Below are 199,273 nucleotides of genomic sequence, written 5' to 3' on the forward strand. Positions count from 1 at the left end.
CGTGTGTGTCGGCGAGTCGGAGCCGGCGCTGCTGGCGGCGACCATGGACCGCTCGCGCATCCTGCATGCTTCGCGCATCGGCTGCGGCGGCATCATCGATGCATTGCGCAGCTTCCGCATGATGCGTTTCGATCCGGTCAGCCCGGTCACCGACGGCGGCGATGCCGAACTCGTCATCGTCTATCACCGGCTGCCGTACGAGGAGTACATCGAAGACGGCATCGTCAAGCAGCGCCGCCCGAGTTCGCCCAACGGCATCATTCCGACGCTGCTGAGCTTCTTCGCCGAAGGCCGGCAGGGCTCCTGGGTGGCGTGGTCCACGCTCAACGCCGAATCGACCGATTTCGAAGTGCACACCACGGTCGATCGCCAGCGCTACCCCAATCTGACCTGCGCGCGGGTCGCGCTGGACAAGCACGACGTCGACATCTTCTACAAGCGTTTTTCGAAGGAAGCCTTCTGGCCGACGCTGCACACCTTCTGGGAACGCGCGCAGTTCCGCGAGGACCACTGGCAGGTGTTCCTGAAGGTGAACCGGCTGTTCGCCGAACGCAGCGCGGCCGAGGCGGCGCCGGGTGCCACGGTGTGGCTGCACGACTACAACCTGTGGATGGTGCCGGCGGCGCTGCGCGAACTGCGGCCCGATCTGAAGATTGCCTTCTTCCACCACACCTACTTTCCGTCGGCCGACGTGTTCAACGTGATGCCCTGGCGGCGCGAAATCGTCGGCAGCCTGCTGCAATGCGACTACATCGGCTTCCACATTCCGCGCCAGGCCGAGAATTTCGTCGATGTGGCGCGCGGCGTGGCACCGCTGAAGGTGCTCGAGTCGCGCAACTGCGCACCGCGCTTCCTGACCTATGGCTGCGCCGTCGGGCTGGACGAGATGACGACGGCAATCGAGGTGCATGGCCGTCGGATCGGTATCGGCGCCCATCCGGTCGGGCTGGACGTGCAGCGTGTCGGTCGCCTGCTGGCCGACCCGGCGACCGCCCGCCGCATGGACAGCCTGCGCCATGAACTGGACGGCCGCCGGGCCATCCTGTCGGTCGAGCGGCTCGACTACACGAAGGGCACGCTGGAAAAGCTGCTCGCCTTCGAACAGTTGCTGGAGCGCTATCCGGAAATGCGCCAGAAGGTCACGCTGATCACCGTGTGCGTGCCGGCGGCGAGCGAAATGACCATTTACCGCGCCCTGCAGACACAGATCGAGCAGGCGGTCGGCCGCATCAACGGCCGCTATTCGAGGGTGGGCTGGACGCCGGTGCAGTTCTTCTTCCGCGCCATTCCGTTCGAGGAACTGATCGCCTACTACGCGGTGGCCGATGTCATGTGGATCACGCCGCTGCGCGATGGCCTCAATCTGGTCGCCAAGGAATTCGTCGCGGTGCAGGGCCTGATGCAGGGTGGCGGCGTGCTGGTGCTGTCCGAATTCGCCGGCGCCGCCGCCGAACTGCACGGCGCCGTACTGACCAATCCGCATGACATCAACGATCTGCGCGAAAAGTGCTACTACGCGCTGAACATGCACCGCGCCGAAGCCGAGTCACGCCTGCGCGAATTGCTGGCCATCGTGCAGTACAACGATGTGCACCGCTGGGGACAGGAATTTCTGGCGGCCGTCGATGCGACGGTCGGCGCGCCTGAGCGGGTATTGCAGAGGGCGTGAGCGACGAGGCGGCCGGCAAGATGGGAACACCTGCCACGGGAGCTGTTCCTGTGGGAGCTGTTCCTGTGGGAGCGGCGGCCTCGCCGCGAGGGCGGAGCGGGGATTTCGGCGAGCACTGCTCGCCGCCCGCAGAGCCGGCCGGCCATGCAGGGCCGGCAGTGGATCGCCGCTCCCACAGACCGCCACTTCCAGAAGGGGCGTGTGCCGATTGCGGCGAAGGCGCCGCTTTCAGCGCGCCGCGGTCGGCGTGTTCTCGAGTGTCTCGGCCGGACCGCCGGTTTCGATGCGACCGCTCCAGCCGCCACCGAGTGCCTGATAGGTGTTGACCAGCGCAGTGACCCGGTCGAGGCGGCTGGCGATCAGCTGACGTTCGGCCGACAGCCGCTCGCGTTCGGCATCGAGCAGCACGATGCGGCTGGCGTTGCCGGCGTTGAATGACAGTTCGGCCAGATCGCGCGCGCCACGCGTGGCGTCGGCCAGTTTCACCGTCTCTTCCATCGCCTCGCGCGCGCCCCGCGCGGCGGACAGCGCGCCGAGCGCATCGGCATAGGCCTGACGGGCTGCCTGCTGATAGGTCTGCGCGATCTGCGCGCGTTCGGCTTCCGACTGCGCAACCAGCGCACGCGTGCTGAGCAGGCCGACCAGCGGCTGTGCGATCGCGGCGCCGACGCTCCAGGTGCGGGCGGACGCCGACAGCAGATTGCCCAGCGTGGCACTTTCGCCGCCCAGTGCGGCGGTCAGCGAAATGGTGGGCATCCATTGCGTGCGCGCCACTTCGACGCTGAGGCTGGCGGCGGCGAGATTGGCTTCGGCGGCGCGCACGTCGGCGCGTCGCGCCAGCAGATCGGACGTCAGGCCGGATGGAATCTCCGGCTGCACGGCAAGTGTGGACAGCGCAAGACCGCGATCCGGCATCTTTTCGACCAGTTCGCGCGGCGAGCGGCCGAGCAGCACCGACAGTGCCGTCTCTGCCTGTTCGCGCGCGCTGCGCGTGCTGGCCAGCGACGCGGCCACGCCGGCCCGTTCGGAGCGCGCCAGTTCCAGGTCATAGCGGCTGATCGCCCCCCCGGCGAACTGCCTGTCGCGCAGCGACAGCGCGGATTCGCGGGTGGTCAGCGTCTGCGCCAGCAGCGCCTCGTCGGCATCCAGTGCGCGCAGATTGAAGTAGGCGCGCGCCACCTGGGCGCTGATCGATGCACGCAGCGCTTCCAGCGCATAGCGGCTGGAGGCGAGCTGCTGGCGCGCCACGTCGCGCTGGCCGGACAGGCGACCGAACAGGTCGAGTTCGTACGACGCGTTGAAACCGCCGATGACCGTGTTGTACTGGCGCGGCCGGTTCGGAATCGGCCGCTCGTTGCTGAACTGCTGGCGCGAACCGGACAGCGACAGACTGGCATCAGGCAGGCGGTTGATGCGCACCAGATCGAGCGTGGCCTGCGAGGCCTGCACGCGCTGGGCGGCAATCACCATGTCGTCGTTGCGCACCAGCGCCTCGGCGATCAGGCCGTCGAGCACCGGATCGCGGAAGCTTTCCCACCAGCGGTCGAGCTCGACCGGCGTCGTGGCGCTGACCGACGGCAGGTCCAGTTCGGGCGCCGGTTTCGGCATCAGCGAGCAGGCGGACAGCAGGCTCGCCGCGAGCAGCGCGCCCAGCGCGCCGCGACGCGCAGGATCAATGAGGCGCATAGGGATTCTCCGGCTTCGGGGGTTCGACTTCTTCCGGCGGTGTGGACAGCCGGCGGTCGACGATGATCTTGTAGAACAGCGGCACGAAGAAGATCGCGAGGAAGGTGGCCGCAATCATGCCGCCGATGACGCCGGTGCCCACCGACACCCGCGCACCCGCGCCGGCGCCGGTCGAAATGGCCAGCGGCAGCACGCCGAGGATGAAGGCGAGCGAGGTCATGATGATGGGGCGCAGCCGCAGGCGCGCTGCCTCGATTGCCGCCGCAGCCACCGCATAGCCTTCCTGGTGCTTGAGCACCGCGTATTCGACAATCAGGATGGCGTTCTTGGCCGACAGGCCGAGCAGCGTCACCAGACCGATCTGGAAATACACGTCATTGGTCATGCCGCGCAGCCAGACTGCGGTCAGCGCGCCGAAGATGCCGAACGGCATGGCGAGCAGCACCGAAAACGGCAGCGACCACTTCTCGTACAGCGCGGCCAGGATGAGGAACACCATGACGGCGGCCATGATGAGCGCGATCGATGCCGCGCTCGACACGCGCTTCTCCTGGAAGGCGGCGCCGGTCCATTCGAAACTGGTGTCGCCCGGCAGGGCCTTGGCCAGCCGCTCCACCTCGGCGATCGCCTGACCGGACGAATAGCCGGGTGCCGCCTGCCCCATCAGTCGCACCGCAGGCAGGTTGTTGTAGCGATTCACCGTATCCGGGCCCGAGCTGTATTCGACCTTGGCGAAGGCGGACACCGGCACCATGTCGCCGGCGGCGTTCTTCACGTACAGCCGGCCGATGTCTTCCGGCGAACGACGGTACTGGCTTTCGGCCGACATCAGCACCTGCCACACGCGACCGAACTTGTTGAAGTCGTTCACGTAGAAGGTGCCCAGCGTGCCGGCCAGCGTGTTGAAGGCTTCGGTCAGCGGAATGCCCAGCGCCTTGGCGCGCTCGCGGTCGACGTCCACGAACAGCTGCGGCGCATTCGGCCGCCACAGGGTTTGCAGCCCGCCGGCCAGCACCGGCGTCTGGTAGGACGAACCGATCAGCGCATTCATGTTTTCGACCAGCCTCTTCGTGCCGCCGTCGCCGCGGTTCTGCAGATAGAACTCGAAACCGCCGGTATTGCCGAGACCGAAAATGGCCGGCGGATTGAAGGCCAGTACCAGCGCCTCCTTGATGCCGCCGGTCTTCGCGAACACCTCGCCGACCAGCTGCTGCGTGCTCATCTTGCGTTCGTTCCAGTGCTTCTGGCTGACGAAGATGGTCGCCGCGCTGTTCTTGAAGCCGCCGCCGATGAAGTCCATGCCGGAGAAGGCCATCACGTGCTCGTTCGCATCGTTCGACTGGACCGCCTTCATCACTTCGGCCACCACCTTGTCGGTGCGCTCCAGCGTGGCGCCATCGGGCAGGAACACGGCGACGATGAAGTAGCCCTGGTCTTCGTCCGGCACCAGCGAGCCGGGCGTCTTGGTCCACAGGCCGATGGTGATGACGACCATACCGGCGAACAGCAGCACGCCGACCGCCGAGCGCTTGATCATCCAGGTGACGGCGCCGGTGTAGCGGTGCGTCACCCGGGTGAACCAGTCGTTGAACCACAGGAAGATGCGCGCCTGGTTCTTGTGCTCGTTCTTCAGCAGCGCCACGCACAGCGCCGGCGTCATGGTCAGCGCAACGATGCCGGACAGCACGACCGCAATCGAAATGGTCACCGCGAACTGCCGGTACAGCTCGCCGGTCAGGCCGCCGAGGAAGGCGATCGGCACGAATACTGCAGTCAGCACCAGCACGATGGCCACCACCGGCCCGGTCACTTCCTGCATCGCCTGGATGGCGGCGTCGCGCGCCACCATCTGTTGCTCGTGCATGATGCGTTCGACGTTCTCCAGCACCACGATGGCGTCGTCCACCACGATGCCGATCGCCAGCACCATGCCGAACAGGGTCAGCGTGTTGATCGAATAGCCGAGCAGGTGCAGACCGGCGAAGGTGCCGAGCAGCGACACCGGCACCGCCAGCAGCGGAATCAGCGTGGCGCGCCAGTTCTGCAGGAACACGAACACGACGACGAACACCAGGATCATCGCCTCGCCCAGCGTCTTCACCACTTCGGTGATCGACACCTCGACGAAGCGCGTCGTGTCGTACGGAATCGCGTAAGTCATGCCCTGCGGGAACCGCTCGGCCATGTCAGTGATGGCCGCCTTGGTCACCTTGGCGACGTCGAGCGCGTTGGCGCCCGGCTGCAGGAATACGCCCATCAGCACCGCGGGCTTGCCGTTGTAGGTGCCGTTGAAGTCGTTGTCCTTCGAACCGAGTTCGATCCGTGCGACGTCGCGCAGGCGCAGCTTCGAACCGTCAGCGTTCGAACGCAGGATGATGTTCTCGAATTCCTCGACCGTGGACAGCCGGCCCTTGGTGGTGATCGTGTACACCATGTCCTGGCCGCCGCCGGTCGGCGACTGGCCGATCTTGCCGGCCGCGAACTGGGCGTTCTGGTCGCGCAGCGCAGCGGCGATTTCGGTCACCGTGACGCCGAGCTGGGTCATGCGGTCCGGGCGTACCCAGATGCGCATCGCGTAGTCCTTGGCGCCGAAGATCTGCACGTTGGTCGTGCCGGGGATCTTCTTGATGTTGTCCAGCACGTTCAGCGTCACGTAGTTGGACGTATACAGGTCGTCGTACTTGTCGTCCGGCGAATAAAAGGCCAGCACCAGCAGGAAGGCGGACGAGCCCTTCTCCACCGTCACGCCTTGCCGGCGCACCTCTTCCGGCAGCCGGGCGTCGGCCTGCTTGACCCGGTTGTTCACGTTCACCGCCGCCTTGTCGGGATCGGCGCCGATTTCGAAGGTGACCTGTATTTCCACCACGCCATTCGAGGTCGAGGTGGACTGCATGTACATCATGCCTTCCACGCCGGTGATGACGTTTTCCAGCGGTGCGGCAACCGTCTGCGCGATGGTTTCGGCCGACGCACCCGGGTAGATGGCGCGCACGGTGACCACCGGCGGCGCGATTTCCGGATACTGCGCGATCGGCAGCGCCCGCATCGCCGCCAGACCGGCCAGCACGAGCAGGATGGAAATGACGAACGCGAAGATCGGCCGGTCGATGAAGAAGCGCGAAAACATGGGCGCGCTCCTTATTGCGGCGCGGCAGGGGCTGCTGCGGGCGCCTGACCGTTGTCGATCTGCACCGGCGAGCCGGGCACGAAGATGCGCGCCATGCCGTCGACGATGATGCGCTCGCCCGGCTGCAGACCTTCGCGGATCACCCAGGCGTTTTCCAGCGCACCGTCGAGCTGCGCCCATTCGCCGAGCTTGACCGGCCGCGGCTGCGCCAGCAGCTTGCCGTCGGCTTCCGCAATCACATAGACGAACTTGCCGTTCGGGCTGTCGAGCACCGCACGCTGCGGCACAGCCAGCGCGTCCGGGCGCGTGGCGCCGGACAGCGCGACGCGTACGAACTGGCCGGGAGACAGCTTGCCGTCACGGTTTTCGAAGGTGGCACGCAGCGCGAAGGCACCGGTGCTGGTGTCGGCCTTGTAATCCTCGAAGCCGAGCCGCCCGGTACGCGGGAATTCCATGCCGTCGGAGGTACGGATCTTCACAACGAAGCCGGCGTTGTCGAGCCGCAGCAGGCCGCGCGCGATCTCGTCGCGGGTGCGCAGGTATTCCGCTTCGCCGACGCCGAAATTGACATACGCCGGATCGACCTGGGCCAGCGTGGTCATCAGGCTGTCAGAGCCGGCGACCGCCAGACTGCCTTCGACCTTCAGCGCACGGCCGGCCAGACCGCCCAGCGGCGCACGCACATCGGTGTACCCCAGATCGATGCGCGCGGTCTGCAGCTGCGCTTCGGCCGACTTCACCGCGGCGCGTGCCAAGTCGCGCTGCGACAGCGCGTCGTCCGATTCCCTGCGACTGGCCGCTTCCGCATCGGCCAGCGGCTTGATGCGCGCGTACTCGCGATCGGCCTGCGCCAGCTGCGCCTTCGCCTGATCGAGCTGGGCTTCGGCAGCGGCGACCCGGGCGCGATAAGGCGCGGCGTCGAGCCGGTACATCACCTGCCCTTCCTTGATGCGCTGGCCTTCTTCGTACAGGCGCTTTTCGACGATGCCGGTGACGCGCGCCCGCACCTCGATTTCGCGCGAGCCGGCCACCTGGCCGACATACTCGAAACGGACCGGCACTTCGCGTGGCGCCACCTCGATGACCTTGACTGCCGGCGGCGGCATGCCGCCATTGGCCGGCTTGCCGTCCTGCTTGCCGCAGCCCGCCAGCGCGAGCGCAAGCACCATCGCGGACAGCCAGCCCGCGCGCTGAAAGGAATCCATCGCTTTATTCATGATCCATCCCGGAAGCTGACGCGGCCATGCCGCGCGAAAGTATCGGGCCAAGGAAGCAACGGCCCTGTTATGACGGGAATTATAAACATACATCCTTGTATGTTTAAATTCCTGAATGAAAAAAATTTTCATTCAGGGCACGACGAACGGGCGGTTCTCGATCAGACAGAGGGAAAGGGTCCCAACCAGGATCACCGGGCGCCGTTTGCCATGCGCTGACGCGCAAGGCAAGGGCCACGGATCGTGCGACGGTCAAGGCGAACAATCGGACATCATCCCCGTACGGGTTCTGCGCCCGACGGGCGAGCCACCTCGTACTGACCGACCAGGGCGACGCTGCGGTCCGGTCATACGGTGGTGATTCGCTGGAATCAGGCGACCGGTGCAGGCGCCTGCATGCCGCCGACGATGAAGGGCAGCAGCGAGCGCAGCAGCGATTCCGGGTCTTTCGGGGTGGCGGGCGCGCAGTGACCCAGCAGTTGCATCACGTCGCGGCCGGCCATCACGTAAGCCACGATGCCGACGAAGAAGTACATGCGCCTGACCACCTCTTCTTCCGGCAAATCGGGCAGCGCGCGCTGCAGCGCGACGCGGTAGCGGTCCATGATCTGCACGTACTCGGCGGGAATGCAGTCATCACCGGGCTCGAAATAGGCGCGGCCGATCAGTTGCTTGAACACCGCACCCGACACCGTGTCCTTGCGCGACAGGCGCAGGATGGATTCGATGAAGGTCTGAACGATCTGCAGCACGGTCAGCGGCACACCGCCCGCTTCACGCTCCAGCTTGTCGAGATAGTCCGAGCGCCGGCCATCGGCACCGAGCACGCGCCGATAGATGGCTTCCATCAGGTCGCGCTTGGAGTTGAAGTGGTAATTGATGGACGCCAGCGGCACGCTGGCGGCCTGCGCAATCATGCGCATGGACGTCGCGGCATAGCCCTGCTCGGTAAACAGCTTTTCAGCCGCGTCGAAAATCCGTTCCTTCGCGTCTCCGCGTGGTCGGCCTGCGGGTCGCCCCCCCTTCTCAGTATCGTCGTCGGATTGCATGCGTACGCCTCTTTTCCGCCCCCGAATGTAGCACTGCACGCACAGCGGCGGTGCATCCGTCAGCCCTGCACGTGGCGGTGCGTGGCGGCGCCGGCCTGGACCGACATGGCCCCGTGTTTGCTTGTATCCGGCCATGAATACACACCCTGATCCTTTGTCCCGCGCGACCGGCAAGGTCTATCTGATCGGCGCCGGTCCGGGCGACCCGGAGCTGCTGACACTGAAGGCGGTGCGCGTGCTCGGCCTGTGCGACGTGCTGCTGGTCGATGACCTGGTCGATCCGGCGGTGCTCGCGCATGCGCGGGCGGATGCGCGCATCTTGCGTGTCGGCAAGCGTGGCGGTTGCCGCAGCACGCCGCAGGCCTTCATCGAACGTTTGATGCGGCGCTGCGCGCGCGCCGGGTTGACGGTCGGCCGTGTAAAGGGCGGCGACCCCTTCGTGTTCGGCCGCGGCGGCGAGGAGAAGCAGGCCATGGCGCGCGCCGGCATCGCCTGCGAAGTGGTCAGCGGCCTGTCCTCAGGCATCGCGGTGCCCGCTTCAATCGGCGTTCCGGTGACGCATCGCGACCTCGCCTGCGGCGTCACCTTCGTGACGGGCCACGCACGGGCCGACGGCCAGCCCGGACGCGAACCGGACTGGGCGGCGCTGGCGCGTTGCGGCACCACGCTGGTGATCTATATGGGCATGCGCACGCTGGACAGCATCACGCGGGCGCTGATCGATGGCGGGCTGCCGACCGGCACGCCCGCCTGCGCCATCCAGAACGGCACCCGCGGCGATCAGCGCAGCGTGCTGGCGACCGTCGCGACGCTGGCGATCGAGGTGTCGGCCGCCGGCCTCGGCAGCCCCGCCATCGTGGTGATCGGTGAGGTGGTCAGGCTGGCTGGTGCCGCTTCGCAGCTTGACCTGCCTGATGAAAGCACGCAGATGGCCGGCTGAACCCGAAGGCCGCCTGTGGGAGCGGCGGCCTCGCCGCGATTATCGTTGATCAACGCGCCGATCGCGGCGAGGGCGGCGCGGGGGTTTCGGCGAGCACTGCTCGCCGCCCGCAGAGCCGGCTGGCCATGCAGGGCGAGCCGTGGATCGCCGCTCCCACAAAACCGTCGCAGCTTACACAGGGGCTGCCCCTCCGGGACCGCCGTCTACTTGAGCTGTTCGTGCAGCAACGACAGGATGCGCTTGGCCGTCTTGCTTTCGTCCACGCCGCCCTCCGGCGTCAGCACCTGGACATTGCTCTGCTTGCCTTCACCCTTGATGTGGATGCGGTACTGGTTCTGGCCGGCTTTCGGATCCGGCTTGTCGTCCGGCATGAAGAACAGCAGCTTGGACAGCACGCCCCCCTTCTTCTCGCCGGCCGTTGCATCGACGTCCGGATCGACGTAGCGCACGAAATACACGCCTTGCGAACGGTCACGGTCCTCGACGGTGAAACCGACACGATCGAGTGCGAGGCCGACCCGGCGCCAGGCGCGGTCGAAACCTTCATAGATCTGCAGCGTGCCGCCCTTGTCCGCCGTCACCAGTTGCGCGCGCTCGGCCACCGGCTGGGCTGCGACCAGCGTCTTGGCCCGTTCGGTGTCGGCCCCCAGACGCACCATCAGCCTACGCAGCATTTCGGCTTCCAGTTCGGGGTCGGCGGGACGCGGTTGCCACACGGTGCTGTCGCCGCGCTCGTTGATGTACACCTCCATCACGCCGCGATGGCTGACGTAGATTTCGGTGGTGCCCGGTTCGGCACCGGGTTCGAGGCGGGTGCGGTACTTGTCGCGCTCCGGCGTCGAGTAGAGGTTGTCGAACACCTTGCCGATGGTGTTCCGGATGATGTCGTTTGGAAGCTTGGCGCGGTTCTCGTTCCAGTCCGTCTCCATGACACCCGCTTCGGGCTGTTCGATGTCGATCAGGAAACCGGTTTCCTGCCAGAACTCCTTCACCTGCGGCCACATCTGTTCAGGACTTCCCGCGACGACCAGCCAGCGCTGATTGCCCGAGCGCTCGATGCGCATCTTGTCGACCTGCGGCAGCACGGCACCGCCCTGCGGCTGCGCCTGGGCAGCCGGCCCTGCACGGTCTGCGTTGTAGGCAGACAGCGTGGCGACGTCACGGCCCGCCGAATCAGGCACCGCGTAGCGGTCGCTCGAGGCCGGCAGCGTGAGGTCGGGCGGCAGGTCAAGGCGCGGACCGCGCTTCTTGGCCGCCGCCTTGTAATCGACCTTGGTCGATTCGGTGTATTCGCTGATCATCGAGCACGAAGCCGCGAACGCGGCCAGCACGACAACCAGCAGGGTGCGCAACGCACCGGACTTCATGGGAATCATCGGTAAAGCCTCAGTTCAGCACGCCGGCCTGCTGCATCGCGGCGCGAACCTGCGGGTGGAATTGCGGTGCCAGTTCGGTCAGCGGCAGGCGAAGCGACGGGCCGATCAGGCCCAGTTGATGGACGGCCCACTTCACCGGGATCGGGTTGGCTTCGCAGAACAGCTGGCGATGCAGACCGGTGAGCTTCGCGTTGAGTGCGCGCGCCTTGACGGCGTCGGCCGCCAGGGCTGCAGCGTTCATTTCGTGCATCAGGCGCGGCGCCACGTTGGCGGTGACCGAGATGCAGCCGTGACCGCCCATCAGGATGAAGGCGCAGGTGGAGGCATCGTCACCGCTGTACAGCGCGAAGTCCTTCGGCGCGCGGTTGATCAGTTCGACCCCGCGGTCGAGATTGCCGGTCGCGTCCTTGATGCCGACGATGTTCGGGATTTCGGCCAGCCGCAGCGTGGTGTCGTTCGCCAGATCGGCCACGGTGCGACCGGGCACGTTGTACAGGATGAACGGCACGTCGACCGCTTCGGCCTGGGCGCGGAAGTGGCGGTACAAGCCTTCCTGCGTCGGCTTGTTGTAGTAGGGCACGACGGTCAGGCAGGCATCCACGCCCACGGCCTTCGCGCGCTGCGCCAGTTCGATCGCCTCGGCGGTCGAATTGGCGCCGGTACCGGCGATCACCGGAATACGGCCGGCAGCCTGTTCGACGGTGACGCGGATCAGTTCGCAGTGTTCGTCGACATCCACCGTCGGCGATTCGCCACTGGTGCCGACGATCACGATGCCGTCGGTGCCTTCTGCAATATGGAAATCGACCAGGCCGCGCAACCGCGGGTAGTCCAGGCTGCCATCTTCATGCATGGGCGTGACGATGGCGACGAGCGATCCGGTAATCATGAGTGAAGCAGCTTCAGCAGGAAACGCGGCATTCTACCGGAGGCCGCCGGCAAGCCCAACACGCACGGTGCGTCAGTCTGTAACAACGCAAGGCAGATGCAAGCTTCAAGTTTCAAGATCCAAGGACGGCGCGACTTGAAACTTGAATCTTGAATCTTGCATCTGCGTTCATCCAAGCTCCGCCAGCGCCCTCACGTGCTCCGTCACGCTGCGGCCGAGCGCGGACAGCGCATAGCCGCCTTCGAGCATCGATACGATGCGGCCCTGGCAGTGCACCTGCGCGAACTTGAGCAGTTGCGTGGTCACCCATGCGTAATCCGCCTCGAGCAGGCCGAGCGAGGCCATGTCGTCCTCGTAGTGCGCATCGAATCCGGCCGAAATGAACAGCATCTGCGGGGCGAATTCCTGCAGCCGCGGCAGCCACCGGGTGCTGACGGCCTCGCGGAAAGCCTCGCCGCGGGTGCCGGCCGGCAGCGGCACGTTGCACAGATTGTCGGCCAGTGGTTTGTCGCCCGAGTAGGGGTAGAACGGGTGCTGGAAGATGCTCACCATCAGCATGCGCTCGTCGCCGGCCACGATGTTTTCGGTGCCGTTGCCGTGATGCACGTCGAAATCGATGATGGCGACCCGCTCCAGCCCGTGCACCTCGAGCGCGTGACGGGCGGCGACGGCGATGTTGTTGAAGAAGCAGAAGCCCATCGCGCGACCGAATTCAGCATGGTGTCCGGGCGGGCGCACGGCGCAGAAGGCATTGCTGGCCTGGCCTGACAGCACCAGATCGGTGGCATGGATGCCGGCGCCGGCGGCACGCAGCGCGGCGCGCAGCGTACCGGGGCACATGGCGGTGTCCGGGTCGAGATGCACGATGCCGCTGGCCGGGGCCTGCTCGAACACCTGCCGGACGTGAGCGGCAGAATGCGCGCGCTCGAGCGCTTCGACGCCGGCCAGCGGCGCGTCGTGGTGGGCCAGGCAGATGTCGAGCCCGCTGGCGATCAGGCGGTCCTGTATCGCGCACAGGCGGTCCGGGCATTCGGGGTGGTGCGAACCCATGTCATGCAGGGCGCACTCGGGATGTGTAATGTATGCGGTGGTCACCGCGCCTCCTCCATTTTTGCAGCGATTGATGCAACCGCGCCTCTGCGTGCCGTGTCACATCGCGTGAATTGAATCGTGCACTGCATTATCCCGCCACACCTTAACCCACCTCAAGCCATGTCCGATCCCCGAGCCGTCGTCGATGCCGCGTCCACCCTCATTCTCGGTAAGCGCAGCCGGCTCGAGCTGGCGCTGACCTGCCTGATCGCCGGCGGTCACCTGCTGATCGAGGATGTACCCGGCACCGGCAAGACGACACTCGCCCACGTGATGGCACGCCTGCTCGGGCTGGATTTCCGCCGCGTGCAATTCACCAGCGACCTGCTGCCGGCAGACATTCTCGGCGTGTCGGTGTTCGAACGTGAAACCGGCGCCTTCCGCTTCCACCCCGGTCCGGTGTTCACCCAGGTGCTGCTCGCCGACGAGGTGAATCGCGCCACACCGCGCACGCAGAGCGCACTGCTCGAGGCGATGGAAGAACACCAGGTCAGCGTCGAAGGCGAAACGCGCCCGCTGCCCGAACCCTTCTTCGTCATCGCCACGCAGAACCCGGCCAGCCAGATCGGCACCTATCCGCTGCCCGAATCGCAGCTCGACCGCTTCATGATGCGCATCACCATGGGCTATCCCGACCCGGCGGCCGAACGCGCACTGCTGACAGGCCGCGACCGGCGCAGCCTGCTGGCCGATCTGGCGCCGGTGGCCGACGCGGCGACGCTGACGGCCTGGCGCACGCAGGCCGAGGCCATTCATGTCAGCGATGCACTGATCGATTACGTACAGGCGCTGATCGCCTACACGCGCACCGGCGGCGCCTACCGGCTCGGTCTGAGTCCGCGCGCCGGACTGGCGTTGCTGGCCGCGGCGCGCGCCCGCGCGCTGCTCGATGCACGCAGCCATGTGCTGCCGGAAGACGTGCAGGCGGTGCTGCCGGCGGTCGCGCTGCATCGCCTGCCGATGCTCGAACAGCCGGCCAGTCACGAAGACGCCGCCCGCCATCTGCTGCAGGCGGTCGCGCTGCCGGTCTGATGCGGGAAGCGATCCGCCGCTGGCTGGCCACACTGGGCGGCTCGCCCGCGCTGCCGCTGACCCTGGACCGGCGCCGCATCTTCGTGCTGCCGACCGGGCCCGGTCTGGCCTTCGGCTGCGCGCTGCTCGCCATGCTGCTCACCGCCATCAACTACACGCTCAGCCTGGGCTTCGCACTGGTGTTCATGCTGGCCGGCCTGGGCCAGGTCGCGCTGCTGCATGCCTTTCGCAACCTGTACGCGCTGACGCTGCGCGAAACCGTGCCGGAGCCGGTGTTCGCCGGCCAGCACGCGAGCTTCCCGCTGTGGCTGGACAACGACGCCAGCCGACCGCGGCCGGCGCTGCAACTGGCGATGCCCGGCGCCGATCCGGTCACGATCGATCTGGCGCCGAAGCAGAGCCGGGCGGTCATGCTGCGCGTGCCGGCGACGCGGCGCGGCTGGCTGTCGCCGGCGCGCGTCACGCTGGATACCCGCTACCCGCTGGGCCTGATCCGCGCCTGGTCGTACGCGAAGCCGGCCCAGCGCTGTCTGGTGATGCCGCAGCCGGAAAGCGGCCGCCCGCCGCTGCCGGCCACGGCGGCGGGTGACGCGGGTGTGCGCCCGCGTGGCGAGGGCAGCGAGGAATTTGCCAGTCTGCGCGACCACCGCGCCGCCGATTCGCCGCGCCATGTCGCCTGGAAAACATCGGCGCGCACGCCGGATGCGCCGCTGCTGACCAAACAGTTCGAAGGCAGCGACGGCGGCGACCTCTGGCTGGACCTCGCCCAGCTGCCCGCCACGCTGTCGCTCGAACAGCAGCTGTCGCGTCTGACCGGCTGGGTGATCGACGCCGACGCCGCCGGCCTGCACTACGGTCTGGCGCTGCCGGGCACGCGCATCGCGCCATCCGGCGGGCCGGCGCACCGCGCGCGCGCGCTGCGCGCGCTGGCACTGCACGGGCTGCCGGCATGAAATGGCGGCGCACGACCGCCCCCAGGGTGGCCGCCGAACCGCTCGATCAGTCGCGCATCGCCTGGCTGATGGCGGTCGCCGCCTGCGCACTGGTGCCGCACGGCTCGCACCTGCCCGGCTGGCTGATCGCGGTGGCGGCCCTGTTGTTCACCTGGCGGCTGGCGCAGTGGAAGCTCGGCTGGCCGGGCGCCAGCGGTCTGGTCAAGCTGCTGGTGGTGGTCGCCTGCTGCGCCGGCGTGTCGCTGACCTTCGGCCGCCTGTTCGGACGCGAACCCGGCGTGGCACTGCTGACGCTGATGCTGGTGCTCAAGCTGCACGAATTGCGCAGCACGCGCGACGGCCACACCGTCGTGCTGCTCGGCTACTTCATGCTGCTGACCGCCTTCCTGTATTCGCAGACACCGGCCATGGCGGCTGCGCTCGGCGTGTCGATGACCGTCATCACCGCGGCGCTGATCGCGCTGACCGGCCCGCCGGCTGCGCCACGGGCTCTGCTGCGCCACGCCGCATGGATGATGGCGCAGGCGCTGCCTTTCATGCTGGTGCTGTTCGTGCTGTTCCCGCGCGTGCCGGGCCCGCTGTGGGGCTTGCCGCTCGACGCCTACAGCGGCACCTCGGGTCTGTCCGACAGCATGTCGCCGGGCTCGATATCCCAGTTGAGCCTGTCCGGCGCCATCGCCTTCCGCGCGCGCTTCGAGGGCGAGGCGCCGCCGGCACGCGATCTGTACTGGCGCGGACCGGTGCTGAGCGCCTTCGACGGCCGCACCTGGCGACAGGGCGACAGCGCGCGGCGCATCGGCGACAGCGTGCCGCACCCGGTACCCGGTCGTCCGCTAAGCTATGAAGTCACGCTGGAACCACACAACCGGACCTGGCTGTTCGCGCTCGAAACTGTCAGCACCCTGCCGGCCGGCGTGCGGGTGAGCGATGACTGGCAGCTGTCCGGTCGCGACGGGGTGCGCAACCGGCGGCGCGACCGCTTCGAATCGGTGCTGGGCGCGCGACCCGGCATCGAGGAGTGGAGCGCTCACCTCGACGCGGCCCGCCAGCTGCCGCCCGACGGCAATCCGCGCGCCCGGCAACTGGCGCAGACGCTGCGCGCCGCTTCGCCGGCCGACACGGTGGCGGCCGGCCTGCGGCTGTTCAGGCGCGAAGCGTTCGTCTACACGCTGACGCCGCCGCTGCTGGGTGAAGACGGCATCGACGCCTTCCTGTTCGACACCCGGCGCGGCTTCTGCGAGCACTACGCCGGCGCCTTCGTGTTCCTGATGCGCGCCGCCGGACTGCCGGCACGCGTCGTGACCGGCTATCAGGGCGGCGAGCGCAATGAGGTCGACGACTACGTCGTGGTGCGCCAGTCCGACGCCCACGCGTGGGCCGAGGTCTGGCTCCAGGGCGAAGGCTGGCGGCGCGTCGATCCGACCGCGGCCATCCTGCCGTCGCGCATCGAACGCGGTCTGGCCGACCTGCCGGCCGGCGAACCGGTGCCCTTCGTCGCGCGCGTCGATCTGGGCTGGCTGCGCGCGCTGCGCCACCAGTGGGAGGCGACCAACAATTCGTGGAACCAGTGGGTGCTGTCGTACGACCAGCAGAAGCAGCGCGAGCTGCTGAGCCGGCTCGGCATGGCACAACCTGACTGGCGGATGATGACGATCTGGCTCGCGTCGCTGTGCGCGCTGTTCGCCCTCGCGCTGACGCTGTGGGCGATGCGCCGCAGCGGGTCGGTCGATGCGCTGGCGCGCGCCTGGGCCGCCGTCGACCGCACGCTGCGTCCGGCCGGTCTGGGCCGCGAGGCGTGGGAAGGGCCGTTCGACTACGCGGCACGTATCGGCCGGCTGCGTCCCGATCTGGCACCCGTACTCGCCCAGGCGTGTAGACTTTATGCCGACGCCCGCTATGGCGCGGCTCCGCCCGCCGCTGCGGCCCGCGAACTCAAGGCCTGCGCCCGCGCGCTGCGCCGCCAACGCACCCCGCCCCACCGATGACCTCACGTTTCACATCTGACGCCTTTTCACGCCGCGATTTCATCCTTGGCAGCACCGCCCTGGTTGCCGCCGGCCAGTTGTCGGCGCAGACCCCGGGCAACGCTGGCTTTGCCGGCCGGGATGACGTGCGCGCCTTCTGTGCCGAGCTGGCCGGCGCACACGGTTTCGATCCGGGCTGGCTGCTGACGCAATTCGAACCGGTACAGCCGCAACCCAGGGTGATCGAACTGATCCGCCCGCCGACGAAGCCGGGCGTGCGCTCGTGGCAACGCTACCGCGGCCGCTTCGTCGAGCCGCTGCGCATCCGTGAAGGCCGCGCCTTCATGGATGAACACGCCGCGACGCTGGCGCGCGCCGAACAGCAGTACGGCGTGCCGCCGCATGTGGTCACCGCGATTATCGGCGTCGAAACGATCTACGGTCGCCACACCGGCAACTTCCCGGTCATCGGCGCACTGGCCACGCTGGCGTTCGACTATCCGCCGCGCGCGGAACTGTTCCGGCGCGAACTGGGCGAGCTGTTCCTGCTGGCGCGCGACCAGAACCGCGATGTGGCCAGCTATCGCGGCTCCTACGCCGGCGCACTCGGTTACCCGCAATTCCTGCCCAGCAGCTGGCGCCGTTATGCAGTCGATTTCGACAACGACGGCCGCGTCGACCTGATCGACAGCCCGATCGACGCCATCGGCAGCGTCGCCGCCTACCTGAAGGAACACGGCTGGGAGCCGGGCGAACCGGTGGTGCAGCGCATCCTGGTCGATAGCAGCACGGTTGCGCCGCTGATCGAATCCGGCATCGAACCGGTACTCGAGACCGATCGGCTGCTGGCCAGCGGCATCCGCCCGCTCGGCCGTGAGCTGATTTCGAAGCCGGCGGCCGTGGTCGATCTGATCACGCCGGATGCGCCGACCGAATACTGGCTCGGCTTCAGGAATTTCTACGTGATCACCCGCTACAACAAATCGAGCTTCTACGCGATGGCGGTGCATCAGCTCAGCGAGGCGCTCATGCGAGCCTGAATGTCGCTCGAGCATTTGCCGCCCGCCCCCGCCCCCACCCGAACCGGAACCCGACCATGACCCGCCTTCTGCTCGCCGCCACGCTGGGCGCCCTGCTCTGTTCGCCCTCGAGCGCCCACGACGCGTCGCTGAACGGTCGCTGGACAGGCGACTACAAGACCGACGAAGGCATCGACCGCGAAGCGGAACTTGTCGTGACCGAAGACGGCGCGACCTGGACCGGCAAGCCCAAGGGCAGCGCCGGCCGGCAGAATCCGTGTTTCAACCGCGCCTTTGCGGTGCTCATCGAAGGCGAGCCTGATGGCGCACTGTCGCTGTGGGTCAAGGCGAGCCAGGCCCTGCCGCTGTGCAAGGACCTCCGGCTGCAACTGACCCGGGTATCGCCGACCCGGCTCGAAGGCCGGTTCAAATCAGGTGCGCCGGTCTGGCTGGACAGACGCTGAGTCCGGCACGCCATGGTGCAGATATACGGGCACCTTGGCGCGACACCACCAGGCTTGACCCGGGCATTGAATGAAACCATTATTCACGCCATGCAACACGGCGACCGGGACGACCCGGTCGCCTTCATTCTTCCGGGGACGGCCCCGGATGTCCGGAGCGTTCATCATGGCGTGGGTCATCCTGTTCATCGCAGGTCTGTTCGAGGTCGCCTGGGCGATCGGTCTGAAATACACCGACGGTTTCAGCAAGCTGTGGCCGTCGGTCGGCACGGCGGCAGCCATGCTGATCAGCGTGGTGCTGCTCGGACTGGCCATGCGCACGCTGCCGGTCGGCACCGCCTACGCGGTGTGGACCGGCATCGGCGCAGTCGGCACCGTCATCCTGGGCATCGTGCTGTTCGGCGATCCGGCCAATGCAGCGCGTCTGGCCTGCGTTGCACTGATCGTCGCCGGCATCCTCGGACTGAAGCTCACGTCGGCCTGAGTGCCGCGGCGGGAGTTCCGGCTGTGGGAGTTCCGGCTGTGGGAGTTCCGGCTGTGGGATCGGCGGCCTCGCCGCGATACGCACGCTGATCATCGACCATCGCTGCTCGATCGCGGCGAGGCCGCCGATCCCACCAGGCAGCCATTCCCACAGCGACACCGCTCTTGATCAGGCAAACCTGGCCGTCCGACAAAGACCGCACTTGTGCCGCCTGCCAGCAATCGGCGAAAATCCATGGCTTTGGCTTGCGCGCGAAGTGCGTGCAGGCTTCATCCATCCGAGCCCGCCATGACCGATTCCGCCGCACTGCCGCCCGACGACGAAAACCACATCATCGCGGAGCGGCGCGAAAAACTGCGCCAGTGGCGCGAAGGCGGCGCGGCCTATCCGAACGATTTCAGCCGCACCCACTACGCGGGCGAGCTGACCGCGCAGCATGCCTCGACCAGCGGCGAAGCCCTTGAGGCGACGCCGGAACCCGTCCAGCTGGCCGGACGCATGATGCTCAAGCGCGTCATGGGCAAGGCCAGTTTCGCGACCCTGCAGGACATGTCTGGCCGCATCCAGCTCTACATCACGAACGACGGCGTGGGCGAAGCGGCGCATGGCGCGTTCAAGCACTGGGATCTGGGCGACATCGTCGGCTGTTCCGGCGTGCTGTTCCGCACCCGCACGGGTGAGCTGACGATCAAGTGCGACAGCGTGCGCCTGCTGTCGAAGGCGCTGCGCCCGCTGCCGGAGAAATTCCACGGCCTGGCCGATCAGGAAACAAAGTACCGCTTTCGCTATCTCGACCTGATCACCAATGACGCGTCGCGCAACACCTTCATCGCGCGCAGCCGCCTGATGAGTTCGCTGCGCGCCGAAATGACGCGTCAGGGTTTTCTCGAAGTCGAAACGCCGATGATGCATCCCATCCCCGGCGGCGCGGCAGCCAAGCCGTTCAAGACCCACCACAACGCGCTCGACATGGAACTGTTCCTGCGCATCGCACCCGAGCTGTACCTGAAGCGCCTGGTGGTCGGTGGCTTCGAGAAGGTGTTCGAGGTGAACCGCAACTTCCGCAACGAAGGCATCAGCCCGCGCCACAACCCCGAATTCACGATGATGGAGTTCTATCAGGCCTACGCCGATTACCGGCAGCTGATGGATTTCACCGAATACCTGCTGCGCCACTGTGCCGAGCAGGCGCTGGGCACGACGAAGTTCACGTACCAGGGCCACGAGCTCGATCTCGGCCAGCCTTTCCACCGGCTGACCATCGTGCAGGCAATACAGAAGTACAACCCGCAGTATTCCGATGCCGATCTGGCCGACGAAGCCTTCGTGAAGAAGGCGATCAACACGCACGGCGAAACGGTCAAGCCGGGCGGCCTCGGTTCGCTGCAGCTGCAGCTGTTCGAAGCCTGCGCCGAGGCGCAGCTGTGGGAGCCGACCTACATCATCGACTACCCGGCCGAAGTGAGCCCGCTGGCGCGCCGCTCCGACACCCAGCCGGACATCACCGAACGCTTCGAACTGTTCATCGTCGGGCGCGAAATCGCCAACGGCTTTTCCGAGCTGAACGATCCGGAAGACCAGGCCGCACGTTTTCTCGACCAGGCAAAGGCCAAGGACGCCGGCGACGAGGAGGCGATGTTTTTCGACGCCGACTACATCCGCGCACTCGAACACGGCCTGCCGCCGACCGGCGGCTGTGGCATCGGCATCGACCGTCTGGTCATGCTGCTGACCGATTCGTCCAATATCCGCGACGTCATCCTGTTCCCGCAGATGCGCCGCGAGTAGCCGTATCCGCTTCGGGAGCCGTGGCTGTGGGAGCGGCGGCCTCGCCGCGATACGCACCCTGCACAACGACGGTCGCCGCACTGATCGCGGCGAGGCCGCCGCTCCCACAGGCCGCCTCTCCTACAGGCCGCCGATAATTCACGCTGCCGCTCACACGGGGGCCGCGCCCACAGGCGGTCACCGGAACTCCGGCGCCTCTGCATTCATCACATGTGCCGCACCCGCATTCGGCAAAAAGGGTCCTGAATGTCCCGCCCGCTTCAACCCCTGCAGCCCGCCACGCTGACCTTCGACGACGAAGGCACACCGCGCTCGTCGCTGTTCGATGACCGCTATCACTCCTGCGAAGGCCCGCTGGCCCAGGCGCAGTTCGTGTTTCTGGGCGGCAACGGCCTGCCGGGGCGCTGGGCCCGACGGGAACGCTTCGTCGTGCTGGAGACCGGATTCGGCCTCGGCCTGAACTTCCTCGCCACCTGGCGCGCGTGGCGCGACGACCCGGCGCGCTGTGACCGGCTGCACTTCGTATCGGTCGAAAAGCATCCGGTCGCCCAGTACGACCTCGCGACCTATTACCAGCGAGCCCTGCCGCAGGACATGAGCGACATGGCGCAGCGGCTGATCGAACGCTGGCCGCTGCCGGTAGCCGGTGTGCATCGCATCGATTTCGACAGCGGGCGCGTCGTGCTGACCCTGGCTTTCGGCGACGCCGACGCGCTGCTGCCGCAGCTCACGCTGCGTGCCAATGCGCTGTATCTCGATGGCTTTTCGCCGGCGCGCAACCCGGACATGTGGTCGGAGCGCATCTGCCGACACCTGAAGCGTCTGAGCGCGGACGACGTGACGCTGGCGACCTGGACCGTATCGGCGGCGCTGCGCCGGGCGCTGGCCGACCACAGTTTCGTCACCGAGAAGCGGCTCGGACTGAAGCCCAAGCGGGACATGCTGACCGGTTCGCTGCACCCGCAAGCGCAGGCAGCCGCCTTGCGCCACCGGCCGCAGACCAGCGTGCCTCAGCGCGTGGCGGTGATCGGCGCCGGGCTGGCCGGCTGCGCGCTGGCCGAGCGGCTGGCAGCGCGCGGCATCGAAGTGGTGCTGATCGAGCGCCACGCGGCGCCGGCGCAGGAGGCGTCGGGTAACGCGGCCGGCGTGCTGCGGCCCATGGTGGCGCGCGACGACAGCTTCGCCGCGCGCTTTTCGCGTGCCGCCTTCCTGCATGCCTCCAGCCATCTGCGGCGGCTCGACGGCGAGGGGCGCCCGCTGAAATGGGGCCCGACTGGCGTCATGCAGATCGCGCAGGACGCCGAACAGGAACAGATGCAGCACGCGCTGTGGGCGTCGCACGCCCTGCCGGACGCGCTCGTCCGTCACCTGTCCGACTGGGAGATGACGCGACGCGTCGGCTATGCGGTTCCGCGCGGCGGCTGGTGGTTTCCGCGCGGCGCCTGGGTCAATCCGCCCAGCCTGTGCGAAGCCAACCTCGAACGGGCCGGCGACGCCGTGACCCGGTTGTTTTCGAGCGAGGCCATCGGTCTTGCACGAGACGGCGACGCCTGGCGGGTGAGCGCCGATGATCGCACGCTGGTGAGCGCCGACGCGGTGGTGCTGGCCAATGCGTCGGACGCGGCTGCGCTGTCGCCGCTGGCGCTGCCGTTGGTCCGCATCCGCGGCCAGGTCACCCGCCTGCCGCGCGCGCTGCTGCCGCAGTTGCATGTCACGCTGTGCTGCGACGGCTATCTGTGCCCGACACCCGACGGCGACCTGAATCTGGGCGCCAGCTTCGACGTCGGCGACGAAGACCGCAGCGTGCGCAGCGACAGCCATGCCGACAATCTGGCCCGCCTCGAGCGGCTGCTGCCGGACACGGTGCCGCTGCCCGACCTGCGCAAGCTCGCCGGTCGGGTCGCTTTCCGCACCGCGACCCCCGACCGCATGCCGCTGATCGGCGAACTGCCCGGACAGCCGGGTCTCTACGCCTTCACCGGGCTCGGTTCGCGCGGGCTGGTGTGGTCGCCTCTGGGTGCCGAAGTCCTCGCGGCACGACTGTGTGGCGACCCCATACCTGTCGAGAATGAACTCTCATCCGCAATCGATCCGCGACGTTTTTTGCTGGAACACTGATCCAGATCAAGACACCGATCGATTCGGGCAAATCTCCTGAAGAATATTTCGTTCGTGCCGTAAGTCACGCAGAGGCCAGCGAACTGCTGAACCGCGACACGGACCGTGGGGATCCGGCGCTTCGGCATCGCCACACCTCGTACTCAGGAGAGATGTCATGAAAATAAACATGCCGGTCACCCAGAACGAAGTTTTCCTTGAACCCGGCAAACCGATCGTCACCAAGACCGATCTGAAAGGCCGCATCACCTACGCGAACGAATCGTTCGTCGCCATCAGCGGCTTCAGCCGGGACGAGCTGGTGGGCGAAAGCCACAATGTGGTGCGTCACCCGGACATGCCCCCCGAAGCATTCGAAGACTTGTGGAACACGATCAAGGCCGGCCAGCCGTGGCGTGGTTTCGTCAAGAACCGCGCCAAGAACGGCGATCACTATTGGGTGGAGGCGTTCGTGACGCCGATGACGCTGGATGGCCGAACCGTCGGCTACCAGTCGGTGCGCAACATTCCGAAGCGCGAAGACGTGGCCAGCGCCGAGGCGCTGTACCGCGCAGTACGCGACAAGAGCGCGAAATTCCCGACCACTCCCCGTCACAAGGAAAAGCTCGGACTCGCTGCCCGCATCTGGCTGAGCGCCGGTCTCAGCAGCCTGCTGGCCATCGCCGGCGCGGCGCTGGGTGGGCTGTGGGGCCTGATGATGGCCGGTCTGTCCGCACTGATCGCAGTGGGCGGCGCCTGGTATCTGAGCAGTGGCATCGTTTCGAGGCTGACCAGCCTGCATTCGGCCATCGTTGCACTCGACGAAGGCAAGCTGGCGACCCGGATCGACGCGCCGAAAGGCCCGTTGCGCGAACTGTTCGTCGGCATGGAAGTGATGCGCATCCATCTGCGCGCGATGTTCGCCGACGTGCTGGTCAGCGCACGCGAGGTCGATGAACGGTCACAGGAACTCGACAACGCGATGCGCGCGCTCGTCACCTCGACCGGTGCCCAGGGCGAAAACGTCATGCAGGTCGCCGCGGCGATGGAAGAAATGAGCGTGTCGATCAACGAGGTGTCGAACAATACCGACCGCAGCCTCGAAGCCGTGCGGCGTACCGAAACCAGCGCCCACGATGCCATGCAGACGATGGAAGCGGGCATTGCCAGCAGCCATCGCGTCGTCGGCGTGGTGACCCAGTCGCAGACGCGTATTTCGGAAGTGAATGCCTCGGTCGAGAAGATCAGCGCCGTGTCGCAGGTGATCAACGACATTGCCGAACAGACCAATCTGCTGGCGCTCAATGCCGCGATCGAGGCGGCACGTGCCGGCGAACAGGGCCGCGGCTTCGCGGTGGTCGCCGACGAGGTGCGCAAGCTGGCCGAACGCACGCGCACCAGCACCAAGGACATTGCGCTGGCCGTGACCGACATCATCCAGCTGGCCAGTTCGGCCGTCGATACGATGAGCACGACAGCCGGTGAGGTGGCCCGCTCGACCGGCGACATCGAAGCCAGCAGTACCGGCCTGCAGGCCATCTGGGACGCCAGCCGCGAAGCGGCCACCTACTCGGAAGAAATCACGCAGATGCTGCGCCAGCAATCACTCGCGTCGCATGAGGTCGCATCCAGCATGGAGCGTATTTCGGGTTCGGTCGAACAGACCACCTCCAGCGTGCAGTCGGTCGGCGATGCCGCGAGCCGGCTCCATTCGACGTCGAAGGAATTGCGCGAACTGGTGAAACACCTGGAACAGGCGCTGCACTGATGGCACCCCACTGAGTCGACGTGCCCGCCCCGAAACGGGCGCGCACCTTCCGGCATGCACCCCCAGGCGACCGTCCCGCACAACGTGGGGCGGTCGCTTTTCTTTGTGCTGCAAACCTCGGTCGATCGGCATTGCGTGCAGCGTTGTCAGGGTGCCCGGCAAGGCGCGAGGACCGCCCTGCCCGGAGGTTGGGGTGAGCGCAGCGATGCCAAACATCGCCTGTTGCACCCGCGCGGTGCCTTCGTTGGGGGTGTCGTTGAGCATCGCTGCGCTCACCCCAACCTACGAAGCCCGCCTCCACAACGCAGGTCGGGACGGACGCACCCAACCGAGGTTTTCAGGTTCATCGGTGGGGCCGGCGGTCTGCGTCGCGCCGATCAGGCACGGATCGGCGCCTGTTGTGCCCCGGTCAGGCCCTGCAGCACATCGGCCACACTCCTCGCGTGGCCAGCCACGGTCGCGGTTCCGGTGCTGTAGGACTCTATCGTTTCCAGCACCCCGGTCAGGCTCGACACCGCCTTCGACTGGCTTTCGAACATCTGCGCCACCCGCACGATCTCGATCGCCAGCGCGGAAATGTCCTTGCCGATCTCGCCCGCGCTGTTGCGCGACTTCTCGGCCAGCATGCGCACCTCGTCGGCCACCACCGCGAAGCCGCGGCCGGCCTCGCCGGCGCGTGCCGCCTCGATCGCCGCATTGAGCGCCAGCAGGTTGGTCTGGTCGGCGATCTGCTGGATCATTTCGACCACGTGCCGGATGCGATCGCTGGCCTGCGACAGGTCGCGCGCGCTGCCCCCGACTTCGCCGGCCTGGCCGGCCAGGGTGTCCACGGTATCCACCGCCTGCCTGATCACCGTCTGCTGATCGGACAGACGCGTGGTCAGGTCGCCGACCGAGGCGTACAGATCGGTCGAACAGGCTTCGAGCTGTCGTGCCGTCGCGTCGCGCGTCTGTTCGGCGGCGAGCATGATTTCGCCAAGATGGTTGAGGTCGCGCACCACCGGCACCATGCTGGCATCGACGTTGGCCGGATCGAGCCGGCTGGTGAAGTTGCCCGAACGGTAGTCGGAAATCTGCTGCACCATCACGCGCGACATGCCGGCCAGCTTGGCATTGTGCCGACGCAGGAAGAAGGCCTTGAACTCGCCGTAGTGGGCGATGAAGTTGTCCACGTATTCGTCGCGGAACGTGTCGGCCGGCCGCGTACGGAAGAAGAACACGGCCGTCAGCGTCTGGTTCAGGTTCAGGCCGAGAATTTCGCCGAAGGTCGAGAAACCGGCGATGTTGCCGCCACCGAAGATCCGCTCCAGCCCTGACAGTTCGGCGCTGTTGTAGAGGCGGCGCAGCACGCAGTCGTTGAACATGCCGGCCAGCGGTTCGCCCGGCTTGTTCGCCATGAAGGCGCGGTAGTCGCGTTCGGTCGTGCTGGCAAAGGGGGTGCGCCGCACCAGCACCAGTTCCTCGCCCGGCGCCACATCGCAGTAGAAGTCGACGCGGTCGTTGTCGACATCGAGCCGCGCCACCGAGCGCACGTACAGTTCGTTGTTGACCCGGATGGCGAACGAGTGGCTGTCGAGCCTGGCGGACAGCTGTTTGCGGTCGCAGCCGAAGGTCTTGCACAGCGCCTCGATCAGCGACACCACGCGCCCTTCGCCGTTGATCACCAGGTTGACCTGCCGGCGCTCGACCGAGGCGCTGAAGATCTGGAAACTGGTGCCGGCCGGCTCGAAGTTCTGGCTCTTGAACACGCCGAACCGCACTTGCGGCGCCATCTTCAGGAAGGCGACCAGCACATGGTTGTTGTAGCGGCGCGAACCGTCGTGCAGCCAGGTGTCGCGGAAGTCGAGCTTGCCGCCGGCCGAGCCGCCGACGAACAGGCAGGGGAAGCGCCCCGACTCGTACAGCGCCTCCATGAAGAAGGATTCGGAATTCGACAAGCCGTCGAACAGCACGTAGGCGAAAGTGTCGCGATGATCGATGTCGAGATCGACCTGCGTGGCCTGGATGCTGCGCACCAGCCGATCGATGCGCTCGCGATAGTCCATCACCCGGCCGCTCTGCCGAAGATCCTCGCTGGACAACGGAATGGCGACCACATGCGCCTCGCCGATCACGCTGCGATCGAAGCACTGCAGCACGACGCGGTCACGCCCTTCGGTCGCCTCGCAATACAGCGATCCGCCACCGCCGCTGCACAGTTCGCCCGCCGTCGTGGTCAAGGTCAGCGCGACATCCGGGAAGCGGGCGCGCAGGCTGCGCGCCACTTGCTCGATGTCCACATCGGGTGCCACATAACCGCTGATGAAGGACGGCGTGCCGACGACTGCAGCAAGCCGGGACTCAAGTTCCGCGACCCGAATCTGGAGGGTGTCGACGCCCCCTTGCCCGGAAACCGCCCTGCGTCCGAAAAGCTTCATTTCTTGTCTCCCTGTAAGTCCCGTTACCCGGCCGTGTTGCCGGGTACGAAGCGGTCTTACGGGAGGGCGTCAGCGCACTTTAGCGTGCGTCAGGCAAACATTTTGTCCGATGTCCAGAATCTGGACATTCTGTTTTGTCTTTAAACACATGGACTTGGATGTGACACTTTATCCGTCTTCAGCACTCGGCGCGCCCTGCAATACCCGGTCGGCCAGCGCACTGGCGCTGTTGAAGGCGTCCTCGACCCGTTCGCCCAGGCAACCGTCCGACGCATAGCCGAGCTTGCTCTGCGCATCCCACAGGCATTCACGTCCTAAGGCCTCGACCACCCTCGCAAAACGCCAGCGATGCGCGCGGCACATCGACGGTGCACTCGTCGCTCCGACCGCCGACAGGAAGGCTTCGAGCAGCAGCGGCTGGACCTGCTCGACGCTCAGTTCGAGGTGCTCTTGCGACCACTGAGGGCCGGCGTGAATCACCCAGCAGTCGTGGGCACTGTCGCGCTGGGATTTGCTGCTGTCGCGCGCCGCCCAGCCGAGCACCCCACTGGCTGCCGGGCGCAGGCAGTCGGCGGTATCGAGTCGTGTGTCGAACGACAACATCAAGGCCCAGCACGGCGCATAGCGGATGCGCGGCATGGCGTCGGCAAAGGCGGCGACGTCCACCTCCGTGCAGCGCCCGAACAGCGCCGCAGCCTGCGGCGCTGGCAGCGTCACCAGCACCGCATCGAAGCAGGCCGGCAGGCGGCCTTGCCCTGTTTCCAGCCACCAGCCAAGATGGTCGCGACCGAATCCGGTGATCGCGGTTTCCATATGCACCTCGGCGCCCCACAGCATGCGGGGTGCGATGGCATTCATGCCGGGTACGCCGATCCAGCGCGGCGATGCGTCCAGCCCTACCGGCGCCCAGGCGGCCGCGACACCGGCGCGCCGCCAGTCCGCGAGCTGCGCCGCCATGGCGTCGCCGCGCACCGTCATGTACTGCACGCCATGGTCGAACTGAAACCGGTCGGCACGCCGCGTTGCCAGGCGGCCGCCGGCCGCGCGTCCCTTGTCGAACACCTGCACGTTCAGGCCGGCGTCGACCAGCCGGCGGGCCAGCGTGCAGCCGGCCATGCCGGCCCCCACCACTGCAATGTCACGCACTTTTGCACTCTCCCGTTCCGGTGAAATCCGGCTTTTCACCCGTATCGACATCGAATCGTGGCCGGCGTTTGCGGCGCGCTCACGCCCGACGCGAACGGCGACGCGCCCATGCCGGCAGGCCGCCACCGGAGCCGGCACGCGCGCGCTCTGTGCTAGGGTGCGATTGAAACAGAATTGTGCGTCGGCGAGCGATGACTGCCGCGCACACCCAATCGCTCCGCCCATGCCCCGCCAACTGCTCGCCCACTACCCGCAAACCGACACGCGCTACGACGAACTGCTGTCCGGACCGTGGGCCCTTCGTCCGCACTGGCGCAGCCTGTTCGACACACTGGTGCGCGCCCGCCCGGAACAGATGCAGGAGCGGCTGAGCTCGATGCGTCGGCAGATCCGCGAAAACGGTGTCACGTACAACGTGTATGCCGACCCGCGCGGCGTCGAGCGACCGTGGGAACTCGATGCCCTGCCGCTGATCATCCCGCCGGACGAGTGGAAACAGATATCCAGCGCCATCGCACAGCGCGCCGAACTGCTGAACCGCATCCTGCTCGACGTGTACGGCCCGCAGCAGATGCTGGAGGAAGGCCTGCTGCCGCCGGCGCTGATCTACGGCCACTCCGGGTTTCTGCGGCCGTGTCACGGCATGGCGGTACCGGGCAACATCCACCTTCACCTGTACGCCGCCGATCTGGCGCGCTCGCCGGATGGCCGCTGGTGGGTGCTGAACGACCGCACGCAGGCGCCTTCGGGCGCCGGTTATTCGCTGGAAAACCGCCTCGTCATTTCACGCATCTTTTCGGAACAGTTCCGCGACCTGCGCGTCGAGCACCTGGCCAGCTTCTTCGCCACGCTGCGCGACACGCTGGCGCAGCACGCGCCGCAGAGCGATGGCCCGCCGCTGATCGTGCTGCTGACGCCGGGGCCCTACAACGAAACCTATTTCGAGCACGCCTATCTGGCGCGCTACCTGGGTTTTCCGCTGGTCGAAGGCTCCGACCTGATGGTGCGCGACGGCTGTGTCTGGCTGAAGAACCTGTCCGGCCTGCGTCGGGTACACGTGATCCTGCGCCGGCTCGACGACGACTTCTGCGACCCGCTGGAGCTGGATGGCGAATCGGCGATCGGCGTACCGGGTCTGGTCGAAGCGGCCCGTCAGGGCAATGTGCTGATCGCGAATTCGCTCGGCTCGAACCTGCTTGAATCGGGCGCCCTGCTCGGCTTTCTGCCCCGTCTGTGCCGACGCCTGCTGGGCGAGGAACTGGCCATGCCATCGCTCGCCACCTGGTGGTGCGGCGAGGAGGCGGCGCTCGAAGACGCGATCGAGAAGCTCGACAAGCTGGTGATCAAGCCGGCCTTTCCGCAGCTGCGCATCCAGTCGGTGTTCGGCCAGGATCTTGACCGGCGCGAGCGCGCCGCACTGATCGCCCGCATGCGCGCGCGACCGCACCATTACGTAGCGCAAGAACTCGTGCAGCTGTCGCAGGCACCGGTGTGGGATACCCAGCACCCGCGCCGGCTCGCGGCACGCGCAGTCGGCCTGCGCGTGTTTGCCTGCGCCTCGCCGGATGGCTACGTCGTGATGCCGGGCGGCCTGACCCGCGTCGCCTCCGAGCGCGACGCACGCGTGATCGCGATGCAGCGCGGCGGTTCGAGCAAGGACACCTGGGTGCTGACCCACGGCACGGTGAATACCTTCAGCCTGCTGCGCCGCTCGGTCGGTCCGTCGGAACTGGTGCGGGCGGGCACCAAGCTGTCCAGTCGCGTGGTCGAAAACCTGTTCTGGTTCGGCCGCTATTGCGAACGCTGCGACAACACGGCGCGCCTGCTGCGCGCGCTGATCGCACAGCACATCGAACACGGAGACATCGCGGACCATGCGCTGACCCGCCTGTGCCAGCAGAAGGGCATCCTCCCGAAAGACCTCGAAGACGCGTCGATCGGCGATCTCGAGGAGGCGCTGCGCGCGGCGGCACTCGACGCCGCGCAGCCCGGGTCGCTGGCATCCGGTCTGCACCAGCTTTCGAATGTGGCCTTCAGCCTGCGCGAACGGCTGTCGATCGACAACTGGCGCATCATCAGCCGGCTGGCCGACGACCTGAACGACGTACCGACCGAACTGGGCGAAGTGCTCGAGCGGCTGGATCGCAGCGTACTGGCGATGATGACCCTGTCAGGCTTTGCGCTCGACGGCATGACGCGCGACCAGGGCTGGCGCTTCCTGTCGGTCGGCCGGCGCATCGAACGTCTGCAGTTCATGAGCGGGGTGCTGCGCGAGGCGCTTGCCGATGGCGGAGACACGCCCGACTGGCTGCTCGAGCTGGCCGACAGCACGATCACCTATCGCTCGCGCTACATGACGCGGCCGCAGTGGCTGCCGGTCATCGACCTGCTGGTCGCCGACGAAACCAATCCGCGCTCCATCGCCTATCAGGCACTCGGGCTGACCGACTATCTGGCGCGCCTGGCCGCGCATTTCGGCACCATCGAATCGGCGGCGCTGTCGGATGCCGTGGCCGATATGCTCGCGCTGCGTGCCGACACCGACTTCCGCGCCGGCTCGCCACGCCTGCTCGCGGTCCTCGAAGCGCTGGGTACGGCGGCCTACACCCTGTCGGAACAGCTCGGGCGCCGCTTCTTCAGCCACGCCGCGACGCCGTGGCCGGGCAGCAGCAGCTGATCATGAAGCGCCTCCGCTACAACGTGCTGCACGAAACCCGCTACGCCTATGCGCGTCCGGTGTCGCTGTCGCGCCAGATGCTGCATCTGACGCCGCGCGAAACGCCGCGCCAGATCACGCTCGAGCACGCCGTCGACATCGATCCGGTGCCCGCCGAAAGGCGCGCCCGGCGGGACTACTTCGGCAATCTGGTGGACAGTTTCACGGTCAGCGCGGCACACGACGAACTGGTCGTGGTGGCCGATTCAACGGTCGAAGTGACCGGTCGCGAAGCGGCCGACAGTCCGGCGTCACCTTCGTGGGAACATGTGCGGGATCGCCTGCATCAGGTCGGTCCGGCACCGCTGCTCGAACCTTGCCAGTTCCTGTATGCCAGTCCGCACATCGAACCGCTGGCCGTCCTCGGCCGTTACGCACGACTGGATTTTCATCGGGGCCGGCCGCTGTTCGAGGCGGCCAGCGCATTGATGCAACGGATTCACCGCGACTTCGAATTCGATCCGGAGGCGACGACGGTCAGCACGCCTCTGGAAACCCTGCTGAAGGAAAGGCGCGGTGTGTGTCAGGACTTTGCGCACTTCATGATCGGCTGTCTGCGCGCACTCGGTCTGCCGGCGCGCTATGTCAGCGGCTATCTGCTGACCCTGCCGCCACCCGGTAAGCCCCGCCTGATCGGTGCCGACGCATCGCACGCCTGGGTGTCGGTGTTCTGTCCGGGCACTGGCTGGATCGACTTCGACCCGACCAACTGCGTGCAGCCGGACGATCAGCACATCACCGTCGGCTGGGGACGTGACTTCAGCGACGTGACGCCGATGCGCGGCGTCATCCTCGGCGGCGGCGAGCACACCATCGAGGTGTGTGTCACCGTCACGCCCGAAGCGCCGGCCGATCGGTCGCCCATCGCCGGGGCGCTTGAACCGGATTGAATTCCCATCCATAATGCTGGTTTTTCCTCCGCGGGCACCGTCTGCATGGGCCGAACATGGCGCAGCCGACCCGGGGTTCGATGTCCAGCAGTTGCGGCCGACCGGTGGCACTGCATCAGTGAAAGTACAGGCATGAAACAAGATATCCACCCGAATTACGTTGCCGTTGCCGTCACTTGCTCGTGTGGCAATACCTTCGAAACGCGTTCGACGCTCGGCAAGCCGCTGCACGTTGAAGTGTGCTCGCAGTGCCACCCGTTCTACACCGGCAAGCAGAAGATCATCGACACTGCAGGTCGCGTCGAGCGCTTCCGTCAGAAATACGCCAACGTGCCGCGCAGCTGATCAGGCTGCACGTACGCTGAAAGGCAGCCACTGGCTGCCTTTTTTCTTTTCCGGACGCGCTTTTTCGAGGCGGCCTACCGACCGTTGCACCCGAGCGCGTCTGGCGCCCGCACACCGCATCGCGGCAAACACTGCAGGCGCGACTGCCCCTAAAATCCGCCCGCCACCCTGACTGATCGTTCCGATGACGCTTCCGCCGTTGCTGCGCCAGACTCCGCGAAATTTCCTGATCGGTGATCCGCCGCAGACTGCCTTCGTCGTGGCTGTCGTGCTGGTGTACCTGATCACCGGGCTGTTCGGCCGCGATCCCTGGAAGGGCGACGACGCGCTGCACATCGGCATCGCGCTCGCCTTCGCACGCGAAGGCGACTGGCTGTTGCCGCGTCTGGCCGGACAGGTCTGGCTGGACAGCCCGCCGCTGTTCCACTGGGTGGCCGCCCTCACCGGCCAGATCGGCAGCTGGCTCGGTTCGAGCTTCGCCGACAGCGCACGCGTGGCAAGTGCCTTCTTCGCTGCGCTGTGGGTCTGGGGGAGCGCCGGTGCCGCACGCGAGCTGTACGGACCGCCCGCGGCGCGCATCGCGCCGCTTCTGGCGCTCGCCAACATCGGGGTCGTGGTGCATCTGCACGACGCGCAACCGGCCACCACCATGCTGGCAGCGCTCGGCCTCGGCATGTGGGCGCTGGCGCTGGTGGCGCGCAAGCCCTGGCATGGCGGTGCCGCACTGGTACTCGCACTGGCCATCGCCGGACTCGGCACCGGCCTGTGGCTGGCCGCCATTCTCCTGATCGCAGCGGCAGCCATGCCGCTGCTGCCGGTGTGGCGCAGCGTTGCCGGCACCCCGTCACGCATGGTGGCGCTGCCCCTGTCGATGGTGATCGGTGCGCTGCTCGCGGCCAGCTGGGTGCTTCTGCTCGACCCGGCTCATGCAACCCGCGTCTGGCGGCATGATCTCGACCGTCTGATTCCGGACGGCGCCCGGATCGCCGCCGATGCTGCCGACTGGATCAAGGTGCTCGCCTGGTTCGCCTGGCCGGCATTGCCACTGGCCGGCTGGGCGCTGTGGAAGCGAAGGCATCAGTGGCAGTCGCCGGTGTTTTCGCTGCCGCTGCTGCTGTTCGTGCTGCTGTTCGTGCAGGTCAGCGGTGATGGCATCGTGCGCAACCAGCGCGCACTGCCGCTGCTGGCACCGCTGGTCGTCCTCGGCAGCGCCGGTCTGCCGGCCTTGCGCCGAGGCGCGGCAAACGCGCTGGACTGGTTCGGCGTGATGACCTTTTCCCTGCTCGGCTTCGTCATCTGGCTGGGCTGGGTTGCGATGCTGACCGGCTGGCCGGAACGTTTCGCGCGTACGTTTTCGAAGCTCGAGCCCGGTTTCGTCATGGCGCTGTCGTGGGGACCCTTCATCCTCGCCACCCTGGTGTCGCTGGCCTGGTTGTGGATGCTGTGGCGCTCCCCCAGAACGCCGACACGCGGAGCCGTCACCTGGGGATGCGGCGTATTGCTGATATGGTTCCTGCTGAGCAGCCTGTGGTTGCCCTGGATCGACTACGGCCGCAGTTATCGCGACGTCGCGGGCCAGATCGCAAGGGCATTGCCGGCAGACGGCGGGTGCATTGCGTTCAGCGGGCTGCAGGACAGCCAGCGGGCGGCGTTCTATTATTTTGCGGGTCTGAAGCCGGTCAATGCGGTGAGCAAAGCCGGCCGACAATGTGACACCCTGCTTGCGTACCATGGACGGGGCGGCCAGCGCCCCGTGCTCGACGCAAGCTGGTCAGTCGTGTGGGAAGGTCGGCGACCGGGCGACCGGCACGAGCGATTCATGCTGTACAGGCGAAGCTGAACCGACGCATTCACCGACGGAAGAAAGAAAGCGGAACACATGAACCTGCTGATGCAGACATCCGCATGGCCGGCCCTGAGGTCCAAGGCGATCCAGCTGTCGCGCGTGCACCTGCGGAATTTCTTCGAACAGGACAGTGAGCGCTTTGCGCGCTATTCGCTCGCGCACGACGGCTGGCTGATGGACTACTCGAAGCAGCGCGTCGACGACGAAACCCTGTCGCTGCTGATGGAACTGGTCCATGCGCTCGACCTTCCGCGCGGCATCCGTGCGCTGGCGGCCGGCGATCAGGTGAATTTCACCGAGCGCCGCGCCGCGCTGCACATGGCACTGCGCGCGCGCGACGGCGCACACGCCGAGCTGGTGCGCGACTGCCTCGGCGCACTCGAACACTGGGTGGGTCTGATCCGCCGACGCGAGTTGCTCGGCGCAACCGGCCAGACCATTACGCACGTGGTCAATCTGGGCATCGGCGGTTCGGACCTGGGGCCGCGGCTCGCCATGGAAGCACTCGAACCGCAGTGCGACGGCCCGGTGGTCAAGCTGGTGGCCAACCTCGACCCGGTGGCGCTCGACATGGCCTTGCGCGACTGCAAGCCCGCGCACACCGCGTTCGTGTTGTCGTCGAAGAGTTTCACTACGCAGGAAACGCTGGCCAACGCGAAGGTGGCGATGAAGTGGCTGGCAGACGGGCTGGGCAGCGCGGGGGTCGGCCAGCATCTTTTTGCGGTGACCAACCGCCCTGCGGCGGCGCAGGAACTCGGGGTGCCGGCCGAACGCTGTCTGTTTCTGCCCGAGTGGGTCGGCGGCCGCTACTCGGTGTGGTCGTCGATCGCATTGCCGCTCGCCTGCGCGATCGGCATGCCGGCCTTCCGCGAAATGCTGGAGGGCGCTCGCTCGATGGACGAGCACTTCACCCAGGCGCCGATGAGCAGCAATCTGCCGGTCATGATGGGCCTCATCGATTTCTGGAACGCCAGCGGCATGGGGCTGGAAACGCTGGCCGTGCTGCCCTACAGCCATCTTCTGCGCAGCCTGCCGGCCTATCTTCAGCAGCTGGAGATGGAAAGCAACGGCAAGCGCTGCACGTCGACCGGGGAACTGAGCCGGGCGCCGAGCTCACCGGTCGTGTGGGGCGGTTCGGGCATCGTCGGTCAGCACGCCTATCACCAGCAGTTCTATCAGGGCACACGCATGATGCCCATGCATTTCATCGTGCCGCGTCATGCGCCCGACGAACGCACGCGCATGGTGCAGTTGAACGCGCTCGCGCAAAGTGCCGCGCTGATGCGCGGCAAGACGCGCGACGAGGCACTTGATGAACTGCGGCGCAGCGGGCTGTCGGAGCAGGAAGCCACCCGGTTGTCACCACATGTCGCCTGCCCGGGCAACCAGCCCAGCACCACGCTGCTGATGCCGCAACTGAATCCACGCACGCTCGGCCAGTTGCTTGCGATGTATGAACACAAGGTGTTCGTGCAGGGCTGGCTGCTGGGCATCAACAGCTTCGACCAGTACGGCGTCGAATACGGCAAGCAGATGGCGCGCGCACTCGCCAGCGGAAACCTGCCGGCCGATGCCGATGCGTCCACCCGCGGTCTGCATGCTGCGCTCGGCAAGCCGGGCTGACGGCTGACGCCGGCCTGTTTGCCGGCGTCAGCCGCCGGTGTTTCCACGGAATCTCGTTACGGCGCGAGCCTGACGCGTGACCATGCCGTTCCTGGCTGGGCGCGCCGGTACAGCAACCGGTCGTGCAGGCGATCCGACCTGCCTTGCCAGAACTCGATCGCATCGGGCTGCAGGCGGTAGCCACCCCAGTTGTCAGGACGCGGCGGCGCCGAGCCGAATTTCGCCTCGAACTGCCGGACCCGTTCGGCCAGCGACTCGCGACTCGGAATCTCCCGGCTCTGTGGTGACGCCCAGGCGCCGAGCCGGTTGCCGAGCGGACGCAGCGAAAAATAGGCGTCCGACTCCTCCGCGCTGACCCGGGTCACCCTGCCCTCGATGCGGATCTGCCGTTCCAGCGCCGCCCAGAACAGCAGCAGGCTGGCGTGCGGATTGCCGGCAAGCTCGTCGCCCTTGCGACTGTCGTAGTTCGTGAAGAAGACGAATCCGTCATCGCCATAGCCGCGCAGCAGCACGATGCGGGCACTGGGGCGGCCATCGGCGCCGACGGTGGCCAGCGTCATCGCATTCGGATCGCGCTCGACCACGCGACCGGCGTCTTCGAACCAGCTGCGGAACTGCACGATCGGATCATCGGATGCGGCCGTCTCGTCAAGGCTGCCGAGGGTGTAGTCGATGCGGTGCTGGGTCGGGTCCATCAAAGTCTCCTTCATTCGGGTGCGGGAATGCGTTCGAGCCCGGCGACTTTTGCGCCAGCAGTCAGCTTGCGGGACGCGAACCAGCCCGCGTTGGTTTCGAGCGCGTAGCGCGCCGGCCGGGTCGCGCAGTGCGATGTTTCGTCGTGCGGCTTCATGTCGGCAATGTTGATGACCACGCCTTGCGCGTCGATGAAGGCGACGCTGAGCGGAATCAGCGTGTTGCGCATCCACATGCAATGCGTCTGCACCTGCGGGAACACGAACAGCATGCCCGCATCGGCCGGCATTTCGGTGCGGTGCATCAGGCCGGTCATGCGCGCCGACTGCGTGTGCGCGACTTCAGCCTTGACGCGGTACATGCCGACCGCCAGATCCACTGCAGGCGGCGCGGCATGAGTGCCGGTGCTCAGTGCAATCCATAGCAGGCAGAACAGTCTTCGGGTCATGGCAGGCGGTCAGGTGGCATGGAGGGTGACGGAAACGAAGCGGAACGTATTGATCGACATCAGTTTGCGCTTGATCGGACGGGGCTGCGCAGGGCGGATGGCGCAACGCTGTCGGGCGCCGCCTCCTGCCATTGACCCGGTTGCAGGCCGCCGAGTTGCCACGGGCCGATGGCGATACGGATCAGACGCAGCGTCGGATGGCCGATCGCTGCCGTCATCCGGCGGACCTGGCGGTTGCGCCCCTCGCGGATGTCGAGTTCGAGCCAGCAGGTGGGTACCGCGATGCGGTGGCGCACCGGCGGGTCGCGCGGCCACAGATCGGCTGGTTCGTCGATGGGGCGCACGGTGCACGGGCGCGTCGGACCGTCCTTCAGCGTCACACCGGCACGCAGACGATCCAGCGCAGCCTCGTCCGGCACACGTTCGACCTGCACCCGGTAGCGCTTCACCATCTTGTGCTTCGGATCGGTGATGCGATGCTGCAGCACGCCGTCGTCGGTCAGCAGCAGCAGGCCTTCGCTGTCGGTGTCCAGGCGACCGGCCGGATAGACTCCGGGTACGTCGACCCAGTCCGCCAGCGTCGGATGCAGACCGTCGGCGGAAAACTGGCAGATCACGCCGAACGGCTTGTTCAGCAGCAGGAGACGGCTCACGCAGGCACGCCGGACGGCGCATCCGAATGTCCGAAACGGCGCGAAAAACGCAGCTGCTCCGGATACGGAAAGAAGTCCTGTATGTGACCTTCGCGGATGCGCTGCTGCGTTTCCTGCCAGAACTTCACGTCCAGCAGGTCGCGGTGATACTTCAGGAAGGCGGCCCTCACCTTGGGCGTCGACAGCAGGAAGGTGGCGAACTCTTCCGGAAAGATGTCGTTGCGCGCCACCGAATACCAGACCTCGCCCGACATTTCATGCTCGAAGCTGGGCGCCGGCGGAATGCGGCGGAAGTTGCAGTCGGTCAGGAATTCGATCTCGTCGTAGTCGTAGAACACGACCCGGCCGTAGCGGGTGACGCCGAAGTTCTTCCACAGCAGGTCGCCCGGGAAGATGTTGGCGACCGCCAGTTCGCGGATCGCATTGCCGTACTCGTACACCGCGTGATCGATCTGTTCCTCGCTGGCCGTTTCGAGGTAGATGTTCAGCGGAATCATGCGCCGCTCGATGTAGCAGTGGCGGATCACCAGCGTGTCGCCGTCGCGTTCGATCATCGACGGCGCCAGCTCTTCGAGCTGCTCCAGCAACTCGGGCGTGAAGCGATGCGCCGGCAGCGCGATGTCGGAAAACTCGATCGTGTCAGCCATGCGGCCGACGCGGTCCACCTGCTTCACCATCAGGAACTTGCGCTTCACCGTTGCCCGGTCGGTGTCCTTCGAGCTGCCGAACTTGTCCTTGATGATCTTGAATACGTAGGGGTAGGACGGCAGCATGAACACCAGCATGACCAGACCGCGGATGCCGGGTGCCTCGACGAAATTGTCGTTCGAGTGACGCAGGTGATTGATCAGGTCGCGGAAGAACATGGTCTTCCCCTGCTTGCCCAGCCCGAGCATCGTGTAGATCTCGGAGCGCGGCTTCTTCGGCATCAGGGCGCGCAGGAAATGCACATTGGCCGACGGCACCTGCATGTCGGCCATGAAGTAGGCACGCGACAGCGAGAACATGACGCTGACCCGCCAGGGTTCGAGCAGGATGGCGTCGAGAAACAGCCCGCCCTTGCGGTCATGCAGCACCGACACCATGAACGGATACTCCTGGTGACCGTTGATCGCCTTGCCGATCACATAGGCCGCCTTGTTGCGGTAGAAGGCCGAACTGAGCACCTGCAACTGGAAGTTGGCTTCCCGCTGCGGCCATTCGCCACCCAGATGCGACTGCACGGCGCGCATCACGTAATCGACGTCGCGGTCGAGGTCGGTGTAGGGCCGTTTCCAGCCGAAATCGCTGAAGATGGTTTTCATCGCCACCCGCAGGCCTGACTGGTTCGGGTAGTAGCTGCGCCAGGTCGGCGGCGAACTTTCGATCAGTTCGGTCGAAATGGCCGGCCGGACGAAGATGAAGTCGTTGTGGAAATACTGCCGGTGCAGGATCTTGGTCGTGACCGAATTGAAGAAGGTTTCGGCCAGTTCCGGCTGCTGGTGATTCACGAGCAGACCGATGTACAGCAGCTTGGCCTGCTGCCAGGTGTTGTCGTCCAGCGAATCGGCATGAAACTCGTTGTGCAGCCGGTCGACGCACTCGCGCACGCGGTCGTCGTAATACTGGATGCGCTCGCGGATGCAGCGGTGCTGGCCCTGCCAGTCCGCCTGCTCGAAGCGCTCCTTGGCATTGCCGCTGACCATGCGGAAAAGGCGATAGTGCTTGTCGAAGCCGTCGATCAGCGCCTGCGCAATGGCCTGGGCGACCCGGTTCTGGCCTGCCGGAAGATTCATGTGCTGTCCGCCCTGTCTGTGAAGGTCTGGATTCTATTGCGGGAGGGCGCCTGACGGGCACCCGCGCCGCGCGATCGCGCCCTGCAGATGCAGCAGGTGTCGCATCAAATCGCGATTGGGGGATAATCGCGCTGGCCCGCTGGCGGCAACCCCGCCGCAGGGACTATAACCAGACAACACACCAAGGAGCTGGATGGCATGAGTACAACTCACATCAAGATTCCCGCCGAGGGGACAAAGATCGTCGCGGGCAAACCGGTCCCGGACAATCCCATCATCCCGTTCATCGAAGGCGACGGCATCGGCGTGGACATCACGCCGGTCATGAAGGACGTCGTGGATGCAGCGGTGGCGAAGGCCTACGGCGGCAAGCGCAAGATCACCTGGATGGAGGTGTATGCAGGCGAGAAGGCCACCCGGATGTACGGCCCTGACGTATGGCTGCCCGAAGACACGCTGGCAGCGCTGAAGGAATACGTGGTGTCGATCAAGGGCCCGATGACGACGCCGGTCGGTGGCGGCATCCGCTCGCTCAACGTGGCGCTGCGTCAGGAGCTTGATCTGTACGTCTGCCTGCGCCCCGTGTGCTACTTCCAGGGCGTACCCAGCCCGGTCAAGCACCCCGAACAGATCAACATGGTGATCTTCCGCGAGAACACGGAAGACATCTACGCCGGCATCGAATGGCAGGCCGAGTCGGACGGTGCGCGCAAGGTGATCAAATTCCTGCGCGACGAAATGGGCGTCAAGAAGATCCGCTTCCCCGAAACATCGGCGATCGGCATCAAGCCGGTGTCGCGCGAAGGCTCGGAACGTCTGATCCGCAAGGCGCTGCAGTACGCGGTGGACAACGATCGCAAGTCGGTCACCTTCGTGCACAAGGGCAACATCATGAAGTTCACGGAAGGCGGCTTCCGCGACTTCGGTTACGGGCTGGCGCAGAACGAGTTCGGTGCCGAGCCGATCGATGGCGGCCCGTGGTGCAAGTTCAAGAACCCGAAGACCGGACGCGACATCATCGTCAAGGACGCGATCGCCGACGCCTTCCTGCAGCAGATCCTGCTGCGCCCGGCCGATTACGACGTGATCGCCACGCTGAATCTGAACGGCGACTACATCTCCGACGCGCTGGCAGCACAGGTCGGCGGCATCGGCATTGCGCCGGGCGCCAATATTTCGGATCAGTACGCCGTGTTCGAAGCCACGCACGGCACGGCGCCGAAGTACGCCGGGCTGGACAAGGTGAATCCGGGTTCGCTGATCCTGTCGGCCGAAATGATGCTGCGCCACATGGGCTGGCTCGAAGCGGCCGACCTGATCATCGCGTCGATGGAACGAGCGATCGGCGACCGGCAGGTGACCTACGACTTTGCCCGTCTGATGGAGGGCGCGAATGAAGTGTCCTGCTCGGAATTCGGCCGCGCCATGATTGCACGCATGTAGTCCGGCACATACCGTGCGTCCGAAACGAAGTATCGGGCGCACGGCAGTACACAACAAAAAACCCGGTCTTGGACCGGGTTTTTTGTTGTGTACTGCCTGGAACGCGATCAAGCGGCCTGAATGTTCGCTGCCTGTTTGCCTTTCGGGCCTTGCGTCACTTCGAAACTCACCTTCTGACCTTCCTTGAGCGTTTTGAAGCCTCCCATCTGGATCGCGGAGAAATGCGCAAACAGATCCTCGCTGCCGTCGTCAGGAGTGATGAAGCCGTAACCTTTGGAATCGTTGAACCACTTCACAGTGCCAGTTGCCATTGTTGTCTTCCTCTCAGCTGCTCGAATGACCCGAAATCCCCGTTGTGTGTGCACTTCAAGTTCTGATGCTCTGACTCCGGGAACTACGGACCCTGCGGGAACTCCGCAACGGACTGAGAATCCGATCACGCAAGAGCTTGAACCAAGTACAAATCGGCTTTTAGCCCAGATGTCCTGAACGGTCAAGACGTTTTCGTTGTGCAGTACGGCACATCATCATGGCCACCATCCGGGCCCGGTTCGCGATGAAGGCATCGCTCGGGTTCCCTCCGGAATGAGCACCAGCCGAGCGGATCGGGCACATGTAGACGCTACGGAAAAGACCCCTGAAAGCCGTAGAATTCCCGTGTTGCAGAGCGGTTGATTGTGATTAGAATGAGGCCATGGTTACACGCAAGCAGGAAGAAACACTTCTTGAGCTTGAAAAGAACAGGGCTGAGCCCCCACCTCTCTTCAAGGTCATGGTGTTGAATGACGATTACACCCCGATGGACTTCGTGGTTGGAGTGCTCCAGAGGTTTTTTGCCATGAGCAGGGAACAGGCTACCCGCGTGATGCTCAAGGTACATACGGAGGGCGCCGGAGTTTGCGGCATTTACCCCAGGGACGTAGCAGCGTCCAAGGTCGAACAGGTGTGTACCTTTGCCCGCCAGCATCAACATCCGCTGGCGTGTGTCATGGAGGAAAATTGAAATGATCGCGCAGGAGTTGGAAGTCAGTCTTCACATGGCATTCGTCGAAGCACGGCAGAAGCGCCATGAATTCATCACGGTCGAGCACCTGCTGCTCGCGCTGCTCGACAATCCTTCAGCCGCCGAGGTACTGCGTGCCTGCGCCGTCAATATCGACGACCTGCGCAAGGAGTTGTCCGCCTTCATCAACGAGCACACGCCCGTGGTCGATGGCAGCGAAGAGATCGACACGCAGCCGACGCTCGGATTCCAGCGCGTGATCCAGCGCGCCATCCTGCACGTCCAGTCGTCCGGAAAGAAGGAAGTTACCGGTGCGAATGTGCTGGTCGCGATCTTCGGCGAAAAGGATTCGCACGCGGTGTATTTCCTGCAGCGCCAGGGCGTGACGCGACTGGATATCGTCAATTTCATTTCGCACGGCATCACCAAGTCGGCACAACCCGCGGCAGCGAACAAGCCCGAGGCCGAGCAGTCCGAGCAGGAGCCGGAAGGCAGCCAGGCCGGCGGTGCGCTCGACAGCTTCACGCAGAACCTGAACGCGCAGGCGCTGATGGGCAAGATCGACCCGCTGATCGGTCGCGATGACGAACTCGAACGCGTTATCCAGACGCTGTGCCGCCGGCGCAAGAACAACCCGCTGCTGGTGGGCGAAGCCGGCGTTGGCAAGACTGCGATCGCCGAAGGTCTCGCGCGCCGCATCATCGAAGGCCGAGTGCCCGACATCCTTGCCGATGCGACGATCTACGCGCTCGACATGGGTGCGCTGCTCGCCGGCACCAAGTATCGCGGCGACTTCGAGCAGCGACTGAAGTCGGTGCTGAAGCAATTGCTCGACAACGCGAACGCGATCCTTTTCATCGATGAAATCCACACGCTGATCGGCGCAGGCGCTGCGTCCGGCGGCACGCTCGACGCGTCCAACCTGTTGAAGCCGGCGCTGTCTTCCGGCCAGCTGAAGTGCATCGGCGCAACGACCTATACCGAGTACCGTGGCGTGTTCGAGAAGGATCACGCGCTGTCGCGCCGGTTCCAGAAGATCGACGTGAATGAACCGAGCGTCCAGGAAACCGTATCGATCCTGAAGGGCTTGAAATCGCGCTTCGAACAGCATCACGGCGTCAAGTATTCGTCGACCGCGCTGTCTTCGGCGGCGGAGCTTTCGGCGCGCTACATCAACGACCGCCATCTGCCCGACAAGGCGATCGACGTGATCGACGAAGCCGGTGCAGCCCAGCGCGTGTTGCCCAAGTCGAAGCAGAAGAAGGTGATCGGCAAGACCGAGATCGAAGAGATCGTCGCGAAGATCGCGCGTGTTCCTTCGCAGCACGTGTCCAACGATGATCGCTCTGCGCTGCGCAACCTCGACCGCGATCTGCGGAACGTAGTGTTCGGTCAGGACAAGGCCATCGACGCCCTGGCAACGGCGATCAAGATGTCGAGATCCGGTCTGGGCAATCCTCAGAAGCCGATCGGCAGTTTCCTGTTCAGCGGTCCGACCGGCGTCGGCAAGACGGAAGTCGCCCGACAGCTCGCCTACTGCATGGGCATCGAACTGGTCCGTTTCGACATGTCCGAATACATGGAACGCCACGCAGTCAGCCGGCTGATCGGCGCGCCGCCGGGCTATGTCGGCTTCGACCAGGGCGGGCTGCTGACCGAAGCCGTCACGAAAAAGCCGCACTGCGTGCTGCTGCTCGACGAGATCGAAAAGGCACACCCGGACATCTACAACATCCTGCTCCAGGTGATGGATCACGGCACCTTGACCGACAACAACGGACGTCAGGCCGACTTCCGCAACGTGGTCATCATCATGACGACCAACGCCGGCCAGGAAACATTGCAGAAATCGGTGATCGGCTTCACCGACGACCGCAAGCCGGGCGACGAAATGGTCGACATCAAGCGCCTGTTCACGCCGGAGTTCCGCAACCGTCTTGATGCCATCATTTCCTTCAAGCCACTCGATCGCGAAATCATCCTCCGCGTGGTCGACAAGTTCCTGATGCAACTGGAAGGGCAGCTGCAGGAGAAGAAGGTCGAGGTGGTTTTCTCGGACACGCTGCGTGCATGGCTCGCAGAGTCCGGATTCGACCCGCTGATGGGTGCGCGTCCGATGTCGCGTCTGATTCAGGACACGATCCGCTCGGCACTGGCCGACGAGTTGCTGTTTGGTCGCCTGACCAATGGCGGCAAGGTGACCATCGACATCGATGCCGACAAGAAGGTGAAGCTGGTATTCGACGAAGAGGAAGCTGTCGCACCGGCGTGATGCCGGTAATGACAGCAGAGGCGGCCCACGGGCCGCCTCTTTTTTTGCCCCGGCTTTTTTACCCCGTTTTTCTTGCCCCGACTTCTACCGTGTTTCCAATGGGAAAGGACACATCATGACCATTCAGACAGCCGATCTGTGCGATCAATTCGAAGCCGAACTGCGGGTCTGCGCGCCCATGTTCCGCAGCTTCGGTGGGCGCAGCGCTTTTGGTGGTCCGATCAGTACGTTGAAGCTGTTCGAAGACAACGGGCTCGTGCGCAAGGCACTCGAGAATCCGGGCAACGGCAAGGTGCTGGTGGTTGATGGGGGCGGATCGATGCGACGGGCGCTGGTCGGCGACCAGATCGCCGAACTGGCAGTGAAAAATGGCTGGGCAGGTATCGTCGTCTATGGCTGCATCCGCGACTCCGCCGCCATTTCGCAGATGAATATCGGGGTGATGGCGCTCGGTACCCATCCGCTGAAAACCGTGAAACGCAATGAAGGCCAGAGCGACATCGTGGTCAGCTTCGGCGGCGTCGACTTCGTACCGGGACATTATCTGTATGCGGATGGCGACGGCGTCATCGTGAGCACGCGCGCGCTGATCTGACGCGAATTTGGGTATCGCAGCGCACCATAATCTGTGCATTTTCCGGATATATTTCACACCTGAGGATGCAAAAAACAATCAAGTCTTTGTTTTTAAATATCTATATATTTCTTATATCTTATAGAAGACCTCTTGTTGCTTTGCCCAAGGGTCTTTATACTTCGGCTGTCACGATCGTCGCCTGACAGTGCTGTCAGTCGGCTTCCGGGCGCCCGGCCTGCCTGTCACCACCCATGACGTCATGCCAACGCGGATTTCGTGGTTCGGCCCGCACCAGCACGCGATGGCCGAAAACATGTCCGGACAACGCAACCGGACAGGGGCGTCAAGCCGCTTCAGATTCAGATGCAGGCCGCGCAGTGCGCATGCGCTGAACGACCGTTTTTTGTTTTTTCTCCGAGGATGAGCAATGAGCACGAAAGATCAGGAAATCGCCAAGATTCAGAAGGACTGGGACGAGAACCCCCGCTGGAAGGGCATCAAGCGCGGCTACACCGCGGCCGACGTCTATCGCCTGCGCGGTTCGTTCCCGGTCGAGTACTCGCTGGCCCGCCGCGGCGCTGAAAAGCTGTGGGATCTGGTCAACAACGAGCCGTTCGTCAACTGCCTCGGCGCACTGACCGGCGGTCAGGCCATGCAGCAGGTGAAGGCCGGCGTGAAGGCGATCTACCTGTCGGGATGGCAAGTTGCCGCGGACAACAATTCGTACGAAGCGATGTACCCCGACCAGTCGCTGTACCCGGTTGATTCGGTGCCGACCGTCGTGAGCCGCATCAACAACAGCTTCAAGCGCGCGGACGAAATCCAGCACGCCAAGGGCATCTACGAAGGCGACAAGGGCTACATCGACTACTTCGCCCCGATCGTGGCGGACGCGGAAGCCGGTTTCGGTGGCGTGCTCAACGCCCACGAACTGATGAAGGCGATGATCCGCGCCGGCGCCGGTGGTGTGCATTTCGAAGACCAGCTGGCGTCCGTTAAGAAATGCGGTCACATGGGCGGCAAGGTGCTCGTGCCGACGCAGGAAGCCGTGCAGAAGCTGATCGCTGCCCGTCTGGCTGCCGACGTCTACGGCGTGCCGACACTGATCCTGGCCCGTACCGATGCGGAAGCCGCTGACCTGCTGACCAGCGATTGCGACGCCAACGACAAGCCCTTCGTCACCGGCGAGCGCACGGCCGAAGGCTTCTACAAGACCAACAAGGGTCTGGACCAGGCCATCTCGCGCGGCCTCGCCTACGCACCGTATGCCGATCTGATCTGGTGCGAAACCGGCACGCCGGACCTGGCATTCGCCAAGGCTTTCGCCGATGCGATCCACGCCAAGTTCCCGGGCAAGCTGCTGGCCTACAACTGCTCGCCGTCGTTCAACTGGAAGAAGAATCTGGACGATGCGACCATCGCCAAGTTCCAGCGCGAACTGGGCGCCATGGGCTACAAGTACCAGTTCATCACGCTCGCCGGCATCCACAACATGTGGTACCACATGTTCGATCTGGCGCAGGACTACGTCGCCCGCGGCATGTCGGCCTACGTCGAGAAGGTGCAGGAGCCGGAATTCGCTGCACGCGACCGCGGCTACACCTTCGTGTCGCACCAGCAGGAAGTCGGTACCGGCTACTTCGACGACGTGACCACCACGATCCAGGGTGGTGCTTCATCGGTGACCGCGCTGACCGGTTCGACCGAAGAAGAACAGTTCCACTGAGTTCGGCCCCCGCGCGAGCGGAAAGAGAAAGCCGCCGGATGCAGATCCGGCGGCTTTTTTCATGCGTTCGCTGAAGTTTGCCCGCGATTACTCGTCGTCACCCGACTGAGGCAATTCCGGCATGTGGGTGCCGCCGGATTCCCAGTAAGCCAGGTCTCCGTACGTCAGTTTCAGCAGATCCACGAACAGCCGGACACGCAGCGGCAGATGGCGGCGCTGTGGAAACAGCGCAAAGATGCCCATCGGCGGCGCGGCGAAGTCGTGCAGCACCTCCATCAGCGCGCCCGAGGCCAGGTCCTCGCGCACCTCCCAGTACGAACGCCAGGCCAGCCCGAGTCCGCTGACCGCCCAGTCGCGCAGCACGGCTCCATCGTTGCATTCGACCAGGTGCGTGATGCGCAAGGTCAGCGGCTCGCCATGCGCCATGAAGTTCCAGCCGCGCGACTGCGCGCGGTTCGGCCCGAGTCCCAGACAACGGTGCTGCAGAAGGTCGTAGGGATGACCCGGCTTGCCGAAGCGCTGCAGATATTCCGGGCTCGCCACGACGACGCGACGCGTCTCGCCCAATTTAATACTGATCATGCTGGAATCCGGAAGGCTGCCGATCCGGACTGCGCAGTCCACATTCTCGTTCACCAGATCGACCATGCGATCGGTCAGATCCAGAGAAATCTTGACCTCCGGATTGAGGCCCATGAAGCGTTTCACCAGCGGCGCGACATGACGGCGACCGAAGCCGGCAGGTGCGCTGACGCGCAGCAGACCCGTGGCACGCGCTCCGCCGGCACCCACAGCGGCATCGGCGCTGGCCATCTCGTTCAGGATGCGCTGGCAATCTTCAAGGTAGGCCGTGCCTTCATGGGTCAGCGTGAGCTTGCGGGTCGTGCGCAGCATCAATTTGACGCCCAGCCGCTCTTCCAGCGAGTCAATGCGCCTTCCGATCACCGCGGGTTGCACGCCTTCGAGCTTGGCGACTGCCGACAGGCTGCCTTGGGCGGCAACCGAAACGAAGGATTCGATCTCTTTGAACCGGTCCATTTTGTACTTTTAGTAAAAGATAAATGTACTTAAGCGGAGCTTAACTATTACATAAGGAAAGTCTAGTATTTGTGCAGATGCAGCAATTCACGCCGGGCACAAGCCGGTCTGATGCATCGGACGTTAGACCTCGGTCCTCCCGTCTGCAGATGGCGCAACCCGACTTCTGCGGCACATCCTTCCGGCGACGGCACCACCGCTGATCGGCTGGATGTGAGGGATGGCCACCTCTGGTCCGGAGCACGTAGCACTTCCGCTCACGTCACACCGGCTCGCGAACTGCCATCGGAGCGCACGCTTATGACTATTGCTGAATCGACCCAGAAGCTCGACCGCACAGCGGAACTGCCGGAAGGCGTGATCATCACGGCACCGGTCAGTGCCGAGTACCGCACCATCCTGACGCACGAAGCCCTTGCGCTGCTCGCCAAGCTCCACCGTCAGTTCGAGCCCCGTCGTCGTGAAGCGCTCGCAGCCCGTGTCAAGCGCGCGGCCGAACTCGACGCCGGCACGCCGATGGACTTCCTGCCCGACACGCTGCACGTCCGCGAAGGCAACTGGAAGATCGCACCGCTGCCCCAGGCGCTCCAGCGCCGGCGCATCGAAATCACCGGGCCGACCGAGCGCAAGATGGTGATCAACGCGCTGAATGCCGGCGCCGACAGCTACATGAGCGATTTCGAAGATTCGAATTCGCCTTCGTGGGACAACCAGATTACCGGGCAGATCAATCTGCGTGACGCCATCCGCCGCACCATCAGCGTCGAGAAGGACGGCAAGACCTACGCGCTGAACGATGAAGTGGCCGTGCTCCAGGTGCGTCCGCGCGGCTGGCATCTCGACGAGAAGCATGTGTTGATCGATGGTCAGCGCGTATCCGGCGGTCTGTTCGATTTCACGCTTTATTTCTTCCACAACGCGAAGGAATTGATCGCGCGTGGCGCAGGCCCGTTCTTCTATCTGCCGAAGCTGCAGAGCCATCGCGAAGCCCGGCTGTGGAACGACGTGTTCGTCGCCGCCCAGGAGGCACTCGGCATCCCGCGCGGCACGATCAAGGCCACGGTGCTGATCGAAACGCTGCACGCCGCGTTCGAAATGGACGAAATCCTGTACGAATTGCGCGATCACAGTGCAGGCCTGAATGCCGGACGCTGGGATTACATCTTTTCGTGCATCAAGGCGATGCGCAACAACCGTGACTTCTGTCTGGCTGACCGCAGCAAGATCCTGATGACCGTACCGTTCATGCGTGCGTATGCGCTGTCGCTGATCAAGACCTGCCACAAGCGCGGCGCACCGGCGATCGGCGGCATGAGCGCGCTGATTCCGAACAAGAAGGATCCGGACGCCAACGAAAAGGCGCTTGCCGGCATCCGTGCCGACAAGCATCGCGACGTGACCGACGGTTACGACGGCGGCTGGGTGGCCCACCCGGGTCTCGTCGCGCCGGCGCTGGCGGAATTCGTCGCCGTACTGGGCGACCGGCCGAACCAGTTCGACAAGCAGCTGCCGGACGTCAATTACGGTGCGGCCGACCTGCTCGACTTCCGTCCCGAAGGCCCGATCACGGAAACCGGCCTCCGTACAAACATCAACGTCGGCATCCACTACCTCGGCGCCTGGATGGACGGCAACGGCTGCGTGCCCATCCACGGCCTGATGGAAGATGCCGCGACGGCCGAAATCAGCCGGGCACAAGTGTGGTCCTGGATCCGCAGCCCCAAGGGAATTCTGGACGACGGCCGCAAGGTCACGGCAGACATGGTGCGCGCGCTGATCCCGCAGGAACTGGACAAGATCAAGGCGCTGCTTGGCGCCGGCTACAAGGACACCTACATGCGTGCCGCCAACCTGTTCGGCGACATGTGCGTGGCCACGGAACTGGCCGACTTTCTGACGCTGCCGGCTTACGAACGCATGGAGTAAGCCTTACCCACCGCAGCATCACTGACGGCACCCCACAAGGGTGCCGTTTTTCTTTTCAGCCCCTCATACCGGGAGCGGAAACAAAAAGGCCCGGAAACCGGGCCTTTGACATTCCTGCAGTGCGTCTGCGCGCACTTACTCCATCGGGAAAACCTTGCCCGGAGCGATCTTGCCGTCGGAACGGCCCTTGAGGTAGGCATACAGGCCGTCGGCCTTTTCGCCCTTCAGGAAAGGATGCGGCGGCATGCCGCGATCAGCGTGCGATCCATCGACCACGATGCCGATGAATTCTGCCTTCGTGTACTTCTTCAGTCCTTCGATCAGCGACGGACCGACCATGCCTTCCTGGTTGGCACCGTGACAGCGCTCACACGCCGCCGCACGCCAGGTACGCCAGCCGGTCATGGTCTTGGCGTCGACCTTGTTGCCTTCGGCAACGGTATAGGGGGCAGCGTCCTGCGCCATGGCTGTAGCCGCCATTGTAGCGAGCACGATACCTACCAGATGTTTGCGAATCACGATCAACTCTCCTCGATTAATGGGTGATGGTGCAGTTGGAAAAACGAATGTTCGGGTCAAAAGGATTACATGACCTGCGATAAACAAGGGATAAGTATCCGCTTATGGCTTTAACCCATCGAACTTATAATGTTATCGCGTGACTCCCGTTAAAAAAAGGGATGGCACAAACTTTCAAATAATCAAAGGCTTCCGGTCGAACCGAAGCCACCTTCACCGCGCTCCGACGCATCGAACGTGTCGACACGGCGCAGTTGCACCTGTACGACGGGTACGACCACGAGTTGTGCAATGCGCTCCATCGGTTGAAGGACAAACGGCGTGTCGCCCCGGTTCCACAGCGACACGAAAATCTGCCCCTGATAGTCGGAATCGATCAAGCCGACCAGGTTGCCCAGTACGATGCCGTGCTTGTGACCGAGACCGGAACGCGGCAGCACGATCGCTGCCAGGCCGGGATCGGCCAGATGGATGGCGATGCCGCTCGGCACGAGCAGCGTGTCACCCGGATGGACGGTGGTCGTCGCCTCGATGCAGGCACGCAGGTCGAGGCCGGCCGAGCCGGGCGTCGCATAAGCCGGCAGAGCGTCGTTCAGGCGTGGGTCAAGGATCTTGTAATCAAGCACGGACATTGCGGGTTCAGTCCTTCAGCAGTCGGGAAATATGTTCGAGAACGGCGCGCGCCACAGCGGGCTTGGACGCACGTTCCAGCGGGTGGCGGCCTGCGTCGTCATACAGCACAACCAGATTGTCTTCGCTGCCGAGACCATCCGACACCAGATTGCCGACAACCAGCGGCAGCCGCTTGCTGCGCCGCTTGTCCTGCGCGTAACTGTCGAGATCATGGCTTTCCGCGGCGAAGCCGACGCAGAATGGCGCGTCTGCGCGCGCCGCCACTTCGGCGAGGATGTCGGGATTGCGCACCAGTTCCAGTGACATCGAATCGGCCGACTTCTTGATCTTGCGCCCGCTCGGGCTGGCCGGCCGGTAATCGGCGACCGCTGCCACCGAAACGAACACGTCGGTACCGGACAGGTTGTTCAGCACCGCGTCGCGCATGTCACGCGCACTCGCCACGTCGATGCGCCGAACGCCGCGGGGCAGTCCGAGCGCCGTCGGACCGCTGACCAGCGTGACACAGGCCCCGGCCCGCACAGCCGCCTGCGCCAGCGCATAACCCATGCGTCCGGAACTCAGATTGGTGATGACACGCACCGGATCGATCGCCTCGGACGTCGGCCCCGCGGTGATCAGCACCTGCCTGCCGGCCAGTGACTTCGGCGTGAAATGCGACAGCACCGCGTCCAGCAGATCCGCCGGCTCGACCATGCGCCCGGCACCGATTTCGCCACAGGCCTGCTCGCCGGCCGCCGGGCCCTCCATATATGTACCGTCGCCCACCAGCGTTGCAACATTGCGTCGGGTTGCCGGGTGTTCCCACATCTGGCGGTTCATCGCGGGTGCAACCATCAACGCGCAGCCTTTGTCACGGGCGAGGCACAAGGTGCTCAGCAGGTCGTCCGCCCTGCCCTGCGCCAGTCGTGCAATGCAGTCTGCCGTCGCGGGCGCAATCAAGATGAGCTGAGCGTCGCGCGTCAGGTCGATGTGCGCCATGCCGTTGGGCATGCGCGCGTCCCAAGGATCTGACCACACGGCTTGACCGGTGATGGCCCGGAAGGTCGCCGGTCCGACGAAATGCTGGGCGGACTCGGTCATCACGACACGCACGTCCGCACCGGCCTTTACCAGCAGCCGCGCCAGCTCGGCCGACTTGTAGGCCGCCACACCACCGCTGACGCCCAGCACCACGGCACGCCCGGACAGTTCGGAGACGGGTTTCATGACGATGTAGTATCCTGATCCGGTTTAACCCTTGGATTGTAACGCGATGGCGATCAAGGACTGGAGCGCGGACCAGCGTCCGCGCGAGCGGCTGCTGACGCACGGCGCGGAGTCACTGTCGCCGGCCGAACTGCTGGCCATCTTCCTGCGTGTCGGCGTGACCGGCAAGTCGGCGGTCGATCTGGCGCGCGATCTGCTCGAACACTTCGACAACAGTGTGCTCGCGCTGAGCACCGCTCCGCTTGAAGAGCTGTGCCGCGTCAAGGGCATGGGCACGGCGAAATCGGTGCAGCTCAAGGCCACACTCGAACTGGCGCGCCGCGCGCTGTCCGAACAGATGAAGGCTCGCGATGCGCTGAGTTCGCCCGACGCCGTGCGCAACTGGCTGAAGCTGCGCCTCGGCGGGCTTGGCCACGAAGTGTTCATGGTGCTGCTGCTCGATGCACAGAACCGCCTGGTGCAGGCCGTCGAACTGTTCCGCGGCACGCTGACGCAAACCAGCGTGTATCCGCGCGAGGTGGTCAAACTGGCACTGGCGCACAACGCGGCCAGCGTCATCCTTGCTCACAACCATCCGTCCGGCGTTGCCGAACCATCCCGTGCCGATGACTTTCTGACGCAGTCGCTCAAACAGGCGCTGGCGCTCGTAGACGTGCGTGTACTGGACCATGTGATCATCGGCGGCGGCGCAACCTGCTCGTTCGCGGAGCGCGGGATGCTGTGAAATACTTGAGCAGGAATTGAACAGTCCGCTATAATCGCGAGCTTTTCCGCTTCTGGAGCCAGAACATGTCCCGCGTTTGCCAAGTTACCGGGAAGTCGCCGATGGTGGGTAACCACGTTTCCCATGCCAACAACAGAACCAAGCGCCGCTTCCTGCCCAATCTCCAGCAACGCCGTTTCTGGCTGGAGTCCGAAGGTCGATTCGTCAGCCTGCGTGTAAGCACGAAAGGTCTCAGGACGATAGACAAGAAGGGCATCGAAACAGTACTCGCCGAAATCCGCGCACGCGGCGAGAAAATCTAACCACGCATTCAGTTCCGGCCGCGCCGGACTCGACACGAAGGGAATACGTCATGGCCAAGGGCGGACGCGACAAGATCAAGCTGGAATCCACTGCCGGCACCGGTCATTTCTACACGACCACGAAGAACAAGCGCACCAAGCCGGAGAAGATGGAAATCATGAAGTTCGATCCGAAGGCGCGCAAGCACGTGATCTACAAGGAAACCAAGCTGAAGTAAGGCGGTTTCCGCAGCAGCAGGCATCCGCGCTGAACAAAAAAACCCGCTTCCGGCGGGTTTTTTGTTTTCTGGCTGCCTGCAGTGTTCATGCAAATCCCGTTACCCAGCGCCGCGCACTTCGACTGCGGGGACTTCAGATAGAGACCTCATCGCCGGCATCCTGCGTCGTCATGACGTCCAGACCCAGCCTGCGTTCGGTTACCCAGGGTACCAACCCCACTTCGGACGCGAGTTTCACCAGTTCGATATCCGAACTCACACCCAGTTTGCGACGTGCGGTGGACAACTTGTTGGCCACCGTCTTCGGACTGAGATTCAGATACTCCGCAATCTGGTCCAGCGAATGACCCGACACCAGCAGGCGACACATTTCGAACTCGCGCGGCGTCAGGTATCCGAACAGCTTCGATTCGGGCACGTAGTTGGAAAATGCCACGCTCTCCGCAATGTGCCGGCTGAGTACGCGCTTGCCGCGTGCGATCGAACACACGCCCTCCACCAGGAGGTCCGGCGAACTGTCCTTGGTCAGCACCCCCAGGGCGCCTGCCTCGAGCGCCTGCTGCACGACGCTGGGGTGCGTACACATCGTGAACATGAGGATGCGCGCGCGCGCGTCGAAGGTCACGATGCGACGCGTCGCCTCGATGCCGCTGGAACCGGGCAGCATGATGTCCATCACGACCACGTCGGGCGCGTGCTTGCGGTAGGCCGCATAGGCCTCGTCGGCGGTTGCAGCCTCTGCTGCGACCACCAGCGAAGGGTTCATTTCGAGCAGTGCGCGATAACCGGTGCGCACCACCGCGTGATCATCGACAAGAAGAATGCGGGTTTGCCGGTTGTTCATGCTGCGGCCTCCTGTTCGTTGCGGGCAAATGGCAAGCGGACGGTGATGCGCCAGCCCCCACCCGGGGCGGGTCCGGCGACACACACGCCACCGAGCGCCAGCGCGCGCTCGCGCATGCCGAGCACCCCGAGACCGGCAACACCGGTCGAAATGCAGTGCGCGCTGCCGTTGTCCCAGATATCGAGTTTGAGCGTGCGCTCCCCGTCTGCTTCATCGGCAGTCACGCGGATCAGCAACCGGCTGCAGTCGGAGTGCTTGAACGCATTGGTCACGGCTTCCTGCACGATGCGGTAGGCACTGGCTTCAACGGTCGGACTGGCATCCGCCGATTCGCCTTCGAGGTTCAGCACCAGCTCCATTTGCCGCGGGGCCTGCGCGCTGCGCTGCTCGACCAGCTGGCGCAGCGCGTTGTACAGACCCAGCGCGTCGATCTCGACCGGGTGCAGCGATTCGAGTTGAACCCTGACCTTGCCGAGCAATTGTGCGAGGTGGTCAGCCAGTGCGTCGGTGCTGACGCGATAGCGTGTCATGGCGGGTTCGCGCTGGCAGGCCGCCGACAACAGCGCCACGTGCGGCTGCATCGCCACCATATAAGTACTCAGTTCATCGTGCAGGTCGCGCGCGATCGCGCGCCGCGTCTGTTCCTCCATCACCATGAGCTTGCGCAGCAGTGCCGAACGCTCGCGGCTCACTTCGGCCAGAGAATTCGCCATCCGGTTGAAGCTGGCCGACAGCTCGGCCAGTTCGGGCAGGCGGAACTGTGGCAAGCGCGCATCGAGCCGCCCGCCCTCGATATCGCGCAACGCGGTCCGCAGCGCATGGACCGGTTCCAGCGCGCGACAGATCGCCCACAGCAGCAACAGGCCGAGCAGCACGCTGTAGGCAACCGTCAGGTAACTCAGGTGCTTGAAGCCCTGCCACTTTTCGAGCAGCTCATCCGATGGCATCGGCGACACGCGATAAAAACCTGCAATTTCCCCGTTCAGGCGCCACGGCTTCATCCGCACGGTACCGTCCGTCGTCCCGGACAGTTCGCCGGATTCCGGCCACACCAGCGGGCTGCGTGTATCCGAAGAAGCCATGACACGCCCGGCAACATCGAGCACATCGATGCGCACATGCCTCACCTCCTTCATGCGCTGCACCCGTTCCAGCATCGAGTCGAGCATCGGCGAACGACCGTCGCCGGCATTCAGCGGCATGTCCTCCGGCAGCAACAGCAGCGCCATGCGCGTACCCGACTCGATCTCTTCGACCGAATCGCTCCGCCACGCCTTGTAGTGCAGCAGTCCGTGGGTCAGCAGCAGCAGGCACATCAGGACAAACACGATCAGCAGCAGGCGGTACTTGAGCGTCATTCAGGGCAGACCACCAGGGCAAGGGGATAAGTAGCACTCGCGACGTCATCTATGACCGTCGTGCCTGCCGATGGTAGCGCCAGGCGACGGGGACAAAATCCCCTTCTCACGATGCGCCGGGCACCGCCGTCGCTGCGCTGCACATTCCTATAGTTCCCAGGACTGCTGGACTGACGGCCGGACGGCTGCAGCGCAGGCGGTTGTGATCCGGAGAGGGCTGCCAGCCGTCACCGGATCACATCAGAGCGAATGCGCGCGTTTAAGCGTGCCTACCCAAGGAGGAGTACACCGCTATGTCACTGAAAAGAGCAACCCGACAGTCGGGGCTGAAGAAAAACAGGCTGAGCTGCGCGATCGGTGCCGCCGTTGCGGGCCTTGCGCTCACGGCTGTGTCGGGTGCGGCATTGGCCAATGCCGAGCTGATCAAGCTGTCGCAGGACGAGCGCCAGTGGGTCATGCAGGGCAAGGACTACGACCACAGCCACTACAGCGGCCTGAAGCAGATCAACCGCAGCAACGTGAAGAACCTGAAGGCTGCGTGGACCTTCTCGACCGGCGTGCTGCACGGTCATGAAGGTGGTCCGCTGGTGGTCAACGGCATCATGTACATCCACACGCCGTTCCCGAACACCACCTTCGCGATCGATCTGGACAACCCGAACAAGATCCTGTGGGAACACAAACCCAAGCAGGACGCCTCGGTACGCGCGGTCGCGTGCTGCGACGTCGTGAATCGCGGTCTGGCCTACGGTGACGGCAAGATCTTCAAGACCCAGCTCGACGGCCACATCGTCGCGCTGGACGCCAAGACCGGCAAGGAACTGTGGAAGATGGAGAACTCCGATCCGAAGGTCGGCTCCACACTGACGCAGGCGCCGATGGTGGTCGAGGACATGGTGATCGTCGGTTCGTCGGGCGCGGAACTGGGCGTACGCGGCTACGTCACCGCCTACCGCATCAAGGATGGCAAGCAGGTCTGGCGCGCCTACGCCACCGGCCCGGACGAGGACATCCTGCTGGCCGACGATTTCAACATGGCGAACCCGCACTACGGTCAGAAGGGCCTCGGCACCTCGACCTGGGAAGGCGACGCATGGAAGATCGGCGGGGGCACGAACTGGGGCTGGTACGCCTACGACCCGGAACTGAAGCTCATGTACTACGGCTCGGGCAACCCGGCGCCGTGGAACGAAACCATGCGCCCGGGCGACAACAAGTGGACCATGGCCATCTGGGGTCGCGACGTGAAGACCGGCAAGGCCAAGTTCGCATTCCAGAAGACGCCGCATGACGAGTGGGACTACGCCGGCGTGAACTGGATCGGCCTGTCCGACCAGGTCGTCGACGGCAAGAAGCAGAAGCTGCTGACCCACCCGGACCGCAACGGCATCGTCTACACCCTGAACCGCGAGACCGGCAATCTGGTCCGCGCCGACAAGATCGACCCGTCGGTGAATGTGTTCAAGGGCTACGACATGAAGAAGGGCGTGCCCATCCGCGACCCCGAGTACTCGACCCGCATGGACCACCTGGCCAAGGGCATCTGCCCGTCCGCCATGGGTTACCACAACCAGGGTCACGACTCGATCGACAAGAAGCGCGAACTGGTCATGCTCGGCACCAACATGATCTGCATGGACTGGGAGCCGTTCATGCTGCCCTACCGCGCAGGCCAGTTCTTCGTCGGTGCGACGCTGAACATGTATGCCACACCTGGCAACAACAACAACATGGGTCAGGTGAAGGCCTACGACGTGAAGACGTCGAAGTTCAAGTGGGTCAAGGACGAGAAGTTCTCGGTCTGGGGCGGCACGACCAGCACCGCGGGCGACCTCGTCTTCTACGGCACGCTTGACGGTCTGATCAAGGCGGTCGATGCCGACAACGGCAAGACGTTGTGGGAATTCAAGCTCCCGTCCGGCGTCATCGGCCACCCGGTCACCTACGAGCACAAGGGCAAGCAATACGTCGCCATCTACTACGGCGTCGGTGGCTGGCCCGGTGTCGGCCTCGTGTTCGACCTGACCGATCCGACCGCAGGTCTTGGTGCAGTGGGCGCCTTCAAGGAGCTCCAGCAATACACCAAGATGGGCGGCGGTGTCGTGGTGTTCTCGCTGTAAGACGTACCGGGTGCGGCACTTCGGGTGCCGCACCCTTTCATGCAGGGATTCCATTATGAAACAGATACTTGTTGCAGCACTGCTGTGTGCACTGGGCACCGGTGTACAGGCCGCCGGCACGCTCAAGGTGTGCGCAGCCGACAATGAAATGCCCTATGCCAATGAGCGTGGCGAGGGCTTCGAGGACCGCATCGCCGAAAAGCTTGCGGCCGCCATGGACATGAAGGTGGAGCGCGTCGGCTTCAGCGACCCGCGCTACGTGGTGCGCGACCTGCTCGACAAGGGCAAGTGCGACGTCATGCTCGGCGTCGATGCGGGCGATCCCCGTGTCGCGACGACGCGGGCCTACTACCGATCGAGCTATGTGTTCGTCACCCGTGCCGACTTCGGCCAGGACGTGACCGGCTGGGACAGCCCGGCCCTGAAGACCGCGCACATCGGCGTCATACCCGGCACACCCGCCGAAGTGATGCTGGTGCAGCTCGGCCGTTATGCCGACAGCTTCCGCTACATGATGTCGCTCGGCGGCAACAAGGCGCCGCGCAACCGCTACGTGCGTTACGACTCCGAAAAGCTGATCCGCGACCTCGCGGCCGGCGAGATCGACGTTGCCGTGGCCTGGGCACCCTCAGTGGCGCGCTACATCAAGAGCTCGCCGGTCGCGCTCAGGACGACGCCCGTACCACCGCAGGCAAGCAAGTCCAACGGCGAGCCGGTGCACTTCCACTTCGATACATCGATCGCCGTCCGCAAGGACGATCGCGATCTGCTGGCCCGCATCGAAGCAGCGCTCGCCAAGACCCGTGACGACATAGAGGGCGTACTGCGCGCCGAAGGCATTCAGATTCTGCCGCCCACCCCGGTGGCGGAAGGAAACAAGGACAGCGAGGGATGAAGTTTCAGATCAGCAACTGGGCAGCCGCTGCCCTGATGGGTGGCCTGCTCGCCTCGGCGGTGGCCGCGGCCAATCCACCGCGCTTCTACAACATGATCGACGGCAGCGCGCTGGATTTCGCGGGCAAGCCGGAGAGTGAGGCGGTCAAGACATTCAAGGCCACCGGCATCAATCCCTACAACACGGATCCCGCCAAGATCGCCGAGGGCGAATCGTTGTACTCGACCGCCTGCTCCGGCTGTCATGGTCACCATGCCGAGGGCAAGCTCGGTCCGGGGCTGGCCGACGACTACTGGACCTATCCGGCCAATGCCACCGATGCCGGGATGTTCTCCAGCCTGTTCGGCGGGCTGCAGGGAATGATGGGCCCGCAGAGCGGCCATCTTTCTCAGGACGAAATGCTGGTGATCATGAGCTGGATCCGCTCGGTCTACAAGGGTGATCCGGCCAAGGCGCTGTGGAAGCAGGCCAACTGAAGAAGCAAGGTTTTTGAGCCCGCTGTATGCGGGCCGTCTCGTGCAGCACCCTCATCACAACCAAGGAGGAATGACAATGAAGATCCGCATTGCAGCCCGCTTCGCCGCTACGTCGGCGCTCCTGCTGCTGGCCGGTGCCGCCCAGGCCTATGACGGCACGAAGTGCAAGGCGCCGGGCGACTGCTGGGAGCCCAAGCCGGGCTATCCGGCCAAGGTGGCCGGCTCGAAGTACGACCCCAAGCACGATGCCAAGGAAATTTCGAAGCAAAGCGATTCGATCAAGCAGATGGAAGCGCGCAATGCCAAGCGCGTCGAGCAGCTCAACTCCTCAGGCAGCTTCAAGTACGACGTGAATTGATCGTCGTGTTCACCCGACCGGGCGCGATTCCCTTCGCGCCCGGTCGGGCCTTTTGACGGCACGCGCCCGGTGGCGCACCGACCACCCCGATCTGGACTTCCGGATGCACTCCGAACCTGTTGATCTGTCAGCATGGCGCACACGCGCCCTCGATTTCGAACGCCAGCTCAATGACTTGCTCGTCGGCATGCCGCGCACCGTGCGGCTGATGACCGTCGCCGTCTTTGCCCGCGGCCACGTGCTGCTCGAAGGCGATGTCGGCGTCGGCAAGACGACGCTGCTGAAGGCCGTCGCGCGCGGCATCGGCGGCGCCTATCAGCGCATCGAAGGCACGGTGGACCTGATGCCGGGCGACCTCGTCTATCACACCTATGTCGGCGACGACGGTCGTCCGCGCGTCGAACCCGGCCCGCTGATCGCGCAGGGCAGCGAACTGTCGGTGTTTTTCTTCAACGAGATCAACCGCGCCCGGCCGCAGGTTCACGCCCTACTGCTGCGCCTGATGGCCGAGCGTACGGTGAGCGCGTTCAACCGCGAGTACCGGCTGCCGTGGATGCAGGTGTTCGCCGACCGCAATCGTGTCGAACGGGAAGAAACCTTCGAACTGCCGTCGGCCGCACGTGACCGCTTCCTGATGGAAATCAGCGTCGAAACACCGGACGCACGCGACCAGCTGCGCGGCCTGATGTTCGATACCCGCTTCCACGACGCCGATGCGCTGATCGAGAAGATCACCCCAGCCACGCTCGACCACACCCGTCTGAACGACGTCGCAGCCGCCATCCAGGACACCGTGCAGTCGAGCGAGGTGCTCGACAATTACGGCGTCGACCTCTGGCTCGCCACGCGCCATCCTGCGCAGTACGGCGTGCGGCTGTCCGATGTCGACATCGAGGAATTCATCCAGTCGGGCGCCAGTCCGCGCGGCGTGGCCATGCTGGTGCGTGCCGCCCGCGTGCATGCCTGGCTGGAAGGTCGCGACCGGCTCGTGCCGGAAGACCTGCACGAGGTGTTTTTCGAGGCCATTGCGCATCGTCTCTGCCTGAGCCCGGTATACGAAAACCAGCGTCCGCTCTACGCGCGCCCCTTCGTCGCCGAAGTGCTGCGCCAGATCGCGTCGCCATGAGTGTTGCGCAGGCGCTTGCCTACCCTCTGCGCTGGCGCAGTCGGGCCGTCACGCCCGGTGCGCATCGCGGCACGCTGTCCGGGCCGGGCCACGACTTCGAACGCAGCGTGCCCCTGGCTGGCAACCGCGACGCACGCAGGCTGGACCTGCGCGCCTCACTGCGCGATCCGTTCGAACGCGTCTGGGTGCGCCTGTTCCGGCAGCAGGCGACCGTGCCGGTGGTGGTGCTCGCCGACGTTTCGCGCTCAATGGACTACCGCGGCGTGACGCACCGGCGCGCGCTGATGGTGTCGCTCGCCGAAGCGCTGGCGGAGGCGGCGTGGCGCATAGGCGATCCGTTCTCGCTGATCGCCTGCGATGAAGCACCGCGCCGCGAACTGGCGCTGCCGCAGTGCCGCAGTTCGGCCGGCGCGCGGGCCGCCATTGCGCGCCTGCGTGCGTTCGAACCGCAGGGCCGCAGCAACGCCGGCCTGATGAAGGCCGCGGCGCTGCTGCCGCATCGCCGCTCGCTGGTGTTCCTGCTGACCGATGCGCACATGCCGCTCGAGCGGCTGGACAAGGTACTCGGCAGTCTGTGCCGGCACGACGTCGTACCGGTGTTGCTCGGTGACAGCCGCGAGCGCCATGCCAGCGCGCGCTGGGGCATCGCCCGGCTGCAGGACATGGAAAGCGGAGGCGAGCGACTGCTGCTGCTGCGGCCCGCACTGGCGCGCGCCTTCGACGACGCCGACGACGCGCGCCGACACGCGCTGCGGCGCACCTGCATGAAGCATGGCCGCCCGCCCCTGTTCATCGACGATCGCATCGACGCCACGCTGTTCAACCGCTACTTCTTCCACACATGAACGCTCACCAGTATGCGCTGCGGGCACGGGCCGTGGCTCACGGACTGGCACGCACGCTGTTCGCCCTGCTTGCAACGTGCGCTTTTTCCGCACCGGGCAGCGCTGCACAAGGCGATGGCGACAACGCGGGCGCCGGTGCCGGGGGCGTACGCCTGCACGACATCGCGTGGCCGCGCAGCTTCGGCTACCGCATCGGCGACACGCTGCCGATACAGATCACCCTCGAGATCGACGACGGCTGGATACCGGACCGGGACGGACTGCCCGAAGTCGGTCAGGGCGATCGCCAGTTCGAATTGCGCCGCCTCGACGTCGCCGATGCCAGCGAGCGCTGCGCGCGCTGTCGCACCTACACACTCGAATGGCAGCTGATGAAAAGCGTGCGCGCACCGCAGACGCTGCAACGGGCGCCGACCACCTTGCGCTTTCGCAAGGACAACCAGGTGCAGGCCGTCATGGTGCCGGCGTTCGCCATCAACGCCGCCCCGCTGCTGAACTGGCAGGCCAGGAAGGACTGGATCAACAGCGTGCATCCGGGTTATTGCGCACAGGATTTCGACGTCAGCGCGCCGCTGGTCCGCGCCGCCGGGTGGACACTGACCGCTGTCGCCCTGCTGCTGGCCGGCCTGTGGGCGGCCGGGCGTCTGGGCGGTCAGGGCGCGCGACCGTTCGCCCGTGCCTGGCGCGAAGTACGCGCACTGCGGCGCGCACACGGCGGACAGGCCGACGGCGACGCCCTCGTCCTCGCTTTCCGTGCGCTGCATCGCGGCTGCAATGAAACCGTCGGCCGCACCGTGTTCGCAGTCGGGCTGCCGGACTTCCTGCGCGACGCGCCCGAATTCGGTGACCTCGCCGACGAGCTTGCGGCCGCATTCGCCGCCTCGCGCAGCGTGTTCTACGGGCTGCCGCCGAGTGCCCGCTTCGCGCGCATCGATGACCTGTACACCTTGCTGGGCGCACTGCGCGATCGCGAACGCCTGCATGCACGGCGCACACCTGCGTCCGGGAACGCGCCTGCCGCGGCAACGGCGGCGGTCCACTGAGGCCCGGACACATGTGGTCGATCGATCATCCTGAAGCGCTGTGGGCGCTGGCGCTCGCCGTATTGCCGCTGTTCTGGCATGGCCAGCGCACGCTGGCGCACGGCTGGCTGCCCGGCGTGCCGCCCGATGCAGCATCGCGCGCCCTCGCGCTGATGCTGCGCGTGACCGGCGCGCTGACGGTGGCCGCCGCCGTCTGTGCATTGGCCGGCCTGCATCGTCAGGGCAGCGCCGTCGAACGCGTGGGCACCGGCGCGCACATCGTCATCACGCTCGATCGCAGCGCGAGCATGAGCGACGGCTTTGCCGGCCGCGGCGCGCAGCAGGGCGACGAGCCCAAGGGCCGGGCCGCCGCCCGCCTGCTCGAAGATTTCGTCGCCGAACGGCCGCGCGACCTGTTCGGCATGGTGTCGTTCAGCACGGCCCCGGTGCACGGGCTCACGCTGACCGGCGACCAGGACGCGGTGCGCGCCGCCGTGCGTGCGTCCGCTGCGCCGGGGGTCGGCCTGACCAATGTCGCCGCCGGACTGACCATGGCGCTGGAACAGTTTCGCGACAAACCCCTCACCGGTTCGCGCGTCGTGCTGCTGGTGTCCGATGGCGCGGCACAGATCGATGCGCGCGCGCAGAACCAGATCCGCCGCCTGTTCGCGGAGAACCGCAGCGCGCTGTACTGGATCTTCCTGCGCACCGCCGGCGGCCGCGGCCCGTCCGACCCTCCGGATCCGGAGCAGGGATTCGATCCGGCGCCGGAATACTTCCTGAACGAGTATTTCCGTGACCTCGGCGTGTCCTACCGGCTGTACGAAGCCGACACGCCCGACGCGCTGGCGCGCGCCATCGCCGATGTGAGCCGGTTGCAGAACCAGCCGTTGCGCTACTTCGAAACGCCGCCGCGCGAGGATCTCGCCGGCCTCTGTCTGGCCATTGCGCTGGCCGGCAGCCTGCTGCTGCTGCTCGCGCGCTCACTCGAGGTCTCCGCATGGTCCCGCTGAATCGTCTGGCACGGCGCAAGCTGGCGCCCGCGCTCAACCTGCTTGCGCTGGGCGCACTGGCACTTGCCGGCCACGCCGGGTGGCAGGCCTGGTGTGCCCACGATGCCAACCGCCAGATGCGCGACGGGGTGGCGGACACGGGCGCGCCACCGATGGTGCACTTCGCGCGAGGCACCATGCTGGACCGCCAGAACGATCACGACGCCGCGCTGGCCGCCTACAGCGACGCGGAAACGCGTGGCGACGATGCGCTGGGCCATGCCGCCCGCCTTAATGCCTCGAACCTCTACTTGCGTCGGGCGATCGCGGTCGCCACCCGGGAAGGATCTGCGGCACGCGCCATCACGCTGATCGAACTGGCGAAGACCGGCTACCGGCGCGTGTTGCGCGATCAGCCCGACGAGTGGGGCGCGCGCTACAACCTTGAACTGGCGCAGGTGCTGGTGCCCGACTACGAAGTGCGCAACTGGCGGCGCGAGGGCAAGGAAACCCGCGTCGATGACGACGCGCTGCCGGACAAATCCGCCTGGACCGAAATGGTCGGCGCACCGCGGGGCATGCACTGATGGCGGCGTCACCGCCGCTCGCCCCCCGCCTCGCCGGCCTGCGCACGCCGCGCTTCTGGCTGCTGTCCGCGGCTGCGCTGTGCTTTGCGGTCGGCATCGCCGACCCGGCCCTGACGATCGAACGCACGGTCGGCACCTATCAGCTGGTGTTCGACATCACGCAGAGCATGAACACGCAGGACATGGGCAGCACCGACGCGCGCGTCAGCCGGCTCGAATTCGCCAGAACGCTTGCCACGGGCACGCTCGACCGCCTGCCCTGCGGCGCCCACGTCGGCGTGTCGGTGTTCGTCGAGCGCAAGACACAGCCGCTGCTGATGCCGGTCGAGGTCTGCGCGCATCGCGCCGCGCTCGAAGACTCCATTTCGCATATCGACTGGCGCATGGCGTGGGCGGCTGACAGCCATCTGTACTACGGCACGTACTCGGCGCTGAACGACATCCGCACACTGGCGCCGGGTGCAGCGCTCGTGTTCTTCACCGACGGCCACCAGGCACCGGCGCTGCACACCGGCCGCACGCCGGCGTGGGACGGCACGCCCGGCGACATCCCCGGCGTACTGATCGGACTCGGCGGCAGCACCCCCGAACCGGTGCCCAAACTGGGCGAAAAGGGCCGCATCGACGGCTACTGGACAGCGGAAGACACCGCGGGTTTTGCCAGCGCCGGGGCGCCTACGCTGTCGGTGGCCGACATGGAGCGCCTGGGCGGCGATCTGCGCAACGCGCCGCAACGCGCCGCCGGACCGGACGCCGACCACCTGTCGCGCCGGCGCGACGATGTGCTCGACGACCTGGCCAGGCTGACCGGCCTCGGTACCGCCACCGCCCGCTCACCGGAACAGATTGCCGCGCTGCTGCGCGCACTGCCCGGCGGCCGACTGACCGATACGCGCTTCTCGCTGCGCGTGCCGCTGACGCTGGCCGGACTGTGCGCCCTGCTGGCCAGCCTCGCACCGCGTCCGGCGCGCCGGACCACACGGTGGCGTCTGCCCGCTCGTCTTTCCTTTCCATTCCACTTCAGGAGTTCCTGACATGCCGTTTTCACCCCCCGTCCGCCTCCTGTCCGCCGCGATGCTCGCGCTGACCGCACTCGCCGCCCACGGGCACGGACCGACACCGCAGAAAATCGACGAGTCCGTCACCATCGCCGCCCCGCCGGCGGCCGTCTGGGCGGTGGTCGGCAACTTCGCCGATCTGGCCGGCTGGAATCCGGCGGTCACGGCCTCGTCGGCCGATCGCGGCAACGAAGCGGGTTCGACACGCACGCTGACCTTGCCTGCCGGGCAGGTGACCGAACAACTCGACGACTACGACGCGGCGGCGATGAGCATGAGCTATCGATCCGGCACGCCGGATCCGAAGGTGTTGCCGGCCAGTTCCTACTCTGGCCGGCTGACGGTCAAGCCGGACGGCAGCGGCAGCAGGCTGGGCTGGCAGGTGCGCGGCTATCGCGCCGACACGGGCAACGATCCGGCCGCCGGCATGGACGACGAAAGCGCCGTGAAGGCCTTGCGCGCGCTGATGCGACCTGGTCTGGACGCCGTGCGGGCGCGCATCGAATCCAGCGGGCCGCGCTGAGTGCGCGCGAGCGCCGCATCGCGGGCGACACGAGGGCTGCTCGCGCTGTGGCTGGGCTTCGGCGCGCTGCCAGCCGCTGCCACAGACGATGTCTGGCCGCGCGTGCGTGCGGCCGTGTTCGGCGAGCGCGCGTTCGCACTGGACGAATCCGTGCTGGCGCTCGACGCCCCTGACCGGGCGGAGGATGCCGCAATGGTTCCGATTGCACTGCGCGTGGGTCCGGCCGGCGCGACGCTGCGCACGCTGTGGCTGATCATCGACGGCAATCCGTCGCCACTGGCAGGCCGCTTCACGCTGCATGACGGCATCGTCGGCGGCATCGAAACACGGGTGCGCATCGAGCGCTACACCCCGGTGCGGGCGATCGGCGAAACCACCGACGGCCGCCTGTACATGGCCGAGCACTTCGTGCGCGCAGCCGGCGGCTGTTCGGTGCCGATCGGACCTGCCGACGACGGTGGCGTGGCGCTGGGCAGCATGCGGATGCGCCGTGTCGCGCGGACGGACGGCCAGGACAAGGTCGAACTGCGCATCCGCCATCCCAACCATTCGGGTCTGGAAGTCGATCTGGACAGCCGCGGCTACATCGCCGCCGACTACGTACGCGAGGTCAGCGTGCTGCAGGACGGCCGCCCGCTGCTCGATGCAGCACTCGACATTTCGATCAGCCGCAATCCCTATCTGCGCTTTGGCATCGCGTCCGGCGCGCGCGACATCGAAGTGCGCGTCACCGACAGCCACGACCGGCAGTTCGCAGCGCGCCTGCCACCCGGGCGTGCGCCGTGAGCCCGATCGTCGGGTTCTTCATCGCAGCGCTGGCGCTGTGCGGCACGGCGTCGCCTGCCATTGCCGCTCCGTCGGCTGCGGTGATGATGCAGTTGTCGCGCGTCGTGCTGAAGGTATCGGCGCTGGGCGACGACGAACAGTTTTCCGTCGGCTCGGCGGTGGTGATCGGTCCGGACACCGCGCTGACCAACTGCCACGTCACCCGGCACGCCCACACCATCGTGCTGTCGCGCGGACTGGCGCGGCATGCGGTCGTCGGCGAGCGCGCCGACACCTCGCGCGACCTGTGCCTGCTGCGCACCGCTGAAGCCCTGCCCTACCCTGCGGCCGAGTTGCGGCCGGCGGGCACGCTGCTCCCGGGCGAGCCCGTGATCGCACACGGCTACTCCGGCGGCATGGAGCCGCAGTTCGCGCGCGGCGTCGTACTCGACCTGCACGGCGCCAGCGGCAGCCACATCATCCAGACCACGGCAGGGTTCAAGCGGGGCGCGAGCGGTGGCGGCCTGTTCGACGAAGCCGGACGGCTGGTCGGCCTGACCACCTTCCTGACATCCGCGCAGCGCACCGAATACTTCGCCGTGCCGGCCGACTGGGCCGACCGGTTGCGCGAGCGACCGGAACAGCCGCCGAAACCGCTGTCCGGCGACGCGTTCTGGGCACAGCCGGCGGAGCGCCAACCACATTTCATGCGCCTGCTCGAACCGCTGGCCCAGGCGGACTGGCCGCGCGTGATGCAACTGGCCGACACCTGGATGCGGGAAGAGCCGCACGTCGCGGCCGCGGCGCTGATGTGCGCACGCGCCGCCCACGCGCTGCAGCAGACCGAACGCAGTGCCCGCTGCATCGATCGGGCGATCGACATCGCCGGCAGGGACGAGATCGAATTGCGGCGGATCGCGGGCTGGGCACTCGCGGCCGGGCGCGAGGACGTGCGCGTTGCAGCGGCCACGGCACTCGCCCGGCTGGGTGCCGCGAAACCTGACCGCTGAGGGTCGCCGACGACCGGTGCGCACCACGACGCCGCACGACACGACACGCCGGACGGGATTTACTCACCGGATTTCCGGGCCGTCCTCGCCGCGCTGTCGATCGGCCATCGCCGATAGTGCAGCCGGTCGCAACTCATCCTTCCCGCCCCATGTCCTTCTGCCTTCGCCGCCTGATCACCGCCAGCGCGCTGCTTCCCCTGTTTGCCGGCTCGACCTCGCTGCACGCCTCCGATACGGTCGCCACTGTAAATGGCCGGGCGGTACCGCGCGCCCAGCTGGATTTCATCATCAAGGAACAGGTCCGTCAGGGACGCCCGGCAACGCCCGAGCTGTCCGGCAAGGCACGCGAAGAGGTGATCAGCCGCGAGGTGCTGGCGCAGGAAGCCGAGCGCAAGCTCGGGCAGAGCGAGGCGCTCAGGACACGCCTCGAATTCATGCGTCAGCAGGCGCTGATCAACGCACTGCGCGAAGACTTCTTCCTGAACACGCGGCCGACCGAAGCCGAACTGCGCAGCCTGTACGACGGCATGGCGACGCAGGTCGGTGAGCGCGACTACCGGGTGCGCCACATCGTGGTCGAGCAGGAATCGCAGGCGAAGGCATTGATCGATCAATTGAAGCGGGGCGCCCGCTTCGAGGAACTTGCGCAAGCGCAGTCAAAGGATCGCGACAGCGGCCCCTCGGGCGGCCTGCTCGACTGGACGCCCGAGGGCGCCTTCTCGCCCGAATTCGCGGCCGCACTGCCGACCCTGACCCGCGGCAAGGTGGCCGCGCAGCCGGTGAAAAGCAGCGCCGGCTGGCACGTCGTGAAACTCGAGGACGTACGGCCGGCGCAGCGGCCGAAGTTCGAAGACCTGCAGCCGCGGCTCGCCGAATCGCTGATCGAACAGAAGTGGCGGGCCTACCTGAACGACGTGCGCGCCCGCGCGGTCGTGAAATGAAGCCCGCCGCCCGTGTCGTGCTGGTCGGCGCCACCTGTCTGGCCCTGCCGGCAGTCGCCGATGAGGAAAGGTCTGCTGCCGAGGCGCGTGCGGCCGTGGAGTGGGTCGAAGAAGCCGACGCGCAGTGCGTCATGCAGGATGGCGTGCTGATCGGTGTGCGCAACCGCGACCGGCAGCGCCCGCTGCGCGTCTGGATCGAGCGCTGGTACCTCGACGTGCGCACGGCCGACCGCGGCCGTCACGACCTGCCACCCGACGGCGCGATCACCCCGCTCGGCTGTTCGGAAACGCGCCAGGGCGCGCAACGCTGGACGCTGCACGACGCCCGCTTCGTGGCGCCGGACAGCCGGTGACAGGGTGATGGATAAACAACTTTTGGCCGTGGCGCTGCTGCTGGGCATCGCGGCCAATGCGCTGGCGACCGATGACATCGGACGCACCCATGTGCGCGCCGGCAGCGATACGCTGATCCGCGCCTGCACTCAGAATGGCCACACACTGAGCATTCTGGCGCGACCGGGCGTTGCGGTGCAGGCGGGCAGCCGTGCGCCGGCCGGCCTCCCGGTCGAACCCTTCATGCAGGGGCTGACCGTGTTGATCCGGCAGCAGGTCGCTCAGCTGCCGCACAACAACTTCCTGCGCCCGGACAGCGACGGCACGCGCCGCCTCAGCGATGCGGTCGAACAGTGGATGGACCGTTTCAACCGTGAACACGGCGTGCAGCTGGCCTGGGCCATCGCCGATTTCGGCGTCAGCGACAGCCCGCAGGCGGACTGCGCACGCTGAGTGCCGGCTCGCGGACCGCTAGCGGACGATGGTCTGGGCTTCGCCGTCGCCGCAGCGCGCGATGTGGCCGATGCGATACACGGTTTCACCGGCGCCGGACAGCGATGCCACGGCACGGTCGGCGTCGGCCGCGGCCACGATGACCACCATGCCGATGCCGCAGTTGAACACGCGGTACATTTCCTGTTCGGCGACGTTGCCGGCCTCGCGCAGCCAGACGAACAGCGGCGGCAGCGTCCAGGACGACGCATCGATGTGCGCCGACAGCCCGGCCGGCAGCACGCGCGGCACGTTGTCGAGCAGGCCGCCACCGGTGATGTGGGCCATGCCCTTCACCAGGCCGGGCGCCTCCTTCATCAGCGCCAGCAGCGGCTTCACGTAGATGCGCGTCGGTTCGAGCACGGTATCGCGCAGGCTGCGGCCGTGGAAGTCGGCGTCCAGATCCGGTGCGTCGCGCTCGAGAATCTTGCGCAGCAGCGAATAGCCATTCGAGTGCGCCCCGCTGGAGGCCAGCCCGAGCACCACGTCGCCCTCGGCAATGGTTTCGCCGGTGATCAGCGCCGACTTTTCGGCAATGCCGACCGCGAAACCCGCCAGATCGTATTCGCCAGCCGGGTACATGCCCGGCATTTCGGCGGTTTCACCGCCGATCAAGGCGCAGCCGGCCAGTTCGCAGCCGCGTGCGATGCCGCCGACCACACGCGCCGCGGTCTCGACGTCGAGCTTGCCGCAGGCAAAGTAGTCGAGGAAGAACACCGGTTCGGCGCCCTGCACCAGGATGTCGTTCACGCTCATCGCCACCAGATCCTGACCGACCGTGTCGTGACCGTCGAGCTGGAACGCAAGCCTGAGCTTGGTTCCGACGCCGTCGGTGCCCGACACCAGCACCGGCTCGCGATAGCTCTTCGACACCTCGAACAGCGCACCGAAGCCGCCGATGCCGCCCAGCACCTCGGGCCGCATCGTGCGTTTGGCCAGTGGCTTGATGCGCTCGACCAGCGCATCACCGGCGTCGATATCCACACCGGCGGCGGCGTAGCTCAGAGGGGGGCGGGAATCCTTGGAAGCTGTCATGACATGCGGGGCGCACAGCGCCGGAAAAGATGAGGACGGGACGGGACGTAAAGCGAAACTTGCTACACTCATGGCCGATTTCGTCGCGAATCGAAAGTTTTTTCGACAGCGTTCGTTCTGCGTCGGCGCACGCTCTTCAAGGGTGCGCATTCTACCCCTGACCGCACCACCTCATGACCTCTCCTGGCATCGACCGCAAACAAACCCTGCTGTGGGCCGGCGTGGGCCTGTCCATCGTCGCGCTGCTGTGGCTGCTCGGCCCGGTACTGTCGCCCTTCATGCTGGGCCTTGTGCTGGCCTACATCTTCGAACCGCTGGTCGAGCGGCTGTGCCGGCGCGGCGTGCCGCGCACGCTGGCCGTGGTGCTGGTCATCCTGTTGGTGATCGGTCTGGTGATCGGCCTCATCCTCATCCTGATCCCGGTCATCCAGCAGGAAGTGCGCATGCTGATCGAGCGCCTGCCCACTTACCTCACAGCCGCGCATGACCAACTGGTGCCGTGGGTGAAAGAGCATCTGGGCATCACGCTGCGGTTCGACGTGGCGAGCCTGCGCGGCTTCATCACGAAGAACTGGACGAGCGCACAGGACTTCGCGATGGTGGCGCTGGAATACGTGACCAGCCAAGGCGCAGTCATCGTCGGCGTACTCGCCAACGTGCTGCTGACGCCGGTCGTCATGTTCTACCTGATGCGCGACTGGTACAGCCTGCGCGAGCGCGTCAGCAGCTTCATCCCGCGGCCGTGGCTCGATCGCACGCTGAGAATGGCCGACGAAATCGACGTCGTGCTGGCGGAATTCCTGCGCGGTCAGCTGTCGGTGATGGCCGCGCTGGCCGCCTTTTACGGCATCGGTCTGTGGCTGGCCGGCGTCGACTACGCGCTGCCGCTCGGGCTGCTGTCCGGCCTGCTCGGCTTCATTCCCTATGTCGGTTTCTCAGCCGGACTGGTGCTGTCGCTGATGGTGGCTGCGTTGCAGTTCCAGGGCTGGCCGCCGGTGATCGGTGTGGCCATCGTCTATGGCGTCGGCCAGGTGCTGGAAAGCTTCCTGCTGACGCCCTGGCTGGTTGGCGAACGCATCGGCCTGCATCCGCTTGCCGTCATCTTCTCGCTGATGGCCTTCGGCCAGTTGTTCGGCTTCGTCGGCGTGCTGGTGGCGCTGCCCGCATCGGCCGCGCTGCTGGTCGGCCTGCGCGAGGTGCGTCGGCACTATCTTGCCAGCCAGCTTTACCAGGGCGACTCGCCGAAAATCATCGAGTGATGCGCCAGCTTCTGCTCGACATCCGCCCGATCGCCGCGCCCAGTCTGAACAACTTCGTCGCCGGGGCCAATCGCGAACTGCTGGCCCGGCTGCGCAGCACGGCCGCCGGCGAGCCGGGGCCATCGATCTATCTGTGGGGCGAAACCGGCAGCGGACGAACCCACCTGCTGCGCGCACTGGCGGCCGAAGCCACGACGCGCGGTCTGTACCTCGATGCCGACCAGGTGAACAACACCGCAGCCGACACGCTGATTGCCGCACTGCAGGCCACCTGCGCCGGCGTGTGGCTGTTCGACGACATCCGGCTGCTGGAGCCGCTGGCCCAGGGCGCGCTGTTCCGGGCGATCAATCTGGCCGCCGCGCGCGGCATCACCGTGGTGGCCGCGGCCGACAGTGCGCCGCGCGAATTGCCGCTGCGCGAAGACCTGCGCACGCGCATCGGCCAGATGCTGGCCTTCCGCATCCAGCCGCTGCAGGACGAGGAACGCCTGGAACTGCTGCAGGCGCATGCCGCGGCACGCGGCATGAAAGTCGATGTCGACGTATTCGATTACCTGCTGCGCCACGGCCGACGCGACATTCGCTCGCTGCTGGGCATCCTCGATCTGCTGGACGAACATTCGCTGACCCGCCAGCGGCCGGTGACCTTGCCGCTGCTGCGCGAAATCATGCAGACCCGACTTCTCTGACCCGGACCTACCGCCATGGAACTGGTGCTATTCGACCTCGACAACACGCTGCTCGCCGGAGATTCCGACTTCGAGTGGGCGCAATTCCTGATCTCCAGAGGCGTGCTCGACCGCGAACTGTACGAAGCGCGCAATGCCACCTTCTTCGAACAGTACAAGGCCGGCACGCTGGACATCCACGAATTCCTGAACTTCCAGTTGGCCCCGCTGGCACGCCACCGGCGCGAGGCACTCGACGCCTGGCACGCGGAATTCATGGTGCAGCAGATTCGCCCGCGGCTGACCGACGGCGCACGCGGCCTGGTCAACGGACATCTCGAAACCGGTGCGCTGTGCGCCATCGTCACCGCGACCAACAGTTTCATCACCGGGCCGATCGCTCGCGAGCTCGACATCCCGCATCTGATCGCCACTGTCCCGGCGCAGGTGAATGGCGAATTCACCGGCCAGCCGCGCGGCACGCCGGCGTTCCGCGAAGGCAAGGTCGAACGCGTCGAGCGCTGGCTCGAAGAACTGGGGCTCTACATGGGCAGTTTCCGTCGCACCTCTTTCTACAGCGATTCGTTGAACGACCTGCCGCTGCTGAGCCGGGTCAACCATCCGGTAGCGGTCGATCCGGACCCGACGCTGGAAGCCCACGCGCGCGCGAAAGGCTGGCAGATCATGAATCTGCACACTGCGGGCGCGACGGATGGCAGCACCGAGAATGATGACTGAATGATGACTGAATGATCGCCAAGCGACGACTGAGCGACTTCTTGCGCCGTCGCTATACTTCAGCAGCCACGACCGGATAATTGCCATGGAACGCAATACGCGCCAGCGCAGCGCCATACTGGGATCGATCGAAACCGCCGCCCGGCCGCTGTCGCCGGCGGAAATCCACGATCTGGCGCGGACCGACATTCCGGCGCTCGGGCTGGCGACCGTCTATCGCAACATCCGCATGCTGATCGAGGATGGCCGCCTGCGCGAAGTCGACCTGCCCGGCGAGCCGCCGCGCTATGAACTCGCCAATCTGGGTCACCACCATCACTTCAAGTGTCGTCAGTGCGACCGCGTGTTCGACATCGCGGAATGTGCCACCGACTGGAACCGGCTCGCCCCGGCCGGTTTTTCGGTCGAAGCACATGACGTAACGCTGTTCGGCCGTTGCGACCAGTGCAGCGGTGAACAAAAAGAGGGGGACGCCGTGCCCGCGCACGTGCATCACCCCGGTCATACGCACGACTGACGGACCGGCATGTGCCGCCCCGCCCGCACGATCAGCCCAGCCGACGGCGGCGCATCACGCCGATCAGCCCCAGACCGGCGGCCAGCATCGCCCAGGTGCCGGGTTCCGGCACCGGCGCCAGCAGCGTGCCGACCGCACCTTCGAACACCGCTTCATCCAGACCGCTGTTGAAGGCCAGGTAGAACGGCGTCGAATAGCCCCAGTCGTCCGGCGCGCCGATCTCCAGCGTGATCAGATAGGCGGCTGCCGTGGCGGCGCCGTCACCGGAAATCGTGAAATCGAGGTGGGCGTGAATGTCGCCTGCCCCCGATACCTGGGCGATCGCGCCGACCGGATCGGTCACGCCGCTCGAGCTGAACAGCGTGTTCGTGCCCAGCACGTCGAGGATGCCGAGGGTCACGCCGGAAGCGGCGGTCGACCAGGCAGAACCGTCCCACGCTTGCAGCACGCCGAGGCCACGGTAGCGAATGATGGCGCCGACCGGCAGTGCATCGTCTTCCGAAATGAAGCCCGGGTCGTCGGTGGAGAACAGGCCGCCGGCAAAGTCGCGGAAATCGCCTTCGAACAACGCATATCCATTGGCGGCGCGCTCGGCCAGGCCTTCCGGATCGACGACGATGACGCCGCCGGCCACGCCGAGCTCGACGTCACCGGCATGCAGATGCTGGGCTTGCGCAACACCGGCGGTCAGGAACAGCGCCGCCGATAAACCGACGGCACGAAACAGGGGGGCGAGTGGCAGATGCATGGTGAAAACTCCCGGCAGGAAAGAAAGGAAAGGGGTGCCAGAGCGGACGAGGACAGTGCTCAATGACAGACCGCACCCGCTCTTTGTTGATACCAAGTTATTATTATCATACTTTCGTCGCCGCGCATCCCCTTCCGCTCCACCATGCCCAGAAAAGCTGTTCCATCGCGCCGCGTGCGCCTGCGCTGGTTGCTGTGCGCCCACCTCCCGCTGGTCTGCCTGCCCAGCCTGCAGGCCGCCGCCCAGGTCGAACTGCCCGAAGTGAAGATCGAGGGCGAACGTCTGCCCGACACCCGGACCGAACCGGGCGGCCGCGCCAGCACGCTGCGCGGCGAGGCGCTGCGTGACCGCAAGGCGGGCACGCTGGGCGAAACCCTGAGCGAAGAAGCCGGCGTTCACAACGCCTCCTTCGGCACCGGCGTCGGCCTGCCGGTGATCCGCGGGCTGGGCGGCGCACGCGTGAAGGTGTTGAACAACGGCGGCGGCACGCACGACGCCACCACCTTCAGCCCGGACCACGCCTCGACCGCCGATGCGACGCTGGCCGAAAGCATCCGCATCCTGCGTGGCCCGGCCACCATCCGGTACGGCGGCGGCGCCATCGGCGGTGTGGTCGACGTCAGCGACGAGCGCATTCCGACCCGGGTGCCGACGCGCACGATCAGCGGCTCGCTCGACACGAGCTTCAACCGCAACGGCGCTGAGCGCGTGCATGCGCTGCGGCTGGACGGCGGAAACGCGCTGTTTGCGCTGCACGGCAGCGCGCTCAGCCGCGACCGCGGCGACAGCCGCATCGCCGGTTGCGCCATCGACGACGCGGCGGTCGAACAGCAGTTCGGGCTGATCAACACGCGCAACAGCTGCGGCCGGCTCTACAACAGCGACGCGCAATCCGCATCCGGCACGCTGGGCGGCAGCGTGTTCATCGGCAATGCGCTGTTCGGCGCCGCGGTAAACAACGCGTCGAACGAGTACGGCATTCCGCCAGCGCCCGGGCACAGTCACGGCGGCGACGACCGGGTGCGCATCCGGATGGACAACCGACGGGTGGACACCCGCGCCGAGTGGCTGGGCGAAGGCTGGCTGCAGGCGTTGCGCTACACCGGCGGCCACATCGACTACCGGCACGATGAAGTCGACGACGGCGTGGTGGCCACCACCTTCCGCAACAAGGCGATCGAACAGCGGCTGGAACTGGAGCATGCCTTCGGCGAACATCTGAGCGGCACGCTGGGCATGCATCACCTGCGACGCGATTTCTCGGCGCTCGGCGCGGAAGCCTTCATCCCGCAGACCGGGCTGCGCAGTTCGGCGGTCTATGCCGTGCAGCGGCTCAAGTGGTCCGACTGGACGCTGGATCTGGGCTGGCGCGGCGAAATCACCCGCGTACAGGCCGGCGATCGTGCGCTCGCCGGCGGCTTCGCGGTGAGCTTTCCGGCGCGCCGCTTCAACACGCAGAGCACGTCGGCCGCGCTCAGCTGGCAGCTCAGCGAGCCGATGTCGCTGACGCTGACCGGCTCGAACGCCCGCCGCGCGCCCGACATCCACGAGCTGTATTCGCTCGGGCCGCATTTCGCGACCCGCACCTACGACATCGGCGACCCGGACCTGAAGCCGGAAACGGCGCGTTCGGTCGAGCTGGGCGGGCTGTACGAATCGGACCGGCTCAGGCTGTCGACGAACCTGTTCGCCAACGACATCGACGACTACCTGTTCCAGCGCACGCTGCCGGTGTTCTACGACACCGATGAAGAACAGTTCCGCTTCGCCTGCGTGCGCCTGGAGGAATGCCTGACCGTCGTGCAATACACGCAGAGCCGCGCGCGCTTTCGCGGCTTCGAAGCCGAAGCTGCGCTCAGATGGACGGGCACAAAACTGGGCGACATCGAGTGGTCGGTGTTCGGCGACCGCACACGCGGGCGGCTGACCGAACTGAACGAGGATGTGCCACGCCTGCCGGCGTTCCGCGTGGGCAGCCAGCTCGCATTGCGCCAGGGCGCCTGGTCAGGCCGCGTGCGGGTGACCCACCATGCGGCGCAGGACCGCCCGGGCACCAACGAAACCGCAACTGACGCCTACACACTGGTCAGCGCCAACCTGAACCACGTGCGCCCGCTCGGCGACGGCCGCACGCTGACGCTGTTCGCGCGCGGCCGCAACCTGCTCGACCGCGAAGCGCGCAACGCCACGTCCTTCCTGCGCAGCTTTTCGCCCGAACCCGGGCGCAGCATCGAAGTCGGCCTCAGCCTGACCTTCTGAAGCCGACGTTCAGCCTCGCGTGCGGCGCGCCGCGGCGGCGCACAGGCACAAGCCGGCCAGCATCGCCATCCAGCTGGCCGGCTCGGGCACCGGTGCCAGCGCCCGCGCAAGGAAGGCGGTTTCGTACTGCGCGGCGCTCAGCCCGTAGTTGAACACCACCTGGAAGGGATCGGAGTCGACGTACAGGCCGCGACCGCCGATCGACGCATCGTCGGTCAGCTGCATCGTCACCATGTAGGCCCCGCTCGCCGCCGCACCTTCGATGTACCAGTCGAGATGCGCGTGGAAAGCGCCGTTGCTGCCGGCGTCATCAATGGTGGCAGTCACCGGACCGGTGATGCCGCTGCCGGCAAACAGCGTGCCGGCGGAATACAGGTTGAATGCTGCGGCCGCCCCGGGCGGTGCAAGCCGCGGATTGACGAGCGACTGGAGGTAGGCGTTGGCCACCGCAGGTGGCACGGCACCGAACAGGCGCACGCCGACCCCGCTGTCGGCTGTCGTCCAGGTGGCTGTCGACGGCGTCCATTGCTGCAGCGTGCCCAGCGCGCGGAAGCCGATGTAGTCACGCGCACCGGCGCTGCCGGACAGCGCACCCGCAAAGGCCTGGAAACCCGGATCGTCGGTGCTTTTCGGCCCGCCCTCGAAATCGCCGAAATCGCCCGGGAACAGCGCATGGCCGGTCAGATGATCGAAGGGCTGGGTGTCGAAGGGCAGATCGCCGAAGGCGCCGGCGATCAGTTTGCTGCCGACCACCGGGCCGTTGTCGAGGCTGATCGACACATCAAAATGGATGGCGTGAGCCGACACGGCATGCAGCATCAGCAGGCCGACCGAAAGGCGGGGCAGGACGGACATGGCGGGAACTCCGATCAGGATGATGCCTTATGATAACGCATTGCTATTTACAACAAAGATGCTGATGGGTATAAATTGATAATCGACACTCGTTAAGGACAGGGCGCTGTGCTGTCGTGGTGTGCACATGACCCGGTGTCCTGGAGCGCTCGGCACAGGTCGCCGCTCAACCTGACGCCCGTGTGGATGAGCGCTCAGCAAGCGATCCCGATGACCGATGCATTCGGCAGTTCGATTCACCCCGAAAATTTGCCTTCCCAACGCCATGAACAACCGTGTGTACATCCCTGTCACGCCGCTCTGTCCGGTCACCCGCGACGTCAGCGAAGCGGCGGATCTGGCGCTCGTGCTCGATCCGGACTGCAATCTGGTGCGACTTGCGCGCTCGTTGCCGGCCGGGCTGGCCGACTGTCTGCAGGCTGCGCACGCGGCGGGGATACTGCGCAGTGGCCTGCGTGCCGAACTTGCGCCGGGCGAAACCCTGCCCCTCGACACCCTGCCCGATCTGCCCGGGCGTGACGCCCTGCGCGAAGAGGTGCGACAGCTCGCTTCGCTGCTGGCGGATCTCACCGATTGTCCGAAAGTCGCGCTGCGCATCGAAGTACTCGAACGCGCCATGTGCCCGCGTCTGCATGTCGATCACGTGGGCCTGCGACTGCTGTGCACCTGGATCGGGCCGGCCACCGAATGGCTGGCCGACGCGGACGCCGACCGCAGCCGGCTCGGCACCGACGACGTGATGCCGGATCCGTCGGCGCTGCGCCGTGCCGACGCCGGCGACATCCTCGTTCTGAAGGGTGAAGGCTGGCCGGGCAATGCCGGCCATGGGGTGATCCATCGGTCGCCGGCGCTGACACCGGCGCAACCGCTGCGTATCATCGCGGCGCTCGACGCGCTCTTCCCCGTGTCCTGACATCGCACAGCGGTCTGCCCGACAGACCCCGAATGTCCGGACAGGGCTGGCGCCGTCACCCGACCCAATGCCCGGACGACCGACATGCCCGCCATCCTTCCCGTCACCCTGCTGTCCGGCCTGCCCGGCGCAGGCAAAACCACGCTGCTCAGGCAGCTTCGCGCACAATCGGACGGACGGCGCATCGGTCTCATCGTCAATGAACTGCGCAGCGCGAACATCGACGCGGCAGCCGGCACGGCACCGGACGACGTACGCGTCTGCCTGTCGCCGTCAGACATGCAGGCGGCCGCGGCGCACTTTTCACAAGCCGGTTTCGACGCGCTGGTCGTCGAGCCTTCGGGTTTTTCCGAACCGACCGGCATGGTCGAAACCTTCCGCACCGGACTGGGCCAGCACGCCCGCTTCGACACGCTGGTCACGGTGCTCGACGCATGGAACTTCTACCGCGACTATTTCAGCCGCGACACCGTTGCACAGCGGATGGCAAGCCAGGGGGTGCCGGCCGGAAACGATCAGCGCACGGTGATCGACGTGCTGCTCGACCAGGTCGAGTTCGCCGACGTGATCGTGCTGAACAAGTGCGATCTGGTGAATGACCCGCAACGCGGCATTCTGCTGGGCATGCTGCGCGCGCTCAATCCGCGGGCGGAACTGATCGAAGCCACGCAAGGCCGGGTCGCCGCCGCGAGCGTGCTCGGCACCGGGCGTTTCGACCCTGACGCCACGGTCCGTGCCGCCGGCTGGATGCAGATGATGCGCGGCACCCCCGTTCCGGAAACGGCCGCCTTCGGCATCCGCAGCTTCACCTGGCAGGCGCGCAGGCCGTTTCATCCGATGCGCTTTGCGCAGCTGATCCACGAAAAGTGGCGTGGCGTGCTGCGCAGCAAGGGCTATTTCTGGCTGGCCAGCCGCAACGGGCACATCGGCGAATGGGAACAGGGCGGCGCGATCAGCCGCCTGCGTTCGGGCGGGCACTGGTGGTGTTTCACGCGCGAGGAGGAGTGGCCGAAGGACGCGGGTCACCTCACCCACATCCGCTCACGCTGGGACGAAAAATGGGGCGATCGCCGGCAGGACCTGGTGTTCATCGGCATGGGCATGGACGAAGCCGCACTCAGGCGCCGCTTCGAAGAATGCCTGCTGACCGACGAGGAGATGGCCTTTGGCGAGGACGCCTGGGCCAATCTGACCGATCCGCTGCCGGCGTGGCACGAAGATCACGACGAAGGTGGGCATGGCGACCACCCCGGCGACGCCCCCGGGCCGGGCCGCCACTGACGGGTCAGCCGCCCGGCACGCCGGTGCGATTGACCTGGCTGTAAAAAATCTTCTGGTTGTGCAGGCTGCCGAGCAGCTCGTTCAGATCGCGGATCTGGTCGTCGTTGGCGCGGCTTTCTTCGCTGTTGGCATCGCCGCTCGCCAGCACGACATGCGCCAGGATGCCGATCCGCTCGCGCACCGCCTCTTCGATGAGATCGATCTGGTGAATCGTCAGCTGGAACGACTTCTGGTGTTTCGACATGGTTCGACTCCCGGGAATTGCGCAATGCTGCAAGCGTAGCGCGAATCGCCCGCGCGTGTGTTCCGTGCGATACGCAGCCCTGCGCAATCGCACGGCAGGCCGCTGTCCCGATCGCCCGCCAGCCGTTCCGGCCCTTGTGTTTGTAACGGCTCCGGATGCACCATGGCGTTGCACCGTGGTGCCGTATCGGACATTGCACGGGTCCGATACGTATGCAGCCTGATAAATGCGGTGTCCGCAGCAGTGTGAGCGCGGCCGCTGCACGACGACCAGAGGACACCGGACGCCGTGGCTACGAAGCTTCACAAGGGCACAGTAGACAGCACCCCGGTCGGCTCGGACGATCAGGGTCCGGACGGCTCGTTCTTCCGCACCCTGCTCGACAAGATGCCCGATGGCGTATTCGTCGCGCAGGACTACCGCTTCGTCTTTGCCAACGCCGCCCTGCCGCGCATGCTGGGCTACACGCACGACGAATTCGTCGGCCTGCCCTTCGCGGCTGTGATCCCGCCCGAAATCCTCGAACTCTGGAACGAACGCTTCCGCGCCCGCATCGGTGACGGCGAGGAGCCGCCGAACACTTACGAAGTCCGTTTCCTGTGCAAGGGCGGCCAGCGAAAACTGCCGATCGAACTGAACGCCAACCGCCTGATTTTCGGCGGTCAGCGCAGCGTGCTGGGCATCGTGCGCGACATTTCGAGCCGCAAGCGCACACAGGAAGCCCTGCGCGAGAGCGAAGAGCGCTTTCGCGGCAGTTTCGAGCAGGCCGCCGTCGGCATGGCGATGGTGGATCTCGACGGCCGCTTCCTCAGCGTGAATCCCAAGCTGTGCGCCATCCTCGGCTATCCGGCCACCGCGCTGCACGAACTCACCTTCCAGCAGATCACGCATCCGGACGACCTCGAAGCCGATGTCGAAAAGATGCATGGCGTGCTGCGCGGCGACCATGCCACCTACACGCTGGAAAAGCGCCACCTGCGCGGCGACGGCAGCGTGCGCTGGGCACGGCTGACCGTGTCGCTGATGCGTGAGGCCGGTGACACGCCCTCGCACTTCATTGCCGTGATCGAAGACATCCACGATCAGCGCATGGCGCAGGCAGCGCTGGCCGACAGCGAACTGCGCCATCGCCTGCTGATGCACAACCTGCACGCCGGGTTACTGATCTGCGCACCCGACGCACGCATCACCTACGGCAACCCGGAAGTCTCGCGCATGCTGCATGCCGATCCCAAGGCCGTGATCGGAAAGTCGGTGCCGGAACTGGGCTGTACCTTCCGCGACGAGCACGGCAGCCCGCTGTCACTCGAGAACGACCTGCTCCAGCGCGTGCGGCATTCCGGCCGGGAGCTGACCGATCTGGTGATGAGCATCCATTGTTCCGACGATGTCCCGCCGGTCTGGGCGCTGGTGCATGCCTATCCGGAATTCGATACCTCCCGTCGCTTCTCGCGCATCGTGCTGATGTTCATCGACATCACCGATCGCAAGCGGCTGGAAGCCGAACTGCTGGCCGACCGGCAGATGAAGGCGGCCGCCCTCGATGCCATGACCTCGCATGTCGCAGTGCTCGACCGGCAGGGCGTCATCGTCGAAACCAACGCCAGCTGGGGACGGTTTGCCGAGCGCGGCGGCTACGGCGGCGGCCGGTCATTCAACGGCGTGAATTACCTCGACGTACTGGCGCATGTGACCGGGCCCGACGAAGCATTTGCCAAAGCCGCACGCGACGGTATCGAAGCCGTCATGGCCGGGCGCAGCCCGCTGTTCCAGATGGACTACCCCTGCCACTGTCCGAGCGAGCGGCAGTGGTTTGCGATGAAGGTGACCCCGATGGACGCGCAGCGCGAACGCGTGCTGGTCAGCCACGAAAACATCACCAGCATCAAGCTGGCCGAAGAAGCCATCCGCATCCTGGCCAACACCGATGCATTGACCGGACTCGCGAACCGGCGCCACTTTCTCGAAATCGCGGAAGAGGAGTTCGCGCGTGCGCAGCGCTACAACACCCCGCTCGCAGTGCTGATGGCCGATCTCGACTTCTTCAAGGGGATCAATGACCGCTACGGTCACGCCGGCGGCGACACGGTGCTGCGCCACTTCGCGATCACCTTGTCCAGCCTGCTGCGCGATTCCGACTCGGCCGGGCGCGTCGGTGGCGAGGAATTTGCCGTACTGCTGCCGCACACCGCACTGGATGGCGCACAAGCCTTTGCCGAGCGGCTGATGGAATGCATCGCGACCACGCCACCCGATATCGACGGCACCCTCGCGCCTTACACGCTGAGCATCGGCATCAGCGAATTCGGCCCCGGCAGCAAGGACTTTTCGGCCCTTCTTCGATGCGCCGACGATGCGCTTTACCGTGCCAAGCACAACGGCCGCAATCGGTATGAAGTAGTGACTGCGCAGGATTGCAACCGGCCGGCCGGCGGCTGAGCCGCGACCGCCCGGACACAACCGCCGCGGACGATCGTTTACGCCACCTGACGGGCCGCGCGGCAGGCCACCGTGGCGCGCAGCGTGCGCGCCAGCGACTGCAGCGAGCCGCCCGCCTGATAGCTGAAACTCACGTCGAGCATCTCACCCGCCTTCAGCTCGAGCGGCACATCGAGCGGCAGCACGAGGTAATCGTTCAGCCAGTCCACCGTGTCGCCTTCGGCGGCGCGGATCGCCAGAATGTTCTTGGTGACGAAGCGCAGTGCATTCACCGTGCCGTCCTGCTCCATCGTGAAGCAGCCGGACCAGCGGATGTCGCGCGACACGCTGTCGTCGAAGTCGAGCACGCTGTAGACCTGCGGTGCGGCCAGCTCCAGCGATCCTTCATGCACCGCGCCCACGCGCTGGAACTGCATGATCGGCGCCTGGAAGCCGAAGAAATCATAGGTCTGCTGCAGCGGCTGCACTGCCATCACGGCCGCGGTCGGGATGAACACCGGCAGGCGGTCGCCGAAGCGCGCGCGGTAGCGCGCCTTGAACGCGTTGATCACCTCGACCTGCTTCTCGCGCAGCATGCCGACGTGGATCATTTCGCAGATCACGACATCGACCGGTTCCGGCGGCAGGTACTCGAAAGCATCGCCATGGACCACTTCGACCTTGTGGCCGTTGGCGTTGTGCGCCAGCAGTCGGCGCGCCTCGGTCACCATGTCCGGGTTGTATTCGACACACCACACCTTGCTCGCGTGTGCCGCGGCGAAGCACGACAGCACGCCGGTGCCGCCGCCCAGTTCGAGCACGCGCGCCCCCGGGAACACCACGTGGTCGATGGCCGCCTTGAAATTGGCCATGCGGTTGGCGTCCATCAGCATGTTGTGGTGGTAGTGCAGCGGAATGAACTGGCCCAGGTAATGCGGCTCGGCAATTTCCTCGCGCAGCACGGCCTCTGACGAGGAATCGGCCTGCGGGCGCAGGAATCGGACTGCAGGTTCCATCAAAGACATGTCGAGCCCCTTCACGAAATCGTTGGTTCGGCCTGGATCGGCGCGCCCTTGCCGGTCGAGGCAGCCGTCGGATCAGGTTTGCCGGCAACATCTGCCGGAATCTGGCCGCCGGAGACCGGAGCGCCGCCACCGGCGGCCGTTGCGGCCGGTGACGGAGTCTCCACTGCAGCAACCGTGCCAGCTGCGATTGCCGCGTCAGCACCGGGTGCCCGGTGCGACGATCGAACGGCGATGGCAAGACGAGCGCGCAAGCAGCGCGTGGCCCGGTTCGGAAAAAAGCGTCGGGGAATGCGGGTCGGAGACCCTGCAGGTGCAACAAAAAAGCGCCCCGCAGGGCGCTTGATTGCTTGATGTCTGGCGGAGAGGGTGGGATTCGAACCCACGGTAGACTTGCGCCTACGCCTGATTTCGAGTCAGGTACATTCGACCACTCTGCCACCTCTCCGGGGTACTGCGGCACTTCATGGTCGTGAAGCGGCGCGCAGTGTAGCACAGGGCGCGCGGCGCCGGAAAAGCGGGCGCGTTTTCGTGCCGGGCGGGCGTTCAGGCGCCGATGCGTTCGACACCACCCATCCACGGGCGCAGCGCAGGCGGGACGACGACCGAGCCGTCGGCCTGCTGACAGTTCTCCAGAATCGCCACCAGCGTGCGGCCGACCGCCAGACCGGATCCATTGAGCGTGTGCAGGATTTCGTTCTTGCCCTGTTCGTTCTTGAAGCGCGCCTGCATGCGGCGGGCCTGGAAGGTTTCGAAGTTGGAGCAGGACGAAATCTCGCGGTAGGTGTTCTGCGCCGGCAGCCACACTTCGAGGTCGTAGGTCTTGGCGGCGCCGAACCCCATGTCGCCGGTGCACAGCGCAATCTTGCGGTAGGGGAGTTCGAGCCGCTGCAGGATGGTTTCCGCGTGGCCGGTCAGCGCTTCGAGCGCCGCCCACGACTGGTCGGGCGTGACGATCTGCACCAGCTCGACCTTGTCGAACTGGTGCTGGCGGATCATGCCGCGCGTATCGCGCCCGTACGAGCCGGCTTCGGAACGGAAGCACGGCGTGTGGCAGACGAACTTCAGCGGCAGGCTGGCCGCCGACTGCACCGTGTCGCGCACGATATTGGTCACCGGCACTTCGGCGGTCGGAATCAGGTAGAACTTGCTGCCGTCGCCCCGCGGCACGGCGAACAGGTCTTCCTCGAATTTCGGGAGCTGGCCGGTTCCGAACATGCTCTCGGCGTTGACCATATAGGGCGCGTACAGCTCGGTGTAGCCGTGTTCCAGCGTGTGCGTGTCGAGCATGAACTGGGCGAGCGCGCGGTGCATGCGGGCGATGCCGCCGCGCAGCAGCGTGAAGCGCGCGCCGCTGATCTTGGTCGCGGTTTCGAAGTCGAGGCCGCCGAGCGCCGTGCCGACGTCGACATGGTCCTTCACCTCGAAATCGAAGCTGCGCGGCGTGCCCCAGCGCAGCACCTCGACGTTGTCCGCCTCAGACTTGCCGACCGGCACCGATTCGTGCGGGAGATTGGGCAGCGAGGCCACGAAGGCCTGCATGTCGGCCAGCACCGCGGCCAGGCGCTCTTCGCCGGCCTTCAGTGCGTCACCCAGCCCGGCGACTTCGGCCATCACCGCCGACGTGTCCTCGCCCTTCGCCTTCAACTGGCCGATCTGTTTCGAGGCGGCATTGCGCTTGGCCTGCAGGTCCTGGGTGTCGGTCTGGATGCGCTTGCGTTCCTCTTCCAGCGACTGAAAGCGCGCGGCGTCAAGCGTGTAACCGCGCGTGGCGAGGCGTTCCTGAACGAAAGCGAGCTGGCTGCGCAGCAGTTGGGCGTCTAGCATGAATGTGAACCTGTAGCGGTGGAGTCGGAGCGCGGGCACGCGGGCCGGGCCGTCACACACCGCGTGCGCAGGGCGTTCCGGCACGATCGTCGTGCACACGTTGCAACATAAAATTCTAACAGCGACCACCGCCTGCAACGGTATAGTAAGGCAGCCTTTCCCTTCTCACGCAATCGTCATGCTTTCACTTCGAGACTGTCTCGATCACAGCAATCTGAGCGAACTGGAAGTCGGCGTGCTCGCCGACTACACCGGTCTGCCGACCATGCTCGCCGCCACGCTGGCGGGCGCCATGCTGCAAAGCGAAGGCGGTGCCGACCTGATGCTGCGCATCCTGCAGGACGCCGACAAGCAGGCGTCCGAGCAACTCGACCTCGATCAGCGCGCACGCACCAAAGCGGCGATCGAACGCTTCTGCACCGTGCATCGTCCCGAGTTGCACTGAGGCGACCCACTTTGGCAGCGACCGAACTGTGGGAGCGACCGCCCGGTCGCGATCCGCACTTCGCCCAGGTGACGGCGCACGTTTGACGTGCGGAATCGCGAGCGGGGCTCGCGCCCACAAAAAAAACGCGACCCGGCTGTGGGAGCGACCGCCTGGTCGCGATCCGCGCTTCGCCCGGAGTGGTTACCCGCGCGAACGCCGGCGGCTCAGACCGCCGACCAGCGCGAGCCCGGCTGCGAACAGGGCCCAGACGCCCGGCTCGGGCACCGGGGTGACGGTCAGAGAAATATTGTCGACGCCGGTGTTGAAGCTGTCGGGACCGAAACGCAGCACGAGTCCGTTGGCGCTCGATACGCCGGGCATGAAGCTGATCGGCGTCAGGCCGGCGTCGAAGGCGACGGAGTTCCACAGCGTGGCGCCAGTGAGCAGATCGAGCACGACGGCGGATGAGCCGTCGTTGCGGTTCAGGTAATCGCCGAAATCCATCGAGTTCAGCGTGACGATCTGACCGCTCCCCGGCGTGAAGGTGAATTCAGCGCTGTACTGCGAAGAATTCAAACCACCCCAGGCAACATTCACCAGACCGCTGTAGCCCTCCGCCCAGAAATTCAGGCTCGGCGCAGATGTTTGACCGGTGCTCGCCAGCAGCGATCGATGCGACACGTCGAGCACGCCGGCGATGTCGCCGTAGCTCTGGCCTATGATCAGGCCGCTTGTGCAGATCTGGTTACCGTCGTTGCCGCAGATGTTGCCGGAAAAATCGAGCAGCACGCCTGTTGCGGCCGCAGCCGGTGCGGATGCGAGCAGCGCGGTCAGCCCGAGCGTGGCAAGCAGGGTCGGAATCCGGTGACACGTCATGAAGCACTCCTTGTGGGCCTGAAGGTGTCACACGTGAGCAAAAAACAGGCCGCGACCCGCAAGTAATTGAACTATTTGATATTTACCCACCAGGCTGCGCGCGAACTGTAAAGTCGGGCGACACGCCTTCTGCATGCACTGTAGTGCACGCACTACACGACAATCACATCTGTCGTGATACCGGGCCGGTGCATGGCTGCCTAGCATGGGCACCATGAACCGACCGGCAAACCTCCCGATGATGTCGCACCGCAAGCGCGGCTTCCGGCTCGGCGTCTATGTGTTCAAGGACGCCGAAATCGTCGATTTCACCGCGCCGCACGGCGTGTTTTCGGTGGCGCGACGGTTCGACCCGGAACTCGACGTCTTCCTGATCGCCGATGCGATGCGGCCGGTGCAGGCGCAGGCGGGTTTCACCGTGCTGCCCAACTACAGCTTCGCCGACCAGCCGGCGATGGATGCCTTCCTGATTCCCGGCGGCGCCGGCACGCGACAGGAAACCTGGAACACACGACTGCACGACTACATCGACGCGCTGCCGGCGACCTGCCTGCTGACCAGCGTGTGCACCGGCTCGTGGATCTACGGCCACATGGGCCTGCTCGATGGCATTCCGGCGACCAACCGCAAGGAACCCGACCGGCTCGAAGCATCGCACCTGGGCAAGTTGCCGATCGACCGGCTGGCCGAAATCGCGCCCGCCTGCCGCATTTCGCGCGCCCGGGTGGTGGACGCCGGCCGCATCGTCACCGCCGGCGGCATCGCCTCGGGCATGGAACTGGGCTTTCACCTGCTGCGCCGCGCCGGCTATGACGAAGGCTTCATCCGCGAAGTGGCGCGCTGCATGGAATACACCGCCGCCTACGACACCTACGCACACGACATCGAATACGCGCCCAACCCGGTTCCGTGCCACGCGATGCCGGAGCCGATTTCGCCGCAGTCAACGCATTCGCAGTCAGCACCGCAGCCCGTCCCGCTTTCCCAGCCCGCCCCTCTTTCCCAGTAAGTCCCTCCGAGGAGATCGTCCATGAGCACATTCAGAAACCCGTTCGACGCCAACGTGAAACTCAGCGGCTGTTCGTGCGGGCGTCACCACAGCCAGGCCGAACACGAACAGGCGGAGCTGCTGTCGGAAGAAGCCATGCTCGACCGCGTGGTCGAAGGCGCGGTGATGCGCGCGCTGTTCCCGCACGACGAAACGCGCCGCAACTTCATCCGCGCCGTCGGCACCAGCACGGCCATGGCGGCGATCTCCACCTTCCTGCCGCTGGGTACGGTGAAGGATGCCTTCGCATCGCCCGGCCCGCTGGAAAAGACCAAGCTCAAGGTGGGCTTCATCCCCATCACCTGCGCCACGCCCATCATCATGGCGCACCCGCTGGGTTACTACTCGAAGCAGGGCCTCGACGTGGAAGTCGTGAAGACCGCCGGCTGGGCGGTGATCCGCGACAAGTCGCTGGCGAAGGAATACGACGCCGCCCACATGCTGTCGCCGATGCCGCTGGCGATTTCGGTCGGCGCCGGCTCCAACCCCATCCCCTGGACGATGCCCGCAGTCGAGAACATCAACGGCCAGGCGATCACGCTGGCCGTGAAGCACAAGGACAAGCGCGACCCGAAGATGTGGAAGGGCTTCAAGTTCGCCGTGCCCTTCGACTATTCGATGCACAACTACCTGCTGCGCTACTACCTGGCCGAGCACGGCATCGACCCGGACGCCGACGTGCAGATCCGCTCGGTGCCGCCGCCCGAAATGGTGGCCAACCTGCGCGCCGGCAACATCGACGGCTTCCTCGCGCCCGACCCGGTGAACCAGCGCGCGGTGTATGACGGCGTGGGCTTCATCCACACGCTGACCAAGGACATCTGGGAAGGTCACCCGTGCTGCGCCTTTGCGGCCAGCAAGGAATTCGTGACCACCATGCCCAACACCTACAAGGCCCTGCTGCGCGCCGTCATCAGCGCCACCGCCACGGCCAGCAACCCGGCCAACCGCAAGCAGATCGCCGAGGCGATAGCGCCGGCCAACTACCTGAACCAGCCGGTCACTGTGGTCGAACAGGTGCTCACCGGCACCTACGCCGACGGTCTCGGCGGCATCCAGAAGGTACCGGGCCGCATCGGCTTCGAGCCCTTCCCGTGGGAATCCTTCGCCGTGTGGATACTGACCCAGATGAAGCGCTGGGGCCAGATCAAGGGCGACATCGACTACCAGAAGATCGCCAAGGAGGTGTTCCTCGCCACCGACGCGGCCGCACTGATGAAGGAAGTGGGCCTGCCGGTGCCGACCAGCACGACCAAGAAGTTTTCGGTCATGAAGAAGGAATTCGACCCGGCCAAGCCGGAGGAATACCTGAACAGCTTCAAGATCCGGAAAGTATCTGCATGACGCGCAACAAGCCCTGGCTGGCACCGCTGCTGTCGGTGCTGTTCTTCGCGCTGTTCGTCGGCGTGTGGTACCTCGCGACTTCGACCACGGCGGCGCCAACCGCCGGGCCGGCAGTCGACCCCGAGTACGCCGCACTGCTCGGTGCGCAGGCGGCGACCGGCGGGCAGTCGGCCATGCCCGGCCCGGGCGAGGTGGCAGCCAAGATCTGGGAACACGTACTGGACCCGTTTTACGACCGCGGCACCAACGACAAGGGCCTCGGCATCCAGATCGGCTACTCGATCGCCCGCGTGCTCGGCGGCTACCTGCTGGCCGCGCTGGTGGCGATTCCGCTCGGCTTCCTGATCGGCATGTCGCCGCTTGTCTACAAGGCGCTCGACCCCTTCATCCAGATCCTCAAGCCGATCTCGCCGCTGGCCTGGATGCCGCTCGCGCTCTACACCATCAAGGATTCGGGCATTTCCGCCATCTTCGTCATCTTCATCTGTTCGCTGTGGCCGATGCTGGTGAATACCGCGTTCGGCGTCGCGTCCGTCCGCCGCGAGTGGCTGAACGTGGCGCGCACGCTCGAAGTAAAGCCGATCCGCCGTGCCTTTCTGGTGATCCTGCCGGCGGCCGCGCCGACCATCCTCACCGGCATGCGCATTTCCATCGGCATCGCCTGGCTGGTCATCGTCGCGGCCGAAATGCTGGTCGGCGGTACCGGCATCGGCTACTTCGTGTGGAACGAGTGGAACAACCTCTCCATCACCAACATCATCACCGCCATCCTGCTGATCGGGCTGGTCGGCATGCTGCTCGACCACCTGCTGGCCTGGGTCGCGCGCGCCATTTCGTGGAGAGAGTGACCATGGGAGACACCCGATGACCCAGCCCTTCCTGAAGATCGAAGGCCTGAAACGGCAGTTTCCGCAGGCCGGCAAGCCGGATCCCGATCCGGTGTTCGAAGACGTGCATTTCGGCATCGAGCGCGGCCAGTTCGTGTGCGTGCTCGGCCACTCCGGCTGCGGCAAGACCACCATCCTGAACATCCTCGCCGGTCTGGATGAAGCCACCGCCGGCCACGTCATCATGGACGGCCGCGAAGTGCGCGGACCGTCGCTCGACCGCGGCGTGGTGTTCCAGAGCCACGCATTGATGCCCTGGCTCAGCGCGCTGAAGAACGTCGAATTCGCCGTGCGCAGCCGTCACCCGGAATGGACGCGCGAACAGGTGCGTGAGCACGCGGTGAAATACCTCGAACTGGTGCACTTGGGCCAGGCGCTCGACAAGAAGCCGGCCGAACTGTCCGGCGGCATGAAGCAGCGCGTCGGCATCGCGCGGGCGTTTTCGATCGAGCCCAAGATGCTGCTGCTCGACGAACCCTTCGGCGCGCTCGACGCGCTCACCCGCGGCAGCATCCAGAGCGAGCTGATCGGCATCGTCGAAGCCACCAAGCAAACCGTGTTCATGATCACCCACGACGTGGACGAAGCCATCCTGCTGGCCGACCGCATCGTGCTGATGACCAACGGCCCGCGCGCCAAGATCGCCGAAATCGTCGTCAACCCGATGCCCCGGCCGCGCGACCGCGAAACCCTGCACCAGCAGCCCGAGTTCTATCCGCTGCGCAACCACCTGGTCGACTTCCTCGTGAAGCGCTCGCGCGCCTTCGCGCCCGGCGCCGACTGGGACCCGAAAAACCCGCCCCTCGTGTATCCCGGCGCCCCCGCCCGCGCGGCCGCCTGACCCACCCTCACACCATCCAAAGGAGAAGCACATGAAACGCGAAGACGTCACCGACCTCATCGTCGAAGCCAAGGTTGCCAAAGGCCTGAAGTGGGCCGACATCGCCAGCGCCATCGGCCTCAGCAAGGAATGGGTCACCGCCGGCCTGCTCGGCCAGATGACCTTCACCGCCGAACAGGCCGCCATCATCGGCAAGATGCTCGACCTGCCGGCCGACGCCGTCACGCAACTGCAGGTCGTGCCCTACAAGGGCTCGCTGCCCACCTCCGTCCCGACCGACCCGCTGATCTACCGCTTCTACGAACTGATCAGCGTGTACGGCACCACCTTCAAGGCCCTCATCCACGAAGAATTCGGCGACGGCATCATGAGCGCCATCGACTTCAAGATGGATCTGGCGCGAGAAGCGAACCCGGCGGGGGATCGGGTGAGCATTACGATGAGCGGGAAGTTTTTGCCGTACAAGACGTATTGAAGGCACTGATGCGAAGTGCTTGACCGGCGCCTCAGGCGCTGGTCATATTGAGGCCGCGTGACCCGGGAGAGCATGCGGCTTTTATTCGTCTGGCGCATCGTGAATCTGGTTAACCGTCCAGGTGATGCAACCGAAGCCCCGGTCCTTACCGTTAAGTCCGGGGGCCGGTCGGATCATGAATTCGGAAGGTCCAGCCCGTCGCGAAGGGGGCGGCCATGCACCGCGCGCGTGACCTTAGATCAATGGAAACATGCGGAATCGAAAAACAGCGGGGCGCTGTGGCCAACACTGCGAATGTCCCTGGATTCCGAATGTTCATCGCCCGTCGTCGACGAGCCGCGCGACCAGCCGATGCACGAGGGGTGCCAGAACCAGCACCACCGGGAAGGCGACGGCCCACGCCGCAAGCCAGGCGCCGGCCCACAGGCCGGCATAGCGCTCACCGAAGCCGACTGCCCGGTAGGTCGAAATGCCGGAGACCAGCAGGGACATCAGACCCGACAGGATCAGGCCGAAGAGCACGGGTGCATATTTCCGGGGCAGCATGGAAGTTCTCCAGACAGGGTTGAGTTCAGGCGCTGGCCATCAGGCGGTTCAGGCTTTCGGCGACGTGCCGGCCGAACATGCGCGCGGTCTTGATGTCGCCCGGCACGAAAGCGTCGGCCGGCGCCGAGTGATCGGCCTGAGCCATCAGGCCCGACCACGAACCGAGTCGATTCGCGGCCTCGTCGTACGGCACGCCGCTGTGCTGTTCGGGGAGGATGGGGTTGCCGACCCAGATCATGCCGTGCTGCATGCAGAAGACGAACAGGGACAGCAGCGTCGATTGCTTGTCGCCGGCCGGCAGCGACGACACCGTGAACCCCGCGGCGAGCTTGCCCTTGAGCTGCTGGGTGCGCCACAGACGACCGGTGGCATCCATGAAGGACTTGAATGGCGCGGAAACGCCGCCGAGGTAGGTCGGCGAGCCCAGGATGAATCCGTCATATCCGGCGAGCTCGTCAGGTGTGCGGGCGGCGTCTTCGGCCTTGACCAGGCAGGCTTCGACGCCTTCGACCTCGCAGCTGCCGGCGAGCACCTGGCGCGCGATGTACTCGGTGTGCCCGTGGGCGCTGTGATGAATGATGGCGAGTCTATTCATGAGATGAATTCCTTCGGGGTTTTCAGTACGCCCGCATGGCGGGTCAGTGTGTGAGCCGGGCGAGCGCGGCGGCCGCCAGGTAAAGGCCGCTGCCGAACACGGCGTGATTCGCCACGGTGCGCAGGCCGTTCTTCAGCGGTGTCGGCGTCTTCGTCGCGGCGAAGCCCGCGCCCATTGCCGGCTGCATCACGAACCAGGGCGCAGCCACCGTGACGATGCCGACGATCAGGGCCGGCAGCCAGGTCGGCTGGTCGAGCCAGGCAGCGCCCTGCACGGCGATCAGCAACCCTGCGTAGGCAATGCCGATGAGGTAGTGGGTCAGCCAGCCCAGACCGAGTTCGAACTTGACCGGCTCGGCTTTCGAGATCGCTGCGTGCGCAAAGCGGCCACGCGGAAGGTGGCCGACCCAGCGGCCGACGAGGGCGAAGCCGGTGGTCGGGACACCCAGGCGCGCGAGCAGCAGCAGCCAGGCATCCATCACTGCGGTAGCGCCGATTCCGACGACTGCGATGTGGCCGATGACATGGGAGGAAAGCATCGAAGACTCCTTGATTTCATTGACATCCGAACGTGTCAAACCCATGATAAAAGTTGAAGTCAACTTTAAGTCAAGGGGTTTCATGGACATTTCGGAAGTCGCCCGGAAATCGGGCGTGGCCGCATCGGCGCTGCGCTACTACGAACGCAAGGGCCTCATCCGCTCGCTGGAGCGCGATGGCGCCCGACGCAAGTTCTCGCCGGCGGTGCTCGACCAGCTCGCGCTCATCGCACTGGGGCAGGCGGCCGGATTCTCGCTGGACGAGATCCGGGTGATGTTCACGCCCGGCGGCGAGCCGAACATCGACCGCGCCCTGCTCTCTTCCAAGGCCGATGAGCTCGAACGCATGGTCAGGCGTCTGAAGGCCATGATCGAGGGGCTGCGGCACGCTGCGGCCTGCCCCGCGACGAGCCATGCCGAGTGCCCTTCATTCCAGCGGCTGCTGAAGGCCGCGTCCGCCGGTGCACTGGAGAACAGACAGCGGCGGCTCGCTCCCCGCGGAGGCGCGTAAGCCTTGCCGCTCTCTTCAGACAAACAAACGGTGGCGGGTCGTGTCATCACAAGACAACGGCGGGCAGACCCTGAGCACCCGATTCCCTCCTCAGTCGCCTCCTCCGCCGCAACCACCGCCGTCACCGCCCCCGTCCGATCCACCGTCGCCGAAGCCATCGGTGCTGCCGTCGACGCCGTCGCTGCAGAAGTCGCTGCCGCAGTAGGGCGTGCCGCCGCCGCTGTCTGCGCCGGCGCGCCGCACGCCGCCGCAATCCGGCAGGTAACTGAACCCGCCGGCGATGTTCAGCTTGGCGTCCAGCGCGAACAGCAGCGGCAGACGGCTCGGTGCGCGCGGGTCGATGTGCTCTTCGCGGCAGGCGAACCACCAGCAGCGGCGCAGGCCTGCGTTCTTCAGCCGGTCGTCGGTCAGCACCACCGCCGGCGTGTGGTGCAGGAAGCGGCCGAAGCCCTGGCGGCAGAAGCTGTCGTAATTCTTCGTGCACAGAATGAATTCGTGCCACAGGTCATCCACCACCTGACTGGGCATGGCCACGAATTTGCGGCCGCTCTTCAGGTGCGCCAGGAAGAACTGACGCAGTCCGTTCGCCACGAGCTGACAGTCCTTCAGCGACAGTTGCGGGTGACGCGCACGCAGCTTTTCGAACAGGCCCTTGGGCAGTTCGGCATGGCGGATATGCGCTTCGCGGCGCAGCGCGACATAGCGCAGGTGAAACACCAGCGCCACCCCCACGGCGGCGATGGCGAGGACGACGAGCAGTGGATGCATGGACCGGTTCGATCGCTCCGCTTCAGCCTGCCTTCGGCACGACGCCATGTCCCGGCAGCAGATGCTCACTGCCCGGCGGAAGGTGGAAGGTGCTTTTGAAGTTGGTATTCCACAACGTGTTGAGGGTGGCGCTCTGGTTTTCGTCCAGTTCCCCGAACACTTCGGAATCGACCAGCCTTTCCGCCGAGATGATGGTGGGCGACACGATCTGCGCACCCGAAAGCACCTCGAAAAACGCCAGGCCGGCATAGATGCCGCTCTGGCCGCAGTGCGGCACCACCTGAATCACCGCCGGCTCATTGCTGGTGTCGACGTTGCGACCGATCAACAGCAGCCGCGACTGGACCGGAAATCCGTAGTACTTGTATTTCATCGTCCGGCCCGCGCTGGTCCTGTATTGAAAGGCCGCGTGCAGGTAACCCGGCAACTCCAGGTTTCCGAAATCGAAATCCCGATACACCCAGATCGACTTGCCGTCCCGCACGGTCAGCAGATAGCCGTAGAACTTCTTCCGCAGCGGCATCAGCTCCTCTTCCTTGGAACGCCAGGGCACGACCAGCAGTTCATTGATCATGCGCAGCACCCCCTCGAAGGGCGCCGGCGAAAAAACCTGGGTAATGACGGACGTGAGCCCGAACGCCAGCGTCACACTGCCGACCGACGTGAGTACTTTCTGGACGAACGAATCGGGTACGAAGTGCGCCAGCAGAAGAATGAGAAACCCGACAATGAACAGCAGGGAGAGGCTGAACAGCTTCTGACGCTTGTCGCGCAAAGCCACCACTTCGGTCGACGCAGTTTTATTCATGAAAACCTCGGGAAATTGCGCCTTCAATCTGCCAAGGCGGGACTTCGGTTCATCGTTCTTTCTTAGCGCGCAATGCTGACGTGCGCGGCTGCCGCGTGGAATGGTAACGGCGGCGGACCTCGGGGTTCAAACGATTTGCAGGCATGTTTGCGCATTCGGACTGCAATCGCTGCCGGAGCAGCCGAGCGGATCGCCCGCTGGCAGAACGGCTCAGGTGCAGAGACCGATCCGTGAAGCATAATTCCGATCTCATGCATTCAGCGGCGCACGGAAACCCGGCGGATCGTTATGGCACGAATCGAAGGCAAGCTCGCGAAGTGGAATGACGACCGGGGGTTCGGCTTCATCGAACCGACCCACGGCGGCGACGAAGTGTTCGTGCATATTTCCGCCCTCCCGCGCGACGGGCGCCGGCCGATGAATGGAGAAACCCTGCTGTTCGAGGTGCAGACCGACGCGCAGGGCCGCAAGCGCGCGGCGTCCGTCGAGCGCCCGGGCCGCGTTGCGTCCCCGGCGTACGAGACGCGTCGGCCATCGGCATCGCGCAGCACGGAACGTCAAGGCACCGGGCTGTTCGGCTATCTGTCGCTGATCGCGATAGTCGGGCTTGGTGGCTACCTGATCTATGGCCAGATCGACGCGCACCTCGTGCAACGCATTAACGGAACTGCACCAGTCAATTCCGGCTCGTCAGCGAACGCAAACTTCCGCTGCGACGGCCGCCAGCATTGCAGTGAGATGACGTCCTGCGACGAGGCGACCTTCTTCAACAAGAACTGTCCAGACACGAAGATGGACGGTGATAACGATGGCGTGCCGTGCGAGCAGCAGTGCTCGGCTTTCTGAGCCGAAGTCCGTCACGCGAACCATTGTCCTTCCGGCGATGCGAAATCGCTCACGCCGCCCGTCATGCCCGGCTTGCTGGCCGCATGGCTGCCAACGATGATCGGGATTCGTAGAGATCACGTCGATCTCTTCCGCCATCGGGAGCCCACTGATGAAAGCGACCACCGTCCTTGCGAGCCTGCTCGCGTGCAGCACCTTCAATGCCTTCGCCGTCACGCTGCCGCCTGAACCGGTGGCACGCGACGACCTGTTTGAACTGACCGGCCTCACGCTCAGCATTTCGGCGCCTGGCATTCTGGCGAACGACAGCGGCACCGGCGTGATCGTCAGCAGCTTCTTCGATCCGGGGTCGGGCACGCTGAACAACGTGGTCACCAACGGCGCCTTCCTGTACACGCCCGAGCGGGGCTTTGCCGGCACGACGACGTTCAGCTACGCCATCCTCGACGAGTACAACCGCGCATCGAGCGCCACGGTCACGATCGATGCCAGCACGACGCTGCCCCAGGCACGCGACGACTATTACACCCTGAGCGACCTGACCCTCGACGTGTCGGCGCCGGGTCTGCTGGCCAATGACCGCGGCGGCATCGGCGAGGTCATCGTGTCCAGCTACTTCGACCCGACCTCGGGCACGCTGAACAACGTGGTGACCAACGGCAGCTTCAGATACACCCCTGAGTACGGCTTCGCCGGTGTAGCGAGCTTCACTTACAGCAGCGTGGACGAGCTCGGCCGCAACGCCAGCGCCACCGTGTTCATCGATACCGCCGCGTCGATTCCGGTGGCGTTCGACGACACCTTCACGGTGCTCAGCGGCGGCACGCTCGACATCCTTGCGCCCGGCCTGCTGGCAAACGATCGCGGCGGCATCGGCGACGTCATGGTGTCGAGTTTCTTCGATCCGAGCAGCGGTACGCTGGACAGCGTCATCACCAATGGCAGCTTCCGCTACCTCGCCGACCCGGGCTTTACCGGTCTGGCGACCTTCCAGTACTTCTCGATCGACGAACTCGGCCGCTCGAGCTCGGCGCGGGTCAATATCAATGTGGTGGCAGTCCCCGAACCGGGCACCTGGGCCATGATGCTGGCCGGACTGGCTGCTGTCGGATACGCCGGTCGGCGCCGCGCGGCGACCTGAGCGCGCTGCACAGGCTGAGCGCAGCGGCCGCGCCCCTCCGGCGGCCGTCGCGGGTCGATGAATGCCTGGCCTCCCGCCGGGCAACGTTCAGCCGTGCCGCCGCGCGGCCCGCGCGCGCACCCTGCGGACGTGACGCCGCATGTCTTCGATGGCGTAGGCAGGCCAGCGCGTAGTCTGCGGATCGGCGCGCAGCGCCTGTTCGATTTCGTCGCACATCTCGATCAGGCGCGGGTTGCCGGTCAGTTCGGCGCACAGCAGCAGCGTGGGGTGCAGCGGATGGGTGTACAGGCGTGACGCGCTGAGCGGCGTCGTGCAGTACAAGGCTTCATAGCCGGCCAGTGACTCGACGGCACGCAGCAACGGCAGCAGGCGGGCCTTCATGGCGCGCTCGAGCCACCGGATCACCGGTTCGATCTGCACCGCATCGGTCAGCGGAATGAACCCGGACAGATGCTGTGCCGGCAGCGGCTGCAGCGGCACCGGCCAGTCACCCAGCCAGCACTCCAATGGATAGAACGAAGTGCCCGCGAGCTCCCGCGACACGCGCGCACCGTCGAGTACGGCATCTTCATAGACCGCCTGCGCCAGCACGGTGAGCCGGCTGCTGCCTTCCATATGAATGCCGTAAGCGTTCGGGCGGTCGTCAATGGCGCGCAGCCGTATCGTGTGATCGCCCCACGCGCCCTGCTGCCTGAACACGCTGATTTCGTAATCGCGCTGCGAAAACTCATACGGATAGCGCTCGAAGCCGTTCTGTTCGAGCAGCGGCAGCAAGGCCGCTTCGAGGCGCTGCATCAGCGCCTGCTTGCCCGGCAGCGCCCGCTGCGCCTGCCAGGCGCGGTAGCGCTCGTCGAGCCGTGCGGCGATCCGGTCGTAATTGGCCCAGGTGTTGGGCACCTTGCAGAAGGCGTCATCTTCGAGCGTGTCGATGGCGAACACCTGGCGGTAATCGTCGACGTAGCGCTGCGCGTAATACGCCTGCGTGAAGGCGTTGCCGCGTTCGTTCAGGTCTTGCGTCGTGAGCTTGCCGTCGCACTGCTGCCACAGCAGCGCGCAGCCGCTCAGCGTGCGCTGGCCGACAGGCGCCCTATACGCATCGAACGTCGCAGCCGCCAGATCGTTGTTGAGCGCCCACGCAAGATAGAAACCGATATGCGTGGCGCTTGCCTCGTCGGGATCCGGAAGTTCGGTTTCGAAGTTGAGCAGATAGGATTCTGCATCGTCGTAGCGGTTTGAGACCATCTTCCGGGCGTCCTCATGCGCGAGAAGTGAGAAGGCATAAACGGTGTGAAAGCCACTTTAGCGAAAAGTGATCACACGCGCCGGGCGGGTGCGGTGGGCAGGGCGGGTGGAGACTGCAGGACACGACAGCGCCAGGTGTCGGCGTTCTTTACAGCGCGGCTCGGACGGACAGTGCCCTCCCGCAACACGCCCTTGATTCAATGCCGTTATTCGTCAATCCCGAGGTGGGGCGTACTTCTTGCTAGCTCGCAGCCGGCCGTCTACACATTCAACCGGGTACACCATGACGACGCGTGAGCTGAGTGCAGCGATGGCAGGTGGCGTGCCGTCCCTCATGCCGAGCCGTCGGCGGGTCAGCCCCTCAGGACGCGCGAAAACCATGCCCTGATCCTGCTCCCTTTGCCGCCCCCGGTCGCTGCGACCACGGCGGCGCAGTTCTCCCCGCGGCGTCGAAGCAGTCCATGGGCTGCCTCAGAGGCCTCCGTTCTCCCACTCGCGATGTCCCGACGTCCACACGAGCCCTCGCTCCTTGTTTGCATACCCTGCAGCGCGCCGTGCCGGCGGGGCATGCCGCGCACGTTTCATCCGTCTTCTCAACGGCACCTGGTGATCCATGAAAACTCGAACACACCTCAAACTGGGCATGCTGGCCGTGGCCATGCTGGCCGTCAGCGGCAGCGCCCGTGCGGCAACATCGATCGACATCAGCGTCAACGGCGTCTACAGCCTCGTCAACGCGATCAACTTTCAGCCGGGGCAGGAATTGATTTCGGTCTCCATCGCCGAAGAAAACGCCTTTGCCCGGTATCTGTCGTCATCGCTGACGATGAAAGTCCTGTCGCTCGGTGTGCGCGGCGAGCTGGCCGCGGCGCCGCCCAATATCGAACGTGTCGCACTGTTTGCTGAAATCAGCGCAACCGCTCCCCCGGCCCCGCTGGTCTACAGCGCCCAGGCCGGCACCGTGGTGCTGCAATCCGATCTGGGGGCCACCGGCGGCGCCGAAATATTCACCCAGACGAAGACGCAACCGTATCTGTCGAGTATCCGGATGGACTTTTCAGAAGATGCCAGCCGTACCATCGTGTTCACGGACTCGTCCGAAGCCACGCTGTTGCCAAAGTATGGCTACGGACCGCTCAGTCCGATCGCCGTGTCGCAGATCCGGGGCAGCCTGACCGGCACGATGGCGCTGAAGAGCGAATACAGCGTCAATTACCGGGTCGACAGCGCATTCGACCGGTTTCTGGGCTGGCTCGACAACGTCAATGCCACCGACTTCAGCATATACAACGCGGTGAAGCGCGCGATCCTCCAGCACCAGCAGGAGAAGTGGGAGCACGCAACGCCTACCGAACGCAAACTGTTCTGGAGAAGCCGCAATGGCGGGACGGGTATCCGGGGCGAGGTGATATTCGAGGGCATTTCGGTCCATACGGCGTCGCCCGGCGTTCTGGTCTATACCGCGACGCTGCCCGACGCCCCGACCATGGACGTGCCGCTTGCATTCACGCAGAACAATGTCGGTGCCGTGCTGGACGTGGCGTTCGACGGGCAGACGCTGGCCAGCTTTCGCGGCGATGACTACCTGACCGACGAAATCAACCTGCTCAACATCGACATTTCCAGCTTTGCCGGCAGGACCGGCGAGCTGACGTTCACGATCAACACCAGCGGCCCCGACAGCGCGGAAATCTTCGTGGCCGAGCGCCTCGGCGGTCTCAAGTTCGCGGCCACCTCGCTCACGCCGGTGCCCGAACCCGGCACCTGGGCGATGATGCTGGCGGGTCTGGCAGTCTTGGCCGGCTGCGCGGGTCGCCGGCGCCGGACAGAAACGCATCACTGAGTCGCAGCACTGGTGACGCAGTTTCTGTGGGAGCGGCGGCCTCGCCGCGATCAGTGCCGCGATGATCGCATTGCAACGTGCGCATCGCGGCGAGGCCGCCGCTCCCACAGGGGCCCCTCCCGCGCTTCAGCCGAACACCGGCAGTGGTGCGAAGCGGCCCTTGAGTATCGTGTCGGCGGCGCCGACCTTGAGCCAGCCGTCGATGGCGCTGGCGTACACCGAGCGGAAGTCGGTGGTGTGGACAAGATTGTCGCCTGCGTCCAGCGCGCCCAGATCGGATGGCGTGCCGTAGTGGCCGCCCTTGACCTGCCTGCCGGCGAAGAACATGACGTTGGCGGTGCCGTGGTCGGTGCCCAGACTGGTGTTCTCCGGTACCCGGCGCCCGAACTCGGAAAAGATCAGCAGACTGACGCGGTCGGCCTGACCGATGCGTTCCATGTCGCGCAGGAAGCCGTGGATCGAATCTGAGGTGTAGGTGAGCAGACGCTGATGCAGGTCGGACTGCTGCACGTGGGTATCGAACGCGTTGTTGCGATAGCCGACGTAGTACAGACGCGTCGGCAAGCCGGCCGCAATGCAGGCGGCCACCTTCGGCAGGCCGAGCGGGAGGATGCCGTAGTCCTGCGGGGTCTTGTACTTCGACCACGCGTCGCGCACCGCCAGGGACGATTCGCGCGCGCTGACCGCCACCTGTTCGAGGAAGCGGCGCGACGGGTTGTCCGCACTCGCCACGCTCACGTCGTCGAGCAGCGCGCGCGCCTGGTGGAAGGCGCTGCGCACGAAGCGGTCCGGCTCGTCGAACACCACCGGCGTATGCACGCGGCTGCGCACCGCGAGCGACTGCGAGGTGTCGATGTTGAGCAGGTAGTTCGGCACCGCTGCGGGCGACATGGCGTCGGCCAGCCGGCCGACCCAGCCGTAGTCGTCGCCGCTGTTCGGCGTTGCCGTGTGCAGGTAGGCCATCGACGTGAAGTGCGAGAACGACGGATTGTCATAGCCGCAACCATGCACGATGGCAAGCCGGCCGTCCTTCCACAGCCGTTCGAAACCGGCCATGCCCGGGTTGAGGCCGAAGCGGTCGTCGAGCTTGCGCGCCTTGGCCGGGCGGATGCCGATGGTCGGCCGCAAGCGATAGTAACGGTCGTCGGCGTAAGGCACGACGGTGTTCAGGCCGTCGTTGCCGCCGGACATTTCGAACACCACCAGGATGCGGTCTTCGGCTTCGGCCGCCGCGGCAGCGCGCGCGATGGTGCCGAAGACGCCGGACATCATCAACCCGGCGGACGCCTTCAGGATGCGGCGGCGGTTATGGTCTGTGGTCATGGTGCGGACTCCTGCAGCGCGGGGCGTGGGTGCGCTCGGCTCAGCCGAGTTGATATTCGGGCCGGCTCAGCAGCACATGCAGCAGCAGGCGCAGCGAATCTTCGGCGTAGGTGGCGGTGGCCTTCATGTCACGCGTGCCCAGTTCCTGTTCCAGGAAGGCTGACAGCTTGTGTCGCGTCGCCGCGTCGAGCTGCACCGACAGGAAGCGGCGTTCCAGATAGGTGACCACCTCTTCCGGCGTGCTGCAGCCGGCGTTCAGCACCATGCCGGTCAGATCCAGCCGGGCCACCGTGCGCGAAATCGGCTTGACCCGCTCGACCGCCATCTGCCAGCCGCGATAGCTGCCGTAGCGCGTATTGAAGTCTTCGTCGCGGTCGCCGCTGAGGGTGGACATCGCCATCATTTCCATGCCGCCGTCGGCACCGCCCGGTTTGGTGGCGGTGGTCAGGTCGAGGCCGCTGCGGATGCGTTCATGCACGTAGCGGATTTCATAGCCGGCCTGCGCGGCCGGATAGCGGTCGCCGGGAATGTAATTGATGTCCGGCAGCGCCACATCGAGTGCAAAGTTGCCGCGCTCCAACAGCAGACCCGGCGTGATCCAGCTGCGCCCCTGGGGCCAGCCGGCCACGGTCGGCGGATGCATCAGGCGCTGGCCGAGCGCGGCCGTGGTTTCGTTGAAGTCGGGTACGCCGGGCACTTGAGTCAGGCCAAGCTTGCGATAGGTGGACACCACCAGTTCGACCGGTCCCTTGATGCGCGTCGCCACCGACTCGGGCGCATGGAAGTCGCGCGACATCAGCAGCATTTCGAGGAAGGCCGCGATGTCATAGTTGACCGCTTTGAGACGCCGGCCCAGTTCGTCGGCCAGCGCCGGATCGACATCGTCGCGCACGAACTGGCGGTACAGCTTCGCTGCCAGAAAGCGCGGCGTGACCGGCTGGTCGAGAATGATGTCGATCACCTGCACGCCGTCGAAGTTGCCACGCCGGCCCAGCACCTCCTTGCTTGCGTCGTCGTGCTTGGCGGCGTCGATGTGGAAGGCCACGCCCTCGAAGTTCCAGCCGGTGAAGGCACGGGCCGCTTCGCGGATGTCGTGCTCGCTGTAGTGCCCGACACCCATGGTGAACAGCTCCATGATTTCGCGGGCGAAGTTCTCGTTCGGTGCGCCCTTCACGTTCACGCCGGCGTCGAGGAAGGCCAGCATGGCCGGGTCCTGCGCGACGCCGATCAGCAATGTGCGGAAGTTGCCCAGCCCCTGGCGCTGGAACAGTTCCAGCTGGTTCAGCATCTTGCGGTAGTCGCGCACCTTGTCTTCATTGGTGGCGAAGTGGCCGTGCCAGAACAGCGCCATCCTTTCCTGCAGCGGGCGCGGCGACGTGAGCATACGGTTCGCCCACCAGTAGGCGACGCGGTCGGTTTCGAGCTTGCTGGCGCGCAGCCAGTAGAAGAACTTGTTCACCACCGGCTGCATGCGACGGTTGCCGCCGTCCTTCACGCGGACGCCAATCACCTCGCCTTTGTCGCGGGCAGCATCGGTGGTGGCCGGCCGGCTGGCCGGGAAGGGGTCCAGCCCCTCTTCGAATACGCCGGAGTGATCGAACGGCGGCAGTTCGGCAGCGGGCGCGCCTTCGAAGTACACGAGGCGGCGCACCGCTTCGGCGGGCGTCAGGCGGGCGAATGCGTCGATGTCGTCTGGCGTGCCACCGAAGCCGGCACGTTCGAGCAGATGCGCGGCGCGCGCCCTGTTCCAGTCGGACGGGCCGATCGGGGCCAGATCGCCGGCAAACGGCGATGCGGCCGACGACAGGGTGCTGAACAGAACGATCGCGAAGGCAACGAGCGCGGTCAGGGGGAATCGGGACATTGCGGATCGCTTCCGGAACAGGACGGCGCTCAGGCTATTCCTGCCCCACTTCGCATTTCCAGAGCCATTCTTTCCGATGTAACTCGGGATTTTCTGGAATCTTGCTGCCTTGCCCTGCCGCGCGCCGGGCATCGCGACCGTCGTACACCTGCAACGGGCGCGTCACCCCGCGAGGGCGTATGCCCCGACACCTGGCGCGGGGCCTCGCCCCCGGTTTCCCGGCGCGCGGTATGCTGCGCCGCACCCCGTCCTGACTGCCCGCCATGAATCGCCTCTACCAATATTTCTTCCGCGGCCTGATCACCTTCCTGCCGGTGGCGCTCACCGTTTACGTGCTGGTGCTGTTCGTCACCTGGACCGAGCGGCTCGCGATGTCGATCATCCGGCCGATCATCGGCGACTTCTACCTGCCGGGACTGGGCATCGCCATCGGCGCGCTCATGATTCTGGCCCTCGGCGCGCTGGTGTCTCAGCGTTTCACCGGGCGCCTGCTGTCCTGGGTGGAATTGCCGTTCACCAATCTGCCGGTGGTGAAGAGCATCTATTCCTCGCTGAAGAACTTCGCCGACTACTTCGCTCCGCATCCGGAATCGGCGCAACAGGTGGTGCTGCTGCGGATGCCCGGCAACGAACTGGGCATCGCCGGTCTGGTGACCCGGCAGTCGATGGCCGGTCTGCCTGCCGGCCTGGGCGAACTGGAAGATCAGGTCGCGGTTTATCTGCCCATGGGCTACATGATCGGCGGCTACACCGTGTTCGTGCCGCGCGCCTGGGTGACGCAGGTGGACATGTCGGTCGAAGAGGCGATGCGCATGGCACTGATCGCCTACATGTCGTCGAACCGGGCAAAACCGGACGGACGATGACCGGAATGGCGCGCACCGGCATCGTCTGTTCTGCCGGACTGCGCATGCGCCCGGCGCGGCGCGCGCCGTCAGACGTCGCCGACACGGGGCGGCGCACCGGCACGGATCGCAGTACCCTTTACGCACAACGACTCACGGGGAGAACTGCCATGAATACTGCTCAACTTGTCACTGCGAGTCTGCTCGCGCTGTTGCTGGGCGCGTGCGGTCAACCGGCCGAACCCGAACCTGTCGCAGCGCCGCCGGCTGCGGCGACCGCTCCGACGACCGAAGTCAGCCCGGCGCCGGTCGCCGAAGTTACGGCGACGCCTGAGCCCGCCGCCGGGAACGTGGCGGAACCGATGGCCGCCGCGACCGCCCCCGTCGCTGAACCGGCACCCGCTGCGGCCGCGCCTGCTCCTGCCGCAGCCGCGCCGGCCGCAGCAACCGAGGTCGCCGCCATGGCCACCGGCGGTGATGTCGTGAAGGGCTGGAAGGCCTGGCGGGCGGCGGCGTGCGAACGCTGCCACGGCCCGGCGCAGGAAGGCATGGTCGGACCTTCATTGATCGCGTCGCTGAAGACACTGTCGAAAGACGACTTCAAGAAGGCCGTGCTCGAAGGGCGCATCGCGCTCGGCATGCCCGGTCACCCCTTCCTGGCCGACAAGATCGATGACCTGTATGCGTATCTGAAAGGTCGTTCGGACGGCAGCGTAGCGAACGTGCGACCGGACGGCGCCTGACCGCCGCCTGACCCCTCTGTGGGAGGGGCCAGGCCGACTGCCTCGCCCGGATGGCGAAACAGCGGATCAACGCCGCGCTTCGGCCGGCTGCGCCCACCTGACCAGCCGGTGCAGCGCCGCTGCAGCCAGAAACGCCGCGATCAGGCTGATCAGCCCCCACTTCAGCAGCACGCTGTAATGCCCCAAGGCAAACAACGCCTCGCCGGGGCCGTCGGCACCCGCTGCCAGAAACATCAGATGCGCCATGTTTTCGCTGACATCGGCGAGCCCGGCCAGCGGGGCCGCGAACGTGGCCGCCTGACCGACGCGGCGCGGCATGCCGCCGAGCGACGCTGCGGCGCGTGTGCAAAGCATCCACAGGAAGATCGAGTACGCCGCCATGAAGGCGAAATCGGCCCACAGCGTCTGCCGCGCGGTTTTCAGGCGCGCCTCGGGCGGGCGCGCTTCGACGCGCTGCTGCGCCGCGTCCGGCGAACCGGCGGTCGCAGTACACCCTTGCTGCACGCGCTGCGCCGCGGTGTCTGCACACTGGGCGCCCCAGCTCCGGACGATCAGCCGGGCACAGTCGGCCGAGCCCGCGAACTGCAGGCTGAGCATGCCGTGCGGTGTGCACGACATCTGCAGGTTGCGGTTGGTGGCCAGCACGAAGGCGCCGGTCACCGTCGTCAGCAGCAGCGCGGCGATCAGCCGCACGGCGCTGGTCATGCCAGCCGCGCGTTCAGCGGCCCGTACGGGCGTTCCGGATGACATGTTCAGCCCTCATGGTTCGCGCGATCCAGGGCGTTCCCTGCTCCGCGCCTGATCGCAGCATTCACTGCCCGCACTTTGTGCGCAAGTGCCGGATCGGCAGAACCTGCGGCGCATCGGCCTGTCTGTGCCGCAGGCATGCAGGGTCTTTAGCCCTGACATGCAAACCGGAGGCGGCGCAATGCTGAGCGAACTGATCGTGGCGGGTGTGGTGGGCGTGATGCTGTTCTTCACGGTGGCGGTCGCACCAGGCATCTTCAAGGTGTTGCCGCAGCAGTGGGCCAGTGTGTATGTGCGCAATTTCTTCCCGAAGTACTACGCCGTGCTCGGCGCCGCCTGCCTGATCGCCACCGTGATCGACGCGCCGCCGGCGGTGCGCATGGCGGCGGCCGTCAGCACCGCGCTGTTCGCCATTTCGCTGTGGGGCGTCACGCCGGCCGTGAATGCCGCCACCGACCGCGGCGACCGTCGCCGCTTCGGCCTGCTGCACGGCGTCAGCGTCGGGCTGAACGTCATCATCCTGATCGCGCTGGTGTGGGCGCTCTGGGCCGCCTGATAGGTGGTGGTTATCGGGTCATCGAAACTTGGTATTTCACAGCCTTCGCGGCACTTCGGATACTCGTTCCGATGACCCGCGCAGTCTCCCGGTTCGGGTCGTCACCGCCCGTCAACCAAGGAGTCACCCGATGAATACGCTCAAAGAGACGCTGCGCAGCGCGTCGCTCACCCTGCTGTTGTCGATCGCCGCCGGCACCGTTCAGGCCGGCCCGGACGAGACATCCGTCTACTTCATGGATTTCTCCGGAAAGATGCGCACGATGGAGGTCATGAAGAAGATGGACAGCGATGGCGACAAGATGGTCAGCAAGGCCGAATTCATGAAAACGATGGAAATGAGCTTCGGCAAGATGGACAAGAACGGCGACGGCATGCTCGACGCGAAGGAATGGATGGGCGAAAAGCATTACGGCGGCGGCAACGGCTGATCGGTTGGCCAGACTTTCCCGCGATCACCCCGCCCGGCTAACCGCCGGGCGGGGTGGTCACGAGACCGGCGTGCGTCGCCGAGACGCGCAAGGGCTGGACGCAGGGCAGCCGGACGATGCGCATGCGCCCCGGGCGACTCACGATGATCGCCGCAACACGCGCACCGGCCGCGGGCACGGCACCGCGGCAGCCTCTGCGCCACCAGTCGTAGATCCGGACCACATCCCAGTCCGAACGGAAATGCAGCAGCTTCACGGGCAGGCTGCGCCGCGTTATGGGTGCGGCCGTCATGTCGGCGAGCGCGGCTTCCAGCCGAACCAGTTCGCCCAGCCAGGGCAGCGACTGCAGCGACTGCTGCTGCGCGAACCCGCCGCCGGACACGATCTGTTCGGCCTGCCGCAGCGTGATGACACCACGACGTTCGACGACCAGGCGCCGCACCAGCGCTCGGAAACATCGGCGGCCGAGCATGTCGGCACTGCACGGAAAACGCCGGCGCAATGCGTCGGTGATCCGATGCTCGAGTGCCCGCCAGTAGCGCGCGAGCAGCGCATCGGTCAGCCCGGCGTCCGCTTCGATGCCCAGCGACCGCGCCGCCACGGCCCGCCGCAGCCCTTCCAGTCCGTTGTCGGCGGTGCGCGTCATCGTGTGCCGCCCGCGCCGGGGTGGCGATCGGCGTGCCGCGCCGCTGCGCAGGCCGTCAAACTGTCAAGGTGGATGGGCATACTGTGCGAGGGGCATTCCGCAACGACACACCGGTCATTGTCGTCAGCCCGTGCCGCCCCCGGAAATGACAAGTTTTCATCGGGCGATAAACCATGCTTATCGCCCGAAGGCCCTCTTCAGGAGTGAAACGTGGAGCTTTATCAGATCCGCTACTGCCTCGCCGTGGCCGAAACCTTGAACTTCACGCGCGCGGCAGAACGCTGCTTCGTGTCGCAACCGGCACTCACCAAGGCCATACAGAAGCTGGAAGACGCATTGGGCGGACTGTTGTTCGACCGCAGCAAGGTGGCGGTCAGCCTGACGGATTTCGGGCGCTCGATGCTGCCCAGCCTGCAGCAGATCTATGCCGCGACCAGCCAGACGCGCGAGCTGGCACGCCGCCTGCAGCAGGATCGCTCGGAAGTGGTGCGCGTCGGCATCATCTGCACGATAGATCTGAACGCCATCTTCCCGGCCTTCCTCGCGTTCCAGCAGGCCTTCCCCAAGGCCGACATCGAGTTCCGCGAAGGTTCGATGGAGGCGCTGATCGACGCGCTCGACAAGGGCGACATCGATGTCGCGCTGCTCGCGTCACCGTTTGCCATCGCCCGGCGCTTCAGCGGACCGGTGCTGTACACGGAGGATTTCGTGGTGGCGCACGGGCCGGCGCACCGCTTCGGCCAGCGGGCTGCCCTGTCGCTCACCGATCTGCAGGACGAGGCCTACTGCCAGCGCAGCCTGTGCGAGTACAGCCTCTACATCGAGCGCGTGATGGCCGAACGTGGCGTCGACGTGAAGGTCGTGCAGCAGACACCGCGCGAAGACTGGGTGCAGACCATGGTCCGGGCCGGTGTCGGCATCGCCTTCATGGCCGAATCGACCGCGGTCTCGGGCGGCCTGTCATTCACGCACGTGCCGGACGCGCGGTTCGTGCGCGAAGTGCGCGCCATGGTGTTGAGCGACCGCCCGCACTCCGGCGCCGTCGGGCAGTTGCTCGCCTTCCTGCCCGGGTTCGACTGGTCGCGCATCCCCTGCCTGAAAAAGTCCGACGCGACGGGCTGAACGCCCAAGGCCGCCCCATACCCACCAATCGGCGATCAGTCGAGTTGCAGCAGGCGGCCGAAGGGCACGTGCGCGCGCCGCGCGGCTTCCGGTACCGCCCACAGCACGGGCCAGCGCGGCCGGAAGCGCGCCGGGCCGTCGAGGTCGGTCAGCACGACGGCGATGTCCGGCCGATGACGATCGGCTTCTTCGAGCAGCGGCGTGAAGTCGGTGCCGCCCCCCCCTGTGAAGGTGAGCCCCCCCAGATCGGCGCGCCCGGCGGCGAACTGTTCGACGCGCTGCACCCGGTCGTCACCGATGATGAGTATCAGCCCGGCTTCGAGCCGGCGGCTGATGGCTTCGATCTCGCGCGTGAAGCGGGCCATCAGCGCGTCGTCGATCGAGCCGGACACATCGACGATCAGCGCCAGCCGCGGCACGGTCTTCGCCGCGCTGAAGCCCGGTTCCCACGGCATGCGGTGGCGCGGGCCGGCGCGGCCCTGATTGGCGATATAGGAACGCGACGGCCGCGACCACGACAGGTCGCGCTTCGGCGACAGGCTGCGCGCGAGCTGGGTGCGCAGCACCTGTTCCCACGGCGTGCGGCTGCGCGGCAGATCGGCGATCAACGTGCGCAGCATCGAATGCGCGCCATCGTTGGCGTGGCCGCGGATCAGCCGCTCGCTCCACTCGCGCGCCTGCTCCGCTTCCGCCTCCGGCGGGCCGCGCGTGTCGGGGCCGGGCACCAGGTCGCGTTCCGATTCGCAGCCGAGCACCCTGACCCGGCCCGACTTCGGGCCATCGGGTCGCGCAACGGCCTGCGTGCCGTCGGCCTGCGGCGTGGGGGTGGTCGCACCGCCCGCCGTATCGGCGTCCTGGCCACCGTGCTGGCGCGGCGTACGGCTGCGCCCGCCCGATGGCGGCGGCCGGCGATCGTCGATGGCGCGGTACAGGCGTTCGACATCCCATTCCAGCAGCGATTTCTCGACCGGCTGGTCGATGCCCAGCACGGTCGTCAGCAGGCGGTCGAGCTGCACGGCAGTGGCCGGCTGACGCAGCCATTCGAGGTGGGACAGCGCGCTGTTGATCAGCGCGTCGGCACACAGATTGAACAGCTGCAGGTCGGCGTCGCCCAGCACCTGCTGCAGTTCGACGAAGCGCTGCGGGTGGCGCAGCGCGATGTGCAGCACCTCGTGCGCCACGCGAGCGGCCTGTTCCTCGATCGGCAGTCGCTCGAAGGCGGCGCTGTAGCAGATGGTGTGGCCGTCGGTGGTGAGCGGCGCCGGCGTGATGTCGGCGTCGGCCGGCAGATCGCGATGGCGCACCCACAGCGCCAGCCCGCCGGTGGCCGGGGCGAATTCGACCATGCGCTGCACCGCGCGCGTGCCGCGATGGATGTACAGCGAGTGGCTCGCCGACGGGGTGCCGTCAGGCATCGCGGCGCTGGTCGACGTAGCGCAGGTAGGCCGGGCTGTCGAGAATGGCTGCCGCCAGATCGCCTTCCAGCGCCTTCTGCATCAGCAGTTCCATCGCCAGCGTCTGCGCCTCGCGGATCGGCAGCGGCACCGTGCCCCGGATGTCCGGCAGCTGGTCGATGATGTCGAGCCCGCGCGTCATGCGCGGCGCATCGGTACAGGCGGCGAGCAAACCGTAGATCAGGCCGTACAGGCCGTCGAGCGTCTGCGGCAGCAAGGCGGCGGTGGCCGGGCCGCGCGGCGTGTCGAGCAGGCGCATCACGTCGGCACCGGCCCGCAGTTCGCGCAGCACGCCGAAGAATTCGGCCGCGTTGGCCGCGCCGATGCGGCCCTGCACGAACAGCCGCTGCGCCGCTTCGGACACGCCCGACTTCAGCACATTCGAAATGTCTTCCCAGCCGCGCGGGCTGGCGCCGATCAGGTAGTCGTTCGCAAGCTGGGCCTGCGTGTCGTCGAGCTTGTCCGGCCGCACCTTCAGATAGGCCATCACCTCCGGCGCGAAACCCATGGCCAGCGCGTGCGACAGGAAGGCGTCGATCACCGTCTGCACGTTGAAGTGAAACATGCGGTCGGCCAGTGCGGTGCCCATGTCATGGCACACGGCGCCGTGAAAGCTCGCATTGCCGGCGGCGATCACCTGCCAGCCATCGGGCAGCCGGTAGTTGCCGACGCGCCGGTCGAGAATGAGCGAATAGGCGGAAATCTGCAGCCGCTGGTCGGCCGCGGTCAGCTCGTCGAGAAACAGGATGCCGTCGGGCGCGTCGGCGGCGGGCAGGAACTCGGGCGGAAACCACACCGTCTTGCCCTGCACCTCGTCGGCATAGATGGCGCCGCGGATATCCACCGGTTCGATCGTGGTCAGACGCAGATCAACCAGCGGCACGCCGTAGTGCGCCGCCACCTGACGCACCACCGACGACTTGCCGACGCCGCGCGAGCCCCACAGCATGGTCGCGCGCCGGCGCAGCACCGGGTCGGCGAACTGTTCGATCAGCGCCGCCCTGGCGGCGGCCACCGACACCGGCGGAATGTTCATCGGATTGGCAGACATCGAACCTCGCGTGTGAATTGAATGGCCGGGCTGCTGACGGATCAGCCCGTTTGCAGCGTCGGTGCGCCCGTATCAGGCAATGGCGCACGCCAGGCCGCAGCACTCAGACGGCGCGGCAGCGGCGGCAGTTCGATGCGCGGCATTTCGCGCATGCTGAAAAACAGCACCAGCAGCAGCGGCGGCGAATTGAACAGCAGCATGTGGATGACCGAATCTTCCGAAATGCCGAAATACGGTACCGCTGCAGCCGCGAGGATCAGGCCGATGCAGGTCGCCACCGGAATCGTGCGGCGCAGGAACACGCCCCAGCGCGCCGCGCGCCAGTCGGCATGGAAGGCATCGGGCGGTCGCGACAGCGTGCGGTCGAGATGGGCGACGGTCTGGTCAAGCTTGCGTTCGGCATCGGCGCTGCGCGCCACCCCCCGTCCGCGCAGGCGCACCGTGCCGCGCCAGCCGCCCTCGTCGGTCAGGCTGCGGCGAAAGCAGTCCCAGTCGCGGCCGAGCACTGCCAGCAGATCATCCGGCAGCTCGACCGTGCCCTCGCCACCCTCGACCAGTTTCAGTTCGGCCGGCACGCCCTTGACCGACGACACCTCCATCGTCAGCAAGATGCCTGCACCGCGCGCATCGGCGTCGGTCAGCACCGGCGCGTCGACGGCCGTGTCGTCGCGCCACAGCCCGTCACCGCCGCCCAGCCGGTACGACAACCCGATGACGAAACATCCGATCGTGCGGAACTGCCGCTGCACGTCGATCGCCTCGACGCGCGCCAGCAGCTCGCCCGGCGGCGCACCCTCCGCGACCAGCCGGGCCGCCACGCCCGACGCATGCGTGAGCGTACGGGTCAGCCGGTAGCGATCGGCCGCCGGCTGGTCGAGCTGCAGCACCTCGACCAGCGACGCACCGCCCGGCGCCTCGGCGCCATGCGTGACCGGCCGGAACACCAACTGCCGCCTGAGCCGGTCGCTCGCCGGCAGATCGACCGGCCGCCCGCGCCGGACGAAGGGTTCGACCAGCGCGAGGATGTCGTGGTGGGACAGCGGTGCCGTCGTCATCGCGCCGCCTTCAGGTGCAAACCTCCGAATCGCCTCATGCGTGCCGCGCTCCGCTCGAATTGACTGCCCGGCGCAGTGTAGCGCAGCGAAAAAGCCCCGCATGCTGCAGCGCCGCGGGCCGGTGCGCCCCACTGTGGTCCGGTCGGCTGTCGCGCGACACTGGCCACGGCATGACCGCATGCGGGCAGTCATCCCCCGGCGGCATCAGCTTGACGATGTAGTATTCCACCCGGTTTTCTCACCGAACACGAAAGGACATAAATGGCCAGCCAACGCCGCCGCAGGAACAAGGACACAGGGCTGGTCGCGCTGTTGCTCGATTCACCGTGGTATGTCAGCGTGATCTTCGGCGTCGCCATCCTCGTCGGCTTCAAGCAGATCCTGCCTTCGATGTGGAAGGACAACCCCATCCTCACGACCGTTGCGACGGCGCTGTCGAACATGGCCTGGCTGCTTGCCGGCATCTGCTTCCTGCTGGGCGCGCTCGTATTCGTGAAGACGGTCGTGATGCGCGCCGGCGCGGCGCCGGCGCCCGAACCGGCAGACCGGGGGACCCGGGCGTCGCGGCCGAGGCGGGCGCCCGATGGCGTGGCCTCGAACCGCTCCGGATCCGTGTCGGGGACGGAGGGGGTCGGTGCGCCGGGCGCCCGCGCGGCTGCGCCAGGTGCAGCGGCGTCGCCCGCACCCGCATCCTCGCCCTTACCTTCCATTTCTCCCTCTGCCGAGGCGTGGTCGATCGAACTGATGCGCGCCATCGAATGGAAGCGCTTCGAAGACCTGTGCCAGAAGTTTTATGAAATCAAGGGCATCCGGAGCGTCACCACGCCGCTCGGCCCGGACGGCGGCATCGACGTCCGCCTGTTCCAGGACGCCTCGGACCGCGCCACCTCGATCGTGCAGTGCAAGGCGTGGGGCGAACGTTTCGTCGGCGTGAAGCCGGTGCGCGAATTGCTCGGTGTCATGACGCATGAAAAGGTCGCCAAGGCCTTCTTCATGACGAGCAGCCGGTTTTCCGACGACGCAAAGGCGTTCGCGCGCAGCAACCGCATCACGCTGATCGATGGCGACATGTTCCTGATGATGATCAATCGTCTGCCCGCCGCCTCTGCCGAAGCGCTGCTGCGCTTTGCCACCGCCGGCGACTACGGCACGCCGACCTGCCCCAAATGCGGACAGAAGATGAAGGCAGTCGCGGGGCGCGAGGGGCGTCCTGATTTCTGGGGCTGCACTGCCTATCCGCGCTGCCGTCAGCGCCTCGGCATGCGTCGGGATGATGCAGCGGCCGCGGTCAGCGCGACCTGACGGCGTCTTGCAGCGCGTGTGCGAGTTCGATGACGCTGTCGACCGCGATATCCACCGGCACCCCGGGTTTCGATTCGCCACGTCCCGGGCCGTGCTCGTCCGGGCGGGCGATGAAGGCGGTGCGCAACCCGGCGGCCGCGGCGCCGGCCAGGTCGGACGAATGGGCGGCAACCATCATCGTCTGTCCGGGAGCGAGGTCGAAGGCGTCGGCGGCCGAGCGGTAGACGATGGCCTTGGGCTTGTAGTCGCGCGCCAGTTCGGCACCGGTGATGGCGTCCCACGGAAAGTCGTTGCGTCGCGCGAGATCGACCATCAGCGCGATGTGGCCGTTGGAACACGGCGCGAGCCGGTAATGCGGGCGCAGTGCGGCGAGCCCGGCGGCCACATCGGGCCAGGCGTCGAGCCGGTGCCAGGCGAGCGTGAGTGCATGTCGCGTGGCCTCGTCGGCGCGCCCGGCGCCGAACGCGGTCAGCACGATATCGAGATTGCGCCGGTGCAGCGCGTCGAGCTTCATGAAGGGCAACCGGCCCGCCCTGACCTCTTCCATCGCCGGCTGGTATTCCGCGCGCCAGGCATCCGCCAGCGCCGGCCCGTCCACGTCGATGCCGGCCTGCCCGAGCAGCATCTCCGCCTCGCGCGCGATCGCCGTGCGCCAGTCGACCAGCGTGCCGAACACATCGAACACCAGCGCCTTCACGTCATGCATCGCCGTCTCCAGCCAGATTCAAAAGGTGCAGCTTAACGAAGTGCCGACGGCGGCGCCTTCACTGCAATAAGCTGGTGCGGGTGGGTCTGAGGGGTGCCCGTTCTGGCTGAGGGGTGCTGGCATTGGCTGTGGGAGCGGCGATCCACTGCTGGCCCTGCATGGCCAGCCGGCTCTGCGGGCGGCGAGCAGTGCTCGCCGAAACCCCCGCTCCGCCCTCGCCGCGATACGCACTCTGCACAACGACGGTCGCGGCACTGATCGCGGCGGGGCCGCCGCTCCCACAGGGCGCTTCTTCCACGGGGCGCCTGTCCCACACGGGCGCTGCTCCCACCGGGACCGCGCACAGGGGCCGCGCTCCCCTACGAACCGCTCAGGGCTGGCGCGTCACGGCGGCGCGGATGTCGGTGAGCTTGGCACGGACGCGTTCCGCGTTGGCTTCCCCCATGCGCAGCATGATTTTCTGCCCCTCCGACAGCTTTTCCAGTTCCGGGTCGGCAAAGGTGTAGAGCACCTTGGGCTGCTTCAACCGGATCGGTGTGGGCACGACCGGCGTGGCGAGCAGGTGGTCGATCACTTCGACCAGGCGATTGTTGAAATAGCCATTCGGGTAGCCCAACTCGACGTACTGCTGCTGGAACATCGGGTAGTGGCGCACGTACAGATCGACCAGGTGCGTAGTGGGCACCATGTCGGCCAGCTGCACATACACGTCATAGCGTGCGCCGTTGGTGGCGTCGAGCGTCAGCGTGTCGCCGCTGCCGGCGGTCACAGGCGCGCCCGGCACCGGCTTGACCGGCATCAGCCGCCGCGTCACCCGTTCGCGCGGCAGGTTGTCGATGGTGACGACGATGCGGCGCACGATGTCGGTCGAACTGAAATACTTGTCGAACGAGGCGCCGAACAGGCCGGCCAGTCCGTCGCGCATCACGACGTCGCTGTCGACCGGGGCGGCATCGGGTGACGCCGGAGCAACGTCGGGCGGCGGTGCGATCGGATAGTTCGGAACCTCGACCGGCGTTTCGGCCGGCGCAGGTTCCGCCGGCGGCGCGACCGCCACCGACGGTGCATCGGCAGGCGGCGATTCCTTCTGCATATATGTATACAGCGCAGCCGCGCCGGCCAGTACCACGACAACCAGCGCGCCCTTTGTCCATGTGTTCATCGGAAGTCCTCCCGTTTTTGTTTGAATGTCGACGATTGACCCGGGATGCTTCACTTGATTTCCCACTGAAGCATGTCGGGATGTAACGCGTTGCCAGCTCAAGGGCCTTCCATTGGACCTACCATCCACCTTTGGACACCGCTTACGGAACACCGCCATGAACGACAGCCCGATCGAACTTGTCATCGCCGCGCGCCACGCCGACCTGGGCAATGGCCTCGTGGTGCGCCGCGTGCTGCCGTTTTCGAAGCGGCGCATGGTCGGGCCCTTCATCTTCCTCGACCACGCAGGGCCGCTGACCATCGCCGCCGACGCCGTGCGCGCCGCCGACGTGCGGCCGCATCCGCACATCGGCCTGTCGACGGTGAGCTATCTGCTCGGCGGCCAGATGACGCATCGCGACAGTCTGGGCGTCACGCAGGTGATCCGCCCGGGCGAGGTGAACTGGATGACGGCCGGGCGCGGCATTTCGCATTCGGAGCGCTTCGAGCACCCGGCGTCGTTCGCCGGCGGCGGCCTGGAACTGCTGCAGTCGTGGGTGGCGCTGCCGGAGGCCGACGAAGAGTGCGACCCGGCGTTCGACACCTATCCGGCCGACGCGCTGCCGGTGGCTGACGAGAACGGCGTCTGGATGCGCCTCATCGCGGGCGAGGCGTACGGCTTGCGCAGCCCGGTCAGGACGCATTCACCGCTGTTCTACGCGCATGCCGCGCTGCAGCCGGGCGCGCGTCTGGCGCTGCCTGACGCGCACGCCGAGCGGGCCCTCTATGTCGTGTCGGGCAGCATCGACATCGCCGGCCACACCTTCACCGCCGGCCAGATGGCCGTTTTCGCGCACGACGCCGACTGCACGCTGCAGGCGATCGAGCCTTCGACCGTCACGCTGCTCGGCGGTGAACCGGTCGGCCCGCGGCACATCTGGTGGAACTTCGTGTCGTCGCGCAAGGCGCGCATCGAACAGGCCAAGGCCGACTGGCAGGCCGGGCGTATCGCCTTGCCGCCGCACGACAATCAGGAATGGATTCCGCTGCCGGGGTGAAGTTGGAGTGGGGAGCCAGCTTGAGCTGAGGGGTGCTGGCTTTGGCTGTGGGATGCTGGCTCTGGCTGTGGGATGCTGGCTCTGGCTGTGGGAGGGGCGACTCCCCACAGGTGCCGCCCCCACAGCAGATGGAACCGGTTCAGCCCGGCACCAGCTTCCGGTTGGCTGCGCCGGGCAACATGCGCAGCGCGGGGCCGTTTGCCACAGTGTAGGTGCGGCTCTTCACCGTGCTGACATAGCGCCATTCGGCGCGGCAGGACTGCGCGGTGACGGTGACCAGCATGAAGCCGCGGCGCGCCGTGTCGGCGTACTGCAGCGGGCCGATGATCTGGGTCAGCCCGGCGGCCACGGCGAGCGGATTTTCGGCCGGGAAGTATTCTTCGAAGCCGGGCGAGGTGACCGACGACGTGGCGAATTCGACGCCGACGCGATTGCCGGCGAAATCGGTCAGATCGCTGGCCCAGGCGTTGTGCGTGTCGCCGGCCAGGACGACCAGATTCTTGTCCAGCGCGCGGGCAGTGCCGAGCAGGGTTTCGCGGGCGATGGCGTAACCGTCCCAGGCGTCGAGGTTGTACGGAATCGCCGGCTGCGCGAGCACGAATTGCTCCTGCGGCGTCAGCGTGGCGGGCGCGGTCTGCGCCTTGAACACGAGCGCGCTGTAGTCCGTGAAGCTGATCTGGCCCAGCACCAGCGGCGCCGGAATGTTCATGCGGCCCATCAGCACCTGCTGGCCGAGCATGTCCCACGTGGTGTCCGACTGCGCCAGTTGCAGGCCCAGCCAGTCGCCCTGTTCGGCGCCGAGCAGCGTGCGGTTCGGGTCGGTCAGATCGGCGGTGAAGCGCGCGGTGTCGAAGCCGCTGGTGCCGAAGTAATTCGCGTAATCCATCTGCTGGTCGCGACCGATGACGCGGGTGTCCAGCATGTGCAGCGACAGCAGGTTGCCGAAGCGGAAGCTGCGGTAGATGCGGTCCGGGCGCGCCGGATCCGGCAGGCGGGTCGGCATCCACTCGTGATACGCGCGGATGGCCGCGGCGCGACGATCGGCGAACGCACCCTCGACGCCTTCGGTGTGGTTTTCCGCGCCTTCGCGCCAGGTGTCGTTGGTGATTTCGTGGTCGTCCCACACCGCGATGACCGGCAGCGCGGCGTGCAGCGCCTGCAGATCGACGTCTGTGCGGTACTGCGCGTGACGGATGCGGTAGTCGTCCAGCGTGATGATTTCGTCGGCCGGCTCGGACACGCGGCCCAGCGCGGCGGCGTCCTGCGAGGCGTAACCGCTGCGCGCGTATTCGTAGATGTAGTCGCCCAGATGCACGGCCGCGTGCAGATCGTTCAGCTTCGCCACTTCGGCATATACGTTGAAGTAGCCGGCCGGGAAGTTGGAACAGGACAGCACGGCCAGCTTGATCTGGTCGATGGCGCCGGCCGGCAGCGTGCGCGTGCGCCCGGCCGGCGACAGCTGGCCGTCGGCGCGGAAGCGGTAGTGCAGGCGGGCATTCGCCGGCAGGCCCAGCACGTCGGCCTTCACCGTGTAGTCGATGTCGGCGCCGGTCAGCACGCGGCCGCGGCGGATGATGCGCGCGAAGGCGGCGTCGAGCGCCACTTCCCACAGCACGGCGACCGTGCCCGGACGGGTCGGCGTGACGCGGGTCCAGATGATGACGCGGTCGGTCAGCGGATCACCGCTCGCCACACCGTGCTGGAACAGGCTGCCGGGTGCGGCCAGCGCACTGGCCGAGCGGACGACGGCCGAACCGGCGAGCGCGCCGGCACCGACGCCGCGCATGAAGTCGCGGCGGGAAAACATATTGCTGGGCATGGGAGCACTCCGGGCGATGAATGGCCGCGAGTGTGGTGAGCGCCGGTGACACACCGATGACGGATTGTTGACGACAGCTTCAGCCAGGCGACACGCCGCTGTCACACGCGCGCTCTATCGTCGGCGGCAATCTCGTCACCTTCCGGAACACGCCCGATGAACAAAGTCCTGCTGGCGCTCTGCGCTGCCTTCTCGATCGCCCTGCCCGCCCACGCCGTCACGCTCGAAAGCGCCACACTGAACGGCAATCTGCTTGACGCGTCGTTCAGCACGCCGTCGCTGATCGCACTCGACATTTCGCTGCTGAACAGCGATCCGCTGAGCTTCAGCTTCGTGCTCGACGCCGACGACATCACGGCCGGCGGCGTCGATGTGAACGCCATCCTGCGCGACGTCAGCGGCTTCGGCATCGGATCCTTCACGCTGACGACCGGTGGCGCACCGATCTCGGTGGTGACCGGTTCGTTGCTCGCCACCACGGTGAACGGTGATCTGCTGTCCAGCGACTACTTCGCCGGCGCACCGGTGGCCGAGTTCTACTTCGGCAACCCCTTCCTCGAAGACGGCCTGGTCGACTGGCGCATCGGCTTCTCCGGCCTGTCCGCAGGCGACCGCTTCACCCTCGACCTCGCCACCACCCCCGCCGTGCCGGAGCCGCGCGAATGGATGCTGATGCTCGCCGGCATCGGTCTGATCGGCGTCAGCGCCGCGCGCAAGCTGGGCCGCTGAACAGCGCGAAACGATGCGGGAAAGGCCGCCTGACCCGCAAACTCGCCAATCCGTGTCGTCAACGCGTCGATCGCGGACGGGGTCCGCTCCTACGAAAGGCAACCCCGTCGCGCTTTCGTAGGAGCCATCCACGGCCGGCCTTGCATGGCCGGCCGGCTCTGCGGGCGGCGAGCGATGCTCGCCGAAACCCCCGCGCCGCCCCCGCAGGCGAATCCCGTCTCCGAAACAGCGACGTCGCGTGATCGACGCACCGATCGCGGAAAGGTCCGCTCCTACGAAGGGCAACCCCGTCCCGGTTTTCGTAGGAGCTTGCCCTGCAGGCGATCCCGGTCTTCGAAATACGACGTCGCGTGATCGACACGCGAATCGCGGACAGGGTCCGCTCCTGCGAAAAACATCGCCGATCTCGCGCAGGTAAAATATGCTTTATGGATGCTGAACTCACCGCATCAAAGCCGCCTTCGGATCGGTCGCCACTCCATCGCGGGGCAGGTCTATCACGTGACGATCGTGACCCGCGACCGCATTGCCTTCTTCGCTGATCTCCGGAATGCGCGCACAACGGTGCTGACGCTGCGCGCCGCGTCGGACCTCGGCGATGCGGAGACGCTGGCCTATGTGCTGATGCCGGAGCACCTGCATTGGTTGATGATGCTCGGACCACACCGACCCTTGCACCGCGTGGTGCATGCGTTCAAATCCGTCAGCGCCCACCGGGTCGGTCAACCTGTCTGGCAGCGCAGCTTCCACGACCACGCCCTGCGGTCCGACGAAGACTGCGTCGTCGCCGCGCGTTACATCATCGCCAACCCGGTGCGACGCGGTCTGGTCGAGCGAGTGGGCGACTATCCGCACTGGGACGCTGTCTGGCTTTAGTGGGCGCCGATCAGCCATCGCGGACAGGGTCCGCTCCTACGAAAAACGTCGACGTTGGCCGATGCCTTGCCGCTTTTCGTAGGGGCCTGCCCCGCAGGCGATCCAGCCCACAAACACGCGCCATCGCGTGATCACCGCGCAGATCGCAGCGTGTCGAGGACACCGCCGCTATCCCGCCATCAACCCCGGCCGAGCCACTGTTTCAACAAGGCCTTGGCCGGGGCGCTGACGCGGGGGGCGATGGCGATCTTCGCCTGATCGGCAGGGGCGGCGTCCAGGCGGACGCGGAATTTCATCAGTTCGTCGCGGCGGAAAGCGTTGATCTTGACCTCGTCGCCCGGCTGGCGGCGCTTGAGCAGGGCGTCGAGCGAACTGGCGGTGATGCGCAGGTTGTCGAGCGCGACGAGCACGTCGCCGGCTGACAAACCGGCGCGCTGGGCGGCGCCATGGTCGAGCACCTGGGTAAGCTTCACGGTGTCGCCTTCGTTGGCGGTCTTCGCGCCCAGCACCGGCGTGCTGCCAGCGGCCTCATAGCCGAGCTCGACGCCGACCGCGCGCAGCAGGTCGTCCAACGGCAGGTCTTCGGTGCCTTCGGTCGCCTCGGCGAAGAACTTCTTCAGCTTCAGCCCGCTGACCGCTTCGGCGGCGCGGCGCACGCCGTCTTCCGGCACGCCGATACCGGCCTGGCCGTGTTCGAGCCACAGGCGGCGCATCACGTCGTCGAGCGATACGGCGCCGCGCGTCTTGCTGCGCAGCGTGAGATCGAGCGCCAGCGCGACCAGCGCGCCCTTGGTGTAGTAGCTGACGATGGCATTCGGCGCGTTCTCGTCCTGCCGGTAGTACTTCACCCAGGCGTCGAACGACGAATCGGCGAGGCTCTGCTTGAGCCGGCCGCCGCCGCGCATCACCTGGGTGACCGTCTTGGCCAGCAGCTTGAAGTAGTCGTCCTGTGTGATGACGCCCGAGCGCACCAGCGCCAGATCGTCGTAGTACGAAGTGAAGCCTTCGAAGGCCCACAGCAGGCGCGTGTAGTTTTCGCGCGAGAGGTCATAGGGCTCGAACGCGGCCGGCTTGATGCGCTTGATGTTCCATGCGTGGAAATACTCGTGGCTGCACAGGCCGAGAAAGCCGCGATACGCGTCCGACATCGCGCTGGCGCCGGGCGCCGGCAGGTCGTTGCGCGAACACAGCAGCGCGGTGCTCGACCGGTGCTCCAGCCCGCCGTAGCCGTCGCCGACCGCCATGACCAGAAACACATAGCGCTCGAACGGCGCCGGCTCGCCGAACAGCCGGATCTGCCACTCGCAGATGCGGCGCAGGTCTTCGCACAGGCGCGCGGCGTCGATGTCGTGGTGGCCGGTGATCGCCACCTCGTGCGGCACGCCGCAAGCCTTGAAGGTGTGCAGCGCGAAGCTGCCCATTTCGACCGGATGATCGATCAGCTCGTCGTAACTCGCCGCGCGGTACAGCCCAAAGCCATGCCGCCTGGCACCGGCGCGCCCACCCGCCTCGGGCAGCGTCGTCGCCACCCGCCATTCCTTGTAGGTGCGCCCGGCCGGCGGACGGATGTCCACCTCGCATGGCTGCTGCTCGGCGCCCTGCACCATCAGGAACACGCTGGAGCCGTTGAAGAAGCCATGCGTGGTGTCGAGATGCGCAGCGCGCACCGAAAGATCCCACGCATACACCTCGTAGCGCACGCGCAGCACGCCTTCGCACGGCGCGGCTTGCCAGGTGTGCTTGTCGATCTTGGTCAGCGGCACCGCGCGAATGCCGTCGCGCGCCTCGATGCGCACGATGTGGCGCGCGAATTCGCGAATCATGTAACTGCCGGGAATCCAGGCCGGCAACGACAGCCGTTGGCCGTCGGGCGCCGGCCTGGCGATATCGATCTCGACCTCGAACAGGTGGGCTTCGGGATGGCTGGGCGTAATGCGGTAGCGGACGGCGCTCATGTCGGATGGCTGACGTGGAAACAGCTGCGATTTGACCACAGCGCCGGCCTGTCGCGTCACCGCAGCGCAGCGAATCCGATTCAACCCCGGTGCGGACCAGGTCCGCATCGTCCTACACGGGGTGTCGGCTGCACCGACATTCAACGCCGCGCACCCCGCTTACAGTGACACCACGGTTGAAGCACACGCCACCCCGATTCACTGCAAGGAGACTGTTCATGAACAACGCTATCGATCAACTGCCCGAACACCCGCAACGCCGCACCCTGATGACGCCGGCCTTCCGCCTCGCCACCGCCGCCGCCCTCGCGCTGACGCTCGCCGCCTGCGGTCAGCCCGAACAGGACGCGACCATCGGCCAGAAGCTCGACACCGCCATTGCCGCCACCGAAAAGAAGGCCGACGAACTGGGCGAACGCGCCGAAGCCACCGCCGACCGGGCGCAGGCCAATGCCGCAGAAGCGACGCGCGACGCACGCGTATCAGCCGGTGAAACCACTGCCCAGATGGGCGACTTCATCGACGACGCCGCCATCACGGCCGCCGTGTCGGCCCGCCTCGCCGGCGACCCGGACCTGAGCGCCATCAAGATCGACGTCGACACCCGCGACGGCAAGGTCACGCTGAGCGGCCCCGCACCGACCGAAGCCGCCCGCGCCCGCGCCGCCGAACTGGCCATTTCGGTCAAGGGCGTACAGGGCATCGACAACCAGCTGGTCGTGACCGCCGGCTGACACCGCGACAGATCGCCAGTCGTGCGCAGACCCGGCGGCACCGCCCCGGTCGCGGCCGAAACGACGTCCTGACCCACTTTCTTTCTCGAGGAGAGATGACATGCCGAACTTTCAGTCCCGCGGCCAGGCGGCCGCCACTCGAATCCGCACATCGCGTTTGCCGATCGCGCGCGGAGCCGGCGCCGTGCTGTTGGGTCTGATGCTCAGCGCCTGCGGACCGAAGGAAGAGGCAGTCACCCTCAGCGAACCCACGGTCGACAAGGAACTGGCGATCGTGCTGAATCAGACCGAACAGGTCGCTGAAGACATCAAGGCACAAGCCGGACGCGTTGCATACGAAGCCGACATCGACGCCGCGGCCGAACGCCGCGCCGCCATCCGGCGCGATGCGCAACTTGCCCGCGCCGACGCCGCGCGCGAAGCGGCAGAGGGCGACTCGTCGCCTCAGTCGCAGCCAGACTCGTCGCCTGAATTGCCGCCCGGCTCGTCGCCCGACCCGCAATCGGTCCCGATGGCCGCCAACGACCTGCCGCCCACCGCCGCAGGACAACCCGCCGACACCACCCCGCCCGTCGACGACGCCATCATCACCGCCCGCATCGAAGCATTGATCGAGAAGGACGCCGAACTGGCTGCACTCGACATCGACGTCGCCACCCTGGACGGCAAGGTCATCCTCAGCGGCACCGCCCCCTCCGAAGCCCTGCGCGCCCGCGCCGCCGAACTGGCCGTGACGATAGACGGGGTGATCGGAATCCTGAATCAGGTCATCGTGAAACCGGCCTGACCCAGGGCGGATGCGCTGAACGGCGCGATGACTCGATGACCAAGCGTTGAATGAAGGCCCGCCCAGAGCGGGCTTTTTCGCGTTCAGGTGGCCGCGGCGCAGGGACACGAGGTATATGCATATGAATTTTCCGAGTGCTGCGCCATCCGTACGCCCGCTTGCAACAAAGACTTCACGTCACCAAAGTAGAGGACAGGGGCATGAACAGGTAAAGTTCGAAGGGGGTGCTGCGGGCCAAGGAACAGGGGGAGCTTTCTGACGCCGGATTTCATTCGGAAGTTATGCAGCGCAGCGCAGCACACGCAGTTGATGGCGAAAGGGAAACGAATAGATGCGTGACAGTGAAATGGGGATGGATCGACTGTACATCCGTCAAAACTGTTGCAGAGATCAAAGTTAGGCATCGCATTGCGCGTCTTTGGGGAATAGCTTGAAACCACACATCACACTCCTCACGCTCGGAGTTGATGACCTCGAACGTTCAGTAGCGTTCTACCAAGGAGGTCTAGGCTTCAATACAGAGGGAATCATAGGCGCAGAGTTTGAAAAAGGAGCAGTTGCCTTCTTCAATCTACAAGCCGGCCTGAAGTTGGCTCTTTGGCCTCGCAGCAGCATTGCCGCAGATACTGGCCTCACAAGGAACCCGCCCTCCTCTACAGATTTCACCATTGGCCACAACGTAGGTTCGCAAGTCGAAGTAGATGAAGTCATGGACCAAGCCACCAAAGCTGGAGCCGCGATCGTCAAACCAGCCCAAGCCACGTTCTACGGTGGCTATGCCGGCTACTTCAAAGACCCGGACGGTCATATTTGGGAAGTCGTCTTCAATCCAACCATTTCCTCGCTGGGCTAGGGTCCGCAATGCATTCCTGCGAGACAGCGACGCCCAACATATGACAAGGCATTCAGTTCTTGACTCCACGTTGCATCGTCCGTCGATCACCTCGAGATTGTTCAGGCATTAGTGAATCTTGGCGCAAGCATTGACCATAGAAGCGGTACTTTTGGCGGAGCGTCCATTAACGACGCTTCGTCCAGAGGCCATCTCCAAATTGTTGAATATCTTTTGAGCCGGGGCGCCGAGCTTGCTTGACGTTAGCGAACCAGAAAGAAAACCACTGTTTGCAGCCGTCTATGGCGGGCATCTTGAGATAGTTGAGTGCCTTCTTCACTCCGGCATCGATCACAAAATCAAATACACCGGCAAGACCATGGAAAATACGGGGGCGCGCGAGTTTGCGCTGGAGCGAGGCCAACGAGACATCGCTACGATTCGTGAAAAATGGGAGAAAGAAAATGCATAGCCTAAAGGAGCCCTATCCGGCGCTCAGGCTCGCTCCCTTCGGTCGCTGAACGCTGCGCGATAAAGCACCGCGCAGGATCCTTTGATCAGTGCGACAAAAGCAAAGCCGAGATCGCCTGAATGGAACTCCCACCTCAAACCCATGAAGGAAACTGGATGCATTGGAAAAGACTTCGTACAGCGGCAATTCTCGCCGCGTGCTCAGCAGGGCTCATTGCATGCACCACAAAAAATCCTGTCAAGACAACTGATTATGGAACCGCGGGGATTGGCTCCATCAATGTCGATCAGAGACGTGCCTTCCTCAATTGCCACCTGGCAGGCGATTCGGCGACAAAGATCGTGGAGTTGCGTGCCGAAGGCAAAAGCGACGAGCAAATCATAAAGCACTACACAGCGATCAGCGACACGGGTTGGCTTCGGTTGATTTACGATCTGCTGCCGATTGTCGCCGAGGATAATCCACAAGCAGGTAATCGAATCGAGTATGGACGTGAGTTGTATGGCAGATGTCTGGGCGATCAGTTCGAACCCGAGGCAGCGCACATCGCAACCCTTTGTTACCAGCAGAGCCAGTTTTTGCTGATCGCTTTCAGTTATCGGGACTCTGGCGAGCCAATGGAATCCGTTTATACAAAGATGGGGGCTAGTGGGAGAGCAAAATTGATTACCGACGGATTGCTGTTGCGTGCAAAAGAGGTCAGCAAACTACAGGAATCCAAGTTTCGGCTGGAGACGTATTACGGATGCCTGGGACATCCAGACAAGACGCCAATTTAGAGAGGATGGTTATAAATCATGGTCTTGTTGTTTGTTCTTTGAGCTCTAAATCCATTACCGAAAAAATTGGGCACGTGCCGATTTTTTTTCAAGCACTTCCTTTCGACCGGAAAGAGCAAAGGTAGGGAATAGACCACGGTTTCTACACTCCGAGCACGCCGTATCTATTCCCATCTCCTTCCTCCAGGCTATTGCTATTCGAGCGACTTTTCCCCCGTCGGCACCGGAGCCGCTTCATCCGGCGCCTTCGGCGTGTCCGAGTTGTGATGCACCTTGTGCGTCTTTTTCCCCGGCTGCGGCGTCTTGTCGGCGTCGGGGGCGATGTCTTCGCCGTGTTTCTTCTTTTCCTGGCGCACCTTCTTGTCGTGCGCAATATCGCGTGGGTCTGTCATCGCCTGTTTCCTTCGCTGGTTGATGGGCTTCCTCACCGGCCACGCGTGCCATCCGTGCGGCACCGCCGGCTGTCGCACAACGAACACCGCCCGACCTGCGCCCACTGCACCGTGAGCTCACTGCCTGGCGGGCGGTTCATCGCGTCGATGAGGCGCTGTGTGGATGCTGGGCGCAGGCGGGCCGACTGTCTGTCGGCTGGCGCACAAGGGCGATGGGTGGGCGGGCGATACCCCACTCGATGCAAAACGGGGCACCCCGGCCGTTGCCGGGGTGCCCCGCCAAGAGTGCGCGGCATGACGACGCCGCTTATCTGACCTTGGCACGCATCGCGTCTTCTTCCTTTTCGATCCACAGCTTGAGCGTTTCGACGTGCTCGGTTTCTTCGCGCACGAACTCCTTGGCGACCTTGCGGATGTCCGGGTCTTCGGTGGTGTTCGCGACGGCGTCGTAGAACTCGAAGCCGCGACGTTCGCCCTGCAGTGCGGCCTTCAGTCCGTCCAGCCGCGTCAGTGCCGGGGCGCCGGCCCACAGCGCAGTCATTTCCGGCGACGAGTTGTCCGGCCAGGACGAACTGGCGGGCAGTTGCACGGCGACGTCGTAGCGGGCGCACTTGGCCTTGGCTTCTTCGAGATGCATGCGCGAGTACCTGGCCAGCTGGGTGAACAGCGAGGCGACATCGGCGTTGCCGCAGGCGGCCATCGATTCGGCGAGCGGGTCGTAATGCACCACCGCATCGTTTTCGACCTTCACCGAATAGCTCAGGAACTCGTCCAGCGAGCGGATCTGCACGCCGCCCTTGTAGATCGCGGCGGCAATCGAGAGCGCCAGGCCCTTGCCGGGGATCGTCGTATCTCCTTCAAACGACACAATGATGTCTTCGTTGCGGACGAAGCACTGGCAGGCCAGCCGATGCTGCGGCGGCATGTCGTTGACTTCGGCGTCCATGATTTCTTCCTTGCTGATCTTGCCCATCTGGCGCAGCACTTCCTTTTCCTTCTCGGTCAGCGCAACGCCATAGCGCACGCGCTTGTCGATGTGACTGACCTCGACGATGCAGGACGCGCAGTCGCCGTCCTGACGGTCGAACGGGATCGGGATCTTGTGCGATTTGGCGAAGGCGAGCAGCGTGCCGCGGTCGCCTGCGACGGCATAGACGGTGATGTCGCACGGCATGGCCGGCGAGGTAAATGTAACGTTTGCCACGTGAGTACTCCTGTTTGAGGGGTGGAACCCTCGAACCGCAGGAAGCGTGCCGCCGCCGGGCCGCGACGTTGGCGAGGATCAAGCGGACGGCATTCAGTTCGAACAGGAATGGAGAGCGCGGCCGCAATCGCGGACTTCGCCGGTCTTGCTGCGGCGGGCGGGCTCGCCGCTGCGCCGTGTTCAATGCCGGGGCACGTCAGGCGTCGTAGCGGGCTCGCCCCGACCTTTCAGATCAGCGCCAGCTGTGCCGCCCCGCCGCGCGGCGCCGGCTCGGCGGACAGCCACTGAGCCGGGTACTGGCGCATCCAGCCGAGCGCGCGCTCGGGCGGCGTGGCGAGCCAGTCGGCGTAGTCGTCGGGATCGAGGATGACGACCATGCGTTTCTCGTCTTCGGGCTTGTGCATGTGCTGCATGATGGGGTGACCGGCGGCGCTGATCGTCAGCATCGAAAACGAGTACTGCACGCCGTCGCCGATCGGTCGCGATTCCCACAGCCCGGCGATGCCGAGCGGCGCGCCGTCGCGGTGAGTGATGCGCCAGCGTACCGCGCGACCACTGTCGTAACAGGGCTCGAAGATGCCGTCGGCCAGGATGATGCAGAACTGCCCCTGCTTCCAGGCGTTGCGAAAACTCGGCTTCGTCGCCGCCGTTTCGCTGCGCGCGTTGTAGGTGCTGCGTACCAGCTCGGGCCTGGCCCAGTGCGGCAGCAGGCCGAAGGTGGCGAGCACACCGTCGTCGCGCGGCTCGTTGGTGCGGATCGGCGCAACATGACCCGGAAAGGCTTCGGGCTTGAATTCGCCCGGCGGGTAGACGGCCTTGATGGCACGGTCCCAGGCGGCTTGTCGGGCGGGGGTGAAGTTTGCACACATGGCTTGCGCCCGCTACGCCTTCGGCACGGCCGGCTCGGGCTCTTCGGGCCTGAACCTGATTTCACACCGCTCGCGAATGCCCTGCATCGTTCCGCCTTCCCCGTCCATGATCATCGTCGCGCATCTTTACAGGCAACGCGTCACATACAGTCTGCCCTTCAGGCTCGGGTGACCCGATATCGCCGCCGACAATCAAGCAGCGCGCGTGACCCACGCATCTGACAGGCCGGCGACCTTTGTGTGCGTGCAGGGTATGCGTTTCCAATCCGAGCCAATCTGGATCAAGCGACACATCGCGTCGCCGCGGACGAAAGACTGACCTCAGCCCTCAGCGCGCCGCCCGAAACCCTGAGCATCGATGCCGAACCAGGACAGGCGTCCATTCGTCCACGATGCAGTCGTCGTCCTGCCGGTCGCTGGTTTGCCGGTGATGGCGCGGGCAGGGCAGCGCGGCCGGATTGAGCACGGAAAAGTGCTTGCCTTCCGGCCACCGGACCGGCTGCGCCTGAGGCGCCCGGGTGACCTTAGCGGTGCAGCACCGCCCGCCCGTCACGAATTGATGCGGAACCGGCTGACGGCCCCTTCGAGTGCTCCGGCCAGCCGGCTCAATTCTTCGGCGCGCTGCAGAGAATCGCTGGTCGCTTCTCGCGTTTCGTCGCTCATTTGCGCAATCTTCTCTATACCCTGGGCAATATCGGTGCTTGCCTGTCGCTGCTCGCCAAGTGCGAGGCTGATCGAGCCGACCGCCTCCTTCACGAGCCGCGCACCGTTCTCCAGTTCCGAAACGGCATCCCGTGCCAATTCTGCGCTTTGCGTGCCATGGATCGCGAGATCGCGGCCATCTTCGATTGCGCCGATCGCCAGCCGTGCGTTGGCCTGCACGCGCTGAATCATGTCATTGATCTGGTGGGTCGATTGGCTTGTGCGCTCGGCCAGCTTGCGTACTTCATCCGCCACCACCGCAAAACCCCGCCCCTGTTCGCCCGCACGGGCGGCCTCGATTGCCGCGTTGAGCGCAAGCAGATTGGTCTGTTCGGCGATTTCCTGGATCACCTTTGCGATGCTGGAAATGCTCTCCGCGCTGGTACCCAGCTCACTCACGACCGCCGCTGAAGAAGCCATGCGTTCGGAAACACGACCGATGACGCCGACCGCCTGATGGATGACAGTGACGCTCGAGCGCACCTCTTCGGCGGCGCAACTGCTCAACCGATCAGCATCGCTTGCATGATCGGCAACCATGGAGATACTGGTACTCATTTCCTCGACCGAGGCGGCAATGGTCTGTGCGGCGTCGCTCTGCGACATTGATGCCTCAGCTACCCTGCGCTCGTTGTTACGCAGGACATCCGCTGCCCCGACGAGCCGGTCGGCATCGGCGCGTATCGAACGGATGCTGTCCTGCAGGCCGGCCTGCATGCTTTCCATGGCAGCGAGCAGACTGCCTTTGTCATTTGGCCCGACGACAATGGTCTGCTGCAGATCGCCATCTGCGATCCGGCGCGCCACGGCTGCTGCATAGGCGGGTTCGCCGCCGAGCTGACGCAGCACACCGCGTACCACGAGTACCGACGCAAGCACGCACATCAGCAGCGCCACCGCACCGAGCAAGGCAACGATGAGGCGGCTGCGGTCAAGCGCAGCTTCCGATTCGGCGCGCATGGTTGCGGCGACTTTTTCGAGATGTTCGATCTGCTTCAACAGTTCTCCGCGCGTCTCGCGCCATGCAGGTGTTTCGTTGCTCACCAGCAAGGCCTGCGCAGCGACCGTGTCGCCGGTCCGTACGAGATCAACCACCTTTGCCTGCTGCGGAGCCCAGCGCTGCACCGCTGCGGCGATCCGCTCGGCCGCCGCAGCGCCGCCGTCCAGCGTCTCGGCCTGTGCGGCGATGCGCGGCAGGGTTTCGTCGAACAGCTTCTTCGCCTGCGCCAGGTTGTCGTATGCCTTCTTGTTTTCCGGGTCGAGCAGAATGTTGCGCAGCGCCTGGCCCATTTGCAGGCCTTGAGCGTATGCCCGTGTCACGTCGCGCTCGGCAGCGAGTTCATTGTCGATGAAGCCGGTCAAGCGTTCGCCTCCCGCCTGCATCTGCCACAGCGCGCCGGCCAGCGCGACGACAAAAAGACCGCAGCTGACCACAGCAAGCAACGTCAGTTGCCCGCGTACTGTCATGGTGGAATTCAGTTTCATGGGAGGCCTTGGAAGCAGTGAACAGTTATTGTTGAATGGAAATCGAATGGTCAATTTTCGATATCGGCGGTCAGTTCAAGAACTTGAACTCCGTTGCGAACTGGCGTTGCTGGACGAGGGGCAGGCCTCCAGTTGCGATGCGTGCGCCGGGATGCTGGCGTCAGACCGCTAAGGACACCGCGGGAACTGATCGATACGGTTGCGGCCCGATGCGACGATGTTTTGCGCTTCATCGGCGATCCGCATGTCTTGCATCGATCTGCCAGCAAGCCGCCGTGAAATGCACGAAGGCATCCTGCACATGGGGCCGAAAGGCCTCATGCAGAGTTTCGACCACCCGTGCACGGAGGGCCATATCGACCTATTGCAGTGCAATTCCAACCGTGCCGAGCACGGTGAAACAGCGTTCGAGATCGGCCGTCGGCAGCGTACATTCGACATACAGAGGCGGGATGTCGACTTCCTGCCAGCCGCTGCGCTCCAGCGCTTCGCTCACATGAGTACGATCCGCGAAGGCGACCTGGCCGGGCGGCGTACCGGCAGTGCGGGCAACAACGATGTGGCTGCGCGCTCGGCAGTAGTCACGAAGAGATGCTCGGCGGCACCGCGCCAGGCGACAGCGCTGAACGCGCTGCTTGACGGCCTCAAGCATGCCGCCGCGTGTCCGGCACCGCGCGATAGGGAAAACCCGACTTACCGCCGCATCCTCCGCGTGGCTGCATCGAAGGCGCTTGAGCAACGCATTGCATTGCATTGCATTGCAGCGCAGGCAAACCTGAGCTCAGCCGGTAACACACCGCCCGAAATCCCCCGCTTCGATGCCGAACCAGGCCAGGCCCGGCGTCTTTTCGACGACGATGCAGTCGCCGTCGAGCCGGTAGCTCAGTTGCAGATGGTGGCGCGGGGCGGACAGCACGGCCGGATTGAATACGGCGAAGTTCTCGCCCTCGGGCCGGCGCACCGACTGCACCAGCAGGCCCGGATGACCTTCGCGGTGGATGCGCGCGCCGACCGACTGCGGAAAGCTGTAATCGGCCGGATGCAGCAGCGCCGGCCAGTCGCCGGTGAGCGGCCGGAAATCGAGCAGCGCGGCGGCACAGCCCACGACATACACCTTGCGCTCGGCCACCACCGATTCGCGCTCGAAGCCGGCGTCGGCCAGCAGACCCTGGCGCCAGTGCCAGGCCGATTCGTACACCGTCGTGTCGACCGATTCCGAGCCGTACCACACGCCGTGGCGCCCGTCGGAATAGCGGCTGGCCTGCCAGTTCTGGAACGGCCAGGCGATGGCGTTGAACCACTCGGCGTCTTCGAACGGACGGTGCAGCACCGGCGTGGGCGAGCGATAGGGCGGCGGCTTGGCGTCGCCTTCGACCTTCTGCGCCAGCGCCCATTCGGCCGGGTCGTCGGTGAGGTCGTCGAACAGATCCTGCGAGGTGCGCAGCGACACGATGTTGCGGAACACGTCGCGCTGCACCTCGGCCAGTGCGAGGCGGGCGAACAGGTCGCCGAGACTCACTGCCCGCGTGCCCGGTCGAGATAGGCACGCACCATCAGCAGACCGGCAAAGCCCCATTCCCGGATCACCTCGACCGGACTCAGATTGTCGAAGGCGCGGTTGCGGGTGCTGATCCAGCGATAGACGAGGTCGCGGTTCTGCGGAAACAGCAGACGAAGATTCTTGTGGATGCCGAGCAGATGACCGACCCGCTCGTACTGGTCGCGGCTGGTGCCGATCGGCTCGCCGCGCCGGTAACGCGCCAGTGCGGCGCGGTTGCTGGCGGCAATGCCGAGCAGCGCGGCCTGATCTTCGGTGGATAGTTTCCAGTGATCAAGCAAGGTCATGACCATGCGGGCCAGCGCGCCGCGGTCTTCGGAAGCGCTGACACCCTTGTCTGCAACGGCGCCCATGGGCGGCTCCTGTCGGATCGGGATGGAAATGGCAGCATAGCACCCGTACGTTGTCAATCAAACAATAAGTGTTTCGATAAATCTTCGATCTGCGTGCTTGCCGAGGGCGCCGACCCGGAAGCCGTCTCGCGGAATGGCACCCTCGTCATGTCGCGCCGCGCAGGCAACAGGTGACACTGTGCGCCGTGAATGGCTGGCGCAGCCTCTTGCGGGCGGCCACAGCCCGTCGGATCCTTGCACCTTCCGGGCCGACGATATAATTCGCGCTGATACCCGGGAGCGCACACCATGAAGAAAACTGATCAATTATTCGCAGCCAACCGCAAGTGGGCGGCGAAGATGCAGGCCGATGATCCGCAGTTCTTCGAACATCTGGCCACCCTGCAAAGCCCTGAATACCTGTGGATCGGCTGTTCCGACAGCCGCGTGCCGGCGAACCAGATCGTCGGGCTGATCCCGGGCGAAGTGTTCGTGCATCGCAATGTTGCCAACCTGGTCGTGCAGACCGACCTGAACTGCCTGTCGGTCATGCAGTACGCGGTCGACGTGCTGAAGGTGAAGGACATCCTGGTGGTCGGCCACTACGGCTGCGGCGGCGTGCGCGCCGCGCTGCACGACATGCGTTTCGGCCTGATCGACAACTGGCTGCGCAATGTGCAGGACGTGCGCAACCACCACCGCGCCCTGCTCGACGCAGTGGCCGAAGGCGAACTGCAGGAAAACCGCCTGTGCGAGCTGAACGTGATCGAACAGGCGGTGAACGTCTGTGAAACCACGGTGATCCGCGACGCCTGGGCGCGCGGCCAGGAAGTGCGCGTACACGGCTGGATCTACGGCCTCAAGGACGGCCTGGTGCGCGACCTGCGCATGGAAGCAGGCAACGAGGAAGAATTGCGCGACAACTACGATCTGGCGCTGAAGTCGCTCGATTGACCCGGCCGGCTGACCGGCGCGCAGTGCCCGCCGGTCATGTTCATTCGCTCCGGCGCCCGCCAACCGGCGCCACGTCCACCACTTCCACCGCCTGCCCCGGCTCGCCGACCGTACGCAGTTCCGGCCGGTACATGTCTTCCATGAAGGTGCCGGGCACGGTGTAGCGGCCCGGGCTGACGACTCTCACCATATAGACAAGGTTGATCGGCGCGCTGTCGAGCTTGAGGGCGGCGACGAAGCGGTCGTCGCGGAACTCGCGGTGCTTCACGCGGTTGTCGGTCATCGTGTCGGCGATGCGCATCGACTGGCCGTTCGGCAGCTGCAGCGAAAACTCGGATGCCTGCGGGCCCTGCGACAGGTTCTGGTTCTCGATCTCGAGCCCGGCGGGCAGGCGGTCGACCAGCAGGGCGTCATCGGCGCGGCGCGTCGGTTTCACTTCGACGCGCACCAGCATGAGATCCCCCACCTTCAGCGCGCGGCCGTCCCACGGCCGGCCATCGGCGTCGAACCAGCTGCGCTGCACGCTGCCGAGCCGGTTTTCGGGCGGCGGCGTGACCTTCGGGTAGCCGCTGGATTCGACTTCGACGTACAGCGGGGCGTCACCGGTGTTGACCAGCGTGACGCCGCGCCGCGCGGCCGGGGCGTCGACCGGCAGCATCATCGGCCGGGCGCCGCCGTAGCGCTCGCCGCCTTCGACCTGCAGTGCCCAGGGTTTGCCGGCGCCCAGCCCCGCGGCGCGGCCAGCCATGACGAGCGCGATCTGTTCCTGCGTGGACAGCCAGTGCCGCTGCGCGCTGTCGGCCGACAGTTCGAACAGCAGGTTGGCGGCGCGCTCGAGCTTCACGTCGTGACGCGACAGCAGCGCGTACAGCATGGCGCGGTCGCGCAGCGGACTGCCGTAGTCACCCAGCCATTCGTACTCGTTGTCGTTGCCGCTCAGGCCGTAGGGCCGACCGAGCGCTTCGTCGAGCGCGACGCGCGAACGCGCCTCGTCGCCCATGAGCTTCAGCGCCAGACCCAGGTGGGCCAGCGCGAGCGGCGACTTCGCCAGCTGCCGGTGTTCGTCGTGCAACAGGCGCAACGTCGCGAGTGGCGCGCGCTGTTCGCGCGCCAGCACATAGCCCAGGTGGGCGGCATTGGCGAAGCGGGTGTGCGCGCCGCGCACCAGATCGGCTTCACCTGGCTGAGCGGGCTGGGCAAGCTGCGCCAGCGTGCGCACAGGCAGGCGCGGCATCTGCGACGGGGCGAGCTGGAATTCCTTCAGCATCCAGTCCTGCATGCGCCGGGCGAAGCTTTCCGGCACGGTGAAGCCGCCTTCGCGCGCGTCGATCAGGAAGCCGGCGACATAGGCGGTGATCCAGTACTCGTATTCGCCGCCACTGCCCCACATCGTCATGCCGCCCTGCGTGCCCTGCATGCCGGCCAGGCGGCCGATCGCCGCCTCGACCAGCGCGGCGCGCTCGGCGCGGGTATGTGGCTTCAGGCCCAGTTCGGCGGCATAGGCTTCGTCGATGATGACGTGCGGCCAGGCGGCACTGACCGTCTGTTCGGCGCAGCCGTAGGGATAGCGCAGCAGGCCGCGCACCTGTTCGCGGATGTTCAGCGGCGGGCTGGACGCGGCGGTCACGTTGAGCGAGGCGGACGCCGGCCAGAAGGTGTCGAGCACCGACGCGTCGACGACGTGACGCGCACCGGCGTCGATCTTCACGCGCCGCACCTGACGCTGCAGGGCGACCGGCGGCGTGACCTGAAGCGCGGCTTCGCGCTCGATGTGGAGGGGTTTGACACCGCCGGTGGCGTCGAGCGTCAGCGTCAGTCGCGCAAGCCCTTCGGCTTCGACCGCCTCGGCGGCGAAGCGCAGCGTGTCGCGCTGCTTGGGCGCCAGCGTCAGCGTGCGGGTGCCGTCGGCGATGCGCGCGGGCGACTCGGCCGCCAGCACGAGGCGGATCTGCTGCGACGTGTCGGTCAGATTGGTGACTTCGAGCGCCACGGTGGCGCGGTCACCCGGCGCGATGAAGCGCGGCGTGGACAGTTCGGCCACGATGGGCGCGGCGACGACCAGCTCGCGTTCGCCGCGGCCGAAGCGATCCGGCGTGGAGGCGACCGCCATCAGACGCAGGCTGCCGTTGAAGTCAGGCAGCATGAGCGCGATGTCTGCCTCGCCCTGGTCGTCGAGCTTCACCGGGCCGGAGAACAGATCGACCAGCTTCACCTTTTTGGGCATGCTCTGCGAATCGCGCATGCCGGCGTCGCCGCCCCATTTGAGCTTGCCGCGCGTGCCATCCATCTTTTCGATCAGCCGGCCATAGATGTCGAGCAGATCCGGGGCGTAGCGCTGCTTGCCGAAGAAATAGCCATGCGGGTCGGGCGTGGCGAACTGCGTGATGTTCAGAATGCCCTGATCGACCGCCGACAGCGTCACCCAGGCCTGCTGGCCGGTCGCGCCGTCGACCTTCACCCTCACCGTCGTCTTCGTTTCCGGCTCGACCTTGGCCGGCGCCTCCAGCGCCACCTTCAGCCGGCGGTCTTCACGTGCCAGCGGAATATGGGCGAGCCCGAGCGCGCGCGCCGGTGTCACGCGGCTGCCTTCGCTGCCCGGCCGGAACGCCAGTACGGAGACATAGAGGTCGTGGCGATTCCAGCTCGCATCGAGCGGCAGATTGATGGCGGTGCCGGCGGCGCTCACCTTGACGCGTCTGGCCCACAGCACGCGGTCGCCCTCGATCAGCACCAGCGCCTCGCCGTCATGCGGCGGCGTGAGGTGCGCCTTGACCGTGTCGCCGGCGCGGAACGGCGCACCTTCCAGACGGATCTGCACGCGGTCGGGCCGGTTGCCAAGCGCCTCGTCGCCCTGCGCGCCCCAGCCGGCGTAGAAACGGTAGCGCATCGTCAGGCCGTGCTGCGGGTCGTCGATTTCCAGCCGGTAACTGCCCCAGGTGACCGGGAAGCTGAGCTTGCCCTGCGTCTTCAGGGCAATGGTGCGGCTGTCGACCAATTCGTCGGCATCGCTGAAGCCGGAGTGCCAGCCGCGCTGGTCGTCGAAGCGCCAGTAGTACTGCCGCTCTTCCTTGAACAGCCGCACGTTGGCCTTGTCGAGCGCGGCCGGCGTGCCGTCGGGCAGGAAGCGGCCGACCTCGAATTCGGCCAGCGACGATTCGCGCGCCACGTCGGCCTCGAACAGCGGACGCACCCCGATCAGCGCGGGCGCCGGCCACCAGGCGCGCTCCAGCGAGCGCACCACCGGCCGGCCACCGGATTCGAGCAGGCTCAGGCTGGTGCGCAGGCGCAGCGGCGAGCGTGCGGTGCCCGGGTCGTACGGCACCGCCAGCTGTGCGGCGCCGCTGTCGTCGAGTGCGGTTTCTTCCAGCTCGCGCCGGCCCTTGAGCGCGTCATCGGCGAAGTCGCCGAAGATGAAGCCGGGCTTCTGCGGCAGCGCGAAGCGCAGGCGCTCGGTGGCGAGCGCGCCCAGCAGGCGGTTGCCGGCGGCCGGCGCGCCGAACAGGTAGTCGCCCTGCACCGTGATGTCGAACGGCGCGCCGTCGGTCAGCACGCTCTCGGCACTGGTCAGTGCAAGCCTCATGCGTTCGGGCAGGAATTCTTCGACCTTGAAGCGCATCACCGCGTCCGGCCGCTTGGCACCCGGATCGGCGCGCAGTTCCAGCGTCCAGGCGCCGGTCTGGGCATCACCGGGTATCGCCAGCGTGTGCCGGAAGTAACCGGGCTGCTCGCCCGAGGGCGGCCACACGCGCTGACTGACGGTGCGCCCGTCGGGGCGCTTGAGCAGTACGCTGAGGGGCTGCGCAGCCACCGGTTTGCCATCGGCGTCGCGCGCCAGCACCGACACGTCGAAGCTTTCGCCCGGCCGGTACAGGTCGCGCCCGCTCCACACGAACAGCTTGTTGTTCGTCGGCAGCAGGCCCGCGGTGTCGAATTCGGACAGGTCAAGCGCGGCTTCACCCAGCGACACGACCGACAGCTCGCGTCCGCGCCGCGCGATCACCAGCCGGGCGTCGGCCGGCACGGCGTCGAAAGTGGCGCGGCCGTCGCCTTCGGCCTTGACCGACGCGACGCGCTTGCCATCGCCGTCCAGCACCTCGAATTCTACGCCGTCGAGCGCCGCGCCCGAACGCAGCGAGGTGGCAAAGGCATCGACCCGGCCGCCGTTGCGGTGCAGGTGCAGGCCGATGTCGCTGACGTAGAAATAGGTGGTCTGGTAGTCACCGGAAAAACTGCCCGGCACATTCATCACCGCGACATACACACCGGGCTCGCGCAGTTCCTTGATGTGTTCGACCGGCAGGAAGCTCACGTGCCGGCGGTCGCGCTTGTCGTCGGTCTGAAAGCGGCCCAGATACACGCTGGACGACAGGTCCTTCAACTGGTCGATGTACCACCCGGAGGTGCGGCCGCGAAGGTCGACGGTGCCGCCGTCGTAGTACTCGCCTTCGTACTCGCCCTCGTACGCGCCTTCGCCCTGCGCCGCGTCCTGTTCGGCGCTGCGGCGGATGCCGTACACCTTGTCGAGGAAGGCGGGCAGCTGGGCCGGCTCGACGCGCAGGAACTGCACGTCGACCTCGGGCGTGTTGATGGTGACGACCGGCAGGCCACCGTTTTGCCCGGCCGGCAACACCGTGCCACGACTGGCGAAGAAGAACGCCGGCGGCATGTCTTCGACCAGCGTTTCGCACTGGTGGGTGCCTGCGAGTTGATCGCCGGCGCGTGACGCAACGCCGACCGCCACGTCGATGCGATAACGCCGCTTCGGGAGCACACCGGAGAAATAGGCGATGCGCGGGTTGTCGCCCAGGTACCAGTTGCCGACCACCTTGCCGCCGGCTTCTCGTGTTTCGCTGTCGCCCAGATCGGTGACTGTCATCAGTTCGCCCAGCGGCAGCTTGCGCGCCAGCGGCCGGCTGAAGGTGACCGCCAGCGCCGGTCCCGCTTCACGGCTGCGCGCGTCGCATCGCAGCACTGCGAACGGCGTATCGGGATCGTCGCCGAGGGCGGCGATCGGCGCGTCCGGACTGCGCGTCGTCTGCCACCAAAGTGTCGCCGCGACCGCAGCCACCAGCACGAACACTCCCGCCCAAAGCTTGCCGCCTGCCTTCATGACCATGCCCGTTCCGTCTGTCATCGCCCGCCGCGATTATCCGCGATCCGTACGATGATCATGCGAAGGTGTGGGTGCGAAATTGTGGGAGCTGTTCCTGTGGGCGCGGCGGCCTCGCCGCGATACGCACTCTGCAATGCGATCCTCGCGGCACTGATCGCGGCGAGGCCGCGGATGCCAAAGGCCGCCACTCCAACAGGGACCTCTCCCCAAGATGTTGCGCTCGTGCTGCGAACTTCATCGTGCAAGGTGCCTGTCGGATTGGACGCCTGTGTGACCTGCAGCTATGATTTTTCGCCCGCAAATCAATTGCTTTCAGCCATGCCCCTGATCGAACTGCACTGCGCTCGCCCCGAAACGAGTGCGGAAACGCTGCGCACCAGCCTGTCGGTGCTGCTCGCCCGTCTGTACGAACGCGACCGCGGTCTCGATGCGGCGCATCTGCGGGTGCTGGTGCTGCGCGAGGACACGGCAGGTCCGGCCGGTACCGCACCCCCTTTGTCGCGCGAGGACGAAGCGGGTGGATTCACGATCACCTTGTCGGCACCGTTCGTCGAACAGTCGCTGGCGGGTGAACCGGAACACGTGCTGCAGCTGGTGCATGCGCTGCATCGCGAACTGTGGCGTGGCGAGCTGGCGCTGACGCCCGCAGGCGAAGCCGCCGGCGACGCACTCGCCGCGCAGTTCGCGCCGATCGCCCGACTGATGCTGGACGAGTACCGCGCCAACCGTGCCAGCGCCTGGTCGCTGCCGGCCGGCGCCGATCTGCTGTTGCCGCATCTGCTGCGCCTGCTCGACGAACTGCCCGAGGCCAGTCGGCGTGCGCTCGCCGACTACCGTGCCGACGGCGATCTGGACACGCTGACCGGCCTGGCGATGGCGCGGCTGACCCATCTGATGCAGACGGTGGCGTTCAGCCTCGGCTATCTCGCCGGGCTGCAGCGCAGTGCGGCGGACATCGCACCCGAGTTGAAAACCGGGCTCGACGCGTCGCTGATCGGCCGCGAATGGCCGCGCATCGCGGCCCTGCTCGCGGGCGCAGCCGCCGGCGAGGGCGAAGCGCGTGCGCTGCAGATGGGCATGCTGGCGACGCGCATCATCGCCGTGCTCGGCAGCATGGGCCTGCATGCCCGCACGGGCGACGACGGTGCTGTGTGGATGGACGTGGCGGCGACGCTGCATTAGCGGACGTCCGGCGGCACATACGGGGCAGCACATGGGGCGGCGGACACTGTGGCACCGGATCATTGCGGAACCATTCGTCACGGCAAGAAAACCGTCACCTGACGATCAAGCGATTGCAACGGGGATCCTCTAGCTTTGCGGCTCGGCAAGGTCACGCATCACGGATGCGGACCGGTTTGCCGAATGACACAGTCCCGCGACAGCGCGGGTCGCACTGCACAAGGCCCCAGGATGACACCCCGAGTTCTGCACCACGCTGCCAACGACACCCGCTTCCATCCGTTTCCGTTCGCCCGCCCGGCGCCCCGGCTGACCCTGATCCAGCGCGCGTCTGCAGCGCCGACGGCATGTGCGCCCATCGCCCATCGCGCGCCTTTCGCCGACTTCGAATTCCCGCTCGCCGGCACTGAGGCTGATCTGGCCGCAGCCGCCACGCTGGTCGAGCGTTGCTATGGCCGGCGCGGTTATCCGGCGCAGCGGCCTGAATCGACCCACGGTGAAACGACCTTGCTGGCGCGCTGGGCCGGCCGCCTGGTGGGTACGGTGACGGTACGCTGCGGCGTGACGCAGCGCCTGCACGCCGAAACCGGCTTTGCGGAACACGTCGGCGCGTTGCGCGAACAGGGCTGCCGGCTGATCGAATACACGCGCTTTGCCATCGATCGTGATGCGCTGATGCATGCCGGACAGGACATCGATCTTGCGTTCGAATTGATACGCCGTGCGCTGCGGCTGGGCCGCGTGTCGCTGGAGGCGACCGATGCCGTGATCGAGGTGAATCCGCGTCATGTGCGCTACTACCAGCGCGCATTCGGCTTCCGTGCGTTCGGGGCCGAACGCCGCTGCGAACGGGTCGGCGCGCCGGCACGGCTGCTGCATCTGAACCTGGTGGCGGCCGATTCCGCCAGCCGCCCCGGACTGGCACTGCACTGAGTCGCGCAGCCGACCGCACGCCGGAAAAGGACGGTCAGCGCAGCGGCAGGATTTCCGCCGCCACCGCCTCGCCCTGAACGCCCCGGAAGCCCAGTGCGTGCAGTGCAGGCAGCGTTTCGGCATGTTCCACCGCGACCGCGACCGGCAGGATGGACAGCGCGGAGGCGATGCCGGTCAGCGAGGACACGTAGGCGCCCGAATCCGGATTGAGCAGGGCTTCGCGCGTCAGCGTGACCGAGAACTTCACGTGTTGCGGCCGCAGGCGGCGCAACAGACTCAGTGCGTTGGCATGCAGGCCGAAGTGCTTGATGCCGATCGCCAGCCCGCGCGACTGCGCCAGCTGGGCAAACGCTTCTGCTGCGTCCGGGTCACCCAGCAGGGCGACTTCGGAAAACTCGAGGATGAAACTGCCGCGACGTGCGTCGTGCCGGTAACCGCCGACCCAGCGCAGGATGTCCGGATCGCCGAGCGCCGCGGCGCTCACATTCACCACCGTCGCCAGACCGTCGCGTCGCGCCTGCGCATGTTCGAGCGCGCGCATCAGACAGGCGCTGTCGAGCGCAGCCGATACGCGGGCTTCGCCGGCGTAGGTCATGTACTCGGCGGCGCGGATCAACCGGTCGCCGGCGTCGAGCGCGGCACGCAGCTCGACATGCAGCGCGCCGGCGACGCCGCTGGCATCGAGCCCGCGTGTGGCCTGCGACGCGAAGGCGATGCGCCCCTGCCCGATCAGATCCCGCACGGTGCCGCGTACCGCACCGCCGGCCGATTCGATGTCCTGCGTGTGCGCCAGCGGAAACTCCTGCGTGTCGCCCGGCAGCCACAGGTGCAGCGCGCGGTCAGCCGCGGCCAGCCAGCGCGCGGCGTCACAGTCGCTGCCGCAATCGGCAGCGCCGCCGCGCCAGGCGTCGGGATCAGAGGTGCCGGCGGCACGCGCCAGCCCATTCAGCCGCGCGCGCAGTGCCGCAAGCACCTGCCGCGCCGGCGCTTCGGTGGTATCGACAAGCATCGCAAAACAGGCGCCTTCGACCCGACCGCACAGGCCGCCATTGGCAGCGTCACGGATGTAATTTGCGGATTCGGTCAGCAGATCATCAACCGTCTGCCGACCGTATTGATGATTCAGATCTTCAAGTCCGTCGATGCGCAGCAGCGCGAGCCAGCCGCCGCGCTGACCGGCTTCGATGCGGGCTTCGAGTGCCGCACGGAAGCCGCGACGGTTGGCCAGCCCGGTCAGTTCATCGACCAGCGCCTGGTCGCGGAAGCGTTCGGCGCGGGACGATTCGGCGTCGAGCGCCTGTGCCAGCGCACCCAGCATGCGGTTGAAGGCGCCGACCAGCGGCTGCAGTTCGGTCGGCACGCGGGCTTCGTCGATCGGAACGAATTTGCGCGAAGCGGCCGCCACGGCCGAGCGCTGCACGCGACGCAACGGCCTGAGTCCCCAGCGCAATGCAGCCAGACCGAGCGCACCGGCCGCCGCCAGCCCGCCGCCCATCCAGACCAGCAGTGTTTGCGCGACCGTCCACAACTGAAGGTAGGCCCAGTGCGGATGAGGTTCGACCAGCACGCTGCCGGCGATGCGCCAGCCGGCCATGATGTCGGCCGTCTGGGCGCCGGACGCCAGCGGCAGCAGGTCGACGAACCACTGCGGCGCGCCACCGGCAAGCCGGGCAGGCGCTTCGCGACTGGCCACGATGCGCTGCTGCGCGTCACGCACGGCGATGCGCCGCAGATAGCTCTGGTCGAACACCGGCTCGACCAGACTTTCGGCGTTCTGCAGCGACGGCTCGCCCCCGGCGGTCAGCGCGACGGTCAGCGACAGCGCGATCGATTGCGCCTGACTGGCCATCTGCGCCTCGACGCGATCGCGCGACACCCACAGCGCCGTCAGCAGTGCCGCGACGAAAGCCGCCACACCAACGCCGAGCAATGCCGCCAGCAGACGCACGCGCAGGCTGTTCATCACTTCACCTCCGCACGCACGCGGTCGAGCAGTTCGCGCCACTTGCGCAGTTGCTGTGGCGAACCCAGTTCGCGGTCGCCGCCGCCCTGCACCTTCCAGACGCGGTCATCGTTGAAGCTGTAGACCGGCGTCAGGTCGGGCCGCTCGCGCGCCGGCATGAAGCGCTTTTCGAGGTTGTCCATCACCCACGGCTCGGCGCCGGGGTCCGGGTAGTAGGCGAGCACCATGTGGTTTTCCAGCCGGCCCTCGCGCAGCAGACGCACGTAGGTGATGCGCAGCTTGTCGGCCGGCATGCCCAATTCGCGCAGCGCGAAGTACTTGGCCAGTGCGTAGTCTTCGCAATCGCCGGCGGCGACCGCGGAGAATTCGACCGGCGTGGCCCAGTAGTCTTCCGATTTCCAGAGCACCGGATCGGTCACGTAACGCGCGCGGTTGGCAATCTGGTTGATGCGCTCGACGCGCAGCGCCTCGTCGGCGATGTGGCTGGCGGCGTTGAGCGAGTCCGCCAGTTCGGCCATGCGCGGCCCGGCCTTGCTGCCGAATCGCGCGTCCATGCGCTGTTGCAGCTCAGCGCGCACGGCCAGCAGATAACCCTGATAGGAGAAGGCGGCGGCCTGCGCCGCACCGACGGCCAAGACCGCCACGAGCGCGCACGCGACCCAGCCGCGCGCGCGAAGCAGGCGGCGGGGCAGCAATATCGACGGGTTTGTGGTGGCAGGCATCCGGGAACATCCAGGGACAGTTCTCCTTTAACGGTCGCAGGCCCGCCCGGCTTGACCCGGCGCGCGTCACCAGAACTGCCACTGGCCGGAATGGATGACCCACAGACCGAGCAGCAGGTTGGTCACGCCGTGCGAAACGATGGACAGCCAGAGGCGTCCGGTGGCGCGATACAGCCCGCCATAGACGAGGCCGGCGATGATGCCGGCCGCCCACTGGCCGTGCTCGAATCCGAACGCGATCGAACTGAACAGCACGCTGCGCAGCGTAACCGACTGTGCCAAGACGGTCAGGAAGTTCGGGCTGTCGAGCCAGCGCATGATGAAGGAACGCCAGAACAGCTCTTCCATGATGGGCACGACGACCGCGGCACCGAAAATGCGGATGACGACCAGCGTGATGATCAGCGCGCCGGCGTCGTCGAGCGGCCGGTACCCGTCGCCCGGCTTGAATGCGAACGGCGGGAAATCGAGCCAGATCCACAGCGCCCAGACCGCGACGCCCAGCGCCACGGCGGCCAGCCACGCGGACACGCCGGACAGCGCTGACGGTGCAGCAGTCGCAGCGGGGCGCAGCTCGATGTAGTCGCGGCTGAACACCGTCAGTGCAGCGAGCACGCAGGCGATCTGCAGCGCATACATCCAGCGCGCGTCGACGCCGAGCGCCCCGGCGAGCGGTGCGGCGATGATGAGGAACAGGATGTAGAGCGCGAACGGCAGGATGCGCGCCAGCGCGGCACGGCGCGGTGTGATCGTGGAACTCATGTCGGAAGGATGACGCGACAGGCCTGTTTCGGGACAGCGAATGATAAGGCCGCCGTGCGACAGACACATGGCAGCGCAGCACGGTCGGCCGATATCGGAACGTCGTTCAGTCGGCCGGGTGCCAGCGCGGCAACCACCCGGCCTCGTCGGCCGCCGCAACGAAGGGCGGCGCGATGTCGCAACCGGGCATCCAGACCGGACGCCCGTCGACGCACACGATGGGGACGCGATCGCGCAACCAGGGCGGCAGGCCGCATTCCTGCGCGATCTGCTTGATGCCGGCACGCGGCCGTCCCGGACCCCGCGGCAGACGGTCGCCGGGCGCCCGGGCACGCACGGTGACATGCGCCTGCGCAACGACCGACGCTGCAAGCCCCTGCCCGCTGACCGGTTCGAAACGGATCTGCCCGGCACCCCATGCCTGCAGCGGCTCCCCCGACCACCTCCGCTCGGCAGGCGGATCGAAGTCGGGCATCAGCCACAGTGCGCCGCGATGGCTGATGCCCGCCACACCGGCGTGCGCCACCGGACAGGCCGAGGTGGCCTGCGCCACGGCGAGTTGACGGCGCCATTCGTCCAGCCAGGGTTCGTTGGGCAATGTGCGCGCGCCGTGCTGCCGAAGCAGCCAGCGCAGCAGATTGCGCTGGCGCGCGGCATCGAGCGCGATCAGCCCATCGAGTCGGTAGCAGTGGCCCCACTGCGTGGCCTCCGCGAGGGCTTCGGCGTCGCGCGCGGCAAGCTCGTCGAGCAGGGTCTGCGCTTCGGCCAGGCGTCGCGCGACCCCTGCCATCGATTCGGCGGCGCGCGGCCAGCGCGCAGCCAGCACGGGGAGCACCTCGCGACGCAGGTAATTGCGTGCGTAGCGGGTGTCGGCATTGGATTCGTCGTCGATCCAGTTCAGGCCGTGTGCCTGTGCATGGGCTTCGAGCGCGCTGCGCGGCACGCCGAGCAGCGGCCGCAGCGTGGCGACGCGATCGTCATCGGCGGCGCGCCATGCGGGCATGCCGGCCAGCCCGAGCAGGCCGGCGCCGCGCACCATGTTGTGCAGCAGCGTTTCCGCCTGATCGTCGGCATGGTGGGCGGTCAGCAGCGTGTCGAGGCCGCGGTCACGCGCATGCGCGTGCAGCGCCGCATAGCGCGCGTCGCGCGCGGCACATTCGAGTCCGTCGGGCGAGACACGCGACACGTCGACACGCAGCACGCTGAACGGCAGATCGAGCACCTGGCACTGCGCGGCGCAGAAATCCGCCCAGCGATCCGCGTTCGGACTGAGGCCGTGGTGGACATGGGCACATTCGAGCCGCCAGCCGTGCTGCGCACGCAACAACGCCAAGCCGTGCAGCAGTACGGTTGAATCGAGTCCGCCGCTGTAGCCGAGTAACAGGCGGCTGCCGTCGGTGCACTGCGCCGCGAGCGCGGTGGCAATCGGGCCGGACAGGTCAGGCGACGGCCTGCTCCTTGAATTTGCCATAGGACATCAGTCGCTCGATGCGGCGCTCCACCAGCTGGGTCGGGGTGAGATCGGCAAGTTGCCGCTGCGCTTCGGCCAGTGCGCGCTTGAGCGACGCGGCAACCGTGGCGTGGTCGCGATGTCCGCCACCTGCGGGTTCGTTGACGACCTTGTCGATCAGCCCCAGGGTTTTCAGGCGCGACGCGGTGATGCCCATGATTTCTGCGGCGTCGGCCGCCTTGTCGGCGCTTTTCCACAGAATGGACGCACAGCCTTCCGGGGAAATGACCGAATAGGTCGAGTACTGCAACATCAGCAAGGTGTCGGCCACGGCGATCGCCAGTGCGCCGCCCGAGCCCCCCTCGCCGATGATGGTGGCGATGATGGGCACGCGCAGTTCGGCCATGGCATACAGGTTGTGGCCGATGGCTTCGGACTGGCCGCGCTCTTCGGCGTCGATGCCGGGGTAGGCGCCCGGCGTGTCGATGAAGGTGAACACCGGCATGCCGAATTTTTCGGCCAGCTTCATCAGGCGCAGCGCCTTGCGATAACCCTCGGGACGCGGCATGCCGAAGTTGCGGAGGATCTTTTCCTTCGTGTCGCGCCCCTTCTGGTGACCGATCACCATGCAGGCGTGGCCGTTGAAGCGGGCGATGCCACCGACGATGGCGTGGTCATCGGCGAACGAACGGTCACCATGCAGTTCCTGGAACTCGGTGAACATCAGGCGGAAGTAATCGAGCGAGTACGGACGCTGGGGATGGCGCGCCACCTGGGCGATCTGCCACGGCGTGAGCTTGGCGTAGATGTCCTTGGTGAGCGACTGGCTCTTTGCTTCCAGGCGGGCGATCTCTTCCGAGATATCGACCGCCGAATCGTCCTGCACGAAACGCAACTCCTCGATTTTCGCCTCAAGTTCGGCGATCGGCTGTTCAAAATCGAGAAAGGTGGTTTTCATCGGCGGAGGTGGCTGAAACGGAGAGGAACAGGATTTTACCGCGTACGCCGCCTGTTCGGTCGGCAATGCGCTTCCCGGAGCCAGGTGCTCGACAGAGGGGGATGCGGGGTGTCGCGAGCGCCACGCAACCGCGGCGCAGGAGGCGCTCTACTTGATGCGGCGCAGGTGCGAGCGGCCGACCGGCTTGTCCGGTGTGGTCAGCACGGGCTGCTCGCTGCGTTCGGAAGCCGCCGCCGGCGCCACGTCTGCGCGCACGGTCTGCCCCGGCGTGACTTCGAATGCCATGCCATGACCGTTCTCGCGCGCATAGATCGCCGCCACGCAGTCGACCGGGATGGTCAATTCCTGCGCGACACCGCCGAAACGGGCCGAGCAGGTGATCAATTCGTTGCCCATGACAAGTTGATGTACCGCTTCACGCCCGATGTTCAGGATGATCTGGCCATCCTTCACGTACTGGCGCGGGACGCCCGCGCGCTCGTCGACGACGACCGCGATATAAGGCGTGAGCCCCTGGTCCGCACACCAGTCGAACAGCGCACGGAGCAGATAGGGTTTGGTCGAAACGGAACTCATCACATCCATGCAGTTTGAACGAAGACTCCTGACAGACTAACGACGCATCACTTTTTCGGAAGGCGTGAGCGCATCGATGAACCCTTGACGGGAAAAGATACGTTCAGCGTACTTCATCAGAGGCGCGGCAGACTTGGGAAGTTCGATACCGTAGTGATCAAGTCGCCATAGTAATGGAGCAATGGCAACGTCCAGCATGGAAAATTCCTCGCCCAGCATGTACTTCTGCTTGGCGAAGATCGCCGTTAGCTCGGTGAGACGATCACGCAAGTGCACGCGCGACTTGTCAGCCGTACGTGCGTTCTTTTCCAGCGGCTCGATGTGCGAGAACAGTTCGTTCTCGACCGTGTGCAGTAGCTGACGCGCGCGAGCCCGCATGATCGGGTCCGGCGGCATCAGTTGCGGGTGCGGAAAGCGCTCGTCGATGTATTCGTTGATGATATTGGAGTCGTACAGGATGAGGTCGCGATCAACCAGCACCGGCACGCGGTTGTATGGATTGATGACCGCAATGTCTTCAGGCTTGTTGTACAGGTCGACATCGATGACCTGGAAATCCATGCCTTTTTCGTAGAGGACAATACGGCAGCGATGGGAAAAGGGATCGGTGGTCCCCGAGTACAGATTCATCATCGTGTTGACACCCCAGGAGTACTCGGCATCCCGCACCACGCGACGTACGCGTGATGGGGTCGCTTCGCGATGACCGAGAGCTTGCATGACTTTCGGGCGTATTTGATTAATGGACGTCTTTCCAGTACTCGCGCTTGAGCAGGTATGCCAGCGTGAGCAGGACGGAAAGACCGAGGATGACGAGCAGGCCGGTCTGGCGACGCTTTTCGGCACCGGGTTCGGCCATGAAAACAAGGTAGGCAACCAGATCGCCGATCGCCGAATCGTACTCGGTCTTGCTGAGTTTGCCCGGCTTCGTGAGTTCGATCTGCAGCGAATCGACTTCGCCGCCGTGACCATCGGACACCTTCACGTGCTTCGCAGTCTGCTCGCCCTGCAGTTCGTACAGGACGTGCGGCATGCCGACGTTGGCGAAGGCCGTGTTGTTCCAGCCGGTCGGGCGGGCGTCGTCGCGGTAGAAGCCGCGCAGGTAGGTGTACAGCCAGTCTGCGCCACTGCCATCACCCGAAGCGCGCGAACGTGCGACCACGCTCAGGTCGGGCGGTGCTGCACCGAACCACTTGATGCCGTCGGCGCGCGTCATGCCGACGCGCATCGTTTCACCGACCTTGTCCGCGGCGAACAGCAGGTTGTCCTTGATCTGCTCGTCTGTCAGACCGACGTCGTTCAGGCGGTTGTAGCGCATGTACGAGGCCGAGTGGCAGTTCAGGCAGTAATTGACGAACATCTGCGCGCCGCGCTGGATCGCGAGGGCATCACGGAATTTCTCGGTCGGTGCGCGATCGAGCTGTACGTGGCCGCCTGCGGCCATCGCAACCAAGGGGGCGAACAGGGCGCCCAGAAACAGGTTTTTGAGTTGTTTCATGATCTGTCTGGCTTTCAGTGTCCGGTCACGCGATCAGGTACGGGCTTCGTCTTGTCGATCGCGGTGTACCAGGGCATCGCGATGAAGAAAAGGAAGTAGATGATCGTGCAGATCTGCGACACCAGCGTGCCCATCGGCGTCGGTGCCTGCACGCCCAGATAACCCAGGATCAGGAAGGCAATGATGAAGATGGTCAGCGCTGCCTTGTAGATCGGACCGCGATAGCGGATCGACTTCACCGGCGAGCGATCGAGCCAGGGCAGCAGGAAGAAGATCATCACGGACAGGCCCATGAAGATCACGCCCCACAACTTCGCATCGACCCAGAAGAAATTCACCGTGTTGGCGCGCAGGATCGAATAGAACGGCGTGAAGTACCAGACGGGCGCAATGTGCGACGGTGTCTTCAGCGGGTCGGCCGGAATGAAGTTGTTGTATTCCAGGAAGTAGCCGCCGAACTCGGGCGCGAAGAACACGACCGCAGAGAAGCAGATCAGGAAGACCACGACACCGACGATGTCCTTCACCGTGTAGTACGGGTGGAACGGAATGCCGTCGAGCGGAATGCCTGTCTTGGGGTCCTTGTGCTTCTTGATGTCCACACCATCCGGGTTGTTCGAACCGACTTCGTGCAGCGCAATGATGTGCGCGGCAACGAGACCGATCAGCACCAGCGGCACGGCGATCACATGGAACGAGAAGAAGCGGTTCAGCGTCGCATCACCGATCACGTAGTCGCCACGCAGCCAGATCGACAGGTCGTTGCCGATGACCGGGATGGCCGAGAACAGGTTGATGATGACCTGGGCGCCCCAGTACGACATCTGTCCCCAAGGCAGCAGGTAGCCCATGAAGGCCTCTGCCATCAGCAGCAGGAAGATGGCGCAACCGAAGATCCACACCAGTTCGCGCGGCTTGCGGTACGAGCCATACATCAGCCCGCGGAACATGTGCAGGTAGACCACGACGAAGAACGCCGAAGCACCGGTCGAGTGCATGTAGCGGATCATCCAGCCCCATGGCACGTCGCGCATGATGTATTCGACACTGGCGAAGGCGACCGGAACACCCGACGCATTCAGTGACGCGTCCGGTTTGAAGTGCATCACCAGGAAGATGCCCGTGACGACCTGGATCACCAGCACGAGCAGTGCGAGCGAACCGAAGAAGTACCAGAAGTTGAAGTTTTTCGGCGCGTAGTACTCCGCCAGATGTTCCTTGTACATCGACGTCAGCGGGAAACGCTGGTCGATCCAGCCCAGCAGGCCGGTAGTCGTTACAACCTTTTCGCCTGCCATCGCTCAACCCTCCTTGGTGTCCTGGCCGACCAGGATTCGGCTGTCGGACAGGAACATGTACGGCGGCACCGCGAGGTTGTCCGGCGCCGGCATTGCCTTGAATACGCGACCTGCGAGGTCGAAGCTGGAGCCGTGGCAGGGGCACACGAATCCGGCGACGTCGCCGAGCTGTGCGTTCGAACCCGATGCGAACGGGCCCGAAGGCGAACAGCCGAGATGGGTACAGATCGCCACGAGCACCGCGAACTCGGCGCGATCTTCGCGGGCGCGCTGCACGTTGCGGGCGTATTCGGGCGTGAATTCGGACGGGTTGCGTTCCGATTTGGGATCCGCCAGCTTTTCCTCGATCTTCGTGAGGGCTTCAAGCTGTTCCGGCGTGCGACGCAGGATCCAGACCGGTTTGCCCTGCCACTCGACGGTGGTCATTTCGCCCGGAGCGAGTTTGGACACATCCACCTCGACCGGAGCGCCGGCAGCTTTCGCGCGTTCCGAAGGCGCCAGACTGGTCAGAAAGGGAACTGCGACTGCAAGTCCTGCGACGCCACCCGCACAGGCGGTTGCCACGAGCAGATTGCGGCGCCCGCAATCCATTTTTTTCTCATTGCCACTCATGCTTCACCCCGTCGAAACAATTGATTCTGCGCAACCTGCGATTATACCCCCAAGCGACCACTGCTTTAAACCCCTGACTGCCTTCCGATGCCATGGAACAGTGCGATGCAAGCCCGTCGTGCGGCGTATCGGCTCACAGCGCGCCCTGTTCGCGCATGCGCGCAATGCGCATCGGGTCAATGCCGAGTCCGGCGAGCACCTCGTCGGTGTGCGCGCCGAGCTCCGGACCGATCCAGTCGGTACCCCCGGGGGTTTCCGACAGCCGCGGCACCACCGCTGGCGCTTTGAATGGTCGTCCGTCCGGCAGTTCCAGCGTTTCGAACATTGCGCGCGCGAGATACTGCGGATCGGCGACGATGTCCTCGATCGAATACACGCGGCTGACCGGTACGTCGGCCTCGCCCAGCACGCGCAGGACCTCGTCGCCATCGCGCTCGGCCACCCAGGCGTCGATCAGTGCATAGATTTCGTCACGTCGCGCGTCGCGACCGGCGTTGTCGGCGAGCGAGGGGTCGGCGGCGAGATCGGCGCGACCGACGGCCCCCATCAGGCGCCTGAAGATCGCATCGCCGTTGCCGCCGATGATGATGTGGCGGCCGTCACGTGCAGTGTGGGTGTTCGAGGGCGTGATGCCGGGCATGATGTTGCCGGTACGGCCGCGGATGAAGCCGAACACGTCGAACTCCGGCAACATGCTTTCCATCATCGCGAAAACGGCTTCGTACAGGGCGACGTCAACGGTCTGGCCCTGCCCCGCGCCGCGCCCGCCGGTGGCGTCGCGGTGGCGCAGGGCCATCAGCGCGCCAATGACGCCCCACAGCGCCGCGATCGAATCTCCGATCGAAATGCCGACCTTGACCGGCGGTCGGTCCGGGAAACCGGTGATGTAGCGCAGGCCGCCCATCGATTCGCCGATGGCGCCAAAACCGGGCTGTTCGGCCATCGGGCCGGTCTGGCCGAATCCCGACAGACGGACGATGACCAGCGAAGGATTGAGTTCGCGCAGCACGGCTTCCGGCAGGCCGAGCTTGTCGAGCACGCCGGGGCGGAAGTTTTCGACCAGTACGTCTGCGTCGGCCAGCAGGCGACGCAGCACCTCGAGACCGTCCGGGTGCTTCAGGTTGAGCGTGACCGATTTCTTGTTGCGCGCCTGCACGAACCACCACAGCGACGTGCCTTCATAGAGCAGGCGCCACTTGCGCAGCGGATCGCCGCCATCGGGCGACTCGATCTTAACCACTTCGGCGCCGAATTCGGCCAGGATGCGCGACGCGAACGGGCCGGCGATCAAGGTGCCCAGTTCGACCACTTTCAGGCCGGACAGCGGTCTGACAGCCGGATCATTCATGCGGGCCGGCGCTCCGACAGCGCCTGGGCGATGGTGCCGATGTCGGTGTGTTCCAGTTCGCCACCGACCGGCAGGCCACGCGCGATGCGGCTCACCGCAAGGCCGCGCGCGCGCAGCATTTCGCCCAGGTAGTGCGCGGTGGCTTCGCCTTCGTTGGTGAAATTGGTGGCCAGAATGACTTCGGTCACCTGCGGATCGGCCGCGCGTTCCAGCAGGCGCTCGAGACGCAGTTCGCGCGGGCCGACACCCTCCAGCGGCGCGATGCGCCCCATCAGGCAGTAATACAGGCCGGCATAGCTCTGCGTCTGCTCCATCATCAGCATGTCGGCCGGGCTTTCGACGACGCACAGCAGCGACGCATCGCGGCGCGGCGAGGCACAGCGCTCGCACACCTCGAGCTCGGTGAAGGTATTGCAGCGCACGCAATTGTGCAGCCGGGTCAGCGCCTGGCCGAGCGCGCGGGCCAGCTTTTCGGCGCCCTGCCGATCGCGCTGCAGCAGATGGAACGCCATGCGCTGCGCACTTTTCGGGCCGACCGAGGGCAGGCAGCGCAGCGCGTTCACCAGCTCGTCGAGTACCCCCGGCGTCATCCGCGCAGCACGGGAATCAGAACGGCAGCTTGAAGCCGGGCGGCAGGTTCAGGCCGGACGTGAAGCCGGCCATCTTCTCTGCCGTGGTCGCCTCGACCCGACGCACTGCGTCGTTCACCGCGGCGGCGAGCAGGTCTTCGAGCATTTCGCGGTCATCCATGACCGACGGGTCGATGCTGACGCGACGCACGTCGTGCTTGCAGGTCATGACGACCTTCACCATGCCGGCGCCGGACTGGCCCTCGACCTCGACGGTCGCGAGCTGGTCCTGCATCTTCTTCATGTTTTCCTGCATCTGCTGGGCCTGTTTCATCAGGCCACCGATGCCACCTTTCATCATGGTGCGATCCTCAAAGTGGTTTTATCGAGTCTTCGATCAGCCGGGCATCGAACTGTTCAATGACCTGCTGAACGAAGGGGTCGTTCCGCATCGCCTCGCGCGCCTGCTGCTCGCGCGCCTGCTGTTCGGCGGACAGTCGCTGCGCCACGGTCTGCGACACCGGGGCGCCGTGTTCGAACTGCAGTTGCACGGGCACGCCGAGCGCAGCCTGCACGGCGGCGCGCAACTTGTCCTGCGCGCTGCTGACCAGATGTGCCATCTCGCGCGGCAGGCGCAGGCGGATGCGTCCGCCGTCGCTGCCCAGCCATTCGCACTGGTGCGCGAGCTGGCGCGTCAGTGCAACGATGTCGAGCCGGTCGACCAGTGCGTGCCAGTCATCGTTGGAATGCAGCACGGCACCGACGGCCTGGACTTCTGCGGGCGTGGGCGAAGGCACCACATCGGACGCAAACGCGGAAGGTGCCTCAATATGCGGCGACGCGGATACCTGCGCGAGCGGTTCGCGCTCGACCGGCACGGGCGCGACGGCTGGCGCGGGCGTAACGACCAGCGGCAGCGGCGCGCTGGCGCGGGCCACGCGCGGTGGCGCCTGCAGCGCGGCACTTTGCCCGCGCGGTGTGGCCGCCAGCGGCGGCGGCGTGTCGGGACGGAACGCCAGCAGGCGCAGCAAGGTCATCGAAAAGCCGGTCACCTCATCGGGCGCCATCGGCAGATCATTGCAGCCCTGCACGACGATCTGGTAGGCCAGTTGCACCGATTCGGCATCCATTGCCTCGACGTAGGGCGCCAGGCGCAGTCGCTCGACGTCGTCGGTGATGGCGTCGGGTACCCGCTGCGCCATGGCGACGCGGTGCAGCAGCACGGCCAGTTCGCGCAGCGCCTGATCGAAATCGACGCTGCGCGCGCGCATCTGTTCGGTCAGCGCCATCAGCGCGGCGCCGTCGCCGGCGATGAGCGCATCGAGCACGAGGTAGAGGTGTTCGTCACCGACGGTGCCCAGCATGTCGAGCACATCCTGTTCGATCAGCCGCCCGGCGCCGTGGGCGATCGCCTGATCGAGCAACGACAGCGCATCGCGCATCGATCCCGCGGCGCCCTTGGAAATCGGCCGCAGTGCCGCCGGCTCGTACTCGACCTGTTCGGCGTCGAGCACGGCGGACAGATGACGCACGATGGCGTCCGGCTGCATCTGCTTCAGGTTGAACTGCAGGCAGCGGCTCAGCACCGTGACCGGAATTTTCTGCGGATCGGTCGTCGCAAGGATGAATTTCACATGCTCGGGCGGCTCTTCGAGCGTCTTCAGCATCGCGTTGAAGGCGTGGCCGGTCAGCATGTGGACTTCGTCGATCATGTAGACCTTGTAGCGGCCGCGCGCCGGGGCATAAGCCGCCTTTTCGAGCAGGGCCGCCATGTCGTCGACGCTGCGGTTGGACGCAGCGTCCATCTCGACGTAGTCAACGAAGCGCCCGGCGTCGATCTCGGTACAGGCGGCACAGATGCCGCAAGGCTTCGCCGTGATGCCGGTGTCGCAGTTCAGGCTCTTGGCGAGGATGCGGGCGATCGTCGTCTTGCCGACGCCGCGTGTGCCGGTGAACAGATAGGCGTGATGCAGGCGTTGCTGTTCCAGGGCATGGGTCAGTGCGCGCACGACGTGGTCCTGACCGATCAGCGTGTCGAAGCTGCGGGGACGCCACTTGCGCGCTAGAACCTGATAACTCATCGGAACGCTGGCGGGAGGGGAAGGATGGAAACCCGGGAGACGGATCCAGCAAAAAAGGAGGGGTGGCGAGCCTAACCCCCGGCACTCATGGTGAGCAGCTGTGGCTGCTTCCTTCCGGACCTGACCAGATTCACCGCGCCACGATGCGGGGAGACCCGCCACGCCGAATGATACCCCGAGCCGCCCGGCTTGGGCGACACCGGCGGCAAATTAGCCGCCGCCGCGCTGGAAGTGGCGATCGAAGCGCGCCATGAAATCCTGCATCACGGCGCCATCACGGGACGGAAACTCGATCTGCACGCGCAGCCTGGGAAGACTGAGCAGGCCGATGTTCAGCGCAGGCAGTTCCTCGGCCGTCAGTTGCCAGGTCTTGCCGCTGACCTGCTCGCCACGATGCACCAGTGGCAGTCCGACCGCGCCGGGCAGCATGTCGAAGAATTCGGCGCGACCGATGCTCATGACGCGCTCGACGCGCCCCGATTCCAGTTCGGCCGGCTTCAGCGGAAACGCCATGCTCACCCGCCGGCCACCGGCGGCCAGATGGCCAGCACGTCATTCTCGACCAGCGGATGCGCTTCGCGGCTGGCCGGCGGAATGTAGTGACCATTCACCAGCACCAGATGGACCAGGCGCTTGGGCAGCTGATGGCGATCGATCAGGTCGCCGACGGTGGTGCCGTCGGCGACCTCCATCGGCCACTCGTTGGTGCGCTTCGCCTCGTCCGGCAGATGATCCGACAGCGAGGCATAGAGCTTCAGCGTCACCCGCATCGTCAGTGCGCAACCCCGGCGATCGGCGCAGCGCTCTGCGCCTGGGCGCTCGACAGATAGGCTTCCATGACGCGCAGCGGGTCCTGCATCAGGCGTTCCTTCCAGGTGCCGAGCGGCGTGCGCGTCTGGATCAGGCCGCGCAGCACACCGACATGGTCGGTCAGGCCGATCGAGGTCGCGCCGACGAGCACATCGTCCTTGAACTGCAGGCTGATGTAGCGGAAGCGCTTGTCGTCGATCATTTCGACCGCATCGCCACCGTCGGCGCCCCACCACTGGCCGAACGACGCGGAGATCAGACCCAGCGTGTCGAGTACGTTGATCGCCATGGTGCCCTGCGATTGCGTGCTGCGGCCGGCCATGTTCATGGCCGCGATGCGGCCCTGATCAACCGCATTCGGCTGAATGGCGTTGACCAGGCGTTCGCCGGTCGAGAAATCGATCGCTTCGGCCACGTCCCCCGCCGCGAACACGCCCGGCACATTGGTTTCGCATCGTTCGTCGATCAGGATGCCGGTCGCGCAGGCAACGCCGCTGCCTTCGAGAAAGGCGACATTGGGCTTGACGCCGGCGGCAGCGATGATCAGGTCGGCCACCACTTCCTTGCCGTCGCCGAGCGTGGCGACCAGGGCATCGCCGTCCTGACGGATCGCCGTGACACGCGCCTTCGTATGGACGGTCACACCCTTCTGTTCGACCCAGCGCGCGATCATGCTGCCCGCCTTCGACGTCATCATGCGCGGCACCATGCGGTCGCCCATTTCGACGATATCGAGCTTCACGCCGCGCGAGGCCAGCGCCTTCATGATGATGCAGCCGATGAAGCCGGCGCCGATCTGCAGCACGCGCGCACCCTTCTTTGCCTTGGCGGCGATGTGGCGCGCATCTTCAAGCGTCCAGCAACTGTGAACATTGGGCGAATCGATACCCGGTACGGGCAGGCGCAGCGGGTGCGAACCGGTGCAGATCAGCAGCCTGTCATACGGCAGTGCGGTACCGTCCTCGAGATGTACCGTGCGGCTGGCGGTGTCGAGCGACTTCGCGCGCCCGAGCACTTCGCGAATGCGCAGCGATTCGAAGTGGCCGTCGGTCTTGCGCAGCCAGGTGCCCTTCTCTTCGATGTTGCCGACCAGCAGATAGGGAATGGCCATGCGCGAATACGGCCGCTCAGGTTCATCGCCGATCATGACGATGTCGGCCGACGCATCCGCGCGGCGCAGGGCCTCTGCGGCCACCACGCCGGCCGGGCCGTTGCCGATGATCACGTGTTTCATGTTTGTTCCTGTCGAAATGCGCCGCGCCCCGAAGGGCGCGGCGAGGTCAGGGGTCGCGCCCGATCACAGGCCCAGGCGGGCGACGGTCTCGGCGGTCGGACGACCTTCCGGATCCCAGCCACGCAGGTCGTAGTACTCGGGAATCATCTTGTCGATACCCGATACCAGGCCCTTGGCCGGACCGACCTTGGCCGCTTCCGTCTTCAGACGGGCCGGCAGGTCGTCATCCTTGCGGGTGAAGCCGGCTGCGTTGTTGAACTGGCGCTCCATGTTCCAGATACGCTCGCCCATCAGGTCCAGCTTTTCCATCGACCAATCGCCTTCGCACGCCGCCTGCAACTGCGGCTGGATGTCCGAAAGCGCCCAGGCGAAGGTCGTGAATACGCACAGGCCGGTCGAATCGACCACTGCTGTCGCGTCCTGGAACGCCTTGACCAGCGCCGGCTTGCCTTCGGTGGTCAGCGGATCGGTCTTGACCGGAATGCCCAGCACTTCCGACGAAATCGTGTACGAACGCAGGTGGCAGGCACCGCGGTTCGAAGTTGCGTAGGTCAGGCCCATGCCCTGTACCGCGCGCGCGTCGTAGGCCGGGAATTCCTGGCCCTTGACCGACATCGACAGCTCCGGATGGCCGTACTTTTCACACAGACGCTTGGAACCGAGGCCGATGATCTTGCCGAAGCCTTCGCCGCGCGCAGTGATTTCGGTCAGGTAGGTCAGTGCCTTGGCGGAACCGAAAGGCGCTTCGATGCCGATTTCTTCCTTCGTCAGCACGCCCATTTCGTACAGTTCCATCACGGCGCCGATGGTCGCGCCGAAGGAAATCGGGTCGAAACCGTCTTCATTGCAGAGCATGGTGGCGTACTGCAGCGCATCGAGATCATCGACGCCATTGGCACAGCCCAGCGCCCACGCGGCTTCGTATTCCAGACCACCGGATGCGCCCCAGTACTTCGGGCTGTTGACCACGGTGTAGTGCGTGGCGTCGATCTTGGAGATGCGGCCACAGGCGATGGTGCAGCCGAAACAGGCCTGGTTGTTGATCAATTGCGCCTTGCCGTCGCTTTCGCGCGGCTCGTGCATCGCTTCGGCCGAAATCTTGCGCGCGCCTTCGAACTGCACGTCCTTGTGGTTGCGCGTAGGCATGGCGCCGATTTCGTTGATCACGTTCATCAGCACCTGCGTGCCGTAGGTCGGCAGGCCCTGACCGGTGACCGCGTTGTCCTTGAGGATCTTCTTCTTCTCGAAGGTGACCTTCATGAACTCCTTCGGATTGGCAATGTTGCCCACGCCGAGCGTGCCGCGCACCGCGATCGCCTTCAGGTTCTTCGAACCGGCGACGGCGCCGACGCCTGAGCGGCCGGCGGCACGATGCAGGTCATTGACGATGGCGGCGTACAGCACACCGTTCTCGCCCGTGCGGCCGATGCAGGACACGCGGATCTGCGGGTCCTGGTGTTCCGACTTGATCTGACCTTCGGTTTCCCACACGGTCTTGCCCCACAGATGAGAGGCATCGCGCAACTCGACCTTGTCGTTCTCGATCGACAGATAGACCGGGCTTGATGCACGGCCCTCGATGATGACCATGTCCCAACCGGCGAACTTCAGTTCGGCGCCGAAGTAGCCGCCCGAGTTCGAACAGGCGATCGCGCCGGTCAGCGGGCCCTTGGTGACGACCGAATAGCGGCCGCCGGTGGAGGCCATCGTGCCGGTCAGCGGGCCGGTCGCCCAGATGATCTTGTTGTCCGGCGACAGCGGATCGACCTTCGGATCGATTTCCGACGCCAGGTATTTCGTCGCCAGTCCGCGCTGACCCAGATAGTCGTGCGCCCACTCCATGTTGAGCGGCTCGCTCGTACAGGTGCGGTCGGTCAGATTTACGCGGAGTATTTTACGTGTCCATGCCATGTCAGTATCCCTTTCGGTGGTCAGGCAGACGGATTGCCGAGCTTGTCGGCCCACTGGCGCATGCGCTCCAGCCCGGTCCAGTTTGCATCGACATAGGTGATGGCACCGGTCGGACAGGCTTCGGCACAGGCCGGGTCACCACCGCACAGATCGCACTTCTGGACCTTGCCGGTTTCGGCGACGTAATTCACGGTGCCGAACGGACAGGCGATCGTGCACACCTTGCAGCCCACACAGACATCCTCGAGCACGACCTTGGCGCCATTGGTCTTGTCGAGCTTGATCGCCTCGACCGGACAGGCGTGCATGCACCAGGCTTCGTCACACTGCGTACAGGTGTAAGGCACCTTGGCGCCGGTGTGGTGGAACTCGAACACCTTGATGCGCGACAACGAATTGTTGAAGACCCCGTAGTTCTCGAATGAACAGGCCATTTCGCACTGCAGGCAGCTGGTGCATTTCGAGGGGTCTATGTGTAGTGATTTCTGCATGTTCAGTCGCTCCTCCACATTCTGGGCGAATCTTTGTGTGGTTCGACGCACGGGTGCGCCGGCTATGAAAAACGCTTCATATTTTAGCGCCCGGATTTTCCCCGCGGGGAGCCTTTCGGCGGGTCAGCGCGGGGATTGAGTGCGGCGGGTGTGTTCAATGCGTCCAGATGTCCAGAATCTGGACATCTGGACACTTGCGACGCAGAGAGCGCCGCGTTGACGCTTACGGTTCGTAGCGCGTATCGAGATAGCTGCGAATGGCCCACATGGCTTCCTGCGCCATCGTGCCTTCGAACGGCGGCATGTATACAGCGCCGTTGCGCACGCGTCCGCGGCGGACCGTGTTGATGAAGTAATCGTCCGTTTCGGCGTCGAGCGGCAACATCCGGAGATCCGGTGCGATACCGCCGCTGATGGCTTCCAGTCCATGGCAACGCGCACAGTTCTGGTTGTAGGCCGAAGTACCGACGCGGATGGCTTCCTTGTCGCCACGGTACGGGTTTTCCTTCTTCCATTCCGCGCCGAGCGGCTTGAGCGCGCTCACGTCGACCGACTGCGGCACCACGTCGCCGTGTGCTTCGACGCGCATCGTGGTCGCCGCGCCCAACGTAATCAACGCGGTACAGACCAGCGTTGCCTTGAAAATCCGGTTACCTGCTTTCATCACTCCTCCGTAAATATCCGTTACTGCAACACAATATGCGACCCCAGATCGATAGCAGGATGCGTGCCACGTTAGACTTGAAGGCTTACCGTCCGGCAATACCCTGGTGCGGCAACGACGACAACGCGCAGCGCGGCAGGTCCGCATACAGCCGGACAACATGATGCCCCAGGAGCGCGGATGCGCGTACGCCCTAGGTGCAGCGGCGCTTCAGGCCTTACTATCTCGCATGGACGGTTTGTGGGGCACTATCGATTGCCCTTCGCGTCACACGCCAGAGCCGGCATCACCGGCCATCGCGCGTGGTTCAGGGTTCGGAGGAGAGCATGGATTTGACAACGACCGACGGCGTGCGCAGTGCGCAGGCCCACGAAATCATGCGCAGCGAGGGCGAAGTCCCCGCGGGCGTGCTGCCGGCCCTGATCGAAACGTCCTGGAGCCGATGCATCAGTCGCGGCCTCGATGCCGACAGCTGCAACAAGGAGGTCGAGCGCGCGCGTCGCGACGTCCTGCTGACCGAGCGGGAGCGAAACGAATGCCTGCTCAAGCATGCCGCTCCAGTCATGAACGGCCTGTATGCACAGATCGCCCGCTCCGGCAGCATGATCGTGCTGACCAACGCGTCCGGCTTCATCATCCATTCGGTCGGCGACCAGAGCTTTCTCGACCGAGCATCGAAAGTCGCGCTGTCGCCGGGCGTCGAGTGGTCGGAAGAAAGCAAGGGCACCAATGCGATCGGCACTGCGCTGGTCGAACAGGCGCCGGTGTCGGTGCACGGCTCGCAGCATTTCTTTTCGGCCAATCACTTCCTGAGTTGCTCGGCATCGCCGATTTTCGATCCGTGCAGCCGCATGCTGGGCGTGCTCGATGTGACCGGCGATTCGCGCACGCCGTCGCACCACAGCCTGGCGCTGATCAACCTGGCGGTTCAGACGATCGAGAATCAGCTGTTCGCGCATGCTTTTCCGGAGGGCTTTCTGCTGCACTGCCATGTTCAGCACGAACTGATCGGCACAGTATTCGAGGCCCTGCTTGCGTTTGACCAGGAAGGTCGTGTGCTGTCGGCCAATCGCAGCGCCTGTCGGCTGATCGGTCGCAGCCACGCGGAATTGATGAATCACAGCTTTTCGTCGATGTTCGACAAGTCGCTGAGCGCACTGTACGACCCGCTGATGCGGGGCACCGACATCATCGAATTGCGATTGTTCGGCGGCCGCACACTGTTCGGCCGGCCGCGGCCGGGTGTGCAGGCACGCCCGCCGGCACGCGTGTTCAGCATGGACGTTCCTCGCCACGACGCCGCCACTGCGCTGCGCCTGCCGGCAGACGCCAACCGCGGGCTGGAGCGACTGAGCACCGGCGACGCGCAGATGAATGCCGTCGTGGAAAAGGTGAAGCGTGTGCTCGGCCGCGACATTCCGGTGCTGATCCAGGGCGAGACCGGCACCGGCAAGGAACTGCTGGCACGCGCCATTCACGACGAAGGCCCGCGTCGCGACCAGAATTTTGTCGCGGTCAATTGCGCCGCGATTCCGGATGGCCTGATCGAATCCGAACTGTTCGGTTACGAAGATGGCGCGTTCACCGGTGCCCGGCGCAAGGGCTACGCGGGCCGCATCATGCAGGCCGATGGCGGCACGCTGTTCCTGGACGAGATCGGCGACATGCCACTCGCGCTGCAGGCACGCCTGCTGCGCGTGCTGCAGGAACGCAATGTGGTGCCGCTGGGCAGCGGCCGAGCCACCCCGGTCGACCTGTCCATCATCTGTGCCACCCACCGCAAGCTGCGTGATCTGGTCGCTCAGGGCATGTTCCGCGCCGACCTCTACTACCGGCTCAACGGGCTGACCGTCATGCTGCCGCCGCTGCGCGAACGCAGCGATCTGCGCGCGCTGGTGCAGCGCATCCTCGACAGCGAGTCGTCGATTCCGCGCGGCCTGAGCATCGATGACGAGGTGCTCGCGCTGTTCGAACGCCATCCGTGGCCCGGCAATATGCGTCAGTTGGCCAATCTGCTGCGCACCGCCGGCGTCATGGCGGCCGACGATGGCGTGATCGGCCGGCCTCATCTGCCGGACGACTTCATCGACGAACTGGATCATCAGCCTGTCGGCAGCGGGCTCGCACCCGAAGGCGCGCCGGGCGTCGCCGCGCCGTGCGATCTGGACAGCCTGACCCTGCGCGCAATCCGCGAGTCGCTGTCGCGCAACGACGGTAACGTCGCGGCGACGGCGCGCGAACTCGGGATCAGCCGCACCACGCTCTACCGCAAGCTCAAGGAAGGTTGACGGGGAGGCCGGGCGAGAAATCGAGGGGCAAAAAAAAGCCGGCCTTGTGAGCCGGCTAAAGAGCCATGTCCTGCTGAAGAGATGCCGTGCCTGAAAACACTGAAACAGACACGGCACAGGAGCCAATGCAAGCGTCGTGCCTGCATTGGTCCATTCTGCGAATTACTTGTGCAGCTTGAACACCCACATCGAACCACCCTGATTCAGGTAGTTCACCTTCTTGGCGACATCGCCACCCCACAGCGGCACTGCGCCGCCCCAGCCGGTAGCGACCGCGACGTACTGCTCGCCGTCCTGTTCCCACGTGATCGGGGGAGCGACGATGCCGGTTCCGGTCTGGAAGGACCACACTTCCTTGCCCGTCTTTGCATCGGCCGCCTTCAGGAAGCCTTCCGGGGTACCCCAGAACACCAGGCCGCCCTTGGTGGTCATCGCACCGCCCCACAGCGGCGCGTTGTTGGTGACTTCCCATACGATCTTGCCGGTCTTCGGATCCACCGCGCGCAGGGCGCCGATGTACTTGTCCTCGATGGTCTTGATCGTGAAGCCGGCACCCAGATAGGCCGCACCCTTCTTGTAGGTGATCGGTTCGTTCCAGATTTCCATGCCCCACTCATTGGCCGGCACGTAGAACAGACCGGTGTCCGGGCTGTAGGCCATCGGCATCTGGTTCTTGCCGCCGAGGAAGGACGGCGCCGAGAACACGGATTCCCCCTTCTTGCCGTCGGCGCCCTTGGCCGGGTCGCCGGGGCGGTTGGCCGGATCGAAGATCGGCCTGCCGTTGGCGTCAAGACCCTTGGCCCAGGTGATCTTGTTCACGAACGGGAAGCCGCGCTCGAACTTGCCGGTGTTGGCATCCAGAACGTAGAAGAACCCGTTGCGGTCAGCCTTGCCGCCCATGCGCTTGCCGCCCATGTCGAAGGTGACGAATTCGTTCGAGCCGTCGTAGTCCCAGCCGTCGTTGGGCGTATTCTGGAAGTGCCATTTGATCTGTCCGGTAGCCACATCAATCGCAACCGTCGAACACGAATAAAGATTGTCGCCGGGGCGCAGATGGCTGTTCCACGGTGCCGGATTGCCGGTCCCGAAGTAGGCCAGACCCGTCCTGGCATCATAGCTGCCGCCCATCCAGGTCGAGGCACCGCCGGTCTTCCAAAGGTCACCTGGCCAGGTTGCGTTGGTCGTTCCGCTGATGCCGTTTTCGATCTTCTTGCCTGCCGCGTCGTACTTGTAGCCCATGTGACCTTCTACGGTCGGGCGCGACCACACCATCTTGCCTGTCTTCGGATCGCGAGCCTCCACGCGGCCGACGACGCCGAATTCACCGCCGGACATGCCGGTCAGCAGCAGGCCCTTGGCAATGATCGGAGCAGCCGTACTCGAGTAGCCGGCCTGATAGTCGTCGATCTTTTCCTTCCACACGACCTTGCCGGTGTTCTGGTCAAGCGCAACGAGCTGCGCGTCCAGCGTGCTGAAAATGACCAGATTGTCGTACACCGCTGCACCGCGATTCACTACGTCACAACATGGCATGATGCCGTCCGGCAGGCGATGTTCGTACTGCCACAACTTGGCGCCGGTCTTGGCGTCCAGCGCGTACAGGCGCGAGTACGAACCGGTCACGAACATTTTGCCGTCGACGATAAGCGGCTGCGATTCCTGACCGCGCTGCTTTTCCCCACCGAAGGAGAAGGACCAGGCCGGAACCAGGTTCTTGACGTTGCCGACGTTGATCTTGTCGAGCGGGCTGTAGCGCTGGCCTTCCGTGCCCATGCCCCACGACAGAACGCTGGTCGTGGTTTTGCCGTCGGCTTCGATGTCCTTGTCGGTGACGCCGGCCATGACCTGCGGTGCAGCCAGCGCAGCGAATGCAGACAGCAGGACGCCGGACAGCGTCGTGGTACGCAAACCTTTCATACTTCCTCCTCAGTGGTGAGTTTGTCTCTTGATTGCCGGGATGCTTTCCCTGGATCGGCGACGAGAGATCGCAAGAAGCGGGCCAAGTACAAACGAGGGGGAAATACGGTCGCGCCGCCTTGCGAGCGGCGCGAAACAGGTCAGGTGTTCATTTTTGTTTCAATCGGGACGGTGCAGCAGTGTTCAGTGTCTGCTGTTCGTAGCGGCTGTACAGGTGCGTCACCGAACGTTCGAATTCGCTGCGCGCCAGCGGCATCCCCGCAAAACGTTCCGGCAGCGGCAGCACCATCACCTCCGCCATGTCCATCCCGCTGGTCGCCGCGCGATTGAGTGTGTCGTCGAGCCAGTCGAGCCAGTCGCGCGTCTGGCCGACGCCGCGCCGGTCGTCATGCACCGGGCCATGCCCGGGCAGTGTGCGCTTCACCGGGAGTGCGGCCAGCGTATCGAGCGCCGTGCGCCAATGGCTGAGCGAGGCGTGCGGCGTGGTGGGTGCGCGGTCGAGGAAGATCAGGTCTCCGGCGTACAGCACGCCGGTGGTGCGGTCAAAAACCGCCAGATCGCCGCCGGTATGCCCTTCCAGCGCGATCAACTCGAAGTCGTGGCCGCCAATGGTCTGTCGTCCCGCTTGCGCCGCCTGGTCCGCCACAGTGACTTCGGTACCGGAAAGCCAATCACCGGCCATGCGGTACATGTTGTCAGCGAACGCCCCGCCCTGCTCCCGCATGCCGGCCTGCGCAGCCGGCAGCGCCGCGGTGGGCACGCCGGCGAATGCCTGGTTGCCGAGGAAGTGATCCGGGTGCTGATGGGTGTTGAACACCCGGATGATCGGACGATCGGTCACGCGGGCGATGGCCGCCCGCATCTGCTCGCCGTAGCGGCGCGACGGACCGGTGTCGATCACCACGACGCCGTCGGCCGTCACGACGAAGGCGGTATTGACGATATTGCCGCCGTTGGTGCGGGTGATGTCCTCGGTCCGGCCGACGAAAGCCCAGCTGTTATCGGCGATCTTCTGCGGCACGAGGCCGTAGTCGTAACGGTCCGCGGCAGTTTGATCGGCCGCGTGCACCAGCGGCGTGCCACAGGCCAGCACCAGGGCGAGCAGGCAGCGCCCGATCATGGCTGCACCATCGCGTCGATGCGGTTGCCGTTGTTGTCGCGACCGACCACGCGCAACGCCGCCTTGCCGGTATCCGGCAGGTCGAACGAGAACACCGGGTTTTCGCTCAGCGGTTCGAAGGTTTCCATGCGCAGCATGGCCTCGCCACTGGCATCCTCGACCGCCAGCTGTTCAATGTAGAAGGCCGGAATACCCGGCGCGAGGCCGGTATCCATCGGATGCATGATGCGCAGCCGCACACGCTGGTTCTGGCCGTCGTGGAAGACACGCGCCTGCACCTGGTTCAGCGTGCTGGCCCAGTCCGGCGCGCTGCGACCCGTGCTGGGCGCCGTGCAGCCGCCGCCCGCCGCATCGACCCACACACCGCCCGCATACCACTTGCCGTCACCCGTCTGCACCAGCGCGCGGATCGGGCTGGCCTGCTGCAGCTTGATGCGGAAGGACAGGCCGGGTTGCGCCAGCAGCGGCTGGTAGTCCAGCACCTTGACGATGGGGTTGAAGTCGGCAATGACCAGCACGCGCTTCACATCGGGCAGGTTCCGGAACTTGATCGTGACTGGCACGTTCATCGAATCCTCGGCCACCTTGGGCGCCAGCACCTCGATCCGAGAATCGAAGGTGACCGGCGCATTGCCGGCATATTCGCGCTGCAGGTCGGGCCAGCGCGAGGAACCCAGCGGGTCGGCTGCACCCGCGGCTGCGCAAAGCCCCAGCGCCAGCGCGAAGGCCATCAATAACTGCTTCATCGGGATCCACTCCTCGTTTTCGATCTTTGTGTCAGTGCAACGCCATCATCCTGCAAGCAAGTCGAGGGCCATCGACCGCAATAGACACCCTGACCCTTCAACCGCCGGTATCCGAGGCGCGAGCTTAACGCCATGCGGCTGTCTCAGGGCGCGACATCAAGGTGTCCAACCGTGGGACACCCACAGACACCGGGACCGACTCCCTGCTTCAGCGGGCATTTTCTACCAACAGCTTGCGACCGGCCTGCCTACGCTACAGTGCGTGTCGCAGCCTGTCACCCGGATGCCATGGCGAGCCGCGACGCCGACACGACACATCACACTGAAAGAGGAGTCAGGATGAAAACGTTTTCACTGAAGAACCCGGCACTTTGCATCGCGCTCGGCGCGCTGCTGGCCAGCCCGGCCCACGCCGCAAAGACGGTGAGCTGGGAAGACATCGTCAACGACGACAAGACGACCGGCGACGTGCTGACCTACGGCCTGGGCATGAAGGCCCAGCGTCACAGCCCGCTGAAGCAGATCAACACGAAAACCGTATCGGCGCTCTCCCCCGCCTGGTCCTACTCCTTCGGCGGCGAAAAGCAGCGCGGCCAGCAAGGGCAGGCGCTGGTGCACGACGGCGTCATCTACATCACCGGTTCCTACTCGCGCATGTATGCCGTCGAAGCCAGGACCGGCAAGCGGCTGTGGACCTATGAGCACCGCCTGCCCGACGACATCCGCCCGTGCTGCGACGTGGTCAATCGCGGCGCCGCCATCTACGGCGACAAGGTGTACTTCGGCACGCTGGACGCCGGCATGGTCGCGCTGAACAAGGACACCGGCAAGGTCGTCTGGTCGAAGAAGTGGGGCGACCACAAGATCGGCTACACGATGACCGGCGCGCCGTTTGTCGTGAAGGACCAGAAGAGCGGTCGCGTGATGCTGGTGCATGGCTCGTCGGGTGACGAATTCGGCGTGATCGGCTATCTGTTCGCCCGCGACGTCGATACCGGCGAGGAAATCTGGGCACGCCCGATGGTCGAAGGCCACATGGGCCGTCTGAACGGCAAGGACAGCACGCCGACGGGCGACGCCAAGGCACCCAGCTGGCCGGATGACCCCAGCTCGCCGACCGGCAAGGTCGAAGCCTGGAGTCATGGCGGTGGAGCCCCCTGGCAGACCGCCTCGTTCGACGTCGAACAGAACATGGTCGTGATCGGTACCGGCAACCCGGCACCGTGGAACACCTGGAAGCGCACCAAGGAAGGCGACAGCCCGAGCAAGTGGCCCAGCCTGTTCACGTCCGGCCAGGCCTATGTCGATGCATCGAGCGGCGAACTGAAAGGCTTCTTCTCGCACACGCCGAATGATGCCTGGGACTTCTCGGGCAACAATTCGGTGCTGCTGTTCGAATACAAGGACCCGAAGACCGGCAAGCAGATCAAGGCATCGGCACACGCCGATCGCAACGGCTACTTCTTCGTGACCGACCGCGAAAAGCTCGCGACCGGTGCCGGCTACCCGTGGAAGCAGACGGCGCTGATCGGCGCCTGGCCGTTCGTCGATGGCATCACCTGGACCAAGGGATTCGACCTGAAGACCGGCATGCCCAATGTGGTCGAAAGCCAGTATCCGCCGAAGCCGAAGGCCGGTGAAGAAAAGGGCGAAAGCATTTTCGTGTCACCGCCCTTTCTCGGCGGCACCAACTGGATGCCCATGTCGTACAGCCCTGCGACCGAGTTGTTCTACATTCCGGGCAACCACTGGGCGATGGACTACTGGGCGGAAAACGTCACCTACAAGGCGGGTGCGGCCTACCTCGGCCAGGGCTTCCGCATCAAGAAGCTGTTCGACGACCATGTGGGCATCCTGCGCGCGATCGATCCGAAGACCGGCAAGATCGCCTGGGAACACAAGGAGCAGTTCCCGCTGTGGGCCGGTACGCTGACCACCGCCGGCGGCCTGTTGTTCACGGGTACGTCGGACGGCTATGTGAAGGCCTTCGACGCGAAGACCGGCAAGGAAATGTGGAAATTCCAGACCGGTTCCGGCGTCGTATCGGTCCCCATCACGTGGGAACAGGACGGCGAACAGTACGTCGGTATCGCGTCCGGTTACGGCGGCGCCGTGCCGCTGTGGGGTGGCGACATGGCGGAGCTGACCAAACAGGTGAATCAGGGCGGCTCGTTCTGGGCCTTCAAGCTGCCGAAGCGTTGATGTAGCGGGGCCGCTGCGCCCCGTTGTGTCCTCCTCAGGCGGGCCGTCACGTCATTCGGCGGTCCGTTCCTTTATTCCTGGTCGTCGCGACCGAGCATGGAAAAACAGCGGTCACTCCTCCGCTGGTCTCCCCGCCGAAGCTACCCGGGCACCACTCGTCGCGCCCGGGACCGTGACGATCAGGTTTCTTTTCCGGATCTACCCATGAAGCTTTCGCGCATCTTCGCCTTCTGTGTGCTGCTTGGCAGCCTGACGGCCCCGACCCATGCCGTGGATGCATCGCCCGCCCAGGACTTGCATGAAGAAGTGCTGGTCATCAATGGCTGCCCCATCTGGCCCTACACCCGCTGCCCCGGCGTGGATCTCAGTCACGCCGACCTGTCGCTGCGCGATCTCGCGGGCGCCGATCTGACGGGTGCAAAACTGGTGCGTGCCGACCTGCGCAGCGCCAATCTGGCGGGCGCCATGCTGGATGGTGCCGATCTGAGCGCCGCGAAGGTACAGAAGGCGAACATCCCGGCCGCGTCGCTGCGCGGCGCCAGGCTCATTGCCACCGATCTCGAGTTCGCGCGCATGTTCCGCGCCGACCTCAGCAATGCCGACCTGTCGATGGCGAACATGGAAGCCGCCCGCGCCACCCACGTGCGGCTGAACGGCGCCCGGCTGATCGACGTGAACATGCAGGAAACCAAGTTCCAGGAAGCCGACTTTCGCAATGCTGTCATGAAGAACTGCTTCACCCGCTTTGCCGTGTTCCTCGACGTGAGCTTCGAAGGCTGCGACGGCTGTCCGGTGGACTGGTAAGCCCGATCAACGATACCGAGACCCGACATGACACACCGACTGTTCGCCCCGCTGCTCGCCACTGCCCTGTTCGTACTGGCGGGCACTGCATTCGCCGAGCGGCCTCCGGCGCCGCTGACCGACACCTCATCCCTGCCCGTGCTGGGCGATGTCTGGCGCGATGCCAACCCCTATCGTGACGACGAGACGATCGCCGCGGTAGGGCGCACGCTGTACAACGAAACCTGTTCGAAATGCCATGGCCCGGACATGAACGCCAAGGGCCACCCTGCCCCGCCGCTGCGCCGGCTGCAGCGCTACTGCCGGAAGGTGCAGGACGCCGCGCTGAAGACACGCTGCCTGGCCGATGTCGATCACTACTTCGTGACCACGGTGAAGCAGGGCAAATACATTCTGGGTGTTGAACACATGCCCGCATGGGACGGCATCCTGAAGCAGGAAGCCGTGTGGGCCATCAAGACCTACGTCGATTTGCGCAGCCGCTGAGCGGCCCCGTCAAAGCGGCTCCGAAAAGAAAAAAGGCCCGCCGGTATGCTCCGACGGGCCTTTGTGTCTGGCGGGCGCGGGTCAGACCTGGAAGGTACGCAGGCTGCCTTCGAGTTCGCGTGCCGACGCGGCCAGCGATTCGCCCTGCGTGGCGGTCAGCGATACGCCGCGTGCGTTGTCTTCCGACAGCGCCGAAAGTTCGCCCGCATTGCGCAGGATGGCGTGCGCAGTGGTGTCCTGTTCCTGCATGCTCAGTGCAACTTCGCCGGACTTGCTGACCAGTTCATCCATGCGCTGCAGGATGTCGGTGAAGGTGTCGACCGCGCCGCGCGAGGTCTTGACCGCACCGCTGACCCGTTCGCTGGCCTGTCCGACGCGTTCCACGGTTTCCTTCGCGTCGTGACGGATCTTGGCAACGATGTGTTCGATGTCGGCAGTCGAGCCCTGGGTGCGCTGTGCCAGCTTGCGCACCTCGTCGGCCACCACGGCAAAACCGCGCCCCTGTTCACCGGCACGAGCGGCTTCGATCGCGGCGTTCAGCGCCAGCAGATTGGTCTGGTCCGAAATTTCCTTCACCACATCGTTGATCTTGGCGATCTCCTCGGAATCCTTCACCAGCCGTTCGATCACGGTCAGCGACTCTTCCATCTCGACCGCAATGCGACTGACGCCTTCCATCGAATGCTCGAGGTCGGTCTTGCCGCTGCGCGTGCTGTCACCCGTACTGCGCACGATGCTGTCCATGTCCGCTGACAGGGCAGCGACCTGACGCGCCGACGCCGTCATTTCCTCCATCGCCTCAGCGACCGTGCGGATACGGTCCGCCTGCTTGGTACCGTTCTGGTTCGCCGTGATGGTCAGTTGCGACAGTTCCTCGGCCGACTGCGTCAGCGTCGATGAAAGCACCGTCATCTTCTCGATCAGCTTGCGGAAGGACTTGCATGCCTGGTTGTATTCGTAGCCCAGCCAGGCGAAATCATCCTTGCCGGACAGGTTGAGCTTGTGGTTCAGCTTGCCCTCGGCGAGGCTGTGCAAGGCGTTGACGACCATTTCGGCACGCCGGCCGAAACCGTTGCCGAACCACAGACCCACGCTGACGATGACCGTCGTGCAGAGAACGCCACTTACGATGAGGCCCGTGATGCCGGGGAAGAAGACTTCCTGTACGGCCGCTGCCGTAATGCAGACGACAGCCGCCAGCAGTGAATGAAATATGAACGCCTTTCGAACGCTGAGCTGATTTCTCATGTATTCCTCCTCGGAAGCAAGATTGATGGCCAAAAATGAAGCGGCGCTTGTGTAGTTTTGACGTCTCGTTGCGGTGCGCCGTCCGGCTCGTTCTGCAGATAACGACCGGTAGAGCGCCGGGCTTGAATCAATAATGAGAAAGCAAAACGCCGCACCAGGGTGGTGCGGCGTTTTGCCTGTGTTGCAACATGGAACAACGGGATGCCGGCTAACTCATCATGCCCAGCGTGCGCGGGAGCCAGAGCGACAGCGACGGCCAGTAGGTGACGATCATCAGGAACACGAGCATGGTGATGAGCCAGGGCGTGACCGCCTTGGTCATGTCGGTCATGCCCAGCTTCGCAATGCCGCTGCCGACATAGAGATTGAGACCGACCGGCGGCGTGATCATGCCGATTTCCATATTGACCGTGATGATGATGCCGAAGTGCACCGGATCGATGCCCAGCGCCATGGCCACCGGGAACAGGATGGGCGCCGTGATCAGGATGATCGACGACGGTTCCATGATGTTGCCGGCCAGCAGCAGCAGGATGTTCACCACCAGCAGGAAGCCCAGCGCGCCCAATCCGCTGTCCACCAGCCAGGCCGCCACCGCCTGCGGAATCTGTTCCGACGTGAGCAGGAAGGAGAACAGGATGGCGTTGGTGATGATGTAGAGCAGCATCGCGCTCATGTTTGCCGAATCGAGCAGCACCTTCGGGATGCGCTTCAAAGGCAGATCGCGATAGACGAACACCGCCACGATGAAGGCGTACACCGCACTCATCGCCGCCGCTTCGGTCGGCGTGAAGATGCCCGTATAGATGCCGCCCATCACGACCACGATCAGCATCAGGCCCCAGAAGGATTCGCGGAAGGCCTTGAGACGGTCGGCCACCGGCGCCTTGGGCATGCGCGGATAGTTGTTCTTCTTCGCATACCACCAGGTGGTGAAGCCCAGCATGAACAGCAGCACCGCACCCGGAATCACGCCTGCCATGAACAGCGCACCGATCGACGAATTGGTCGATACCGCGTACATCACCATGACGATCGACGGCGGAATCAGGATGCCCAGCGCGCCCGAGCTGGCGACAATGCCGGCGCCGAACTTCATCGGAAAGCCCTGCTTCACCATCGCCGGCAGCAGGATGGCGCCGATCGCCGCCACGGTCGCCGGGCTGGAACCCGACACTGCGGCGAACAGGCCGCAGGCCACCACGCCCCCCATGCCCAGACCCCCGTGGAAGTGGCCGACCAGCGAGGTGGCGAAATTGATCATGCGTTTCGCCACGCCGCCATGGGTCAGGAAGTTGCCGGCCAGGATGAAGAACGGAATCGCCATGATTTCGAACTTCTCGATACCGGTGAACAGCTTCAGTGCGACCGACTCGACCGGCACGTCAGTCATCGCGAACAGGAAGGTCAGTACGGTCAGACCGAGCGAGATCGAAACCGGCATGCCGGTCAGCATCAGCACCAGCAGCATGACGAAGATGATGGCGGCGCTCATTTGCGGCCTCCCTTCGCGTGCTCGGTCTCTTCAGCGTTCTCGACCGCTTCGCCCACCAGAATGGGCTTCACCTCGTCCATGCCTTCGACGTGCGCATGATCGTGATGCGGCAACTCACCGGTGCGGATGAAGGTCGTCATCACCTGCAGGAAGCGGAAACACATCAGACCGGAGCCCAGCGGGATCGCCATATAGACCATCCAGGTCGGCCACTCCAGGTCGGGCGTGGTCGGCCCTTCGTACAGATCGCCGATGTCCAGGCCGATCGTGCTGCGTACGGCGTAGGCGGCGCCATTCTCCCACACGAAATGACTGCCCAGCACGCAGACGATGCCGGTAAACAACGCGCCCGCCGCCAGCCCGAAAATGACAAACTTGTTGCGCAGCGCGGGTTGCAACTGGTTGATCAGCACATCCACGCCGACGTGGATGCCGGTGCGCACGCCGTAGGCGGCGCCGAACTTGGCCATCCACACGAACAGGATGATGCACAGCTCCTGCGCCCAGCTGAGGTTCAGTGACAGCAGCCAGTCCTGCAGGCCGGGGATGCTGAATCCCGTGGCGTAGCGATGGACGACCGCGACGAAAATGACGATGGTGGCGACGCCAATCAGCAGCGTGATCAGCCACTCCTCGATATGGTCGAGCAAGCGGAGCACGGCAGTCTCCCCGAAAATTTGAAAGGCGCGCAGAGAGCCCTGCGCCCGGCGGATCAGCCGTTTGCAGCCCGATCGGGCCGCGAACGGAGCAGGCGGATTACAGCTTCGACGGATCGAATGCCGTTTCCTTGTAGATGGCATCGATCAGTTCGCGACCGATGCGACCTTCCATTTTCTTGTGAACCGGCACCATGACGCGCTTGAACGCCAGGCGCTCCTCGGCGGTCGGCACATAGACTGCGGTCTTGCCGCTCTTGCGGATGCCTTCGAGCGAGGCGTCGTTTTCTTCCTTGGCGATCTTGTTCGCGTACTCGGTCGATTCCTTCATTGCCGTATCAAGCTGGCCGCGCACGTCGGCCGGCAGACCGTCCCAGAACTTCTTGTTCACGATGACCGCGTAGCCAAGGTAGCCATGGTCGGTCACCGCCATGTGCTTCTGCACTTCGTGCATCTTCTGCGTATACATATTGGAGTGCGGGTTCTCGGTGCCATCGACCACGCCGGTCTGCAGCGCCTGATAGGCCTCGGAGAACGCCATCACCTGCGGCAGCGCGCCAATGCTGCGCATCTGCTCTTCAAGCACCTTGGACGACTGGATGCGCAACTTCTTCGCCTTCAGGTCAGCCGGCGTCCTGATCGGCGTGTTGGCCGAGAAGGACTTGAACCCGTTGTCCCAGAACGCCAGACCGATGATGCCCTTGGAATCGAGCTTCTTCAGGATGCCTGCGCCGATCGGGCCCTTGGTCACCTTGTGCAGGTCGGCGTAGCCATCGAAGATGAACGGCAGGTCGAACACCTCGAATTCCTTGACGCCCAGCGGGCCGAACTTGGCCAGCGACGGTGCCAGCATCTGCACGGCACCCAGCTGCAGCGCCTCCATCTCTTCCTTGTCCTTGTACAGCTGGCTGTTCGGATAGACCTCGACCTTCACCTTGCCGCCGGTCAGTTCCTCGGCGCGCTTCTTGAAATAGTCCGCCGCCTTGCCCTTCGGGGTTTCGGTCGCCACGACGTGACTGAACTTGATCACGATGGGCTGTTGCGCAGCGGCAAACGGGGTCAGGCCGAGCGCGATCAGGCCGAACAGCATGGAATGCAGTTTCATGGAATCTCCTCCTGTTATGGACACACGACATGCGGACGCCGAGTGATGACCGCAGTGTGGAGCCAGGCACCGCCACGTGCCATTGTGGATATCCGCAACGATGCATCGGCAGCACGCGTTGTGGATATCCGATCTGCAGCGCGTCAGATGCGCGACTTATGATACGAACTGTTCGTTGCGCACAAGCCGCTTCCCTTCTCACACGCAGAAGAACCCCATCCTCGTGGACTCACTACTCCGCATGCCGGCATCCAGCCTACCGCCCACCAGCGCACCGGGCTGGTACTGGGTATTGCCACGCGTCGCCCTGGTGCTGTTCCTCGCAGCCATCGCGGCACTGGTCTGGCTTCTGCACAGCAAGGATCAGGAGGACCAACGCGCCGCGATGATCAGCGACGTGCTGTGGATGGAACAGGACCTTCGCTTTCACCTCGATCGCAATGCCGAACTGATCGGGCAACTGGGTCGCGAAGCAGCTGAAAAGGGTTTCGACGCAGCGGCGCTGGAACTGCGTGCGCGCAGCCTCGTGAGCAACGGCCAGGGGCTGCTGAGCGTCGAGCGCCTGGTTGCGGTCGACGCGGCCGATGAGGCACTTGCCGCACCGGCCCGACTGGCCGAGCGAATCGGACAGGCGGTCTATCTGCCGCCGAGAATCCTGCAGGACGGCGAAGTGCAGTTCGACGTACTGGTGCCGCTGGGTGCCGGCCGGGGCTGGATGCGCGGCCGCTACTCGCTGGCGCAGATGCTCGTGCGATCGGTGCCCTGGTGGTTTGCCGAGCGCTACGCAGTCGAGGTGATCGACAACACCGAACACGTACTGGCCAGCAAGTCGAAGGTGACGTCCGGCAACAGCGACCTGGGCTACTCACTCGCTTTCGAGCCGCCCGGCCACGGGTTGCGACTGCGTGTCGCCGCCTACCGCAGCGAAACCCGCCTGCTGCCGGCGCTGCTGGTGGTCACCCTGGTCGGCCTCGCACTGACCATGCTGTGGAGCCTGTGGGCGCTGCGCCGCCACCTCAATCGCCGGCTCGCCGCTGAACATGCTCTGCGCGAAGAACATGCGTTTCGCACCGCGATGGAAAACTCGCTGATCATCGGGCTGCGCGCGCGCGATCTCGAAGGCCGCATCACACACGTGAATCCGGCGTTCTGCCGCATGGTCGGGTGGAGCGCCGACGAGTTGATGGCGATGCGCCCGCCGATGCCCTACTGGGCGCCCGAACACGCAGAACAGATCCGCGCGCTGCACGACGGCATCCTGGCCGGCAATGCCGAAAAACGAGAAGCGATCGAATTGACCTTCATGCGGCGCGACGGCGAACGCTTCGACGTGCTGATTTCCGAGGCACCGCTGGTCGATGCCGAGGGTCGGCACGTCGGCTGGATGAGTTCGGTGCTTGACGTCACCGAAAGCAAGCAGGCCGAGGCGCTGTACCGGCAGCAGCAGGAGCAGCTGCAATTCACCGGCCGACTCATCACGATGGGCGAAATGGCGTCCACGCTGGCGCATGAACTGAACCAGCCGCTTTCTGCCATCTCCAGCTACAGCACGGCCTGCCTGAACATGATCGAAACCGGCCAGGGCCATCTGTCCGACTTCAGGGAACCGCTGTCGAAAATGAATACGCAGGCACGGCGCGCCGGCACCATCATCCGCCGCGTACACGAATTCGTGCGCCGATCCGAACCGCAGCGCGTGCGCTGCACGCTGAACGACATCGTCGATGACGCGGTGGCGCTGATCGAAGCCGATGCCCGCAAGCGCAACATCCACATCACCACGTCTCGGGCACCGGATCTGGCCGACGTGCTGGCCGACCGCGTGATGATCGAACAGGTACTGCTGAACCTGATCCGCAACGGCATGGACGCCATGGCCGGCAGTTCGGCGGAGAAGCGGCGGCTGCAGATCGATACCCGGGCCGACGGCGAGGACGTGCAGGTGGCGGTGCGCGACAGCGGCGCCGGCATTCCGCCCGACATCGCGGAGAAACTTTTCGCACCCTTCTTCACCACCAAGCCGGACGGCATGGGCATGGGACTGAACATCTGCCGCTCCATCGTCGAGCTGCATCACGGCCGGCTGTGGTTCGAAGCGGCCGAAGGCGGCGGCACGGTGTTCATCCTCAAGTTGCCGGCGGCCGACGCCGAGGCACTGTCGACATGAGCACGAGCCAGATATTCATCGTCGACGACGACGACGCCATCCGCGATGCGCTCGGCTGGCTGTTCCGCTCGCGTGGCCATGTCGCGCGGCTGTGGTCATCGGCCGAGGCGCTGATCGCCGGTGGCGAGATCGGGCGCTGCGGCTGCCTGCTGCTCGACATCCGGATGGACGGCATGAGCGGGCTCGAATTGTTCGGATGGCTGCGCGAAAACGGCCACGACATCCCGGTCATCTTCCTGACCGGGCACGGCGACGTGCCGATGGCGGTCGCCGCACTGAAAAAAGGTGCCTTCGATTTCGTCGAAAAGCCGTTCAACGACAACGAACTGGTCGACCGTGCGCTGGCCGCACTCGACATTCACCATCAGCGGTCGAGCCGTCAGGCGGCGGCGCGCGAGATCGATGAGCGCCTCGCCCAGCTCACCAGCCGCGAGCTGGAAGTGATGGAGCGCGTGCTGGCCGGCCAGATGAACAAGGTGATCGCGATGGATCTCGGGGTGACGATGCGCACGGTCGAAGTGCATCGGGCGCGCATCTTCGACAAGATGGGCGTGCGCTCGGCGGTCGAGCTGGCGCAGCTGCTGGCCGCCCGTCAGCCGAAGCCGGGGTGAGGCGTCATCCGGGCATCAGGCCAGCACCCTCAGCAGCCAGCGGTTCAGATCGGCGATTTCGTCCGGGCTGACCTCGTGATCCATATCATAGGTGTGCCAGTCGTACGACACCGACAGATCGTCGAGCACGGCGCGCGCTGCCAGCGCGCGGTCGATGTCGACCACGCTGTCGTTCAGCCCGTGCGCCAGAAAAACCGGCACATCGCGGTTGGCGACGCTGCGCTCGGCGGCGGTCTTGCCGGCCAGCGGCAGATAGCCCGACAGCCCGGCGATGCCGGCGAGACGCTCGGTCTGGCGCAGGCCGGCCACCAACGCCATCGCGCAGCCCTGCGAAAACCCCATCAGCACGATGCGCGACGCCGGCATGCCGCGTGCGGTTTCGCGTGCGATCAGCACCTCGACGATCTGTTGCGACGCGCGGATGCCCGCTTCGTCATCAATACCGGAGCCCGGCGCGAACACGTCGAACCAGGCGCGCATGATGTAGCCGCCATTGCGCGTGACCGGGCGTTCCGGCGCGTCGGGCAGCACGAAGCGCACCGGACCGACGGCATCGAGATCCAGTGCGCGGCACACCGGCACGAAGTCGTTGCCGTCGGCACCCAGGCCGTGCAGCACGATGAGGGTTGCGGTCGGCGCAGGGCCGGATTCAAGTTCGATCAGGTTCACCGCCATGTTCCAGCTCCGGAAAATCGTTTTCGAGGACCGGGCAATCGCTGAACCGAAAGCGCGCCCCGGATGCGCATCGTACCGAACGCGCCTGCGCGCCGGCCGGTCAGGCGGCATGGATCCGCTGCAGATCAATCGCCCCACCACCCGACCGGCGCGTTACAGTGCGGCCATCCCAACTGGAGAATGCAATGAAGACATTGACCGTACACCTCACCGCCGAACTGCAGGTGCCCGACGACTGGACCCTGGTGGACCACGCCTCGGGCGTCACCGTGCTCAAGGTCGGCGACCAGTTCATCGACTTCGACATCACGCCGCTGTCCACGCGCGAGGACGACCCGGAAGCGCTGTGGAGCGACGATGACCAGACCCTGACCAGCCAGGTGCTCGACTGCGTGACCGAACTCGATACTGACATCGAAATTGCCTACCATCAGTAGTCAATGACCGGGGTGAGCTGCGACGGGCGCGCAGTTCGCTGACGGAAGACGGTATCGCCCGAACGCACGGGAGTTTGACCATGAGCTTGCGCACCCCCACAGGCCTGGCCGTCAGTGGCGCCAGCCCACGCAGTCTTGAACTGCTCGAACGGGCGGAACACCAGTTCCGCTGCTTCATCGGCGACCCGGTCGCCACCGTCAGCGCAGCCCTCGAGGACAGCCCGGACATGGTCATGGGCCATGTGCTGCTGGCCTACCTGATGCTGCTCGGCACCGAACCTGCCGGGCTTCCGGTTGCCGCCGCCGCGTGCAGAAGTGCAGAAGGTTTGCCCGCCAATGAGCGCGAAGCGCGTCATGTCAGGGCGGTCGGCCTGCTGGTCGGTGGCCGCTGGCGCGCCGCTGCGCGCGTGCTCGAAGACCTCGCCATTGATCATCCGCTCGACGCGCTGGCGCTGCAGGCCGGCCACCAGACCGACTTCCTGCTCGGCGATTCGCGCATGCTGCGCGACCGCATCGCGCGCGCCTTGCCCGCGTGGCACACCGACATGCCGGCCTGGCACGCGGTCGCCGGCATGCTGGCGTTCGGGCTGGAAGAAACCGGCGACTATGCACGTGCCGAGCACTACGGCCGGCAGGCGGTCGAGCGCCAGCCGCAGGACGGCTGGGCGCAGCATGCCGTTGCGCATGTGATGGAAATGCAGAACCGGCGGCACGACGGCGTCGCATGGATGCGCGCCGCACCCCAGGCCTGGGCGCAGGACAGCTTCCTGTCGGTGCACAATCACTGGCATCTCGCGCTGTTCCATCTCGGACTGGACGACATCGACGCGGTGCTGGCGCTGTACGACGGCCCGGTATGCGCCGACGCGCCGGGCCTGGTGTTCGACCTGGTCGACCAGTCTGCGCTGCTGTGGCGGCTGCATCTGCGCGGCATCGATATCGGGACGCGCTGGCAGGCGCTGGCCGACCGCTGGGCACCGATTGCCACCACCGGCCGCTACGCATTCAATGACATGCATGCCACGATGGCCTTTGCGGCGGCAGGTCGCACTGAGCTGATCCGGGCGATTGCCGACGCGCAGCAGGCCGTCATCGAAAGCGACGGCCACCACGGGACGGACAACATGCGGTTCACCGCCGAGGTCGGCCGTGCCGCTACAGCCGCGATGGCGGCGTTCGCCGACGGCGACTATGCGCAGACGGTCGAGCTGTTGCGGCCGATCCGCCACATCTCGCACCGCTTCGGCGGCAGTCACGCCCAGCGCGACGTGATCGACCTGACGCTGATCGAGGCGGCGGCACGCGGCGGCCAGCAGTCGCTGGCGAACGCATTGCGCGCCGAACGCGCGTTACAGATGGGCAGGCCGCCGACGGCCTGACGACCGTCCGCGGCGGCCGCGTGGTCAGGGTCCGCCGGGCCCCAGGTAGCGACGGTCAGACCAGGTTGCCAGCCATTCAGGCACGAAGGCCACGAAGATCGACACCAGCATGCCGGTGATGAAGGCATCGCCCCAGGCCATCAACCAGCGCGCGACCAGCGCCTGTTCCATCGCGACGCCGTCGATCAGGTGGTGTGCGAACTCGTAGGCCACCCCGGCAAGGAACAGGCAGAGCGCGGTGCCGATGAAGGCGCGTCCCAGCACGTAAATGAAAGGATGCGGCGGCAGCGCGCGTCGCAACACCTCGCCCAGCGCCAGTGCCAGCGTTGCCGGCACCAGGCCGACCCATACCAGCTGCGACAGCACCGCGGCCCACCCCAGCTGACCGAACAGCCACACCGCGAGCGCAACCAGCAGCAGTTCGATGACCGCCAGCGGCCAGCCGAACATCAGCACCAGCAGGCAGGCGCCCGACAACTGGATCGAAATGCCGGCCGGCAGGTTCTGCGGCAGCACCCACAGCAGCGACAGCAGCACCCATGACGCCACCCACGGCGCCCCGAGCGGGCCGCGCAACATGCGCCACGGACGCAGCGCCACGCTGACGCCCAGCGCCGCAATACACAGCAACACCTCGATGATGATCACGATGCCCGGACGCCTGATACAGAGATGATCGACAGTGTGTCACGCCGTTCCGGCGGCTGTCGCGCTGCACAGTCGATTCCGTCGCCAGGGTGTCACCAAGCTGTCACGCAGGCTGCTCAAACTCCAGGGTGATCATTCACAACAACAATGGGCGCAGCCCGCCGGAGGTCACATGAAAAAATCCCTGCTTCACCTGTCCCGCCTGACGTTCGCCGGCGTATTACTGCTCGGCGGCGCACAGGTTTCGTTTTCGCAAACCCTCGTGAATGGCACCTCGTTCACGCTGCACGAACTGGTCGGCGTCGGCCGGCTGGCCGCCAATCTGCGCGACGAGCACGGTGAAACCTTCGGTTCGATCTCGGGCCTGGTGGCCGATGCGTCGACCTGGTCACGCACCGGCGACCGTTACACCGGCATCTTTTACGCCTCACCCGACCGCGGCTACAACGTGGCGGGCACGATCGACTACACGGCGCGCATCAACCGCATCGCGGTCGACTTCACGCCCGCCGCAGCAGGCAGCACCGGCCTGGGCCAGAACCAGATCGGCCTCGCCCTGACGCAATCGACGCTGCTGTATGAATCATTGGCCGGCGGCGGCACGCGGCCATTCAGCGGCATCGACCCGGTACCGGGTGGCGTTGCCACCGGCGGTGCGCGTCCTGCCACTTCCATGCTGCCGGAACTGCCGCAGGGCTACAACGGCAAGCTGTCGCTCGACGCCGAGGGCATCGTCATCCTGGCCGACGGCTCGCGCCTCATCAGCGACGAGTACGGCCCGTCGATTTACCGATTCTCGGCTGCAGGCGAATTCATCGGCGCGCTGCCGGTGGCGCCGTCGGTGCGCCCGATACGCAACGGCGTGACCGACTACAGCTCGAACAATCCCACGGAAGGTCAGTCCGGCCCGACGCCGGCCAATCCGACAGCCGGCCGCGCGAACAACCAGGGTTTCGAAGGCCTGTCGCTGTCGCCGGACGGCAAGACGCTGTTTGTTGCCCTGCAGAGCGCCGCGCGTCAGGACCTTGCCAACGCTTCCACGCGGAACAACACGCGGCTATTCACCTACGACGTCAGCGATCTGGACCAGATCACGCTCACCGGTGAATACGCGGTGCAGTTGCCGAAATTCCAGCAGGGCGCAAGCACGCTGGTGGCCGCGCAGAGCGAAATCCTTGCCGTGTCCGACACGCAGCTGCTCATCCTGCCGCGCGACAGCAACGGTTATCTCGTCGGCACGCAGGAATCGAATCTGCGTCGCGTCGATGTGATCGACATCAGTGACGCGACCAACCTGCTCGGCCAGAGCTTCGAGGCAGTCATCGCGCCGGGCGGCGTGCTGAACCCGGCCATCACGCCGGCGCTCTACACGCCCTTCCTGGACATCAACGACAACGCTGAACTGGCGCGCTTCGGTCTGGTGAATGGCGTGCAACCCGGTCTGGACAACCTGTCCGAGAAATGGGAAGGCCTGGTGCTGCTGCCGACGCTCGAGGAAGGCCGCCCGAACGACTACTTCCTGTTCGTCGCCAACGACAACGACTTCGCCACCACCGACGGTTTCCAGGTCGGCAGCGCGTACAACGACGGCAAGGACATCGACACCATGTTCCTCGCCTACCGCGTGACCATCACCCCTGCAGTGCCGGAGCCTGCAAGCTGGGCGCTGATGCTGGCCGGTCTGTTTGCGGTCGGCGGGGTGGCCCGTCGCAGGCTGCGTTCGGGCAGTTAAGCCTGCTGCGCTCGACCCGCCCGTCAGGGGCGGTATCCGGTCCGGATGCCGCCCTTTCTTTTGCAGATGACCGATCCCTTGCTGCCTGCCGGAACGGGCGACATCCCCACGACCGGCAGCAATGAGCCGTTCGGATCATCGGACGGACGATGCGGCGTCTTATTCCTGTCAAACACGCACCACACACTCCGCTGGCTCGTCCACGCAGCGCACCGATCCGTGCGCCTGGAAGAACGTCCGACCCACCATTCCCGATATAGCCGAGGAGAACGCATGTCTGCTCACCTGCACCCCGACAACAACGTCACGATCAACCCGACCGACAACGAGTCGATCCGTGACGTCCTGGCCGCATTCACCGGCCGCCGCAATTTCATGAAAGGCTCGATCGGCACGGCCGTGCTCGCGTCGATGGGTGGCTTCAGCCTCGAAGCCCTCGCCGCCGGCTATGTGCCCAGCCCGACGCCGACCAACGGCGGCATCGGCTTCACCGGCGTGCCGGCCAACATCGCGCCGATGACCGACGGCATCACCGTGCCGAACGGCTACACCGCAAAGATCTTCATCTCCTGGGGCGATGCCATCGGCAAGGCCGGCCCGCATGCCAATACGAACTGGAATCCGTCGACCGCGATGACCACGGAGCGTCAGCTCACGACCTGGGGCTCGCACAACGACGGCATGCACCTGTTCCCGTTCCCGGCCGTCGGTGCCAGCGGTCTGAGCAATGACCGCGGCCTGCTCGTATCCAATTTCGAATACGTCGACCCGGGTCTGGTGAACAACACCCTGACCTACGGTACCGATGTCATCACGCAGGACATGGTCGACGCGCAGATCGCGGCACACGGTGTCGGCGTGGTCGAGGTGCGCAAGATCGGCGGCGAGATGAAGGTGCAGCGCCCGTCCGCCTTCGCCCGTCGCATCACCGGCGCGACCCCCTGTAAGGTGTCGGGCCCGGCTGCCGGTCACCCGATGCTGCGCACCGCAGCCGACCCGGCCGGCATGACCGTGCTCGGCACGCTGAACAATTGCGCGCACGGCTACACCCCGTGGGGCACCTACCTCGCCTGCGAAGAGAACTTCAATGGCTATTTCGGCACCACGGCCGCCAAGCTGGCCGCGCAGCCGCGTACGCCGCACGAAGCCCGCTACGGCGTCAGCCAGGGTGGCTTCGGCTACCGCTGGCACGAAGCCGATCCGCGCTTCGACTTCCGCGAAAACCCGAATGAACTGAACCGTCATGGCTGGGTGGTCGAAATCGACCCGTGGAACCCGAATTCGATGCCGGTCAAGCGCACCGCGCTCGGTCGCTTCAAGCACGAAGGCGCATGGAGCGTGGTGGGCAGCGACAACAGCGTTGCGGTCTACTTGGGCGACGATGAAATCAACGACTACATCTACAAGTTCGTCTGCGCGAAGAAGCTGAACACGAAGAACCGCGCTGCCAACCGCGATCTGCTCGACACCGGCACGCTGTATGTCGCCAGGTTCAACGCCGACGGCACGGGTGTATGGCTGCCGCTGGTCCATGGCCAGAATGGTCTGACGTCGGCGAACGGCTTCAACAGCCAGGGCGACGTTGTCATCATGTGCCGCCAGGCGGCTGACCTCGTCGGCGCCACCAAAATGGACCGCCCGGAATGGGTCGCCGTGCATCCGACCACGCGCGAGGTGTACTTCACGCTGACCAACAACAGCGGCCGCACCGTCACCGATGCCGCCAACCCGCGCGCCAACAACGTGCATGGTCACATCATCCGCTTCAACGAAAACGGCGGCGATGTTGCAGCCACCGGCTTCCAGTGGGACATCTTCGCTGAGTGCGGCGACAAGCTGTCGAGCAACCCGGCGCGTCAGGGCAACATCATCGGCGACGACCTCGGTTCGCCGGATGGCCTGTGGTTCGATTCCGACGGTCGCCTGTGGATCCAGACCGACCAGGCCGGCGACGCGACCGGCAACTACGTCAACATCGGCGGCAATGCGATGTACTGCGCCGATCCGGCCACGCGCCAGATCACCCGCTTCCTGACCAGTCCGATCCGTTGCGAAGTGACCGGTGTGGTCACCACGCCGGACAACAAGACCATGTTCGTCAACATCCAGCACCCGGGCGAGAGCTGGTCGGGCAGCTTCACGTCGCGCAGCACCTGGCCGGACAGCGGCATCAACGGCCCGACGACGCAAAGCGCCAACGGTGCGAGCAAGCCGCGATCGGCCACGGTGATCATCACCAAGGACGACGGCGGCGTGATCGGTACCTGAGCGGTACCTGATCGGGTGCCGATTAACGGATAGACACATCGCTTTCACAAGGGCGTCACGCTGGCAGGTCAGCTTTGCCACCGTGACCCCAACCAAAGGATTCATCATGAAACTGACTTTCATCGCTGCCGCGCTGGCTTCGTTCGCCATGCTGCCGGCACACGCTGCACTGACCAATGACGTGGCTGACCTGTACAACCCGCTGTCCGTCGATTTCGAGAGCTACGACGGCTTTCTGACCAGCGGCCCGGAAATGGTTGCCCCCGGCATCACCTTCACCGGTGACGACGGCTCGCAACTGGGCGCCAACATCGCCGTGCTCGGCACCAACGGCCTCTGGGGCGTCGGCAACTTCTTCGCCGCCAGCGGCTTCATCGGCGAACTGCGCTTCACCTTCGCTGACCTGACCGCCGGCGCGGGCGCATTTGTCAGTCACTACGCTGACGACGTGCTGCCGTTCGGCATCGTGGTGTCGGCCTACGGCGACAACAACCAGATCATCGAGTCGTACACGCTGAGCATCGACACCGACGAATTCGGCTACAACGAAGGCCAGTTCGTCGGCATCACGCGCGACATAGCCGACATCCGCTCGATTTCGTTCAAGGGCAATGCCGTGGTGCTCGACAACCTGGCTGTCGCCACGCCGGTGCCGGAACCCGAAACCTACGCGCTGCTGCTGGCCGGTCTGGGCCTGATCTGCATGGCTGCTCGCCGCCGCATGTCATAGGCGTCTGCCTGACCCTCGTTGTTCAAAACCCGGCCGTTGTGCCGGGTTTTTTTTCGCCCGGCATCACGCGCTTCACAACTTGCAGCGGCACGAAACTCGCAAGACCGAGTGCGCAGGCGGCCAGCCAGTGGGCCGGCGCCAGCGGCGTGAAGCCGAACTGCGCCGCCAGCCACGGCACGCTGGTCACGGCGAGCAGCGCAAGCACCGTGGCGGCGATGATGCCGCGCGCCACCGGTGCGGTGCCGCGCAGCGCATCCAGCCAGGCGCCACCGTGGGTGCGGGCGCAGAAGATGAGCGCGATGCCGCTGCTCACCAGCGCGATGAATACCCAGGTGCGGACCACGGACGGGTCGAAGCCCTGCGCGCGCGCAAACGCGTGCACCGCGAGCACGACCGCTGACGTCACGGCGCCGAGCAGCAGGCTGGTCCAGAGGCGGGCGGACGGCAGCAACGGGTCACTGCCCGGACGCGGCGGCTCGTGCATCACGCCTGCATCCGCCTCGTCGGATTCGAACACCACCGAACACGAGGGGTCGATCACCAGTTCGAGGAAGGCGATGTGGGCCGGTGCCAGCACCAGCGGCCAGCCGAACAGCACCGGCGCGGTGGCCAGCGCGATGATGGGCACATGCACCGCCAGGGTGTAAGTCATTGCATGTCGCAGGTTGCGGAAGATGCGCCGGCCAAGCCGGATGGCGTGCACCAGTGCGGCGAAGTCGTCTTCCACCAGCACCAGATCGGCCGCCTCGCGCGCCACGTCGGTCCCGCGCCGGCCCATCGCGATGCCAATGTGCGCCGCCTTCAGCGCCGGCGCGTCATTCACGCCGTCGCCCGTCATCGCGACGATGTCGCCGCGCGCCTTCAGCGCCTCGACCAGGGCCAGCTTCTGCTGCGGACTGACGCGCGCGAACACGCCGCCCTGCGCCGCCGCTGCGGCAAAGGCAGCGTCGTCCATGGCCGCCAGTTCCGGACCGGTCAGCACACGCGAACCTTCGATGCCGGCCTGAGCGGCGATGGCCTGCGCGGTGCGCGGGTGGTCGCCGGTGATCATGACGACACGCACGCCCGCCGCGCGGCATTCGGCCACCGCTGCGGGCACGCCGTCGCGCAGCGGATCGGCCAGCCCGATCAGGCCGATGAAGCGGAACTCGAAATCGTGCTGGATCGCCGGCGCCTCGCTGCCCGGATGCAGTGCATGCGCCACCGCCAGCACGCGCAGCCCGCGGTCGGCCAGCGCGCCGGCCTGCTGCGACACGTGTGCGCGCGCCTCGGGCGACAGGTGGCACAGGTCGGCGATCGCCTCGGGCGCGCCCTTCGAGGCGACCTCGCTGCGTGCGCTGTCCGGCACCTGCCACAGATGCGACATCGCCAGCAGATCGGGCGACAACTCGTACTCGCGCGCCAGGCGCCAGTCCGGGTGCAGATGTTCGGTATTCGACAGATGCGCGTCGGCAAGGCTCAGAAAGGCTTTTTCCATCGGATCGTGCGGATCGGTTTCGCTCGCCAGGACCGCGTATTCGAGCAGCCGGTGAAACGTTTCCGGCAGTTCGGCCAGCGGCTGGCCGGCATCGAGATGCAGCGTATCGTCACCGGCGACCAGTGCAGCCACCGCCATGCGGTTGCGCGTCAAGGTGCCGGTCTTGTCGACGCACAGCACCGTGGTCTGGCCCAGCGTTTCGATCGCCGGGAGACGCCGCGTCAGCACGCCGTGCGCAGCGATGCGGCGGGCACCGAAGGCGAGGAACACGATGAGGATGACCGGAAACTCCTGCGGCAGCACGCCCATGGCGAGCGTGATGCCGGCCAGCAGGCCGTCGAGCCAGCCGCCGCGCAGCATGGCGTAGAGCAGTGCGAGCAGCACGCACAGCACACCGCCGATCACCGCCAGCCTGCGCGCGAGCTTCGCCAGTTCGATCTGCAAGGGCGACGCGCCACTGCTGATCGCGCCGAGCGACTTGCCTATCTTGCCCAATTCGGTCGCATTGCCGATGGCGCTCACTTCGACCGTCGCCTGACCGCTGACCACCAGCGTGCCGGCGAACACCGGCAACGCCGGGCCGCCCGCGACCGGCAGCCTGGCCACCGCCACCGACTCGCCGGTCAGCATCGATTCATCGAGCGTGAAGTCGTGCGCCGACAGCACGACACCGTCGGCCGGCACGCGGTCGCCCTCGTTCAGCAGCATGCGGTCACCCACCACCACTTCGCGCCCGGCCACCCGCATCACCTTGCCGCCGCGCAGCACCAGCGCTCGTGGGCTCGACAGGTCGCGCAGGGCCGCCAGTGCGGTTTCGGTGCGCCGCTGCTGCACCACCGTCACCGCGATGATGACCAGTACGAAGCCGAGCAGCACGAGCGCTTCCTGCGGGTCGCCGATCAGCAGGTAGAGCGCGCCGGCACCGAGCATCAGCAGGAACATCGGTTCGCGGGCCACTTCGAGCACGATGTCCGGAATGCCGCGCGTGCGGTCGGCTGCGAGCTCGTTCCAGCCGTCCCGCGCGCGGCGCACCGCCACTTCCGCTTCGCTCAGGCCGGACGAGGCCGACGCGTCATTCATGGCTGGCAGGTACCGGTGATCAGCTGTCGAGAATCCACTTGATGACGAACTTGGCGACGAATCCCATCATGCCCAGGCCGAGGCCCAGCAGGATGACGAAGGTGCCGAAGCGCCCTGCCTTCGATTCCCGCGCCAGTTGCAGCAGGATGAACAGCATGTACAGCATGAACGCCGTGATGCCGAAGGTCAGCCCGAACTGCGCGAATTGTTCTTCGGTGATGCCGGACATGATCGGATCGCCCTTCAGCCCGCAGGCGACACGACACTGCCCACCAGTTCGCGGTAGGCATGCCAGCTTGCGTGCCCGAGCAGCGGGATGACCACCGGCATCGCCAGCAGGCCGGTCGCCATGCCGAACAGCGTGAAGAACGCGATCGCCGCTCCCCACAGCGCCAGCGGTGCCGGATTGGCCATTACCACGCGCCAGCTGGTCAGCACCGCGCCGAGCACGCCGATCTGCCGGTCGAGCAGCAGCGGGATCGCCACCACGCTGGAGGCGAACAGCGGCGCGGCGAGCAGACCACCCAGCAGCAGCCAGGCTTCGAACAGCCAGCCGTGCTCTGCAAGCACGACGACATGCAGGAAGTCTTCCGGGGTGACCACCGGCGCAGCCGCGAATGACCAGATCAGCGCAGCCGACGTCAGCACCCAGCCGGTGCCGGCGAGCGCAAGCAGAAGGCCGAAAGTCACCATGCGCCCATCACGCGGCTTCCACACCGTCAGCGCCGTGGACAGATCCGCCGACTCGCCCCGCTCCAGCGCACGACTGATGGCATACAGCCCGGTCGCGATGACCGGCGCCACCAGCAGGAAGCCGGTGAAGGCGCCACCGAGCAGCCAGAAGCGATCCGGAATCCACCAGCACAGCGAGGCGCCGAATACGGCCACCAGAACGCCGTGCAGCAGGCCGGGCAGCGGACAGCGCAGGAAATCGCGCCAGCCGGCAACCAGCCAGTTGAGCGGGCTGAACAGCGGAACGGATCGGGTCAGGAAATGGCGTGATTCGAGAAGCGCCTGGCTGTCGGACATCGTGCGAGGACCTTTGCGGGTTGAGCGTCGGCGAAATCGCAAAGTATGACGCAGGCCGACCTCAGCCGCTTGATGGCGCTCAAGTCGAGGCCTGCCGACACCGGAAGGTGTTCCGCATCGGCAGCGCGGGTGACCTGATCGGCACGCGCGAGCACGCGATGCCGCCAGATCTAACCGGCGAGGCCGTCGAGGATGGGGCAATCCGGCCGGTCATCGCCTCGACAACAATCTGCCAGCAGCGTCAGCGCTCCTTTCATTGCAGTCATTTCCGAAATGCGGCGTTCGAGATCGGCCACATGCGTCAGCGCGATCTGCTTCACATCGGCGCTGGCGCGGTCCGGCGCCAGCCAGAGCGCCAGCAGATCCGCGATCTCCTTCATGCTGAAGCCCAGGTCGCGCGCGCGTCGGATGAAGCGCAGCAGATGCACCTCGCGTTCGCCGTACTTGCGGTATCCGGTCTCGGAACGGGCGACCGCCGGCAGCAGGCCGAGCGCCTCGTAGTGCCGCACCATCCGGGCGGACACCCCGGAGCGCGCCGCCACCTCGCCGATGTTGAACGTGCCACTCATGAAGCACCGCCTTTCCAGCGCCGCAACAGCAACGCATTGCCGACCACGCTGGCGCTGCTGAACGCCATGGCGGCGCCGGCAATGACCGGATTGAGCAGCCCGAACGCGGCGAGCGGAATGCCGACCACGTTGTACGCGAAGGCCCAGAAGAGGTTCTGCCGGATCTTCGCCCAGGTGCGGCGCGAGATGTCGATGGCGTCCGCGACGCGCGCGGGGTCGCCATGCATCAGCGTGATGCCGGCCGCGGCCATCGCCACATCGGTGCCGGTGGACATCGCGATGCCGACATCGGCCGCCGCCAGGGCCGGCGCATCGTTGATGCCGTCACCCACCATGGCGACCACGGCGCCGCCCTGCCTCAGTTCGGCCATCACGTCCGCCTTGTGCTCCGGCAGCACCTCGGCATGCACCTCGTCGATGCCGAGCGCCGCGGCCACGGCGGCAGCCGCGCCACGGTTGTCGCCGCTGACCAGCACGGTGCGCACGCCGGCCGCCTGCAGCCGGCGCACCGCGGCCTGCGCCGACGGTTTCACCGTGTCGCCGAAGGCGAGCAGACCGATCAGCTGCGGTGCGTCACCCACATCGGCCAGCCAGGACACGGTGTAGCCCCGCGACTGCAATTGTGCGGCGCGCGCAGCCAGCTTCGCGGTATCGACCTGCAATTCATTCATGAATCGGGTACTGCCCAGACGCAAGGCGCGTCCGCCGACCTGCGCTTCGATGCCGCGCCCGACCACCGCCGCCACACCCGCCGCCGTGTCCGGCACGACCCCGTCTCGCTGTGCGGCCGCCAGCACGGCGCGCGCCAGCGGATGTTCGCTGCCCGCCTGTATCGACGCAGCCAGCGACAGCAGGTCTTCACGCGTACCGGACGCCGGTTCGACGGCGACCAGTTCCGGACGGCCTTCGGTCAGCGTGCCGGTCTTGTCGAAAGCGACGACGGTGATGCGGTGCGCGATCTCCAGCGCCTCGGCGTCCTTGATCAGGATGCCGCGGCGCGCCGCCGCACCGGTGCCCACCATGATGGCCGTGGGCGTCGCCAGCCCGAGCGCGCACGGGCACGCGATCACCAGCACGGCCACGGCATTGAGCAGCGAAGTCGGCACGCCGGCGCCGGCCAGCATCCATCCGGCAAAAGTCAGCGCGGCCAGCGCGATGACGACCGGCACGAACACCGCGCTGACCCGGTCGACCAGGCGCTGTATCGGTGCCTTCTTCGCCTGCGCACTTTCGACCAGGCGCACGATGCGCGCCAGCACGGTTTCGGCGCCGATCGCCACGGTGCGCACGATCAGCAGGCCTTCGCCATTGACCGCACCGCCGGTGACAGGGTCGCCGACCTGTTTGGCCACGGGAAGGCTTTCGCCGGTGATCAGCGATTCGTCCACCTGACTTGCGCCTTCGGTCACTTCGCCGTCGACCGGCACACGCTCGCCGGGCCGGATCACGACACAGTCGTCGACGCGTACCTGCGCGAGTGGCAACTCCAGCTCCCGGCCGTCGCGTCGCACGCGCGCGACATCGGGCCGCAGCGCGTTGAGCGCGCGGATGGCCTCGGTGGTCTGCCGCTTGGCGCGTGTCTCCAGCCACTTGCCCAGCAGCACCAGCGTGATCACCACGGCCGACGCTTCGAAATAGAGATGCGGCATCGCGCCGTCTTCCGCCGTCAGCCAGAGGTAGACGCTCAGACCGTAGGCCGCCGAGGTCCCCAGCGCGACCAGCAGATCCATGTTTCCGCTGCCGGCACGCAGGGCCCGTGCGCCGGCGCTGTAGAAGCGGGCACCGAGCCAGAACTGCACCGGTGTGGCGAGCAGCCACTGCAGGCCGCCTGGCAGCATCCAGTGCGCACCCCACAGCATGCCGACCATCGGCAACGCGAGCGGCAGCGACAGCGCGATGGCCAGCGCGACCGGCCACCACTCGGGAAGAAGGCGCGTCGGGAGGTCGTCCGCCGCAGGGTGCTCGGTCGGCAGCGACGCCTCATAGCCGGCACGGGCGACCGCTGCCTGAAACGCGGCGACATCCGGCGCAAGACTGATCACCTCGGCCGACTCGGTCGCCAGATTGACGGTGGCCGAAAGCACCCCCGGCACACGCACGAGCGCCTTTTCGACCCGGGCGACGCAGGACGCGCAGGTCATGCCGGCAATGTTCAGCCGCACGCGCTGTTGCGTCACCGCATAGCCCGCCTTGGCCACCGCGTCACGCAGCGCTTCCGGCGTGACCGATGCGTCTCCGGTCACCGCCAGCTGCTCGGTCGCCAGATTGACGCTGGCAGATGCCACGCCCGCCACGCGCGCAATCGCCTTCTCGACGCGTGTGGCGCACGACGCGCACGTCATGCCTTCGATGCCGACCGTCCATGACGGCCGATCCGTTTCCAGCGGCATCACGCCTTCGGGTTTGCCCATGTCTTGCCTCGATTCCTCCAGTCCATCACGCCGGGCAGTGTCAAGCCTCACACGGTGGCAAGGTCAAGCGCTTTTCATCGGCGGTGCCATCGCTTGACCTGACCGTGCCGGAAAGGTCCATCATCAGGGGTTTTCATTTCGCTCCAGGGGGTTTCAGATGATCGAATTCACAGTTCCGGACATGACCTGCGGTCACTGCGCCGGCCGCATCCGCAGTGCGGTTGCCGAAGTCGACGTCAAGGCAACCGTAGACATCGATATCGCACGCAAGCTGGTACGCATCGAGTCAGTGCAGGACGAAGCGCTGTTCCGCGAAGCACTGGCCGACGCCGATTACCCGCCGGACTGACCTGCTCGCCCCACATCAACGGTAGCTGCGATAGACGCTTGCAGCACCGTCGCGCTGCACCAGCAGCACGTCGTAGGGGTCCTTGCGGCCCTTGTATTCCGGTCCGTCCATGCCGGGCGATCCGATGGGCATGGCCGGCACGGCCAGTCCGAGTGCCTGCGGTCTTTCCTTCAGCAAGCGACGTACTTCGCTCGCCGGCACATGACCTTCGAGCACATAGCCTTCTGCGAGCGCCGTATGGCACGAACCGTACTTCACAGGCATGCCCAGCCGGGCGCGCATGTCGTGATTGCCGGTGTCGACGGTCTTCACGATGAAGCCGTTGTCCTCCAGATGGGCCACCCAGTCCTTGCAGCAGCCGCAAGTGGGACTTTTCCACACTTCAACCATGGGCTTGTCGATGTCGCCGGCCCGGGCGCCCAGAGGCAGCCATGCGGCCAGACCGAGTGCGTTCAGCAGTGTGCGACGTGTCGCATTCATGAATGTCTCCTTCAGTGGTGGTCGTGTGCGCCGCCCGCGGGCTTGCGCACCTGGACTTCGATGTCCTTCGCCGGCGGCTGTTGCAGCGGCATCGACGAGGCGCCGTGGTCGTGTCCGCCAGCAGGCTTGGGCGCGGCCGGCGTCCCGGCGCCTGCCTCGTGCGCGACCGTGCCGGCCGGATGGGCATACCAGCCCGGATCGCTGTAATCGCCCGGCTTCTGGTCGCGCCGGACCTTGAACACCGAAAACATGCCGCCCATTTCGACCGATCCGAACGGGCCGTCGCCGGTCATCATCGGCACCGTGTTCTCCGGCAGTGGCATCTTCATGTCCGCCATGTCGGCCATGCCGCGCTCGCCCATCGCCATGTAACCCGGCACCAGATTCGAAATGCGGTTCGCCAGCCCTTCGTGATCGACGCCGATCAGGTTCGGGATGTCGTGGCCCATGGCATTCATCGTGTGATGGCTCTTGTGGCAGTGAAACGCCCAGTCGCCCTCCTCGTCGGCGATGAATTCGATCTGCCGCATCTGCCCGACCGCCACATCGGTGGTCACTTCCGGCCAGCGCGCCGACTTCGGCACCGGGCCGCCGTCGGTGCCGGTCACCTCGAATTCGTGGCCGTGGATGTGGATCGGGTGATTGGTCATCGTCAGGTTGCCGATGCGGATGCGCACGCGGTCATTCTTCCGCGCCACCAGCGGCGCGATGCCCGGGAAGATGCGGCTGTTCCACGACCACAGGTTGAAATCGAGCATGGTCATGGTTTTCGGCGTGTAGCTGCCGGGGTCGACGTCGTAGGCGTTGAGCAGGAACACGTAGTCGCGATCGACCGTGGCGATGTGCGGATGACGGCCTTTGGGGTGCGTCACCCAGAAGCCCATCATGCCCATCGCCATCTGCGTCATTTCGTCGGCGTGCGGGTGGTACATGAAGGTGCCGGGGCGGCGCGCGGTGAATTCATACACAAAGGTCTTGCCGGGCGGGATCGCCGGCTGGGTCAGGCCGCTGACGCCATCCATGCCGTTGGGCAGGCGCTGGCCGTGCCAGTGCACGCTGGTGCGCTCGGGCAGGCGGTTGGTCACGAAGATGCGCACCCGGTCGCCTTCGACCACTTCTATCGTCGGGCCGGGCGACTGGCCGTTGTAACCCCACAGATGGGCCTTGAAGCCGGGCGCCATTTCGCGCACCACCGGTTCGGCCACCAGGTGGAATTCCTTGACGCCGGCATTCATGCGCCAGGGCAGCGTCCAGCCGTTGAGCGTGACGACCGGGTTGTAGGGGCGACCGTTGGGCGGTGCCAGAGGGCCGCGAGTGTCGGCCGACGTTTCGATCACCGGTTCGGGTACCGCTGCAAGCGCCGCGCGGCTGACCGAGGCGGCCGCCACCGCGGCGCCTGCGATGCCTGCATTCATGAAGAAGTCTCTGCGGGAAGTCATGTCGTGTCTTTCGAATTCGATGCAACGGAAAGCGGCTCCGTGGAGCGGACCTTGTTTGAGCACTCCTGTGGGACCTGCCCTGTGGGAGCGGCGGCCTCGCCGCGATCAGCACGCTGAAATGTGACCATCGCGGCACGATCGCGGCGAGGGCGGCGCGGGGGTTTCGGCGAGCACTGCTCGCCGCCCGCAGAGCCGGCTGGCCATGCAGGGCCAGCAGTGGATCGCCGCTCCCACAGGATGCCGCTCCCACAAAACTCTCGCCGCTCGCGCAGTGACGCCGCTGCCCCGGGGCTCAATGGCCGGCTCCGGCGGCTGTGGCGGCGATGGATGATGCGGGCGCCGCAAGGTCGGGCTTGCCGATCAGGGCCATGTCGAGATCGGCCTGGGCGATCCAGAAGTCGCGCAGGGCCTCGATGTAGCCATTGACGCTGGCGACCTGCGACCGGGCATCGGCCAGCAGTTCGAACACACCGATCAGCATGCCGTTGTAGCGCAGCAGGTTTTCGTCGGATATGCGCTTCCTGAGCGGCACCACTTCGTCGCGATAGTGGCGCGCAATGTCGAAGGCGGAGCGATAGCCGCCATAGGCTTCGCGCACTTCGGAGCGCGCGTTGATGGCTGCGTCGGCGACCCGCTCGAGCGATTGCATATAAATATGCTCGGCGCGTGCCACGCGCGAGCTGCCCCAGTCGAACAGCGGCAACTCGAAGCTGATCTCGTAGCCCTTCTTGTACGACTCGCCGCGCCGGCCCTCGAGCACCCGCGCCGGGCCGATCTCGAGTACGTCGATGAAACGCGTCGTCTTCGTCAGGCCGAGATTGCGCGCGGTCGCTTCGGCGTCGAGCTTCGCGATCTGCAGATCGATGCGCGACGCCATCGCCTGACGCTCGATATCGGGGGCATCAAGGGCCGCTGTCGGCAGATCGGGCAGACGTTCGGGCAGCTTGAACGCGGTCTGCTCGCCCCACAGCCCGAGCAGACGGGTCAGCCGCTCGCGCGCCGCCTGATGCGCCTGCTGCGCACGGGCAAGATTCAGCGCGGCATCGGCGTAGAAGCCCTGCTCGCGCGCCCGCGCCAGTGCGCTGAAATTGCCTGCGGCCTGCATGCGGCGCGCCAGTTCGGCACCGGCGTCGGCCGCATCCATCACCTGTTCCATGTAGCGCAGCGTTTCGCCGGCAGCGACCGCCTGCGTCCACGCACGCCGCACATCGGCCGCCAGCCGCAGCACCTGCAGCGATACCGCGCGCTGGGTCTGTTCGAACTGACGTCTGTTGACCTCGAGCGCCTTCGGCACGGTGAGCAGCGAAAACAGGTTGAAGGTGATGGCCTGCTCGATCTTGTAGTCGCGCACGCCGTTTTCCTTCTTGCTGGCGTGAAACATCGAGAAATGCGGGTTCGGCAGGTTGCCGGCGCGCACCAGCTCGGCTTCGCTGATGCCCAGATCGTGGAAACCCGCCTGCAGCCCACGATTGTTCAGCAGCGCAAGCTGCACCGCATCGTCCGCCGTCAGCGGCTTGCCCAGCAGGCTGGCCACGCGTTCGGCAACTTCGGCGCGGTCCGCGTCGCTGCGCGCCCACTTCACTTCCTTGCCCAGTCGTTCGCGCGCGGTTTGTTCAACCGCGCCGAAGCCGCCGTCGGGGCTGAAGCCGGCGCACCCGGCGAGCAGCGTCAGCGCAGAGGATGCGAGCGCCAGAAGGCGCCAGCGCGATGGATCAGTGGTGCGCATGGCCGCTCTCCTTCTTCATCGGACAGGCATCGTGCCGGTGCTTCATGCCGTCGCCCCCGGCGGTGTCGTGGTGCATGCAGGTGCGCGGCCCCTTCCCGGCCGCACCGGCTGAAGGCCTGCGTTGATGCATGCGGTGATCGTGCGCCCCCGGTGGGTGGGCGCGATGGTCATGCGTCCCCTGGTCTTGGGTGCCGTGGTCGTGCGACGGCGCGGCGTCTGCGGGGGCGCCGGCAGCCGCCGCATGTCCCGCATGCGGATCGCCGGCGGGCCGATCTGCCGGCTGATCGGGCTGATCGACGTGCGCACCCTGTGCATGTGCGCCGCCTTGCCGTCCGACCCGGTCGTTGGCGTCACGCCATGGACCCACCGGTTCCGCGGCATGACTGCGATAGTTGTCCATCGTCGAGCGATAGCCGACGGACGGCACGGGTGCGGCCGGATCGGCTGGATCGGCCGGCCATGCGGCGGTCGGAACGAGCGCTGCACAAACGAGCAGCGCCATGGGAAAAGGGTGAAACATGATGGCCTCGCGCAGGACGTGAATCGATGCCCGCACCGGATGCGGGCTTCAGGGTTTCGTCAGACGGAGGCGGATCTGGGTGGGTGCTCCGCGCTTTCGGCGATGAAGGACGACGGGCCGCTGAGGTCAGCCAATGGCCGTTCGTGGAACGCGGTGTCTGCGCACAGCGGGAGCGCGGCAGGTGTCAGCGCGCCTGCGATGCAGCAGGCGGCGCAATTGGAACAAGGCTGGGGAGACAGCGAAGCGCCCTCATCGAGGGCAGCCGATTCGACGCAGTGCGCAGGCAGCGCGTGTGCGTCGGGCGAAGCGTCGTGCCCGGTCGCCGTCGCATGCGCCTGAACCGGCACGCAGCACATCATTGCCGCGGCGACGCCACCTTGCAACGGCAGCGCGACCACGAGCAGGACGGTCAGCAGGAATCTGTTGAAACGGCACATCACCTGCACACGATAGCAGCCGGAGCGAGGGTTGTGGCACCGGTACCGGCGTTGATTGATCGAACGCAAACCCCGGTACACGTCTGCGCCGGCCGATCGGGGGCGACGCGAGGACGAAACGGGCCACGAACGGACTACGAATCCGTCACCGCCGCAGGCGCACGATCGGATCGGCGTACTTGCCCTCGATGCTGACCGGCGCGCGTACCGTGGTGGCGCTGCCGCGCAGGCTGACGTCCAGACGGCCGTTGATGAGGCCGTCGGCCAGCCGGAGATCTCCCTGGGCACCGACCAATCCAGACGACATCGTCGCACCGGTCAGGCTGAGGCCGGAGGCATCCGCCACGACGTCGCCTTCGAGCTCATCGAAACGCGTGCTGCCACCGCGCACGCCATCCGCACGCGGAATGCGCACCGCCTGCACGAGATCGACGCGTTCGATCTGCCCACGCTGCACGCCCAGCTTGCCCGACGCACGCAGCGTACGGCGCAGGCCTTCCAGCGTTTCCCCCTCGCCTCGGATGGCGATCGCGGCAGACAGGTCTCCGGTCAGCAGCAGCGTGGGCGCAAACACCTTGAGCAAATCCGCGATGGCCAGGCGCGACGTGGTCATTTCAGCTTCGACGGCGGCCGGGCTGACCAGCCCGACGGACAGGCTGCCCACCGCGTAACCGCCATAAAGCTTGACGTCCACCTTGTCGAACTGCAGACGCTGGCTGTTCAGCGTGCCGGTCGCTTCGAGAACGTCGAGCAGCAGTGACGGCTGGCCGGGCGTACGCCAGCCCAGGGCCGTGAGCGCGACATTCCACGCACCGGATTCGATGCTGCCCTGCATCTTGAGTCGGCCGTCCGCGCTGGCCAGGGACAGCCGGGTCAATGCGCCGTCCTCGTTGATGTCCAGCGCGCCATTCAGGTCGCCGATGGATCCGTCGAGCAGCAGCAGGCTGGAATCGATGACACTGATGTGCTCGACCTTGAGCCAGCGCGATGCCCAGTTGATGTCCTGCCGCTTCGACAGTTCGGGCAGGAAGGCGATGTTCAGTCCCGCGCGTTCGATGCGCACTTCGCGCATGACCTTGCGTTCGGACAGCAGCGTCGACACCCGGGGGATGAGTTTGACGGTCGCGACATCCAGTTGCCCGCTGTCCCCGACACGCAGGCCTTCGAGCGCGATGGAAGGTTCGGGAAAGATGCTGGGCGACACCGATGCGATGCGCACCGGCTGACCGAGCAAATCACTTGCCAGTTGTTCCATGTGCGGCAGATGCCTGCTGTACGGATAGAGGAAGAACAAACCGACCAGCAGCACGACCAGCAAGAGGCTTCCGACCACAAGCCGCTTTGCGAGCGAACTCGGCGGGCCCTTGCGGTCGGCACCGCTGACCCGTCCCGCGAACAGGTCGAACAGCCGCCTCACCGGCCCGGGCGCGCGGTCGCCGACACCCGCATCCGCCCCGGCGGTCATCATGGCGCGTCGGATCGCGCCGCGTACGTCATCGCTGTCGGCCGGCGGCGGAGGCGCAGGCGCCGCAGCCACCGCGGCTGGAGCCGTCAGCTCGGGGATCGCCATCGCGAATTCATCCAGCACCGGCGATTCCTTTGCCGACGACCGGTCGTGCGCCCGCCTGATGTCCTCTGCGACCGGCGTGATCGGCTGACTGACCAGATCTTCGATATCGACCATGATCGACGACAGTTCGGAACGGTCCGCGTCTTCCGCGACCTGGGCGTTGTCCACCCGGCGCACCAGACCCCGATGTTCAAGCTCGCCGACCAGACCTTCAACGATCAGCGAATCGCCGAATTGCTGGGCCAGATTGCCGACCGGCGTCCGCCCGTCGATCATGATGAGCACCGAACGCAGGTTGCGCTGGACGATCGTGCGTTTCGACACCGCATCCTCGCCCGCCTCAGTCTTGATGAATACCGCGTTTTCGTTCATTGATCTGCGCTGGCAGGCTGGCCTCGTGCCCTGGGGCGAGCGGTAAGTCGGAATTCCGGCGAAGGCTGATGTGACCTTCAGGTGACGCGATCATAAATCGATAGCGCACCGAAGTGGCGGCCAGTCATCGCGAAGAAAGTCACGTATCAATCGCTTGACGCGCGCGGGCTCACAACCTATTATCGCGCCCTCTTTGTTCCCCGATAGCTCAGTCGGTAGAGCGCCGGACTGTTAATCCGTAGGTCCCTGGTTCGAGCCCAGGTCGGGGAGCCAGAACACACAGCTGAAAATGAAGGCCTTCGCAAGAAGGCCTTTGTCGTTTACGGCTTCAGGCCCACTTTGGTAGCGATGTTGGTAGCGCAGCGGGTAGCGATCGTCTCCCGCAGAAATCGCACCCACCAAGTTCCCAAAACGACCCGTGCGACAGGAATTCATCCGCCTGCCTCACGGAAGATATAACTGCTGTGGCTAAGACCCCTCATCAACCACCCGCGATGAGGAATCTGACAGTGTCTGCACCACCCACCTTCGCTGCACCCTGCCTTCGAAAATTCAAAGGCATCTACCCTGCCTCGCGCTCCCAAAAGACACCGGGAGGACGCCGTGGCTAAGACAGCAAAACCTTTCAAGTACCGCGGCAAGTGGCGCGCGAAACTTACGCTGGAAAACGGGGGGCGTGTCACGCGCGATTTCGCCCTCGGCCAGCACGACGAAGCCGTGCGCTGGCTTGCCGAGCAACGCGCCAACGCCGACTCGGCGCACGAACCTCAACTGGGCGGCCCCACGCAGGCCACTCTGGCGCAGGCACTGAATTTATGTGCCCACTGTTGATTACCACGTAAAACTGACCCGGCGGTTTCATCTAAATCTGACCCACCGGTTTATGCGCGCGTCGATCTCCCTGCCTAAAAATGCAGCAGGATAGTCAATCAAGGGTGGGTCAGATTTCGATGCAATTCACCCCCACAAATGGGTCAATTCTGGATGGTCGTCAACACGCCCTCGAATCGCTCGAGGCTTCAACCGTCGAGACGTCACCCGGCATGACGACGAGTTCTGAAAGCGGCAACCTTCATCCGGTTTCCGCACACGGCCATGCTGCACCAGCGTCGTCGGTGCGACTTCGTGATGTCCTGGAACAGCAGCGTGCAGTTGTGACCCTCGCACTGACGCACGAGGGTGGGATCGACATCCACTAGCAGCCGGGCGAGCGCTTCCGCCACCGGGAGCAGCAAGCCGGGCGCATCGAGCGCTCCAGCTTGCCTTTCGATCCGGAAGTCCTTGGCGCTCGCATCCCACCGCAACTCCGCGGGCCGCTGGCCGCGCGCCAGCACCTGGTTCACGACGGCCGGGTCAGCCCACCGGCCGACTCGGCGAGCCTCCACCAGGGCCCGCGCGCTTGCACGTAGCTCGCGCGCAAGCGCCAGCAGACCCCGGGGTACCCGCTCCGGCTCTACGGGCAAGGCCCCGACGGTCCTGAGCCAATCCACCACGCTCTGGTCGCTTGAGAGCACCTCACGGTGCAGTGGCCCCAGCCCGTACTCCGTGTTGATGAAGTCCAGCGCCAGGTTATCGCCAACCAGACGCGGTGCCGTCTCTTCGATGTTGTGTTCGCTCATGGCAGGTCTCAGCTTGGACTCAGGATGAGTGTAACTTGCAAATCAACATTTGACAGGTTACAACATAGGATGTAACCTTGATTTGCGGTTTTTAAGGTTACAACGTAAGTACAAAGGGTCGTGCCTTTTGACCCCGCCCTTCTTCCCCACTCTGAGGATCATTGCCATGCAGCTCAACCATCTCATCGCCGCAGCGGGCGCCGCAGGCGCCATCGCGACCGGCGCCGTCCAGGCCGCTGACTATCGCGCCGCCGCCGCACCGCCGGTCACGTTCCACTACGCCCAGGTCGACAACGTCAAGGTGTTCTACCGCCAGGCTGGCAATCCGGCCGCGCCCACTGTGCTGCTGCTGCACGGCTTCCCCACCTCGTCGTTCATGTACCGCGACCTGATCCCGATGCTGGCGAAGCGCTACCACGTGATCGCGCCGGACATGCCTGGCTTCGGTCTCACCCAGGCACCCGAGCAAGGCAAGTACACGTACACCTTCGACCAGCTCGCGAAGACGATGGAAGGTTTCACCAACGTGCTCGGCCTCGAGCGCTATGCGCTCCAGGTCTTCGACTACGGCGCGCCGGTCGGCTGGCGTCTTGCCGCCGCCCGTCCTGAACGCGTGACCGCGCTGATTTCACAGAACGGCAACGCCTATGAGGTGGGCCTGGCCGAAGGATGGATCCCGATCCAGAGGTACTGGAAGGATCCCTCCCCCGCCAACCGTGAAGCGGTGCGCCAGTTCGTGACACCGGAAGCGATCAAGTGGCAGTACACGCACGGCGTCAAGGACCTGAGCCGTGTCGCGCCCGACAGCTACCTGCTGGATGCAGCGCTGACAGCGCGCCCGGGAAATGTAGACATCCAGCTGGATCTGTTCCTCGATTACGCCGACAACGTGGCCCAGTACCCGCAGTTCCAGGCCTACTTCCGCAAGCACCGCCCGCCGGTCCTCGCGGTTTGGGGCAAGAACGATCCGTTCTTCCTGAACGAAGGCGCCGAGGCCTTCAAGCGCGATGTACCTGACGCGGAGGTCCGCTTCTTCGACACCGGGCACTTTGCGCTGGAGACCCACGTGAACGAGATCGGCCCGGTAATCCTGGACTTCCTGGACCGGAAGGTCGCACGGACCCGGTGACGGCACCCATCGCAGGTCGATGCACCGAACCCGATGTGGACTGGCAACCGCCGGGCATCGGGTCGGTTGTCCGCCGAGACCGAGAGCAGTCGCTGACAGCGACTCTCCCATCAGACCCAGCAGCCCCGACTCCCACCACCCGGACCCCACGAGGACCCGCCCGGCTCTGAAGCAGGCCGCTACTGACCCGCGGGGACTCGAGGCAAGACCAGCGGATTGGGGCTTCGCACGCCGTCAGTGCAGCGTGACGACGATGGGCGCACCCTTCATGATGATCATCGTGTGCTCGTACTGTGCGGACTGTTGATTTCCACGTAAAACTGACCCGGCGATTTCATCTAAATCTGATCCACCAGTTTATGCGCGCGTCGATCTCCCTGCCTAAAAATGCAGCAGGTAGCCATATAAGAATTGGTCGGATTTCGATGCAATTTACCCCCGCGAGTGGATCAATTCTGGATGGTCGTCAACAGGTAGGAAGTGCGGCGTGCAGAAAAGCCGGTGTCAGACGACACCAGCAGCCGACCTGCGAGTAAGGTCGGGCGCCACCATGTTCGTTGAGGCTGTAGAAAAACCCGCTTCATCGTCCGTTTACATGCCGTGGTTATGATCGGTCATCGCTTCGACGGAGC

Annotated in this window: 182 protein-coding genes, 2 tRNA genes, 1 other RNA gene and 1 pseudogene (1 of these 186 running past the window's edge); 92 read left to right on the forward strand and 94 right to left on the reverse strand. The window is 65.6% G+C overall.

The features are described from left to right. Positions 1-1,669, forward strand: partial view of a glucosylglycerol-phosphate synthase gene (gene ggpS / locus ACTIFF_RS11575; protein WP_439536966.1) — the 3' portion only. The gene continues 578 nt to the left of window position 1, outside the view; 1,669 of the gene's 2,247 nt are visible here — the last part of the coding sequence; the start codon falls outside the window, past its left edge; the stop codon is at positions 1,667-1,669. 228 nt (positions 1,670-1,897) lie between these two features. Here the strand turns inward: ggpS and ACTIFF_RS11580 are convergent, their stop codons facing one another. The 4 genes from ACTIFF_RS11580 to ACTIFF_RS11595 all read right to left on the reverse strand — a co-directional run bounded on the left by ACTIFF_RS11580 (position 1,898) and on the right by ACTIFF_RS11595 (position 8,748). Next, on the reverse strand, positions 1,898-3,355 hold the full coding sequence (locus ACTIFF_RS11580) for an efflux transporter outer membrane subunit (protein ID WP_439536967.1): 1,458 nt from the start codon (positions 3,353-3,355) through the stop codon (positions 1,898-1,900). Beyond that, positions 3,342-6,482, reverse strand: coding sequence for an efflux RND transporter permease subunit (locus ACTIFF_RS11585; protein WP_439536968.1), 3,141 nt, complete (start codon positions 6,480-6,482; stop codon positions 3,342-3,344). Before ACTIFF_RS11585 ends, ACTIFF_RS11580 begins: the two co-directional genes overlap by 14 nt. Before the next feature lie 11 nt (positions 6,483-6,493). Continuing rightward, positions 6,494-7,699: an efflux RND transporter periplasmic adaptor subunit gene (locus tag ACTIFF_RS11590; RefSeq protein WP_439536969.1), complete on the reverse strand. Its 1,206-nt coding sequence runs from the start codon at positions 7,697-7,699 to the stop codon at positions 6,494-6,496. Between the two features lie 371 nt (positions 7,700-8,070). Continuing rightward, entirely contained in the window at positions 8,071-8,748 is a 678-nt protein-coding gene (locus ACTIFF_RS11595) for a TetR/AcrR family transcriptional regulator (protein WP_439536970.1), read from the reverse strand. Positions 8,749-8,881: 133 nt separating this feature from the next. Between ACTIFF_RS11595 and cobA the strand changes: the two genes are divergently transcribed. After that, positions 8,882-9,688, forward strand: coding sequence for a uroporphyrinogen-III C-methyltransferase (gene cobA, locus ACTIFF_RS11600; protein WP_439536971.1), 807 nt, complete (start codon positions 8,882-8,884; stop codon positions 9,686-9,688). Between the two features lie 203 nt (positions 9,689-9,891). Here the strand turns inward: cobA and bamC are convergent, their stop codons facing one another. The 3 genes from bamC to ACTIFF_RS11615 form a co-directional block, all read right to left on the reverse strand. Next, complete coding sequence (bamC, locus tag ACTIFF_RS11605; RefSeq protein WP_439536972.1) at positions 9,892-11,064, reverse strand: outer membrane protein assembly factor BamC; 1,173 nt, start codon at positions 11,062-11,064, stop codon at positions 9,892-9,894. A 10-nt stretch (positions 11,065-11,074) separates the two neighbouring features. Next, positions 11,075-11,953, reverse strand: a complete 879-nt coding sequence (gene dapA / locus ACTIFF_RS11610; RefSeq protein ID WP_306476672.1) for a 4-hydroxy-tetrahydrodipicolinate synthase — start codon at positions 11,951-11,953, stop codon at positions 11,075-11,077. Between the two features lie 168 nt (positions 11,954-12,121). Then, positions 12,122-13,003: a histone deacetylase family protein gene (locus ACTIFF_RS11615; protein ID WP_439537119.1), complete on the reverse strand. Its 882-nt coding sequence runs from the start codon at positions 13,001-13,003 to the stop codon at positions 12,122-12,124. Positions 13,004-13,165: 162 nt separating this feature from the next. Between ACTIFF_RS11615 and ACTIFF_RS11620 the strand changes: the two genes are divergently transcribed. The 9 genes from ACTIFF_RS11620 to ACTIFF_RS11660 all read left to right on the forward strand — a co-directional run bounded on the left by ACTIFF_RS11620 (position 13,166) and on the right by ACTIFF_RS11660 (position 24,614). After that, positions 13,166-14,077: an AAA family ATPase gene (locus ACTIFF_RS11620; RefSeq protein WP_439536973.1), complete on the forward strand. Its 912-nt coding sequence runs from the start codon at positions 13,166-13,168 to the stop codon at positions 14,075-14,077. Further along, positions 14,077-15,030 carry a DUF58 domain-containing protein gene (locus tag ACTIFF_RS11625; protein WP_439536974.1) on the forward strand — a complete coding sequence of 318 codons (954 nt, stop codon included), beginning with the start codon at positions 14,077-14,079 and terminating at the stop codon, positions 15,028-15,030. Before ACTIFF_RS11620 ends, ACTIFF_RS11625 begins: the two co-directional genes overlap by 1 nt. Then, entirely contained in the window at positions 15,027-17,015 is a 1,989-nt protein-coding gene (locus ACTIFF_RS11630) for a transglutaminase TgpA family protein (protein WP_439536975.1), read from the forward strand. The genes ACTIFF_RS11625 and ACTIFF_RS11630 overlap by 4 nt, the downstream gene beginning before the upstream one ends. After that, complete coding sequence (gene mltB / locus ACTIFF_RS11635) at positions 17,012-18,034, forward strand: lytic murein transglycosylase B (protein WP_439536976.1); 1,023 nt, start codon at positions 17,012-17,014, stop codon at positions 18,032-18,034. Before ACTIFF_RS11630 ends, mltB begins: the two co-directional genes overlap by 4 nt. Positions 18,035-18,090: 56 nt before the next feature. After that, a complete protein-coding gene (locus ACTIFF_RS11640; RefSeq protein WP_439536977.1) occupies positions 18,091-18,477 on the forward strand; it encodes a hypothetical protein in 387 nt (128 codons plus the stop codon). 166 nt (positions 18,478-18,643) lie between these two features. Beyond that, entirely contained in the window at positions 18,644-18,961 is a 318-nt protein-coding gene (sugE, locus tag ACTIFF_RS11645) for a quaternary ammonium compound efflux SMR transporter SugE (protein WP_305613471.1), read from the forward strand. Between the two features lie 288 nt (positions 18,962-19,249). Next, on the forward strand, positions 19,250-20,749 hold the full coding sequence (gene lysS, locus ACTIFF_RS11650; protein ID WP_439536978.1) for a lysine--tRNA ligase: 1,500 nt from the start codon (positions 19,250-19,252) through the stop codon (positions 20,747-20,749). Positions 20,750-20,995: 246 nt separating this feature from the next. Beyond that, positions 20,996-22,867, forward strand: a complete 1,872-nt coding sequence (gene mnmC, locus ACTIFF_RS11655; RefSeq protein WP_439536979.1) for a bifunctional tRNA (5-methylaminomethyl-2-thiouridine)(34)-methyltransferase MnmD/FAD-dependent 5-carboxymethylaminomethyl-2-thiouridine(34) oxidoreductase MnmC — start codon at positions 20,996-20,998, stop codon at positions 22,865-22,867. A 157-nt stretch (positions 22,868-23,024) separates the two neighbouring features. Beyond that, positions 23,025-24,614: a methyl-accepting chemotaxis protein gene (locus ACTIFF_RS11660; RefSeq protein ID WP_439536980.1), complete on the forward strand. Its 1,590-nt coding sequence runs from the start codon at positions 23,025-23,027 to the stop codon at positions 24,612-24,614. 377 nt (positions 24,615-24,991) lie between these two features. Here the strand turns inward: ACTIFF_RS11660 and ACTIFF_RS11665 are convergent, their stop codons facing one another. Then, positions 24,992-27,031: a methyl-accepting chemotaxis protein gene (locus ACTIFF_RS11665; RefSeq protein WP_439536981.1), complete on the reverse strand. Its 2,040-nt coding sequence runs from the start codon at positions 27,029-27,031 to the stop codon at positions 24,992-24,994. Between the two features lie 168 nt (positions 27,032-27,199). Next, positions 27,200-28,177, reverse strand: a complete 978-nt coding sequence (locus ACTIFF_RS11670) for an NAD(P)/FAD-dependent oxidoreductase (RefSeq protein WP_439536982.1) — start codon at positions 28,175-28,177, stop codon at positions 27,200-27,202. A gap of 223 nt (positions 28,178-28,400) precedes the next feature. Between ACTIFF_RS11670 and ACTIFF_RS11675 the strand changes: the two genes are divergently transcribed. The 5 genes from ACTIFF_RS11675 (at position 28,401) to pgi (ending at position 35,597) form a co-directional block, all read left to right on the forward strand. Next, positions 28,401-30,854, forward strand: a complete 2,454-nt coding sequence (locus tag ACTIFF_RS11675; protein ID WP_439536983.1) for a circularly permuted type 2 ATP-grasp protein — start codon at positions 28,401-28,403, stop codon at positions 30,852-30,854. Between the two features lie 2 nt (positions 30,855-30,856). Then, complete coding sequence (locus ACTIFF_RS11680) at positions 30,857-31,783, forward strand: transglutaminase family protein (protein WP_306476660.1); 927 nt, start codon at positions 30,857-30,859, stop codon at positions 31,781-31,783. 132 nt (positions 31,784-31,915) lie between these two features. Then, positions 31,916-32,128, forward strand: a complete 213-nt coding sequence (gene rpmE, locus ACTIFF_RS11685) for a 50S ribosomal protein L31 (protein WP_069037752.1) — start codon at positions 31,916-31,918, stop codon at positions 32,126-32,128. 184 nt (positions 32,129-32,312) lie between these two features. Continuing rightward, positions 32,313-33,968, forward strand: a complete 1,656-nt coding sequence (locus ACTIFF_RS11690; RefSeq protein WP_439536984.1) for an ArnT family glycosyltransferase — start codon at positions 32,313-32,315, stop codon at positions 33,966-33,968. A gap of 39 nt (positions 33,969-34,007) precedes the next feature. Beyond that, positions 34,008-35,597 (forward strand): glucose-6-phosphate isomerase, encoded by a 1,590-nt coding sequence (gene pgi / locus ACTIFF_RS11695; RefSeq protein WP_439536985.1) that lies wholly within the window; start codon positions 34,008-34,010, stop codon positions 35,595-35,597. 56 nt (positions 35,598-35,653) lie between these two features. On the opposite strand, the gene pdxH is transcribed toward pgi, so the two are convergent. Genes pdxH through aceK form a run of 4 tightly spaced genes read right to left on the reverse strand, consistent with a single transcriptional unit; the run spans position 35,654 to position 39,166 of the window. Further along, positions 35,654-36,292 (reverse strand): pyridoxamine 5'-phosphate oxidase, encoded by a 639-nt coding sequence (gene pdxH, locus ACTIFF_RS11700; RefSeq protein ID WP_439536986.1) that lies wholly within the window; start codon positions 36,290-36,292, stop codon positions 35,654-35,656. 11 nt (positions 36,293-36,303) lie between these two features. Continuing rightward, complete coding sequence (locus tag ACTIFF_RS11705; RefSeq protein WP_439536987.1) at positions 36,304-36,738, reverse strand: DUF192 domain-containing protein; 435 nt, start codon at positions 36,736-36,738, stop codon at positions 36,304-36,306. Between the two features lie 59 nt (positions 36,739-36,797). Beyond that, on the reverse strand, positions 36,798-37,391 hold the full coding sequence (locus ACTIFF_RS11710) for a pseudouridine synthase (protein ID WP_439536988.1): 594 nt from the start codon (positions 37,389-37,391) through the stop codon (positions 36,798-36,800). Beyond that, positions 37,388-39,166 (reverse strand): bifunctional isocitrate dehydrogenase kinase/phosphatase, encoded by a 1,779-nt coding sequence (gene aceK / locus ACTIFF_RS11715; protein ID WP_306476655.1) that lies wholly within the window; start codon positions 39,164-39,166, stop codon positions 37,388-37,390. The genes ACTIFF_RS11710 and aceK overlap by 4 nt, the downstream gene beginning before the upstream one ends. 198 nt (positions 39,167-39,364) lie before the next feature. Between aceK and icd the strand changes: the two genes are divergently transcribed. Then, a complete protein-coding gene (gene icd / locus ACTIFF_RS11720) occupies positions 39,365-40,609 on the forward strand; it encodes an NADP-dependent isocitrate dehydrogenase (protein WP_439536989.1) in 1,245 nt (414 codons plus the stop codon). 107 nt (positions 40,610-40,716) lie between these two features. Here icd and cspE read toward each other — a convergent pair whose 3' ends face one another. Further along, entirely contained in the window at positions 40,717-40,920 is a 204-nt protein-coding gene (gene cspE / locus ACTIFF_RS11725; protein WP_069037760.1) for a transcription antiterminator/RNA stability regulator CspE, read from the reverse strand. 383 nt (positions 40,921-41,303) lie between these two features. On the opposite strand from cspE, the gene clpS reads away from it, so the two are divergent. The 4 genes from clpS to aceA all read left to right on the forward strand — a co-directional run bounded on the left by clpS (position 41,304) and on the right by aceA (position 46,187). Continuing rightward, a complete protein-coding gene (gene clpS, locus ACTIFF_RS11730; RefSeq protein ID WP_069037761.1) occupies positions 41,304-41,612 on the forward strand; it encodes an ATP-dependent Clp protease adapter ClpS in 309 nt (102 codons plus the stop codon). A 1-nt stretch (position 41,613) separates the two neighbouring features. Continuing rightward, a complete protein-coding gene (gene clpA, locus ACTIFF_RS11735) occupies positions 41,614-43,884 on the forward strand; it encodes an ATP-dependent Clp protease ATP-binding subunit ClpA (protein WP_439536990.1) in 2,271 nt (756 codons plus the stop codon). A 115-nt stretch (positions 43,885-43,999) separates the two neighbouring features. After that, positions 44,000-44,479, forward strand: a complete 480-nt coding sequence (gene rraA, locus ACTIFF_RS11740; RefSeq protein WP_439536991.1) for a ribonuclease E activity regulator RraA — start codon at positions 44,000-44,002, stop codon at positions 44,477-44,479. A 409-nt stretch (positions 44,480-44,888) separates the two neighbouring features. After that, positions 44,889-46,187 carry an isocitrate lyase gene (gene aceA / locus ACTIFF_RS11745; protein ID WP_305663551.1) on the forward strand — a complete coding sequence of 433 codons (1,299 nt, stop codon included), beginning with the start codon at positions 44,889-44,891 and terminating at the stop codon, positions 46,185-46,187. A gap of 87 nt (positions 46,188-46,274) precedes the next feature. Here aceA and ACTIFF_RS11750 read toward each other — a convergent pair whose 3' ends face one another. Next, the gene (locus ACTIFF_RS11750) at positions 46,275-47,225 is read right to left on the reverse strand and encodes a LysR family transcriptional regulator (protein ID WP_257081619.1); all 951 of its coding nucleotides are present in this window, start codon (positions 47,223-47,225) and stop codon (positions 46,275-46,277) included. A gap of 300 nt (positions 47,226-47,525) precedes the next feature. Here ACTIFF_RS11750 and aceB point away from each other — a divergent pair, with 300 nt between their 5' ends. Then, positions 47,526-49,151: a malate synthase A gene (gene aceB, locus ACTIFF_RS11755; RefSeq protein WP_439536992.1), complete on the forward strand. Its 1,626-nt coding sequence runs from the start codon at positions 47,526-47,528 to the stop codon at positions 49,149-49,151. Between the two features lie 135 nt (positions 49,152-49,286). Here the strand turns inward: aceB and ACTIFF_RS11760 are convergent, their stop codons facing one another. The 3 genes from ACTIFF_RS11760 to coaBC form a co-directional block, all read right to left on the reverse strand. After that, positions 49,287-49,670, reverse strand: a complete 384-nt coding sequence (locus tag ACTIFF_RS11760; RefSeq protein WP_306476651.1) for a c-type cytochrome — start codon at positions 49,668-49,670, stop codon at positions 49,287-49,289. Between the two features lie 182 nt (positions 49,671-49,852). Continuing rightward, entirely contained in the window at positions 49,853-50,302 is a 450-nt protein-coding gene (dut, locus tag ACTIFF_RS11765; RefSeq protein WP_439536993.1) for a dUTP diphosphatase, read from the reverse strand. 7 nt (positions 50,303-50,309) lie between these two features. Then, the gene (gene coaBC / locus ACTIFF_RS11770; protein ID WP_439536994.1) at positions 50,310-51,512 is read right to left on the reverse strand and encodes a bifunctional phosphopantothenoylcysteine decarboxylase/phosphopantothenate--cysteine ligase CoaBC; all 1,203 of its coding nucleotides are present in this window, start codon (positions 51,510-51,512) and stop codon (positions 50,310-50,312) included. Between the two features lie 46 nt (positions 51,513-51,558). Here coaBC and radC point away from each other — a divergent pair, with 46 nt between their 5' ends. From radC to rpmG, 3 genes are all read left to right on the forward strand, one after another. Continuing rightward, a complete protein-coding gene (gene radC / locus ACTIFF_RS11775) occupies positions 51,559-52,236 on the forward strand; it encodes a RadC family protein (RefSeq protein ID WP_439536995.1) in 678 nt (225 codons plus the stop codon). A 65-nt stretch (positions 52,237-52,301) separates the two neighbouring features. After that, a complete protein-coding gene (gene rpmB / locus ACTIFF_RS11780) occupies positions 52,302-52,538 on the forward strand; it encodes a 50S ribosomal protein L28 (protein WP_069037770.1) in 237 nt (78 codons plus the stop codon). Between the two features lie 50 nt (positions 52,539-52,588). Continuing rightward, a complete protein-coding gene (gene rpmG / locus ACTIFF_RS11785) occupies positions 52,589-52,756 on the forward strand; it encodes a 50S ribosomal protein L33 (RefSeq protein ID WP_069037771.1) in 168 nt (55 codons plus the stop codon). Between the two features lie 133 nt (positions 52,757-52,889). On the opposite strand, the gene ACTIFF_RS11790 is transcribed toward rpmG, so the two are convergent. Both ACTIFF_RS11790 and ACTIFF_RS11795 read right to left on the reverse strand, forming a co-directional pair. Continuing rightward, a complete protein-coding gene (locus tag ACTIFF_RS11790; protein WP_439536996.1) occupies positions 52,890-53,600 on the reverse strand; it encodes a response regulator in 711 nt (236 codons plus the stop codon). Continuing rightward, complete coding sequence (locus ACTIFF_RS11795) at positions 53,597-54,958, reverse strand: ATP-binding protein (RefSeq protein ID WP_439536997.1); 1,362 nt, start codon at positions 54,956-54,958, stop codon at positions 53,597-53,599. Before ACTIFF_RS11795 ends, ACTIFF_RS11790 begins: the two co-directional genes overlap by 4 nt. A 293-nt stretch (positions 54,959-55,251) precedes the next feature. Here ACTIFF_RS11795 and ACTIFF_RS11800 point away from each other — a divergent pair, with 293 nt between their 5' ends. The 16 genes from ACTIFF_RS11800 to ACTIFF_RS11875 all read left to right on the forward strand — a co-directional run bounded on the left by ACTIFF_RS11800 (position 55,252) and on the right by ACTIFF_RS11875 (position 68,462). Next, on the forward strand, positions 55,252-57,078 hold the full coding sequence (locus ACTIFF_RS11800; protein ID WP_439536998.1) for a methanol/ethanol family PQQ-dependent dehydrogenase: 1,827 nt from the start codon (positions 55,252-55,254) through the stop codon (positions 57,076-57,078). Between the two features lie 55 nt (positions 57,079-57,133). Next, the gene (gene moxJ / locus ACTIFF_RS11805; RefSeq protein WP_439536999.1) at positions 57,134-57,973 is read left to right on the forward strand and encodes a methanol oxidation system protein MoxJ; all 840 of its coding nucleotides are present in this window, start codon (positions 57,134-57,136) and stop codon (positions 57,971-57,973) included. Further along, the gene (gene moxG, locus ACTIFF_RS11810) at positions 57,970-58,449 is read left to right on the forward strand and encodes a cytochrome c(L), periplasmic (RefSeq protein WP_439537000.1); all 480 of its coding nucleotides are present in this window, start codon (positions 57,970-57,972) and stop codon (positions 58,447-58,449) included. The genes moxJ and moxG overlap by 4 nt, the downstream gene beginning before the upstream one ends. Positions 58,450-58,525: 76 nt before the next feature. Next, on the forward strand, positions 58,526-58,807 hold the full coding sequence (locus ACTIFF_RS11815) for a methanol dehydrogenase (protein ID WP_306476642.1): 282 nt from the start codon (positions 58,526-58,528) through the stop codon (positions 58,805-58,807). A gap of 103 nt (positions 58,808-58,910) precedes the next feature. Next, complete coding sequence (locus ACTIFF_RS11820; protein ID WP_439537001.1) at positions 58,911-59,933, forward strand: AAA family ATPase; 1,023 nt, start codon at positions 58,911-58,913, stop codon at positions 59,931-59,933. Next, positions 59,930-60,778 (forward strand): DUF58 domain-containing protein, encoded by an 849-nt coding sequence (locus ACTIFF_RS11825; protein WP_439537002.1) that lies wholly within the window; start codon positions 59,930-59,932, stop codon positions 60,776-60,778. Before ACTIFF_RS11820 ends, ACTIFF_RS11825 begins: the two co-directional genes overlap by 4 nt. Then, positions 60,775-61,821, forward strand: coding sequence for a hypothetical protein (locus ACTIFF_RS11830; protein WP_439537003.1), 1,047 nt, complete (start codon positions 60,775-60,777; stop codon positions 61,819-61,821). Before ACTIFF_RS11825 ends, ACTIFF_RS11830 begins: the two co-directional genes overlap by 4 nt. Positions 61,822-61,832: 11 nt before the next feature. Continuing rightward, the gene (locus ACTIFF_RS11835) at positions 61,833-62,813 is read left to right on the forward strand and encodes a vWA domain-containing protein (RefSeq protein ID WP_439537004.1); all 981 of its coding nucleotides are present in this window, start codon (positions 61,833-61,835) and stop codon (positions 62,811-62,813) included. After that, entirely contained in the window at positions 62,801-63,379 is a 579-nt protein-coding gene (locus ACTIFF_RS11840) for a hypothetical protein (RefSeq protein WP_439537005.1), read from the forward strand. Before ACTIFF_RS11835 ends, ACTIFF_RS11840 begins: the two co-directional genes overlap by 13 nt. After that, positions 63,379-64,413: a hypothetical protein gene (locus ACTIFF_RS11845; RefSeq protein WP_439537006.1), complete on the forward strand. Its 1,035-nt coding sequence runs from the start codon at positions 63,379-63,381 to the stop codon at positions 64,411-64,413. Before ACTIFF_RS11840 ends, ACTIFF_RS11845 begins: the two co-directional genes overlap by 1 nt. Before the next feature lies 1 nt (position 64,414). Then, complete coding sequence (locus ACTIFF_RS11850; RefSeq protein WP_439537007.1) at positions 64,415-64,960, forward strand: SRPBCC family protein; 546 nt, start codon at positions 64,415-64,417, stop codon at positions 64,958-64,960. Continuing rightward, a complete protein-coding gene (locus tag ACTIFF_RS11855; protein ID WP_439537008.1) occupies positions 64,961-65,746 on the forward strand; it encodes a quinoprotein dehydrogenase-associated SoxYZ-like carrier in 786 nt (261 codons plus the stop codon). Next, entirely contained in the window at positions 65,743-66,735 is a 993-nt protein-coding gene (locus tag ACTIFF_RS11860) for a S1 family peptidase (protein WP_439537009.1), read from the forward strand. The genes ACTIFF_RS11855 and ACTIFF_RS11860 overlap by 4 nt, the downstream gene beginning before the upstream one ends. A gap of 149 nt (positions 66,736-66,884) precedes the next feature. Next, on the forward strand, positions 66,885-67,676 hold the full coding sequence (locus ACTIFF_RS11865; protein ID WP_439537010.1) for a peptidylprolyl isomerase: 792 nt from the start codon (positions 66,885-66,887) through the stop codon (positions 67,674-67,676). Continuing rightward, entirely contained in the window at positions 67,673-68,029 is a 357-nt protein-coding gene (locus ACTIFF_RS11870; RefSeq protein ID WP_439537011.1) for a hypothetical protein, read from the forward strand. The genes ACTIFF_RS11865 and ACTIFF_RS11870 overlap by 4 nt, the downstream gene beginning before the upstream one ends. A gap of 7 nt (positions 68,030-68,036) precedes the next feature. Then, complete coding sequence (locus ACTIFF_RS11875) at positions 68,037-68,462, forward strand: hypothetical protein (protein WP_439537012.1); 426 nt, start codon at positions 68,037-68,039, stop codon at positions 68,460-68,462. Between the two features lie 18 nt (positions 68,463-68,480). Here ACTIFF_RS11875 and purM read toward each other — a convergent pair whose 3' ends face one another. Then, the gene (gene purM, locus ACTIFF_RS11880; RefSeq protein ID WP_439537013.1) at positions 68,481-69,536 is read right to left on the reverse strand and encodes a phosphoribosylformylglycinamidine cyclo-ligase; all 1,056 of its coding nucleotides are present in this window, start codon (positions 69,534-69,536) and stop codon (positions 68,481-68,483) included. 173 nt (positions 69,537-69,709) lie between these two features. Here purM and ACTIFF_RS11885 point away from each other — a divergent pair, with 173 nt between their 5' ends. The 4 genes from ACTIFF_RS11885 (at position 69,710) to ACTIFF_RS11900 (ending at position 72,718) form a co-directional block, all read left to right on the forward strand. Next, the gene (locus tag ACTIFF_RS11885; RefSeq protein WP_439537014.1) at positions 69,710-70,795 is read left to right on the forward strand and encodes an AI-2E family transporter; all 1,086 of its coding nucleotides are present in this window, start codon (positions 69,710-69,712) and stop codon (positions 70,793-70,795) included. Beyond that, positions 70,795-71,484, forward strand: a complete 690-nt coding sequence (hda, locus tag ACTIFF_RS11890) for a DnaA regulatory inactivator Hda (protein ID WP_439537015.1) — start codon at positions 70,795-70,797, stop codon at positions 71,482-71,484. Before ACTIFF_RS11885 ends, hda begins: the two co-directional genes overlap by 1 nt. 15 nt (positions 71,485-71,499) lie before the next feature. Continuing rightward, a complete protein-coding gene (locus tag ACTIFF_RS11895; RefSeq protein ID WP_439537016.1) occupies positions 71,500-72,201 on the forward strand; it encodes an HAD family hydrolase in 702 nt (233 codons plus the stop codon). Between the two features lie 85 nt (positions 72,202-72,286). Then, positions 72,287-72,718, forward strand: coding sequence for a Fur family transcriptional regulator (locus tag ACTIFF_RS11900; protein ID WP_439537017.1), 432 nt, complete (start codon positions 72,287-72,289; stop codon positions 72,716-72,718). A 31-nt stretch (positions 72,719-72,749) separates the two neighbouring features. Here ACTIFF_RS11900 and ACTIFF_RS11905 read toward each other — a convergent pair whose 3' ends face one another. Then, complete coding sequence (locus tag ACTIFF_RS11905) at positions 72,750-73,466, reverse strand: PEP-CTERM sorting domain-containing protein (RefSeq protein ID WP_439537018.1); 717 nt, start codon at positions 73,464-73,466, stop codon at positions 72,750-72,752. Positions 73,467-73,610: 144 nt separating this feature from the next. Between ACTIFF_RS11905 and ACTIFF_RS11910 the strand changes: the two genes are divergently transcribed. Further along, complete coding sequence (locus ACTIFF_RS11910) at positions 73,611-75,725, forward strand: TonB-dependent receptor (RefSeq protein WP_439537019.1); 2,115 nt, start codon at positions 73,611-73,613, stop codon at positions 75,723-75,725. A 9-nt stretch (positions 75,726-75,734) separates the two neighbouring features. Here the strand turns inward: ACTIFF_RS11910 and ACTIFF_RS11915 are convergent, their stop codons facing one another. After that, positions 75,735-76,580 carry a PEP-CTERM sorting domain-containing protein gene (locus ACTIFF_RS11915; RefSeq protein WP_439537020.1) on the reverse strand — a complete coding sequence of 282 codons (846 nt, stop codon included), beginning with the start codon at positions 76,578-76,580 and terminating at the stop codon, positions 75,735-75,737. A 277-nt stretch (positions 76,581-76,857) separates the two neighbouring features. Here ACTIFF_RS11915 and ACTIFF_RS11920 point away from each other — a divergent pair, with 277 nt between their 5' ends. Next, positions 76,858-77,493, forward strand: a complete 636-nt coding sequence (locus ACTIFF_RS11920; protein WP_439537021.1) for a DUF1826 domain-containing protein — start codon at positions 76,858-76,860, stop codon at positions 77,491-77,493. An 84-nt stretch (positions 77,494-77,577) separates the two neighbouring features. Continuing rightward, a complete protein-coding gene (locus tag ACTIFF_RS11925) occupies positions 77,578-78,774 on the forward strand; it encodes a CobW family GTP-binding protein (protein ID WP_439537022.1) in 1,197 nt (398 codons plus the stop codon). A 4-nt stretch (positions 78,775-78,778) separates the two neighbouring features. Here ACTIFF_RS11925 and ACTIFF_RS11930 read toward each other — a convergent pair whose 3' ends face one another. After that, the gene (locus tag ACTIFF_RS11930; protein ID WP_257096257.1) at positions 78,779-79,018 is read right to left on the reverse strand and encodes a hypothetical protein; all 240 of its coding nucleotides are present in this window, start codon (positions 79,016-79,018) and stop codon (positions 78,779-78,781) included. Positions 79,019-79,306: 288 nt separating this feature from the next. On the opposite strand from ACTIFF_RS11930, the gene ACTIFF_RS11935 reads away from it, so the two are divergent. Next, the gene (locus ACTIFF_RS11935) at positions 79,307-81,457 is read left to right on the forward strand and encodes a PAS domain S-box protein (RefSeq protein ID WP_439537023.1); all 2,151 of its coding nucleotides are present in this window, start codon (positions 79,307-79,309) and stop codon (positions 81,455-81,457) included. A 38-nt stretch (positions 81,458-81,495) separates the two neighbouring features. Here ACTIFF_RS11935 and ACTIFF_RS11940 read toward each other — a convergent pair whose 3' ends face one another. The 3 genes from ACTIFF_RS11940 to serS form a co-directional block, all read right to left on the reverse strand. Then, positions 81,496-82,461, reverse strand: coding sequence for a methyltransferase domain-containing protein (locus ACTIFF_RS11940; protein WP_439537024.1), 966 nt, complete (start codon positions 82,459-82,461; stop codon positions 81,496-81,498). Positions 82,462-82,816: 355 nt separating this feature from the next. Next, positions 82,817-82,906, reverse strand: a tRNA-Ser gene (locus tag ACTIFF_RS11945). Between the two features lie 98 nt (positions 82,907-83,004). Continuing rightward, a complete protein-coding gene (gene serS, locus ACTIFF_RS11950; protein WP_439537025.1) occupies positions 83,005-84,285 on the reverse strand; it encodes a serine--tRNA ligase in 1,281 nt (426 codons plus the stop codon). A 178-nt stretch (positions 84,286-84,463) separates the two neighbouring features. Between serS and ACTIFF_RS11955 the strand changes: the two genes are divergently transcribed. Further along, positions 84,464-84,730, forward strand: a complete 267-nt coding sequence (locus tag ACTIFF_RS11955) for a hypothetical protein (protein ID WP_439537026.1) — start codon at positions 84,464-84,466, stop codon at positions 84,728-84,730. A gap of 183 nt (positions 84,731-84,913) precedes the next feature. Here the strand turns inward: ACTIFF_RS11955 and ACTIFF_RS11960 are convergent, their stop codons facing one another. Continuing rightward, complete coding sequence (locus ACTIFF_RS11960; protein ID WP_439537027.1) at positions 84,914-85,588, reverse strand: PEP-CTERM sorting domain-containing protein; 675 nt, start codon at positions 85,586-85,588, stop codon at positions 84,914-84,916. 214 nt (positions 85,589-85,802) lie between these two features. On the opposite strand from ACTIFF_RS11960, the gene ACTIFF_RS11965 reads away from it, so the two are divergent. Genes ACTIFF_RS11965 through cynS form a run of 5 tightly spaced genes read left to right on the forward strand, consistent with a single transcriptional unit; the run spans position 85,803 to position 90,183 of the window. Continuing rightward, on the forward strand, positions 85,803-86,597 hold the full coding sequence (locus tag ACTIFF_RS11965; protein ID WP_439537028.1) for a DJ-1/PfpI family protein: 795 nt from the start codon (positions 85,803-85,805) through the stop codon (positions 86,595-86,597). Between the two features lie 21 nt (positions 86,598-86,618). Next, positions 86,619-87,980: a CmpA/NrtA family ABC transporter substrate-binding protein gene (locus tag ACTIFF_RS11970; RefSeq protein WP_439537029.1), complete on the forward strand. Its 1,362-nt coding sequence runs from the start codon at positions 86,619-86,621 to the stop codon at positions 87,978-87,980. Beyond that, entirely contained in the window at positions 87,977-88,828 is an 852-nt protein-coding gene (gene ntrB / locus ACTIFF_RS11975) for a nitrate ABC transporter permease (RefSeq protein ID WP_439537030.1), read from the forward strand. Before ACTIFF_RS11970 ends, ntrB begins: the two co-directional genes overlap by 4 nt. Before the next feature lie 16 nt (positions 88,829-88,844). Beyond that, positions 88,845-89,708, forward strand: coding sequence for an ABC transporter ATP-binding protein (locus ACTIFF_RS11980; protein ID WP_439537031.1), 864 nt, complete (start codon positions 88,845-88,847; stop codon positions 89,706-89,708). A gap of 31 nt (positions 89,709-89,739) precedes the next feature. Further along, positions 89,740-90,183: a cyanase gene (gene cynS, locus ACTIFF_RS11985; RefSeq protein ID WP_069037789.1), complete on the forward strand. Its 444-nt coding sequence runs from the start codon at positions 89,740-89,742 to the stop codon at positions 90,181-90,183. A 315-nt stretch (positions 90,184-90,498) separates the two neighbouring features. On the opposite strand, the gene ACTIFF_RS11990 is transcribed toward cynS, so the two are convergent. The 3 genes from ACTIFF_RS11990 to ACTIFF_RS12000 are packed head-to-tail and all read right to left on the reverse strand — an operon-like array spanning position 90,499 to position 91,862. Then, positions 90,499-90,729 carry a DUF2798 domain-containing protein gene (locus tag ACTIFF_RS11990; RefSeq protein WP_439537032.1) on the reverse strand — a complete coding sequence of 77 codons (231 nt, stop codon included), beginning with the start codon at positions 90,727-90,729 and terminating at the stop codon, positions 90,499-90,501. A gap of 25 nt (positions 90,730-90,754) precedes the next feature. Continuing rightward, positions 90,755-91,324, reverse strand: coding sequence for a flavodoxin family protein (locus ACTIFF_RS11995; RefSeq protein WP_439537033.1), 570 nt, complete (start codon positions 91,322-91,324; stop codon positions 90,755-90,757). Between the two features lie 43 nt (positions 91,325-91,367). After that, positions 91,368-91,862, reverse strand: a complete 495-nt coding sequence (locus ACTIFF_RS12000; RefSeq protein ID WP_439537034.1) for a DUF2938 domain-containing protein — start codon at positions 91,860-91,862, stop codon at positions 91,368-91,370. Positions 91,863-91,944: 82 nt separating this feature from the next. Between ACTIFF_RS12000 and ACTIFF_RS12005 the strand changes: the two genes are divergently transcribed. Further along, the gene (locus ACTIFF_RS12005; protein ID WP_439537035.1) at positions 91,945-92,373 is read left to right on the forward strand and encodes a helix-turn-helix domain-containing protein; all 429 of its coding nucleotides are present in this window, start codon (positions 91,945-91,947) and stop codon (positions 92,371-92,373) included. Between the two features lie 90 nt (positions 92,374-92,463). Here ACTIFF_RS12005 and ACTIFF_RS12010 read toward each other — a convergent pair whose 3' ends face one another. After that, positions 92,464-93,141, reverse strand: coding sequence for a glycine-rich domain-containing protein (locus tag ACTIFF_RS12010; protein ID WP_439537036.1), 678 nt, complete (start codon positions 93,139-93,141; stop codon positions 92,464-92,466). Between the two features lie 22 nt (positions 93,142-93,163). Further along, the gene (locus ACTIFF_RS12015) at positions 93,164-93,949 is read right to left on the reverse strand and encodes a hypothetical protein (RefSeq protein ID WP_439537037.1); all 786 of its coding nucleotides are present in this window, start codon (positions 93,947-93,949) and stop codon (positions 93,164-93,166) included. 288 nt (positions 93,950-94,237) lie between these two features. Here ACTIFF_RS12015 and ACTIFF_RS12020 point away from each other — a divergent pair, with 288 nt between their 5' ends. Continuing rightward, entirely contained in the window at positions 94,238-94,795 is a 558-nt protein-coding gene (locus tag ACTIFF_RS12020; RefSeq protein ID WP_439537038.1) for a cold shock domain-containing protein, read from the forward strand. Between the two features lie 151 nt (positions 94,796-94,946). Beyond that, positions 94,947-95,936, forward strand: coding sequence for an Ig-like domain-containing protein (locus ACTIFF_RS12025; protein ID WP_439537039.1), 990 nt, complete (start codon positions 94,947-94,949; stop codon positions 95,934-95,936). An 87-nt stretch (positions 95,937-96,023) separates the two neighbouring features. Here the strand turns inward: ACTIFF_RS12025 and ACTIFF_RS12030 are convergent, their stop codons facing one another. Then, complete coding sequence (locus tag ACTIFF_RS12030; protein WP_439537040.1) at positions 96,024-97,178, reverse strand: DUF7832 domain-containing protein; 1,155 nt, start codon at positions 97,176-97,178, stop codon at positions 96,024-96,026. Between the two features lie 613 nt (positions 97,179-97,791). Here ACTIFF_RS12030 and ACTIFF_RS12035 point away from each other — a divergent pair. Then, positions 97,792-99,021 (forward strand): PEP-CTERM sorting domain-containing protein, encoded by a 1,230-nt coding sequence (locus tag ACTIFF_RS12035; RefSeq protein ID WP_439537041.1) that lies wholly within the window; start codon positions 97,792-97,794, stop codon positions 99,019-99,021. Between the two features lie 126 nt (positions 99,022-99,147). Here ACTIFF_RS12035 and ACTIFF_RS12040 read toward each other — a convergent pair whose 3' ends face one another. Together ACTIFF_RS12040 and ACTIFF_RS12045 are read right to left on the reverse strand one after the other, a co-directional pair. Next, positions 99,148-100,344, reverse strand: a complete 1,197-nt coding sequence (locus ACTIFF_RS12040; RefSeq protein ID WP_439537042.1) for a DUF1501 domain-containing protein — start codon at positions 100,342-100,344, stop codon at positions 99,148-99,150. Between the two features lie 40 nt (positions 100,345-100,384). Further along, positions 100,385-102,208, reverse strand: a complete 1,824-nt coding sequence (locus ACTIFF_RS12045) for a DUF1800 domain-containing protein (protein ID WP_439537043.1) — start codon at positions 102,206-102,208, stop codon at positions 100,385-100,387. A gap of 263 nt (positions 102,209-102,471) precedes the next feature. Here ACTIFF_RS12045 and ACTIFF_RS12050 point away from each other — a divergent pair, with 263 nt between their 5' ends. Together ACTIFF_RS12050 and ACTIFF_RS12055 are read left to right on the forward strand one after the other, a co-directional pair. Continuing rightward, the gene (locus tag ACTIFF_RS12050; protein WP_439537044.1) at positions 102,472-103,074 is read left to right on the forward strand and encodes a DUF502 domain-containing protein; all 603 of its coding nucleotides are present in this window, start codon (positions 102,472-102,474) and stop codon (positions 103,072-103,074) included. A gap of 149 nt (positions 103,075-103,223) precedes the next feature. Next, positions 103,224-103,796, forward strand: coding sequence for a c-type cytochrome (locus ACTIFF_RS12055; RefSeq protein ID WP_439537045.1), 573 nt, complete (start codon positions 103,224-103,226; stop codon positions 103,794-103,796). Between the two features lie 66 nt (positions 103,797-103,862). Here ACTIFF_RS12055 and ACTIFF_RS12060 read toward each other — a convergent pair whose 3' ends face one another. Continuing rightward, positions 103,863-104,501, reverse strand: a complete 639-nt coding sequence (locus ACTIFF_RS12060) for a hypothetical protein (protein WP_439537046.1) — start codon at positions 104,499-104,501, stop codon at positions 103,863-103,865. A gap of 223 nt (positions 104,502-104,724) precedes the next feature. On the opposite strand from ACTIFF_RS12060, the gene ACTIFF_RS12065 reads away from it, so the two are divergent. Continuing rightward, positions 104,725-105,099 (forward strand): DUF4149 domain-containing protein, encoded by a 375-nt coding sequence (locus tag ACTIFF_RS12065; RefSeq protein ID WP_439537047.1) that lies wholly within the window; start codon positions 104,725-104,727, stop codon positions 105,097-105,099. A 130-nt stretch (positions 105,100-105,229) separates the two neighbouring features. Next, positions 105,230-105,529: a hypothetical protein gene (locus ACTIFF_RS12070; RefSeq protein ID WP_439537048.1), complete on the forward strand. Its 300-nt coding sequence runs from the start codon at positions 105,230-105,232 to the stop codon at positions 105,527-105,529. Positions 105,530-105,566: 37 nt separating this feature from the next. On the opposite strand, the gene ACTIFF_RS12075 is transcribed toward ACTIFF_RS12070, so the two are convergent. Next, positions 105,567-106,175: a hypothetical protein gene (locus tag ACTIFF_RS12075; protein WP_439537049.1), complete on the reverse strand. Its 609-nt coding sequence runs from the start codon at positions 106,173-106,175 to the stop codon at positions 105,567-105,569. 210 nt (positions 106,176-106,385) lie between these two features. Here ACTIFF_RS12075 and ACTIFF_RS12080 point away from each other — a divergent pair, with 210 nt between their 5' ends. After that, entirely contained in the window at positions 106,386-107,297 is a 912-nt protein-coding gene (locus ACTIFF_RS12080; RefSeq protein ID WP_439537050.1) for a LysR family transcriptional regulator, read from the forward strand. Between the two features lie 35 nt (positions 107,298-107,332). On the opposite strand, the gene ACTIFF_RS12085 is transcribed toward ACTIFF_RS12080, so the two are convergent. Genes ACTIFF_RS12085 through ACTIFF_RS12095 form a run of 3 tightly spaced genes read right to left on the reverse strand, consistent with a single transcriptional unit; the run spans position 107,333 to position 110,857 of the window. Then, positions 107,333-108,712 (reverse strand): vWA domain-containing protein, encoded by a 1,380-nt coding sequence (locus tag ACTIFF_RS12085; RefSeq protein WP_439537051.1) that lies wholly within the window; start codon positions 108,710-108,712, stop codon positions 107,333-107,335. Continuing rightward, positions 108,705-109,802 carry an AAA family ATPase gene (locus tag ACTIFF_RS12090; protein ID WP_439537052.1) on the reverse strand — a complete coding sequence of 366 codons (1,098 nt, stop codon included), beginning with the start codon at positions 109,800-109,802 and terminating at the stop codon, positions 108,705-108,707. Before ACTIFF_RS12090 ends, ACTIFF_RS12085 begins: the two co-directional genes overlap by 8 nt. 41 nt (positions 109,803-109,843) lie before the next feature. Next, a complete protein-coding gene (locus tag ACTIFF_RS12095) occupies positions 109,844-110,857 on the reverse strand; it encodes a hypothetical protein (protein ID WP_439537053.1) in 1,014 nt (337 codons plus the stop codon). A 261-nt stretch (positions 110,858-111,118) separates the two neighbouring features. Here ACTIFF_RS12095 and ACTIFF_RS12100 point away from each other — a divergent pair, with 261 nt between their 5' ends. Continuing rightward, entirely contained in the window at positions 111,119-112,159 is a 1,041-nt protein-coding gene (locus tag ACTIFF_RS12100; RefSeq protein WP_439537054.1) for a restriction endonuclease, read from the forward strand. Here the strand turns inward: ACTIFF_RS12100 and ACTIFF_RS12105 are convergent. Together ACTIFF_RS12105 and ACTIFF_RS12110 are read right to left on the reverse strand one after the other, a co-directional pair. Then, positions 112,146-112,865 (reverse strand): haloacid dehalogenase type II, encoded by a 720-nt coding sequence (locus ACTIFF_RS12105; protein ID WP_439537055.1) that lies wholly within the window; start codon positions 112,863-112,865, stop codon positions 112,146-112,148. The two genes, ACTIFF_RS12100 and ACTIFF_RS12105, sit on opposite strands and share 14 nt — an antisense overlap. A gap of 370 nt (positions 112,866-113,235) precedes the next feature. After that, positions 113,236-114,027, reverse strand: a complete 792-nt coding sequence (locus tag ACTIFF_RS12110) for a DUF3014 domain-containing protein (protein WP_439537056.1) — start codon at positions 114,025-114,027, stop codon at positions 113,236-113,238. Positions 114,028-114,184: 157 nt separating this feature from the next. Between ACTIFF_RS12110 and ACTIFF_RS12115 the strand changes: the two genes are divergently transcribed. Then, entirely contained in the window at positions 114,185-115,066 is an 882-nt protein-coding gene (locus tag ACTIFF_RS12115; RefSeq protein WP_439537057.1) for a pirin family protein, read from the forward strand. 139 nt (positions 115,067-115,205) lie between these two features. Here ACTIFF_RS12115 and ACTIFF_RS12120 read toward each other — a convergent pair whose 3' ends face one another. Continuing rightward, complete coding sequence (locus tag ACTIFF_RS12120) at positions 115,206-116,885, reverse strand: alkaline phosphatase D family protein (RefSeq protein WP_439537058.1); 1,680 nt, start codon at positions 116,883-116,885, stop codon at positions 115,206-115,208. A 156-nt stretch (positions 116,886-117,041) separates the two neighbouring features. Here ACTIFF_RS12120 and ACTIFF_RS12125 point away from each other — a divergent pair, with 156 nt between their 5' ends. Together ACTIFF_RS12125 and ACTIFF_RS12130 are read left to right on the forward strand one after the other, a co-directional pair. Then, on the forward strand, positions 117,042-117,614 hold the full coding sequence (locus ACTIFF_RS12125) for a hypothetical protein (RefSeq protein ID WP_439537059.1): 573 nt from the start codon (positions 117,042-117,044) through the stop codon (positions 117,612-117,614). Positions 117,615-118,046: 432 nt separating this feature from the next. Further along, positions 118,047-118,490: an REP-associated tyrosine transposase gene (locus ACTIFF_RS12130; RefSeq protein WP_439537060.1), complete on the forward strand. Its 444-nt coding sequence runs from the start codon at positions 118,047-118,049 to the stop codon at positions 118,488-118,490. A 179-nt stretch (positions 118,491-118,669) separates the two neighbouring features. On the opposite strand, the gene ACTIFF_RS12135 is transcribed toward ACTIFF_RS12130, so the two are convergent. Then, complete coding sequence (locus ACTIFF_RS12135; protein WP_439537061.1) at positions 118,670-120,445, reverse strand: M61 family metallopeptidase; 1,776 nt, start codon at positions 120,443-120,445, stop codon at positions 118,670-118,672. A 218-nt stretch (positions 120,446-120,663) separates the two neighbouring features. Between ACTIFF_RS12135 and ACTIFF_RS12140 the strand changes: the two genes are divergently transcribed. The 4 genes and pseudogenes from ACTIFF_RS12140 to ACTIFF_RS12155 form a co-directional block, all read left to right on the forward strand. After that, on the forward strand, positions 120,664-121,179 hold the full coding sequence (locus ACTIFF_RS12140; protein ID WP_439537062.1) for a BON domain-containing protein: 516 nt from the start codon (positions 120,664-120,666) through the stop codon (positions 121,177-121,179). 100 nt (positions 121,180-121,279) lie between these two features. Then, positions 121,280-121,966, forward strand: a complete 687-nt coding sequence (locus ACTIFF_RS12145) for a BON domain-containing protein (protein WP_439537063.1) — start codon at positions 121,280-121,282, stop codon at positions 121,964-121,966. Between the two features lie 430 nt (positions 121,967-122,396). Then, positions 122,397-122,819: a VOC family protein gene (locus tag ACTIFF_RS12150; RefSeq protein WP_439537064.1), complete on the forward strand. Its 423-nt coding sequence runs from the start codon at positions 122,397-122,399 to the stop codon at positions 122,817-122,819. 75 nt (positions 122,820-122,894) lie between these two features. Next, positions 122,895-123,059, forward strand: a pseudogene (locus ACTIFF_RS12155) (ankyrin repeat domain-containing protein); the annotation flags it as partial. On the opposite strand, the gene ACTIFF_RS12160 reads toward ACTIFF_RS12155, so the two are convergent. Then, the gene (locus tag ACTIFF_RS12160; protein ID WP_439537065.1) at positions 122,986-123,222 is read right to left on the reverse strand and encodes a hypothetical protein; all 237 of its coding nucleotides are present in this window, start codon (positions 123,220-123,222) and stop codon (positions 122,986-122,988) included. The pseudogene ACTIFF_RS12155 and the gene ACTIFF_RS12160 overlap by 74 nt on opposite strands. 167 nt (positions 123,223-123,389) lie before the next feature. Between ACTIFF_RS12160 and ACTIFF_RS12165 the strand changes: the two genes are divergently transcribed. Next, on the forward strand, positions 123,390-124,049 hold the full coding sequence (locus tag ACTIFF_RS12165; protein WP_439537066.1) for a hypothetical protein: 660 nt from the start codon (positions 123,390-123,392) through the stop codon (positions 124,047-124,049). Between the two features lie 194 nt (positions 124,050-124,243). On the opposite strand, the gene ACTIFF_RS12170 is transcribed toward ACTIFF_RS12165, so the two are convergent. The 7 genes from ACTIFF_RS12170 to ACTIFF_RS12200 form a co-directional block, all read right to left on the reverse strand. After that, positions 124,244-124,441 carry a hypothetical protein gene (locus ACTIFF_RS12170; RefSeq protein WP_069037823.1) on the reverse strand — a complete coding sequence of 66 codons (198 nt, stop codon included), beginning with the start codon at positions 124,439-124,441 and terminating at the stop codon, positions 124,244-124,246. Positions 124,442-124,748: 307 nt separating this feature from the next. After that, complete coding sequence (locus ACTIFF_RS12175; RefSeq protein WP_439537067.1) at positions 124,749-125,645, reverse strand: ferredoxin; 897 nt, start codon at positions 125,643-125,645, stop codon at positions 124,749-124,751. Positions 125,646-125,872: 227 nt separating this feature from the next. Beyond that, the gene (locus tag ACTIFF_RS12180; RefSeq protein ID WP_439537068.1) at positions 125,873-126,514 is read right to left on the reverse strand and encodes an SOS response-associated peptidase; all 642 of its coding nucleotides are present in this window, start codon (positions 126,512-126,514) and stop codon (positions 125,873-125,875) included. Positions 126,515-127,063: 549 nt separating this feature from the next. Then, complete coding sequence (locus tag ACTIFF_RS12185) at positions 127,064-128,755, reverse strand: methyl-accepting chemotaxis protein (RefSeq protein ID WP_439537069.1); 1,692 nt, start codon at positions 128,753-128,755, stop codon at positions 127,064-127,066. Between the two features lie 307 nt (positions 128,756-129,062). Further along, the gene (locus ACTIFF_RS12190) at positions 129,063-129,197 is read right to left on the reverse strand and encodes a hypothetical protein (RefSeq protein WP_439537070.1); all 135 of its coding nucleotides are present in this window, start codon (positions 129,195-129,197) and stop codon (positions 129,063-129,065) included. Between the two features lie 285 nt (positions 129,198-129,482). Next, complete coding sequence (locus ACTIFF_RS12195; RefSeq protein ID WP_439537071.1) at positions 129,483-130,220, reverse strand: RES family NAD+ phosphorylase; 738 nt, start codon at positions 130,218-130,220, stop codon at positions 129,483-129,485. Further along, positions 130,217-130,612, reverse strand: coding sequence for an MbcA/ParS/Xre antitoxin family protein (locus ACTIFF_RS12200; RefSeq protein ID WP_257081542.1), 396 nt, complete (start codon positions 130,610-130,612; stop codon positions 130,217-130,219). The genes ACTIFF_RS12195 and ACTIFF_RS12200 overlap by 4 nt, the downstream gene beginning before the upstream one ends. A gap of 288 nt (positions 130,613-130,900) precedes the next feature. Here ACTIFF_RS12200 and can point away from each other — a divergent pair, with 288 nt between their 5' ends. Beyond that, positions 130,901-131,545: a carbonate dehydratase gene (can, locus tag ACTIFF_RS12205; RefSeq protein WP_439537072.1), complete on the forward strand. Its 645-nt coding sequence runs from the start codon at positions 130,901-130,903 to the stop codon at positions 131,543-131,545. A 40-nt stretch (positions 131,546-131,585) separates the two neighbouring features. On the opposite strand, the gene ACTIFF_RS12210 is transcribed toward can, so the two are convergent. After that, positions 131,586-136,661, reverse strand: a complete 5,076-nt coding sequence (locus ACTIFF_RS12210) for an MG2 domain-containing protein (RefSeq protein WP_439537073.1) — start codon at positions 136,659-136,661, stop codon at positions 131,586-131,588. 315 nt (positions 136,662-136,976) lie between these two features. Here ACTIFF_RS12210 and ACTIFF_RS12215 point away from each other — a divergent pair, with 315 nt between their 5' ends. Continuing rightward, positions 136,977-137,840, forward strand: a complete 864-nt coding sequence (locus tag ACTIFF_RS12215) for a hypothetical protein (RefSeq protein ID WP_439537074.1) — start codon at positions 136,977-136,979, stop codon at positions 137,838-137,840. A gap of 231 nt (positions 137,841-138,071) precedes the next feature. After that, positions 138,072-138,773, forward strand: a complete 702-nt coding sequence (locus ACTIFF_RS12220; RefSeq protein ID WP_439537075.1) for an N-acyl amino acid synthase FeeM domain-containing protein — start codon at positions 138,072-138,074, stop codon at positions 138,771-138,773. 34 nt (positions 138,774-138,807) lie between these two features. On the opposite strand, the gene ACTIFF_RS12225 is transcribed toward ACTIFF_RS12220, so the two are convergent. The 21 genes from ACTIFF_RS12225 to pedF form a co-directional block, all read right to left on the reverse strand. Further along, a complete protein-coding gene (locus ACTIFF_RS12225; protein WP_439537076.1) occupies positions 138,808-140,736 on the reverse strand; it encodes an EAL domain-containing protein in 1,929 nt (642 codons plus the stop codon). Continuing rightward, positions 140,736-141,458: a transglutaminase-like cysteine peptidase gene (locus tag ACTIFF_RS12230; RefSeq protein WP_439537077.1), complete on the reverse strand. Its 723-nt coding sequence runs from the start codon at positions 141,456-141,458 to the stop codon at positions 140,736-140,738. Before ACTIFF_RS12230 ends, ACTIFF_RS12225 begins: the two co-directional genes overlap by 1 nt. A 66-nt stretch (positions 141,459-141,524) precedes the next feature. Further along, positions 141,525-142,220 (reverse strand): CAAX prenyl protease-related protein, encoded by a 696-nt coding sequence (locus tag ACTIFF_RS12235; protein WP_439537078.1) that lies wholly within the window; start codon positions 142,218-142,220, stop codon positions 141,525-141,527. Positions 142,221-142,326: 106 nt separating this feature from the next. Next, on the reverse strand, positions 142,327-143,691 hold the full coding sequence (gene tilS / locus ACTIFF_RS12240) for a tRNA lysidine(34) synthetase TilS (protein WP_439537079.1): 1,365 nt from the start codon (positions 143,689-143,691) through the stop codon (positions 142,327-142,329). Beyond that, on the reverse strand, positions 143,660-144,628 hold the full coding sequence (locus tag ACTIFF_RS12245) for an acetyl-CoA carboxylase carboxyltransferase subunit alpha (RefSeq protein ID WP_439537080.1): 969 nt from the start codon (positions 144,626-144,628) through the stop codon (positions 143,660-143,662). Before ACTIFF_RS12245 ends, tilS begins: the two co-directional genes overlap by 32 nt. A gap of 147 nt (positions 144,629-144,775) precedes the next feature. Further along, the gene (locus ACTIFF_RS12250; RefSeq protein WP_439537081.1) at positions 144,776-145,213 is read right to left on the reverse strand and encodes a ClpXP protease specificity-enhancing factor; all 438 of its coding nucleotides are present in this window, start codon (positions 145,211-145,213) and stop codon (positions 144,776-144,778) included. 27 nt (positions 145,214-145,240) lie between these two features. Further along, positions 145,241-145,837: a glutathione S-transferase N-terminal domain-containing protein gene (locus tag ACTIFF_RS12255; protein ID WP_069040414.1), complete on the reverse strand. Its 597-nt coding sequence runs from the start codon at positions 145,835-145,837 to the stop codon at positions 145,241-145,243. A 106-nt stretch (positions 145,838-145,943) separates the two neighbouring features. Then, positions 145,944-146,702: a cytochrome c1 gene (locus ACTIFF_RS12260; RefSeq protein WP_439537082.1), complete on the reverse strand. Its 759-nt coding sequence runs from the start codon at positions 146,700-146,702 to the stop codon at positions 145,944-145,946. A gap of 14 nt (positions 146,703-146,716) precedes the next feature. Continuing rightward, positions 146,717-148,000 carry a cytochrome b gene (locus tag ACTIFF_RS12265; protein ID WP_305614540.1) on the reverse strand — a complete coding sequence of 428 codons (1,284 nt, stop codon included), beginning with the start codon at positions 147,998-148,000 and terminating at the stop codon, positions 146,717-146,719. Positions 148,001-148,003: 3 nt separating this feature from the next. Further along, positions 148,004-148,612 (reverse strand): ubiquinol-cytochrome c reductase iron-sulfur subunit, encoded by a 609-nt coding sequence (gene petA / locus ACTIFF_RS12270; protein ID WP_257081522.1) that lies wholly within the window; start codon positions 148,610-148,612, stop codon positions 148,004-148,006. A 133-nt stretch (positions 148,613-148,745) separates the two neighbouring features. Next, the gene (locus tag ACTIFF_RS12275) at positions 148,746-149,960 is read right to left on the reverse strand and encodes a CaiB/BaiF CoA transferase family protein (RefSeq protein WP_439537083.1); all 1,215 of its coding nucleotides are present in this window, start codon (positions 149,958-149,960) and stop codon (positions 148,746-148,748) included. Next, positions 149,957-150,550 (reverse strand): recombination mediator RecR, encoded by a 594-nt coding sequence (gene recR, locus ACTIFF_RS12280; protein ID WP_257097553.1) that lies wholly within the window; start codon positions 150,548-150,550, stop codon positions 149,957-149,959. Before recR ends, ACTIFF_RS12275 begins: the two co-directional genes overlap by 4 nt. Positions 150,551-150,566: 16 nt before the next feature. Beyond that, complete coding sequence (locus tag ACTIFF_RS12285; protein WP_069037841.1) at positions 150,567-150,890, reverse strand: YbaB/EbfC family nucleoid-associated protein; 324 nt, start codon at positions 150,888-150,890, stop codon at positions 150,567-150,569. Between the two features lie 10 nt (positions 150,891-150,900). Then, positions 150,901-152,610 carry a DNA polymerase III subunit gamma/tau gene (dnaX, locus tag ACTIFF_RS12290; protein WP_439537084.1) on the reverse strand — a complete coding sequence of 570 codons (1,710 nt, stop codon included), beginning with the start codon at positions 152,608-152,610 and terminating at the stop codon, positions 150,901-150,903. Between the two features lie 61 nt (positions 152,611-152,671). Next, an RNA gene (gene ffs, locus ACTIFF_RS12295) (signal recognition particle sRNA small type) lies at positions 152,672-152,770 on the reverse strand. A 50-nt stretch (positions 152,771-152,820) separates the two neighbouring features. Continuing rightward, complete coding sequence (locus ACTIFF_RS12300) at positions 152,821-153,123, reverse strand: hypothetical protein (protein WP_257081307.1); 303 nt, start codon at positions 153,121-153,123, stop codon at positions 152,821-152,823. 2 nt (positions 153,124-153,125) lie between these two features. After that, positions 153,126-153,380, reverse strand: a complete 255-nt coding sequence (gene thiS / locus ACTIFF_RS12305; protein ID WP_257081308.1) for a sulfur carrier protein ThiS — start codon at positions 153,378-153,380, stop codon at positions 153,126-153,128. A 2-nt stretch (positions 153,381-153,382) separates the two neighbouring features. Further along, entirely contained in the window at positions 153,383-154,654 is a 1,272-nt protein-coding gene (locus ACTIFF_RS12310) for an NAD(P)/FAD-dependent oxidoreductase (protein ID WP_439537085.1), read from the reverse strand. A gap of 63 nt (positions 154,655-154,717) precedes the next feature. Continuing rightward, positions 154,718-156,565, reverse strand: a complete 1,848-nt coding sequence (locus tag ACTIFF_RS12315) for an aldehyde ferredoxin oxidoreductase family protein (protein WP_439537086.1) — start codon at positions 156,563-156,565, stop codon at positions 154,718-154,720. Between the two features lie 20 nt (positions 156,566-156,585). Continuing rightward, positions 156,586-157,056, reverse strand: coding sequence for a 4Fe-4S dicluster domain-containing protein (locus tag ACTIFF_RS12320; protein ID WP_305632081.1), 471 nt, complete (start codon positions 157,054-157,056; stop codon positions 156,586-156,588). A 223-nt stretch (positions 157,057-157,279) separates the two neighbouring features. Next, the gene (pedF, locus tag ACTIFF_RS12325) at positions 157,280-157,720 is read right to left on the reverse strand and encodes a cytochrome c-550 PedF (RefSeq protein WP_439537087.1); all 441 of its coding nucleotides are present in this window, start codon (positions 157,718-157,720) and stop codon (positions 157,280-157,282) included. 326 nt (positions 157,721-158,046) lie between these two features. Here pedF and ACTIFF_RS12330 point away from each other — a divergent pair, with 326 nt between their 5' ends. Beyond that, the gene (locus tag ACTIFF_RS12330; RefSeq protein WP_439537088.1) at positions 158,047-160,008 is read left to right on the forward strand and encodes a sigma-54-dependent Fis family transcriptional regulator; all 1,962 of its coding nucleotides are present in this window, start codon (positions 158,047-158,049) and stop codon (positions 160,006-160,008) included. A 162-nt stretch (positions 160,009-160,170) separates the two neighbouring features. Here the strand turns inward: ACTIFF_RS12330 and ACTIFF_RS12335 are convergent, their stop codons facing one another. The 3 genes from ACTIFF_RS12335 to ACTIFF_RS12345 form a co-directional block, all read right to left on the reverse strand. Next, positions 160,171-161,925, reverse strand: a complete 1,755-nt coding sequence (locus ACTIFF_RS12335; RefSeq protein WP_069037850.1) for a PQQ-dependent methanol/ethanol family dehydrogenase — start codon at positions 161,923-161,925, stop codon at positions 160,171-160,173. Between the two features lie 148 nt (positions 161,926-162,073). Further along, positions 162,074-163,045: a quinoprotein relay system zinc metallohydrolase 1 gene (locus tag ACTIFF_RS12340; RefSeq protein ID WP_439537089.1), complete on the reverse strand. Its 972-nt coding sequence runs from the start codon at positions 163,043-163,045 to the stop codon at positions 162,074-162,076. Then, positions 163,042-163,791: a quinoprotein dehydrogenase-associated SoxYZ-like carrier gene (locus ACTIFF_RS12345; RefSeq protein WP_439537090.1), complete on the reverse strand. Its 750-nt coding sequence runs from the start codon at positions 163,789-163,791 to the stop codon at positions 163,042-163,044. The genes ACTIFF_RS12340 and ACTIFF_RS12345 overlap by 4 nt, the downstream gene beginning before the upstream one ends. Positions 163,792-164,130: 339 nt before the next feature. Between ACTIFF_RS12345 and ACTIFF_RS12350 the strand changes: the two genes are divergently transcribed. From ACTIFF_RS12350 to ACTIFF_RS12360, 3 genes are all read left to right on the forward strand, one after another. Further along, positions 164,131-165,993, forward strand: a complete 1,863-nt coding sequence (locus ACTIFF_RS12350; protein ID WP_439537091.1) for a methanol/ethanol family PQQ-dependent dehydrogenase — start codon at positions 164,131-164,133, stop codon at positions 165,991-165,993. A 204-nt stretch (positions 165,994-166,197) separates the two neighbouring features. Beyond that, positions 166,198-166,797, forward strand: a complete 600-nt coding sequence (locus ACTIFF_RS12355; RefSeq protein WP_439537092.1) for a pentapeptide repeat-containing protein — start codon at positions 166,198-166,200, stop codon at positions 166,795-166,797. A gap of 27 nt (positions 166,798-166,824) precedes the next feature. Continuing rightward, the gene (locus ACTIFF_RS12360) at positions 166,825-167,283 is read left to right on the forward strand and encodes a c-type cytochrome (RefSeq protein WP_439537093.1); all 459 of its coding nucleotides are present in this window, start codon (positions 166,825-166,827) and stop codon (positions 167,281-167,283) included. A gap of 81 nt (positions 167,284-167,364) precedes the next feature. Here ACTIFF_RS12360 and ACTIFF_RS12365 read toward each other — a convergent pair whose 3' ends face one another. From ACTIFF_RS12365 to ACTIFF_RS12380, 4 genes are all read right to left on the reverse strand, one after another. Beyond that, positions 167,365-168,531: a methyl-accepting chemotaxis protein gene (locus ACTIFF_RS12365; RefSeq protein WP_439537094.1), complete on the reverse strand. Its 1,167-nt coding sequence runs from the start codon at positions 168,529-168,531 to the stop codon at positions 167,365-167,367. Between the two features lie 208 nt (positions 168,532-168,739). After that, positions 168,740-170,026 (reverse strand): TRAP transporter large permease, encoded by a 1,287-nt coding sequence (locus ACTIFF_RS12370; RefSeq protein ID WP_439537095.1) that lies wholly within the window; start codon positions 170,024-170,026, stop codon positions 168,740-168,742. Continuing rightward, positions 170,023-170,685: a TRAP transporter small permease gene (locus ACTIFF_RS12375; RefSeq protein ID WP_439537096.1), complete on the reverse strand. Its 663-nt coding sequence runs from the start codon at positions 170,683-170,685 to the stop codon at positions 170,023-170,025. The genes ACTIFF_RS12370 and ACTIFF_RS12375 overlap by 4 nt, the downstream gene beginning before the upstream one ends. Positions 170,686-170,782: 97 nt before the next feature. Next, the gene (locus ACTIFF_RS12380; protein ID WP_439537097.1) at positions 170,783-171,787 is read right to left on the reverse strand and encodes a TRAP transporter substrate-binding protein; all 1,005 of its coding nucleotides are present in this window, start codon (positions 171,785-171,787) and stop codon (positions 170,783-170,785) included. A 223-nt stretch (positions 171,788-172,010) separates the two neighbouring features. On the opposite strand from ACTIFF_RS12380, the gene ACTIFF_RS12385 reads away from it, so the two are divergent. Both ACTIFF_RS12385 and ACTIFF_RS12390 read left to right on the forward strand, forming a co-directional pair. After that, the gene (locus ACTIFF_RS12385) at positions 172,011-173,954 is read left to right on the forward strand and encodes a sensor histidine kinase (protein ID WP_439537098.1); all 1,944 of its coding nucleotides are present in this window, start codon (positions 172,011-172,013) and stop codon (positions 173,952-173,954) included. Next, positions 173,951-174,565 carry a response regulator transcription factor gene (locus tag ACTIFF_RS12390; protein WP_069037866.1) on the forward strand — a complete coding sequence of 205 codons (615 nt, stop codon included), beginning with the start codon at positions 173,951-173,953 and terminating at the stop codon, positions 174,563-174,565. The genes ACTIFF_RS12385 and ACTIFF_RS12390 overlap by 4 nt, the downstream gene beginning before the upstream one ends. A gap of 15 nt (positions 174,566-174,580) precedes the next feature. Here the strand turns inward: ACTIFF_RS12390 and ACTIFF_RS12395 are convergent, their stop codons facing one another. After that, the gene (locus ACTIFF_RS12395) at positions 174,581-175,240 is read right to left on the reverse strand and encodes an alpha/beta hydrolase (protein WP_439537099.1); all 660 of its coding nucleotides are present in this window, start codon (positions 175,238-175,240) and stop codon (positions 174,581-174,583) included. Positions 175,241-175,425: 185 nt separating this feature from the next. On the opposite strand from ACTIFF_RS12395, the gene ACTIFF_RS12400 reads away from it, so the two are divergent. Further along, positions 175,426-175,677: a hypothetical protein gene (locus ACTIFF_RS12400; protein WP_069037868.1), complete on the forward strand. Its 252-nt coding sequence runs from the start codon at positions 175,426-175,428 to the stop codon at positions 175,675-175,677. Between the two features lie 80 nt (positions 175,678-175,757). Beyond that, the gene (locus ACTIFF_RS12405) at positions 175,758-177,056 is read left to right on the forward strand and encodes a tetratricopeptide repeat protein (protein ID WP_439537100.1); all 1,299 of its coding nucleotides are present in this window, start codon (positions 175,758-175,760) and stop codon (positions 177,054-177,056) included. 24 nt (positions 177,057-177,080) lie between these two features. Here the strand turns inward: ACTIFF_RS12405 and ACTIFF_RS12410 are convergent, their stop codons facing one another. After that, entirely contained in the window at positions 177,081-177,704 is a 624-nt protein-coding gene (locus ACTIFF_RS12410; protein WP_439537101.1) for an energy-coupling factor ABC transporter permease, read from the reverse strand. 172 nt (positions 177,705-177,876) lie between these two features. Here ACTIFF_RS12410 and ACTIFF_RS12415 point away from each other — a divergent pair, with 172 nt between their 5' ends. The 3 genes from ACTIFF_RS12415 to ACTIFF_RS12425 all read left to right on the forward strand — a co-directional run bounded on the left by ACTIFF_RS12415 (position 177,877) and on the right by ACTIFF_RS12425 (position 182,434). After that, on the forward strand, positions 177,877-179,436 hold the full coding sequence (locus ACTIFF_RS12415; RefSeq protein ID WP_439537102.1) for an esterase-like activity of phytase family protein: 1,560 nt from the start codon (positions 177,877-177,879) through the stop codon (positions 179,434-179,436). A gap of 273 nt (positions 179,437-179,709) precedes the next feature. Then, positions 179,710-181,704, forward strand: coding sequence for a PhoX family protein (locus ACTIFF_RS12420; protein WP_439537103.1), 1,995 nt, complete (start codon positions 179,710-179,712; stop codon positions 181,702-181,704). A 106-nt stretch (positions 181,705-181,810) separates the two neighbouring features. Further along, positions 181,811-182,434, forward strand: coding sequence for a PEP-CTERM sorting domain-containing protein (locus tag ACTIFF_RS12425; protein ID WP_439537104.1), 624 nt, complete (start codon positions 181,811-181,813; stop codon positions 182,432-182,434). Between the two features lie 22 nt (positions 182,435-182,456). Here the strand turns inward: ACTIFF_RS12425 and ACTIFF_RS12430 are convergent, their stop codons facing one another. The 5 genes from ACTIFF_RS12430 to ACTIFF_RS12450 form a co-directional block, all read right to left on the reverse strand. Continuing rightward, on the reverse strand, positions 182,457-184,991 hold the full coding sequence (locus ACTIFF_RS12430) for a cation-translocating P-type ATPase (protein ID WP_439537105.1): 2,535 nt from the start codon (positions 184,989-184,991) through the stop codon (positions 182,457-182,459). A 19-nt stretch (positions 184,992-185,010) separates the two neighbouring features. Then, complete coding sequence (locus tag ACTIFF_RS12435; protein ID WP_306476843.1) at positions 185,011-185,220, reverse strand: DUF2788 domain-containing protein; 210 nt, start codon at positions 185,218-185,220, stop codon at positions 185,011-185,013. Between the two features lie 14 nt (positions 185,221-185,234). Continuing rightward, positions 185,235-186,020, reverse strand: a complete 786-nt coding sequence (locus tag ACTIFF_RS12440) for a DUF2189 domain-containing protein (protein ID WP_439537106.1) — start codon at positions 186,018-186,020, stop codon at positions 185,235-185,237. Between the two features lie 170 nt (positions 186,021-186,190). Next, a complete protein-coding gene (cueR, locus tag ACTIFF_RS12445) occupies positions 186,191-186,589 on the reverse strand; it encodes a Cu(I)-responsive transcriptional regulator (protein WP_439537107.1) in 399 nt (132 codons plus the stop codon). Continuing rightward, complete coding sequence (locus ACTIFF_RS12450) at positions 186,586-189,000, reverse strand: heavy metal translocating P-type ATPase (RefSeq protein ID WP_439537108.1); 2,415 nt, start codon at positions 188,998-189,000, stop codon at positions 186,586-186,588. The genes cueR and ACTIFF_RS12450 overlap by 4 nt, the downstream gene beginning before the upstream one ends. 157 nt (positions 189,001-189,157) lie before the next feature. Here ACTIFF_RS12450 and ACTIFF_RS12455 point away from each other — a divergent pair, with 157 nt between their 5' ends. Further along, entirely contained in the window at positions 189,158-189,349 is a 192-nt protein-coding gene (locus ACTIFF_RS12455; protein WP_306476847.1) for a heavy-metal-associated domain-containing protein, read from the forward strand. Positions 189,350-189,364: 15 nt separating this feature from the next. Here ACTIFF_RS12455 and ACTIFF_RS12460 read toward each other — a convergent pair whose 3' ends face one another. From ACTIFF_RS12460 to ACTIFF_RS12470, 3 genes are all read right to left on the reverse strand, one after another. Further along, complete coding sequence (locus ACTIFF_RS12460) at positions 189,365-189,829, reverse strand: DUF411 domain-containing protein (RefSeq protein ID WP_439537109.1); 465 nt, start codon at positions 189,827-189,829, stop codon at positions 189,365-189,367. 11 nt (positions 189,830-189,840) lie between these two features. Continuing rightward, entirely contained in the window at positions 189,841-191,268 is a 1,428-nt protein-coding gene (locus tag ACTIFF_RS12465) for a multicopper oxidase family protein (protein WP_439537110.1), read from the reverse strand. Between the two features lie 292 nt (positions 191,269-191,560). Beyond that, a complete protein-coding gene (locus ACTIFF_RS12470; protein ID WP_439537111.1) occupies positions 191,561-192,994 on the reverse strand; it encodes a TolC family protein in 1,434 nt (477 codons plus the stop codon). A gap of 124 nt (positions 192,995-193,118) precedes the next feature. Between ACTIFF_RS12470 and ACTIFF_RS12475 the strand changes: the two genes are divergently transcribed. After that, the gene (locus ACTIFF_RS12475; RefSeq protein WP_439537112.1) at positions 193,119-193,853 is read left to right on the forward strand and encodes a hypothetical protein; all 735 of its coding nucleotides are present in this window, start codon (positions 193,119-193,121) and stop codon (positions 193,851-193,853) included. A gap of 243 nt (positions 193,854-194,096) precedes the next feature. Here the strand turns inward: ACTIFF_RS12475 and ACTIFF_RS12480 are convergent, their stop codons facing one another. After that, the gene (locus ACTIFF_RS12480) at positions 194,097-195,893 is read right to left on the reverse strand and encodes an AsmA-like C-terminal region-containing protein (protein WP_439537113.1); all 1,797 of its coding nucleotides are present in this window, start codon (positions 195,891-195,893) and stop codon (positions 194,097-194,099) included. Between the two features lie 197 nt (positions 195,894-196,090). Between ACTIFF_RS12480 and ACTIFF_RS12485 the strand changes: the two genes are divergently transcribed. After that, positions 196,091-196,166 (forward strand) — tRNA-Asn (locus tag ACTIFF_RS12485). A gap of 330 nt (positions 196,167-196,496) precedes the next feature. After that, positions 196,497-196,724, forward strand: coding sequence for a hypothetical protein (locus tag ACTIFF_RS12490; RefSeq protein ID WP_439537114.1), 228 nt, complete (start codon positions 196,497-196,499; stop codon positions 196,722-196,724). A gap of 203 nt (positions 196,725-196,927) precedes the next feature. Here the strand turns inward: ACTIFF_RS12490 and ACTIFF_RS12495 are convergent, their stop codons facing one another. Beyond that, positions 196,928-197,512 (reverse strand): CGNR zinc finger domain-containing protein, encoded by a 585-nt coding sequence (locus ACTIFF_RS12495; RefSeq protein ID WP_439537115.1) that lies wholly within the window; start codon positions 197,510-197,512, stop codon positions 196,928-196,930. 166 nt (positions 197,513-197,678) lie between these two features. Here ACTIFF_RS12495 and ACTIFF_RS12500 point away from each other — a divergent pair, with 166 nt between their 5' ends. Beyond that, positions 197,679-198,641, forward strand: coding sequence for an alpha/beta fold hydrolase (locus tag ACTIFF_RS12500; protein ID WP_439537116.1), 963 nt, complete (start codon positions 197,679-197,681; stop codon positions 198,639-198,641). Positions 198,642-199,273: the final 632 nt, after the last annotated feature.

It is taken from the genome of Methyloversatilis sp., assembly GCF_051861465.1.
Taxonomy (GTDB): domain Bacteria; phylum Pseudomonadota; class Gammaproteobacteria; order Burkholderiales; family Rhodocyclaceae; genus Methyloversatilis.

Coding starts and splice junctions, on each gene's coding strand:
- ACTIFF_RS11580 (WP_439536967.1), bottom strand. CDS start 3,355: ATGCGCCTCATTGATCCTGCGCGTCGCGGCGCGCTGGGCGCGCTGCTC.
- ACTIFF_RS11585 (WP_439536968.1), bottom strand. CDS start 6,482: ATGTTTTCGCGCTTCTTCATCGACCGGCCGATCTTCGCGTTCGTCATT.
- ACTIFF_RS11590 (WP_439536969.1), bottom strand. CDS start 7,699: ATGAATAAAGCGATGGATTCCTTTCAGCGCGCGGGCTGGCTGTCCGCG.
- ACTIFF_RS11595 (WP_439536970.1), bottom strand. CDS start 8,748: ATGCAATCCGACGACGATACTGAGAAGGGGGGGCGACCCGCAGGCCGA.
- cobA (WP_439536971.1), top strand. CDS start 8,882: ATGAATACACACCCTGATCCTTTGTCCCGCGCGACCGGCAAGGTCTAT.
- bamC (WP_439536972.1), bottom strand. CDS start 11,064: ATGATTCCCATGAAGTCCGGTGCGTTGCGCACCCTGCTGGTTGTCGTG.
- dapA (WP_306476672.1), bottom strand. CDS start 11,953: ATGATTACCGGATCGCTCGTCGCCATCGTCACGCCCATGCATGAAGAT.
- ACTIFF_RS11615 (WP_439537119.1), bottom strand. CDS start 13,003: ATGGGTTCGCACCACCCCGAATGCCCGGACCGCCTGTGCGCGATACAG.
- ACTIFF_RS11620 (WP_439536973.1), top strand. CDS start 13,166: ATGTCCGATCCCCGAGCCGTCGTCGATGCCGCGTCCACCCTCATTCTC.
- ACTIFF_RS11625 (WP_439536974.1), top strand. CDS start 14,077: ATGCGGGAAGCGATCCGCCGCTGGCTGGCCACACTGGGCGGCTCGCCC.
- ACTIFF_RS11630 (WP_439536975.1), top strand. CDS start 15,027: ATGAAATGGCGGCGCACGACCGCCCCCAGGGTGGCCGCCGAACCGCTC.
- mltB (WP_439536976.1), top strand. CDS start 17,012: ATGACCTCACGTTTCACATCTGACGCCTTTTCACGCCGCGATTTCATC.
- ACTIFF_RS11640 (WP_439536977.1), top strand. CDS start 18,091: ATGACCCGCCTTCTGCTCGCCGCCACGCTGGGCGCCCTGCTCTGTTCG.
- sugE (WP_305613471.1), top strand. CDS start 18,644: ATGGCGTGGGTCATCCTGTTCATCGCAGGTCTGTTCGAGGTCGCCTGG.
- lysS (WP_439536978.1), top strand. CDS start 19,250: ATGACCGATTCCGCCGCACTGCCGCCCGACGACGAAAACCACATCATC.
- mnmC (WP_439536979.1), top strand. CDS start 20,996: ATGTCCCGCCCGCTTCAACCCCTGCAGCCCGCCACGCTGACCTTCGAC.
- ACTIFF_RS11660 (WP_439536980.1), top strand. CDS start 23,025: ATGAAAATAAACATGCCGGTCACCCAGAACGAAGTTTTCCTTGAACCC.
- ACTIFF_RS11665 (WP_439536981.1), bottom strand. CDS start 27,031: ATGAAGCTTTTCGGACGCAGGGCGGTTTCCGGGCAAGGGGGCGTCGAC.
- ACTIFF_RS11675 (WP_439536983.1), top strand. CDS start 28,401: ATGCCCCGCCAACTGCTCGCCCACTACCCGCAAACCGACACGCGCTAC.
- ACTIFF_RS11680 (WP_306476660.1), top strand. CDS start 30,857: ATGAAGCGCCTCCGCTACAACGTGCTGCACGAAACCCGCTACGCCTAT.
- rpmE (WP_069037752.1), top strand. CDS start 31,916: ATGAAACAAGATATCCACCCGAATTACGTTGCCGTTGCCGTCACTTGC.
- ACTIFF_RS11690 (WP_439536984.1), top strand. CDS start 32,313: ATGACGCTTCCGCCGTTGCTGCGCCAGACTCCGCGAAATTTCCTGATC.
- pgi (WP_439536985.1), top strand. CDS start 34,008: ATGAACCTGCTGATGCAGACATCCGCATGGCCGGCCCTGAGGTCCAAG.
- pdxH (WP_439536986.1), bottom strand. CDS start 36,292: ATGGACCCGACCCAGCACCGCATCGACTACACCCTCGGCAGCCTTGAC.
- ACTIFF_RS11705 (WP_439536987.1), bottom strand. CDS start 36,738: ATGACCCGAAGACTGTTCTGCCTGCTATGGATTGCACTGAGCACCGGC.
- aceK (WP_306476655.1), bottom strand. CDS start 39,166: ATGAATCTTCCGGCAGGCCAGAACCGGGTCGCCCAGGCCATTGCGCAG.
- icd (WP_439536989.1), top strand. CDS start 39,365: ATGAGTACAACTCACATCAAGATTCCCGCCGAGGGGACAAAGATCGTC.
- cspE (WP_069037760.1), bottom strand. CDS start 40,920: ATGGCAACTGGCACTGTGAAGTGGTTCAACGATTCCAAAGGTTACGGC.
- clpS (WP_069037761.1), top strand. CDS start 41,304: ATGGTTACACGCAAGCAGGAAGAAACACTTCTTGAGCTTGAAAAGAAC.
- clpA (WP_439536990.1), top strand. CDS start 41,614: ATGATCGCGCAGGAGTTGGAAGTCAGTCTTCACATGGCATTCGTCGAA.
- rraA (WP_439536991.1), top strand. CDS start 44,000: ATGACCATTCAGACAGCCGATCTGTGCGATCAATTCGAAGCCGAACTG.
- aceA (WP_305663551.1), top strand. CDS start 44,889: ATGAGCACGAAAGATCAGGAAATCGCCAAGATTCAGAAGGACTGGGAC.
- ACTIFF_RS11750 (WP_257081619.1), bottom strand. CDS start 47,225: ATGGACCGGTTCAAAGAGATCGAATCCTTCGTTTCGGTTGCCGCCCAA.
- aceB (WP_439536992.1), top strand. CDS start 47,526: ATGACTATTGCTGAATCGACCCAGAAGCTCGACCGCACAGCGGAACTG.
- dut (WP_439536993.1), bottom strand. CDS start 50,302: ATGTCCGTGCTTGATTACAAGATCCTTGACCCACGCCTGAACGACGCT.
- coaBC (WP_439536994.1), bottom strand. CDS start 51,512: ATGAAACCCGTCTCCGAACTGTCCGGGCGTGCCGTGGTGCTGGGCGTC.
- radC (WP_439536995.1), top strand. CDS start 51,559: ATGGCGATCAAGGACTGGAGCGCGGACCAGCGTCCGCGCGAGCGGCTG.
- rpmB (WP_069037770.1), top strand. CDS start 52,302: ATGTCCCGCGTTTGCCAAGTTACCGGGAAGTCGCCGATGGTGGGTAAC.
- rpmG (WP_069037771.1), top strand. CDS start 52,589: ATGGCCAAGGGCGGACGCGACAAGATCAAGCTGGAATCCACTGCCGGC.
- ACTIFF_RS11790 (WP_439536996.1), bottom strand. CDS start 53,600: ATGAACAACCGGCAAACCCGCATTCTTCTTGTCGATGATCACGCGGTG.
- ACTIFF_RS11795 (WP_439536997.1), bottom strand. CDS start 54,958: ATGACGCTCAAGTACCGCCTGCTGCTGATCGTGTTTGTCCTGATGTGC.
- ACTIFF_RS11800 (WP_439536998.1), top strand. CDS start 55,252: ATGTCACTGAAAAGAGCAACCCGACAGTCGGGGCTGAAGAAAAACAGG.
- moxJ (WP_439536999.1), top strand. CDS start 57,134: ATGAAACAGATACTTGTTGCAGCACTGCTGTGTGCACTGGGCACCGGT.
- moxG (WP_439537000.1), top strand. CDS start 57,970: ATGAAGTTTCAGATCAGCAACTGGGCAGCCGCTGCCCTGATGGGTGGC.
- ACTIFF_RS11815 (WP_306476642.1), top strand. CDS start 58,526: ATGAAGATCCGCATTGCAGCCCGCTTCGCCGCTACGTCGGCGCTCCTG.
- ACTIFF_RS11820 (WP_439537001.1), top strand. CDS start 58,911: ATGCACTCCGAACCTGTTGATCTGTCAGCATGGCGCACACGCGCCCTC.
- ACTIFF_RS11825 (WP_439537002.1), top strand. CDS start 59,930: ATGAGTGTTGCGCAGGCGCTTGCCTACCCTCTGCGCTGGCGCAGTCGG.
- ACTIFF_RS11830 (WP_439537003.1), top strand. CDS start 60,775: ATGAACGCTCACCAGTATGCGCTGCGGGCACGGGCCGTGGCTCACGGA.
- ACTIFF_RS11835 (WP_439537004.1), top strand. CDS start 61,833: ATGTGGTCGATCGATCATCCTGAAGCGCTGTGGGCGCTGGCGCTCGCC.
- ACTIFF_RS11840 (WP_439537005.1), top strand. CDS start 62,801: ATGGTCCCGCTGAATCGTCTGGCACGGCGCAAGCTGGCGCCCGCGCTC.
- ACTIFF_RS11845 (WP_439537006.1), top strand. CDS start 63,379: ATGGCGGCGTCACCGCCGCTCGCCCCCCGCCTCGCCGGCCTGCGCACG.
- ACTIFF_RS11850 (WP_439537007.1), top strand. CDS start 64,415: ATGCCGTTTTCACCCCCCGTCCGCCTCCTGTCCGCCGCGATGCTCGCG.
- ACTIFF_RS11865 (WP_439537010.1), top strand. CDS start 66,885: ATGTCCTTCTGCCTTCGCCGCCTGATCACCGCCAGCGCGCTGCTTCCC.
- ACTIFF_RS11870 (WP_439537011.1), top strand. CDS start 67,673: ATGAAGCCCGCCGCCCGTGTCGTGCTGGTCGGCGCCACCTGTCTGGCC.
- ACTIFF_RS11875 (WP_439537012.1), top strand. CDS start 68,037: ATGGATAAACAACTTTTGGCCGTGGCGCTGCTGCTGGGCATCGCGGCC.
- purM (WP_439537013.1), bottom strand. CDS start 69,536: ATGACAGCTTCCAAGGATTCCCGCCCCCCTCTGAGCTACGCCGCCGCC.
- ACTIFF_RS11885 (WP_439537014.1), top strand. CDS start 69,710: ATGACCTCTCCTGGCATCGACCGCAAACAAACCCTGCTGTGGGCCGGC.
- hda (WP_439537015.1), top strand. CDS start 70,795: ATGCGCCAGCTTCTGCTCGACATCCGCCCGATCGCCGCGCCCAGTCTG.
- ACTIFF_RS11895 (WP_439537016.1), top strand. CDS start 71,500: ATGGAACTGGTGCTATTCGACCTCGACAACACGCTGCTCGCCGGAGAT.
- ACTIFF_RS11900 (WP_439537017.1), top strand. CDS start 72,287: ATGGAACGCAATACGCGCCAGCGCAGCGCCATACTGGGATCGATCGAA.
- ACTIFF_RS11905 (WP_439537018.1), bottom strand. CDS start 73,466: ATGCATCTGCCACTCGCCCCCCTGTTTCGTGCCGTCGGTTTATCGGCG.
- ACTIFF_RS11910 (WP_439537019.1), top strand. CDS start 73,611: ATGCCCAGAAAAGCTGTTCCATCGCGCCGCGTGCGCCTGCGCTGGTTG.
- ACTIFF_RS11915 (WP_439537020.1), bottom strand. CDS start 76,580: ATGTCCGTCCTGCCCCGCCTTTCGGTCGGCCTGCTGATGCTGCATGCC.
- ACTIFF_RS11925 (WP_439537022.1), top strand. CDS start 77,578: ATGCCCGCCATCCTTCCCGTCACCCTGCTGTCCGGCCTGCCCGGCGCA.
- ACTIFF_RS11930 (WP_257096257.1), bottom strand. CDS start 79,018: ATGTCGAAACACCAGAAGTCGTTCCAGCTGACGATTCACCAGATCGAT.
- ACTIFF_RS11940 (WP_439537024.1), bottom strand. CDS start 82,461: ATGTCTTTGATGGAACCTGCAGTCCGATTCCTGCGCCCGCAGGCCGAT.
- serS (WP_439537025.1), bottom strand. CDS start 84,285: ATGCTAGACGCCCAACTGCTGCGCAGCCAGCTCGCTTTCGTTCAGGAA.
- ACTIFF_RS11955 (WP_439537026.1), top strand. CDS start 84,464: ATGCTTTCACTTCGAGACTGTCTCGATCACAGCAATCTGAGCGAACTG.
- ACTIFF_RS11960 (WP_439537027.1), bottom strand. CDS start 85,588: ATGACGTGTCACCGGATTCCGACCCTGCTTGCCACGCTCGGGCTGACC.
- ACTIFF_RS11965 (WP_439537028.1), top strand. CDS start 85,803: ATGAACCGACCGGCAAACCTCCCGATGATGTCGCACCGCAAGCGCGGC.
- ACTIFF_RS11970 (WP_439537029.1), top strand. CDS start 86,619: ATGAGCACATTCAGAAACCCGTTCGACGCCAACGTGAAACTCAGCGGC.
- ntrB (WP_439537030.1), top strand. CDS start 87,977: ATGACGCGCAACAAGCCCTGGCTGGCACCGCTGCTGTCGGTGCTGTTC.
- ACTIFF_RS11980 (WP_439537031.1), top strand. CDS start 88,845: ATGACCCAGCCCTTCCTGAAGATCGAAGGCCTGAAACGGCAGTTTCCG.
- cynS (WP_069037789.1), top strand. CDS start 89,740: ATGAAACGCGAAGACGTCACCGACCTCATCGTCGAAGCCAAGGTTGCC.
- ACTIFF_RS11990 (WP_439537032.1), bottom strand. CDS start 90,729: ATGCTGCCCCGGAAATATGCACCCGTGCTCTTCGGCCTGATCCTGTCG.
- ACTIFF_RS11995 (WP_439537033.1), bottom strand. CDS start 91,324: ATGAATAGACTCGCCATCATTCATCACAGCGCCCACGGGCACACCGAG.
- ACTIFF_RS12000 (WP_439537034.1), bottom strand. CDS start 91,862: ATGCTTTCCTCCCATGTCATCGGCCACATCGCAGTCGTCGGAATCGGC.
- ACTIFF_RS12005 (WP_439537035.1), top strand. CDS start 91,945: ATGGACATTTCGGAAGTCGCCCGGAAATCGGGCGTGGCCGCATCGGCG.
- ACTIFF_RS12010 (WP_439537036.1), bottom strand. CDS start 93,141: ATGCATCCACTGCTCGTCGTCCTCGCCATCGCCGCCGTGGGGGTGGCG.
- ACTIFF_RS12015 (WP_439537037.1), bottom strand. CDS start 93,949: ATGAATAAAACTGCGTCGACCGAAGTGGTGGCTTTGCGCGACAAGCGT.
- ACTIFF_RS12020 (WP_439537038.1), top strand. CDS start 94,238: ATGGCACGAATCGAAGGCAAGCTCGCGAAGTGGAATGACGACCGGGGG.
- ACTIFF_RS12025 (WP_439537039.1), top strand. CDS start 94,947: ATGAAAGCGACCACCGTCCTTGCGAGCCTGCTCGCGTGCAGCACCTTC.
- ACTIFF_RS12030 (WP_439537040.1), bottom strand. CDS start 97,178: ATGGTCTCAAACCGCTACGACGATGCAGAATCCTATCTGCTCAACTTC.
- ACTIFF_RS12035 (WP_439537041.1), top strand. CDS start 97,792: ATGAAAACTCGAACACACCTCAAACTGGGCATGCTGGCCGTGGCCATG.
- ACTIFF_RS12040 (WP_439537042.1), bottom strand. CDS start 100,344: ATGACCACAGACCATAACCGCCGCCGCATCCTGAAGGCGTCCGCCGGG.
- ACTIFF_RS12045 (WP_439537043.1), bottom strand. CDS start 102,208: ATGTCCCGATTCCCCCTGACCGCGCTCGTTGCCTTCGCGATCGTTCTG.
- ACTIFF_RS12050 (WP_439537044.1), top strand. CDS start 102,472: ATGAATCGCCTCTACCAATATTTCTTCCGCGGCCTGATCACCTTCCTG.
- ACTIFF_RS12055 (WP_439537045.1), top strand. CDS start 103,224: ATGAATACTGCTCAACTTGTCACTGCGAGTCTGCTCGCGCTGTTGCTG.
- ACTIFF_RS12060 (WP_439537046.1), bottom strand. CDS start 104,501: ATGACCAGCGCCGTGCGGCTGATCGCCGCGCTGCTGCTGACGACGGTG.
- ACTIFF_RS12065 (WP_439537047.1), top strand. CDS start 104,725: ATGCTGAGCGAACTGATCGTGGCGGGTGTGGTGGGCGTGATGCTGTTC.
- ACTIFF_RS12070 (WP_439537048.1), top strand. CDS start 105,230: ATGAATACGCTCAAAGAGACGCTGCGCAGCGCGTCGCTCACCCTGCTG.
- ACTIFF_RS12075 (WP_439537049.1), bottom strand. CDS start 106,175: ATGACGCGCACCGCCGACAACGGACTGGAAGGGCTGCGGCGGGCCGTG.
- ACTIFF_RS12085 (WP_439537051.1), bottom strand. CDS start 108,712: ATGCCTGACGGCACCCCGTCGGCGAGCCACTCGCTGTACATCCATCGC.
- ACTIFF_RS12090 (WP_439537052.1), bottom strand. CDS start 109,802: ATGTCTGCCAATCCGATGAACATTCCGCCGGTGTCGGTGGCCGCCGCC.
- ACTIFF_RS12095 (WP_439537053.1), bottom strand. CDS start 110,857: ATGACGACGGCACCGCTGTCCCACCACGACATCCTCGCGCTGGTCGAA.
- ACTIFF_RS12100 (WP_439537054.1), top strand. CDS start 111,119: ATGGCCAGCCAACGCCGCCGCAGGAACAAGGACACAGGGCTGGTCGCG.
- ACTIFF_RS12105 (WP_439537055.1), bottom strand. CDS start 112,865: ATGCATGACGTGAAGGCGCTGGTGTTCGATGTGTTCGGCACGCTGGTC.
- ACTIFF_RS12110 (WP_439537056.1), bottom strand. CDS start 114,027: ATGAACACATGGACAAAGGGCGCGCTGGTTGTCGTGGTACTGGCCGGC.
- ACTIFF_RS12115 (WP_439537057.1), top strand. CDS start 114,185: ATGAACGACAGCCCGATCGAACTTGTCATCGCCGCGCGCCACGCCGAC.
- ACTIFF_RS12120 (WP_439537058.1), bottom strand. CDS start 116,885: ATGCCCAGCAATATGTTTTCCCGCCGCGACTTCATGCGCGGCGTCGGT.
- ACTIFF_RS12125 (WP_439537059.1), top strand. CDS start 117,042: ATGAACAAAGTCCTGCTGGCGCTCTGCGCTGCCTTCTCGATCGCCCTG.
- ACTIFF_RS12130 (WP_439537060.1), top strand. CDS start 118,047: ATGCTGAACTCACCGCATCAAAGCCGCCTTCGGATCGGTCGCCACTCC.
- ACTIFF_RS12135 (WP_439537061.1), bottom strand. CDS start 120,445: ATGAGCGCCGTCCGCTACCGCATTACGCCCAGCCATCCCGAAGCCCAC.
- ACTIFF_RS12140 (WP_439537062.1), top strand. CDS start 120,664: ATGAACAACGCTATCGATCAACTGCCCGAACACCCGCAACGCCGCACC.
- ACTIFF_RS12145 (WP_439537063.1), top strand. CDS start 121,280: ATGCCGAACTTTCAGTCCCGCGGCCAGGCGGCCGCCACTCGAATCCGC.
- ACTIFF_RS12165 (WP_439537066.1), top strand. CDS start 123,390: ATGGAACTCCCACCTCAAACCCATGAAGGAAACTGGATGCATTGGAAA.
- ACTIFF_RS12170 (WP_069037823.1), bottom strand. CDS start 124,441: ATGACAGACCCACGCGATATTGCGCACGACAAGAAGGTGCGCCAGGAA.
- ACTIFF_RS12180 (WP_439537068.1), bottom strand. CDS start 126,514: ATGTGTGCAAACTTCACCCCCGCCCGACAAGCCGCCTGGGACCGTGCC.
- ACTIFF_RS12200 (WP_257081542.1), bottom strand. CDS start 130,612: ATGGGCGCCGTTGCAGACAAGGGTGTCAGCGCTTCCGAAGACCGCGGC.
- can (WP_439537072.1), top strand. CDS start 130,901: ATGAAGAAAACTGATCAATTATTCGCAGCCAACCGCAAGTGGGCGGCG.
- ACTIFF_RS12210 (WP_439537073.1), bottom strand. CDS start 136,661: ATGGTCATGAAGGCAGGCGGCAAGCTTTGGGCGGGAGTGTTCGTGCTG.
- ACTIFF_RS12215 (WP_439537074.1), top strand. CDS start 136,977: ATGCCCCTGATCGAACTGCACTGCGCTCGCCCCGAAACGAGTGCGGAA.
- ACTIFF_RS12220 (WP_439537075.1), top strand. CDS start 138,072: ATGACACCCCGAGTTCTGCACCACGCTGCCAACGACACCCGCTTCCAT.
- ACTIFF_RS12225 (WP_439537076.1), bottom strand. CDS start 140,736: ATGAACAGCCTGCGCGTGCGTCTGCTGGCGGCATTGCTCGGCGTTGGT.
- ACTIFF_RS12230 (WP_439537077.1), bottom strand. CDS start 141,458: ATGCCTGCCACCACAAACCCGTCGATATTGCTGCCCCGCCGCCTGCTT.
- ACTIFF_RS12235 (WP_439537078.1), bottom strand. CDS start 142,220: ATGAGTTCCACGATCACACCGCGCCGTGCCGCGCTGGCGCGCATCCTG.
- tilS (WP_439537079.1), bottom strand. CDS start 143,691: ATGGCAAATTCAAGGAGCAGGCCGTCGCCTGACCTGTCCGGCCCGATT.
- ACTIFF_RS12245 (WP_439537080.1), bottom strand. CDS start 144,628: ATGAAAACCACCTTTCTCGATTTTGAACAGCCGATCGCCGAACTTGAG.
- ACTIFF_RS12250 (WP_439537081.1), bottom strand. CDS start 145,213: ATGGATGTGATGAGTTCCGTTTCGACCAAACCCTATCTGCTCCGTGCG.
- ACTIFF_RS12255 (WP_069040414.1), bottom strand. CDS start 145,837: ATGATGAATCTGTACTCGGGGACCACCGATCCCTTTTCCCATCGCTGC.
- ACTIFF_RS12260 (WP_439537082.1), bottom strand. CDS start 146,702: ATGAAACAACTCAAAAACCTGTTTCTGGGCGCCCTGTTCGCCCCCTTG.
- ACTIFF_RS12265 (WP_305614540.1), bottom strand. CDS start 148,000: ATGGCAGGCGAAAAGGTTGTAACGACTACCGGCCTGCTGGGCTGGATC.
- petA (WP_257081522.1), bottom strand. CDS start 148,612: ATGAGTGGCAATGAGAAAAAAATGGATTGCGGGCGCCGCAATCTGCTC.
- ACTIFF_RS12275 (WP_439537083.1), bottom strand. CDS start 149,960: ATGAATGATCCGGCTGTCAGACCGCTGTCCGGCCTGAAAGTGGTCGAA.
- recR (WP_257097553.1), bottom strand. CDS start 150,550: ATGACGCCGGGGGTACTCGACGAGCTGGTGAACGCGCTGCGCTGCCTG.
- ACTIFF_RS12285 (WP_069037841.1), bottom strand. CDS start 150,890: ATGATGAAAGGTGGCATCGGTGGCCTGATGAAACAGGCCCAGCAGATG.
- dnaX (WP_439537084.1), bottom strand. CDS start 152,610: ATGAGTTATCAGGTTCTAGCGCGCAAGTGGCGTCCCCGCAGCTTCGAC.
- ACTIFF_RS12300 (WP_257081307.1), bottom strand. CDS start 153,123: ATGGCGTTTCCGCTGAAGCCGGCCGAACTGGAATCGGGGCGCGTCGAG.
- thiS (WP_257081308.1), bottom strand. CDS start 153,380: ATGCGGGTGACGCTGAAGCTCTATGCCTCGCTGTCGGATCATCTGCCG.
- ACTIFF_RS12310 (WP_439537085.1), bottom strand. CDS start 154,654: ATGAAACACGTGATCATCGGCAACGGCCCGGCCGGCGTGGTGGCCGCA.
- ACTIFF_RS12315 (WP_439537086.1), bottom strand. CDS start 156,565: ATGGCATGGACACGTAAAATACTCCGCGTAAATCTGACCGACCGCACC.
- ACTIFF_RS12320 (WP_305632081.1), bottom strand. CDS start 157,056: ATGCAGAAATCACTACACATAGACCCCTCGAAATGCACCAGCTGCCTG.
- pedF (WP_439537087.1), bottom strand. CDS start 157,720: ATGAAAGCAGGTAACCGGATTTTCAAGGCAACGCTGGTCTGTACCGCG.
- ACTIFF_RS12330 (WP_439537088.1), top strand. CDS start 158,047: ATGGATTTGACAACGACCGACGGCGTGCGCAGTGCGCAGGCCCACGAA.
- ACTIFF_RS12335 (WP_069037850.1), bottom strand. CDS start 161,925: ATGAAAGGTTTGCGTACCACGACGCTGTCCGGCGTCCTGCTGTCTGCA.
- ACTIFF_RS12340 (WP_439537089.1), bottom strand. CDS start 163,045: ATGATCGGGCGCTGCCTGCTCGCCCTGGTGCTGGCCTGTGGCACGCCG.
- ACTIFF_RS12345 (WP_439537090.1), bottom strand. CDS start 163,791: ATGAAGCAGTTATTGATGGCCTTCGCGCTGGCGCTGGGGCTTTGCGCA.
- ACTIFF_RS12350 (WP_439537091.1), top strand. CDS start 164,131: ATGAAAACGTTTTCACTGAAGAACCCGGCACTTTGCATCGCGCTCGGC.
- ACTIFF_RS12355 (WP_439537092.1), top strand. CDS start 166,198: ATGAAGCTTTCGCGCATCTTCGCCTTCTGTGTGCTGCTTGGCAGCCTG.
- ACTIFF_RS12360 (WP_439537093.1), top strand. CDS start 166,825: ATGACACACCGACTGTTCGCCCCGCTGCTCGCCACTGCCCTGTTCGTA.
- ACTIFF_RS12365 (WP_439537094.1), bottom strand. CDS start 168,531: ATGAGAAATCAGCTCAGCGTTCGAAAGGCGTTCATATTTCATTCACTG.
- ACTIFF_RS12370 (WP_439537095.1), bottom strand. CDS start 170,026: ATGAGCGCCGCCATCATCTTCGTCATGCTGCTGGTGCTGATGCTGACC.
- ACTIFF_RS12380 (WP_439537097.1), bottom strand. CDS start 171,787: ATGAAACTGCATTCCATGCTGTTCGGCCTGATCGCGCTCGGCCTGACC.
- ACTIFF_RS12390 (WP_069037866.1), top strand. CDS start 173,951: ATGAGCACGAGCCAGATATTCATCGTCGACGACGACGACGCCATCCGC.
- ACTIFF_RS12395 (WP_439537099.1), bottom strand. CDS start 175,240: ATGGCGGTGAACCTGATCGAACTTGAATCCGGCCCTGCGCCGACCGCA.
- ACTIFF_RS12400 (WP_069037868.1), top strand. CDS start 175,426: ATGAAGACATTGACCGTACACCTCACCGCCGAACTGCAGGTGCCCGAC.
- ACTIFF_RS12405 (WP_439537100.1), top strand. CDS start 175,758: ATGAGCTTGCGCACCCCCACAGGCCTGGCCGTCAGTGGCGCCAGCCCA.
- ACTIFF_RS12415 (WP_439537102.1), top strand. CDS start 177,877: ATGAAAAAATCCCTGCTTCACCTGTCCCGCCTGACGTTCGCCGGCGTA.
- ACTIFF_RS12420 (WP_439537103.1), top strand. CDS start 179,710: ATGTCTGCTCACCTGCACCCCGACAACAACGTCACGATCAACCCGACC.
- ACTIFF_RS12425 (WP_439537104.1), top strand. CDS start 181,811: ATGAAACTGACTTTCATCGCTGCCGCGCTGGCTTCGTTCGCCATGCTG.
- ACTIFF_RS12430 (WP_439537105.1), bottom strand. CDS start 184,991: ATGAATGACGCGTCGGCCTCGTCCGGCCTGAGCGAAGCGGAAGTGGCG.
- ACTIFF_RS12435 (WP_306476843.1), bottom strand. CDS start 185,220: ATGTCCGGCATCACCGAAGAACAATTCGCGCAGTTCGGGCTGACCTTC.
- ACTIFF_RS12440 (WP_439537106.1), bottom strand. CDS start 186,020: ATGTCCGACAGCCAGGCGCTTCTCGAATCACGCCATTTCCTGACCCGA.
- cueR (WP_439537107.1), bottom strand. CDS start 186,589: ATGAGTGGCACGTTCAACATCGGCGAGGTGGCGGCGCGCTCCGGGGTG.
- ACTIFF_RS12450 (WP_439537108.1), bottom strand. CDS start 189,000: ATGGGCAAACCCGAAGGCGTGATGCCGCTGGAAACGGATCGGCCGTCA.
- ACTIFF_RS12455 (WP_306476847.1), top strand. CDS start 189,158: ATGATCGAATTCACAGTTCCGGACATGACCTGCGGTCACTGCGCCGGC.
- ACTIFF_RS12460 (WP_439537109.1), bottom strand. CDS start 189,829: ATGAATGCGACACGTCGCACACTGCTGAACGCACTCGGTCTGGCCGCA.
- ACTIFF_RS12465 (WP_439537110.1), bottom strand. CDS start 191,268: ATGACTTCCCGCAGAGACTTCTTCATGAATGCAGGCATCGCAGGCGCC.
- ACTIFF_RS12470 (WP_439537111.1), bottom strand. CDS start 192,994: ATGCGCACCACTGATCCATCGCGCTGGCGCCTTCTGGCGCTCGCATCC.
- ACTIFF_RS12475 (WP_439537112.1), top strand. CDS start 193,119: ATGCATGCGGTGATCGTGCGCCCCCGGTGGGTGGGCGCGATGGTCATG.
- ACTIFF_RS12480 (WP_439537113.1), bottom strand. CDS start 195,893: ATGAACGAAAACGCGGTATTCATCAAGACTGAGGCGGGCGAGGATGCG.
- ACTIFF_RS12495 (WP_439537115.1), bottom strand. CDS start 197,512: ATGAGCGAACACAACATCGAAGAGACGGCACCGCGTCTGGTTGGCGAT.
- ACTIFF_RS12500 (WP_439537116.1), top strand. CDS start 197,679: ATGCAGCTCAACCATCTCATCGCCGCAGCGGGCGCCGCAGGCGCCATC.